Origin of the sequence: Eggerthella sp. BIOML-A4, assembly GCF_009875575.1 — a bacterium.
Taxonomy (GTDB): Bacteria; Actinomycetota; Coriobacteriia; order Coriobacteriales; family Eggerthellaceae; genus Eggerthella; species Eggerthella lenta.
Window position 1 is genome coordinate 149,844 of record NZ_WWRX01000001.1, and the last position, 224,519, is coordinate 374,362.

Annotated in this window: 206 protein-coding genes, 1 tRNA gene and 1 pseudogene (1 of these 208 only partly in view); 132 read left to right on the forward strand and 76 right to left on the reverse strand. The window is 61.6% G+C overall.

The window, feature by feature from the left end:
- The 3 genes from GT613_RS00660 to GT613_RS00670 all read left to right on the forward strand — a co-directional run.
- Positions 1-544, forward strand: partial view of a glutathione peroxidase gene (locus GT613_RS00660; RefSeq protein WP_009306763.1) — the 3' portion only. Its footprint begins 11 nt before the window's first position; the window shows 544 of its 555 coding nt (coding positions 12-555); the start codon falls outside the window, past its left edge; it ends in the stop codon at positions 542-544.
- A gap of 346 nt (positions 545-890) precedes the next feature.
- Positions 891-1,313, forward strand: coding sequence for a helix-turn-helix domain-containing protein (locus GT613_RS00665; protein ID WP_009609408.1), 423 nt, complete (start codon positions 891-893; stop codon positions 1,311-1,313).
- Positions 1,314-1,358: 45 nt separating this feature from the next.
- Entirely contained in the window at positions 1,359-2,483 is a 1,125-nt protein-coding gene (locus GT613_RS00670; protein ID WP_035579012.1) for an alpha/beta fold hydrolase, read from the forward strand.
- Positions 2,484-2,649: 166 nt separating this feature from the next.
- Here the strand turns inward: GT613_RS00670 and GT613_RS00675 are convergent, their stop codons facing one another.
- The 7 genes from GT613_RS00675 to GT613_RS00705 form a co-directional block, all read right to left on the reverse strand.
- Positions 2,650-4,434: a glycerophosphodiester phosphodiesterase family protein gene (locus GT613_RS00675; RefSeq protein WP_114556833.1), complete on the reverse strand. Its 1,785-nt coding sequence runs from the start codon at positions 4,432-4,434 to the stop codon at positions 2,650-2,652.
- An 86-nt stretch (positions 4,435-4,520) separates the two neighbouring features.
- Positions 4,521-4,970, reverse strand: coding sequence for a bifunctional autolysin (locus tag GT613_RS00680; protein WP_009306754.1), 450 nt, complete (start codon positions 4,968-4,970; stop codon positions 4,521-4,523).
- Positions 4,957-6,516, reverse strand: a complete 1,560-nt coding sequence (locus tag GT613_RS00685) for a chemotaxis protein CheA (RefSeq protein ID WP_114518140.1) — start codon at positions 6,514-6,516, stop codon at positions 4,957-4,959. Before GT613_RS00685 ends, GT613_RS00680 begins: the two co-directional genes overlap by 14 nt.
- On the reverse strand, positions 6,513-7,157 hold the full coding sequence (locus GT613_RS00690) for a GGDEF domain-containing protein (RefSeq protein ID WP_114518139.1): 645 nt from the start codon (positions 7,155-7,157) through the stop codon (positions 6,513-6,515). The genes GT613_RS00685 and GT613_RS00690 overlap by 4 nt, the downstream gene beginning before the upstream one ends.
- Positions 7,154-8,728 carry a methyl-accepting chemotaxis protein gene (locus GT613_RS00695; protein WP_114549996.1) on the reverse strand — a complete coding sequence of 525 codons (1,575 nt, stop codon included), beginning with the start codon at positions 8,726-8,728 and terminating at the stop codon, positions 7,154-7,156. The genes GT613_RS00690 and GT613_RS00695 overlap by 4 nt, the downstream gene beginning before the upstream one ends.
- Entirely contained in the window at positions 8,725-9,534 is an 810-nt protein-coding gene (locus GT613_RS00700; RefSeq protein ID WP_114549995.1) for a protein-glutamate O-methyltransferase CheR, read from the reverse strand. The genes GT613_RS00695 and GT613_RS00700 overlap by 4 nt, the downstream gene beginning before the upstream one ends.
- A 275-nt stretch (positions 9,535-9,809) precedes the next feature.
- Positions 9,810-10,622: an alpha/beta hydrolase gene (locus GT613_RS00705; RefSeq protein WP_114550559.1), complete on the reverse strand. Its 813-nt coding sequence runs from the start codon at positions 10,620-10,622 to the stop codon at positions 9,810-9,812.
- 407 nt (positions 10,623-11,029) lie between these two features.
- On the opposite strand from GT613_RS00705, the gene rsmI reads away from it, so the two are divergent.
- The 4 genes from rsmI (at position 11,030) to GT613_RS00725 (ending at position 16,174) form a co-directional block, all read left to right on the forward strand.
- Positions 11,030-11,881, forward strand: a complete 852-nt coding sequence (gene rsmI, locus GT613_RS00710; RefSeq protein WP_114550513.1) for a 16S rRNA (cytidine(1402)-2'-O)-methyltransferase — start codon at positions 11,030-11,032, stop codon at positions 11,879-11,881.
- An 11-nt stretch (positions 11,882-11,892) separates the two neighbouring features.
- Positions 11,893-13,251 (forward strand): MATE family efflux transporter, encoded by a 1,359-nt coding sequence (locus tag GT613_RS00715; protein ID WP_009609426.1) that lies wholly within the window; start codon positions 11,893-11,895, stop codon positions 13,249-13,251.
- Positions 13,248-13,856, forward strand: coding sequence for a SprT family zinc-dependent metalloprotease (locus GT613_RS00720; RefSeq protein WP_161172464.1), 609 nt, complete (start codon positions 13,248-13,250; stop codon positions 13,854-13,856). Before GT613_RS00715 ends, GT613_RS00720 begins: the two co-directional genes overlap by 4 nt.
- Before the next feature lie 938 nt (positions 13,857-14,794).
- Positions 14,795-16,174 carry a DHA2 family efflux MFS transporter permease subunit gene (locus GT613_RS00725; protein WP_226844182.1) on the forward strand — a complete coding sequence of 460 codons (1,380 nt, stop codon included), beginning with the start codon at positions 14,795-14,797 and terminating at the stop codon, positions 16,172-16,174.
- A gap of 27 nt (positions 16,175-16,201) precedes the next feature.
- Here the strand turns inward: GT613_RS00725 and GT613_RS00730 are convergent, their stop codons facing one another.
- Positions 16,202-17,035 carry an alpha/beta hydrolase gene (locus GT613_RS00730; protein WP_227100958.1) on the reverse strand — a complete coding sequence of 278 codons (834 nt, stop codon included), beginning with the start codon at positions 17,033-17,035 and terminating at the stop codon, positions 16,202-16,204.
- 412 nt (positions 17,036-17,447) lie between these two features.
- Here GT613_RS00730 and GT613_RS00735 point away from each other — a divergent pair, with 412 nt between their 5' ends.
- The gene (locus GT613_RS00735; RefSeq protein ID WP_009306733.1) at positions 17,448-17,762 is read left to right on the forward strand and encodes a DUF6442 family protein; all 315 of its coding nucleotides are present in this window, start codon (positions 17,448-17,450) and stop codon (positions 17,760-17,762) included.
- Between the two features lie 9 nt (positions 17,763-17,771).
- Positions 17,772-18,023, forward strand: a complete 252-nt coding sequence (locus GT613_RS00740; protein WP_009306731.1) for a helix-turn-helix transcriptional regulator — start codon at positions 17,772-17,774, stop codon at positions 18,021-18,023.
- A 43-nt stretch (positions 18,024-18,066) separates the two neighbouring features.
- On the opposite strand, the gene GT613_RS00745 is transcribed toward GT613_RS00740, so the two are convergent.
- Complete coding sequence (locus tag GT613_RS00745; RefSeq protein ID WP_035577748.1) at positions 18,067-18,411, reverse strand: GIY-YIG nuclease family protein; 345 nt, start codon at positions 18,409-18,411, stop codon at positions 18,067-18,069.
- Positions 18,412-18,670: 259 nt separating this feature from the next.
- A complete protein-coding gene (locus GT613_RS00750; RefSeq protein ID WP_009306727.1) occupies positions 18,671-19,984 on the reverse strand; it encodes a lipase family protein in 1,314 nt (437 codons plus the stop codon).
- 372 nt (positions 19,985-20,356) lie between these two features.
- Between GT613_RS00750 and metG the strand changes: the two genes are divergently transcribed.
- The 6 genes from metG (at position 20,357) to GT613_RS00780 (ending at position 25,086) form a co-directional block, all read left to right on the forward strand.
- Positions 20,357-21,946, forward strand: coding sequence for a methionine--tRNA ligase (gene metG / locus GT613_RS00755; protein ID WP_009306725.1), 1,590 nt, complete (start codon positions 20,357-20,359; stop codon positions 21,944-21,946).
- A gap of 206 nt (positions 21,947-22,152) precedes the next feature.
- Positions 22,153-22,455 carry a hypothetical protein gene (locus GT613_RS00760; RefSeq protein WP_009306723.1) on the forward strand — a complete coding sequence of 101 codons (303 nt, stop codon included), beginning with the start codon at positions 22,153-22,155 and terminating at the stop codon, positions 22,453-22,455.
- A gap of 18 nt (positions 22,456-22,473) precedes the next feature.
- Positions 22,474-23,127: a TatD family hydrolase gene (locus GT613_RS00765; RefSeq protein WP_161172465.1), complete on the forward strand. Its 654-nt coding sequence runs from the start codon at positions 22,474-22,476 to the stop codon at positions 23,125-23,127.
- 5 nt (positions 23,128-23,132) lie between these two features.
- Positions 23,133-23,750 (forward strand): flavodoxin family protein, encoded by a 618-nt coding sequence (locus GT613_RS00770; RefSeq protein ID WP_161172466.1) that lies wholly within the window; start codon positions 23,133-23,135, stop codon positions 23,748-23,750.
- Entirely contained in the window at positions 23,750-24,793 is a 1,044-nt protein-coding gene (locus GT613_RS00775) for an rRNA adenine dimethyltransferase family protein (protein WP_009306720.1), read from the forward strand. Before GT613_RS00770 ends, GT613_RS00775 begins: the two co-directional genes overlap by 1 nt.
- On the forward strand, positions 24,790-25,086 hold the full coding sequence (locus GT613_RS00780) for a hypothetical protein (protein WP_147271000.1): 297 nt from the start codon (positions 24,790-24,792) through the stop codon (positions 25,084-25,086). The genes GT613_RS00775 and GT613_RS00780 overlap by 4 nt, the downstream gene beginning before the upstream one ends.
- A gap of 216 nt (positions 25,087-25,302) precedes the next feature.
- On the opposite strand, the gene GT613_RS00785 is transcribed toward GT613_RS00780, so the two are convergent.
- Complete coding sequence (locus GT613_RS00785; RefSeq protein WP_009306719.1) at positions 25,303-25,488, reverse strand: hypothetical protein; 186 nt, start codon at positions 25,486-25,488, stop codon at positions 25,303-25,305.
- A 244-nt stretch (positions 25,489-25,732) separates the two neighbouring features.
- Between GT613_RS00785 and GT613_RS00790 the strand changes: the two genes are divergently transcribed.
- Together GT613_RS00790 and GT613_RS00795 are read left to right on the forward strand one after the other, a co-directional pair.
- Positions 25,733-26,077, forward strand: coding sequence for a Veg family protein (locus GT613_RS00790; protein ID WP_009306718.1), 345 nt, complete (start codon positions 25,733-25,735; stop codon positions 26,075-26,077).
- 152 nt (positions 26,078-26,229) lie between these two features.
- Positions 26,230-27,642 carry a helix-turn-helix transcriptional regulator gene (locus GT613_RS00795; RefSeq protein WP_009306717.1) on the forward strand — a complete coding sequence of 471 codons (1,413 nt, stop codon included), beginning with the start codon at positions 26,230-26,232 and terminating at the stop codon, positions 27,640-27,642.
- On the opposite strand, the gene GT613_RS00800 is transcribed toward GT613_RS00795, so the two are convergent.
- A complete protein-coding gene (locus tag GT613_RS00800) occupies positions 27,639-28,619 on the reverse strand; it encodes an FAD:protein FMN transferase (RefSeq protein WP_009306716.1) in 981 nt (326 codons plus the stop codon). The two genes, GT613_RS00795 and GT613_RS00800, sit on opposite strands and share 4 nt — an antisense overlap.
- Positions 28,620-28,845: 226 nt before the next feature.
- On the opposite strand from GT613_RS00800, the gene GT613_RS00805 reads away from it, so the two are divergent.
- Positions 28,846-30,741 carry a flavocytochrome c gene (locus tag GT613_RS00805; protein ID WP_009306715.1) on the forward strand — a complete coding sequence of 632 codons (1,896 nt, stop codon included), beginning with the start codon at positions 28,846-28,848 and terminating at the stop codon, positions 30,739-30,741.
- Positions 30,742-30,832: 91 nt separating this feature from the next.
- Here GT613_RS00805 and GT613_RS00810 read toward each other — a convergent pair whose 3' ends face one another.
- Positions 30,833-31,021, reverse strand: a complete 189-nt coding sequence (locus tag GT613_RS00810; RefSeq protein ID WP_009306714.1) for a hypothetical protein — start codon at positions 31,019-31,021, stop codon at positions 30,833-30,835.
- Between the two features lie 440 nt (positions 31,022-31,461).
- Here GT613_RS00810 and GT613_RS00815 point away from each other — a divergent pair, with 440 nt between their 5' ends.
- The 20 genes from GT613_RS00815 (at position 31,462) to GT613_RS00910 (ending at position 54,230) form a co-directional block, all read left to right on the forward strand.
- Positions 31,462-32,709 carry a radical SAM/SPASM domain-containing protein gene (locus GT613_RS00815; protein WP_009306713.1) on the forward strand — a complete coding sequence of 416 codons (1,248 nt, stop codon included), beginning with the start codon at positions 31,462-31,464 and terminating at the stop codon, positions 32,707-32,709.
- 205 nt (positions 32,710-32,914) lie between these two features.
- On the forward strand, positions 32,915-33,460 hold the full coding sequence (locus GT613_RS00820; RefSeq protein ID WP_035577753.1) for a hypothetical protein: 546 nt from the start codon (positions 32,915-32,917) through the stop codon (positions 33,458-33,460).
- 11 nt (positions 33,461-33,471) lie between these two features.
- The gene (locus tag GT613_RS00825) at positions 33,472-33,720 is read left to right on the forward strand and encodes a helix-turn-helix transcriptional regulator (RefSeq protein ID WP_009306712.1); all 249 of its coding nucleotides are present in this window, start codon (positions 33,472-33,474) and stop codon (positions 33,718-33,720) included.
- Positions 33,721-33,821: 101 nt separating this feature from the next.
- A tRNA-Ala gene (locus tag GT613_RS00830) sits at positions 33,822-33,897 on the forward strand.
- A gap of 347 nt (positions 33,898-34,244) precedes the next feature.
- On the forward strand, positions 34,245-34,916 hold the full coding sequence (locus GT613_RS00835) for a DUF3800 domain-containing protein (RefSeq protein ID WP_009609458.1): 672 nt from the start codon (positions 34,245-34,247) through the stop codon (positions 34,914-34,916).
- Positions 34,917-35,195: 279 nt separating this feature from the next.
- Positions 35,196-36,728 carry an ATP-binding protein gene (locus tag GT613_RS00840; RefSeq protein ID WP_009306710.1) on the forward strand — a complete coding sequence of 511 codons (1,533 nt, stop codon included), beginning with the start codon at positions 35,196-35,198 and terminating at the stop codon, positions 36,726-36,728.
- 509 nt (positions 36,729-37,237) lie between these two features.
- On the forward strand, positions 37,238-38,107 hold the full coding sequence (locus GT613_RS00845) for a hypothetical protein (RefSeq protein ID WP_009306709.1): 870 nt from the start codon (positions 37,238-37,240) through the stop codon (positions 38,105-38,107).
- Between the two features lie 160 nt (positions 38,108-38,267).
- Positions 38,268-39,011 (forward strand): ABC transporter ATP-binding protein, encoded by a 744-nt coding sequence (locus GT613_RS00850; RefSeq protein WP_009306708.1) that lies wholly within the window; start codon positions 38,268-38,270, stop codon positions 39,009-39,011.
- Positions 39,008-40,333 (forward strand): FtsX-like permease family protein, encoded by a 1,326-nt coding sequence (locus tag GT613_RS00855; protein WP_009306707.1) that lies wholly within the window; start codon positions 39,008-39,010, stop codon positions 40,331-40,333. The genes GT613_RS00850 and GT613_RS00855 overlap by 4 nt, the downstream gene beginning before the upstream one ends.
- A 485-nt stretch (positions 40,334-40,818) precedes the next feature.
- Positions 40,819-42,156 carry an ammonia-forming cytochrome c nitrite reductase subunit c552 gene (locus GT613_RS00860; RefSeq protein WP_009306706.1) on the forward strand — a complete coding sequence of 446 codons (1,338 nt, stop codon included), beginning with the start codon at positions 40,819-40,821 and terminating at the stop codon, positions 42,154-42,156.
- Between the two features lie 307 nt (positions 42,157-42,463).
- The gene (locus GT613_RS00865; RefSeq protein WP_009306705.1) at positions 42,464-43,162 is read left to right on the forward strand and encodes a cytochrome c3 family protein; all 699 of its coding nucleotides are present in this window, start codon (positions 42,464-42,466) and stop codon (positions 43,160-43,162) included.
- A gap of 267 nt (positions 43,163-43,429) precedes the next feature.
- Complete coding sequence (locus GT613_RS15715) at positions 43,430-44,095, forward strand: cytochrome c maturation protein CcmE (protein WP_009609369.1); 666 nt, start codon at positions 43,430-43,432, stop codon at positions 44,093-44,095.
- 53 nt (positions 44,096-44,148) lie between these two features.
- A complete protein-coding gene (locus GT613_RS00875) occupies positions 44,149-46,380 on the forward strand; it encodes a heme lyase CcmF/NrfE family subunit (RefSeq protein WP_009306703.1) in 2,232 nt (743 codons plus the stop codon).
- A 6-nt stretch (positions 46,381-46,386) separates the two neighbouring features.
- Positions 46,387-47,112: an ABC transporter ATP-binding protein gene (locus tag GT613_RS00880; RefSeq protein ID WP_009306702.1), complete on the forward strand. Its 726-nt coding sequence runs from the start codon at positions 46,387-46,389 to the stop codon at positions 47,110-47,112.
- A complete protein-coding gene (locus tag GT613_RS00885) occupies positions 47,113-47,829 on the forward strand; it encodes a heme exporter protein CcmB (RefSeq protein WP_009306701.1) in 717 nt (238 codons plus the stop codon).
- Positions 47,830-48,010: 181 nt separating this feature from the next.
- Positions 48,011-48,781, forward strand: a complete 771-nt coding sequence (locus GT613_RS00890) for a cytochrome c biogenesis protein (protein WP_114516374.1) — start codon at positions 48,011-48,013, stop codon at positions 48,779-48,781.
- A gap of 110 nt (positions 48,782-48,891) precedes the next feature.
- Positions 48,892-49,077, forward strand: a complete 186-nt coding sequence (locus tag GT613_RS00895) for a hypothetical protein (RefSeq protein WP_009306699.1) — start codon at positions 48,892-48,894, stop codon at positions 49,075-49,077.
- Between the two features lie 103 nt (positions 49,078-49,180).
- On the forward strand, positions 49,181-49,993 hold the full coding sequence (locus GT613_RS00900) for a UTP--glucose-1-phosphate uridylyltransferase (protein WP_114516377.1): 813 nt from the start codon (positions 49,181-49,183) through the stop codon (positions 49,991-49,993).
- A gap of 114 nt (positions 49,994-50,107) precedes the next feature.
- Complete coding sequence (locus tag GT613_RS00905; protein WP_240132846.1) at positions 50,108-52,411, forward strand: EAL domain-containing protein; 2,304 nt, start codon at positions 50,108-50,110, stop codon at positions 52,409-52,411.
- Positions 52,386-54,230, forward strand: coding sequence for an extracellular solute-binding protein (locus tag GT613_RS00910; protein WP_114516372.1), 1,845 nt, complete (start codon positions 52,386-52,388; stop codon positions 54,228-54,230). The genes GT613_RS00905 and GT613_RS00910 overlap by 26 nt, the downstream gene beginning before the upstream one ends.
- A 96-nt stretch (positions 54,231-54,326) precedes the next feature.
- Here the strand turns inward: GT613_RS00910 and GT613_RS00915 are convergent, their stop codons facing one another.
- Positions 54,327-55,289: a D-2-hydroxyacid dehydrogenase gene (locus tag GT613_RS00915; RefSeq protein ID WP_114516371.1), complete on the reverse strand. Its 963-nt coding sequence runs from the start codon at positions 55,287-55,289 to the stop codon at positions 54,327-54,329.
- 1,943 nt (positions 55,290-57,232) lie between these two features.
- On the opposite strand from GT613_RS00915, the gene GT613_RS00920 reads away from it, so the two are divergent.
- The 13 genes from GT613_RS00920 (at position 57,233) to GT613_RS00980 (ending at position 72,356) form a co-directional block, all read left to right on the forward strand.
- Positions 57,233-58,135, forward strand: a complete 903-nt coding sequence (locus tag GT613_RS00920; protein ID WP_114516370.1) for a homocysteine S-methyltransferase family protein — start codon at positions 57,233-57,235, stop codon at positions 58,133-58,135.
- Between the two features lies 1 nt (position 58,136).
- Positions 58,137-58,403, forward strand: coding sequence for a hypothetical protein (locus tag GT613_RS00925; RefSeq protein WP_009306693.1), 267 nt, complete (start codon positions 58,137-58,139; stop codon positions 58,401-58,403).
- A gap of 376 nt (positions 58,404-58,779) precedes the next feature.
- Positions 58,780-61,107 (forward strand): anaerobic ribonucleoside triphosphate reductase, encoded by a 2,328-nt coding sequence (locus GT613_RS00930; RefSeq protein WP_015761255.1) that lies wholly within the window; start codon positions 58,780-58,782, stop codon positions 61,105-61,107.
- A gap of 10 nt (positions 61,108-61,117) precedes the next feature.
- Positions 61,118-61,663, forward strand: coding sequence for an anaerobic ribonucleoside-triphosphate reductase activating protein (gene nrdG, locus GT613_RS00935; RefSeq protein WP_114516376.1), 546 nt, complete (start codon positions 61,118-61,120; stop codon positions 61,661-61,663).
- Between the two features lie 53 nt (positions 61,664-61,716).
- Complete coding sequence (locus tag GT613_RS00940) at positions 61,717-62,682, forward strand: mechanosensitive ion channel family protein (protein ID WP_161172467.1); 966 nt, start codon at positions 61,717-61,719, stop codon at positions 62,680-62,682.
- The gene (locus GT613_RS00945; RefSeq protein WP_114516369.1) at positions 62,679-63,761 is read left to right on the forward strand and encodes a DUF2804 domain-containing protein; all 1,083 of its coding nucleotides are present in this window, start codon (positions 62,679-62,681) and stop codon (positions 63,759-63,761) included. The genes GT613_RS00940 and GT613_RS00945 overlap by 4 nt, the downstream gene beginning before the upstream one ends.
- 697 nt (positions 63,762-64,458) lie before the next feature.
- Complete coding sequence (locus tag GT613_RS00950; protein ID WP_114516368.1) at positions 64,459-65,376, forward strand: substrate-binding domain-containing protein; 918 nt, start codon at positions 64,459-64,461, stop codon at positions 65,374-65,376.
- A 27-nt stretch (positions 65,377-65,403) separates the two neighbouring features.
- Positions 65,404-66,276: a phosphate ABC transporter permease subunit PstC gene (gene pstC, locus GT613_RS00955; RefSeq protein WP_114516367.1), complete on the forward strand. Its 873-nt coding sequence runs from the start codon at positions 65,404-65,406 to the stop codon at positions 66,274-66,276.
- Complete coding sequence (pstA, locus tag GT613_RS00960; RefSeq protein ID WP_114516366.1) at positions 66,276-67,244, forward strand: phosphate ABC transporter permease PstA; 969 nt, start codon at positions 66,276-66,278, stop codon at positions 67,242-67,244. The genes pstC and pstA overlap by 1 nt, the downstream gene beginning before the upstream one ends.
- Before the next feature lie 121 nt (positions 67,245-67,365).
- Positions 67,366-68,106: a phosphate ABC transporter ATP-binding protein PstB gene (pstB, locus tag GT613_RS00965; protein WP_217309376.1), complete on the forward strand. Its 741-nt coding sequence runs from the start codon at positions 67,366-67,368 to the stop codon at positions 68,104-68,106.
- A gap of 210 nt (positions 68,107-68,316) precedes the next feature.
- Complete coding sequence (locus tag GT613_RS00970) at positions 68,317-69,009, forward strand: response regulator transcription factor (RefSeq protein WP_009306684.1); 693 nt, start codon at positions 68,317-68,319, stop codon at positions 69,007-69,009.
- An 8-nt stretch (positions 69,010-69,017) separates the two neighbouring features.
- Positions 69,018-70,424 carry an ATP-binding protein gene (locus GT613_RS00975; protein ID WP_009306683.1) on the forward strand — a complete coding sequence of 469 codons (1,407 nt, stop codon included), beginning with the start codon at positions 69,018-69,020 and terminating at the stop codon, positions 70,422-70,424.
- A 180-nt stretch (positions 70,425-70,604) separates the two neighbouring features.
- On the forward strand, positions 70,605-72,356 hold the full coding sequence (locus GT613_RS00980) for a sensor domain-containing diguanylate cyclase (RefSeq protein WP_114516364.1): 1,752 nt from the start codon (positions 70,605-70,607) through the stop codon (positions 72,354-72,356).
- Here the strand turns inward: GT613_RS00980 and GT613_RS15720 are convergent.
- A complete protein-coding gene (locus GT613_RS15720; RefSeq protein WP_306798120.1) occupies positions 72,335-72,709 on the reverse strand; it encodes a helix-turn-helix transcriptional regulator in 375 nt (124 codons plus the stop codon). The genes GT613_RS00980 and GT613_RS15720 overlap by 22 nt on opposite strands.
- Between GT613_RS15720 and GT613_RS00990 the strand changes: the two genes are divergently transcribed.
- From GT613_RS00990 to efp, 17 genes are all read left to right on the forward strand, one after another.
- The gene (locus GT613_RS00990; RefSeq protein ID WP_114516363.1) at positions 72,650-73,528 is read left to right on the forward strand and encodes a MarR family winged helix-turn-helix transcriptional regulator; all 879 of its coding nucleotides are present in this window, start codon (positions 72,650-72,652) and stop codon (positions 73,526-73,528) included. The two genes, GT613_RS15720 and GT613_RS00990, sit on opposite strands and share 60 nt — an antisense overlap.
- A 408-nt stretch (positions 73,529-73,936) precedes the next feature.
- On the forward strand, positions 73,937-74,296 hold the full coding sequence (locus GT613_RS00995) for a hypothetical protein (RefSeq protein ID WP_139912465.1): 360 nt from the start codon (positions 73,937-73,939) through the stop codon (positions 74,294-74,296).
- Positions 74,297-74,400: 104 nt separating this feature from the next.
- A complete protein-coding gene (locus GT613_RS01000; RefSeq protein ID WP_009609378.1) occupies positions 74,401-75,744 on the forward strand; it encodes an FAD-dependent oxidoreductase in 1,344 nt (447 codons plus the stop codon).
- 503 nt (positions 75,745-76,247) lie between these two features.
- Positions 76,248-77,588 (forward strand): replication-associated recombination protein A, encoded by a 1,341-nt coding sequence (locus GT613_RS01005; protein ID WP_009609329.1) that lies wholly within the window; start codon positions 76,248-76,250, stop codon positions 77,586-77,588.
- 105 nt (positions 77,589-77,693) lie between these two features.
- Positions 77,694-78,455, forward strand: coding sequence for a hypothetical protein (locus GT613_RS01010; protein ID WP_009609342.1), 762 nt, complete (start codon positions 77,694-77,696; stop codon positions 78,453-78,455).
- A gap of 32 nt (positions 78,456-78,487) precedes the next feature.
- Positions 78,488-79,777 (forward strand): AI-2E family transporter, encoded by a 1,290-nt coding sequence (locus tag GT613_RS01015; protein ID WP_009609454.1) that lies wholly within the window; start codon positions 78,488-78,490, stop codon positions 79,775-79,777.
- A 103-nt stretch (positions 79,778-79,880) separates the two neighbouring features.
- Positions 79,881-82,517, forward strand: coding sequence for an alanine--tRNA ligase (gene alaS, locus GT613_RS01020; protein ID WP_114516361.1), 2,637 nt, complete (start codon positions 79,881-79,883; stop codon positions 82,515-82,517).
- 711 nt (positions 82,518-83,228) lie between these two features.
- Positions 83,229-83,645, forward strand: coding sequence for a Holliday junction resolvase RuvX (ruvX, locus tag GT613_RS01025; RefSeq protein ID WP_009306675.1), 417 nt, complete (start codon positions 83,229-83,231; stop codon positions 83,643-83,645).
- Positions 83,646-83,666: 21 nt separating this feature from the next.
- Positions 83,667-84,824, forward strand: coding sequence for an endolytic transglycosylase MltG (mltG, locus tag GT613_RS01030; RefSeq protein ID WP_114519746.1), 1,158 nt, complete (start codon positions 83,667-83,669; stop codon positions 84,822-84,824).
- 18 nt (positions 84,825-84,842) lie between these two features.
- Positions 84,843-85,403, forward strand: coding sequence for a YqeG family HAD IIIA-type phosphatase (locus GT613_RS01035; RefSeq protein ID WP_114516359.1), 561 nt, complete (start codon positions 84,843-84,845; stop codon positions 85,401-85,403).
- Between the two features lie 27 nt (positions 85,404-85,430).
- On the forward strand, positions 85,431-86,378 hold the full coding sequence (locus GT613_RS01040) for a shikimate dehydrogenase (protein WP_114516358.1): 948 nt from the start codon (positions 85,431-85,433) through the stop codon (positions 86,376-86,378).
- Between the two features lie 365 nt (positions 86,379-86,743).
- Positions 86,744-87,916: a chorismate synthase gene (gene aroC, locus GT613_RS01045; protein WP_009609385.1), complete on the forward strand. Its 1,173-nt coding sequence runs from the start codon at positions 86,744-86,746 to the stop codon at positions 87,914-87,916.
- The gene (locus GT613_RS01050) at positions 87,913-88,482 is read left to right on the forward strand and encodes a shikimate kinase (protein WP_192925343.1); all 570 of its coding nucleotides are present in this window, start codon (positions 87,913-87,915) and stop codon (positions 88,480-88,482) included. Before aroC ends, GT613_RS01050 begins: the two co-directional genes overlap by 4 nt.
- Positions 88,464-89,576 (forward strand): 3-dehydroquinate synthase, encoded by a 1,113-nt coding sequence (gene aroB / locus GT613_RS01055; protein WP_009609434.1) that lies wholly within the window; start codon positions 88,464-88,466, stop codon positions 89,574-89,576. The genes GT613_RS01050 and aroB overlap by 19 nt, the downstream gene beginning before the upstream one ends.
- Before the next feature lie 15 nt (positions 89,577-89,591).
- A complete protein-coding gene (aroQ, locus tag GT613_RS01060; protein ID WP_009306668.1) occupies positions 89,592-90,020 on the forward strand; it encodes a type II 3-dehydroquinate dehydratase in 429 nt (142 codons plus the stop codon).
- A complete protein-coding gene (locus GT613_RS01065) occupies positions 90,001-91,167 on the forward strand; it encodes a Xaa-Pro peptidase family protein (RefSeq protein WP_009609341.1) in 1,167 nt (388 codons plus the stop codon). The genes aroQ and GT613_RS01065 overlap by 20 nt, the downstream gene beginning before the upstream one ends.
- Positions 91,168-91,524: 357 nt before the next feature.
- Positions 91,525-92,085 (forward strand): elongation factor P, encoded by a 561-nt coding sequence (gene efp, locus GT613_RS01070; protein ID WP_009306665.1) that lies wholly within the window; start codon positions 91,525-91,527, stop codon positions 92,083-92,085.
- Between the two features lie 68 nt (positions 92,086-92,153).
- On the opposite strand, the gene GT613_RS01075 is transcribed toward efp, so the two are convergent.
- Positions 92,154-92,459, reverse strand: coding sequence for a helix-turn-helix domain-containing protein (locus tag GT613_RS01075; protein WP_009609432.1), 306 nt, complete (start codon positions 92,457-92,459; stop codon positions 92,154-92,156).
- A gap of 234 nt (positions 92,460-92,693) precedes the next feature.
- Between GT613_RS01075 and accB the strand changes: the two genes are divergently transcribed.
- From accB to GT613_RS01110, 7 genes are all read left to right on the forward strand, one after another.
- Positions 92,694-94,583 carry an acetyl-CoA carboxylase biotin carboxyl carrier protein gene (gene accB, locus GT613_RS01080; protein ID WP_009609311.1) on the forward strand — a complete coding sequence of 630 codons (1,890 nt, stop codon included), beginning with the start codon at positions 92,694-92,696 and terminating at the stop codon, positions 94,581-94,583.
- A complete protein-coding gene (gene accC, locus GT613_RS01085) occupies positions 94,583-95,935 on the forward strand; it encodes an acetyl-CoA carboxylase biotin carboxylase subunit (RefSeq protein WP_009306662.1) in 1,353 nt (450 codons plus the stop codon). Before accB ends, accC begins: the two co-directional genes overlap by 1 nt.
- Positions 95,932-96,279 carry an Asp23/Gls24 family envelope stress response protein gene (locus GT613_RS01090; protein ID WP_009306661.1) on the forward strand — a complete coding sequence of 116 codons (348 nt, stop codon included), beginning with the start codon at positions 95,932-95,934 and terminating at the stop codon, positions 96,277-96,279. The genes accC and GT613_RS01090 overlap by 4 nt, the downstream gene beginning before the upstream one ends.
- 25 nt (positions 96,280-96,304) lie before the next feature.
- Entirely contained in the window at positions 96,305-96,907 is a 603-nt protein-coding gene (gene nusB, locus GT613_RS01095) for a transcription antitermination factor NusB (RefSeq protein ID WP_009306660.1), read from the forward strand.
- Entirely contained in the window at positions 96,897-97,157 is a 261-nt protein-coding gene (locus GT613_RS01100; RefSeq protein WP_009306659.1) for an exodeoxyribonuclease VII small subunit, read from the forward strand. Before nusB ends, GT613_RS01100 begins: the two co-directional genes overlap by 11 nt.
- A 19-nt stretch (positions 97,158-97,176) precedes the next feature.
- A complete protein-coding gene (gene dxs, locus GT613_RS01105) occupies positions 97,177-99,054 on the forward strand; it encodes a 1-deoxy-D-xylulose-5-phosphate synthase (protein WP_009306658.1) in 1,878 nt (625 codons plus the stop codon).
- 199 nt (positions 99,055-99,253) lie between these two features.
- Entirely contained in the window at positions 99,254-100,306 is a 1,053-nt protein-coding gene (locus GT613_RS01110; protein ID WP_009306657.1) for an inorganic phosphate transporter, read from the forward strand.
- 75 nt (positions 100,307-100,381) lie between these two features.
- Here GT613_RS01110 and GT613_RS01115 read toward each other — a convergent pair whose 3' ends face one another.
- Positions 100,382-100,555: a YegP family protein gene (locus GT613_RS01115; protein ID WP_009306656.1), complete on the reverse strand. Its 174-nt coding sequence runs from the start codon at positions 100,553-100,555 to the stop codon at positions 100,382-100,384.
- A gap of 468 nt (positions 100,556-101,023) precedes the next feature.
- Positions 101,024-101,539, reverse strand: coding sequence for a GNAT family N-acetyltransferase (locus GT613_RS01120; RefSeq protein WP_009609360.1), 516 nt, complete (start codon positions 101,537-101,539; stop codon positions 101,024-101,026).
- Between the two features lie 186 nt (positions 101,540-101,725).
- On the opposite strand from GT613_RS01120, the gene GT613_RS01125 reads away from it, so the two are divergent.
- From GT613_RS01125 to rpsA, 4 genes are all read left to right on the forward strand, one after another.
- Positions 101,726-103,000: an ammonium transporter gene (locus tag GT613_RS01125; RefSeq protein WP_035585729.1), complete on the forward strand. Its 1,275-nt coding sequence runs from the start codon at positions 101,726-101,728 to the stop codon at positions 102,998-103,000.
- A 15-nt stretch (positions 103,001-103,015) separates the two neighbouring features.
- Positions 103,016-103,354 carry a P-II family nitrogen regulator gene (locus GT613_RS01130; protein WP_009306653.1) on the forward strand — a complete coding sequence of 113 codons (339 nt, stop codon included), beginning with the start codon at positions 103,016-103,018 and terminating at the stop codon, positions 103,352-103,354.
- Between the two features lie 318 nt (positions 103,355-103,672).
- On the forward strand, positions 103,673-104,089 hold the full coding sequence (locus GT613_RS01135; protein WP_015761232.1) for a Fur family transcriptional regulator: 417 nt from the start codon (positions 103,673-103,675) through the stop codon (positions 104,087-104,089).
- 256 nt (positions 104,090-104,345) lie between these two features.
- Positions 104,346-105,563, forward strand: a complete 1,218-nt coding sequence (gene rpsA, locus GT613_RS01140; protein WP_009306651.1) for a 30S ribosomal protein S1 — start codon at positions 104,346-104,348, stop codon at positions 105,561-105,563.
- A gap of 106 nt (positions 105,564-105,669) precedes the next feature.
- On the opposite strand, the gene GT613_RS01145 is transcribed toward rpsA, so the two are convergent.
- Positions 105,670-106,986 carry an NCS2 family permease gene (locus GT613_RS01145; protein WP_009609316.1) on the reverse strand — a complete coding sequence of 439 codons (1,317 nt, stop codon included), beginning with the start codon at positions 106,984-106,986 and terminating at the stop codon, positions 105,670-105,672.
- Positions 106,987-107,131: 145 nt separating this feature from the next.
- Complete coding sequence (locus GT613_RS01150) at positions 107,132-109,057, reverse strand: acyltransferase family protein (RefSeq protein ID WP_161172468.1); 1,926 nt, start codon at positions 109,055-109,057, stop codon at positions 107,132-107,134.
- Between the two features lie 258 nt (positions 109,058-109,315).
- Between GT613_RS01150 and mnmA the strand changes: the two genes are divergently transcribed.
- Together mnmA and coaE are read left to right on the forward strand one after the other, a co-directional pair.
- Positions 109,316-110,374: a tRNA 2-thiouridine(34) synthase MnmA gene (gene mnmA, locus GT613_RS01155; RefSeq protein ID WP_114519742.1), complete on the forward strand. Its 1,059-nt coding sequence runs from the start codon at positions 109,316-109,318 to the stop codon at positions 110,372-110,374.
- Positions 110,371-110,970 (forward strand): dephospho-CoA kinase, encoded by a 600-nt coding sequence (coaE, locus tag GT613_RS01160; protein ID WP_009306647.1) that lies wholly within the window; start codon positions 110,371-110,373, stop codon positions 110,968-110,970. Before mnmA ends, coaE begins: the two co-directional genes overlap by 4 nt.
- Positions 110,971-111,230: 260 nt before the next feature.
- On the opposite strand, the gene GT613_RS01165 is transcribed toward coaE, so the two are convergent.
- Positions 111,231-112,304 (reverse strand): YeiH family protein, encoded by a 1,074-nt coding sequence (locus tag GT613_RS01165; protein ID WP_114557927.1) that lies wholly within the window; start codon positions 112,302-112,304, stop codon positions 111,231-111,233.
- 309 nt (positions 112,305-112,613) lie between these two features.
- Between GT613_RS01165 and GT613_RS01170 the strand changes: the two genes are divergently transcribed.
- The 3 genes from GT613_RS01170 to GT613_RS01180 all read left to right on the forward strand — a co-directional run bounded on the left by GT613_RS01170 (position 112,614) and on the right by GT613_RS01180 (position 116,181).
- A complete protein-coding gene (locus GT613_RS01170; protein WP_009306645.1) occupies positions 112,614-112,970 on the forward strand; it encodes a KilA-N domain-containing protein in 357 nt (118 codons plus the stop codon).
- Positions 112,971-113,090: 120 nt separating this feature from the next.
- Positions 113,091-115,241, forward strand: coding sequence for an excinuclease ABC subunit UvrB (gene uvrB / locus GT613_RS01175; RefSeq protein ID WP_009306644.1), 2,151 nt, complete (start codon positions 113,091-113,093; stop codon positions 115,239-115,241).
- A 172-nt stretch (positions 115,242-115,413) separates the two neighbouring features.
- Complete coding sequence (locus GT613_RS01180) at positions 115,414-116,181, forward strand: SDR family NAD(P)-dependent oxidoreductase (RefSeq protein WP_009306643.1); 768 nt, start codon at positions 115,414-115,416, stop codon at positions 116,179-116,181.
- A gap of 100 nt (positions 116,182-116,281) precedes the next feature.
- Here the strand turns inward: GT613_RS01180 and GT613_RS01185 are convergent, their stop codons facing one another.
- From GT613_RS01185 to GT613_RS01195, 3 genes are all read right to left on the reverse strand, one after another.
- On the reverse strand, positions 116,282-117,601 hold the full coding sequence (locus GT613_RS01185; protein ID WP_161172469.1) for an MFS transporter: 1,320 nt from the start codon (positions 117,599-117,601) through the stop codon (positions 116,282-116,284).
- 260 nt (positions 117,602-117,861) lie between these two features.
- Positions 117,862-118,662 (reverse strand): glycoside hydrolase family 25 protein, encoded by an 801-nt coding sequence (locus GT613_RS01190; protein ID WP_157003590.1) that lies wholly within the window; start codon positions 118,660-118,662, stop codon positions 117,862-117,864.
- Positions 118,663-118,798: 136 nt separating this feature from the next.
- Positions 118,799-119,551: a biosynthetic peptidoglycan transglycosylase gene (locus GT613_RS01195; RefSeq protein ID WP_009306640.1), complete on the reverse strand. Its 753-nt coding sequence runs from the start codon at positions 119,549-119,551 to the stop codon at positions 118,799-118,801.
- Positions 119,552-119,772: 221 nt separating this feature from the next.
- Between GT613_RS01195 and GT613_RS01200 the strand changes: the two genes are divergently transcribed.
- Positions 119,773-120,183: an Rrf2 family transcriptional regulator gene (locus GT613_RS01200; protein ID WP_009306639.1), complete on the forward strand. Its 411-nt coding sequence runs from the start codon at positions 119,773-119,775 to the stop codon at positions 120,181-120,183.
- On the opposite strand, the gene GT613_RS01205 is transcribed toward GT613_RS01200, so the two are convergent.
- The 4 genes from GT613_RS01205 to GT613_RS01220 are packed head-to-tail and all read right to left on the reverse strand — an operon-like array spanning position 120,180 to position 122,871.
- Positions 120,180-120,887: an ABC-2 transporter permease gene (locus GT613_RS01205; protein ID WP_161172470.1), complete on the reverse strand. Its 708-nt coding sequence runs from the start codon at positions 120,885-120,887 to the stop codon at positions 120,180-120,182. The genes GT613_RS01200 and GT613_RS01205 overlap by 4 nt on opposite strands.
- A gap of 21 nt (positions 120,888-120,908) precedes the next feature.
- On the reverse strand, positions 120,909-121,607 hold the full coding sequence (locus tag GT613_RS01210) for an ABC-2 transporter permease (RefSeq protein ID WP_161172471.1): 699 nt from the start codon (positions 121,605-121,607) through the stop codon (positions 120,909-120,911).
- On the reverse strand, positions 121,604-122,494 hold the full coding sequence (locus tag GT613_RS01215) for an ABC transporter ATP-binding protein (protein WP_114516348.1): 891 nt from the start codon (positions 122,492-122,494) through the stop codon (positions 121,604-121,606). The genes GT613_RS01210 and GT613_RS01215 overlap by 4 nt, the downstream gene beginning before the upstream one ends.
- Positions 122,494-122,871: a GntR family transcriptional regulator gene (locus GT613_RS01220; RefSeq protein ID WP_009306635.1), complete on the reverse strand. Its 378-nt coding sequence runs from the start codon at positions 122,869-122,871 to the stop codon at positions 122,494-122,496. Before GT613_RS01220 ends, GT613_RS01215 begins: the two co-directional genes overlap by 1 nt.
- Before the next feature lie 282 nt (positions 122,872-123,153).
- On the opposite strand from GT613_RS01220, the gene GT613_RS01225 reads away from it, so the two are divergent.
- Positions 123,154-123,342: a hypothetical protein gene (locus tag GT613_RS01225; protein ID WP_009609382.1), complete on the forward strand. Its 189-nt coding sequence runs from the start codon at positions 123,154-123,156 to the stop codon at positions 123,340-123,342.
- A 9-nt stretch (positions 123,343-123,351) separates the two neighbouring features.
- Here the strand turns inward: GT613_RS01225 and GT613_RS01230 are convergent, their stop codons facing one another.
- Positions 123,352-124,146 (reverse strand): EFR1 family ferrodoxin, encoded by a 795-nt coding sequence (locus GT613_RS01230; RefSeq protein WP_009306633.1) that lies wholly within the window; start codon positions 124,144-124,146, stop codon positions 123,352-123,354.
- 304 nt (positions 124,147-124,450) lie between these two features.
- Between GT613_RS01230 and GT613_RS01235 the strand changes: the two genes are divergently transcribed.
- Complete coding sequence (locus GT613_RS01235) at positions 124,451-124,813, forward strand: arsenate reductase family protein (RefSeq protein WP_015761225.1); 363 nt, start codon at positions 124,451-124,453, stop codon at positions 124,811-124,813.
- A 36-nt stretch (positions 124,814-124,849) separates the two neighbouring features.
- Here GT613_RS01235 and dtd read toward each other — a convergent pair whose 3' ends face one another.
- Positions 124,850-125,296: a D-aminoacyl-tRNA deacylase gene (gene dtd, locus GT613_RS01240; RefSeq protein WP_021410336.1), complete on the reverse strand. Its 447-nt coding sequence runs from the start codon at positions 125,294-125,296 to the stop codon at positions 124,850-124,852.
- A 144-nt stretch (positions 125,297-125,440) separates the two neighbouring features.
- Between dtd and bilS the strand changes: the two genes are divergently transcribed.
- On the forward strand, positions 125,441-125,956 hold the full coding sequence (gene bilS / locus GT613_RS01245) for a flavodoxin family protein BilS (protein WP_009306630.1): 516 nt from the start codon (positions 125,441-125,443) through the stop codon (positions 125,954-125,956).
- 78 nt (positions 125,957-126,034) lie between these two features.
- Here the strand turns inward: bilS and GT613_RS01250 are convergent, their stop codons facing one another.
- The 3 genes from GT613_RS01250 to hdcA form a co-directional block, all read right to left on the reverse strand.
- Complete coding sequence (locus tag GT613_RS01250) at positions 126,035-126,940, reverse strand: DUF368 domain-containing protein (RefSeq protein ID WP_009306629.1); 906 nt, start codon at positions 126,938-126,940, stop codon at positions 126,035-126,037.
- 237 nt (positions 126,941-127,177) lie between these two features.
- Positions 127,178-128,677 carry a basic amino acid/polyamine antiporter gene (locus GT613_RS01255; protein WP_009609358.1) on the reverse strand — a complete coding sequence of 500 codons (1,500 nt, stop codon included), beginning with the start codon at positions 128,675-128,677 and terminating at the stop codon, positions 127,178-127,180.
- A gap of 76 nt (positions 128,678-128,753) precedes the next feature.
- A complete protein-coding gene (gene hdcA, locus GT613_RS01260) occupies positions 128,754-129,707 on the reverse strand; it encodes a histidine decarboxylase, pyruvoyl type (RefSeq protein WP_009609386.1) in 954 nt (317 codons plus the stop codon).
- A 231-nt stretch (positions 129,708-129,938) separates the two neighbouring features.
- On the opposite strand from hdcA, the gene GT613_RS01265 reads away from it, so the two are divergent.
- The 3 genes from GT613_RS01265 (at position 129,939) to GT613_RS01275 (ending at position 132,435) form a co-directional block, all read left to right on the forward strand.
- On the forward strand, positions 129,939-130,493 hold the full coding sequence (locus GT613_RS01265; protein ID WP_015761222.1) for a TetR/AcrR family transcriptional regulator: 555 nt from the start codon (positions 129,939-129,941) through the stop codon (positions 130,491-130,493).
- Between the two features lie 188 nt (positions 130,494-130,681).
- On the forward strand, positions 130,682-131,455 hold the full coding sequence (locus GT613_RS01270) for a 4Fe-4S dicluster domain-containing protein (protein ID WP_226844160.1): 774 nt from the start codon (positions 130,682-130,684) through the stop codon (positions 131,453-131,455).
- Positions 131,456-131,655: 200 nt separating this feature from the next.
- Positions 131,656-132,435: a MerR family transcriptional regulator gene (locus tag GT613_RS01275; protein ID WP_161172472.1), complete on the forward strand. Its 780-nt coding sequence runs from the start codon at positions 131,656-131,658 to the stop codon at positions 132,433-132,435.
- 116 nt (positions 132,436-132,551) lie between these two features.
- Here the strand turns inward: GT613_RS01275 and GT613_RS01280 are convergent, their stop codons facing one another.
- The 3 genes from GT613_RS01280 to GT613_RS01290 all read right to left on the reverse strand — a co-directional run bounded on the left by GT613_RS01280 (position 132,552) and on the right by GT613_RS01290 (position 136,828).
- A complete protein-coding gene (locus tag GT613_RS01280; protein ID WP_015761220.1) occupies positions 132,552-133,571 on the reverse strand; it encodes a YhcG family protein in 1,020 nt (339 codons plus the stop codon).
- 105 nt (positions 133,572-133,676) lie between these two features.
- Positions 133,677-135,242, reverse strand: a complete 1,566-nt coding sequence (locus GT613_RS01285; RefSeq protein WP_015761219.1) for an ATP-binding protein — start codon at positions 135,240-135,242, stop codon at positions 133,677-133,679.
- 47 nt (positions 135,243-135,289) lie between these two features.
- Positions 135,290-136,828 carry a VWA-like domain-containing protein gene (locus GT613_RS01290; protein ID WP_009609462.1) on the reverse strand — a complete coding sequence of 513 codons (1,539 nt, stop codon included), beginning with the start codon at positions 136,826-136,828 and terminating at the stop codon, positions 135,290-135,292.
- Between the two features lie 148 nt (positions 136,829-136,976).
- Here GT613_RS01290 and GT613_RS01295 point away from each other — a divergent pair, with 148 nt between their 5' ends.
- Positions 136,977-138,959 carry a leucine-rich repeat protein gene (locus GT613_RS01295; RefSeq protein ID WP_009609452.1) on the forward strand — a complete coding sequence of 661 codons (1,983 nt, stop codon included), beginning with the start codon at positions 136,977-136,979 and terminating at the stop codon, positions 138,957-138,959.
- 148 nt (positions 138,960-139,107) lie between these two features.
- Complete coding sequence (gene recN / locus GT613_RS01300; RefSeq protein WP_009306619.1) at positions 139,108-140,823, forward strand: DNA repair protein RecN; 1,716 nt, start codon at positions 139,108-139,110, stop codon at positions 140,821-140,823.
- 360 nt (positions 140,824-141,183) lie between these two features.
- Here recN and GT613_RS01305 read toward each other — a convergent pair whose 3' ends face one another.
- Positions 141,184-143,136 (reverse strand): hypothetical protein, encoded by a 1,953-nt coding sequence (locus GT613_RS01305; RefSeq protein ID WP_015761217.1) that lies wholly within the window; start codon positions 143,134-143,136, stop codon positions 141,184-141,186.
- Positions 143,137-143,284: 148 nt separating this feature from the next.
- Positions 143,285-145,258: an MDR family MFS transporter gene (locus tag GT613_RS01310; protein WP_015761216.1), complete on the reverse strand. Its 1,974-nt coding sequence runs from the start codon at positions 145,256-145,258 to the stop codon at positions 143,285-143,287.
- Between the two features lie 213 nt (positions 145,259-145,471).
- Here GT613_RS01310 and GT613_RS01315 point away from each other — a divergent pair, with 213 nt between their 5' ends.
- From GT613_RS01315 to GT613_RS01335, 5 genes are all read left to right on the forward strand, one after another.
- On the forward strand, positions 145,472-146,119 hold the full coding sequence (locus GT613_RS01315) for a TetR/AcrR family transcriptional regulator (protein WP_035585740.1): 648 nt from the start codon (positions 145,472-145,474) through the stop codon (positions 146,117-146,119).
- 589 nt (positions 146,120-146,708) lie between these two features.
- Positions 146,709-147,335, forward strand: coding sequence for a tryptophan transporter (locus GT613_RS01320; protein WP_009306615.1), 627 nt, complete (start codon positions 146,709-146,711; stop codon positions 147,333-147,335).
- A gap of 81 nt (positions 147,336-147,416) precedes the next feature.
- Complete coding sequence (locus tag GT613_RS01325; RefSeq protein ID WP_009306614.1) at positions 147,417-148,256, forward strand: energy-coupling factor ABC transporter ATP-binding protein; 840 nt, start codon at positions 147,417-147,419, stop codon at positions 148,254-148,256.
- Positions 148,253-149,101, forward strand: a complete 849-nt coding sequence (locus tag GT613_RS01330) for an energy-coupling factor ABC transporter ATP-binding protein (protein WP_009306613.1) — start codon at positions 148,253-148,255, stop codon at positions 149,099-149,101. The genes GT613_RS01325 and GT613_RS01330 overlap by 4 nt, the downstream gene beginning before the upstream one ends.
- The gene (locus tag GT613_RS01335; RefSeq protein ID WP_009306612.1) at positions 149,098-149,868 is read left to right on the forward strand and encodes an energy-coupling factor transporter transmembrane protein EcfT; all 771 of its coding nucleotides are present in this window, start codon (positions 149,098-149,100) and stop codon (positions 149,866-149,868) included. Before GT613_RS01330 ends, GT613_RS01335 begins: the two co-directional genes overlap by 4 nt.
- Positions 149,869-150,035: 167 nt before the next feature.
- Here GT613_RS01335 and GT613_RS01340 read toward each other — a convergent pair whose 3' ends face one another.
- On the reverse strand, positions 150,036-150,686 hold the full coding sequence (locus GT613_RS01340; protein WP_009306611.1) for an SdpI family protein: 651 nt from the start codon (positions 150,684-150,686) through the stop codon (positions 150,036-150,038).
- 439 nt (positions 150,687-151,125) lie between these two features.
- Here GT613_RS01340 and GT613_RS01345 point away from each other — a divergent pair, with 439 nt between their 5' ends.
- Entirely contained in the window at positions 151,126-151,959 is an 834-nt protein-coding gene (locus GT613_RS01345; RefSeq protein WP_009306610.1) for a deoxyribonuclease IV, read from the forward strand.
- Positions 151,960-151,979: 20 nt separating this feature from the next.
- Here GT613_RS01345 and GT613_RS01350 read toward each other — a convergent pair whose 3' ends face one another.
- Entirely contained in the window at positions 151,980-152,846 is an 867-nt protein-coding gene (locus GT613_RS01350; RefSeq protein WP_161172473.1) for a C39 family peptidase, read from the reverse strand.
- A 336-nt stretch (positions 152,847-153,182) separates the two neighbouring features.
- Between GT613_RS01350 and GT613_RS01355 the strand changes: the two genes are divergently transcribed.
- Positions 153,183-154,367 (forward strand): FprA family A-type flavoprotein, encoded by a 1,185-nt coding sequence (locus GT613_RS01355; protein ID WP_161172474.1) that lies wholly within the window; start codon positions 153,183-153,185, stop codon positions 154,365-154,367.
- Positions 154,368-154,450: 83 nt separating this feature from the next.
- On the opposite strand, the gene GT613_RS01360 is transcribed toward GT613_RS01355, so the two are convergent.
- Complete coding sequence (locus GT613_RS01360) at positions 154,451-154,771, reverse strand: type II toxin-antitoxin system RelE/ParE family toxin (RefSeq protein WP_009306607.1); 321 nt, start codon at positions 154,769-154,771, stop codon at positions 154,451-154,453.
- Complete coding sequence (locus GT613_RS01365) at positions 154,758-155,066, reverse strand: type II toxin-antitoxin system Phd/YefM family antitoxin (protein ID WP_009306606.1); 309 nt, start codon at positions 155,064-155,066, stop codon at positions 154,758-154,760. The genes GT613_RS01360 and GT613_RS01365 overlap by 14 nt, the downstream gene beginning before the upstream one ends.
- Before the next feature lie 267 nt (positions 155,067-155,333).
- Between GT613_RS01365 and GT613_RS01370 the strand changes: the two genes are divergently transcribed.
- Together GT613_RS01370 and rlmN are read left to right on the forward strand one after the other, a co-directional pair.
- Positions 155,334-155,513 carry a cysteine-rich KTR domain-containing protein gene (locus tag GT613_RS01370; RefSeq protein ID WP_161172475.1) on the forward strand — a complete coding sequence of 60 codons (180 nt, stop codon included), beginning with the start codon at positions 155,334-155,336 and terminating at the stop codon, positions 155,511-155,513.
- 22 nt (positions 155,514-155,535) lie between these two features.
- A pseudogene (gene rlmN, locus GT613_RS01375) lies at positions 155,536-156,524 on the forward strand (23S rRNA (adenine(2503)-C(2))-methyltransferase RlmN).
- 629 nt (positions 156,525-157,153) lie between these two features.
- Here the strand turns inward: rlmN and panD are convergent.
- The 7 genes from panD to GT613_RS01410 all read right to left on the reverse strand — a co-directional run bounded on the left by panD (position 157,154) and on the right by GT613_RS01410 (position 163,457).
- Positions 157,154-157,534, reverse strand: coding sequence for an aspartate 1-decarboxylase (panD, locus tag GT613_RS01380; RefSeq protein ID WP_004847071.1), 381 nt, complete (start codon positions 157,532-157,534; stop codon positions 157,154-157,156).
- 13 nt (positions 157,535-157,547) lie between these two features.
- Positions 157,548-158,393: a pantoate--beta-alanine ligase gene (panC, locus tag GT613_RS01385; protein ID WP_004847070.1), complete on the reverse strand. Its 846-nt coding sequence runs from the start codon at positions 158,391-158,393 to the stop codon at positions 157,548-157,550.
- Positions 158,394-158,404: 11 nt separating this feature from the next.
- On the reverse strand, positions 158,405-159,232 hold the full coding sequence (gene panB, locus GT613_RS01390; RefSeq protein WP_004847068.1) for a 3-methyl-2-oxobutanoate hydroxymethyltransferase: 828 nt from the start codon (positions 159,230-159,232) through the stop codon (positions 158,405-158,407).
- On the reverse strand, positions 159,207-160,145 hold the full coding sequence (locus GT613_RS01395) for a Rossmann-like and DUF2520 domain-containing protein (RefSeq protein ID WP_240132847.1): 939 nt from the start codon (positions 160,143-160,145) through the stop codon (positions 159,207-159,209). The genes panB and GT613_RS01395 overlap by 26 nt, the downstream gene beginning before the upstream one ends.
- Before the next feature lie 134 nt (positions 160,146-160,279).
- Positions 160,280-161,689, reverse strand: a complete 1,410-nt coding sequence (locus GT613_RS01400; RefSeq protein ID WP_009306602.1) for an aldehyde dehydrogenase — start codon at positions 161,687-161,689, stop codon at positions 160,280-160,282.
- A 19-nt stretch (positions 161,690-161,708) separates the two neighbouring features.
- Positions 161,709-162,896 carry an iron-containing alcohol dehydrogenase gene (locus GT613_RS01405; protein WP_009306600.1) on the reverse strand — a complete coding sequence of 396 codons (1,188 nt, stop codon included), beginning with the start codon at positions 162,894-162,896 and terminating at the stop codon, positions 161,709-161,711.
- 27 nt (positions 162,897-162,923) lie between these two features.
- Complete coding sequence (locus GT613_RS01410) at positions 162,924-163,457, reverse strand: hypothetical protein (RefSeq protein WP_009609320.1); 534 nt, start codon at positions 163,455-163,457, stop codon at positions 162,924-162,926.
- A gap of 293 nt (positions 163,458-163,750) precedes the next feature.
- On the opposite strand from GT613_RS01410, the gene GT613_RS01415 reads away from it, so the two are divergent.
- Positions 163,751-165,211 (forward strand): S1C family serine protease, encoded by a 1,461-nt coding sequence (locus tag GT613_RS01415; protein ID WP_009609330.1) that lies wholly within the window; start codon positions 163,751-163,753, stop codon positions 165,209-165,211.
- Between the two features lie 425 nt (positions 165,212-165,636).
- Here the strand turns inward: GT613_RS01415 and GT613_RS01420 are convergent, their stop codons facing one another.
- A complete protein-coding gene (locus GT613_RS01420) occupies positions 165,637-166,491 on the reverse strand; it encodes a hypothetical protein (protein WP_229044782.1) in 855 nt (284 codons plus the stop codon).
- A gap of 422 nt (positions 166,492-166,913) precedes the next feature.
- Here GT613_RS01420 and GT613_RS01425 point away from each other — a divergent pair, with 422 nt between their 5' ends.
- On the forward strand, positions 166,914-167,594 hold the full coding sequence (locus GT613_RS01425; protein ID WP_161172476.1) for a class I SAM-dependent methyltransferase: 681 nt from the start codon (positions 166,914-166,916) through the stop codon (positions 167,592-167,594).
- A gap of 117 nt (positions 167,595-167,711) precedes the next feature.
- Here the strand turns inward: GT613_RS01425 and GT613_RS01430 are convergent, their stop codons facing one another.
- From GT613_RS01430 to GT613_RS01440, 3 genes are all read right to left on the reverse strand, one after another.
- Positions 167,712-168,695 carry an ABC transporter permease gene (locus tag GT613_RS01430; protein ID WP_204987379.1) on the reverse strand — a complete coding sequence of 328 codons (984 nt, stop codon included), beginning with the start codon at positions 168,693-168,695 and terminating at the stop codon, positions 167,712-167,714.
- A 222-nt stretch (positions 168,696-168,917) separates the two neighbouring features.
- Positions 168,918-169,820 (reverse strand): ABC transporter ATP-binding protein, encoded by a 903-nt coding sequence (locus GT613_RS01435; protein WP_114549807.1) that lies wholly within the window; start codon positions 169,818-169,820, stop codon positions 168,918-168,920.
- Positions 169,821-170,732 (reverse strand): ABC transporter ATP-binding protein, encoded by a 912-nt coding sequence (locus GT613_RS01440; protein ID WP_114550874.1) that lies wholly within the window; start codon positions 170,730-170,732, stop codon positions 169,821-169,823. It abuts the gene before it with no gap.
- A 127-nt stretch (positions 170,733-170,859) separates the two neighbouring features.
- On the opposite strand from GT613_RS01440, the gene GT613_RS01445 reads away from it, so the two are divergent.
- The 6 genes from GT613_RS01445 (at position 170,860) to dxr (ending at position 176,048) form a co-directional block, all read left to right on the forward strand.
- Complete coding sequence (locus GT613_RS01445; RefSeq protein ID WP_161172477.1) at positions 170,860-171,438, forward strand: TetR/AcrR family transcriptional regulator; 579 nt, start codon at positions 170,860-170,862, stop codon at positions 171,436-171,438.
- A gap of 148 nt (positions 171,439-171,586) precedes the next feature.
- On the forward strand, positions 171,587-172,309 hold the full coding sequence (gene pyrH, locus GT613_RS01450; RefSeq protein WP_009306589.1) for a UMP kinase: 723 nt from the start codon (positions 171,587-171,589) through the stop codon (positions 172,307-172,309).
- Positions 172,310-172,382: 73 nt separating this feature from the next.
- Positions 172,383-172,940 (forward strand): ribosome recycling factor, encoded by a 558-nt coding sequence (gene frr / locus GT613_RS01455; RefSeq protein WP_009306587.1) that lies wholly within the window; start codon positions 172,383-172,385, stop codon positions 172,938-172,940.
- 75 nt (positions 172,941-173,015) lie between these two features.
- Positions 173,016-173,795: an isoprenyl transferase gene (locus GT613_RS01460; RefSeq protein ID WP_035585754.1), complete on the forward strand. Its 780-nt coding sequence runs from the start codon at positions 173,016-173,018 to the stop codon at positions 173,793-173,795.
- Complete coding sequence (locus GT613_RS01465; protein WP_114549811.1) at positions 173,796-174,728, forward strand: phosphatidate cytidylyltransferase; 933 nt, start codon at positions 173,796-173,798, stop codon at positions 174,726-174,728.
- Between the two features lie 72 nt (positions 174,729-174,800).
- The gene (dxr, locus tag GT613_RS01470) at positions 174,801-176,048 is read left to right on the forward strand and encodes a 1-deoxy-D-xylulose-5-phosphate reductoisomerase (RefSeq protein ID WP_086414360.1); all 1,248 of its coding nucleotides are present in this window, start codon (positions 174,801-174,803) and stop codon (positions 176,046-176,048) included.
- Here the strand turns inward: dxr and GT613_RS01475 are convergent.
- Together GT613_RS01475 and GT613_RS01480 are read right to left on the reverse strand one after the other, a co-directional pair.
- Entirely contained in the window at positions 176,045-176,629 is a 585-nt protein-coding gene (locus tag GT613_RS01475) for a DUF2442 domain-containing protein (RefSeq protein ID WP_114549812.1), read from the reverse strand. The two genes, dxr and GT613_RS01475, sit on opposite strands and share 4 nt — an antisense overlap.
- A gap of 10 nt (positions 176,630-176,639) precedes the next feature.
- A complete protein-coding gene (locus tag GT613_RS01480) occupies positions 176,640-176,906 on the reverse strand; it encodes a DUF4160 domain-containing protein (RefSeq protein WP_057385311.1) in 267 nt (88 codons plus the stop codon).
- 431 nt (positions 176,907-177,337) lie between these two features.
- On the opposite strand from GT613_RS01480, the gene GT613_RS01485 reads away from it, so the two are divergent.
- The 4 genes from GT613_RS01485 (at position 177,338) to GT613_RS01500 (ending at position 182,679) form a co-directional block, all read left to right on the forward strand.
- Entirely contained in the window at positions 177,338-178,432 is a 1,095-nt protein-coding gene (locus tag GT613_RS01485; protein ID WP_009306577.1) for a site-2 protease family protein, read from the forward strand.
- Between the two features lie 552 nt (positions 178,433-178,984).
- Positions 178,985-180,052 (forward strand): flavodoxin-dependent (E)-4-hydroxy-3-methylbut-2-enyl-diphosphate synthase, encoded by a 1,068-nt coding sequence (ispG, locus tag GT613_RS01490; protein ID WP_181817150.1) that lies wholly within the window; start codon positions 178,985-178,987, stop codon positions 180,050-180,052.
- Entirely contained in the window at positions 180,049-181,803 is a 1,755-nt protein-coding gene (locus GT613_RS01495; RefSeq protein WP_009306572.1) for a proline--tRNA ligase, read from the forward strand. The genes ispG and GT613_RS01495 overlap by 4 nt, the downstream gene beginning before the upstream one ends.
- A gap of 222 nt (positions 181,804-182,025) precedes the next feature.
- A complete protein-coding gene (locus GT613_RS01500; RefSeq protein ID WP_035585763.1) occupies positions 182,026-182,679 on the forward strand; it encodes an HAD family hydrolase in 654 nt (217 codons plus the stop codon).
- Positions 182,680-182,747: 68 nt separating this feature from the next.
- On the opposite strand, the gene GT613_RS01505 is transcribed toward GT613_RS01500, so the two are convergent.
- Positions 182,748-183,632, reverse strand: a complete 885-nt coding sequence (locus tag GT613_RS01505; protein ID WP_086414363.1) for a LysR family transcriptional regulator — start codon at positions 183,630-183,632, stop codon at positions 182,748-182,750.
- 252 nt (positions 183,633-183,884) lie between these two features.
- Here GT613_RS01505 and GT613_RS01510 point away from each other — a divergent pair, with 252 nt between their 5' ends.
- The 11 genes from GT613_RS01510 (at position 183,885) to fdhD (ending at position 195,963) form a co-directional block, all read left to right on the forward strand.
- Positions 183,885-184,928: a DMT family transporter gene (locus GT613_RS01510; protein WP_114556875.1), complete on the forward strand. Its 1,044-nt coding sequence runs from the start codon at positions 183,885-183,887 to the stop codon at positions 184,926-184,928.
- A 240-nt stretch (positions 184,929-185,168) separates the two neighbouring features.
- Positions 185,169-185,366 (forward strand): hypothetical protein, encoded by a 198-nt coding sequence (locus tag GT613_RS01515; protein WP_009306564.1) that lies wholly within the window; start codon positions 185,169-185,171, stop codon positions 185,364-185,366.
- A 199-nt stretch (positions 185,367-185,565) separates the two neighbouring features.
- The gene (locus GT613_RS01520) at positions 185,566-185,946 is read left to right on the forward strand and encodes a phasin family protein (protein WP_015761196.1); all 381 of its coding nucleotides are present in this window, start codon (positions 185,566-185,568) and stop codon (positions 185,944-185,946) included.
- Between the two features lie 24 nt (positions 185,947-185,970).
- Positions 185,971-187,626: an AarF/ABC1/UbiB kinase family protein gene (locus GT613_RS01525; RefSeq protein ID WP_021410757.1), complete on the forward strand. Its 1,656-nt coding sequence runs from the start codon at positions 185,971-185,973 to the stop codon at positions 187,624-187,626.
- Between the two features lie 146 nt (positions 187,627-187,772).
- Positions 187,773-188,915, forward strand: a complete 1,143-nt coding sequence (locus tag GT613_RS01530; protein WP_009306558.1) for a helix-turn-helix domain-containing protein — start codon at positions 187,773-187,775, stop codon at positions 188,913-188,915.
- Positions 188,916-189,069: 154 nt separating this feature from the next.
- The gene (gene nrfD / locus GT613_RS01535) at positions 189,070-189,972 is read left to right on the forward strand and encodes an NrfD/PsrC family molybdoenzyme membrane anchor subunit (RefSeq protein WP_156732818.1); all 903 of its coding nucleotides are present in this window, start codon (positions 189,070-189,072) and stop codon (positions 189,970-189,972) included.
- Between the two features lie 40 nt (positions 189,973-190,012).
- Positions 190,013-190,441, forward strand: a complete 429-nt coding sequence (locus tag GT613_RS01540) for a GntR family transcriptional regulator (protein WP_021410740.1) — start codon at positions 190,013-190,015, stop codon at positions 190,439-190,441.
- 39 nt (positions 190,442-190,480) lie between these two features.
- Complete coding sequence (locus tag GT613_RS01545) at positions 190,481-191,404, forward strand: slipin family protein (protein ID WP_015761191.1); 924 nt, start codon at positions 190,481-190,483, stop codon at positions 191,402-191,404.
- Positions 191,405-191,670: 266 nt separating this feature from the next.
- A complete protein-coding gene (locus tag GT613_RS01550) occupies positions 191,671-194,400 on the forward strand; it encodes a molybdopterin-dependent oxidoreductase (RefSeq protein ID WP_114557178.1) in 2,730 nt (909 codons plus the stop codon).
- A 15-nt stretch (positions 194,401-194,415) separates the two neighbouring features.
- A complete protein-coding gene (locus tag GT613_RS01555) occupies positions 194,416-195,027 on the forward strand; it encodes a 4Fe-4S dicluster domain-containing protein (RefSeq protein ID WP_057385305.1) in 612 nt (203 codons plus the stop codon).
- Positions 195,028-195,117: 90 nt separating this feature from the next.
- On the forward strand, positions 195,118-195,963 hold the full coding sequence (gene fdhD, locus GT613_RS01560; protein ID WP_161172478.1) for a formate dehydrogenase accessory sulfurtransferase FdhD: 846 nt from the start codon (positions 195,118-195,120) through the stop codon (positions 195,961-195,963).
- Between the two features lie 110 nt (positions 195,964-196,073).
- Here the strand turns inward: fdhD and GT613_RS01565 are convergent, their stop codons facing one another.
- Positions 196,074-197,603 (reverse strand): DEAD/DEAH box helicase, encoded by a 1,530-nt coding sequence (locus GT613_RS01565; RefSeq protein WP_009306556.1) that lies wholly within the window; start codon positions 197,601-197,603, stop codon positions 196,074-196,076.
- A gap of 754 nt (positions 197,604-198,357) precedes the next feature.
- Here GT613_RS01565 and GT613_RS01570 point away from each other — a divergent pair.
- The 7 genes from GT613_RS01570 (at position 198,358) to GT613_RS01600 (ending at position 203,616) form a co-directional block, all read left to right on the forward strand.
- A complete protein-coding gene (locus GT613_RS01570; RefSeq protein ID WP_227791087.1) occupies positions 198,358-199,344 on the forward strand; it encodes an LCP family protein in 987 nt (328 codons plus the stop codon).
- A gap of 41 nt (positions 199,345-199,385) precedes the next feature.
- Positions 199,386-200,045 (forward strand): YveK family protein, encoded by a 660-nt coding sequence (locus tag GT613_RS01575; protein WP_009306552.1) that lies wholly within the window; start codon positions 199,386-199,388, stop codon positions 200,043-200,045.
- 13 nt (positions 200,046-200,058) lie between these two features.
- Entirely contained in the window at positions 200,059-200,895 is an 837-nt protein-coding gene (locus tag GT613_RS01580; protein ID WP_161172479.1) for a CpsD/CapB family tyrosine-protein kinase, read from the forward strand.
- Positions 200,895-201,548 carry a CpsB/CapC family capsule biosynthesis tyrosine phosphatase gene (locus tag GT613_RS01585; RefSeq protein ID WP_009306547.1) on the forward strand — a complete coding sequence of 218 codons (654 nt, stop codon included), beginning with the start codon at positions 200,895-200,897 and terminating at the stop codon, positions 201,546-201,548. Before GT613_RS01580 ends, GT613_RS01585 begins: the two co-directional genes overlap by 1 nt.
- Before the next feature lie 254 nt (positions 201,549-201,802).
- Positions 201,803-202,321, forward strand: a complete 519-nt coding sequence (gene loaP, locus GT613_RS01590) for an antiterminator LoaP (RefSeq protein WP_015761186.1) — start codon at positions 201,803-201,805, stop codon at positions 202,319-202,321.
- Positions 202,322-202,469: 148 nt separating this feature from the next.
- Positions 202,470-203,090: a sugar transferase gene (locus GT613_RS01595; RefSeq protein ID WP_240132848.1), complete on the forward strand. Its 621-nt coding sequence runs from the start codon at positions 202,470-202,472 to the stop codon at positions 203,088-203,090.
- A gap of 79 nt (positions 203,091-203,169) precedes the next feature.
- A complete protein-coding gene (locus GT613_RS01600; RefSeq protein ID WP_161172480.1) occupies positions 203,170-203,616 on the forward strand; it encodes a beta-1,6-N-acetylglucosaminyltransferase in 447 nt (148 codons plus the stop codon).
- A gap of 158 nt (positions 203,617-203,774) precedes the next feature.
- Here GT613_RS01600 and GT613_RS01605 read toward each other — a convergent pair whose 3' ends face one another.
- The 19 genes from GT613_RS01605 to GT613_RS01695 form a co-directional block, all read right to left on the reverse strand.
- Positions 203,775-204,053, reverse strand: coding sequence for a hypothetical protein (locus GT613_RS01605; protein WP_015761174.1), 279 nt, complete (start codon positions 204,051-204,053; stop codon positions 203,775-203,777).
- Positions 204,054-204,058: 5 nt separating this feature from the next.
- Positions 204,059-205,168 (reverse strand): membrane protein, encoded by a 1,110-nt coding sequence (locus GT613_RS01610; RefSeq protein ID WP_015761173.1) that lies wholly within the window; start codon positions 205,166-205,168, stop codon positions 204,059-204,061.
- A 62-nt stretch (positions 205,169-205,230) separates the two neighbouring features.
- Positions 205,231-207,018, reverse strand: a complete 1,788-nt coding sequence (locus GT613_RS01615; protein WP_015761172.1) for a phosphotransferase — start codon at positions 207,016-207,018, stop codon at positions 205,231-205,233.
- An 834-nt stretch (positions 207,019-207,852) separates the two neighbouring features.
- Complete coding sequence (locus GT613_RS01620; protein ID WP_114522552.1) at positions 207,853-208,467, reverse strand: transposase; 615 nt, start codon at positions 208,465-208,467, stop codon at positions 207,853-207,855.
- A gap of 609 nt (positions 208,468-209,076) precedes the next feature.
- Positions 209,077-210,285, reverse strand: coding sequence for an ATP-grasp domain-containing protein (locus tag GT613_RS01625; protein WP_015761171.1), 1,209 nt, complete (start codon positions 210,283-210,285; stop codon positions 209,077-209,079).
- The gene (pseG, locus tag GT613_RS01630) at positions 210,285-211,334 is read right to left on the reverse strand and encodes a UDP-2,4-diacetamido-2,4,6-trideoxy-beta-L-altropyranose hydrolase (RefSeq protein ID WP_015761170.1); all 1,050 of its coding nucleotides are present in this window, start codon (positions 211,332-211,334) and stop codon (positions 210,285-210,287) included. The genes GT613_RS01625 and pseG overlap by 1 nt, the downstream gene beginning before the upstream one ends.
- Entirely contained in the window at positions 211,315-212,316 is a 1,002-nt protein-coding gene (locus GT613_RS01635; RefSeq protein WP_114518486.1) for an NAD(P)-dependent oxidoreductase, read from the reverse strand. The genes pseG and GT613_RS01635 overlap by 20 nt, the downstream gene beginning before the upstream one ends.
- 49 nt (positions 212,317-212,365) lie before the next feature.
- Positions 212,366-213,403, reverse strand: coding sequence for a pseudaminic acid synthase (gene pseI, locus GT613_RS01640; protein ID WP_015761168.1), 1,038 nt, complete (start codon positions 213,401-213,403; stop codon positions 212,366-212,368).
- Positions 213,390-214,097 (reverse strand): pseudaminic acid cytidylyltransferase, encoded by a 708-nt coding sequence (gene pseF / locus GT613_RS01645; protein WP_015761167.1) that lies wholly within the window; start codon positions 214,095-214,097, stop codon positions 213,390-213,392. The genes pseI and pseF overlap by 14 nt, the downstream gene beginning before the upstream one ends.
- The gene (locus tag GT613_RS01650; RefSeq protein WP_015761166.1) at positions 214,090-214,767 is read right to left on the reverse strand and encodes a transferase; all 678 of its coding nucleotides are present in this window, start codon (positions 214,765-214,767) and stop codon (positions 214,090-214,092) included. The genes pseF and GT613_RS01650 overlap by 8 nt, the downstream gene beginning before the upstream one ends.
- A complete protein-coding gene (gene pseC / locus GT613_RS01655) occupies positions 214,758-215,969 on the reverse strand; it encodes a UDP-4-amino-4,6-dideoxy-N-acetyl-beta-L-altrosamine transaminase (protein WP_015761165.1) in 1,212 nt (403 codons plus the stop codon). The genes GT613_RS01650 and pseC overlap by 10 nt, the downstream gene beginning before the upstream one ends.
- A gap of 10 nt (positions 215,970-215,979) precedes the next feature.
- Entirely contained in the window at positions 215,980-217,002 is a 1,023-nt protein-coding gene (pseB, locus tag GT613_RS01660; protein ID WP_015761164.1) for a UDP-N-acetylglucosamine 4,6-dehydratase (inverting), read from the reverse strand.
- 33 nt (positions 217,003-217,035) lie between these two features.
- The gene (locus GT613_RS01665; protein ID WP_015761163.1) at positions 217,036-217,869 is read right to left on the reverse strand and encodes a phosphorylcholine transferase LicD; all 834 of its coding nucleotides are present in this window, start codon (positions 217,867-217,869) and stop codon (positions 217,036-217,038) included.
- Between the two features lie 8 nt (positions 217,870-217,877).
- The gene (locus GT613_RS01670; RefSeq protein WP_015761162.1) at positions 217,878-219,173 is read right to left on the reverse strand and encodes an oligosaccharide flippase family protein; all 1,296 of its coding nucleotides are present in this window, start codon (positions 219,171-219,173) and stop codon (positions 217,878-217,880) included.
- Between the two features lie 10 nt (positions 219,174-219,183).
- A complete protein-coding gene (locus tag GT613_RS01675; RefSeq protein WP_015761161.1) occupies positions 219,184-220,374 on the reverse strand; it encodes a glycosyltransferase in 1,191 nt (396 codons plus the stop codon).
- Between the two features lie 51 nt (positions 220,375-220,425).
- Positions 220,426-221,415 carry an EpsG family protein gene (locus GT613_RS01680; protein WP_041691656.1) on the reverse strand — a complete coding sequence of 330 codons (990 nt, stop codon included), beginning with the start codon at positions 221,413-221,415 and terminating at the stop codon, positions 220,426-220,428.
- Between the two features lie 163 nt (positions 221,416-221,578).
- On the reverse strand, positions 221,579-222,736 hold the full coding sequence (locus GT613_RS01685; RefSeq protein WP_015761159.1) for a hypothetical protein: 1,158 nt from the start codon (positions 222,734-222,736) through the stop codon (positions 221,579-221,581).
- Entirely contained in the window at positions 222,733-223,539 is an 807-nt protein-coding gene (locus GT613_RS01690) for a glycosyltransferase (protein WP_041691748.1), read from the reverse strand. The genes GT613_RS01685 and GT613_RS01690 overlap by 4 nt, the downstream gene beginning before the upstream one ends.
- 184 nt (positions 223,540-223,723) lie before the next feature.
- Positions 223,724-224,431 carry a sugar transferase gene (locus GT613_RS01695; RefSeq protein ID WP_161172481.1) on the reverse strand — a complete coding sequence of 236 codons (708 nt, stop codon included), beginning with the start codon at positions 224,429-224,431 and terminating at the stop codon, positions 223,724-223,726.
- Positions 224,432-224,519 lie beyond the last annotated feature (88 nt).

A 224,519-nucleotide genomic window follows, 5' to 3' on the forward strand; every position in this document is an offset into this window, starting at 1 on the left:
CATCTACGACTTCACCGTGAAGGACCAGCAGGGCAACGACGTGTCGCTCGCCGACTACCGAGGCCGCGTGCTGCTGGTGGTGAACACCGCCACGGAGTGCGGTTTCACGCCTACGTACGCCCAGCTCGAGGCGCTGTACACCACCTTGCACGAGCGTGGTCTGGACATCCTCGACTTCCCGTGCGACCAATTCGGCCATCAGGCTCCCGGTACGAACGAGGAGATCGCGCGCTTCTGCACGTCCCGTTTCGGCGTGACGTTCCCGCAGTTCGCGAAGATCGAGGTCAACGGCGAAGGCGCCGATCCGTTGTTCGCCTACCTGCAGCAGCAGAAGGGCTTCGAGGGCTTCGACGAGGGCCACGAGTTGACGCCGGTTCTGGAAGACCTGCTGGCGAAGGACGATCCCGACTATGCGGGCAAGCCCGACATCAAGTGGAACTTCACGAAGTTCCTCATCGACCGCGAGGGCAACGTCGTGCGCCGCTTCGAGCCCACCGCGTCCATCCCCGACGTCGTGGCGCCCGCCGTGGAGGAGCTGCTGTAGCCTTTTCGGTCCGGACCCACCTCGCGCAAGCGCATGAAGCGCGAACCCGCGAACCCGCGAACCCGCGAACCCGGCCGCCGCATCCATCGCGATGCGGCGGCCTTTTTCACGCCTGAATGTTTCACGTGAAACATTTGTTCTGATCGGATGCCTTGAGCGCAACTGCTTGTCGCCGAAGCGGAGGCGGCGAAAATCCAGGATTTGCCGGTCGAGTTCAGGAGGGAGAGCCGGGCTTTCGTTTGCCGATGCAGCCGAAACGCGACGAGATTCGCGGAATCTGTCATCATGGGTTGGTGGATCGTGGCCGGTGGGCGGATTACCATAAGCGGCGAGGAGTATGAAAAACATGATCGGTTCGAACATTCAGAGCAGGCGCAAGATGGTCGGGCTTACCCAGGAGCAGCTAGCCGAGCGTTTGGGCGTGTCGCGCCAGACGGTGACGAAGTGGGAGACGGGCGATTCGACGCCCGACTTGGCCAATGCCGGCGCGCTGGCCGAGGCGCTCGACGTGTCGCTGGACGCGCTCGTAGGCTACGACCCGCACGGTACGATGCTGCCCATGCCGCCGCGCGGCAAGCATCTGTTCGGCACCGTCACGGTGGGAGAGCGCTGGCAGATCGTCATCCCCAAGCAGGCGCGCGAGCTGTTCGGCATCGAGGCCGGCGATGCCCTGTTGGTGCTGGGCGACGAGGAGCAGGGCTTGGCCATCCTGAAAGCCGACGAGTTCATGGACCGCGTGTCGATGCTCCGCAGCATGGTCGACCGATAGCCCCGCCGCGCTGGGCGACGTGGGCGTCGAGCGCAAGGAGGAAGCATGGGCGCAACCGGGAAGAGGAGGGTCGGCATGACCGCAGCCGTCATCATCGCGGCGCTGGCAGTGTGCATCGCTGCTGCGTTGGCATGGTACGTGGGCAACAGCCGTCATGGCGAGGAGCGCGACCTGGCGAAAGCGGTCGCTGCTGGCTTCGTTGAGAAGCGGGCTCGCGTGGAAGTTTCGCTTGCGGGCGAGGCAACCGGCTCGATGATCGAGGCCGTCGTCAACTACGCCGAAGGTCCCGACAACGGGCCGGCGCTCGTGCTCGTGCACGGCCAGGGCATGCAGTGGGAGGACTACGCCCGCGTGCTGCCCGATCTCGCGCAGCGCTACCACGTGTTCGCCGTCGATTGTTTCGGCCACGGCGAATCGAGCCACGATCCGGCGCTTTACTCGTGCGAGGCCATCGGGCGCGCGTTCAAGTCCTTCGCTGCGCAAAAGATCGGCGCTTGCTACCTCGTGTCGGGCCATTCGTCGGGCGGCATCATCGCCGCGTGGCTGGCCGCCAACGATGCTGAGCAGGTGACGGCATGCGTGTTGGAGGATCCGCCCTTCTTCCGCGTCACGCCGGTCGAGATGCAGCAGGAACCGGGCTGCTTCGCATGGAAAGACGGCTTCATGGTGACGCACGCGTTCCTCCGGCAGGGCGACGTTGCCGACCCGACCGTGTACTACGCGCAGCACAGCTACCTGTTCAGCCTGTTCGGAGGACTGCAGCCTAAAATCGCGGAGTGGACGGCGCAGGAGCGATCAGCGAACCCCGACGCGCATCTCACGCTGGCCTGGGTGCCGCACGACTGGGTGCGTGGCCTGTACTTCTACGACGACTTCGACGTGCGGTTCAGCGAGACGTTCTACGACGGCACGTGGTTCGACGGCATCGACCAGGCCGACCTTCTGCGCTGTATAACCTGTCCTGCCGTGTACCTGAAAGCGAAGACGAACTACGGCGAGGATGGTACGTTGCTCGCCGCCAACTCCGACGAGGACGCCGCACGCGTGCAGCAGCTCGTGGCTGTCTGCGAAACCGTCGTCGTCGAATCGGGCCACGACATCCACTACGAGCGTCCGAAAACGTTCGCGGACGCCGTCGACCGGGCGGCATCGGTCGCATCGGCGAAGTAGCCGCGTTCGACGGCGGCTTTTTCGGCCATCGCGGCGTTGGTCGAGGGCGAGCGGCGTTTCCATTACGACGTCGATATCGAAGCGCGGGGCGACGAGTCGCCTTGCGGGTGGCGCCCATGCGGGCCATCGGGCGCGCCAACACTTCGCAAGCGTTCGCCGCCGTCGATCAGATGGCGTCGAAGTACTCGTGCCCCTCGTGCAGCGCCGCCTCGTACAGCTCGCGAGCCTGTGCGATGTCGTCGGTGACCAGACCGTCGATGCCGTAGTCGATGAGGCGCGACATGTTGGCGGGGTCGTTGACGGTCCAAGCGTATATGATCTTCCCCGCCCCTTGCACTTCGTCGACGAGTTCCTGGGTGACGAAGAAGTCGTCGACGCTGAAATAATCGACATGCTCGATGCTCGAGATGGAGCCGTAAGCCAACGTCATGTCGTACATGGTGGGCATGGAGGGGTCGATCTCCTTCACCTTCGCGAGCGACTCGTAGGAGATGCTCGCGACGGCCACCTGGTCTCTCATATCGTAGGCGTTGATGAGGTCGACCGTCTTTCGCTCGAGGTCGACGCCGTGGCCGTCCGGCTTCACCTCGATATTCAACTTGATCTTGCCTTTGCACAACGCAAGCGCCTCTTCCAGCGTGCATATCCGCTGGTCTGCGAATGCGGGATCGAACCAGCTGCCGTTGTCGAGGTCTTTGATCTCGTCGTACGTGACCTGCCAGAACTCTTTATCCAGACCCGTCGTGCGCTTGAGGTTGGCATCGTGCATCACCACGAGCACGCCGTCGGCCGTCTGCTGCACGTCAAGCTCCACCCAATCCGCGCCTTGGTCGATAGCGTTCTGGAATGCAGCCAAGGTGTTCTCGGGAGCCTCGCGCGCGCCGCCCCGATGCGCGGTGATCGCGAAATCCGGCGCGGGCTCTCGCTGGCTTTCGGATTCGAATACCCCGTGCAAAGGGTCGTAGGACAGCAACGAAACGAGTCCGAGCATGGCGAGAAAGGAGCCGACCGCTGCGCGCGCGAGCCTCGTCCTGCACGTACGCGAGGGCTCGTCGATGCGGTAAGGGACGTCGATGCCCCGCTCCTGCGAGAATTCGTAGAACGTGGCGCTGAGGGCGGCATAGCTCAGCGGCGCGAACACGCAGTCGACCACGATAGTGAATGCGAACATCACGAGCGTGAGCGCGAAGGAGACTCCGAACGGCAGGCCGCCTTCTAGGATGGCGGCCAAGATGAGGACGCCGACGACTATGGCCGCGACCGCTCCCGACGCGAACACGGCGAACAAGGCTAGCAGACGGCGCGCCAGCCGCCAGGCGTTGCCGCGCAGCAGGCTCCTGCTCGAGATGCGTGCCTGCATCCAGGATTCGTCGCACAGCGTGAAGAAGTGAATGCCGAACGCCAGAAAAAACGCATGCAGGTACAGTGCGGCCATCACGATGACGAACACCGCGGTCAGCGCGCCGTTTTCCCAGATGAAGTCCATAATGAACTCGGGAAGCCGCACGCCGGTGAGCGCCGAGGAAGTGACGGTCAGGTTCGTGAGCGGAACCAGCAGCAGCACGAACAGCGCAAGAAGCCAGTTCGATGGGCGTGCGATGCGCCGGGCGGAAGAGAATGCGAGCCGGCTCGTTTCGAACACTCCGATGCGCCGACCCGTCTTTCCCGCCTGCATGACAACGACGAGGGCGCACATCTCGAAAAGGGCTCCGAGGGCCAGCACAAGCGCGGCCACGAGCAAAAACACCCACGCCAGCGGATTCGCGAATAGAGTCGTCATGTTCGTGTCGGCCAAGTAGGCAAGTCCGGCCGCTTCCATCGCGAGATCCACCATGCCGAAACATGCCGGTACGAACAGGATGGCGAACAAGAATCGGAAGCCGAATTCGAACAGGATAGCGGTTCGCGCATTGGCGGCGAACAGCCTCCATGTGCTGCGTGCGAACTCCATGGCATGCGTCCTTCCGTCGGATGCGGTGGCTGGTTGTTCGAGCCATTCTACCTGATGCGCTGGTTGGGAGCTCGCGCACTGCGGCGTTAATCGAGGGCGAGCAGCGCTTTCGCTACGGCGTCGATATCCAGCAGGGGAAGCGTTCCCGACGGGAAGCTCGGACGGCGCTCGATGGCCAAGAGGGCATGTTCGGTTTCGTCGAGGTCGACGACGTAGGGCGTGCCGTAGAACTGCAGCCCCAACAGGCATCCTTCCCCTTCGACGAGCACGACGTGCCCCGGTCCAGTGTCGGGGGCTCTCGTGTCGACGATGGGGGCCAGCTCGTTGCCGCGGAACAGCACGCCGCAGAACTGCTCGGGCAAGAGGGCAAGGGGCTGCACGCGGCTGGCGGCGACCACTTCGACGATGGACGAGAACGCGATGGCCATGTCTCCATCATCGGTGGGGATGACCAGCGCGTTATTCCGCCGAGCCTCTTGGCGGTCCTTGCCGATGAGCGTTTCGATCCAGTGCAGACGTTGGCTACGGTCGCGCATGGGTTCCCCTGTCCTTCGCCGCGTCGTTCAGAAAGCGCTGTACGCTTATCACGATGCAGGGCGAACCGTCTTGCAGGATGGCGTATCCGATGCAGCCCAGTTCGTGCATGCGCCGGCGGTCGAGCAGTGCCGGAAGCTGCAGCATCGAGATCCGCTCGTAGCCCTCAACGTCGTCTGCGGCCAAAGCGCATCGTTCCCCCAGAGCTTCAAGCAGGACGGTATATGCGGGGTGCGCCGCGTCAAGCGGAAAGGGCTTGGCACCTTGGTTGAGCATCTCGATATGCGCGCCGTGTTCGTCCTCGTACCAGGTTGAGGTTGCTTTCGACCCTTCTCCCGTTGCGCCGCCGCGCTGGACGCGGGCGGGGTCGAACGCCTCGAAGCGCACGATCTGCTGTGCGGGAACTGCGAAGCGGACGCCTCCGGTGCGCAGCAGGGCGGCTTCGAACACGGTGAACGGCACGGGAAAGCGTAGGACGATCTCCAACGTGCCGCGTTCGGTGTTGCGCATCGTGCCGCGCCCGCCGATGCGCTGCAGCATGCAGCCTATCTCGTTCAGTTCTGCGAAGGCGTTGCCGTCGCTGGCGGCGCTCGGCAAGAAGAATTGCGGCAGAAGGATGAACGCGCCTATCTCCTCGTCGGAATACGCGTCCAGCGGACGGGCGAGAAGGCCGCGTTTCGACGCTATCGTGGCGATACGGTGCGCGTCGAAGGGCCTGCCGTCGTGCTCGATGCGGCAAACGACATCCGAACCTTCGTTTTCCAGGCGCAAGCGTATGGTTGCGCGTTCCGGTTTTCCCAGGTCGGCGCGTTCCTCGGCGCTTTCGATGCCGTCGCGGATACATGATCGAAGGGCGCGTCTGAGCGTTTCCTCGATGGATGCGAGCACCGAACGATCCAGATCCATGCGTCCTTGCTCGAGCTCCAGATCGACGGGAACGCCGAACTGGCGCCCGTAGTCCTCGACGAGCTTATGAAGCGATGGAGCGATGCGGTCGAACGCTTCGATGCGCGAAAGGGCGACGGTGGATCGCAGGTGGTCGAGGGTCTGCGCGTACGAGAACGCGATATCGCTGAGCACGCGGTCGTTCGGAAGGCTCTCGGCGTGCGCTCGCAAAGACCGGTTCGTCTCCTCCAGCTGCGCGATCAGGTTCGACAGCTTTTCGTCTCGCTCGCTGCGCGCATCGCGATCGGCGAACGAAGAAATCGCTTCGATCCCTCCGTTTTCTGCATCGTCTTCCTGGGATGCGGAAGGCATCTCGAACGGCGGGATGCCTTCGGGATCCTCCACGATGGTGCAGCTGTCCACGAAGAACGCACCGCTGATGGCTGCGAGCACCCGCTCGGGCGTGCGCGAGACGAAGGTGACGAACAAGCCGTGGTCGCGCAGGTAGGGAATCGTCTCCCGACTGCTCTTGATCGCGTGCGGATGGCATGTTGCCGAGTCGCACAACGGCGCGATGCGGCGCATGACGAGCGAAGCGCGCGTGTTCTCGAGCCCGCAATTGGGCTTGAGCTTCGCCTGCACGGTGATCTCCTCGCGTTTCACGACCGGTTCCCTCCGCCACGCTCTATCTGGTTCGATTGCGCGAACACGCAACGGTTCTTGCCCGTCTCCTTGCCGTGGTACAGCGCGCGGTCGGCCGATGCGAAGTTCTCGCCGAACGTGAGTTCCGGATCGTAGGCGCTCAGACCGAACGTGAGCGTGCACGAAAAATCGCCTAAGTCGTCGCTGATGGGATAGCTGGCCACTTCCTCACGCATCTGGTTGCACAGACGCAAGGCCTCGTGGTCGGGCGTGGAGAACAGCACGAGCAGCAGTTCCTCGCCGCCCCATCGGATGACCGGATGGTTGCCGGAGAGATCGTCGAGGATGTCGGCGATGCAGACGATGGCGATGTCGCCGGCCTGATGGCCGCGCACGTCGTTGATGAGCTTGAAGTCGTCGATATCGCACAGGGCGAGCACGATGTTCGCTTCGCCGCTCATGCGTTCGATCTCTTGCTCCAGGTAGTCGGTTAAATAGTGGCGGCTGAACAAGCCGGTCAGCTGGTCGCGGAATGCGAGCGCCCGCATGACGTCCAGCTGCTGCTTCAGGGCGGCGTTGTCGGCGCGCAGGCGCTCGCGGTCTTCTCGGATGCCTTCCGATCCGCTCGGCGCGCTGCCTGTTTCGGTTCGGAATCGCGTCATGCCCCAGCTTCGCTTTCGTGCGGATCTGCATCGATTTTGAAGCGGCCGATCAGGTGCTTGAGTTCGTTCGCGCGATCCGCAAGCTCCTCTCCGATGACCGCGCTTTCCTCGGAGGCGGCCGAGTTCTCCTGCACGACCTGGGAGAGGCTGTCCATGCTCTCCTGTATCTGGGCAACCGCTTCGAGCTGCTGCTCGGAGGCGTGAGCGATGGAGGACATCGCCGTCTTGATGTCTTCGATAGAGGTAACGGCTTCCTCCATGTTCGAAGATGCGGAGCCGATCAGCTCGCTTCCGGCCTCGACGTTTTCGATGGCGCGCCCGGCGAGTTCGTCAGCCGCACGCGACGCTTCGCTCACCTGCGAGGCGAGGCGGCGGATTTCCTCGGCCACAATGGCGAAGCCGCGTCCGGCATCGCCTGCGCGCGCGGCTTCGACGGAGGCGTTCAGCGCGAGGATGTTCGTCTGGAACGAGATGTCTTCGATGGAGTTGGCCAGCTGCGAGATGCTCTGGGCGTTGTCTTTGATCTCCTCGATGGCGCACACGGTGCGGGCTATCGAGTCGCTGCTTTCCTCGACCGCGCCCAGTACATCGGAGGTGTTGGAATTCACGGTCAGGACGCTTTCGGTGTTCTCTCCCACCACGTGCGTGATGCTCTGAACGTTGGCGGCAAGCTCTTCGATGGCGGTGGCTTGCTCGGCGGAGCCTTGCGCGACGGCTTGGGAGCTGTCCGACATCTGCGATGACGAGCGAGCCACCTGCTCGGCTGTTTCGCTGAGCTGCTCGGTGGCGAAGCGCAGCGAAGCTACCGTTTCGTTCATGGACGAAGCGAGCGAGCCCAGCTCGTTGCCGGACGTGCAGGATGAGCGCACCGTCAGATCGCCGTCGGCCAACCGCTTCGCTATGCGGTCGATCTCCTGAATGGGCGCGGCGATGCTGTGCGTGATGCGCCTCCACATAACGATGACGAGCACGATTGCCGCCGTCCCTAGAAGCCCGATGGCCAGCGAGGTTCCGACCTCGACGCTGAACGAGTCTTTGACGAAGGCCTGCGCAACGTGCTCTGCGGTGTTCACGACCTCGGTGGACAGGTTGACGGTCACTTCCTTTTGCGCGAGGTACTCGTTCGAGTACAGGTCGATGGCGCGGTCGATGTCTCCCGCTTCGGCCGCGCCGATCACGGCGTTGCGGCGCGCGCCCAGCTCGTCGCAGGCGTTCGAGAAGCGTTCTAGAAGATCGGGATCGGCTTTGAACAGCGACCTGACGACGTTCAGCTCGTTCATGCGTTGTTCGGTGAGATCCTCGATGGCCACCAGCGCTTTCTGTTTCGCCGCGTCGTTTTCTGCGTTAAGCAGCTGCTCGACGTACGTCGACATCTCCTCGATCGTGAAGCGAAGCGCCACGGCGCTTTTCGAAACCATGTACGGCCGGTTGTAGAACTCTTTGGTCATGGAGGCGTTCGCGTGGACGCCGTAGAGCGCCACTGCGATCGAAAGGGCGAACAGGGCGATGACGATGCCGTAGGATATCATCAAGATGCGGCTTATGCTGATGTTGCTCGGTTTCATGCTCATACGTTGGTCGCTTTCGCTTGTCTTCGATAAACGGAGTTCCCCTGGTATTCGAACAGCGTACGTTCGCGGATGATCTCGGCGTGCCCCAGCATGAGGTAGCTCGATGGGGCGAGGTGGCGGTGCAATGTCGCGATCACCCGGTTGCGAACTTCGGCTTTGAGGTAGATGATGACGTTTCGGCACATGATGAGGTCGTACGTCCTGCGCAGGACTTCGTCGTCGCAGAGGTTGCCCTGCGCCAGAAAGACGCGCGAGCGGATGCGCTCGGCAACGGTGTACAGCTGACCGTTCCGAACGAAGTACGCATTGCGCCAGCGACGGGGCACCCTGTTGATGCGCGATTCGGGATAGGCGGCCGTACGCGCCTCTTCGATCGCAGGTTGCGACAGGTCGATGCCGGTGATGCGAACGGAGGGGATCGGGTGGGTTCGCGCGTAGTCCTCGACCAGCATCGAGACGCTGTAGCATTCTTCTCCCGTGGAGCAGCCGGCGCACAGTATGTTCCACGGGCGGTTCGGCCGCTTGGCCAGCAATTCCGGGAAAGCTGTGGCGAAGAGGAACTTGAACTGCGCGCTTTCGCGCAGGAAGTAGGTGTAATGGGTGGTGACGAGGTTGACGAACCGGTTTCGCTCCTGCTGGTTTCGCCCTGACTCCACGAGGTCGAAGTACGCCGAAAACGACGGCAGCTGCAAGCGATCGCGCTCGCGCGCGAGGCGGCATTCTAGCAGGGTGCGCTTCGAATTCATGTCCAGACCGTACGTCTGGGCAAGAAACGAGCGTACCTGCTCGAATTCGCTGTCAGTCATATGTTCCACGCGCACCGCTTCGTCGATGGATGTTCATGATGGCTACAGAATACCATTGATAGGGGCTCGATCCGGGGATGAGCGGGGGGGGGGGTGCATTTTTATGCGTTTTTTCCTGTAGCGGCAGGATGCGGCGCATGCCGGGCTCGGCTACGCAGACGGCTGTCCGGCCGCGAGGGGGCTTTGCCCTCGTGCAAGCGCCTGCGTCGATCCTTCTTATGACGCAGGCGCTTTTCCCCGTTGGCGTGGCGATGTTCGGCCTTGGCCGGTGCAGCTTACCTCACGTGGTCGTCGAGCCATTCGATGGCATCGCGGATGACGCGGTCCTTTTTGAACTCGTTGAATATCTCGTGGTAGAGGCCCGCGTAAATGCGCAGCGACTTGTCCGCCGACGACGCTTCGCGGAACATGTCGATGCTGTCCTGCGGGCTGACCAGACCGTCGTCTCCGCCGTGCAGCAGAAGCACCGGGTCGGCGAAATCGGCGGCCTGCGCGCGCAGCCAGAGGTGGCCGTCGTGCACGGCGCGCAGCAGCGCCACCGAGAACTCCTTGATGACGAAGGGGTCGGCCAGGTAGGCCTCTCCCACGGCGGGGTCGGAGCACACGCCGTCGCCCAGCTCGTTGGGGATGTACGTCTCGGGGTCGAGCCCCTGCTCGACGGCGCCCGAGGCCAGGCCCGCGTGGTCGCGCGTCCAAGCGCCCGACAGCACGTAGCCGTCCAGCTTGCCGGGATGGGCCGTGCCGTAGCTGGCGGCGCCGAAGCCGCCCATAGAGTGTCCGATCATGAACACCGGCAGGTCGGGGAACTGCGCGCGGGCTTCTTCGACGAACAGGTCGGTATCGGATACGATCTGCGTGCGGTCGTCGTACCACACCTTCTTGCCCATGGAGCGCCCGTGCCCGCGATGATCGAAGCGCACGACGGCGTACCCGGCTTCCAGCAGCCGCTGCGTCACGTAGTCGTAGCGTCCGAAGTGCTCGCACAGCCCGTGGACGATGACGGCTGCCGCCTTCGGCTGCTCCGGCGCGTCGATGCGTCCGACCAGCAGGAAGCCCTCGGGGGTCTGTTTCGTGAGTTGCTGCTGCATGCGCGTTCCCTTCTCTCGGGTCGATAAGCTGGAGCTATTGTAGCGCGTTGACGCGCGGGTATGGAGGGCAGGGGAGGAAGAGGAGAGGAGGCGGGGGAGGCGGGGAAGGTGGCCTCGGGTGGGGCCCACTCTTCTGGGCGCGGGGTGGCGCTTGCGAGCGGGTGGGCGCGTTCCGCGTCGATTCGTGGCGGGCGCGGCGTGCGACCGGCGCGGCCGCTGACACCCAAGTCCCAAATCCCACTCCGCGCCAGAGAAGGGCTTGCGCCCTATCCCCGCGCCAAAAAGGGCTGGCCCGACCCGGCTGCTCGCGTGCTTTCCGTCCGGCACATTTGCCAAGGCGGCTTGCATGCTTGACAATGGACGACAACGAAGAACGGCGCGGCGCGCGCAGCAATGGAAGGAAGCACATGGCCGGCAAGCTCATCATATGTCCTACGCCCATCGGCAACTTGGGCGACATGACCGAGCGCGCGCTCGAGGCGCTGCGGTCGGCCGACGCGGTGTGCGCCGAGGACACGCGTGTCACAGGCAAGCTGCTAGCGGCATTCCGCATCGAGAAGCGCATCGAGCGGCTGGACGAGGCGCTCATCGGCGAGCGCGCGTCGTCGTTGGTTGAGCGCGTGGCGGCAGGCGAAGTGATCGCGTACTGCTCGGACGCCGGCATGCCGGGCGTGTCCGATCCGGGGCTGCGCCTCGTGCGCGCCGCCCGCGAGGCGGGCGTGCCGGTGGAGGTGCTGCCGGGCGCCACGGCCGTGGCCACGGCGTACGTGGCCAGCGGCAGCGCGAACCCGCGCTTCTATTTCGGCGGCTTCTTCCCGCGCAAGGACGCCGAACGCCGCGCCGTGGTGGAGAGCCTGCGCGCGCTCGATGCGGCGCTGCTGTTCTACGAGAGCCCGAACCGCCTGGTGGCGGCCTTGACCTCGCTGGCGGAGACGCTGCCGCATCGCGAGATCGCCGTATGCCGCGAGCTGACGAAACTGCACGAGGAAGTGGTGCGGGGCCCGCTGCCCGAGGTGCGCGACGCGTTCGCCGCGCGCGAGCGGGAGGGCGCGGGAATCAAGGGCGAGATCGTGCTGGTGATCGACGGCCCGAGCGCCGCCGAGGACGCCGCTGCCGAGCAGGACGCCGAAGCCGCAGCCCGCGACCGGGCCGTCGAGCTCAAGGCTGCGGGCGCGCGCAACAAGGACATCGCCCGCGCGATAGCCGAGGAGTTCGGCATCGCGCGCAACGCGGCATACGACATCTCGCTCGAGGCGTGAGGCGGCGCGCGATGGCACGCGGTGCCGGCATGGCCGGCTCGTCGTCGATGGCGCGTCCGTTCGCGCGGTACGTGTCGTTCAACGTGCTGGGCATGGTAGGCGTGTCGGTGTACATACTGGCCGACACGTTCTTCATTGCGAACGGGGTGGGGTCGGACGGCCTCGCGGCGCTTAACTTCTCCATCGTGCTGTACACGGTGCTGCAGGCTACGGGCCTCATGCTGGGCATCGGCGCGGCAACCGAGTTCCAGGTGTGCTCGGCGAGGGGCGACCGCACGGGGGCGAACCGGGTGTTCACCACGGCGCTCGTCATGGCGGGCGTTGCCGCGGCGGTGCTGCTTGCGGTCGTGGAGGCGTTCGCGACGCCGTTGGCGTCGCTTTTGGGAGCGGACGAGGCCACGCTTCCGCTGACCGTGACGTACCTGCGCACCATCTTCGCGTTCGCGCCGCTGTTCTTGTTGAACAACGTGCTGCTGCCGTTCGTGCGCAACGACGGCAGCCCGCAGCTGGCCATGGTCGCCATGCTGGTGGGAAGCTTCGGGAACATCGCGCTCGACGCGTTGTTCATATTCGGGTTCGGGTGGGGCATGTTCGGCGCGGCGTTCGCCACGGGGTTCGCCCCGCTCATGAGCATGGCGGTGCTGTTGATCCATTTCCTCAGGAAACGCAACACGTTTCGGCCGGTGCGCTTGCATCTGCGCGCGCGGCTCGTGGGGCATATCGCGGCGCTCGGGTTCTCGTCGTTCGTGGTAGAGCTGTCGGGCGGGCTGGTTTTGCTGGTGCTGAACTTGGTGATCCTTGCGTTTGAGGGAACCATCGGGGTGGCGGCCTACGGGGTGGTCGCGAACTTCGCGTTCGTGGCGAGCGCCCTGTTCGTGGGCATCGCGCAGGGCATCCAGCCGCTGGCCAGCAACGCGTACGCGCGTGGCAGCGACCGCGACGTGCGCGCGGTGCTGCGTCTGGCGCTGCTGACGGCTCTCGTCATCGCGGCGACGACGTACGCTGCGGTGGCGCTCGCCGCCGAGCCGCTTGCGCTCGCGTTCAATCGCGACAACGATCCGCAGCTCACGGCGCTTGCCGTGGACGGCATGCGCGTGTACTTCCTCGGGTACTTCTTCGCGGGGGCGAACATCGTGGCGGCGGCGTTCTTCAGCGCGGTGGAGCAACCGGTCTGCGGCCTGGCTATCTCCATCGTGCGCGGTCTTCCGGCCATACTGGCGTTCGCGGCTGTGCTGGCGGCGCTGTTCGGCATGGCCGGCGTGTGGGCCACGTTCCCCGCGGCCGAGGCGGCCACGTTCGCGCTGACTGCCGTGCTTCTCGTGCGGTTCGTGCGCGGGCCGCGCCGGCGCGATCGGGAGGTGGTCGCGTGAGCCCGCGGCAGCGTGCGGCGCGGGGGCGGGCTTCGGCCTCGCGTCCCGTTGCGCCCGTCGAGCCCGTCGAACTCGTGGTGGACGGCCTGGTCGTGCGGCTTGCGCGCAAGCGCATCAAGAACCTCAACCTGCGCGTGCATCGCGGCGGCGGGTTCGTAGAGGTGTCGGCGCCGGCGTACGTGCGTGATCGCGACATCGAGAGGTTCGTCCGCGAGAAGCGCCCGTGGATCGACGCGAAGCTCGCGCAGGTTGCCGCCTCGCCCGCCGCCGGGGCGGCCGAGGCGGGGCCCGAGGAGGTGGCGGCGTGGCGCGCCGTGGTGGAGGCGTGCGTGCCCGCGCTCGTGGAGGCGTGGGAGCCTATCATGGGCGTGAAGGCGGGCAAGCTGGTGTATCGCAACATGACCAGCCGCTGGGGCAGCTGCCAACCCGCAACGGGCCGCATCTGCATCAACGTGCGTTTGGCGCTCTATCCGCCCGAGTGCTTGGAGTACGTGGTGGTGCACGAGCTGTGCCACCTGCTGGAACGCGGCCACGGCCCTCGCTTCAAAGCGCTCATGGACGCCTTCATGCCCGACTGGCGAGATCGGCGCGCGAAGCTGCGCTAGGGCGCGTGTTGCGCCCGCGCGCGGAGGCGCGCTGCGGCGCGCGATGAGCGGCGCGCGTTGCCCCGAAGGGCGCGGGTCGCGTCCGTGCACGGCGCGCATTATGCGCCGCCTCGGAATGCGCGGGTCGATCTCGATACGCCCGCGTGCACCGTATGAAAGCCGCAGGTCGTGCTCTGCGTTCGTCCGAGCGCGCTCCCGATGCCCTTCTGCGCGTGGCCGGCGGGCCGCTTGACGGGACGTTCGGGCTTCCGCGGTAAAAACGGAACGGTTTGGTAATCCTGAAGGGCGCCCGACCGCCACCTTCTCGGGCTGCTGAACCTTCTCAAGCGCGTCCTCCCAGGTCGGGTGTTCGGATCAGAAATGTAAGCAACATAGTATGATTACCAAACCGACTCGTTTTTACCGCGACGGGAGGATTTTCGTGACATCGACCCATTCGCTTGGTAGCTGGGTCATGGTTGCGCGTTCGTCGCGACCGGCCACCCCGGCTCGACCGTCGTCGGGCAGCGTGTTGGGCGAAAAACGGTTCCCATGACAATTTCGGCGGTGCTGTCGGGCATCGGTGGTTGCGTGCGGATTATGCCACCTGGGGTTATGCGGTCGGACGAGGCGATGCGGCGCGTCGAAACCGCTTCGCGATTGCCATGGGGGGGCGTTTTGCGCCCAGGTCGGCCTCGCAGCTGCGGGCGAGCGTCCGGCACGGTGGGGTTCCGTCGGGCGCAGGCGAGCGTCCGGCACGGCGGTCACCGTCGGGCGCGGGCGAGCGTCCGGGGCGCGGGCGCGACTGGCCTTGCCCAGGCCTGCTCGTGGAATGTGTGCATCCTTCGCAAACCGCTTGCGCACGCTGCTATCATGGAACTATGGAAAGCGCACAGGCGATAGAGCGAGAACGGAACTATGGCAGCGCGGGTGATACCGCGCAAGGGGTATCCGACGGCTTGCCGAAGAGACAGCGCACCATCGTGCTTGCGGTCATGATGTCGGGCACCACCGCCGCGTGCATCTCGCAGAGCATGATGATAGCCGCGCTTCCCACCATCATGCACGAGTACTCCGTGAGCGCCTCGCTCGGCCAGCTTCTCACCACGTCCTACATCTTCACGCTTGGCCTCATCTCGGCTATGACCGCTTATCTGGTGCATCGCGTTGATTCGAAGAAGCTATTCATCGCAGCCATGGTGTGCTTCGTCGCAGGTTGCGCGGCCGCGCTCGTCGCACCGAATTATCCGCTGCTGTTGGCATCGCGCCTGCTGCAAGCCGGCGGCGCGGGCATCGCGCTGCCGCTTATCCAGGTGGTGGCGCTGTCAGTGTACCCCAAAAGCGAGTACGGCCGTGCGATGGGTCTGGTGGGCCTCATCATCGGCTTCGCGCCGGCCATCGGGCCCACCGTATCCGGCTTCCTCATCGACTTCTGGGGCTGGCGCTCGGTGTTCGTCATCTTGGGCGCGGTGTCGGCGGTGGTTGTGGTGCTGTCGTTCTTCGTGCTGTCCGACGTGGTGAAGCGCGAAGCGTCGCGCGAGAGGTTTGACGTGCCTTCGGGGCTGTTGTACACGCTTGGCTTCTGCGGCATCATGCTGGGGACCACGGTTATGGAGTCGGACGCTGCGTTCGATCCTGTGTCTTTGGCGGCGCTCGCAGGCGGCGCGCTTGCGCTCTTCGTGTTCGCGAGGCGTCAGGCGCGCATCGAGCAGCCGCTGCTCAAACTGTCGTGCTTTCGCAACCGCACGTTCGCGATAGCCACTGTGCTGGTGATGATGTCCCAGATGGCGTTCATGGTCGGTTCCATCATGGTGCCGTTGTTCGTACAGGACGTGCAGGGCGGCAGCGCCACGGTGTCGGGGCTGACTATCCTGCCGGGCGCGGTGCTGCTAGGGTTCTTGAACCCGGTGACGGGACGCCTGCTCGACCGTTACGGTCCAAGGCCGCTCGTTGCGGTGGGATGCGCGGTGCTGGCTGCGGGCACGCTGGCTTTCGCGGCGTGCGACGCGGGTACGCCCGAGTGGGCGATAACCGTGTTGTACGGCGTGCGCACGGTGGGGGTCGCATGCCTCATGATGCCGATGACCGCTCACGCTTGCGCGGCGCTGTCTCTTGAAGACATCGCGCAAGGCACGGCCATTATCACGTCGTTTCGCCAGATCTTCGGTGCGCTCTCGTCGTCGGCGCTTATCACGGTTATGGCGCTCGCATCTTCCAACGAGCTAGGCATCGACGTCGGCGGTTTCGCTTTAAGCTTCGAAGTGCAGGCGGCCGTCATCGTCGTGGGCTTCGTCGTGGGCATGGCGTTTCTGCCGCGCCCGCAGCGGAAAACGCGCTAGAGGCGGCTCGGCTGAGCGTGGTTCGCGCTATGCTGCGGCTGCCAGGGACGGCTCGGCGTAGCGGGCCCTGATGTAGCGGTCGATGGCGTCGGCGGTTTGGCTCTGCTGTTCCGCGGGGGTGATGCTGGCTTCGCCATCGCCGCTTTGCGGGCCGTAGGCGCCGAAGCCAGCATGGTTGCCGCCTTCGATCTCCACGGTTTCGGCTCCCTTGGGCAGCAGGTCGGCGTTGTCCTCGAGTTTGGCGCGGTTGAGCACCTGGTCGTTCGAGCCGTACAGGGAGATGGCGCCCAGGTTCGTGCTCGACAGGTCGCTGGCGGAGTAGGATCCCAACAGCACGAGGCCGTCGAGCGTGCCGTCGCCGGCATGGTCGACCGCGTACTGCGCCGCCATCGAGCCGCCCAGCGAGTGGCCGCCCACCCACCAGGTGCCCACGTCGGGGAAGTCCGCGCGCACGCGGTCGGCTGCGTTGATGTCGAAGAACGCGAAGTTGAACGGCATCTGAACCACTACGGCCAGGTAGCCGCGCTCGGCCAGATCGCGCATGAGCGGCGCGTACGCGCTGTATTCCACCTTCGCGCCGGGGTAGAACACGAGGCCGACGGCTGCGTTCGGGTCGCCGAACGCAAGGTAGTTGTCTCCCTGCTGAACGGGCAGCGTCTCGGTCGACACGAGGTTGCGATGGTTCGCGTCGAGGTCGTGGTACGAGTCGCTCGCGTACGCGAAGAACGCGGCTGCCAGCACGCACAGCAGGATGGCGAGGGCCGTCAGCGCGACGACGAGCTTGCGCGGCTTGCGGCGCGCGGCGACGGGCGTGCCGCTTTCGGCCGCTTCCGTCGTGGGTGTAGGTTCGTTCGTTTCCATGACGAGCATGGTAGCAAAAGAGTGCCATGCCCGGTTCCGGATCTGCAACGCTTGCCTTGCATTTCCTCTTCGTGATAAGTATACTTGACATTGTGATAAGAAAACTTGGCAGAATGAACCAATGAAAACCTTGGGATGCCGTACGAGGATGCCCAGTTGGCAAAAAGCAATCGAATTCGGAAGGTGAGCGCAGTCCGATTCGGTGGCAAGTCCAACGTGATTGAGGATGCCGGCTCGCGACCAGGTATTTTGCAGAGTGGGTAGCCGCGCATCGCTGCGATCAGGGATTCAAACTTCCGAATTCGGAGGTTTTTCGCCATCGAGAAGCGTTTTGCGTGCTTGGTGAGGCATGAGTACAAATGTTTCACGTGAAACATCCGGAAGCGAACGGGCGATGCAGAAGGAGGCAGCCATGAACAAGGACGAGATTCTGGAGAAGAGCCGTCGGGACAACGACGGAATGGACGAGCGGTTCAAGCTGATGCAATGGCGTGCGAGCTACCTTATGCTCTCCGTGATGATGGTGGTATGGGCGTTGTTGTTCGTGTGGGATTCGCTTCATGGTCAGAGCACGGATGTGTCGTTCGCCATTGTCATGTCGGGCATAGCCGCCATGAACTTCTACCAGTTCTACCAGTTTCGTTACAAAACCGCGTTGGGTGCGGGCGTTTTGGTGACGGTCGCGGTCATCAGCGTCGTCGTCCACCATATATTCGCGACGATGTAGGGGCACTTCATGATCAAGCTACCGTCTCTCGGATTCGACGATGTGCATGACAACGACGGCGAGCTCGAACTCTGCAACCGGCTGAAGGCGGCGCGCGCCGAGGCGGGGCTTTCGCAGGCAGAGCTCGCGGGGCTCGTGGGTGTCTCGCGCCAGACCATCTCGTCCATCGAGACGGGCCTGTTCAACCCTACGGCAAAGCTGGCCCTCGTCCTCTGCATCGCGCTCGACAAGAAGTTCGAGGATCTGTTCTACTTCGAGTGAAGTGTGCGCAAGGGCGCATCAAGGGTCGACGGACGCGCCTGGCTCACTTCCAGATCTTGCGGGCTTCGGGGTCTTCGGCCAGCAGCAGGTCGCGCAAGGCTTGCAGGTCGTCGGCCGAGACGTCTTCGGGGTTCTCGTACTCCAGCGTGTCCGCCACGCGAAAGTCGAAGCCGTTCTCGCCGTGCTCGCTCCACAGCTGCTGCAGCGGACGGTTCGGGTGCCCGCCTCCGTTCAGCTTCGCCCGCAGGCTGTTGAGCTCCTTCGCCGCGTCGCGCGTGATGCCCAGAAAGCGCTGGCCCGTGGCAGTGCAGCGCAGTTCAACCACGCCCATGTCGGGGCGGCGGCTCTTGTATGCGTCTCGCAATTCCTTGCGTCGGTCGGTTTGCATGCGTATCACCTCATCGTCCACGGTACCGCATGCCGTCCGGGCGCGCAATCTACGGAACGTCGACCGTTGCCCTCGCCCCTTGTCATCCTATGGGCGCAGGCGGCGGAGCCGCCGGGGTCGAAGGATCCTGCGCGGCGATAGCCGGAATGCTTGCAGCTGGTGCCGCACGGGATCATTCGACTCCGCGCTGCGCGGTCCGCCCAGGATGGCAGAAGATCACCTATTTAAACGACGGCGCCTGTTACGTTCTCGCCCTCAATCAGGCCGAAGCCGGCTGATCGGCCGCGCCGGCCTGCATCCAGGCGATGTACGTGTCGGGGTGGTGGGCGGTCAGCGCGGCCGAAAGGTCGAGGCCGAGGAGCGACTGCACGGCACCGACGATGCCCAATGGGCTGACCAGCGCGTCGAGCGTGGGCACGCGGGTGGATGCCGTGGAGCCGAACGTGCTCAGCGTAGCGAAGTCGTCCTCGTCGCATCCTAACGCGTAGCCGGTGTTGCGCTGGTAGGCGGTCTGCACGATGGCGTACGAATCGTCGAAGTCGGCGCTTACGGTGCTGGGCAGCGTGATGGTGGAGCCGTAGCGTCCGAAACCCCAGGAGGAAAGCGGCAGCTGCGTGACGATGTCCGCCTCGTTCACCACGTTGAAGATGTTGTCGAACCTCGGATCGTGCCGGTCGTCCGCGCGCGTGGCGCACGGGGCGGCGAACGTGTAGGCGTAGATGCCGGACGAGGGCGCCAGCGCCGACGCGTCGTCGTCCGGGTCGCCGAGGTCGGCGGCCAGCAGGTTCGCGATGGCCCCGCCGCGGCTGTGCCCTGTGATGAGAATGCGCGTGTGAGCGGGGTCGATGCCCAGATCGCTCGCGTAGGAGCGCACTGCTTTCTCGACCTCTTCCTCGGCCGCTTTGAACCCGCGGTGGTCGGCATCGTCGGAGCCGGCGCCCAGGAAGTTGAAGTTGCTGAGCCACTCTGCGCCGTACGTGCCGCGGATGCCCACGAACAGAAGCGTGACGGGCTTCCCGTCGCCGTCCGAAGCGATGGTCTTGCTGGCCAACGTGTACGCGGCCACGTCGCTCGATCCCACCAACAGTGAGCTGACCTCGTCGAGGACGCTGCTGCGCATCGCGTACGACTCGGTGCGCACGTCGTGGAATCCCAGCGCGCCAAGCGTCCGCTCGGCGTAGGGCAGCGAACCGGCCACGCCGTCGTAGTACTGGGATTCGGAATTGCACACCGCCGCCAACACGGAACAGGCCGTGGCCAGATCGTGCTGGTAGGTGCGGGCGTCGTGGAAGAACCAGGAGTCGTCGAACGTCAGCTGCGTGGATGTTCGCCCTGACGGGTTGTTCGGGTCGAGGGCGGCTACCACCTCGCTGCAGTATTCGGCGGTGACGGTGGTGCGCGGGGAAGCGGGGACGTGCGCGACGACCGCGTTTCCATTGGCGTGCGCGACGGGAACGAGCCCCGATTCGTAGCCCGTGTACCGGAGCTGTACCATGAACAGCGCGATGAGAAGGAGGCAGCCGAGCAGGGAAGCGACAGCCGACGCGAAGCGTCGCGCGGGGTTCGTCTGCATCGGTCCTCCTTCGCCATCGGTGAGTGCTTCCTTCGTTTCGGCCAGTATACGGTGTCGTGCCGCCGCGGTTACCGGTGCTGGCGCAACGCAAGTGAAACTTAAGCGTGCTGTAAGCATTTCTTAAGGTTTGGGGCACATTGCGGCAAGGTTCGGGATTCCTTTGCATCGCGGGCGTGAAACATTCGCGTGCGATCTGCGGGGACGAGGGGTCGAAGCGTTTCCTCGTGCTAGAATATCCAGTTGCTTGCCAACTGGCGAACGAATGCTGGTTGGCGCGCGTCGTCCAAGCGCGCCGCATCATGAGCGGCGGCGCTCGAAAGCCGGCTGACGAGGCATCATGCGCCGCGCGGCCCCGAAATGTGAGGAAGCACCATGTCAAAGGGAACCTACTCGTTCACCACCCCCATCTACTACGTCAACGCGGCCCCGCACCTCGGCACCGCGTACACCACCATCGCCGCCGACACCGTGGCGCGCTACCAGCGCATGAACGGCTACGACGTGGCGTTCGTGACGGGCATGGACGAGCACGGCCAGAAGGTGGCCGACACCGCCGCCGACAAGGGCATGACCCCGCAGGACTGGTGCGACTCCATGGAGCCCGCGTTCCGCGACGCATGGGACATGCTGGGCATCACCTACACCGACTTCGTGCGCACCACCGAGCCGCGCCACGCGCGCACGGTGCAGAAGTTCTGGCAGGACCTCTACGATCGCGGCTGGTGCTACAAGGGCAGCTACGAGGGTTGGTACTGCGTGCATGAGGAAACCTACTACGCTGAAAGCGACCTCGAGAAGAACGAGGACGGGGAGCTGGTGTGCCCCGACTGCAAGCGCCCCGTGCAGAAGGCGGGCGGCGAGGAGAACTGGTTCTTCAAGCTGTCCGAGTTCGGCGACAAGCTGCTGGCGTTCTACGAGGAGAACCCCGATTTCATCCGTCCCGAAACGCGCAAGAACGAGATCGTGTCGTTCGTGAAGAGCGGTCTGAAGGACCTGTCCATCTCGCGCAGCACGTTCGACTGGGGCGTGCCGCTGCCGTTCGACGAGGGCCACGTGGCCTACGTGTGGGCCGACGCTTTGCTGGCCTACCTCACCGGCATCGGCTACGGCGACGAGGGCGAGCGCGCCGGCGAGTTCGACGCCCGCTGGCCCATGCAGTACCACTTCGTGGGCAAGGACATCACGCGCTTCCACTGCGTCATCTGGCCGGCCATGCTCATGGCGGCCGGGCTGCCCATCACCCACACCGTGTTCGGCCACGGCTTCCTGCTCACGAAGGGCGAGAAGATGTCGAAGTCGAAGGGCAACGCCCTGAAGCCCGCGGACCTCTGCAAGGTGTTCGGCGTGGACGCGTACCGCTACTACTTCATGAGCGACGTGCAGTTCGGCGCCGACGGCTCCATCTCCATGGAGCGCATGGTGCAGGTGTACAACGCCGATTTGGCCAACACCTGGGGAAACCTGTGCAGCCGCGTGTTCAACATGACGAAGAAGTACTTCGACGGCCAGGTTCCGGAGGTGCCCGCCGAGGTGCTTGCGAATGAGAACCCGCTGCGCGCCATAACCGAGGAGCTGTACGCCGAGTACGACGCGGCTCTGGGCGCCGTCGACTTCACGGCCGCCGCGGCCGCGGTGCAGAAGCTGGCCGGTCGCGTGAACCTCTACGTGGAGGAGAGCGCCCCGTGGAACCTCGCGAAGAGCGAGGAGACCGCCGGCGAGCTGGCCGAGGTCATCTACAACGCGCTTGAGGCCATCCGCATCATCGCGCTGTACATGGCGCCGTTCATGCCGAACACGTCGGCCGAGGTGTTCCGTCGCCTGTCGCTGGGCGACATCGAGGCCGTGACCGACATCGAGGCCGCGACGGCCTGGGGCCAGCTGCCCGCCGGCAACCCGGTGGAAATCGGCGACCCCCTGTTCCCGCGCCTGGACATGGACGCCATCGACCTGAGCATGGAGTAGAACGGTTCCGCCGGCCTGCCGGCCGGCGGAGCAGCCGACGCTGCGGCGCGTCCTCGCACGCGATCTTCGTGCGATCCCGGAGCCTCGCGTACCATAGTACGCTTCGCCTCCGCGATCCCGCGAATCTCGCATCCGAGGACGCCCCTCGCTGGCTTTGTTGGACCGGCGACGACTCGAACAACCTGCGAGCAAGAAAGGACGCGACCATGGTCGACGAACAGAGCGCGGAACCCGTCTTCGACGATCCGCAGTTTCGGCAGAAGCGCAAGCACGGCCGCTACCGCGTGGTGGACGCTCCCCAGCTCGAGGGGCCGGTGGCCGACACGCACGCCCACCTGCAGCTTCTGCCCGATCCGTCGTACGCGCTCGCGCGCTGCGCGGCTCACAAGGTGGAGTTCGTCTGCACCATCGTGGATGCGTTCGAAGACGGGACCACCACGTTCGATCGCTTGAACTCGTGGCGGTTCGAGGCCGCTGCGGCTGCCAAGCGCTTCGTCGGCTGGACTTGAAGCGACCCCTTCCCGCGCGTGCCGCGGGTTCGGATCGCCGTCGGGTGCCACCCGCATAACGCGAAGTACTACGACGACGGCTTGGAGGCCGATTTGCGCCGTATGCTCAAGGACCCGCGCGTGGCCGCGCTCGGCGAGATCGGCTTGGACTACCACTACGACTTCTCGCCGCGCGACGATCAGCGCGAGGCCTTCCGTCGCCAGCTCCGCTTGGCGAAGGAGGCGGGATTGCCCGTGGCGCTGCACCTGCGCGAGGCGCATGACGAGGCGCTTGCCATCATGCGCGAAGAGGGCTTCCCCGAGGCGGGCACGCTGCTGCACTGCTTCAATCTGGACTGGGCCACGCTGGAACCGTGGGTGGCAGCCGGATGCTACGTGGCGTTCGGCGGCGCGCTCACCTTCAAGAACGCCGACGACACGCGCGAGGCCGCAGCCCGCGTGCCGGCGGATCGTCTGCTCACCGAGACGGATGCGCCGTACATGACGCCCGAACCTATGCGCGGCATGACCTGCCTGCCCGATCACGTGCTGTTCACGGCGGAGCGGCTGGCCGAGGCCTGCGGGCGGGCGCCTGGGGCCCAGCGCGAGGAGTTCCTCGCCCGACTTATGGACAATGCGCGCGAACTGCTGGATCGCCCGGCCACCGCTTGGCAGAAGAACAAAGGAGCGTGACGCTTATGAAGCGACTCATCATCAGCGGTTCCCCTCGGGCGCGAGGGCGCAGCGCGGGCGTCGCGGAGGCCGTGCGCTTCGCTTTCGAGGAATCCTGCGCCGACGACGATGTGCAGCTTGTTTCGTTGGCGGACGTGCGCATCTCCCCGTGCACGGGGTGCGAGACGTGTGCGGACACCTTGGGGCGCAACGAGCTGTACTGCATCATCTCGGACGACATGCTGCGCGTGCGCGAGATGCTGAACGCTTGCGATCAGCTGACGCTGGTGTCGCCGGTGTACTTCGCGGGCGCGCCGTCCCAGCTCAAGGCGTTCCTCGACCGCCTGCAGCCGTACTTCTACGCCAACTGGCGCGCCAAGCCGAAGCGACCGGCAAGCCTGTACGTGGTGGGCGAGGGGGGCGACCCGCACGGGTTCGGCCCGCTTGTGGGCGAGGCGCGCTCGGCGTTGGCCGTGGCGGGCTTCGCGCTGGAATCCGTGCACGACTGGGTGGGCCTCGTCAGCGCGGACGGCGCGCTCCCTTCGGGTTCCGACGTGCTGGAGGGCGGCCGCGTGCATCCGGCGTCGGCCTACACGTGCACGGGTCCCGAAGGCACGTTTCCACGCGCGGTGGGGCAGGTCTGATGACGAAGCTGTCGCCGCTGGCCAGCGTGTCCGAGACGCGTGCCGTCCTGGAAGCGCACGGGCTTTCGACCAAGTACTCGCTCGGCCAGAACTTCCTTATCAACGACGCCATCTTGCAGAAGATCGTCGCCTTGGCCGATCTTGCGCCCGACGACTACGTGCTGGAGGTGGGGCCCGGCATAGGCACGCTCACCATCGCGCTGCTCAAGAGTGCAGGGCGCGTGCTGTCGGTGGAGCGCGACCCCGACCTACCCGCCGTGCTGGTCGAGACGCTGGCTCCCTGGTCCGACCGATTCGCCCTGCTCAACAAAGACGCGCTTGATTTATGTTCCGCTGATTTCCAATCAGCGGAACCACTCGACGCTGCGGCTTCCCGTGGTGCCCGATCTCGCGGCGAGGCTGAAGGCTCGCGTACCGAAGTACGCAGCGCCTTCGCCCTCCCCACGATCTCGGGCACCACGGAAACCCTCGCTGACGTAGCTGGACCCATGAGGCTTTTACCCAACAAGCTGGTGGCGAACCTGCCCTACGCCGTGGCCGCCACCGTGGTGCTCGACTACTTCGAGCAGTTCGCGTCGCTGGAAAGCGCCACCGTCATGGTGCAGAAGGAAGTGGCCGACCGCATGGCCGCCAGCCCGGGCACGAAGAACTACGGCGCCTACACGGTGAAGCTGCGCCTGTACGCCGAGCCGGCCGGGCGCTTCGCCGTAGGGCCGGGCAACTTCTTCCCGCCGCCGCGGGTGGAGAGCGCCGTGCTGCGCCTGAACCGCCGCCCGGTCTTCGACGACCAAGGCGTGCCGCTCGATGCCGATGCGATCGCCGCCGCCTGCACCATGGCCGAGGCCGCGTTCGCCACGCGCCGCAAAACGCTGTCGAACTCCTGCAAAACCTACTTCGCCGGACGAGGCCCGCAAGGGGCCGCCGTCATCGCCCGGCTCCCGCAGTTGTTCGAGCGCGCCGGCATCGATCCCCGCCTCCGCGGCGAGACCCTCGACCTCCCCGAGTTCGTCCGCCTCGGCTGCGCCTTCCAGCAGATCGCTTGAACGGTTCGGTCGCTGAAGAGGGCTCGTCTGCCGAGGGGCTTGCCGCCGAGCCGCTTGCCGCCGAGCAGCTTGCGCCCCCCCCCTCGCGTCGTAAATCCGTGGGCGATGTGCAGCAAAAACGAGGTTTTGGCAGCGCGAGCCACCTCGCCGGCGCATCGAGCGAAACGCGACCTGGGGTTTCTTCGTCGCGCTGCCCGCAAAAGAGCTTCCCGCGACGGCCGAATGAGGTTCCGACTGCCAAAACCTCGATTTTGCTGCACATCGCCGTGCGTCCGCTGTTAAACCAATATTGACATGCGCCGCCGTGCGCCGCCTCCTCCGTCGGGGAGCCGGCGATCGAGCGGGACGGGCGCCCGGCCGACGGCCGAAGAGGGCTTCCGGGCCGCCGGCGAGTCCTCGCGGACGGCCCGGCTCGGCTATGTCAATATTGGTTTAACAGCGGAACCGTGCGAATCGGTGCACCCGTGGACCGAACGGGGCGGTGCGCCTTCGCGAGTCTCGGTCGCGGGCTAGGCGTCCTTCAGCGCTTTGGCGCGCACGGCCTTGCCTTTGCTGCACTTGGGCTTCGCAAGCGGGCAGTGCTTCTTGCAGCAGGGGCACACGCGTCCGTCGAGCACCGATGCCGTCTTTTTCGCTTCCGCCTTCTTCTTGTCCGGTTTCTTCTTCTTGTCTTTCTTGTCTTTCTTCGAGCTCACGTGGATCCTTTCGCACTATGTTCGCGGCCATTCTAGCATGTGCGTCCGTGAGGAGCTCGAAGCCTCCGCGGACGGCAGCGCTCGCACGGCACCCGCTTCCACGGGGGTTTCACGTGACGAGGCGCGAGGTTTGAATTGTTATGGACTTGGGGACAATCCGTGCAGATTCTGTAGAGTATTGACTCAGGTGGTATAATTTGAGGCTGTCATTTCTGCACACTGGCATACGCGAGAAAGAGTGAGCATGGATTTAGCGAAACAAGCCAAAATCGTCGACTCCATTCATGATACGTTACACGACTTCGTAGGTCAACGCCTGAAAGTTCGGGCCAATATGGGTCGGTCGAAAATCGTCGAGAGCGAAGGCGTTCTCATGCAGGTGCACCCGCAGCTGTTCATCCTCGAGGTGGATCGCAAGCGCGGCCGCACCTCCCGCCAGTCCTACCAGTACGTCGACGTGCTGACGGGCATGGTGGAGCTGTCCCAGAACGGCGAGCCGCTGTTCGAGCCCTTCGTGCCCGAGTCGGCCGACGGTGCGCCCGCCGCGGATCTTATGGACGAGCAGGAAGAGGAGAAGGTCCTGTCCTAACGGCTCAGGGCTGGTTTCGGCAAACCGACGGGTGTCGCAAGCGCGGCACCCGTTTTGCGTTTCCGGCCTTGTTTCTTCTGTCGTGCAGCGAGGTCAGCGTATAGAATAGCGGGGTGGAAAGCGAGTCGGGGATCGACGCAAGAGGAGGGGCCGTGGCGCAAGATCGGGCAAAGGAAGGCGTGCGCTTGCCGTACGTGCTGCGGCATTTCGACGTGTCGTACCTGGGCATCTGCGCACCGCATGTTTGGATATACTGCGTGGCGCACCGCGCGGGGCTCGACTTCGGCGGCGTGGTTATCGGCATCCCGCTGTACATCGCGCTGTCGGCGTTCATGCTGGCGGTGATGCTGCTGGCCTGGAAGGGCAAGGCGCAGCGCGTGGCGCCCAAGCTGGATTGGCCGCTGGCCGCGTTGCAGGCGGCTGCGACCCTGCTGCTGGTGGTGCCGTTGCCCCTGACGGGGGCCGCCAGCGCCACGGCGGCCGCGGTGGCGGCGGGCATCGGCGTGGCATGGTTGTACTTGCAATGGGCGCCGTTCTACGCGAAGCTCGACGTTCGCGAGGCCATCGCGTGCATCTTCTGCGCCATGGCCGTGGGCTCCGCGCTCAAGGTGCCCATCGATCTGCTGCCGCCCGTTCCGGCGGCCGTCGTGCTCATGGCGCTGCCGTTCGTCTCGGCCGCGCTGGCGCGCCGCGCGCAACGCAGGCAGCCGTCGACACAGCGCGAGCCGCGGATGTTCTACGACCAGAACCCCACGTCCATCCCGTGGAAGATCCTGTTCGGCGTAGCGGCGTACAGCCTGATCATCGGCGTGATCCAGGGCATGCCCATCCAGGCCGACTACACGCCGTTCTGGATGATGACGTCCGCGCACCACGGGGCCGAGATCGCGGTGGCGCTGTGCGTGCTGTGGTGGGTGTTCGCGAAGGGCGGCCTGCTGCGCTTTTCCAGCCTGTGGCGCGCGATCCTGCTGTTCACGGCCACGGGGCTGTTCTTCCTGCCCGTCATCGGCTCGGCATGGGCGGGCTGGGCGCTCGTGCTCATCTCCATCGCGCAGACGCTCGTGGTCATGCTGTTCTGGACGATGCTGGCCGACGTGGCGCATCATTCGCGCACGTCGCCTTACGTCATCTTCGGCTCGGGCTGGATCGCCTACTCGCTGCCGTTCGCGTTGGGCGAGCTGGCGGGCAAAGCGGAAGGGCTGCACGGCGCGGGATCTGCGGTGCTGCTGGCGTTGGCCTACCTGCTGACCATCGCCGCGGTGTTCGCGCTCAACGAGGCGAACTTCTCGCAGCGCCGCATCTTCGCCGATTTGGAGGGCCCCGCGCCCGAACGTTCGATGTTCGCGAGCATCGACGAGGGCTGCGAGCGCTTGGGGTCCCAGCGGGGCCTCACCGCGCGCGAAGTGGAGGTGCTGCAGCTGTTGTGCAAGGGTCGCTCGAAAAGCTACATTGCAGAAAGCCTGTTCATCAGCGAGAACACCGTGCGCTCCCACTCGAAGCACATCTACGCCAAGCTCGACGTCCATTCGAAGCAGGATATCCTGGACCTGATCGCGCGGGGCTAGGCGATCCCTGCCACCTTGCCGTCCCTGTCCACGAAATACGCGCCTAGGATCGCATCGCGCTCGCGGGCGAACGCGATGCCGCGTTCGATCCCCAACGCCAGCAGGGTGGTCGAGTAGCCCTCCGCATCGATCGAATGGCGCGCCACCACGGTGGCTCCCGCGGCGTCCGTCTCGACGGGGAAGCCCGTCTTCGGGTCGAGGATGTGGTGGTAGAACACGCCATCTCGCTCGAAGCAGCGCTCGTACACGCCGCTGGTCACGGCCGAGGCGTCGCGCACGGTCACAGCGCCCACGATGGAGCTCTTGTCGCGTGGATCCTGCAATCCTACGCGCCATGGGCTGCCGTCCGGCTTCTGCCCGTGCGCCATCACGTTGCCGCCCAGGTTCACCACGAACGAGTCCAACCCGTGCTCGGCCAGCAGCGCGGAAAGCCGGTCGGCGATCCATCCCTTCGCGATGCCGCCCACATCCACGGCCGCCTGCGGGTCGGCCAGCTGCGCCCAGGACCCGCCGGCCTCTCCGGCCTCGCTTACGCGCAGCGCGCGCCAATCCACGTGCGCCAGCGCGCGCTCCACGTCGGCGCGCTCGGGCACCGTGCCCTCGTGGAAGTTCCACAGCCGCACCGCCGAGCCCACGGTGACGTCGAACAGGCCCTCGCTGTCGGCGCAGTACCCGATGGCCGCGCGCAGCAGCTCGGCCGTGTCGTCGTGGACGGCCACGCGCTTGCCTGCAGCCGCGTTCAGCCGCGAGATGTCGGAGTGCGGCAGCGTGCGCGAAAGCCGCCGCTCGAACGCGCGACTCGCGCCGCGGGCCGCGTCGAACGCGGGGGCGCACTGCGCGGCATCGGCGTAGGCTTGCAGGATGATGATCGTGTTGAACGCGTAGAACTGGTGCGTCATCATGCCCGCGTCGTTGGGCCCGTGCGTTTCGTGCACGTCTTCCAGCGGGATGGGGTCGTATGCGTCGCGATATTCCATGCCGCACAGTATATCACCCGGTTCGTGTCATGGCACAACCTGCGAAAACACCCCGTCCGTGTACTGTTGCGCCACCCGTTTGCGCCGCATCATGAACCCATCGCGATCGACCGGCGGGCATTCCCTCCCTGATCTTCCCGCTCGTCAGCCGATCGCGATCCGGCAGCGGCTCAGCGAAGGGTCGCGCCGCGACGGTGAGGGAAGCAGACACAACCAAGGAGGAGCCATGATCCAGAACCCGAACGAAATCGCCGCCCGCCAGCGTATGGAAGAAGCCATGAGTCGCATCGAGGCGAACGTGCGCGCGCGCCTGCAGATGAACCGTCGCCAGTTCATCTGCGGCAGCGCCGCTACCATGGCGCTGGCCATGCTCGGCCTGGCCGGATGCTCGCCGAAGGCCGACGCGAACGGCAACGCGGGCGCTCAGGCTTACAAGGCGGGCACGTACGAGGCCAGCGCCGAGGGCCGCAACGGCGCCGTCAACGTGAAGGTCACGTTCACCGACGACGCCATCGACGCCATCGATGTCGAGCACGAGGAAAGCCGCAACATCGGCGACGCTGCCATCGATATCCTCAAGGACAAGTATCTCCAGTCGCAAAGCCTCAACTTCGACACCGTCACGGGCGCTTCGCTGTCGTCCATGGCCTTCGCCACGGCCGTAGCCGAGTGCGTCGACCAGGCGGGCGGCGACGTGAAGGCCCTCAAGAAGGCCGACACGGGCATCGAGCCCGCGGCCGCCATCGACGAGGACTGCGACGTGTGCGTCGTGGGTTCCGGCGGCGCGGCGTTCGCGGCGGCCGTCACCGCGGCGGAGGCCGGCAAGACGGTGGTCATGCTGGAGAAGATGGACATCTACGGCGGCAACACGAACGCCGGCGAGGGCACGCTCAACGCGCCCGACCCCGAGCGTCAGCAGCCCCTCGGCATCGAGGACTCTCCCGACCTGTTCTACCAGCAGACGTTCGAAGGCGGCGACGAGCTGGGCGATCCTGCGCTCGTGCGCATCCTGGCCGACAACGCGCTGGACGCTGTGCACTGGATGGAGGACCACGGCCTGGTGTACGAGAAGGAACCGTTCACGGCCATCGGCGGCCTATGGCAGCGCGGTCACGCCGTCGAGGTGGAGAAGAAGGGCGAGCAGGGCGGCAGCTACTACGTGTCGTGCCTGAAGGACAGCGCCGACAAGACCGGCAAGGTCACGCTGTACACCGACGCGAAGGTCGAACAGCTTGTCGAGGAGGACGGCAAGGTGACGGGCGTCGCCGGAACCCGTCCTTCGAGCGGTGCTTCCGTTGCCGTGCGCGCGAAGTCCGTGGTGCTGGCCACGGGCGGCTACTCCCGCAACGCCGAGCTGGCCATGGAGTACGACAAGCGCGTGACGAAGGACATGCCCTCGTCGAATGTGTGCTCGTCTACCGGCGACGGCTTGGGATTGGGCGAAGGCGTGGGCGCGGGCCTGCGCAACATGGAGCTGGTGCAGATCCACCCGCTGGGCGATCCCCAGAACGGCGGCGTGGCCACGTTCGTGGGCAACTGGCTGGGCGTCGAGGACTACGTGATGGTCAACGACGAGGGCAAGCGCTTCATTCGCGAGGACGAGCGCCGCGACACCATCGCCGACGCCATTCTGGAACAGCCCAACGACGAGATGTGGCTGCTCGTGGACTCCACCGACATCGCGGCCGACCGCGCCGACCAGATCGCCGAGCTGGTGGAGAAGGGCCACAGCTTCAAGGCCGACGACATCGAAGATCTGGCGAACCAGATCGGCGTCCCGGCTGATGCGCTGGCCGAGACGGTGGAGGGCTACAACGCCTGCGTGAAGGCCGGCGTCGACACGCAGATCGCCCCAGGCAAGGAGCTGCTGGGCACCGAGCTGTCCGATCCCGCGTATTACGCCTCCAAGCGCATCCCCACCATCCACTACACCATGGGCGGCTTGTGCATCACCACCGACGCGCAGGTGTGCACCGAGGCGGGCGAACCCATCCCCAACCTGTTCGCGTGCGGCGAAGTCACCGGCGGCGTCCAGGGCGGCAACCGTCTGGGCGGCAACTCGTTCACCGACCTCATCGTGTTCGGCCGCATCGCCGGAGCCTCGGCGGTGGCGAACGCCTAAGCGGCGGCGTTTCGACTACGCCCTGCGTTTCGCGTCTGCGGTCAAGAAGGTCGGCGTCCGTGCAAGGGCGTCGGCCTTCTCCCGTTCGGCGCTACTTTCCCGAGGCGGCGCGCGAGAGCTTCAGCCGAGCCAGCTCCGATTGCTCCGCAACGGCGCGAAGCGCCTCGTCGCGGATGTAGGCGGAATCGTCTACGGTAGAGGTTCCGCAAAGAAGCGTAGTCAAAGCTTTGGAGATGTCGATGAGGCGCTTGTTCAGTTCACGATCTGCGGGAGTGTTCATCAGCGTCATCCCTTTCAAGTCCGGTGGTTCGCTCGTGGTATCATCTAGTGCGATCGTTGAAGATCGCGTTTATGCGCGCAATGGCATGAGAGGCTTCCATTGCGTCCGGCGGTCACGATATGCTCCGATCGGCTGATATTCATGACGGCGGCTCTTTTCCGATGATCGTGGCTCTGCAGTAATCTTAACGTCAGACAATTTATCATAAAACATTAAATCTGTGATGGTGGCTTCGCCGTTTTGTTCCGACTGAATGCCCAGATGGACTGCAAAATTCCTAATTGTAATCATCGGATTACGCAACTTGTCGCACCGGTATTTCAGAAGCCCCCTAGCAGCAAGGTTTCATTGAATGCTAGTATGCTTTTGTAAGCGTGGAGAGACGGTTTTGCGCCATGTTTGTCCGGGATGCATCGATCGTACGACGAGGGGCTGGGTGTATGAGGTTTACCGAAGAGGTAGTTCTGTTCGACTTCGCGGGAATCCCGATGGTGGGCTGCCTCGGTACCGGATATGCGATCGGTTTGACCGAGCAGGGCGCTGCGGTTTGCGCGCGCATGCTCGAGGAGGATGTTCCCGAGGACGATGTGACCGCGGTGGATCCGGCGTTGCTGGAACATCTTGCGCGCGGCGGCTTCTTCCAGCGGGTCGTTGCCGAGCCGCGCGTGCTTTCGGCGTACCTGCACGTCACGCAGCGCTGCAACCTCGCATGTGCGGGCTGCTACTCGCTGGACGAGCATCGCAACCGTCTGGCCGACGCGCCTTTGGCCGACATGAAGCGCGCGGTGGAAGGGCTTGCCGCCGCCGGATTGTCGCAGCTGATCATCTCGGGCGGCGAGCCGTTATTGCGCGAGGATCTTCCCGACATCGTGGAGCATGCGAAGCGCGCCTGCGGCATCGCGTCGGTCACCGTGCTGTCGAACGGCACGCGCATGACCGAGGAAGCGCTTGAGCGGCTGGCGCCGAACGTCGATTGCGTGTCGGTGTCGTTCGACGGCTGTTCGGCTGCTGCGCCGGCGTACATCAGGAGCGAGCAGCGCTTCGACGAGCTGGTGGAAGCCGTGCGCATGGTGCAGCGTGCGGGCATCCCGGCGCACATCATTCCCACGGTGCATGCGAAGAACGTGGACGACCTGGCCTCGTACGTGCAGCTGTCGCGCGATTTGGGCGCGTCGCTGAACTTCAGCCTGCTCACCTGCGAGCCTGACGACGAGGTGTTGGGAGGCCTGCTGCCCGGCGCGGACGAGCTGCGCATGCTGGGTCGCGCGCTGCTGACGCTTGACAACGGCAAGCCCCTTCCCGCGATGGATGCGCCTGTAGGAGTGAACCTCACGGTGAAGCGCAACTGCGGCGCCGGCTGCAAGTCGCTCAGCGTGGACGCCGACGGCACCATCTACCCGTGCCACATGCTGCATCGCCCGGAGCTTGCCATGGGCAACGCGTTCACGGGCGCCGTGCTCGACGCGCTGCAGACGGATGTGTCTCGCACGTTCCAAACCCTCGACGCCGAAAAGTTCGAGGACTGCGGAGCGTGCCGGTATCTGCGAATCTGCGGGGGAGGCTGCCGAGCCCGCTCGCTGTTCGAATCGGGCAACCTGGAGTCGAAGGACTCCTACTGCCTGATGACCCAGGAATTCTACGACGTCCTGGGAAAAGCCATGTCAGAATCGCTACAACAAAGGAGGTGAAAGAATGCTGTTCTATAGCGAAGTGGATACGTATGCAAACTGTCCTGTTCTTGGCTTTGGGGGCATCTGCATTGCTCCTGGTTTTTAGAATGCTTTCGATTATCGAAAAGGGTCTCTTTCTTGAAACGGGATCCTTTTGCTATTTCGATATCCGAATACCCTAATGCTATGATTCTCTATTCAAAGAGATTTTCGAGGAGGATATATGCAATGTGAGGACAAGGTCGAAACGGAACACTCGCTTGCAAAGGTGCATAAGGTATGTCGGTTGATAGGGATCATTGTCAAAATCATTTTTGTAGTCTTCTGTGTTTGTTGGCTTTCAACCGTTCTATTAATGATTTATTCGCTAATTAATCCTAGCGAATTGGGAGCTGCTGAGGGTGTGAGCGTTCCTCGAATCGCGTTGTACTTCGTACATGGTTTTGCGGTAGCGCTAATCTTTGTTGTGTTTATTGGCATATTCGTTGATGCGGTGAAAGGTCAATCTCCTTTTGTAATGAAGCAAGTGAAAAGACTTCGGCTGATCGCAGGTCTCTTAGCTATTTATGCCATTGTCGATGTTGTCATTTCTGGGCATATTGGATTAGTCCAATATGCAGGATTAAATTCTGGATACGTGTCTACCGGCGGCAATGAGATCATACCTATTAACTTAGCGCCAATTATCGGAGCATCCGTTGCGTTTGCATTCTCTTTTGTGTTCCAGTATGGCGTCCTTTTGCAAGAACTTTCGGACGATACGATATAGGTGCGTATTCGATGCCAATCGTTCTTCATCTCGACGAGGTCATGGCGGATCGGCATATCTCGCTGAACGAGCTTGCTGACAAGGTGGGAATCACCAACGTCAATCTCTCGCGCATCAAGACCGGCAAAGTCAGGGCGGTTCGCTTCAGCACGCTCGACATGTTGTGCGAGGTGCTCAAATGCCAGCCGGGAGATATCCTCAAACACGTTTCCGCTGACGAGGCGAACGCCATGTTCATCGACGAGAATGCCGAGCTGTAGGCCCCGTTCGTGTGCATTTTGCAGATCGTCTGCAATTGCCATTTGACAAATGCCTCCAAGACAGGCAGAATATTGCCCCGCGCGATAAGCGCACTACCCGTGGGGATGTAGCTCAGCTGGGAGAGCATCACGTTCGCAACGTGGGGGTCGTGGGTTCGAATCCCATCATCTCCACCACGGAAATCTGATCGGGGCGAGGCCAACGGCTTCGCCCCGATTTGCATATTCGGTGCTCCGTGAAGTTGCTCATTTCGATTCTGCATGCTATAAACTGTTTGGTCGCATCTTATGGGGCTTCCAAGTGCCGGGGGATGTCCCCCGGCAACTCTATTAGCCCATTGGGGCGTGGCGATTGCGGATAATCGAATTGTGAAGGTAGGCTGACGGAATCGGCATGCCTCCTTACACAGCTTGTTGGAGCGCTCTGGTTTTGATAAAATGTATACTAGTTGGACTGGCTGAAAGGCCCGGGTCCACCCAGCGGCGGGGGAAGTCCCCCGCCATTTCTATTCCTAAGGGGTTTCGTGTCCGAGCTGAGCATTTTCATTGACGAATCGGGCGACTTCGGAAGTAATTCCGAGAACTATTTGCTGACCCTTGTATTTCACGACCAGTCGAATTGCATTGATGCCGAGATCCAAGCGTTAGCTCATCGTGTACAGGAACTAGGATTGCCTTCGGATCGCGCACTTCATGCCGGGCCTATCGTCCGCAAGGAAGACGAGTATCGCAGTGTTCCCTTGTCCACAAGAAGAGCTGCTTTGAGCCGACTGTATGCTTTTACGCGTCGAACCGGAGTATCTTACATAACGATTTCCGTTCGGAAGAAAGAATGCCCCGATAGGATTAGGTTGAAAGCACGACTCGCAAGAGAGCTTGCAGGTTTCTTCCGCGACAACATGGCTTACTTCCTTAGCTTCGACAAGGTGACCGTCTACTACGACAACGGTCAATCGCCTATAACCGAGCTCGTAGGGACGGTATGCGGATCGGTGTTCTTCGAGGTCGACTACCGCAAGGTAGTTCCTTCCGACTATCGTCTTTTCCAGTCGGCAGACCTCCTCTGCACGCTCGAACTCGTTAGGATCAAAGCTGATCGACGCGGTCTTTCCCATTCAGAAGAAATATTTTTTGAAAGCACAAGAAAGCTTAAGAAGAATTATTTAGACAAGCTCGAAAAAATAAGATTTCGATAGCCGTCAAAGGATGCATCGCTATTTTAAATGCATAACGATTGCGATCACGTGCGTGCCTCTTGGCGAGATGGTGCATTCGCGATGCTGCAGTCGAAGACTCGGATCCTTTTCCACTGTGGAGACCTAGGTGGGGTTGAGACCACCGACTTCGACTCCGGTTTCTTTGGTAGCTTGCAGAGCGAAACGTGGCTTTACTTTGTTGGCTAAGGTGTTGTCGCTTCGATTCGATATAGGTAAAGTGGTTAGGTGATTTATGGAGCTTATATCGCAAGGGGCGCTATGCAATTACCGGCAAATTTATACATCCTTACCAGGCCGAACAATAAATGTATGCCCTCAACTTTCTCTCGTTTTGAGCGACTGCTCTCAAAACGAGAGGAGATAGTGGAGTTTTCGGATCACGAAATAGCTTCGCTCGATGCATTCGTTTCGCTTATCTCCGAGCATCCGCGTTTTTCGATTGGGCTGCTGGATGGTTTTGTGTTCTCCTATTCGATACCGCACATAGGAAAAGAGTTCGATCTCTTAATGATCTCGAGTGACAGTATTGTTAACATCGAGCTTAAGTCCAAAAGAGTGAGCGATGATAAAAAGTGTGCTCAGCTAGCAAGAAACAATTATTACCTTAGTTTTATAGAGGGCAAGAAGATAGAGTTATTTACTTTTACGGCCGAGAGTGGAGATTTAGAGAAATATTCGAATGGGTCAATAGTTTCCTGTGAAATGGATGTATTGATAGAAACCTTGCTTCTTGCTAGAGATAGGTTTTCTGGAGACTACGATGAGATATTCCGCGAAAAGAAATATCTTGTTTCGCCAGTTAACGACGTTTCCCGCTTTATGTCGGGAGGATATTTTCTGACCCAGCAGCAGCAAGAGATTAAAAATGAAATTCTCCGGAAAAATTCTGAAGGGGCTTTACGAGGGGCGGCATACAAAATCACTGGAACGGCAGGAACCGGTAAAACCTTGCTTCTATACGATTTAGCAAAATCGCTTGTAGGAGAGTTGCCGTCGTGCGTCATTCATTGCGGCCAACTTAGCGAAGGGCATCGCTTGCTTAATTCTTCGCAGAGTTCATTTTCGGTAGTTCCTGCAAAAGGTTGCGAGAAAATCGCGCTAGAAGACTACGGAGCGATATTCATTGATGAATGTCATCGCCTACGGCTTCACCAATTCAATGAGGTTGTAAGAAGGATAAAAGAGACCGAATTGCCTTGCTTCTTCTTTCTTGACTCAAATCAGACAATGCAAGCTTCGGAAATCCGTAATGAGATTTCTAGCAAGATTATCGAGACTATGCCAAACGCAATTTGCAAGGAACTGTCAAAAAAGATTAGAACAAACAAGGAGATAGCAGCTTTTGTGAGACGTTTGTTCTCGCTAAAATCTGAAAGCAACCAAATACGTTTCGAGAACATCGAAGTATTGTATGCGGGCGAGATCCTCGAAGCGGGAAAAATTATTGAAAGCTACAAAGCCAACGGATATCAATATATCTATTACACGCCTTCACAGTACAAAAAATGGAATTCTGATATTTGGGTTCACATTTCAGAAGGATACAGTACTCATGATGTCATCGGGCAAGAATTCGATAGGGTAATAATACCTATGGATAAGAACTTCTTCTTTGAAAATGGAAAGCTAAAGTCATACGCTCATCCGTATAGAGAATATATCCTTCCCAAAATGCTTTTTCAGGGCCTTACTAGAACAAGGGAGCGGTTGGCGATTCTGGTATATGACAACCCGCCCCTTTTCGAAGAATTGCTTAGCATTGCGATGAACCCTGCGGCGGTTGACGAATAGTTATTCATGATTTGCTTAACGCTCAGCATATCTCGTGTTTTCTTGGACGCAAGACATACGACGGACACATCACCATTTTATCTTCTAAATCAATTGTGATCGTTTACGGATGAGCTGGGAGCCCAAGTGGTACGTATACGATCACAACTGATATGAACCGCTTGGCACGGTTGGGTAGGGCGTTGCACTTGCAATGGGAGGGTCGTGGGTTCTAATCTTCTCATCTCTACCTCCGAACCTTGATCGAGAAGGCTGATAGTCCCCGATTTTCATGTTGCGCTATACTTCTCTCTGACCTGCGATTCGATACCGGAAGTTGTCACGCTGTCCGCGAAAAAGAAGCCAGAAGTTGGTTGAGTGCGGGCTGAGGCGCCCGCATCATGGGGGCATCGACCGCACGAATGAAGGATGGACCTATGAGCTTTCGCGACAACATGCAGCACTTGCGCGCTACGCGCAACATGACGCAGGAGCAGCTTGCCATGCTGTTGGGCGTCAGCCGGTAATCGGTGTCGAAATGGGAGGCCGAGCGCGCGTATCCCGAGATGGACAAGCTGCTGAAAATGTGCGCTTTGTTCGAATGCACGCTCGACGAGCTGGTGACGGGCGACTTGACCGGCCGTCCGGCCAACGGGGTCGCCAGCATTCCACCGGGAAAGTCCCAGCAGGACGTGACCGGGTACGATCAAGCCATGCGCGTTTTCGCGTGGAAGCTTCCGCTGGGCATCGCCGTCATCTTCGCGAGCGCGGCATTGGCCCTCATCCTGTCGGATCCTAGGCTCATGCCGATAGCCGAAGTGAGGAGCTTCGCATCCGCGCTCGTGTTCGTCGGCGTGGCCGTCGGTCTCGCGCTCATCCTCCCTGCATCGTTCGCGCGCGGCGCATTCCGCAAGGCGCACCCCTTCGTCGACGACTTCTACACGGCCGACCAGAAAAGCAAAGCGCGCACCGCTCTGTCGACAGGGCTCGTCGCGGGCATCGGCCTGCTCATGGCGGGGCTGGCCGCGACTATCGTGCTGCAAGCGGACGTGTGGCTCGCAAGCGCGACGTTCTTGGCGTTCGCTGCAGTCGGCGTGTTCGTTATCGTGCGGAGCGCGTTGTTGGGGGCGCGCTGCAATCTGGCGCGCTACAACCGCGTATCGCTCGGCGGCATGAGCGAGGAGCAGATCGAGGCTATGGGCGACGACGGCCTTGCCGAGCGCGCCCGCCGTGCCAAGCGCGAACGCGGCACCTACGCAGCCGTTATGCTTGCGGCGACGGCGGTCGGCCTGGTGTTGATGTTCACGCCGGCGAGCAGGCTGTTCCTGCTGGCATGGCCGGTCGGCGGCCTCGCGTGCCTTGCGATCAAGGCGTTCCGTTCCGCGCGAAGCGACGGTTAGGCGTTACGCGAGGTTCTTCGAAGGAAAGGCTGCGCATCGAAGCGTGTCAAATCGCACGTCCCTTTGACACATCTGACACACCTTTAGCAACTAACAGGTTCGACCAGGGCGAAGCTCGCCCCTGGCACGCCATTCCCAAAATCGGTTCAAAGGAGAGCATATGAGCACGACGATCGTCGCACGTGAGGTGAAGAAATCGTTCAGCATCGGGCGCGGAAGCAAGCGTCGGGTCGCCGACGTGCTGCGCGGCGTCAGTTTACGCGTCGAGTCCGGCGAGATGGTGGGCATCGTGGGGCCCAGCGGATCGGGGAAGTCGACGCTGCTGTACTGCCTGTCCGGATTGGAGGCGGCCGACTCGGGCTCCATCCAGATGATGGGCACGCAGATGGTGCATGCGGGCCGCAACGCGCTGTCCAGAACGCGCCGCGACCACGTGGGCTTCATCTTCCAATCGTACAACCTCATCCCGTCGCTGAGCGCGGGGGAGAACGTTTCGCTGCCCGCGCGCCTGGCGGGTCGCCCGATCACGAAGGCGCAGACGAGCGCGGTGCTGAAAAGCGTAGGCCTCGACGGCAGGGGAAAGAGCCGCCCAGGCGACCTGTCCGGCGGCGAGCAGCAGCGCGTGGCCATCGCCCGAGCGCTTGCGGGCGGCGCGGACGTGATCTTCGCGGACGAACCCACGGGCGCGTTGGATTCCCAGAACGGCCGCGCGGTGCTGGGCATGCTGCGGCGCATCGCCGACGATCCGAAACGTTCGGTGGTGATGGTGACGCACGATTTGGAAGCCGCGTCCATGGCGGATCGCATCCTGGTGCTGCGGGACGGACGGGTTGCTCAAGAGCTAGGGCGCTCGACGCCCGCTCGGATCCTTGCAGCGTTGGAAGACGCGGAGGTGCCGGCATGATGCGCTTAGTGTTCTCGGATCTGCGCGATCACGCCGCCACGTGGATCGGCGCGTTCCTCGTGGCCGTGGGCTGCGGCTACATCGGCGGTTGGGCGGTGTCGATCGAAGCTTCTGCTGAAACGTTCGACGTCTTGCGCAGCGTCGGTTCCGTCGTGATCGCGTTCTCGTCGGTTGCGGCGGTGGCCGTGCTGGCGTTGACGGCCAACCTTACCGTGGACACGCAACGGCGCTCCTATGCTCTATGGCAGTTGGCGAACATGAAGCCAAGGCTCGTGAGCGCGGTGGTGCTCGTACAGTTGGTAGTTGTTGCGGTGCTGGGCGCCATGTGCGGCACATTGCTGACGACCATAACGTTCTCTCCTCTGTTCCCGTGGGTATTCGGCGCGCGAGTGGAGTACGCGCAGGCAGTTCCTCGGGTGGGTGCAGCGTCGATGCCTTTTGTGTGGCTCGCGGTGGCGGGCACGTTCTTGTGCGGAGGGCTGAAGGGCGCCCGCAGCGCGGGGAGGACGTCGCCCCTGGCTGTCTTGCGCGAGTCGAAACCGAGGCGCGCGGGAATGACGTGGATGCGCGTCCTGCTGTTTGCAGGGTTGGCAATCGGCGCTTGGCAGGTTGCCGCCATCATGATCGGCTCCGTACCCGGGGTGGTCATGAACTGGTCGCTATACCTGCCCATTTTGACGACGGCGGGAATCGCCGCCATCGGCCCGCTTGCGTTCGCGGCGATTTTGAAGGCGTGGACGTCCGTCGTTCCGCAGTCGCGCTGGAATGCGTGGTACGTGGCGCGGCACACCGCTCGTTTCGGCCTGAGCGCCAGCACCTCGGTCGAGACGCCCATCATGGTCGGCTTCGGCTTGGTGGCGGGCATCTACTCCGTCATGAGCATATGGGCGGATTATTCAGGGCAGCACGGCATGACCTTCACCGGCCTCGATTGGACTGCTGCCATCCTCATGATGGGCGGCCCCGTCCTCCTGTGCGCCATCGGGGCGGCGGTCAGCGTGGTCATGACGTCGAAATCGCGCACCCGCGACGTGGCCCTGCTCATCGCCGGCGGCGCGCGGCCGCGCACGCTGCTGGCCGCGGCCGCGTGCGAGGCCTTCATCCATGCCGTCACGGCAACGCTGGCGGGCATGGCGGCCGTGGCCGTCTCCAACGCCGTCACCGCGTGCGCCGTGGGCATGCCGCTGTTCGACGGGCTGGCTTTCGGCGAGGGCTTGGCCGTCTCGCTCGCGGGCTTCGTCCTCGTCCTCGCCGCGACGCTCGTGCCCACGCTCGCCGCTCTTCGCAAAGAGCCTGCAACCGTCCTCGCGATGGGGGAGTGAGTCGCGGGACGTTTCAGGATTGGCCTTCGGCGGCCGCTTCGGCAGGCTCGCGACGGAATCGGCGCAACAGCGGAAGGGGCAGGGTGGCAGAGAATGCACGCTATGCATGATTTGCGGGCGCTTTCCGCTGTGATCGATGAAAGAAACCCCAGGTCGTCAAAAAAGGCGATAAAGAAAATCGTGCATAGCGTTAAATCTCTTCCATGCGGGAGGCGACCCGCTGCTGATCCGGCTTCGGCAGCGGGCCGTTCGAGCCCCTCCTGGCTTGCGGCCTGCTTGGGTCGGCGGCTGCTGCGGGAAGTTGGCAAGCCGCGCCAATGTGGCCGCAGGTGCTTCTTTACCATTCTGACCTGCGAATAGTTAACTAGGGTTTTTCCCTAATGGGGTGGTGGGAATCCCCGAATACCCTCGTTTCTCGTGCATTCCGTCAATAAAAGTTGTATATTTTGTGAAGGAGAGATCGTCAGTCGAAGGGAGGAGATTGTATGGTTAAGACCAAGAGGAACAAACTCGCTGTCTGGACCGCCTCCGTCTGCGCATTCGGTATGGTCATGGGGCTGGTTGCATGTGCGCCCCAGGCTACCGAAGACGCTACGGAGCAGAAGGCAGATGAGAACAAAACGGTGCAGCAGGTGGAAACGCCTGAGCCCGATAAGTACGGCGTCGTCACCGCCGAGTCGTGGAAGGACGCGTATCCGGACCAGTACGCTTCGTACATGGAGAACAAGTCCAACGCGCCTCTTCAGGATGGCGGCGACAAGCACAATTATCTGGAGCTGTACCCGGCTCTGAACACCATGTACAAGGGTTACGCGTTCGCGCTCGGCTATGACGAGGCGGCCAGCCATCTGTACACGCTGCAGAGCGTGAAGGAAACTCCGCGCACCACGCAGAAAGAGCAGCTCGCCGGCTGCATCACCTGCAAGACCCCGCAGTTCACCGCCATGGTGAACGATGAGGGAGAAGGCGTGTACAAGGAGAAGTTCAACGACTTGATCGGCGAGTTCACCGAGCCGGTCAGCTGCTACAACTGCCACGAGAACGATCCTCAGTCGCTCAAGGTGACCGGTTCGTACTTCGTGAAGGCGCTGGGCAACGACGCGGGCGAGGGCAGCAAGGCCCCGATGAACTCCCAGGTGTGCGGCCAGTGCCACAACGAGTACTACTTCGATGGCGAGACCAAGGCCACGACGAACCCCTACACGGGCCTCGATCAGATGACCCCGGACGCCATCCTGGCTTACTACGACGAGCGCAACTTCAAAGATTGGAACCACGCTGACACGTTCGCTCCGATGATCAAGGTTCAGCATCCCGAGTTCGAGACCATGCACGGCGGCGAGCAGTCCCCGATGGCCAAGGCCGGCTACGGCTGCTCCGACTGCCACATGGCTCCCGCTGAGGGCGCGAACGGCGAGTACACGTCGCATAACTGGGTGAGCCCGCTCGAGAACAAGCAGCTCATCGAGAACGACTGCAGCAAGTGCCACGACGACCTGGAGAAGAAGGTCAAGGACATCCAGGCCAGCGAGGAAGAGCGCGTGACCGCGATCAGCGAGAAGATCGAGGACATGACCAACAAGATCGCTGCGAAGTACGCTGACGAGATCGCCGCCATGAAGGCTGCGAACGAGGCAAAGACCGATATCCCGGCTGCGTCCGAGGAGCTTGCCAAGCTGCAGAAGCTTCAGCGCAACGCGCAGTTCTACTGGGATTTCGTGATGGTTGAAAACAGCGAGGGAGCGCACAATTCCAAGCTGACCAACGAGACGCTCGACAAGGCCGAGGCTGCTGCCGACGAAGCCCTGGCGATGCTCGCTTAGCCGACAACGACGTTCTCTCCAACGTCTTTAGAGGGGTGGGGAAAGGAAGCCTGGCTTCCTTTCCCCGTCTTAGGACCCCTCGACCGGCTTGATGCATTGTTTTTGCCGAAAAAGGGCCGAATCACACGAAAAACGGGGTGAATCCGGGCTAATTCCCCCCAAATGGGTGATAGGTTTTTTGTCGGTTGACCGCTAGTATGCATGTGGTAAAGTGCTTGTGTTTCCGTTTGGCAGCGAAATCGATGCCACTTTGTAACGGAGACGACGGAAATGCAAGACGAGATCATGAGAAAGGGGGTTAGAGAGCATGAGCGAAGAGGAAACCAAAGTGGAAGCCGCCACTGAGGCACCTGCGACCGAGGGCTCTACGACCGAGGAAGCCGCTCCCAAGAAAAAGGGAAAGAAGTGGTCGATCGTCGTGGGCGTCGTCGTGGTTGTCTTGATTGCAGCCGGTGCCGGCTTCTGGGTTTGGCACGAGCAGCCGAGCTTCTGCGCCGCCATCTGCCACACGCCGATGGACGAGTACCTTGAGACGTACGAGCAGGAGCCTGGCACCACGGGCGTCGACAAGTGGGGCAACGAAGTGAGCAACACGAACGCGATGCTGGCCGTCTCGCACAAGGCCCAGGGCAAGGACTGCATGTCTTGCCACGTGCCCACGCTGAGCGAGCAGATGTCCGAGGGCATCAACTGGGTCACCGGCAACTACGTGTACCCGCTTGAGGAGCGCGACACGGACATGCTGACCGAGGCGCGCGGCCTTGACGGCGACGAGTTCTGCCTGAACGAGAGCTGCCACAACCTGACGCGCGACGACCTCGTGAAGGCTACGAGCGGTATGGAGTTCAACCCGCACAAGGCGCAGCACGGCGAGATCGAGTGCAGCGAGTGCCACAAGGCGCACCGCGCTTCTGTGATGTACTGCACGCAGTGCCACAGCGAGGCCGAAGTGCCCGAGGGCTGGCTGACGGTTGCCGAGGCCAACAAGCTTTCGACTGCGGCGTAAGCCACTGACAGCACCACCGCTCGTTCGCGAGCAAAGAACCGAATAAGCAAGAGGGAGCCCGCCGAAGCGCCATCGTACGCTTGGACGGGCTCCTTTTGTCAAAGGTCCGAGGAACGAAATGGTGGCCCTGCGAATGCGAGATATGCAGGAGGCTTCCACGCCGAGGCGCCGCGCATGGTGAATCTTTGAATTCGGCGCCATTGCGCTCCTCGGAACTTTGAGGTACGTGAAAATGACGGTTGGAGAGAGGCAATTGAGGAGGCGAGCGTGAACGCGAAAACGAAGCGTCGCATGGTTGTGGTGACCGGCATCATCGTCATTGTGCTGGTGGTTATCCTAGCTGTAGTCGGCGGTACGAGCTCGGCGAAGACCGTGTCGGTGGCAGAGGCTGCGACAGGGAGCTATGCGGATCAGAAGATCCAGGTGAGCGGCAACGTCGTCGAGAATTCATTCGCAACCGAAGGCAACGTGCTGACGTTCGACATCTACGATCCGAACGGGGACATCACCCAGCAGCTCCGCGTGCGCTTCGAGGGCGGCGTTTCCGCCACGTTCGGCAACGACGTGACGGCCATCTGCACGGGCAAGGTCGGCGAAGACGGCGTGCTCAACGCCAGCGAGCTGGTCACGAAGTGCCCGTCCAAGTACGAGAACGCCACGAACGCGTTGACGGTTTCCCAGTTGACGGGATACGGCGACGAGGTCGTCGACAAGCCGGTGAAGGTGGCCGGCGCGGTGAAGGACGGCACGCTGAAGGCGGCGGGCGAGGGCGACCGGTTCGTGCTCGTCGATCCCGAGAACGGCGAAGAGCTTGCCGTCGAGTTCAACGACGCGATCTCGGAGGAAGTGAAGGACGGCTCTTCGCTCGTCCTGACCGGATCCATGAACGCGCAGGGCAAGTTCTCCGCAACCGAAGTGGCCCTCGAAGGCTAGACCGGTTTCTACAAACGAAGGGCGGTCGCATAGCCGCCCCGAAAGGATAGTACATGCCAACTATAGGTTTGATAGGAGTGCTCGTCGCATTCGCCGGCGTAGCGGTGTCCATCGTGTGCCTGGTCGCGGGAGCCCTGTTGTCCCGCAAGAAGTCGGGCGGTGCAGGCGAGACGCTGACGTGGGGCGGGCATGTGGCCGTGCTGGTGACGCTGGCGGCTCTGACCGTGTGCTGCGGCGTGCTGGTGTACTGCTTCATGACCGGCGATACCAGCATCGAGTACGTGCTGCGCTATCGCAGCGACTCGTCCAGCGACATCGCCTGGCTTTACAAGCTGTCGGGTCTGTGGGCAGGCCGCGAAGGCTCGCTGTTGTTCTGGGGTTGGCTCATCGCCATCTTCAACTCGGTGGTGGCCGTTCGCAATATGAGGCAGGGCAGGAAGCTGGATTCTATGGCGCTGCTCGTGTCGCAGCTGGTGCTGGCGGCGTTCGTGGGCGTGATCCTGTTCTCCGAAAGCAACATGCCGTTTGCAGCTACGCCTGCCAAGTACTTCGACGGCTCGGGCAATCTGACGGCTGCAGCTTCGGTGCTGGGTATGAACACGCTGCTGGAGCACTGGGCCATGGCCATCCATCCGCCCACTTTGTTCGTGGGCTACGCGGGTCTCACCATCCCGTTCGCGTACGCCATCGCGGCTATCATCGTGAACGATTCTTCTAAGGAATGGGTCGTGCGCTCGCAGCGCTACACGCTGTTCTCCTGGTTCTTCCTGGGCGTGGGCATCGGCCTTGGCGCCATCTGGGCGTACGTCGTGCTCGGCTGGGGCGGCTACTGGGGTTGGGACCCCGTCGAGAACGCCAGCTTGCTGTCGTGGATCGTGGGCGTCGCGCTCATCCACAGCTTCACCGTGTACCGCCAGCGCGGCGCGTTCAAGCGCTGGTCGGTCATGTGCGCGTGCCTGACCTTCGCGTTCGTCATCGTGGGCACGTTCATCTCCCGTTCGGGTCTCGTGCAGTCGGTGCACGCCTTCGAGGGCGATCCCGTGTCGCTCGCGCTGTTCGGCGCGCTCATCGGTGCGTCCATCCTGGCCGGCATCGTGGGCCTTATCGTGCGGTGGAAGAGCTTCGGCCCGGCCTCCTCGGGCGCCGACGACGTGGAGAACATGCTGTCGAAGGATGCCGCCTACTATTTCAACAACGTCATCATGGTCGTGTTCGCGGTGCTGCTGACGTACCTGACCGTCTCGTCGGCGCTTCCTGCTTTCCTGCCGTTCGGCGGCCAGACGGTGTCGGCCGGCACGTACAACGCCATCGCCCGTCCGCTCGGCGTGATCTACCTGGCCATCCTGGCCGTGTGCCCGCTGCTTTCGTGGGGCCGCACCGAAGGCAAGCAATTCTGGAAGCGCGCCCGCATCCCGAGTATCTGCGCCGTCGTGCTGTTCGCCGTGCTCATGTTCTACTTCGTCACCTACCTGCTGCCCAGCTACGACGCCATCCTGGCGGCGGGCGGCACCGAGGCCGACGGCCTCTTGGAGCAGGGCCCGTCGTGGTACTACAACGGCGTGGCCGTGGTGGGCTTGCTGGTGGCCAGCCTGCTGTTCTTCAATTCGCTGTTCATGCTGGGTCGCGCCATCCGCGGCTACCAGAAGGGGCACCAAGGCAACGTGCTGGCGTCCGCTTGGGGCATGCTGGTGAACCGCGCGTCCACGTTCGGCGGCTTCGTCGCCCACCTGGGCATGGCCGTGATCCTCGTGGGCCTCATCGGCTCCTCGATGTACGTGACCGAGAAGACCGGCTATGTGAAGTACGATGAGGAAACCGACTCGGCTTCCGAGCCTTTCGTCATCCAAGACTTCGAGCTGCGTTACACCGGCAATAATATCGCTCCGCAGCCGAACGACGATGACATCCTCTACACCGTGTACTTCGACGTGTACAAGAACGGCGAGTTCGTCGGGGCCGTTGATCCGACGGTGCAGTTCGTCCAGTCCACGCAGCAGCAGAAGCTGGTGGCCAGCGTCATCACGTTCCCGACCGAGGATCTGTTCGTCGTGTACCGCGGCGTGAACTCCGACGGTGACTTCTCGATGGACGTGCGCGTGAATCCGCTGATCCTGGAAGTGTGGATCGGCTTCGGCCTGCTGATGGCTGGCGTGCTGATAGCCACCGTCGGCCGCCGTGGCGCGAAGCGCAAGCTGGCCGACGGCACCGCGGCGCCTGCCGACGCGGATGCGGAGGCCGAGGTCGAGACCGCCGAGAAGCCCGAACCTGAGAAAGTCGAGGCGTAAAGCGCCATGGAGGCCGTTGTGGAACCTGCGATCAAGACCAAGAAGCTCTCGAAGGTGTTCGGCAACCGCCGGGCCGTCGACAACGTGTCGATCGAGGTGCCGCAGGGCGCGTTCCTGTCCATTTTCGGTCCGAACGGCGCGGGCAAGACCACGCTGCTGCGCGTGTTGTCCACGCTGTCGAGGGCCACGTCGGGCTCGGCCACGCTCATGGGCGTGGACTTGAAGGAGGATCCGGACAAGGCGCGCGACCACATCGGCCTCATCTCGCACAACTCGATGCTCTACCCCGATTTGACGGCCGAGCAGAATCTGATGATCTACGCGCGCCTCTACGGGGTGGTCGACCCCGAGGCGCGCGTCCTCGAGCTGCTGGAGGCGGTGGAGCTGAAACACCGCCGCCTCGACGTGGTGCGCACGTTCTCGCGCGGCATGACGCAGCGCCTGTCCATCGCCCGCGCGCTCATCCATGATCCCGACGTGGTGTTTCTGGACGAGCCGTACTCGGGGCTCGACCCGCACGCGGTGGAGATATTCGACGGCCTGATCGACCAGCAGCGCGAAGGACGCACGTTCGTTATGGTGAGCCATGACTTGCAGAAGGGCTTCGCCATGTGCACGCATGCGCTGGTGTTGGCGAAGGGCAAGGTGGTGGCGTTCGACGAGAAGGATGCGTTCGATTTCGACGAGTTCTCGACGCTGTATCGCTCGACGGTTGGCATGGGGGTGGCGTAGATGGCGGTCGAGCTGAAGAAGCCCTCGACGTTCCGGCAGTACAAGACGCTGCTGCGCAAGGACTTGGAGCAGGAGTTCCGCACGAAGGAGATGCTCACGTCCATGGGCATCTACGCGCTTTTGGTGATCATCGTGTACGGGGCGGCGCTGGCGCAGACCTCGCAGACCACCGACGTGCTGCAGATGAGCGGCGGCCTTCTGTGGGCGCTCATCGTGTTCACGTCGCTTTTGGGCCTGAACCGCTCGTTCGCGCACGAGAAGGAGCAGGGCTGCATGGAGGGCATCCTGCTGGTGCCGATGGACCGTTCGGTGGTGTTCCTGGCGAAATCGACGTCGAACCTGCTGTTCTTGCTGGTGGTGGAAGTGATCGCCGTGCCGCTGTTCTACTTCTTCTTCCTGACCACCACCACGCCGTCCGAGAGCTTCTGGTTGCTCGTGGTGCCGCTGCTCGTGGGCACCGTCGGCGTGGCGGGCATCGGCACGCTGCTGTCCACTATCACCATCAACACGCGCGGCAAGGACGTGATGCTGGCCGTGCTGTTCATCCCGCTGATCTTCCCGCTTCTGTACGCATGCGTGTCCGCGACGACGGCGGTCATCGTGGGCGCGGAAGGATACGCGGACATCATGCTGACGTCGTTGGCGCTTGCGGGCGGCTACGACGTGATCATGATCCTCGCATCGTGGGTTCTGTACGATTTCGTGATTAGCGCTTGATGTTCCGTCGGCCTGCCGGCCGACGGAACTGCTCGATGCTGCGAGGCGCCCTGGCGCCGAAACTCGCCGCTTTTGCGCTTGCCCTTGCGTGCGAAAGCACGCGCGGCCGCGCAACACGGCGATTTTCAGCACCAGGACCCTTCTCGCTGACTTTGGTTGGATCCGTGACAGAAGGAGAGTAATGACTGAGAAAACGAAAAAGGCGCTCAAGCTGCCGGAAGCGGGGCAATGGCCCGACCGGATAACGCCGACGGTGCTCGTTGCGGGCGCCGTGCTGTCGACGATCGGCTTTTTGCTGGCGTTCCTGTGGGCTTCGCCGGTGAACGGTGCCGCGGTGAACGGCGTCGAGATGATCGGCGGCCAGATGGTGACCAGCGTGCTGCTGTTGTCGCAGAAGATCTTCTACTTCCATATGCCGGTGGCTATCACGTCGTTCATCGCGCTGGCGTTCGCGGGCTATTACGCGGTTCGCTTCCTCATGACGAAGAACCGCCGCTTCGACACCTGCTCGAAGATCGCGATGGAGATCGCGCTGCTGTTCGTGGCGTGCACGATGATCACGGGCGACTTGTGGACGAGGTTCGAATGGGGCGTGTGGTGGACGTGGGATCCGCGCCTGACGACGTACCTCATCCTCATGCTCATCATCATCGCGTACTTCATCCTGCGCAACGCCATCGACGAGCCCGAGCGTCGCGCGACGTACGGGGCGGTGCTCAGCATCATCGCCCTCATCGACGTGCCGATCTGCTTTATGGTAACGCGCCTGATTCCCTCCAGCATCCACCCGGTGGTCGTGCGCGAGGGCGGCATGTCGGCCGATATGGGCATCACGCTCATGTTCTGCCTCGTCGGCATCATGCTGATCGGGTTCGCCCTGTACCGCTTCCGCTTCCGCCAGGTTCGCCTGACCGAGCGCGTCGAAGCGCTGAAGGAGCAGTTGGAAGACTGAGGGTCCGCCGTTCTGCGAACGGCGGAGCGGGGCGATCTCGGGCACTGCGGAAGCCCTCGCTGACCTTGCTGGACCTGTGGGATGTTCGTTGTTGATAAAAGGAGAAACTTATGAATCCGGTTCTCGTAGAGATATACAGCACCATCGTTCCGTCGATGCCGTTCATCATCGGAGCGTACGTGCTCATGTGGTTGGCTATTCTGGTGTACATGCTGGTCATCACGCTGAGCTACAAGAAGGCCGAGAAGCAGATGGCGGTTTTGGAAGAGGCCGTCGCGGAACTGCAGGCAAAGTAGCAGGATGGCGACGGGTTTTCCCGTCGTGCTACAATAACCGAACACCATGGACGAAGCGCCGCTTCTGCGGCGCTTCGCGCACGTTACAGAGAAAGGTATGCCCATGAAGGCTCTCATTCCCGCTGCCGGCCTCGGCACGCGCTTCCTGCCCGCCACGAAGGCGCAGCCGAAGGAAATGCTGCTGGTAGTCGACCGACCGGCCATCCAGTACGTGGTGGAGGAGGGCCTCGCGTCTGACGCCGACGAGGTGGTCATCATCAACAGCCGCGAGAAGAAAGCCATCGAGGAGCACTTCTCGCCGAACCCGGAGCTTGTGGAGCTGTTGCGCGCCCGCGGGAAGGATGCGTATGCCGACGCAGTGGAGCGCGTGGGCAACTACAACGTGAGCTACGTGTACCAGGACGAGGCGCTGGGCTTGGGGCATGCGGTGCGGTGCGCGCACGAGAAGACGGGCGACGAGCCGTTCTACGTGCTGTTGGGCGACGTGCTGGTGCCCGACAACAAGATGCTGCCGCGCATGCAGAAAGTGTCCGACGCGCACGGCGGCGCCAGCGTCATCGCCGTCATGCCGGTGCCGGACGACCAGGTCAGCCGCTTCGGCGTCATCGCGGGCGAGGCCGTGGCCGACGACGTGTGGAAGATCGACGCGCTGGTGGAGAAGCCGGCGTTGGAGGACGCGCCGTCGAACCTGGCCGTGTTTGGCCGCTACCTCCTCAGCGCTCGCGTGATGGAGCTTTTGGCCGACGTGGAGCCCGGCGTGGGCGGCGAGATCCAGCTGACCGATGCGCTGGACGCCGTGCTGCGCGAGGAGGAGATGTACGCGCTGATCATCGACCCCGCCGACGGCTTCGACACCGGCACGGTGGAAAGCTGGCTGGAAACCAACAACGTGCTGTTCAGGCGCGCAGCAGAATAGCGAGAACAACCGTCGCCGAGCGTAACGGAGCGATTGCGAAGGCCTGCCGTCATCTGGCAGGCCTTCGAATAGTATAATGTCCTCGAAAAAGCGTATCCGGCAGCTGGAGGTGTCATGAGGCACGCGCGCGGCGAAAGAGGCATGATCGGGCTTGCGGCTGCCGTTGCCTCCGTGGTCATCGTCGCCGTTATAGGAGGAGCGCTGCTAGTCCACGCGTACTCGGACACGGTTCGCAATCTTACCCGCAAAGACAGCATCGGATACTTGGCTGATATATCCAGCCAGATCACCGAGAACGTGCGCACGGTCACCTCTCAGATATTCTCGGCGATGGAAACCATCGAACGCGGTCAGATGACGTTGGTGGAGAACGGCGCCACGCTCGACGAGCTGAACGGAGAAATGGCCGAGGATAGGGATCGGTGGAATCTGTCCCGCCTTGCTTATGTGGACGAGGACGGCGTGTGGTACTTCGCCGACACCACGCAGCGCTACACCAGGTCGCAGGACTATCTCAACAAGACGTTGCTTGAAGGCAAACGTTCCATCTCGGGTATCGAGACCATGGACGGCCAGGATGTGCTCGTGTTTTCAATTCCCGTGAACGCGGTCATCGATGGGCATCACATGAAGGCGCTTGCGGGCGTGTACGGGGTGGACGAGATGCTGCAGCTCCTGTCCATCGATTCGTTCGAAGGGAGAGGATACGCCTGCATCGTCAAGGACGACGGTTCGGTGGCGGTGCGTCCCGAGGATCAAACGGCCATCAGCGGCGAGTACAATATCGTGTCGGCTTTGGAGAGCCAGAACGCCGATGACGAAGAGCCGGTCCACGTTCTGCGGGCGGGGCTCAAAAAGGGGGAACAAGGCGTCGTTCTTGCGAAGTACAACGGCGTCAGTTCGTATTTCTGCTATACGCCTGTGGGCGTGAGCGATTGGCATCTGCTGTCCATCGTTCCCAGCGATTACGCCGATCAGAGGACGAACAGCCTGTATCTGCTGACCGTGGCGGTGGGCGTTACGGTGGCGTTGGTGTTCGGCGTGATCATGCTGTTCATCGTGATCGTGCAGCATCGCAATCGTCGACGGTTGGAGGCCATCGCCTACGTGGATCCTGTTACCGGCGGAGACACGGCCGGCCGGTTTCGCGAGCGCTATTACGACGTCGTCCGAACGGATCCGCGTAACTTGGTGCTCGTGTACGCCAACATAGCCAAATTCAAGTCGTACAACGATCGCGAGGGCAAGGAGGGCGGAGACCGTCTGCTCAGGTCGGCGTACGACATGATAGAGCGGCAGCTGCGCGAAGGCGAGTTCGCGGCACGCGTCTCCGCAGACCATTTCGTCATTCTGTTGCGCGAGCCTGACGAGGCGTCGACGAAGGAGCGTCTAAACGAGTTCAGGCTCACGTCCGAGAGCGTCGGCGAGCAAGTGCTCGTGTCGATGGACTTCGGCGCTTACATACTGGACGACGATGCGCTCGAGCAAGAGTTCACGCTCGTGACCGATGCGGCTAACTTGGCGCGTGCGAGCGCGGAGAAGCGGATGCTTCCAAGCGGTGCACGCGTTGGCTTCTATGATGATCGCCTCCGTCGGCGCTTCCTTCGAGAGAAGGAGCTCGAGGATCGCTTTCCCCATGCGCTTGCGAACGGCGAGTTTCATATGTATTTGCAGCCGAAGGTTGCGCTGCCCGAGCGCTGCATCGTCGGTGCCGAGGCGCTCGTGCGCTGGATCTCTCCGGAAGGCATGCTCTGCCCGAACGAGTTCGTTCCGCTCTTCGAGCGCGACGGCGTTATCGCCGAGCTGGATTTCTACATGTTTTGCCAGGTGTGCGCTTTGTTGAAGCGATGGGAGCGGGAGGGGAGGCCGCTTTTCTGCGTTTCAGTCAACGTCTCGCGCTCGAACTTCGACGTTTCGGATTTCTTCGCGCGCTACGAGCGCCATATCGCCGAGAACCAGGTTCCGGCTCGCTACCTGGAATTCGAGTTCACCGAGTCCGTCGTGTTCGATCGCACCGGCGAGATCAACCAAGTTATTCGGCGCATCCACGCGTTAGGCGCACGTTGCTCCATGGACGATTTCGGGAGCAGTTACTCCAGCCTCAACATGTTGCGTAGTCTCGAAGTGGATATCATCAAACTTGACCAGGGGTTCTTCCGCGGAGATACCGACATGGACAAGGCAAGGAGCATCGTCAACGGCATCGTGGGCATAGCGCGCGACATGCGTATCGAAACGGTTGCCGAAGGGATCGAGGATATGGGACAGGTGGATTTCCTCGAGAGCGTCGGCTGCAATGTGGTGCAGGGGTACGTGTTCGGAAAACCAATGCCCGCCGATGAGTTCCAGGATTTCAAACTAGACGATACGATGAGGGGAAACGGAGATCGCGGTGAAAGCGTTGAAGAGAGCCGGTAAGGCGGCGAAGACGTTCGCGTCGATCGCGCTAGCGGGGTCGCTGGTCGGCATCGGACTGGTCGGCTGTTCCGGCGAGGCTATGGGCAATGCGTCCGGACGCGACGATGAGATAGTGCTGACGGTATCGAAATGCCAGACCAAGGAGCTGCCGCAGGAGCTGTTGGACGAGATGACCAATCGTCACCCCAACCTGCGCTTCGAGTTCGATACGTATTCGAACAGCAACTATTCCGCGCAGATCGTCACCGAGCTCGAGCAGCGCGATATCCCCGATATCCTGATCAACACGCGCAATCAGGATCTGACCGAGGATTTGGAGCATAATCTGGTGGATCTCGCGGCGTACGATTTTTCCAGCGAGTACCTTCCCAGCGTTCTCGATCGCATGACCATCGACGGCAGCCTCTACTATCTGCCGGGTTACCTGACGCTTGCAGGGTTCTTCTACAACAAGGACCTTTTCGCCGAGCACGGCTGGGAGGCGCCTCAGTCGCTCGAGGAACTCATTGCCCTCAACGAGCAGGCGAAGGCGGAGGGCATCCGGCTTATGGCGTACTCGATGGAGCTGACGGGTCAACGCTTCCTGCAGCTGACCAATATCGCTTCGGCGCAGTTTCTGCACACGCCGCAGGGGTCGTCTTGGGAACAGGATTATCTTGCGGGCGAAGCGAGCATGGTGGGCACGTTCGAGCCTTTCATGGACGAGTATCGGCTTTGGCTCGACAGCGGATTGATTTCGGCTGACGACCTTTCCCTGTCGAATTCGGACGCCGCGGAGATGTTCGCGAACGGTGACGTGGCCATGATCTACGGCGTTGCCAACAACGTGAAGACCACTGATTTCGACTTCGATTTGGGCCAAGCTCCGTTCCTTGCGAGAGGCGAGGGCGAAGATAACGGCTGGTACCTGTATGCGGTCAGCTCGTACTACGGTATTAACAAGAAGCTGGAAGAGCCGGGCAACGAGGAGAAGCTGGCCATAGCGCTGGAGATGTTCGACCTGATGAGCACCCCCGAGGGCCAGAGCATGTTCACGGATGGCGCGGAAGGGCGATATCCGGCCACGAGAAAGGCGGACGGCGAGCTCCACGCGCCGCTTTTGAGCGATTACCGCAACGTGGTCGACCGCAATAACCTTGTGGAGTTGGCGGCTTACACTGCGCCGCTCTTGCTGGGAGGAGAGGCGCTGGGCGGGTACATCGCTGGCACCGTCAGCGCCGAGGAAGCGTTGCAGGCCTGCGACGAGGCTATGAAGTCCAACAAGTCGGAAACCCAGATCGGCGACGTAGTGGCACATATCGAACGCGACCTGAGCCGGGAGGAGACCGTCCGATACTTCGCCGACGCGTTCAGGGAGTACGGGGGCACCGACCTGTGCCTTATGCTGCCTGGCGGCATGGCAGACGGGCAAATGCATCCTTATGGGATTTCCGGCAAGCTGTACGAAGGGGAGCTGCACGCCAATGAGCTGACCGTGCTCTTGCCCAATGCGGGGAAGCCGGTGCCCACGCTGGCCACTGCGCGCATTTCGGGCGAAGACCTGCGCGCGGTGCTAGAGAGCGGGCGCACGTTCGAGCGGAAGGACGCGTCGAGGGAGGCCCTTGCTCCGTTCCGCTACGAGGTGTCGGGAGCCGAGGTGGACTATGATGCAGATCGCAAAGTGCGATCGCTCAAAGTGAACGGCGTTGAAGTCGCCGACGAAGACGTATTCACGGTGACGTATTTCGACGGGGCGGTCGAAACGTCCCGCTTGACCGATGCGGCGGTGTCGGACGTGAAGCCCGTCCCCGCGTTCACTGCTTGCAAGGCCGCGCGTTGACGCACTGCCGCCCGTCGTGCGACGGGCGGCAGAGTGAGGTGAAGCCGGGATGCCGCGGAAGCGGCCGGGTTCCGAGACGCAGTCGTACGTAGCCGTCTAATTCACAACGTTCTGCGGTGCGCCCTCCACGAACGCGCCGACGTTAGCGGTCACGGTAGCCAGCAAGCGTTCGCGGGCTTCGTGGGTAGCCCAGGCGATATGGGGCGTTACGATGATGTTCTGGCCTTTCGCTTGCAGCAAGGGGTTGTCGGGTTGCATGGGCTCCACCGACACGACATCGGCTGCGAAACCCGCCAGCTTGCCGGATCGCAGTGCGTCCACCACGGCCTGCTCGTCCACCAGCGTGCCGCGCGCAGTGTTCAGGAGGTACGCTCCGTCCTTCATGCGGCCGATGGTCTGGGCGTTCATCATGCGGTCGGTTTCGGGCGTGGCCGGTGCGTGCAGGGTCACCACATCCGAAACGGCCAGCAGCTCGTCGAGGCTCACTTGGCGCACGCCATCGCTTTCCAGTTGGGGTTTTGCCGATCGATTCTCGAACACCACGGGCATGCCGAAAGCACGCGCGATGCGGCATACTGCCTGCCCGATGCTTCCCATGCCGACGATGCCCATCGTCTTGCCTGCCAGCTCCACGAGCGGCGTGTTCCAGAACGAGAAGTCCTTGGCGCGCGTCCAGTCGCCTTCCATGACCAGATTGGAATGCTCTCCTACATGCAAGCACAGCTCCAGCAGCAACGCGAACGTCATCTGCGCCACGTCGGGCGTGGAGTAGGCGGGCACGTTCGATACGATCACGTCCGCATCGCGCGCCGCGTCGAGATCCACCACGTTGTAGCCGGTGGAGGTGAGCGCGATCATCTTGAGGCGAGGAGCCCAGCCGAGCGCCTCGGCGTTCCATTCCGTCTTGCTCGACACGACGATGTCGGCTTCGGCTACCCGAGTTTTCAGCTGGTCGCGCGACGTGCGGTCGTACACGGTGACGGTGCCGAACCGGTCGAGCGCGTCCCAGCTCAAGTCGCCGGGGTTGTTCACCTGTCCTTCGAGGACCACGATGTTCATAGGCGTTCCTTCCCGAGAAAAGGATCGGCCCGGGGAGAGGGGAGCTCCACCGGGCCACAAGGAGGGGATGATGCGGCACCTATTGGGTGCCGCTCTGCTTTAAGGGGTAAGCAGATGCAAACTGAAAAGGAGGGGAGCCTTTCGTTTGCTGAAGCTATTATAAAAGTTGACATTGAATATCATATGATGCACGAGTGCATGTTTTGTGAATTGGGGGCCTTGAAAGTAACAGATAGGTAAACATGACGCAAAAAGACAGGGAAAACCCCTGACGCGGAAGCTCGAGCTGATTGTCCAACGGAGCGCCGGGGGTTTGACGGCGAAAACGACGTCGGGCGGTAGGAATCGACCGGTTTGGCAATTCTGGCGAGGACCCGGCTGCGGCGCTTCGGGCTTGCCGAGCGCGATCGAAGGCGTTTCCCCAGCTCGGGTTCTCGAAACGTCAAGTGAAGCACTCGGCGGGATTACCAAACCGGTCGATTGCTGCCAAGAAGCGGGGGTCTTGCCGTCGAACCGAGGACGTCGCGGGCCTGTCGGGTCCGTGGTCGGGGATCGTCCGAAGCCGTGCGGTTCCACGTGGAGCTGCAGCTGGGATCCCGCCCCAAACCGTGGAGTCCCTCTTAGTGTTTCATGTGAAACGTTTGTACGCGCATGCTTGTTCGGCCGCACGGCTTCGCCATACGATGTGCTGCAAAAACGTCGGTTTGGCAGTCTTCGGCGGCCTTCGATCGCGCCCGACGCTCCTTCCCGAGGATCGGCGAGGCGTAATCCCAGTTCGCGCTTTGTCGCCGCCTCGGAACGCACCGCCAGATCGGGCCGGGACTGCCAAACCGGCGTTTTTGCAGCACATCGTATGGCGTTCGCTGTTAAACCGGGATTGACATAGCTCAGGTCGACCCGCCCCGCGAAAACTCGCCGGCGGCTCGGAAGCCCCCTTCGGCCATCGGCCGGACGCTCGCCTCGCCTGATCGCTAGCTGTCCGACAGAGGAAGCGGCATGCGGCGGTGCATGTCAATCCTGGTTTAGCAGCGTAGGTTGGCGAAATCGCGCGTTCGCAGCGAGGGACGTGACCGGGTGACGGCTCAGGCGGAGGTTCTGCCGCTCTGCCGTTCAGCTTGCGGCCGCTGCGTGGGCGCGGGCTCCATACATTGTCTCGGCGGGTTCGACGAAGCGAGGGGCATGAAAACAGATCGGCCCGGGGAGAGGGGAGCTCCACCGGGCCACAAGGAGGGGGATGATGCGACGCTTGCGCATCGCTCTGCTTCTAAGGGGGTAAAGCAGAGGCAAACTGAAAGGAGGGGAGCCTTTCGTTTACAGCTGCTAGTATACGGGTCGTTCGCGCACATCGTATGATGCGGGCGTGCGCGTTTTGTGAAACGATGGGTCGCAGAGTAACGGTTCGTTAACAAGGATCGAAAGAGTCAGGAAAAGAAGTTTTCCGATGGGCGCCGCGCCGCAGAAATCTGGCGAGCGAAAGGTTGGCGAACGGCATTGCCTCAAAGCGGCATCGACCTGAAGTAACATGTTCTACGATGATATGCGTTGGTCGATGATGCGGAAGCGGGTGTGTGCGGGTACGAGAAACAGATCGGCCCGGGGAGAGGGGAGCTCCACCGGGCCACAAGGAGGGGGATGTGCGGCACCGAGGTGCCGCCACTGCTTTGTAAGGGGAAAAGCAGTACAAACTGAAAGGAGGGGATTCTTTCGTTTGCGAGACCAAGTATAAAAGTAAGCCTTGAAGAACACGTGATCGACTCATGTTCGTCCTGTGAAATGCCGCGAAGCGTCGGCGAGCGTCCATCCTCCTTCCTTCCGCCGCTCGAACTGCGCCGTTCGCGCGAGATGCTTCCGTCTCGGCGTGCGCGAGCGCATCGGCGCATTTCGACGGTCGCATGTCGGGGCTCTTTTCGGTATCATGGATCACCTGACGAAAGGAACTCCCCATGCCCGATATCGCGCTTCGTTTTCACAAGGACATGCTCGTGCTGTCCTCGCCGGTTGCCGTTGTACTGGCCCGGCAAGGGTTCGACGTGGAACACGATCTCGAATTCGCCAACCTTGTGGAGCCGGAGGCGGTGCGCGATGCGCTGCGCCTCAACAAGATGGCAGGCGCCCAGTGCCTCGTGGCGAACACGGAAGGCATCGCGCCTGCTCGTCTGGCGCATCGCGGCATGGAGGACCGCGCGGCGGAGATCGTGCGCACGGGCTTGTCCCTGGCGCGCGAGCTGAAGTCCCAGCACGTGCTGGTGGAGATCGGCCCGTGCGGCCTCCCCCTCGATGCCGCTAGCAAAAGCTCGCTCAACGAGAACCGCGACCAGTACGCCCGTGCCGCCCGCGCCTGCGATGGCCAGGAGTTCGACGCGTTCTTCCTCAACGGGTTCGCCAACCCGGCCGACCTCAAGTGCGCGCTCATGGGCGTGCGCCAGGTGAGCGGCGCGCCGGTGTTCGCGTCGGTGGACGTGGATGCCGACGGCATGCTGGCCGACGGCCGGCACACGCTCGAGGATGCGCTCGCCGTCATGGTGGACTACGAGGCCAGCGTGGTCGGCTTCGCCACGGCGGCTCCGCTCGATGCGGCCGTGACGTTCGCTCGCCGCGCCAGCGGGGCGGGGCGGCTGCCGGTGCTGGCTCAGCTGATCGTGCGCGAGCATAATCCGAAGCAAGGCGACGCTACGCACGAGAACCCGTATTACTGCCCCGATGTGCTGGTAGGGGCGGCCGTGCAGCTGCGTGCGGCCGGAGCCCAGTTCCTGCGTGCGGCCGGTGCCGCCACGCCGGCCTATGCAGGCGCGCTCGCGGCGGCCAGCGAAGGGTTCGACGTTGTGCGCTCGGATGTGGAGGAGTAGCATGGCAGGCTCTAACACGGTGCGCAGCCCGCATTACGGAGCGCTGCAGGATGTGGTGGATTCGCTGTACCTCGGGCTGGGGCCGAAGGAGAAGCTCCGCCGCCTCGACATCGTCGTGGCCGCCGAGGCCGCCGATCTTCCCGACGACCTGGCCGAGATCGTCAACCTGCTGCCGCCCGGCAGCTACACGCGCCAGCGCCTATGCGACCAGCTGAACTCGGCTATCGGCGGGCATGCGTGGGGGCAGGTGTACGGCACCGTCCAATAGCGCGTGGGGCGAGGCTGCAGCGACCGGCAGGGGCATCGGTGCGAGCCCGTCGTTCGCGGTGCTCTTCTGGCGAAGCTGCTCCCCGCGTGCGCGCGTCGCCTCGGACGAGCTTTCAACGTTCGCCTGCATGCCCGTGGATATACTGTGAATCGCCCGCCGTATCCCGTGTGGGCGTTGAATCTCCATGGTTTTACCTCTTGCATGGTGGGCGCCGCGCGAGTACTATATGTTCACTTTCCTAACATCACCTACTACTACATATTGTGGAAAACATGGCGTAGATCGTGTGGAAACACTGCGCATAAACCAAGCGAAGCCACAGCTCGCAGCAGGAAAACGACGAAGCAAGAAGAAGCTCGAAGAGAGGATTGGCAGCATGGTCGAGACCATCATGAAGCGCGACGGCCGGACGGTGGAATTCAAGCAGGAGAAGATCGCCGAGGCGGTGGAGCGCGCTTTCCAGGCATGCGGGGCCATGCAGGATCGTGCGGCGGCCGAGGATATCGCGCAGCGCGTGGTGGACAAGCTGGAGAGCGGCGCCATCGAGGGCGCGCCCACGGTTGAGGGCGTGCAGGACCTCGTGGAGGAGACGCTCATCGAGTCCGGCTTCGTGCAGACGGCCAAGTCCTACATCCTGTACCGCGCCGAGCGCAGCCGCTCGCGCGACGTGAACAGCCGCCTCATCCAAACGCTCAAGGACATCACGTTCTCGAAGGCGTCGGACTCTGACATGAAGCGCGAGAACGCCAACATCGACGCCGACACCGCCATGGGCACCATGCTCAAGTACGGCTCGGAGTCGGCCAAGCAGTTCTATGAGATGTGCGTCATCGACCCGAAGTTCGCGCGAGCGCATCGTGAGGGCGACATCCACATCCACGACATGGACTTCTATACGCTCACTACCACATGCTGCCAGATCGAGCTGAAGAAGCTGTTCAAGGGCGGCTTCTCCACGGGTCACGGCGTGCTGCGCGAGCCCAACGACATCGCCAGCTACGCGGCGCTGGCCTGCATCGCCATCCAGAGCAACCAGAACGACCAGCACGGCGGCCAGGCTATCTGCGACTTCGACTACGGTCTGGCCGAGGGCGTGCGCAAGACGTACCGCCGCCTGTACAAGAAGCATCTGGCCGAAGCCGTCGATCTGCTGCTGGGCGATTCCGTGGACGACTCCCGCGCGTTCGCGCAGGACGCGCTCGCGCGCATCGAGGCGGAGACGGGCGTGTGGGCCAGCCTCGCCATGGACGAGGGCTTCGAGGCCGCCGTGCGCGCGGCGCTCGTGGAGGTCGGCGCCAGCGAGGAGGCCGCCGACAAGGCCGTGGCCTATGCGGCTAAGAACGCCCTGGGCGATACCGACCGCACGACGTTCCAGGCCATGGAGGCGCTCGTGCACAACCTGAACACCATGCACAGCCGCGCCGGCGCGCAGACGCCGTTCAGCTCGGTGAACTACGGCATGGACACCTCGCCCGAGGGTCGCATGGTGGTGAAGAACATGCTGCTGGCCACCGAGGAAGGCCTCGGCTCCGGCGAGACGCCCATCTTCCCCGTGCAGATCTTCCGCGTGAAGGAGGGCGTGAACTACAACCCCGAGGATCCGAACTACGACCTGTTCAAGCTGGCCATGCATTGCTCCGCGAAGCGCCTGTTCCCGAACTTCAGCTTCATCGACGCGCCGTTCAACGCGCAGTACTACAAGGGCACGCCCGAGACGGAGATCGCCTACATGGGCTGCCGTACGCGCGTCATGGGCAACGTGTACGATCCCGATCGCGAGATCGCTCCCGGCCGCGGCAACCTCAGCTTCACGTCCATCAACCTGCCGCGCCTGGCCATCCGCTCGAAGGGCGACCTCGATCTGTTCTTCGACCTCTTGGACGCGAAGCTTGCGCTGGCGGTGGGGCAGCTTGACGAGCGCTTCGAGATCCAGGCGCGCAAGCACGTGTACAACGCACCGTTCCTCATGGGCCAGGGCGTGTGGATCGATTCCGAGAAGCTGGCGCCTACCGACGAGCAGCGTGAGGTGCTGAAGCACGGCACGTTGTCGCTGGGCTTTATCGGCTTGGCCGAGACGCTGGTGGCGCTGACGGGCAAGCACCACGGCGAGTCGAAGGCTTCGCAGAACCTGGGCCTCGAGATCATCGGCCATATGCGCAGCTACCTCGACCGCCTGTCGCAGGAGCGCGGGCTGAACTACGGCCTCATCGCCACGCCGGCCGAAGGCCTGTCCGGCCGCTTCGTGCGTATGGACCGTGAGCGCTACGGGTCCATCCCCGGCATCACCGATCGCGACTACTACACGAACGGCTTCCACGTGCCGGTGTACTACGACATCAGCGCCTTCGACAAGATCGAGATCGAGGCGCCGTACCATGCGCTGACGAATGCGGGCCATATCTCCTACGTGGAGCTGGACGGCGACCCCAGCGAGAACCTCGAGGCGTTCGAGGCCGTCATCCGGCACATGAAGGAGAGCGGCATCGGCTACGGTTCAGTGAACCATCCGGTGGATCGCGATCCCGTGTGCGGTTACAACGGCATCATCGGAGACGTGTGCCCCAAGTGCGGCCGCACCGAGGCGGAGCACGGCCAGTCGTTCGAGCGCATCCGCCGCATCACCGGTTACCTCGTGGGCACCCTCGACCGCTTCAACGATGCCAAGCGCGCCGAAGAAGGCGACCGCGTGAAGCATCAGATGTAACAGGTTGAACGTGACCTCTCCCGACACTATACGTCTTTACGGCACGGCTCCGGATTCCATCGTCGATGGGCCGGGGCTGCGCTATGCCGTGTTCGTGCAGGGCTGCTCGCACGGCTGTCCCGGGTGCCACAACCCCGACAGCCAGCCCTGCGCGGGCGGCACGGTGCGCGCCATCGCCGACGTGGTGGCGGAGATCGCTGCCAACAAGCTGGTGCAGGGCGTCACCATTTCGGGCGGCGAGCCGTTCGAGCAGGCCGCCGCGTGCGCCGCATTGGCGCGCCAAGTGCGCGAGCTGGGACTGGACGTGTGGACGTACTCGGGCTACCGCTACGAGCAGCTGGAGGAGGGCATCCCCGATCCGGCCGCGCGCGATCTGCTCGACCAGACCGACGTGCTGGTGGACGGCCCCTTCGTCCAGGCGCAACATTCCTACCAGCTTCCGTGGCGCGGCTCCCGCAACCAACGGTTGATTGACGTTCCCGCCACCCGGGCCCGCGGTCGCATCGTTTTGTGGGAAACTCACGAAGACTTCCCTGTAAAGCCCCCATCGTGGTGAGGCGCCGTCTCCTTTCCTTGGCGACGGTATGGTCGACATGGTAGGATAACGGCATGGAACAGCTTCAAAACTACATCGACGCTATCGTGCGCACCGACTGGGTGACCACGGCCATCTCGGCGGTGGTCATTCTGGCGATCACGGCAGTCGTCGCGCGTCTGACGAGGCGCTTCCTGGGCCGCGTGCTTGCCATCAACGAAGAGCGCGATTTGCCCTCAAGCTCCATCTTCATCAACATCGCCCGCGGAGCCGTGTGGATCACCGGCGTGTGCATCATGCTGTCCACCTGCTTCCGCGTGGACGTGAGCGCCGCCATCACCGCGCTCGGCATCGGCGGCATCGCCATCTCGCTGGGCTTCCAGGACACGCTGTCGAACCTCATCGGAGGTTTGCAGGTCAGCCTGCTGCGCATCATCAAACCCGGCGACAACATCGAGGTGGGCTCGTCCACAGGCGTGGTGAAAGACATCACCTGGCGCCACACCACCATACGCAACGGCGCGGGCGAGGAAGTGCTCATCCCCAACTCCATCATCAGCAAAACCGCTCTCACGCACCTTCCGCCCACGAACCAAGTAAGCTTGGCCATCGTGGTCACCACGGAAGGCCAGCATCTCGACGAAGTGGCCGAGGCTATCGAGCGCAAGGCCGGCGAGGCGGCGGCCGGCATCGGCAAGGTGGTTAAACAGCCGAAGCTCACGTTCTCGGAGATCACCGCGCAGGGCTATGCGGGTTCCATCTCGTTCAGCATGGCCGACAGCCGTACCACGGGCCGTGCAACCGATGCGGTGCTGCGCGCCGTGGCGCCGCTGACCCGACCGGCGGCGCCCGAGCGCGCGGAGCAGGTGCTGGAGGAGGCGCAGCAGGAAGCCGAAGAGGCCGCTGCGCAGGAAGCCGCCGGCCATGCGCCGACCAAGCCGAAGCCTAAACCGAAGCCGACTCCCAAGCAGAAGCAGAGGCCGAGCTTCCGCAAGCGCATGGCGCGGGCGCTGCGGCTTGGGAAAGAGGAGCAATCGTGAGCGAGGAGGCGATGAAAACCATGTCCGAAACTCGTTTGACCGAAGGCCCGCTGCACCACCTCGACGGCAAGCTCGCCGAATGCGGATGGGCCACGTCGCTTCTGCGCGCGTACGATCGCGACCGTATCAAGGCGCCGAAGCGCCGCATCAAAGAATGGGACTACTACCTGGTGAACGACGACGAGTTCGCTGTGGCGCTGACCGTCGCCGATATGGGTTACGTGGGGCTCATCTCGGCATCGGTGATGGACTTCGCGCAGGCCACGTCGCATACGGCCAGCGTGATCTCGCCGTTTCCGATGGGGCGCTTCAAGCTGCCCGCCACCTCGGCCGAGGGCGTGACCTCCTTCGAGAACAACCGCGTATCGTTCCGCTTCGAGGTTGCCGGCGGCCAGCGCCGCCTCAACGTGTGGTTCGCGGGCTTCGACGGTGGCGACGATCTGACGTTCGAGGCCGTGCTGGACGAGGAGCCGCGCGATTCGATGGTGATCAGCACGCCATGGGCCGAAGACCCGCTCGCGTTCTACTACAACCAGAAGATCGTCGCCATGCAGGCGAGGGGCAGTTTCAAGAAGGGGCTTTTGGTGCACGGGTTCTGCCCCGAGAACTCGTTCGGCCTGCTGGACTGGGGGCGAGGCGTATGGACGCGCGACAACACGTGGTACTGGGCCGTGGCGCAGGGTTGGCAGGACGGTCGTCGCTTCGGCCTCAACCTGGGCTACGGGTTCGGCGACACGTCGGCGGCTTCCGAGAACATGGTGTTCATCGACGGTGCGGCGCACAAGCTGCACCGCGTGGACTTCGGCATCCCCCAAAAGACGGGCGGCGCGCACGCGAAGAAGACGGCCGATCGCTACCAGCTCATGCAGCCCTGGCATATGACCGACGACGAGGGACGGCTCGACCTCGTGTTCACACCGCTGCTCGACCGTGTGGACTGGATGGACTTCAAGCTGATCCGATCCGACCAGCACCAGGTGTTCGGCCGCTTCGACGGCACGGTGGTGCTCGACGACGGCTCCACGCTGCCCGTGGAGAACCTCCTCGGCTCCGCCGAGGTCATCCACAACGTGTACTGATCAAGCGCGGGACGGGCGCGCGAGAGCCGGGAATGAATCGGCGCGCGGGAGGCTGGGAAGGTTGCGTTCGAGCTTGCTTTTGCGCTGCCCGTTCGTATAATAGAGGCGAGCCGCAGGGAGCTGCTAACTCCCCACGGCTCTCGAATCGCTTCGGCGGTTTGGCTTCTTGTTACGGCTCCTTGTCCTTGCGGATCGGGAGCCGCTCCATTATCGCTGTCAAGAACCCCAGCAAACTGGAAGCGAACTCAAGGATCGCCGCTATCAAGGCCAAAACGGTCATGGCGTCCACCTCCCTCCTTCGGTCCCTCGCTCGGGAACATCGGGTGGAAAGGGGTGTGGTGCCGCGCCGCCTCTGCGCTTCGTACCTTCTAGTATTACGACCGCGTATCACGCGCAGATGGCGCGCATCCAGCGCGGATCTTCCTCGATCTCGTGCGCTTTCAACGCGCTTCCAACGCGGATTCCATATTTCTTGCCAGTGTTTCCAACACAGTTTGAGCGTACGCCTGGCGTAGGTCTTGCGTCGATCTAGCGCCGGCACGAAAAAGACGGCCTCACGAAACTTTACAGACTTTTGACCGGCATCCGACACGGTTCTGATGCTCCGTCTTCATCATGTTCCTTGCAGCGGGCCTCCGATGCCCGCGTTTCAGCGGAAAGCAATGCGCTCGCAAAGCGCATCGAAGGAAGGAAGAAGATGAAGAAGCGTTTGGCAATGGCGGTGAGTGCGGCGGTTCTGGCGCTGGGGCTGTTCGGGCTGTTCGGCTGTGCGTCGGGCAGCGGCGAGGGCGAAAGCGGCGCAACCGACGGAGGAGCGTCGGCTTCGACCAGCCCGTCCGGCAAGGTCTCGGTCTATTCGCGCGAGGACGGCTCCGGCACGCGGGGTGCGTTCATCGAGCTGTTCGGCATCGAGGAAAAGGATGCGAACGGGGACAAGGTTGATCTGACCATTCCCACGGCCGCCATCACGAACTCCACGTCCGTCATGATGACGTCCGTGGCGGGCGACGCGAACGCCATCGGCTACATATCGCTCGGTTCGCTGAACAACACGGTGAAGGCGCTCAACATCGACGGCGCCGAGGCTACGGCCGAGAACGTGAAGAGCGGCACGTACAAGGTGGCCCGTCCGTTCAATATCGTGACGAAGGACGGCGTGTCCGACGTGGCCCAGGACTTCATCGACTACATCATGAGTTCCGACGGTCAGAAGGTGGTCGAGGAGAACGGTTGCATCTCCGTTGCCGACGGCGCGGGCTCCTATAAGGCTTCCGGCAAGTCCGGCAAGATCGTCATCGCCGGCTCTTCGTCCGTGACCCCGGTCATGGAGAAGCTGGCCGAAGCGTACAAGGCTCTCAATCCCGACGTCGCCATCGAGGTCAACCAGTCCGACTCCACCACCGGCGTGAACATGGCCACCGAGGGAACCTGCGACATCGGCATGGTCTCCCGCGAGCTCAAAGACTCCGAGAACGGCGTGAAGGCCACGGTTATCGCACAGGACGGCATCGCGGTTATCGTGAACCCGGATGCCTCCGTTGACGGGCTCACCTCCGACCAGGTGAAGGGCATCTATACCGGCGAGCTGATCACGTGGGAAGAGGCGCTGGCCTAGGCCCGCGGCTGATAGAGTAGGATTCGCATGTCTCAACTTCACATCAAAGAGGGCATAGCGAAGGCGCTGTTCGTGGCCGCCGCGGGGATATCGGTTCTCGCGGTGGCTCTCATCTGCGTCTTTCTCTTCGCGAACGGCGTGCCGGCCCTCGCGCAGATCGGCCTTCCCGAGTTCCTCTTCGGCACCACGTGGCGTCCTGCCAACGATATCTACGGCATCTTCCCGATGATCGTGGGCAGCATCTACGTGACCGCCGGCGCAATGGTCGTGGGCGTGCCCACGGGCCTTTTGTGCGCCATCTTCCTGTCGCGGTTCGCCAGCGGGAAGATCGCTGCCGTGCTCAAGCCGGGCGTCGAGCTGCTGGCCGGCATCCCGTCGGTCGTCTACGGCTTTTTCGGCCTGGTGATCCTGGTGCCGTTCGTTCGCGCGAACACGCCGGACAACGTGACGGGCAACGGCCTGTCGCTGCTGGCGGCGTCTGTGCTCTTGGGCATCATGATCCTGCCTACTATCATCACGGTGGCGCAAAGCGCGCTGGACGCCGTTCCCAAGAAGTACTACGAAGGCTCCCTCGCGCTGGGCGCCGATCACGAGCGCTCGGTGTTCCGCGTCATCGTGCCGGCCGCGACCTCCGGCATCATGGCCAGCATCGTGCTGGGCGTGGGCCGTGCCATCGGCGAGACCATGGCCGTCATCATGGTGGCCGGCAACCAGGCCCTCATTCCCGAGAGCATCTTCAGCGGCGTGCGCACCATGACCGCGAACATCGTGTTGGAAATGGGCTACGCGGCCGACCTCCATCGCGGCGCGCTCGTGGCCACCGGCGTGGTGCTGTTCGTGTTCATCCTGCTTATCACCATGTTGTTCAACGTTATCAAGAAGCGGGGTGAGATGAGATAATGAGTCCCAAGCTGACGATCGCCTACGAATCGGCCGATGCCTCCCCGGCGCCCGCCGCCAACCCGGGCGATCGGATCGATGCGATGTTCGAAGCGGCGGAAGAGCGTCATCGCGCCGCACGCCGCGTGTTTTCCATGCTGCTGCGAGCGCTGGTGTATCTGGGCGCGCTGCTGACCACGGCGGTGCTGCTGTTCCTGGTGGGCTACATCCTGGTGAACGGCGTGCCGTACCTTACGCCCAGCCTGTTCGAGTGGGAGTACAACTCCACGAACGTCTCGCTTATGCCGGCGCTGGTGAACACGCTGCTGATGGCGGCCCTCTCGCTGCTCATGGCGGTGCCGGTGGGCGTGGGATCGGCCATCTACCTGGTGGAATACGCGCCGCGCGGCAGCCGTTTCGTAGCTGTCGTGCGCACCACCGCCGAGACGCTGCAGGGCATCCCGTCCATCATCTACGGCCTGTTCGGCATGCTGTTCTTCGTGACGGCGCTCCACTGGAACCTATCGCTCATGGCGGGCGCGTGCACGTTGGCCATCATGGTGCTGCCCGTGGTCATGCGCACCACCGAGGAGGCGCTGTTGGCCGTGCCCGACGCGTACCGCGAAGGCGGTTTCGGCCTGGGTGCGGGTCGTTTGCGCACGGTGTTTCGCTGCGTGCTGCCTTCGGCCGTGCCCGGCATTCTGGGCGGTGTGATACTGGCGCTCGGCCGGTGCGTGGGCGAGGTGGCCGCGCTCATTTTCACGGCCGGCTCCATCGCCCAGATCCCGAATTTCGCCGGTGAGGGTGCCATGGCGGTGTTCGATTCCGCCCGCACGCTGGCCGTGCACATGTACGCGCTGGCCAGCGAGGGCCTGCATGTGAACGAGACCTATGCAACGGCGGTGGTGCTGCTGGTCATGGTGGTGCTTCTGAACCTCCTGGCCACGTTCGCCGCCAAGAAGATGAACAAGGGAGGCACCGATGACTAACGTCACGCTCGAGAGAACCGCTCCGACCCAGAACGCCCCGGCTACCTATATGCCCCAGGCGCAGGGCCAGGCGGCCGACCGTCGCATCAAGGAGAAGGCGCCCGCCGACGCGCCCGTCAAGATGGGCGTGCGCAACCTCGATCTGTACTACAAGGATTTCCATGCGTTGAAGGGCATCGACCTTCAGTTCCCCGAGAACCAGGTGACGGCGCTCATCGGCCCGTCGGGCTGCGGCAAGTCCACGCTGCTGAAAAGCCTCAACCGCATGAACGACCTCGTGGAGGGCTGCCGCGTCGAGGGCGAGATCACGCTGGACGGCGAGGATGCGTACCGCTCCATCGACGTGAACAGCCTGCGCCGTCGCGTAGGCATGGTGTTTCAGCAGCCCAACCCCTTCCCGATGAGCGTGTACGACAACGTGGCGTTCGGCCCGCGCACGCACGGCATCAAGAAGCGCGAGGATCTGGACGCCATCGTGGAACAGAGCCTGCGCGACGCCGCCATCTGGGACGAGATGAAGGATCGTCTGAAGAAGAACGCGCTCGGGTTCTCCGGCGGCCAGCAGCAGCGCCTGTGCATCGCGCGCGCGTTGGCGGTGCGCCCGGAAGTGCTGCTGATGGACGAGGCCACCAGCGCGCTCGACCCCATCTCCACCGCCAAGATCGAGGATCTCGTGGGCGAGCTCAAGAGCAAGTACACGGTGATCATGGTGACGCACAACATGCTGCAGGCGCTGCGCGTGTCCGACAAGACCGCGTTCTTCCTGTTGGGCGAGATGGTGGAGGCCGGCTCCACCGACGACATCTTCACGAACCCGGCCGACCCCCGAACCGCCGACTACGTGGCGGGAAGGTTCGGCTAGGCCAGAGCGTTGTCATCCTGAGCGCAGCGCCGAAGGCGCGGAGCCGAAGGATCCCGTGCGGCGTCAGCTAGGAGGGTTCCGGCTGGCGCCGTGCGGGATCCTTTCGGCTTTACGCAAATTTGACGTTGCCGCAAGCCCGTGGTTTTTCCTCCTGCTTTACAATAGGTTCGACGGCGGCGAAAGCGCGCTGCCGGCCGAAAGGACCAACCCATGATCTACTACGTTGAAGACGATACCAACATCCGCGACCTCACGGTGTACGCTCTCAAGCAGGCCGGATTCGAGGCGGCGGGCTTCCCGGCGGCGGGCGAGTTCTTCGCCGCGTGCAAGGAGCGCCTCCCCGAGTTGGTGCTGCTCGACATCATGCTGCCGGAAATCGACGGGCTCGAGATCCTCCATATGCTGCGCGAGAACCCGGCGACCAAGCATCTGCCCGTGATGATGCTCACGGCCAAGGGCACCGAGTTCGACACGGTGAGCGGCCTCGATGCCGGCGCTGACGACTATCTGGCCAAGCCTTTCGGCATGATGGAGCTGGTCAGCCGCGTGAACGCGCTCATGCGCCGCGCGTCGGCGCCTCCCGTCATGGCCGACGACGAGCTGTCTTGCGGTCCTATCGAGCTATGCGTGTCGGCTCACACCGTGCAGGTGGGCGGCGAGCCCATCACGCTCACGCTCAAGGAGTTCGACCTGCTGCACACGCTGCTGCAGAACCAGGGGCACGTGCTGTCGCGCAGCCAACTGCTGGAAGACGTGTGGGGTATGACGTACGTGGGGGAGACGCGCACGGTGGATGTGCACGTGCAGACGCTGCGCCAGAAGCTGGCCGCGGCGCAAGAAGGGGCCGACGCCCTCGTTCGTACGGTGCGCGGCGTGGGCTACTGCATCAAACCCTCCTCGTGAGCGCGCGCATGAGCCCGACGCATTTCAAGGTTAAGAGCCTGTCCGGCAAGATTTTCACGAGCGTGCTCGCGTTCACGTTGGCCGTCATCGTTGCGCTGTCCGTGACGATGACCACCATCTACTACCTGTCTTACGAGCACGACGCTGAAACCGAGCTTGCGGCCAGTGCCCAGGATGCGGCGCGCTATCTGAACGCCACTCCGTCGTCCGAGAACGCTCCCGCGCTGAAAGAGCAGTTCAGCGGACTGACGCGCTACACGCTCATCGATGCGGACGGCACGGTGCTGTTCGACAGCGCCGCCGACACCGATGCCATGGACAACCACGCCGACCGCCCCGAGGTGCAGGAAGCGGCAGACATGGGCGAGGCCGTCACCATGCGCTACTCTGAAACGCTGGGCACCGACACCGTGTATGCGGCGGTGAAGCTGGACGACGGCAGTATCGTGCGCCTGTCCGAGACGCGGCATTCGCTGCTATCGTTCCTCAGCGAGATGCTCATGCCCGTGCTCATAGCGCTCATCGTGGCGGTGGCGCTCGTGTTCCTGCTGTCGAAGATACTTACGAGCCGGATCATGAAGCCCATCGACGCGCTCGATTTCGCGAACCCTTTGGACAATGAGATATACGAGGAGATGGACCCGCTGCTCATCCGGATCGACGAGCAACAGCGCCAGCTCAAGCAGCAGAACAGCGAGCTGGCCGAAGCCGAGAACATGCGCCGCGATTTCTCCAGCAACGTGAGCCATGAGATGAAGACGCCCCTGCAGGTGATATCGGGCTACGCCGAGCTCATGAAGAACGACATGGTGCAGCCCTCCGACCGCCAGAAGTTCGCCGCGCTCATCTACGACGAGGCGCAGACCATGCGCTCGCTGATCAACGACGTGCTGACGCTGTCGAAGCTTGACGAGTCGGCCTTCGAGAACGACGGTGCGACGGCCATTAACCTGTACGCGGTGGCGCAGCGCGTGGCCGGGAGGTTGTCCAGCTTCGCGGACGACCAGGGCGTGCGCGTGCGGGTGGAGGGCGCGTCGGCGTGCATCGCGGGCAGCGAGACGTTGGCCGAGGAGATGCTGTACAACCTCATCGAGAACGGCATCCGCTACAACCACGAAGGCGGCCTCGTCACCATGAAGGTGGGCTCCGAATGCGTGGAAGGCGGGCTCGCGAACGCCGCGTATCAGACGGTCGTGCGCGTCAGCGACACGGGACCGGGCATCCCGGCCGAGTTGCACGACAAGGTGTTCGAACGCTTCTTCCGCGTGGACAAGAGCCGCTCGAAGGAAACCGGAGGAACGGGACTGGGTCTGGCCATCGTCAAGCATGCGGTTATGTACCACGGAGGCGTTATCGAGGTGGAGAGCGCCGAAGGGCAGGGCACCACGTTCGTGCTGCGTTTTCCCAGCGCTTGACCTCTCGTCTACTATCGAGCATGCACGGCTTTTTGCGCCCTCTCCGGAGGGCGCTGCCGTTCTTCTGGAGCTTGCGATCGGGCGCGCACGTTACTGAGAATATCGCTATACTAGGACGCAATACCAGTAACCGCGAAGCGCAAACGCCGGCATGTCCGTTACCGTGAACGAAGGCTCTCCATGGCTGAATACAACGACGATCTGAACTATCCCGATCCGTTTTACATATCGGATATCGAGACGTACGAGCTTCTGCACGTGAACGAGGCGGGCCGCCGGCTTTTCAAGGTGCCGCTCGATGCCGATCTGGAGGGCTTCAAGTGCTACGAATTCCTGCAAGGGCGCGATGAGCCGTGTCCGTTCTGCACGAATCATCTGCTCAGCGTCGAGAAAAGCTACGTGTGGGAATTCACGAACCCTTTGACGAACCATCGCCATCTGCTGAACGATCGTCTGATCAACTGGGGCGGGAAGCTGGTTCGTCTTGAGGTGGGCTTCGACCTCACCGATCAAAAAGAAGAGGGTATGCGCTTTCGGAACCTGCATCGCAACGAGGAGGTCATCCTCGAGATCGCTAACGATCTGTATCGCGAGACCGATCCGGAGCGTGCGTCCGTGCGCATGCTCGAACGGTTGGGCGAGGAGCTTGGAGCTGAGCGCTCCTATCTGTTCTCGGCTCGCGGAGAGGGGTTCAGCAATACGCACGAGTGGTGTGCTGACGGCATATCCTCCCAGATCGAAAGCCTTCAGGATATGGACTACCGTTTGTTCGAGCGGTGGCTCGACCTGTTCGGTCGGGGGGAATGCGTGCTGATCGAGGATCTGGACGCCATCAAGGGCGTTGTCGATCCTCGGGAGTACGAAACGCTGCACGTGCAGGAGATCGCCAGTCTGGTCGTCGCACCCATCGAACGCGACGGGCGTCTCGTGGGCTTCCTCGGCATGGACAACCCTCCGGCCGACCAGATCCGCGACATCGCGCCGCTGCTGCGCACGTTGTGCTACTTCTACAGCATGACGTTGCAGCGTATCGAAAACGAGCGCCAGCTAGTGGCGATGAGCTACCACGATTCTCTGACCGGGCTGTACAATCGAAACCGCTACAACGAGGACGTGCGGCGCCTTGAGAAGCTGGCGCGCCCGTTCGGCGCGGTTTTTCTCGATGTCAACGGTATGAAGGAGATCAACGATCGCGGCGGCCATGCTGAAGGCGACCATCTGTTGCAAACATGCGCTCAGACGATGCAGCGCGTTCTCGGAGAGGTTGCGCGGCTGTACCGTGTGGGTGGTGACGAGTTCGTGGCCACGGTCGTGGATACCGACGAAGCGGGCTTTCGGTCGCTTGTGGGGCGGCTGCAGAAAGCGTTCGACGAAGTTCCGTCGTGCGAGGTGGCTATCGGCGCGCAATGGACGCCGCGATCGAGCGAGATCGATAGGACGTTGTTCGATGCAGACGAGGCGATGTACCGCGATAAGCGCCGTTTCTACCAGAACAGGAGCACGTCGGACGTAGCGCCTTCTCGACGTGTTCGCGGCGACCGCTTCGGCGAGTGCGAAAGGGCGAAGGCGCGAGATGTCGCGCAGGAAGGCACGCTCATGGAGCTGCTGGGCATCGGGTTCGCTCGTCATAGGTTGGATGAAGCTTTCACAACTCTCGAATCCAATGCTTGCTACAGTTTGGTGACGGGCGACGACGAGGAGGGGCGTCGAGCCGTCGGTGCGTTGGCCAAGGAGGCTCGCGAGGCGGGCGAGCGAGGCTTCGCCGGAACCGTGTGTGTGAATCGCGGCGGCGTTCCCGCACGGGTGCGAGTTTCAGGCGCTTTCGCAGAAGACGGGGCCGCGGGAGGTGCGGTGGCGCTCGCGTCCTATGTCGATGTCGAAGATGCGCTTGCGTCCATGGGAAAGGAAGCCTACAAGCCCTCGAACAGCTGACCCAGCGTCACGCCCAAGCCGAGCGCGACCTTCTCCATGAAGTCGATGGTGGCGTTGCGGTTGCCCGCCTCCACCTTGGCGAGGTACGACCGTCCTACACCCGTCATGAGCGCAAGCTGCTCCTGCGTCAGATTGCTCTCCTCGCGAAGCGCCCGGACGCGCTGTCCGACGTTTTTTCTCGTTGCGTGAGTCATAAACAAAGAGTACGGTCTTGTGCGGTATACTACGTGACCTATAGGGCACAATCTGCGAATGTGCCGAGTAGATGCAGGGAGGCATCGAGGGAGGCTCGCATGATCCAAGACGAAGTGCTGTTCACTTTGCAATTGGCTACCGTAGTGGTCGATCTGCATCGCCGTATCGGCGATTCGATTGCAGAGCTGTGCAAGGTGTCTTACCTAGAGTTCTGCCTACTGTCTTCGGTGCGATCCCATGGTGGTGCGATGCTGCTTGCCGATTTTTCTCGCAACGCGCTAGCAAGTGAGAACACTGTCGTAGTGGCAGCGAATGCGTTGTCGCGGGCGGGGCTCGTGAACAAAGGGCGTTGTGCGAGCGACGGTCGGCTGATCGTCCTCGAGGAGAATGTCGCCGGCGCTCGTACGCTCACGCGGGGGTACGAAGGCATATACCGAAATCTGCGATCGTCGGTGTGGGCGAACCATACCAACGAGGACATTGAAGAGATCATGAACTCCTTCCCGTCGGTGGCTGAAAAGCTTGGGGTGGACACGGTTGAGATCAACCGCTCATGCCATTCGGTTCTCACTCCGGCTTATCTCATGATCGTCGCGGCGTTGTTGCGGCGTTGGGCGCAGGTTGTCGTGCAATATGCTGGACTGTCGTTCGTCGAGTATCGATGCCTTGCCGTTTTGGAAACGCGGCCTTCGCCTTTGCCTTGCTCGGTTATCGCCGAGATTCTCATGCTCGAGCGAACCACGGTTTCTACGCTGGTGGCGAAGTTAGCTCGCAAAGGTCTGGTTTCATACGGCGTCGGAGTTGATCGTCGCCACAAGGCGATCAGTCTCACCGAGAAAGGCGAGGTGAGCGCCGCGTTGGTCACGGGCAAGCTGGGTCGCGTCACGGCCGAGCTGTATGCCGGCGTGGATGCTTCGCTCAAATCCAAAACGAACGAATTGCATATGCGCATGTACGCAACGTACTCCCGCGCATAGTATCGGTTTTATTTAGCCTGATCAAACTATTGTCGCCTATCCTTCTTACGCTGAATCGCATGATGCGTCGCATCATGCGAAAAACGTTGTATCAGAATGGATACACCTCGTAGACTGGCAGTATGGAAGCCATGGGGAAACGGGGAAGCTATGAAGCGAAACGAAAGAAGGGTGCCTTACTCGTCGGCAAAGGCGCTGGCGTGCGCGTTCTCGACGTTTGCGGTTTTGGCGCTTGCGCTTACGGGATGTGCGCCGAAAGCTAACGACGCCGTTGTTACGGGCGAAGACGAGGCTGCGGCAGTGCAAGTCGACTTCACGTGGTCTGAAACCGGCGATTGCAGTATGTGCCACGCAAAGGAACAGGCGTCGTTCGAAGACGGTTCCTGTGCGATATCTCGGCACAAGGACATGGCTTGCTCTCAGTGCCATGCCGATGTAGCAGCGCTTTCTGCGGCGCATGAAGGAGCCACCGCTGAAAAGGCAGCCAAGGCCGTCCTCAAAACCACAACGGTGGATGTTGCGACGTGCGAGAGCTGTCACTCGCAAGACGAGGTGGAGGTCGTTACGGCTGGCGTAACCGTGCTAACCGACATGAATGGAACGATAGTGAACCCGCATGCGTTGCCAGAATCGGCCGACCATGCCGAAGTCTCCTGCGTGAGCTGTCATCAGATGCATGCGGCGGGCTCCATCGAGAAGAAGGCTCAGCGTGCATGCGCCAGTTGCCATCACGCCGACGTGTACGAATGCTACACCTGCCATAGCTAGGGTTTGCGCGAATCCGCACGAAGGGATAACGCGGTTTTGCCGCGTGCCCCGCCGCGCCGAGAAACGGTCGCGGCGGCATATAGGAGGAAGGGAAAGGTACGATTATGGGGAACGAGAATGCACGCTTCTCTCGCCGAAACTTTTTGAAGGGGACCGGCGTTGCGGCGCTGGCAATGGCGGGCGGTGCGCTGGTTGGATGCTCATCCGGAAACGATGCATCCGCTTCAGGTGTCTCGTCCGAGTCGACCGCTGTCGACGGCTCGTCCATCGCGTGGACGAAAGAGGCCGACGTCGTGGTATGCGGCTATGGTGCGGCGGGCGCTTCCTGCGCCATCGAAGCGGCGGCGAACGGGGCTTCGGTTATCATTCTCGAGAAGGCAGCGCTGCCAGGTGGTTCTATGGCTCGTTGCGGCGGTGCCATCATGGGTGCGCCGACGAAGATCCAGAAAGCTCTCGGCATCGAAGACAGTGCCGACGCGTTATTCGATTGGATAATGACCTGCACCGACGGCACATGCAGCAAGGATATCGCACGCGCTTATGCTGATGTGGCTGGTCCGAACGTCGACTGGCTCGATGCGCTCGCCGAGGAATACCTGGGTCAGCCGTGCTTCGAGGTGGCCATGGCCGAGGCAAACGTCGGCACAGCCGACGGGGGGCACAACGGCGCGGTTGGCGGATGCCTCGACGCCACGGGTTGCGAATACGAGAAGTTCGGCGTCAAATTGGAGGAAGCCGTTCCGCGCACCCACTGGGCCAAGGCAGCCCCCGACAACACCGCGAATTCAGGTCCCGAGTTGTTTGACCCGTTGCTGGCGTGCATCGAAAAGCAGAGCAACATCGAGGCGGTCTTCAATACGGCGTTGGTGAAACTGGTAACGAATGCCGAGGGCGTGGTTATCGGAGTGGAAGCCGAAGGCGCGGGCGGCAGGGAGTTCTATAAGGCAAGCAAGGGCGTTATGCTGGCTACAGGCGGGTTCCCGGCCGGTTTAGAGATGCAGGAGCGATTCTGCCAAGACGCGCTCGACTATAGCACGTATATGTGCAAAGATTGCACGGGGGATGGCGTGAAAGCCGCCATGGCCGTAGGAGCCGATCTGTACAACATGTGCAACTATTATCCTATCGAGGTTGCGCAGCAATACCATTACAACGTGCAGTACAACGACGTGTACAACAGTTGGGATATGGATTCCGACGGATACATGGAAGTGCCGGCTATGAATATGGCGGAAACGCACGGCGGCCTCGTCATCAACACCGACGCCCAGGTTCTCGACGTATGGGGCGAGCCCATTCCGCATTTGTACTGCTCCGGTTGCGATACCGGTTCGAACATCTTCGGCATTCCGGGCAACTATCCTGGATGCGGATGCTACGTAAGCTTCTCGTTTGCGTTCGGCCGCATCGCCGGCAAACATATGGCCGATTCGGAAGCCGTCGCTTAGGCACTTCTTTGCCGTGCGGCATCCCTCCCCGCCGCACAGTCGGTTTCCTAAAAGGAAAGGGGCTGCAGTTTTGAACTGCAGCCCCTTCGTGCGTCATTGGAAGCCCTACCCCCGGCCAGAAGGATGAACCCACCTTAAAAGGTGGGTGCTCGCAGCCCGCTTCCTGGCTTTCGTGTCAACGGACACGAATCCCCATTTCACACGCGATCTTGAGCTCCCTCATGTATCAGCATCGGTCCATCGCAAAGTATGGCTACGAGGGCAGGACCTGCTTTTGAGTATATGGGTAGCATCGTTAAAATAAAGACTTGACATCCGGTTGTTTCGCCGATTACACAACCCGGTCTTCTACATGCCGAGCGGCTGCGGATCGAGCGACGGAATGCGAGGACGGGAGTGCGTTGTCGCCCGAAGGCCTCGTTTTCGGGCGCGATTCCGAGTTTTTCGGGCGACAATGCAACGTCCGCTAGGCAAACAAGCGTTCGCATGATACGATATATGGCATGGATACCTTATTTACCGAAATGGAAAACGAGCGGAAGTCGGAAGTGGCGCCCTTGGCAGTGCGCATGCGTCCGCGCACGCTCGAGGAAGTGGTCGGCCAGGACGAGGCGGTGGGCCCCGGCTCGTGGCTGCGCAACGCCATCGAGCAGGACCAGTTGAGCTCGGTCATCCTGTTCGGCCCGGCGGGCACGGGCAAGACCTCGCTCGCGCACGTCATCGCCGAGACGACGAAGGCTACGTTCGTGGAGGTGTCGGCCATCGGCGGCACGGTTTCGGATCTGCGCCGCGAAATCGATGCCGCCGACAAGCGCCTGTCGGCGTTCGGTTTGCGCACCATCCTGTTCGTCGACGAGATCCACCGCTTCAACCGCAGCCAGCAGGACGCGCTGCTGCACGCCGTGGAGGATCGCGTGCTGGTGCTGGTGGGAGCCACAACGGAGAACCCCTTCTTCGAGGTTAACTCGGCGCTGATCAGCCGCTCGCGCGTGGTGGAGCTGCACGGGCTGTCCGACGAGGAGATCGTCAGCCTCGTGGAGCGTGCGCTGGTCGACGAGCGCGGCCTGGGCGGCCGCTATCGGTTGGATGCCAAAGCGCGCGACGCCATCGTGCTGCTGGCGGGCGGCGACGGGCGCGCGGCGCTCACCACGTTGGAGCTTGCCGCCGGTATGGTGCAGCCCGGCACCTCGAAGAAGCCCGCGAAGATCACCGAGGACAACGTGCGCGCGGCCACGCCGCATCGCTCGCTGCCCTACGACAAGAACAAGGACATGCACTACGACGTCATCTCGGCGTTCATCAAGTCCATGCGCGGCAGCGACCCCGATGCCGCGCTGTACTGGCTCGCCCGCATGATCGATGGGGGAGAAGACCCGAAGTTCATCGCGCGCCGCATGTTCATCGCTGCGTCGGAGGATATCGGCAACGCCGATCCGCAGGCGCTGCTCATCGCTGAGGCCGCGTTCAAGTCGGCCGAGGTCATCGGCTATCCCGAGTGCCGCATCAACCTGGCGCAGGCTGCCATCTACCTGGCGCTCGCGCCCAAGAGCAACGCGGCGGAGGCGGGCATCGATGCCGCGCTGAACGAGGTGCGCAACGGGCCGTCTCGCAACGTGCCCGACCATCTGCGCGATCGGCACCGCCCCGGATCCGAGAACTACGGCGAGTACAAGTATCCGCACAGCTACCCCAGCGGCTGGGTGAGCCAGCGCTACCTGCCCGACGGTTTGGAGCGCGGCTGCTTCTACCGGTCGAGCGATCGCGGTTGGGAGGCCTACCGCAGCGACACGTTCGCGCGAGACCGTCTGGATTCCGGAGAAAACCCCACGTCGCGCGGAAGGTAACCGATTGTCTACTCCTGTGGAAGCAGGGTGAAAAGTTGACCTCGGCCTGTATATCATCCGAGGTGCTCGTGCTATAGTAATGGCTTCGGAAACAGGAGGCATACGGTGGATATCAGCGAAATTCTCAGCATAGCGTTGCCGGTGGTCTATGTGATCGTGGGCGCGGTGCTGGTGTGGCTCGTCATCGAGCTTGTCATGACCGTGCGCAAGACACGCAAGACGGTCGACGATCTGCAGAAGCAGGTCGAGCCTACGCTGGCAAGCGTGGAGCGTATCACGGCGTCGCTCGAGCCCGTCGCGGCGAAGGTGGATCCGCTGGTGGAGCGTGTGTCGCTGACGGTCGATGCCGCCAACCTCGAGATCATGCGCGTCGATCAGATTCTCGAAGACGTGAACGAAATCACCGACTCGGTGGCCTCGGCCGTCGAAGCGGTGGACACGGTGACCAACGCTCCGGTGGAATTGGTGAACAACGTGACCTCGCGCGTGCGCAACGCGTTCAAGTCGCGCCGCGCCAGCGACGAGTCGGTTGCCCTCGGCCAGGCGAAAGCCGAGCGCTCCGCCTCCCATGGTGCGAACGGACACGGCACCGAAGTGCCCGTTTCGACCGCCGACGTCGTCAAGGGCGTGGTGACCACCTCGGTCGCGGCCGCGAAGGAGGCCGTTGCCGACCAGCGCGAGCAACGCGCCGAGCAGCGTGCCGAGCGAGACGAGAAGGCCGAAGCCAAGCGCGTCGCCGCCGATAAGACGTCCGAAGTCGCCGCCACCATGGCCGATGCCGTGGCTACCGCCGCGAACGCCGATGCCGCAGCTGCGCAGCAGTACTTCACGTACGACGCAGACGAAAAAGCGAACCAGGGCAAGTAACGACAGCATACACGGCACGAAAGGGCGACTCGGTGGAGACTCCCAGCTCCGAAGCGACGAAAACCGACAAAGCGAAGCGAAGCTTTCTCATAGTCTGGACGATCGTGGGCGGCATTCTGCTCACGGGCGTTCTCGTTTACCTGTTCAATATTTTGAGCGTGCCTATCGGCATCGTCATCTGGTCCATCGTCATCGTATTCTGCCTGCGAGGACCGGTGAACAAGCTGGAGAAACTGGGCGTTCCACGCGTGGCCGGCACGACGATCGCCTACGTCCTGATGTTCGTTGTTCTGGCTTTGGTGGGGCTTCTCATGTTCTCGCCGGCGTTCGGCGTGGGCGACCAGTTCACCAACCTCATCGAGAGCATTCCGGGCTACGTTCAGACCATCGCCGGGTGGGGCAACGACCTGTACACGCGCTACGCCGACGTGCTTCAGAACGACACGGTACAAACGTGGATCAACAATGCGCTGGACGCCATCGTCTCATGGGCTTCGACGTTCGCCCGCGATAGCGCCAACGGCGTGGTCGCCATCGGGACGGGTCTGGTCAACACGTTCGTTGCGCTCGGGTTTGCGCTGGTGGTGGCTTTCTGGATCCTCATGGAGCTTCCGCAGCTTGGACGCGAATGCATGCGCCTCGTCAACCCGAAGCGCCACGAGGATCTGGAAATGCTGCACGTCACGTTCACGCGCGTCATGGGCGGCTACATCAAGGGCACGCTTTTGCAGTGCGCCATCATCGGCGTGGGCTGCGTCGTTCTGTTCGGCGCCATCGGCATCCCGAACTACGCGGCGCTCGGCGGCATCGCCGGCCTGTTGAACATCATCCCCATCGTGGGCCCGTGGCTCGGCGGTGCGCTTGCGGCCATCGTGGGCGTGTTCGTCAGCCCCTGGATCGCGGTCATCGCGCTCGGCGGCACCATCGCCATCCAGCAGATCGTCTATACGTTTATTTCGCCGAAGATCATGGCGAACTCGGTGGACGTTCATCCGGCGCTCACCCTCATCGCTTTGATGGCGGGCTCCGCTATAGGCGGCGCTATGAGCGGCTTCACGGGCTCGCTTGTGGGTATGTTGGCTTCCATTCCCGCCGTCGCGGTTGCGAAGTCGGTTTTCGTGTATTATTTCGAAAAGCGCACGGGGCGGCAGCTGGTAAGCGCAGACGGCGTGTTCTTCCAAGGCACCACCGCCTCGGACGGCACGCTCGATCCCATCGCCGATGCCACGTCGCCGCATCCCGACATCTCGGCGGCGTTCGAGCGCGTCGAGCAGCGCAAGGCCGAGGCCGATCAGAAGGCGCAGCATCGTAAGAAGCGTTGATCGGGCTTTGTTGGCCTGAGCGCGTGGGGGCGTGCGGGCGCACGTCGTTAGTGGAGCAGCGGGTCGTGCGAGGCGGCCCCCGAGGAGATAGAAAGACGCGACTATGAAGTACATGACCAGCGCGGAGATCCGCGAGAAGTACCTGAGCTTTTTTGAGGAGAAGGGCTGCAAGCGCTGGCCCTCGTCATCGCTCATTCCCGACGACCCGTCGTTGTTGCTGACGAGCGCCGGCATGGTGCAGTTCAAGCCGTATTTCCTGCAGCAGAAGCACCTCGAAGCCCCCTACATCGGCACGACGACGGTGCAGAAGTGCGTGCGCACGAACGACATCGACATCATCGGCACCACGGGCCGTCACCAGAGCTTCTTCGAGATGTTGGGCAACTTCAGCTTCGGCGAATACTTCAAGGAGGAGATGTGCGCGTGGGCGTACGAATTCTCCACCGAGGTGCTGGGCCTGCCGGCCGAGCGCCTGTACTTCACCGTGTATCTCGACGACGACGAGACCATCGAGATCTGGAAGAAGCTGGGCGTGCCCGACGACCATATCTCGCGCCTGGGCGAGGATGACAACTTCTGGCGTGCCGGGCCTACGGGCCCCTGCGGCCCCTGCTCGGAGATCTACTTCGATCAGGGCGAGGACTTCGGCTGCGGCAGCCCCGACTGCGCGCCTGGTTGCGACTGCGACCGCTTCCTGGAGTACTGGAACCTCGTGTTCACCCAGTACGACGGACAGGAAGACGGCACGTTCGTGCCCCTTCCGAAGAAGAACATCGACACCGGCATGGGCCTCGAGCGCATCGCGGCCATCCTGCAGGGCGTCCAGTCCAATTACGAGACGGACGTGCTGCGCAGCCTCGTGGCGGTGGGCGAGAAGCTGACCGGAACGACGTACGGCGAGGACGCGGCCATCGACCTATCGCTGCGCATCATGGCCGATCACAGCCGTGCCGTGGCATTCATGATCGCCGACGGCATCCTGCCCTCCAACGAAGGCCGCGGCTATGTGCTGCGCCGTCTGCTGCGTCGCGCCGTGATGAAGGGCCATCTGCTGGGCCTCGACAAGCCGTTCCTCAACGATTACGTCGACGAGATCGTGAACCTCATGGGTCACGTGTACCCCGAGATCGTGGAGAACCGCGAGCTCACGCGGCGCGTCATCCTGTCCGAGGAAGAGCGCTTCGGCGCAAACCTGCGCCAGGGCCGCGCGTTCCTCGACGAGGCGCTGGCCGAGCTCGAGGGCGAGGTGCTGCCGGGCGACCGCGCGTTCACGCTGCACGATACGTACGGCTTCCCCGTGGAGGTCACGCGAGAGCTGTGCGACGAGCGCGGCATCGAAGTTGATATGGAAGGCTTCGGCCGCTGCATGGACGAGCAGCGCGAGCGCGCTCGCGCTGCCAATACGAAGGACGCCGAGGCGGCCTGGTCCACCTATGGCGGCGTGATGAACGAGATCCTCGAGGCCGTGGGCCCCACCGAATTCCTCGGCTATACGAAGAACGACGCCGAAGCGCGCGTGCTGGCGCTTGTGAAAGACGGCGTGCAGGTGGATGTGCTGGAGGCGGGCGACGAGGGTCGCGTAGTGTTGGACGCTACGCCCTTCTACGCTGAGAAGGGCGGCCAGATCGGCGACGCCGGCGTGCTTGCGAAGGACGATGCCATCGTGGCGGTCCTGGACACGAAGGAGCCCGAGAAGGGCCTGATCGCGCACACCGTGAAGGTGGAGAGCGGTCGCTTGAGCGCGGGCGATGCCGTGCATGCCGCCATCGACGTGCCGCGCCGCGAGCGTATCCGCCGCAACCACACCGCTACGCACATCCTGCATTGGGCGCTGCGCGAGGTGCTGGGCGACCATGTGAAGCAAGCGGGCAGCTACGTCGCCGACAGCCGTCTGCGCTTCGACTTCACCCACTTCGAGGCCATGACGGCCGAACAGATCGCCGAGGTGGAGCGCCTGGCGAACCAGAAGATCATGGAGAATCATCCCGTGCGCGCCTACGAGACGTCGCTCGCATCGGCACGCGAAGCCGGCGTCATGGCGCTGTTCGGCGAGAAGTACGGCGAGTTCGTGCGCGTGCTCGACATCGAGGGCTTTTCGCAGGAGCTGTGCGGCGGTACCCACGTTTCGGCTACGAGCGAAATAGGCTTCGTTAAGATAACCTCCGAGACCAGCGTGGGCGCGAACCTGCGTCGTATCGAAGCCGTGACCAGCTTCGACGCGCTTGCGTACATGAATCGCGTGGAGGCTGAGCTCAAGGAGGCGGCCGAGTCTTTGCGCGTGCCCCTGTTCGACGTGAGCGAGCGCACGGCATCGAACATGAAGACCTTGAAAGACCTGCAGACGAAGTTGAAGCGTGGGCGCGAGGCCGTGGCCGACGACGGCATCAACGCCTTGCTCGAGACCGCGCAGACGAGCGCTGCGGGCTATCCGGTAGTGTTCGGCCGCATGCCGGAGGCCGATGCGGGTCAGATGCGCAACATGTGGGACGTGCTGCGCACGCGTTTGGGCCAGCCGGGCGCCGCGGTGCTGGCCACGGAGAAAGACGGCAAGCCCACGCTGTTGGCGGCCGGCACGCCGGAGGCGGTGGAGGCGGGCTTCGACGCAGGCGCCGTCATCAAGGCGATCTCGGGGAACATCAAGGGCGGCGGCGGCGGAAAGGCCGCCATGGCGCAGGCCGGCGGCAAAGACGCCTCGGGCATCGATGCGGCCCTTCAGGCTGCGCGCGACATGCTGCTGTAGGGTTGTTGGCTGGGCGCCGTGCCGAGGGGTGCGGCGCCCAGGCGGTCCTGAGCTCGCTCGAAACGTCCACAGGACGTTTCGGCTCGACGGGTGCGGCGCCGCGAAGCGAAGCGTGACAAGTCCCCGAAGGGGAAATCTCGCGGCGCACCCCTCGGCACGGCGCCCGAGGCGGTTCTTCCGCTGGGGGCACCGGCTCTGCGAGCGGCGCTTCAACCTGCGGGGCGTCTTTTTCGGCGGCTTCTCCGTGAATCGGAGAAGCCCTTTTTTCATCCTGGGGAGTGATCATGCTGCCTCGCTTGCCTCTTCGTGACGCGCGTGACCGTCTTGTCGTCTTCGTCAACCTGGGGCGTGCGAAACGGATCGAGAAATCCTATTCGGTCGTTTGGCGGGCTGATTTTGGCAAGAATTTCGAGGTAGGTAAAAGTTACATATATCTAACTTGGCTAAAAGCGAGCGTGTGAGAAAACCGACCAGGTGTTTTGCGCACAAGTTACGATGCAAAGACGGTCTTCTGGCGTCCCACATTCACCTAGCTCAAAATTTTTGCCATATTCTCGCACCTCGACGACAAGTCGCCGTCTATCGACCGTGCGATTTTCTCAAAAGAGGTTGCGAGCATGCTTGCGCTCTTCGCCAGGTTGCCGCATTGACGTACAATAAGCTGAAAGCGGAAAGCCGCGCGTATCCGCCGGTAACATGAAAGGGCTCATCATGCGAATTATGGCTTTGGATATTGGGGAGACGCGCGTGGGGGTTGCGGTGAGCGATCCGGGGGAACGGGTGGCTTCTCCGGTGGCCGTGCTGCCCGCCTCGGAAGTGCTGAACTGCGCGAAGCCGTTCCAGCGAGCGCTTGAGGATTGGGAGCCGGAGCTGCTGCTGTGCGGACTTCCCTACACCATGGCGGGCGCGGAGGGGCCTCAGGCCGCGCGCATTCGGAAAGCGGCGAAAACCATATCCGACGCCTGCGGCATCCCTTACGAATTCGCTGATGAGCGGTTAAGTTCGCAGGAAGCCAAACGGAGTTTGCGTGAAAAGGGCATGACCGAGAAGGCCATGCGCGGCAAAATAGATATGATAGCCGCAAGTTTGTTTTTGCAGGCGTGGCTTGACGCGCGCCGTGAGGCTTGATGGAAGAAGAGGATCAGTTCCATGCCCCAGCACAGGAAGCAAGTCACCTATTCTCAGCGTCCGAACCATGCAGCTCGCTCGGCTCATGCCCGGGGCGAGCGCCAGTTCCGTACGTACGATACCAGCTATATCCGCCCGAAGAAAAGCAAGGCTCCTGCTATAGTCGCCGCCGTTTTGGCCGTTCTCGTCGTCGGAGGTTTGGCGTGGGGCGCGCTCACCCTGTTCAACAGCTGTTCCGCGCAATCGGTCGAGCTTCTGGCCGAGGGTCAGGAGGCCACGATCACGGTGGCCGAAGGTGCTGGTGCCAAGGTCGTCGGAGAGCAGCTTGCGGAAGCCCGTCTGGTTTCCAATGCGGGAGACTTCACGAAGCGCGTCAACGAGATGGGCGTTGATTCCCAGCTCAAGCCCGGTACCTACACATTCGCGGGCGGTATGTCGCTCGACGCCATCATCAACCAGCTGACGGCCGGTCCGGTGGCGAACGCGCTCACCATCCCCGAAGGCAGCACGCTCGAGGCCGTTGCCCAGAGCGTGGCAACCTTCACCGAGAATCACATCACGGCGGACGCGTTCACGGCCGCTGCGTCGGATGCCAGCGCATACGCGGCCGACTACGACTTCCTGGCCGACGCGGGCACGAACAGCCTGGAAGGCTTCCTGTTCCCGAAAACGTACGAGATCGGCGACGATGCCACGGCCGAGTCGGTAGTGCGCATGATGCTCGACCAGTTCAAGACCGAGACGTCGGGGCTCGATTGGTCCTACCCGCAAAGCCAGGGCCTCACCATCTACGATGCCGTGAAGCTGGCTTCCATCGTTGAGCGCGAGTCGTCGGGCGACGAGCAGATCCGCGCCCAGGTGGCCTCGGTGTTCTACAACCGCCTGAACAACTTCGGCGATCCGAACTACGGCTTCCTGCAAAGCGATGCGACCACGGCTTACGAGCTGGGTCACGACCCCACCCCCGAGGATATCAAGAATCCAACGCCGTTCAACACCTACACGAACACGGGTCTGCCTCCCACGCCCATCTGCTCGCCGGGTCTCGATTGCCTGCAAGCCGTGTGCAACCCTGCGCAGACGAACTACTTCTTCTTCTACTTCGCGCCTGATGAAGGCGGTACGATGCAGTACTACTTCAGCGAAACGTACGAAGAGCATCAGCAGACGTTCTCCTAGGCCGTTAGCGACAACGCCATGTCTTTTCTCGAACCCGACCGCTACTTTGCGCGCATCTCGCGCATCGATATCGACCGCGACCTGCTGGCGCTGGGCTTTCGCAACGTGCTGCTGGACGTGGACAACACCATCCTCACGCGTGACACCCACGAAGTGCCGCGTGACGTGGGGTTCTGGCTGGCGAAGGCGCGCGACGCGGGCATTACGTTCTGCCTTGTGTCCAACAACTGGCACGAAGGGGTGTACCAGCTGGCGAACCGTCTTTCGCTGCCCATCGTGGCGAAGGCCGTCAAGCCGTTGCCGCCCGCGTTCCTCATGGCTTTGCGCAAGCTGGGAGCGAAGCGTTCCGAGACGGTGGTCATCGGCGATCAGCTGGTCACCGACGTCATGGGCGCGCATTTTCTGGGCATGAAGGCGTATCTGCTGGCTCCGCTGGTGGAGCAGGATCTGCCCCATACGCTGCTGCTGCGCAACTTCGAGCGCGTCGTCATGGGCGAGCGTAAGCCGGAGGGCGCCGCATCGACGTCGCAGAACGCCGTCCCCTGCGAGGATGAGGAACCCGACGCGCAGGGCGTCTGATGTGAACGAGCGAGCGAAAGGATCGTTATGACCGACACGCAAGCCGAACGGCCGGCCGAGAGCCTGTACCTCTTGGGACATCCCATTGCGCACTCTTCGTCGCCCGCGATGTACAACGCCGTGTACGAGCGCTTAGGATTGCCGTGGCGCTACGGTTTGGCTGATTGCGCGACCGAGGAAGAGGCGCGCTCGTTCGTGGAGGCGCGCGGCTTCCTGTCCATCAACATCACCACGCCGTACAAGCCGCTCGCGTTCGAGGCCGCCACGGCGAAGGCTGCCACGGCGAAGCTCGCCCAGGGCGCGAACGTGCTGGTGAAGAAGGGTGACGCGCTCATCGGCTTCAACACCGACGGCCAGGGCTGCGTGGCGTACTTGGAGCGCACGGGCTTTTGCTTCGCAGGCAAGCGCGTGGCCGTGTGCGGCACGGGCCCCACGGCGCTGTCCATCCTGCACGCATGCGCCATCGCCGGGGCGGACGTGGCCATGCTGGTCGGGCGCGACAAGGAGCGCTCCCGCAAGGTGCTCGAAGGCTACGTCGAGCGGTTCGGCCTGTTGGCAAATGCCACGGTGGACCTGCCGGCAGCGCAGGCGCACCATCGCAGCTTCCGCACGGCTTACGAGCGCACCACGTTCAAGTTCGGCAGCTACACCACGTCCACGAAGGCGCTGGCCGCCGCCGATCTCGTGGTGAACGCGACGCCGCTCGGCATGAACGAGGGCGACGGCTCGCCGTTCGACGTCGGGCTTCTGAGCGCGGGCCAGACCGTGTTCGACGCGGTATACGGCCACGGCGAGACGGCGCTCGTGCGCGCCGCGCGCGAAGCGGGATGCACGGTGCACGACGGCGCCGGGATGCTGGTAGCGCAGGCAGTGGCCACCGTGCACGCCGTGTGCGACCTCGCCGAGGTCGACGTCGCCCTGTCTGACGACGAGCTGTTCGCCTTGATGGCGGAAGCGGCAGGATTCGACCTGTAGACTTCCGTCATCCTGAACGGAACCGACTGGTTGCTTCGTCATCCTGAGCGGAGCGCGTAGCGCGGAGTCGAAGGATCCCGTGAGGCGCCAGCTGGAAGCGTCTCGGTTGGCACCGTACGGCATCCTTCGCGTCCCCGCTTCGCGGAGCCTCCCTGCGCTCGCTTCGCGTGCTCGGGAGTTCGACAGTCCACTGGACTGTCGAATGCTGCGCTCGCTCAGGATGACGAGTACGTGAGCCATAGGGATGGGGTTGATGACTCATTCGATGCGGATGCGGCGTGCGACCTGCTTTTTGCTAGCCTTGCCTGAACGGTAGGGTACAATACGATGCGAACCATTCGTATCAGCGCGGAAAGCGACAGACTATGCGATACCTAACAGCAGGCGAGAGCCACGGTCCGTGCCTGACGGCCATCGTCGAAGGCGTGCCCGCGGGCTTGAAGATCTCCGAATCGCAAATCAACACCGACCTTTCTCGTCGTCAGTCCGGTTACGGGCGCGGCGGCCGCCAACGTATCGAGCGCGATACCGTGGAGGTCGTCTCCGGCGTGCGCTTCGGCCGCACGCTGGGAACTCCTATCGCGCTCGTGGTGCGCAACCGGGACTGGGAGAACTGGACCGATCGCATGGCCGCGTTCGGCGAGGCTCCGTCCGACCTCGCCCGCGAGGTCACGCCACGCCCCGGCCACGCCGACCTCGTGGGGGCGCTCAAAACCGACACGTCCGACTGCCGCAACATCCTCGAGCGCGCAAGCGCCCGCGAGACAGCTGCGCGCGTGGCGGCGGCCGGCATCGCGCGCGAGTTCTTGGCCGACCTGGGCGTGGAGGTGTTCTCGTACGTCACGTCCATCGGAAGCGCGTCCTTCGAAGAGGACGACGCGTTCATGAACGCTCCCGACTACAAGCCGCTTGCTATCGAGACGAGCGAGGTGCGCTGTCCCGACGAACAGGCGACGGAGGCTATGAAGGCCGAGATCGACCGCGCGAAAGACGCGGGCGAGAGCCTGGGCGGCACGTTCCGCGTCGTGGTGACGGGGCTCGTGCCGGGCGTGGGCGGCTACGCCTCGGCAGGCGATCGTCTGACCTCGCGTTTGGGTGCTGCCCTGTTCTCCATCCCCGCCATCAAGGGCGTCGAGTTCGGCCTGGGCTTCGAAGCGGCACGGCGCGTGGGCTCCGAGGTGCACGACCCCATCGCGCTGGACAAGCAGGCCGGCTTCGTGCGCACGTCGAACAATGCGGGCGGCCTCGAAGGCGGCATGACCACGGGCATGCCCCTCATCGTGAGTGCGGCCATGAAGCCCATTCCCACGCTCATGACGCCGCTCGAGACGGTGAACCTCGACACGTTGGAAGTCGAAGAGGCGTCGAAGGAGCGCAGCGACACGTGCGCCGTGCCCGCCTGCGCCGTGGTGGCCGAGAGCGAGGTGTCGTTCGTGCTGGCCGAGGCGTACCTCGAGAAGTTCGGGCGCGATAACATGGCCGACATCAAGGCGGCCGTGAAAGCGTACCGCCAGCGGCTCAGGACGATGGCGCGATGAGGCACGAGGCTTCGAGACGACCTCGCGTGGTGGGGGAGCTTGCGCGCCCCGTGTTCTTCGTGGGATTCATGGGCGCGGGGAAGACGTCGGTCGCGCGACGGCTGGCGCGCACCTGCGGCGTGGCCTCGGTGGACATGGACACGTACCTCGAGCGCCGCGAGGGCAAGCGCGTGAAGGAGATCTTCGCGCAGGCGGGCGAGGACGGCTTCCGCGCCATCGAGACGGACGTGCTGCGCGAGCTGGCCGGCAAGGAGCCGCTGCTCGTGTCGTGCGGCGGCGGCGTGGTGAAGCGCGATGAGAACCGCGCCATCCTGCGCGATGCGGGGTTCGTCGTGTACCTGAAGGTCACGGCCGACGAGGCGAAGTCGCGCATCAGCGACACCTCCACGCGCCCTTTGTTCCAGGACCTCGATGCCGCGCGCAAGACGTCCGAGGAGCGCCTGCCCCTGTACGCCGACGTGGCTGACCTCACCATCGACACCGCCGGCAAGAACGTGGCTACCATCGCGCGCGAAGTGCAGAGCGCGCTCGAGAAGGAGGGCATCCTGTGCCTGCAACGAAAGTGATCGTCAACATCCCCGGCGAAGAAGCCTACGACGTGCGCATCGGCGGCGGCGTGCTGGCGAATCTGGGCGCGCATCTGCGCAAGCTGCCGGCGTTCGCCGAGTCGGACCGCGCGCTCGTCGTCACCGACGAGAACGTTGCGCCGCTGTACCGCGCCGACGCGAAGGAAGCGCTCGCGCAAGCCGGGTTCCGCGTGAGCGACATCGCCGTGCCGGCGGGCGAAGGCTCGAAGTCTGTCGAGGTGGCGGGAGAGATATGGGAGGCCATGGCCAGCCTTGCGCTCGGCCGCGACTGCGTGGTGGTGGCGCTCGGCGGCGGCGTGGTGGGCGACCTCGCCGGGTTCGTTGCCGCAACCTATATGCGCGGCGTGCCGGTGGTGCAGGTTCCCACGACGCTGCTATCTATGGTGGACTCGTCGGTGGGCGGCAAGACCGGCGTCAACCTGGCGGCCGGCAAGAACCTCGTGGGCGCGTTCAAACAGCCGGCGTACGTGTGCGCCGACACGGCCACGCTGGCCACGCTCGACGAACGCGAGTGGGCCTGCGGCTGCGCGGAGATAGCGAAGTCCGCGGTCATCGACTCGGACGACTTCTTCTTCTGGCTGGTCGACGCGGCGGGCGCGCTGGCGGCGCGCGACGAGGTGGTAGTAGAGGAGGCCATCGCGCGCTCGGTGGTGTTCAAGGCCGACGTGGTGGCCGCCGACAAGTCCGAGAGCAAGGGCGTGCGCGAGTGCCTGAACTACGGCCACACGTTGGGACATGCGGTCGAATCGCTGGCGGGGTACGGCGCGTTCTCGCACGGCGCGGCCGTGGCCGAGGGCATGCGCTTCGCCGCGCGCATGGCCGTGTCGCTGGTGGACGCGCCGCTCGATTTGGTCGAGACGCAGGACAGCCTGCTCGACCAGCTGGGCCTGCCCGCCCTCGACTGGTCGGCCGAGCCGGAGGCCATGCTGGAGGCCATGAAGCGCGACAAGAAGGCCCGTCGCGGCCAGGTGCGCTTCGTGCTGCCCCGCGACGTGGGTTCCTGGCAGCTCGCCGACGTCGACGACGCCACCATCCTCGACCACCTGAACGCTTGGGCTCGCTCGAAGGCATAGGGGAGGAAGCCGATTATGAAGAAGATTCTGGTGTTGAACGGGCCGAACCTCAATTTGCTGGGAGTCCGCGAGCCCGACGTGTACGGCACGGTGACGCTTGCCGACATCGAGCGCGAGGTGACGGAATACGCGGCCGAGCGGGGTGCGAGCGTCGACTGCTTCCAAAGCAACCATGAGGGCGCGCTCATCGACAAGTTGCACGAGGCGCGCGGCGCGTACGACGGCATCGTCTACAATCCCGGTGCGCACACGCACTACTCGTACGCGCTGCGCGACGCCGTGTCGTCCATCGACGTGCCCACGGTGGAGGTGCATCTATCCGATATTTCCGCGCGCGAGGAGTTCCGCCGCATCTCGGTCATCGCGCCGGTATGCGTGGCGCAGATCAAGGGCAAGGGCAAAGAGGGCTACAAGGAGGCCGTCGATGTGCTGCTCGCCCGATAGCGCCGCGCTCGCTGCGGCTGCCGGGCCTCGCCTCGATCGTCTCCGCGCCGCCTGCGCCGATGCGGGCATGGGCGCGTTCTTCGTGCGCGACACCTCGAACATCGCCTGGCTCACCGCGTTCGACGGCGTGTTCGACGACGAGGACGCGCACGCGCTGCTGGTCACGCCGCACGATGCCGTGCTGCACACCGACTCGCGCTATAGCGAGGCGGCGCGCGCGGCTGCTGCCCGCGAAGGAGCGGTCGCGGTCGACGACGCACGGGTCACCCACGCGAAGTTCGTCGCCGAAACCTTCGCCGCCCGCCACGTCGACCAGCCGTCGGACGGGGCCGAAGCCATCGCGCTCGGCATCGAGGACTCCATGACGCTCGCCGGCTTTCGCGCGCTCGAAGCCGCCTTCGCGGAGGCTCCCGCGCGTCCGCAGTTGCGCGAAACATCCGACTCCATCGTGAACCTGCGCGCCGTGAAAGACGTGCAGGAGATCGCGCGCATGAAGGCGGCTCAGGTCGTCACCGACGCCGCGTTCGCGCACATCGTGGGGTACATGCGTCCCGGCATGACCGAGCGCGAGGTGCAGATCGAGCTGGAGGACTTCATGCGTCGCCACGGCGCCGAGGGCCTTGCGTTCCCGTCCATCGTAGCCGCGGGCGCGAACGGCGCGAGCCCCCATGCCATTCCTGGCCAGACGGTGCTCGAGGCGGGTCAATGCGTCGTGCTCGATTTCGGCGCACGGGCGCACGGGTACTGCTCGGACATGACGCGCACGGTGTTCCTGGGCCAGCCGTCCCAGAAGATGCGCGATGCCTACGCGGCCATCCGCAGCGCGAACGAGCAGGTGGAAGCCGCGCTCAAGCCGGGCGTGACGGGCAAGGTCATGCACGAGCTGGCCGAGCGCGCGCTCGCGGACGCGGGTTTCGCCGGCAAGATGGGCCACAGCTTGGGCCACGGCGTGGGTATCGACATCCACGAGCAGCCCGCGCTGTCGCCGCGCAACGAGCAGCCCCTCGTGCCGGGTAACGTGGTGACGGTCGAGCCGGGCATCTACCTGCCGGGCGAATTCGGCATGCGCCTGGAAGATTTCGGCGTGATCACGCCCGACGGCTTCGAGGTCTTCACCCGATCAACCCACGATCCGGTGATCCTGTAGCCGGTTCTCCGCCCGGGCGGTGGATTTCTGGGCGCAAAACGGCACCCATGACAATTCAGAGAGCGAAAATCGGGCGGTGAAAGCCTCACGATTTTCGCCATCTGGGCTTTTGCGGGGCCAATGGGGCGCTGCATCCAACAAATGCGTCCGGAAATTGTCATGGGTGCCGTTTTGCGCCCAGCACCTCGGCACGCGTTACGGTTTCGCGTCCGTCCCGTCGGTTCGCCCTGATTTTTTTCTGATACGGTTGATGTGCGCACGCAAGGTTTGCCCGACACGTTATAATGTACCGGTTTGAACGCTGATCGGGCCCCGCGGCGCGCAGCGGATCGCCCGTGAACGAAAGGATTACCGAGTATGGCTATCTCTACCGCCGATTTCAAGAACGGCATGTGCATCGAGTTTAACGGCAAGCTGTGCACCATCGTCGAGTTCCAGCATGTGAAGCCCGGCAAGGGCAGCGCCTTCGTCCGCACGAAGCTGCGCGACATCAAGACCGGCCGCATCATCGACAACACGTTCAACGCCGGCGTCAAGGTGGAATCCGTGCGTCTCGAGACGAAGAAGCTGCAGTACCTCTACAACGACGGTGCCGATTTCAACTTCATGGACAACGACACGTTCGAGCAGATGGCCATCTCGACCGAAACCGTCGGCGATGCCGCGAAGTGGCTCAAGGAGAACGACGAGGCGTCGCTGCTGTACGCTGGCGACGAGCTGATCAGCATCGAGCCCCAGATGTTCGTCGAGCTCGAGGTCACGCACACCGAGCCCGGCTTCAAGGGCGACACGGCCACTAACACGACGAAGCCCGCCACGCTGGAGACCGGCGTCGAAGTGCAGGTTCCCACGTTCGTCGAGATCGGCGACGTCCTGCAGATCGACACCCGCGACGGCCGTTTCATCAAGCGCGTGTAGCAAGCGCGAAACCCCGACTCGGCTCAATGGAAACGAGGGCGCCCGCCGGGCGCCCTCGTTTTGTTCGTCTACATACGCGCGTGGTTGTCGGGCAGGGGGAGGGGATAGTCCTCCAGCTTGTAAGCGGCGAGATCGAGCAGCTCGCCGGGGTTCACGTCGAGGGCGCGGGCCAGCTTCACGATGTCGGAGAGGCGCACGTCCACGAGGCCGCCTTCGAGGTTGCTGATGCGAGGATGCTTCGTGCCCACCATCTCGGCCAAGGTGGTTTGGGAGAGTCCTTCGGAGGTGCGCACTTCGAGAAGCCGGCTGCCCAAGTCGGCAGACAGGCGCTGGACAAGGGGATCCTTGCGCGCCATCTTCTCGTTTTTGCTCATCTCGCTCATACAGAAAGCGTAACGGCGCGCAAAACCCAAGCCGTCATCCAGCGATTACAATGCAGCGTCTTTTTGATGAGCGTGCTGCATACGTATGGCCGCCTCGGCCTCCCGCCGCTCGAAATCTGTTGCTTGTCGGTGAATTTCCCCGGTCATGGCTATCGCGGCAAGGGGTTACTCTATAATTCTTGTTTCGATCTTTGACTAACTGCAAACCGAAGGGGGTGTGAGTTCATGCCAAGGCTTCAGATCATGGATACCACCATCCGTGACGGCCAGCAAAGCCTCTGGGCCACGCGTATGCAGATCGGCGACATGCTGCCGATCCTGCCTAAAATGGACCGTGTCGGGTACTGGGCCATCGAGGCGTGGGGCGGTGCGACGTTCGACACGTGCATGCGTTTCCTCGACGAGAACCCGTGGGAGCGGCTGCGATCCATCAAGGCGCAGACGCCGAACACGCCGCTTGCCATGCTGTCTCGCGGCCAGAACCTCGTGGGGTACAAGCATTATTCGCGTGACATCTGCAATCACTTCATCAAGGCCGCGAAGCGCAATGGCGTGCATGTCTTCCGCGTGTTCGACGCGCTCAACGACATCCGCAACGTCGTCGACAACGCCGAAGCCATCAAGGAATGCGGCGGTCACTTCGAAGGCGCCATCTCCTACACGATGTCGCCCGTGCACACGCTGGACAGCTTCCTCGACTACGGTCAGAAGCTCAAGGATCTCGGTGCCGACTCCATCTGCATCAAGGACATGGCGGGCATGCTCACGCCCTACCGCACCGAGCGCATGGTGAAGGCGTTCAACGCCGAAATCGGTTTGCCGTTGCACATCCACTGCCATTACGTCGGCGGCATGGCGCCCGCCAACATCCTCAAAGCCGCCGAAGCCGGAGCCGCCATCGCCGACACGGCTCATGCGCCGCTGGCGTTCGGCAACTCGCATCCGGCCGTCGAGATGATCGTGGCCGCGCTCCAGGAGAGCCGCTACGACACCGGCCTCGACCTCGACCTCCTGTTCGAGATCGCCGAATACTGGGAAGACATACGCAAGCGCGGACACTACAAGCGCGGCGTCTCGTCGCTCACGCACATGCAGGTGTACTCGCACCAGGTGCCGGGCGGCATGATGTCGAACCTCGTGTCGCAGCTTGAGATCCAGAACGCCGCCGATCGCCTGCCCGAGGTGATGCGCGAGATTCCGAAGGTGCGCGCCGAGGTGGGCTATCCGCCGCTCGTCACGCCGTTGTCGCAGATCGTGGGCACGCAGGCTGTGTTCAACGTGCTCACCGGCAAGCGCTGGAGCGTCGTGTCCAAGGAGATGAAGGACTACATCTGCGGCTACTACGGCAAGGCTCCGGGCCGCATGGACAAGGACATCGTGGCGAAGGTCGTGGGCAACTCCGAAATGCTGCCGCCCGACGTGGCACCCGGCTCGCTGGTCACCACCACCTACGCTCAGGTTGAAGAAGAGATCGGCGACCTCGCGAAGAGCGAGGAGGACGTGCTCATGTACGCCCTGTTCCCGAACGAGGCGCGCACGTTCCTGAGCAAGCACCGCACATCGGAGAAGGTCGATTTCCTCATGGAGCAGGAGTCGAGCCACACCAAGGAGGACGATTACGTGGACATCAATCAGATTCGCGAGCTGGTTCGCGTCGCCGAGGAAAGCGGCGTCGGCGAGATCGTAGTTGAGGAAGAGGGCACCCGCATCGCCGTACGCATGCCGGGAACGATGTCGGCCGAGGCCGCTGCCGTGGCCGCTGCGGCCGCGCCGGTTGCCGCCGTGGCTCCGGCTCCCGCCGCCGCTCCGGCAGCCGCTGCCGACGACGTGGAGCGTCCGAGCGATTGGTACGCCGTCACGGCTCCCATGGTGGGCACGTTCTATACCTCCCCGGCACCCGGCGAACCGCCGTTCGTGCAGGTGGGGGACGAGGTTGCCGCCAACCAGACGCTGTGCATCGTCGAGGCCATGAAGCTCATGAACGAGATCGCCGCCGAGGAGATGGGCACCGTCCGCGAGGTGTGCCTCGAGGACGCCACGCCCGTCGAGTTCGGCACGGTGCTGTTCTACATCGAGCCCCACGGTGCCCCGGCTCCGGCTCCGGAGACGGCATAATGTTTAACAAGATTCTCATCGCGAACCGCGGCGAGGTGGCGCTGCGCATCATGCGCGCCTGCAAGGAGCTGGGCGTGAAGACGGTCGCGGTCTACTCGACCGAGGACGCCGACACCTATCCCGTGCAGTACGCCGACGAGGCCGTGTGCATCGGCCCCGCTCAGGCGAACAAGAGCTACCTCATCATGGCCAACATCATCGCCGCGGCGAAAACCACCGGCGCGGAAGCCGTGCATCCCGGCTACGGCTTCCTCGCCGAGAACGCCGACTTCGCCCGCGCCTGCGCCGATAACGATCTCGTGTTCATCGGCCCGGCTCCCGAGTGCATCGAGCGCATGGGCGACAAGAGCTCCGCGCGCGAGACGATGAAAGCGTGCGGCGTTCCCACCGTTCCCGGTTCCGACGGCTGTATCGAGACGGCGGCCGAGGCTAAGGCGTTCGCCGACAGCGTGGGCTATCCGGTGCTCATCAAGGCCACGGCGGGCGGCGGCGGCAAGGGTATGCGCGAAGTGCACGACCCGGCCGATCTCGAGGCTCAGTACCAGGCCGCGCGCACCGAGGCCGGGGCAGCGTTCGGCAACGACGGCGTGTACCTGGAGAAGCTCGTGCTGCGTCCGCGCCACGTGGAGATCCAGGTGCTGGCCGACGACTTCGGAAACAACGTCGCCCTGTGCGAGCGCGACTGCTCCGTGCAGCGTCGTCATCAGAAGCTCATCGAGGAAGCGCCCTCGCCGGCCCTGACCGAGGATCTGCGCCGCGCCATGGGCGTGGCGGCCATCAAGGCCGTGCGCGCCGTGAACTATAAGAACGCTGGAACCATCGAGTTCTTGCTCGACGAGCGCGGGTCGTTCTACTTCATGGAGATGAACACGCGCGTGCAGGTGGAGCACCCGGTGACCGAGCAGATCACCGGCACCGACATCATCAAAGAGCAGCTGCGCATCGCTTCTGGCGAGCCCATGAGCTGCGCTTCCCGTGCGCCGTTCTCGCCTGCGGGCCATGCTATCGAGTTCCGCATCAACGCGGAAGATCCGCAGCACGGCTTCCGCCCGTGCCCTGGCACCATCACGAAATTCGAAGCCCCGGCCGGCCCCGGCGTGCGCGTGGAAAGCTACGTGCGCACGGGTTCGCGCATCTCGCCGTACTACGATTCGCTGGTGGCGAAACTCGTGGTATACGGCCAGGATCGCGAGGAAGCGCTTGCGCGCGGCCGCCGCGCCCTCGACGAGTTCGTGATCGAGGGCATCGAAACCACGATCGCCTTCCATCGCCGTGTGCTCGATAACGCGATGTTCTGCTCGGGCGATGTGACCACCGACTTCATCGAAACCCAGATGGGAGACGTACTATGACAGAGCTTAACGTCGACGGCATGGCGCTTGCGCCGGGCGTCGTCGAAACCATCGTGTCCATCGCGGCCAACGAAGTGGAGGGCGTGGCCTGCATCGGCCCGTCCACCACGAGCGGCCTGCGCTCCGTGTTCGGCAGCAAGCCCTCCACTCAGGGCATCGACATCACGGTGGACGAGGAGGACAAGCTGCACATCTCCATTCGCGTGGACGTGTACTACGGCTATGTGCTGCCCGACCTCGCCGCCAACATCCGTCAGGCTATCTCCGACGCGGTGACCAGCCAGGTTGGCATTCCGGTAGGCTCTGTGGACGTGTACATCGACGGCATGCAGTTCGCCCGCTAAGCGTCCGGAGGCTTTAAGAATCTATATGGCTGCTAAACGACATGAACGAACCAGCGCGCGCCGTGCCGCGCTCCAAGTGCTGTACACCAGCGAGATAACCGACGAGTCGCCCGCGGCAATCGCCGAGGGCGACCGTCGCCTGGAAGAAGACGGTCCGCTGCCCGAATACGCGTTGATGCTGGTGCGAGGCGTGGAGTCGCATCGCATCGCTATCGACAACCACCTTGCCGCCACGTCCGAGAACTGGTCGTTGGCCCGCATGCCCATCGTCGACCGCTCGATTCTGCGGTTGGCCACGTTCGAGATGATGTACATCGACGACGTGCCCACCTCGGTCACCATCAACGAGGCGGTTGAGCTGGCGAAGGACTTCGGTGGGGAAGACGAATCCCATCGCTTCGTCAACGGCATTCTGGGTCGTATCGCCAAGATGCTGGAGGGGGAGGAGGGCCAGGAGGCCGATGCCCCTTCTTCTTGCGATGCGGATGCCGCTGGCAACGAAGAGCCTCTGGCGATGCGGGAGAACGAAATCGCGGAACCCGAAAGCGAGCCCCTCGCGGCTCAGAAGTGCGGGTCGCCGGAGCAGGAGGGCGAGTCGCCGGAAGGAGCCTCCTCCTATGGCGCTTGAGTCGTATGATAGCTTCGAGGCGGTAAAGTCCCGCCTCGAAGAAATCGTCGACGCGGTGAGCAGCGACGAGCTGGAGCTTGACGCTGCGCTCGCCTTGTACGAGGAAGCGGTAGGACTCGGGCTTCGCGCCAGCGATTTGCTCGAGGAGAACATCGAAGCGCAGCAGGGCGTCGAGGAAGCGGGCGAGCGGTCTGCCGAGTCGTCCGACGAGGCGTCTGCGCAGGAGACGGGTGCGCCGGTTTCGGCGTAGCCCCTGTTGAAGGATGCATATGGATAATCGTATTCTCGATATGGTGTCGTCCCCTGCCGATCTGAAACTGCTCACGAACGAAGAGCTGTCCATTCTGGCGCAGGAGGTGCGCGAGGAGATCGTGACGACGGCTTCTCAAACCGGCGGTCACGTTGCGTCATCGTTGGGCGCGGTGGAGATCATCCTGGCCTTGCACAGCATGCTCGATTGCCCGCACGACAAGATCGTGTTCGACGTTGGGCACCAGGCTTATGCGCATAAGCTGATCACCGGCCGCCTCGATGATTTCGGCACGTTGCGCACCTACGGCGGCCTGTCCGGGTTTCCGAAGCCCGACGAGAGCCCCTACGACGTGCATCCGTCGGGTCATGCGTCCGACTCGCTGTCGGTGGCGCTCGGTCTGGCGCAGGCGCGCGAACTCTCGGGCGGCGACGAGAAGATCGTGGCCGTCATCGGCGACGCGGCCCTGTCGGGCGGTATGGCGTTCGAAGCGCTCAACCACATCGGCCAGGCGCAGACGCCCATGGTGATCATCCTCAACGATAACGAGATGTCCATCTCGCGCAACGTGGGCGCGCTCATGAAGCACCTCGGTTACATGCGAGCCACGCCTCAGTATCGTCAAACCCGCGACTCCGTGCAGGAGGCGCTCGAGAGCAGCGGGGCTTTCGGCAGCGCGCTTGCGAACTTCGGACGCAACGTGAAGGAGTCGATGAAGCAGTTCGTCATCCCGCGCTCGATGATTTTCGAACAGCTGGGCATCCTGTGCACGGCGCCCATAGACGGTCATGATATCGGCCTGCTCAAAGAGACGTTGGCGTCCGTGATGAACACCGACGTTCCCGTGCTCGTGCACGTGGTCACGCGCAAGGGCGCGGGATACGCGCCGGCGGTCCAGAACCCTGAGAAGTTCCACGGTATCGCGCCGTTCGATATCGCGACGGGGGATGTGAAGAAGAAAGCGGCATCGGCGCCGTCGTACACGAGCGTGTTCGGCAAGGCGCTGGCCGCCGAAGCGCGACGCGACGAGCGTATCGTGGCCATCACGGCCGCCATGAAGGGCGGTACCGGCTTGGACGCGTTCGCCGAAGAGTTCCCCGATCGGTTCGTGGATGCCGGCATCGCCGAGGAGCACGCGGTGGGCCTGGCCAGCGGCTTGGCGACGGGCGGCAAGAAGCCGGTTGTGGCCATCTACTCAACGTTCTTGCAGCGAGCCATCGACCAGGTCATCATCAACAACGCGCTGCCGGATCTCGACGTTGTGTTCGCCATAGACCGCGCCGGCATCGTGGGCGAGGACGGCCCGACGCACCATGGCATGTTCGACCTCGCCTACATGCGCATGATCCCGCATATGAGGATGCTGGCTCCTTCCAACGAGGCCGAGCTCGTGCATGCGCTGCATACCGCGCTCGCGCTGGGCGGGCCTTTCGCCATCCGCTACCCGCGCGGAGCGGCCGAGGGCGTAGCCTTGCCCGACGAGCCGCAGGTATTGGAAGAGGGGAAGGCGCGCGTGGTTCGCGAAGGCGACGACGTGGCCATCCTTGCGTTCGGGCGTATGGTGCCGCGCGCCGAAGCGGCGGCCGAGCTGCTGTCCGAGAACGGCATCGAGGCGCGCGTGGTGGACATGCGCTGGGTCAAGCCGCTCGATGCGGAAGAAATAGCCCGTGCGGCGCAAACGAAGCTCGTCGTGACGGTGGAGGGCGGTATCATCTCCGGTGGCGTAGGCGAGGCCGTGCTGGGCGAGCTGGCGCGCCAAGGCCTCGCGGTCCCCGCGCTGACGTTGGGCATCCCCGACACGTTCGTGCCCCAGGGTTCCACGAACCAGCTGTTGCACGACCTGGGCTTGGACGCCGAAGGCATCGCCGCTTCCGTGCAGGAGCGTCTCGCGCGGTAAAAACGATCGTTCTTGGCATGAAGGCGCCGGCTGCAATTGTGCAGCCGGCGCCTTTTCTTTACATTCGGCGCATCCTTCGCGCGCGTGTGACAAGCGATTTTACCTAAACTTGATCTTTCCGTTGCCTGATCCTGACATTGCATCCCTATCATTGCTCCGAGTGCTTTGTCTTCAACGTTCGGGTTCGGAGGAAACCGGCATGAGCTATGATCTGGGAGCGTTCGCCGCGGCGCTCATGGGCGACCCGGTGCTCGCCCTCATCGTCGTCCTGACGCTGGGCGCCACCGTGGTGAACGGGGCTACCGACGCCCCCAACGCCATCGCCACCGTGGTGGGCACGAAGGCTATGAGACCCGGTCCCGCCATTGCGATGGCGGCGGTATGCAACTTCGTGGGGTTGGCCGCCATCACGATGGTGTCGTCGGCTGTGGCGCTCACCATCTTCAAGATGGTCGACTTCGGCGGCGACAACCAAGCCGCCCTCATCGCGCTCGCGGCGGCCATGGTGGCCATCATCGTCTGGGGTGTGACTGCGTGGTACTTCGGCATCCCCACCTCTCAAAGCCACTCGCTCATCGCCGGCATCACCGGCGCGGCCATCGCCCTGCAGGGCGGCCTGACGGGCGTGAACGGCGACGAGTGGGTGAAGGTCGTCTACGGCCTGGTCATCTCCACATTCCTGGGCTTCGGAACTGGCTGGCTGTTCACCAGGCTCATCAAGAAGCTGTGCTGCCGCGCTTCGCGCGCGAAGGCGAACTCGTTCTTCAAATGGGCGCAGATCATCTCGGGCGCGGGCGTGGCCGTGCTCCATGGGGCGCAGGACGGCCAGAAGTTCATGTCGTTGTGCATGCTGGGTATCATGATCGGCATGAGCGGCGCGGTGGACGCGAACGTCGAGTTCCCGTTCTGGCTGATCATCCTCGTGTCCGCCACCATGGCTTTGGGCACGGCGGTGGGCGGCAAGAAGATCATCAAGTCCGTGGGCATGAACATGGTGAAGATGGAGCAGTACCAGGGCTTCGCTGCGTGCCTGTCGGCTTGCTTCTGCATCGGTCTGGCCACGTTCACCGGCATGCCCGTGTCCACCACGCACACGAAGACCACCGCCATCATGGGCGTAGGAGCCGAGAAGAGCATCCGCACGGTGAAGTGGGGTCTGGCCGGCAGGATGGTGCTCACCTGGGTGCTTACCTTCCCCGGCTGCGGTTTGCTGGCTTTCGCGTTCACACACTTGTTTCTGATGTTCATGTAGGCGTTCGATCGGGCGGGGCTTTGGTTTGCCGCCCGGAAATGCTGCGACCCCCGGATCGGGGGTCGCTTTCATGCGTTAGTCCTCTTCCACCACTTCGGCTTCGGGCGCGTTCTTCTTGACGCTCTCGATGCCCTTCTTGCAGGAATCCTTCGTCGTGTACACCTGCGACGTGGCGATGACCTCGCCGTTGTCGGCCTTCAGCACGAAGTGGCATCCCGCGTCGGTGGTCTTGATCACGAACTTTCCCATACGATCGCACCCTTTCTCGAGTCCTTTGCCGGTACGTCGATCATACCTCGTGCAAAGTGCGACGTTCGTCCTATTCGGGAGACTAAACGTAGGGTTGAAGGTGACTCGCCGCTACCGGGGTGTCTTTCGTTTTTCCGGTTCGTCGCAGTCAAGCTCATCGATTTTGGCACGAATTCACGGTTTGGGCAGAAGATTTAGGACTCGGAAAACTCATGACCTGGCATTATGCTGTTGCACTTGCCATGCGCTCGGCAAAATAGATGCAGATTAGTGCCCGAACCGTGAATTCGTGCCAGATTCGAGGGACGCTACCGAAACGTTGCTGAAGCAGATGGGGGCGCGGCGGGTTCGCGCACGGATGCCGACAACGGTAGGTCGGGGTGCGCGCGGAAGCGAGGCGGTGGCAGGACGCTCGTGCCCGCAGGGGCCGCGCGAGTTCGCGAACCTGCGCGCTCGGCGCGCCGTTCGCTAGCGCTCGACGTGCTTCTCCATGATGTAGTCGTCCATGACGAAGCCGTTGCCGATATCGGTTTCCACCGCGTCGATGGTTTCGAAGCCCTTGCCGAGATAGGCGCGGATGCCCAGGTCGTTCTGCTTGTTCACCGTGAGGTACATCGCGTCCAGCCCGCGTTCGAGGCAGAGGCGCTCGTAGAAGGCGATGGCCCGCGAGGCGAATCCCTTGCCGCGCTCCTCGGCGCGCAGATACACCTTCGAGATGAAGAAGCGGTTCGTCTCGGGCTCCACGCGCCCGCCCGTGTACCCCGCGATGCGCCCGTCGTCTTCGGCGCGCATGAACCAATATTCGTAGGCGTGCTCGCGCATGTCGCGCTCGATGGCTTCCAGGCTTTGGAAGTTCTCCACCATGTAGTCGGTCTGCGCGTCGCCGATGAGGGCGGGCCAGTACTCGTGCCATATCTCGTCGGCCAGCGCGGCGAGGCGCTGTCGGTCGTCGGCGGTGCGGACGGGGTCGAATGCGATGCTCATGGAACTGCAACCTTTCGCGGATGGCGGTCGTGCGTGTTTCCCTATTGTAACGCGGGCGCTTCGTGTTTGTTACAAGACCTTTCCCAGCGTGTTAACAGTGCTCGCCGCGGCGCAATGCCAGGTCAAAGCGTGGGATCATCGAATATGTTCTCGACAAGCAGCACGACGATAAGGAGGTAGATGCGTATGTTCGACGCAGGATCGACGGGCTTCATGCTGGTTTGCGCGATGCTCGTCTTGCTGATGACGCCCGGCCTGGCGTTCTTCTACGGGGGTTTGAGCCGCCGCAAGAACGTCGTGAACACGATGATCATGTCGTTTGCGGTGATCGGCATCGTCGGCGTCACATGGACGGTGTGCGGCTGGTCGTTCGCCTACGGCGGCGACGGCTCGATTCCGTTCTTCGGGGGCTTCGATCAGATCGGCCTGCAAGGACTTGTGGCCGGCATCGTGAGCGAGGCGCCCGAAGCGCTGAGTCACGACGCGTATCCCGCGATGGCCGACGTGGTGTTCCAACTGGCGTTTTGCATGATCACCACGGCCATCATCACCGGCGCGGTGGCCGGTCGCATGAAGTTCGGCGCGGTGTGCGCGTTCGTGGCCGTATGGACCGTCGTGGTGTACCCGCCGCTCGCCCACATGGTGTGGGGCGGCGAAGGCAGCCTCGTGGGCGACACCATCGGCGCGCTCGACTTCGCGGGCGGCGACGTGGTGCACATCTCGTCCGGCCTCACGGGGCTCATTCTCTGCCTGATCGCGGGCAAGAGGCGCGGGTTCGGCATGGTGAGCTACCGTCCCCACAACGTGCCGTTCGTGGCGCTGGGCGCGACGCTTCTGTGGTTCGGATGGTTCGGCTTCAACGCGGGCTCCGAGTTCGCCCCCGACGGCGTGGCGGCGCTCGCGCTGGCGAACACGGTGGCGGCGTCGGGCGCGGCGCTCGTGTCCTGGATGCTCATCGAGCGCGTGCGCGCAGGCAAGCCCACGCTCGTGGGCGCGGCGACCGGTTTGGTGGCGGGCCTCGTGGTGATCACGCCGGCGGCGGGCTTCGTGGAGCCGTGGGCCGCGGTGGTCATGGGCCTCGTCGTGTCGCCCGTGTGCTACTTCGCCGTGTCGTTTCTCAAGCGGAAGCTGGGCTACGACGACGCGCTCGACGCCTTCGGCATCCATGCCGTCGGCGGCGTCACGGGCGGCGTGCTGACCGGCTTGTTCTGCGTGCCGGAGCTGTCGTGGACCGACTTCGGCGGCCTCGTCTACACGGGAGATCCCACGCTGCTGGGCGCTCAGGTGCTGGGCATCCTCGTGACCGTGGTGTTCGTGGGCGTGCTCGACGTGGTGCTGGGCTTCGCCGTGAAGGCGTGCTTCAAGGGCAGCCTGCGCGTGAGCGAGGCCGAGGAAGCGCAAGGCCTCGACGTGGCCGCGCACGGCGAGAGCGCGTACCCGGCCTACGTGGGCCTCGACTAAAGAAGGAGTGCGACTATGAAGAAGATCACGGCCATCGTGCGGCCCGAGAAGCTGGAGCCGCTCAAGGAGGCGCTGTTCGCTGCGCAGGTGTCGGGCATGACCATCTCGCAGGTGCAGGGCTGCGGTAAGCAGCACGGGTGGAAGGAGTACTACCGCGGCACCGAGGTCATGCTGAACATGATCCCGAAGGTGAAGTTCGAACTGGTGGTGGACGACGGCGAGGTGGGTCCGCTCGTCGACCTCATCCGCGCTACGGCGCGAACCGGGGAAGTGGGCGACGGCAAGATATTCGTCTTCCCCGTGGAAGACGTCGTGCGCATCCGCACCGGGGAAACCGGAGAGGATGCCGTGTAGAAGATGCGGGGCTGACCGCCCCTACGTCGCAATGCGTGACGGCTCCGTAGGGGCGGCCTGCTGGCCGCCCGTCGCTTCTCGGCGCCTCAGGGCCGGGATCCCCTTCACGGCAGTGGTTTTCGTGATCCCGCGTAGCCGAACCGGCCGTTTCTGGCGAGCGCATCGCAAGCGCCGGGCAATCGGCCGAATCGGGCCGGTTTGTGGACGTTCGCGGGAACGCGGCGGCCGTTCGTGATGTGTGCTTGTCTTTCCATACTAATGATATATAATCCTAATTAATCAATAGTATGGGTTAGATATACGAACGGCAGGACTATTATGGCTACGGAAAAAGCAGAGCGCGCCACGACGCGCAACACTATTCAGAGAGCGCTCGTCTTGGAGGCGGTGCAATCACTGCATAACCATCCCACCTCGGCAGACGTGTACGAGGTGGTGCGCGCGCGCCACCCCAATATTTCGCGTGCCACGGTGTACCGCAACCTCGGCGTGCTGGCGAACCGCGGGGAAGTGCTGCGGGTTGAAGTTCCCAACGGCGCCGACCGCTACGATTTCCTCAACAAGCCGCACTACCACGCGAAGTGCCGCATATGCGGCGGCGTGTTCGACATCGACATGCCCTATCAGGACGATATCGTATCGCGGGTTTCCGATGCGCACGGCTTCACCATCGAGCATCACGAGATCATTTTCGACGGTGTGTGCGCCCACTGCAAGGCTAGTGCCGAGAACTGATCGAGCCTTTTCTACCGTGCGGAGAGAGTCGGAATTATCGTGAGAGTTCGTCAAAATGAGCGCAGCGGCCGGGTGCCGCTGTGCTATACTACTATGGCTTATAGCACGGAAGCTGTAAGCGTACGGTAATGTAGGCCCCCGAGACATGTTTGTTACACCGCTGCACGGGCAAGTTTCTTGCACAAGCGAACATGGTAAAGTAGCAAGTAATCATGACGAAGGGTCCCCGATTAGAAAGAATTGAAAGGGGTCCGTTTTGACCGACATCAAAAACACGTCCGTCATCGACTTCGAGGACATCTCCGACGAGCAGATGAATGCGATGATCGACGGCACGCTGACCGAGTTCGACGAGGGCGACCTGGTCGACGGCACGGTCGTCAAGATCGAGCACGACGAGGTGCTCGTCGACATCGGCTTCAAGAGCGAGGGCGTCATCCCGTCGCGCGAGCTGTCCATCCGCAAGGATGCCGATCCGTCCGACATCGTGGAGCTGGGCGAGAAGATCGAAGCCCTCGTTCTCCAGAAGGAAGACAAGGACGGCCGCCTGATCCTCTCCAAGAAGCGTGCCGAGTACGAGCGTGCTTGGATTCGCGTCGAAGAGAAGTTCAAGGCCGGCGAAGTGGTCACGGGCGAGGTTATCGAAGTCGTCAAGGGCGGCCTCATCCTCGATATCGGCCTGCGCGGCTTCCTGCCGGCATCGCTGGTCGACCTTCGTCGTGTCAAGGATCTCGACATGTACCTGGGCACCGAGATCGAAGCCCGCGTCATCGAGATGGACCGCAACCGCAACAACGTCGTGCTGTCCCGCCGCGTGCTGCTTGAGGAAGGCCGCAAGAACGAGCGCGCCGAGATCCTCGCGAAGCTGTCGAAGGGCATGCGCCTCAAGGGCACCGTTTCCTCGATCGTCGACTTCGGCGCGTTCGTCGACCTCGGCGGCATCGATGGCCTCGTGCACATCTCCGAGCTGTCCTGGAACCACGTCAACCATCCCTCCGAGGTCGTCAAGGTCGGCGACGAGGTGGAGGTCGAGGTTCTGGACGTCGATCTGCAGCGCGAGCGCATCTCGCTCGGCCTCAAGCAGACGACGGAGGATCCGTGGGTCAAGCTCGTCGAGAGCTACCCGGTGGGCACCATCGTCGACGGCAAGGTGACGAAGATCGTGCCGTTCGGCGCGTTCATCGAGCTGGGCCAGTCCATCGAGGGTCTGGTGCACATCTCCGAGATGGCCATGCGCCACATCGACACCCCGGCTCAGGTCGTGAAGGCCGGCGACGAGGTGAAGGTGAAGGTCATGGAGATCAACCCCGAGCGTCGCCGCATCTCCCTGTCCATGAAGGCCGCCGCGGCCGACCTGGGCTTCGAGATCGAAGTGGACGAGTCCATCCAGGTTGAGGAGAAGCCGGCCAAGAAGAAGGCCGAGAAGGCTGACGCTCCCGCCGAGGAAGCCGCCGCTCCCGAGGCTGCCGAATAGCCTAAGCGTCCATAACGCGTATATGAAGGCCGGTCGCAAGACCGGCCTTCTTTTGCTATTGGAGCCGACGACGCAAGTGCCGGCTCTTTTCTGAACGCAGACGCTTCTATGCGAAGATGAACGAAGCCAAAAACGCTAGGGCGGCTACCCACATAAGGGGCTTCACGTCGCGGAACTTGCCTTGGGCAACCTTGATGATGCAGTAGGAGATGAAGCCCAAGCCGATGCCGTTGGCGATGGAGTACGTCATGGGGATGCCCACGATGGTAAGGAATGCCGGGAATGCAGAAGCGATGTCGCTCCAATCGATTTCGCCGATCTCGGTCATCATGAGGTATCCCACCACCACAAGGGCTCCGCAGGTGGCCGAGCTGGTTACCATGCCGATAACCGGCGCGAGGAACGCGCAAGCCACGAACGCGATGCCGATGACGATGTTCGACAGGCCGGTGCGGGCACCGGCTGCCGCGCCGGAGACGGATTCCACGAACGACGTGATGGAGCTCGCTCCGATGAAGCCGCCGGCTGCCGCCGCGGCCGAATCCACGATGAGGATAGGCTGCACGTCTTCGACATCGCCTTTCTTGTCCACGAAGCCAGCGCGGCTGCCTACGGCCACCACAGTTCCCATGGTGTCGAAGAAGTCGCTCATGAGCAGGCTGAATACGAACAGCAGTAGCACGGGCTGCACGATGACCTGCGCGATGGCCAGCGTGCCCTCGGGCGTGACTTGGAACGGAGCTGCGAATGCGGAGAAGTCGGGCGCGAACGAGAAGTCGGTGACAGGAGGAGTCACGCCCATCGGAATGCCGATGATAGTGGCCGCCACGATGGAGATCAGCAGGGCGCCTTTGAGATTGACGGCGGTGAGCACCACGGCCACGATGATGGAGATGGCGGCCACAATGGCGGTCGGGCTGGTGAGATCGCCCAGCGCAAGGAACGTGGATTCGTCGGCGGCGATGAATCCACCGCCCTTCAGCCCGATGAATGCGATGAACAAACCGATGCCGATGCCGATGGCGCGTCTGAGAGATACGGGGATGGCATCCATGACGGCTTTACGCAAGCCGCAAAGCACCAGCAGCAAGATGAGGATGCCTTCCAGGAACACGACGGCCATGGCCACGCGCCAGTCCACGCCGAGGCCGAGGCACAGCGAATAGGCGACGATGGCGTTGATGCCCATCCCGGAGGCGAGCGCGATGGGACGGTTCGCGAACAGGCCCATCGCGACCGTCATGATGGCGGCGCCGAAACAGGTCGCGGTCAGTGCGGCGTTGAACGGGATTCCCGCCGCCTCCATCATCGCCGGATTCACCGCGATGATGTACGCCATGGCGAGAAACGTCGTCAGGCCGCCAATAACTTCGTTGGAGACAGTGCTGCCTCGCTCGGATATCTTGAAGAACTTGTCTAGCATGTAGAAACCCCCTCGTTGTTCGCGTGGGCCTGCGTAGCAGGATTCCCATCGTTTGTACATTGCCGCTTTCGCATTGTACAAGTCCGATTACGAAACGGGAAGGGTATAAGCGCCTTTCGAAGATGCTTCAGGCTGGCGGCGAGGGTTACTCTCGGGGCTTTAGATTGCTCGCCGCGTTCGCGGCGAGCGCGCGCACGGTGTCGGAGGAGGCTTTCTGCGCGTTGTCGGCAGCCAGTTCGAGCGGCGACTTGACCACGACGGCTTCGTCGCTTTCGGCGTGGACGGGCAGCAGCGGTGCGACGGCATCGTGGACGAGGCCTATGTAGGCTCGCGCGCCCTCCTCGGTGAGATGGGTGCCGTCTCCGTCGAAGTACTCGTCGTGGCCGGCGCTGGCGGTGTACCAGTCGATCACGTGTACGTTGTCGTGGCGGTCGACCGCGTCGAACATGGCGCCGTTGGTCTGGCCTACCCACGATTGCGGGCTGCGGGTGTTCACGAAGAACACCTGGCGGCCGGGTCCGGCCGCTGCCACGAGTTCGTCGATCTGCTCGTCGGTGGCCGCTCCGTTCGTGCCGAGGGCGAACACCACCACGCCTCCCACGATATCCTGGTCGTTATAGTAGTCGAACGTCTCCTGGCCGGCGTACAGCTGGCGGTTCACGGCGGCGTCGATCGCGCCGTAGGGGAACGTCTCCTCGAACTGGGGGATGGCGCGCACCGAGACCGAGTCGCCGATCATAAGCACGTCGAGCTTGGGCGACTCGGCCGCTGCGTCGTCGACGGGCAGCTCGGGCATCTGCGAGGTGTGGGCCTGCTCGTCCTTCAGCAGGTCGGCGGCGCCGATGGCGGAGGTGGGAGGCACCACGATAAGGCCGATCACGGCCACGATGGTCACGGCCGACCCCGCCAGGACGGGAACGACGTGGTGCTTGAGCCATGCGGGCGGATCGATTTCTTTCGAGCGCACGCCTTTCACGAACGCTCCGATGGCCCCCTTGCGCAAGGGGTTCTCCACGAAGCGGTACGAGAACGCGGCGCAGGCGAACACGACGGCCACCTGCACGAGATACATCCACCACGGCGTCTCGCCCGTGAAGTTGCGCGGGTTCATGAGCAGGAACAGCGGGTAGTGCCACAAGTAGATGCCGTACGAACGCAGGCCTATCCATACAAGCGGCTTCGTTCCGGCGAAGCGCCCGAGCAGGCTCGCAGGATGCACCATCACCGCGATGACGACGGCGGTGAGCACGGAGGCCAGCAGGATGCCGCCGCGGTAGAGGAACGGCGAGAAGCCGTCCACGAACACGATGAGGCCCAGCAGGGCGACGAGCGCGACGATTCCCACGCCGTCCAGGACGTTGCGCACCTGCTTCGTAAGGTGCACGCTCTTCTGGGCTCCCAGCATGTGCGAGGGCCACACGAACGCCAGCCATGCGCCGATAAGCAGCGAGAACGCGCGGGTGTCGGTGCCGTAGTACACGCGGCTCGGGTCGTCCAGCGGGTTGTACAGCAGCGCCATCTCCAGCGCCGACAAGAGGGCGACGATCAGCGTGGCATTGCGCATAGTGGTGCGCTTCACGCCCGTTTTGTGGGCGACCAGCAACACGACCGGCCAGACGAGGTAGAACTGCTCTTCGATGGCGAGCGACCAGAAGTGGGTGAGCGGCGAGGGAGCGCCCAGCGCGTCGAAATAAGAAGCATCTTGGAAGATGTACCACCAGTTCGTCACCCAGAGCAGCGCGGCCCACATGTCGTCGCGCAGCTTCGTGAGCAGGCTGTGGTCGAACAAGGCGCAGAGTGCGGCGGTGCATACGATGATCAGCACGATGGCCGGCATGAGCCGTCGCACGCGTCGCAGCCAGAATTGTGGCAGGTTGATGGTTTCGGTGTTGTCCCACTCGATGAGCAGCAGGCTGGTTATGAGATAGCCCGACAGCACGAAGAACACCGTGACGCCCAACAGGCCTCCAGGAGCCCATTGCATCCCAAGATGGTAGGCGATAACGGCGAGGACGGCGAACGCGCGCAGTCCGTCGAGTGCGGGAATATAGCGTGATTTCGTCCCCGACATGCGAGCCTTGCCCTCCCTTCGATTCTTCGCGCCCCTCGGGCGCGAATTGCCAGTATAACAATGTTTCTACATCTCGTCCGCAACATAAAGAGAGCGAGAGATTCTTCATACGCCATTCAACGAAGCGCTGAAGCAAGGCTTCGGCGATCGTGTGTTAAGAGGTCGGATCGTCTACTCGATCTTCTATCGCCGTGGGATAATCGCGGAAAGACGCGATTTCCCGATGAGCGCATCGGGGCGACAGGAGGAGTGCCGGAAATGAATGCGAGCGGGCGCATTGCGCTCGGAATGAGCGGCGGGGTGGACAGCGCGGTTTCTGCGGCGCTGCTCATGCGCGCCGGGTACGAGGTGGTGGGCGTCACGTGCCGCTTTCGCGACAACGCTGCCACCGAGCGCGCGGCGGCCGATGCGGCGGCCGTGTGCTCCCAGTTGGGCATTCGCCACGAGACGCCGGAGTGCGTGGGCGAGTTCGAACGCTGCGTGGTGGAGCCGTTCGTCTCGTCGTACGCGGCGGGCCTCACGCCTAGTCCGTGCGTGGGTTGCAACGCGCGGTGCAAGATGCCCGCGCTCGTGCGGGTAGCCGACGAACTGGGGTGCGACCGCATCGCCACGGGCCACTACGCGCGCATTGCCCGTCTGTCCGATTCGGGGCGCTTCGTGGTGAAGCGAGCCCTGGACGCGCGCAAGGATCAAAGCTACATGCTTTCGCTGTTGAGCCAGGAGCAGCTGGCGCGCCTCGTGTTGCCGCTGGGGGCCATGACGAAGGCGGAGGTGCGTGTGATCGCGGCCGATCTGGGCCTGGTCGTGGCCGAGAAGGCCGAAAGCCAAGACAACTGCTTCATCGAGGGCGACTACCGTCCGTTTCTGCGCGCGCGTGGCGTGGAAGACGCGCCTGGGGACATTGTGGATCGCATGGGGAATGTGCTCGGCTGCCACGAGGGGCTGGCGAACTACACGGTGGGGCAGCGCAAGGGCATCGGCGTGGCAGGCCCCGAGCCGTACTACGTGGTGGAGAAGCGCGTCGAAACCCGCGAACTCGTGGTGGGTTTTGCCGACGAGACGCTCATCGGCTCCGTCGTGGTGGGCGACATGAACTGGCAAGCGTTCGAATCGCTCGGCGAATCGTACGGCGCGATGGTGAAACTACGCTACCGGAGCCGTCCGTGTGCGTGTATCATAGAGCCGGAAGACGACCAGCGCGTATCGCTCGCGCTGCGGAGTCCGCAGCCAACCACGGCGCCGGGCCAATACGCCGTTCTCTACGACGGCGACACCGTATTGGGAGGCGGCATGATTGAGGAGGTAGTGCACGCATGAAGAAGCTGTTCATCATCGGCGGCATGGGAGCCGGCAAGTCCACGGCCCGCAAGGCGCTGGTCGAGCAAGGTTTGCCGAACATCGATCTCGACCAAGTGGGCCACGACGTCCTTCTGTGGGACACGGTGAAGTCCGAGCTCGTGGAAACGTTCGGCGAGGACATCCTGGGAGCCGACGGCGAGATCGACCGCCGCGCACTGGCTGCCAAGGCGTTCGTGAGTCCGGCCGAGACGCGCAAGCTCAACCGCATCACGCTGCCGCGCATCGAAGAGGCGTTCACCGACCGCGTGGCCGAGCTGGAGGCTGAAGGCCACAAGGCCGTCGTGGTGGAGCATTCGGTGTTCAAGAACCGCCAGACGTCGCTCGCTTACGACGCCGACGTGGTGATCGCCGTCCTCGCGCCCATCGACCTGCGTATCGAGCGTGCGGTGAAGAGCGGTTGGGACGAGACCGACGTGCGTCGTCGCATCGCCCAGCAGATCACCGACGCGGATCGCATCGAGGCGTCCGACGTGGTGTTCAACAACGACGGTACTCCCGAGGAGATGCGCAACAAGGTGCTGGCCTGGTGGGGAGAGTATTCCAAGGACCTGTAGGTCCTCGCGTTCAACCTGCGGGGACGGGTCGTGGTCGAGGGGTCTGCAACTCAGACAGTCCTGCTCGCACGAACAGCCCGCTGGGCTGTTCGGCTCGTGCGGAACTCGTATCAGACCCCTCGCCCACGACCCGTCCCTGGTAAAGCTGCGGGCTTCGGTTCTTGGCCGGAGCCTGTTTTGGTTGTTGGGGGCGTTGTCATCCTGAGCGGAGGCGCGAAGCGCCGGAGTCGAAGGATCCCGTGCGGCGTCAGCGGTGGCCGCTACCACAATCCCAGGACGTGCTGCATTCCCAGGCTGACGGCGGCGATGGCCACCCAGCAGCAGAGGCCCATGAGGATGGGCTTGCCGCCCGACTTCACGAGATGCACGATGTCGGTGTTCAGGCCGATGGCGGCCATGGCCATGACGATGAAGAACTTCGACAGCGTTTTGAGCGGCTCGAACACGGCCGCGTCGATGCCGGCGGACACTGCTATCGTGGTGATGACGGACGCGGCCAGGAACAGCAGGATGAACACGGGCAGCGCGCGACGCAGGCTGAAACCTCCCAGCTTGCCTGCGGGCTTCACCACGCTGTGCCCCTGCGCTTCGAGCGCGATGGGGTCGCGGCTTTCGCGACGCGCCACCCAAATGCCCAGCACCAGCGTGATGGGGATGATGGCCAGCGTGCGGGTGAGCTTCACGATAGTGGCCTGGTCGAGCGCGTTCGAGCCGGGATGCATGCCGTCCCATGCCGCGGCGGCTGCCGTCACCGACGAGGTGTCGTTCACGGCGGTGCCGGCGAACAGGCCGAAGCCTTCGTTGGTCATGCCCAGCGCGTTGCCCAGCGATGGGAAGATAAGGGCGGCTAGCACGTTGAACAGGAAGATGACCGAGATGGCCTGGGCAACGTCCTTGTCGTGCGCCTTGATGACAGGCGCGGTGGCCGCGATGGCCGAACCGCCGCAGATGGACGAGCCCACGCCGATGAGCGTCGAGATCTCCGAGGGCATGCGCAGCACTTTGTGCAGCAAAAACGCCACGATCAGCGCAGTGGCGATGGTTGAGCCGATGATGGGCAGCGACATCATGCCCACCTGGGCGATCTGCGCGAGGTTCAACCCGAAGCCCAGCAGCACGACGGCGGCCTGCAACACCTTCTTGCCGGTGAACGCGATGCCGGTCTGCACGCGGCCGCGCGTGGGCTGCTTCCAGAACACGGCGATGGCCATGCCGGCCAGGATGGCGAACACGGGCGCGCCGATGATGGGGAACCGCTGTCCGACGAACCAGCACGGCAATGCGAGGGCGAGGCATACGGCCAGGCCGGGTATGTTCTTCAAGGCGTTGGTCACGGTCGATCCTTCTGCTATCGAACGGGTGCGCGCTCCGTATGCGTGAGCGACGGCGTCAGAGTATACCATTGCCGTGTGGCTGTCGCGGTTATCGAACTCGCTACAATACTGAAAATTTACGAACATATGTTTGTAAATCTGTGATATGATGCTAGCATCATAAAAGAACCAGTGCAAGTGCTTGCCGGTCTGCGTGCTCGGCCGGATGCCCATAGAGGCGGCGGCTGTTCCGCGCCGCCCGTACCATGCTTGCAAGATCCGCAGGATCCTCTCAGATCATCGGAACAGATAAAGAGAGGTGCATGCCGTATGTCTGATCGTGCGACGATCAACGCGCAAGGTATCGAAGTGACGTTTTATAAAGGCGATGCCTATGCTGATTACGTTTCGCTTACCGATATTGCGCGCTATAAAAGCCCCAAGCCGAAAGATGTGATAAAGAATTGGATGAGGACTCACGATGTTATCGAATATCTGGGTCTTTGTGAAACCCTGTACAATCCAAGCTTTAAAGGGGTCGAATTCGACTCCTTTAAAGCTCGTTCGGGCAGCAATTTGAACCGGGCGGCGCGAGAGCAGCTCTCGCTGCTGCTTCGGTCGAGCGCAGCCGACGGGTTGGAGGGCGGAGAGCTAGGCTCGGGGCGTGCGTTGCCCTCCGCTTCGTAACCGTTTACTAACGAACATCTGTTCATGTTACAGATGCTGTGATACACTGGATTTCCTGCGAAGTTTTACGTTGCGCGGCTCCGACGCGTCGGTGCTCCGCTGTTGTTCGGAAGGAGCAGCATGGCTCATCTTTCCAATATCGAAGGCATCGAGATGGAGGGCAAGCTGCCCGAGGTTCGTCTTGCCTCCACGCCGTTCAAAGTGGTGTCTCCGTACGAGCCGGCGGGCGATCAGCCGCAGGCCATCGAGAAGCTGGCGACCGGCGTCAAGGAGGGCTTGCGCTATCAGAACCTGCTGGGCGTCACCGGTTCCGGCAAGACGTTCACCATGGCGAAGGTCATCGAGGCCGTGCAGAAGCCCACGCTGGTCATGGCTCCGAACAAGACGCTGGCGGCGCAGCTGGCCAGCGAGCTGAAGGAGTTCTTTCCTGACAACGCCGTGGTGTACTTCGTGTCGTACTACGATTACTACCAGCCCGAGGCGTACGTGCCCTCGTCGGACACGTTCATCGAGAAGGACGCGTCCATCAACGAAGAGGTGGAGAAACTGCGTCATGCGGCCACGTCGGCTTTGCTGTCGCGGCGCGATTGCATCGTGGTGGCGTCGGTGTCGTGCATCTACGGCATTGGCAGCCCGATGGACTACGCCGGCATGGCCGTGTTCGTGGACAAGCAGAAGGACATGGATCGCGACCAGGTCATCCATGAGCTCATCGATATCCAGTACGACCGCAACGACTACGAGCAGAAGCGCGGCACGTTCCGCGTGCGCGGCGATGCGCTCGATGTGTTCCCGCCTTACGCCGACCATCCGATCCGCATCGAGTTCTGGGGCGACGAGATCGAGTCCATCACCGAGATCGACAACGTGACGGGCGAAGTGCTGAGCGAGTTCGAGGCTCTGCCTATCTGGCCGGCCTCCCACTACGTGACCGCGCGTCCGAAGATGGATCGCGCGCTGGGCACCATCCGCGACGAACTGCGCGAGCGCTTGCAGCAGTTCAAGGAGGAAGGCAAGCTGCTGGAGGCGCAGCGCCTCGAGATGCGCGTGAACTACGACCTCGAGATGCTGGAGACGATGAACTTCTGCTCGGGCATCGAGAATTACTCGCGCCACATGGACGGACGCGAGCCGGGAGAGCCGCCCTACACGCTGATCGACTATTTCCCGAAAGACTTCTTCTGCATCATCGACGAGAGCCACGTGACGGTTCCGCAGATCCGCGGCATGCACGAGGGCGATCGCTCGCGCAAGATCACATTGGCCGAGCACGGCTTCCGTCTGCCCAGCTGCCTGGACAACCGTCCGCTGCGCTTCGACGAGTTCGAGGATCGCATCCCGCAGTTCGTGTACGTGTCGGCCACGCCGGGCGACTACGAGCAGAAGGTGTCGCAGCAGCAGGTGGAGCAGATCATCCGCCCCACCGGCCTGCTGGATCCCGAGATCATCGTGCGCGGCTCGGCATCGCAGATCGACGACATCATCGACGAGTCGAAGGAGCGCGCTGCGCGCGATGAGCGCGTGCTCATCACCACGCTGACGAAGAAGATGGCCGAGGACTTGACGGACCACCTGCTGGACCAGGGAGTGAAGGCGCGCTACATGCACTCCGACATCGCCACGCTCGAGCGCGTCGAGATCCTGCGCGATCTGCGCCGCGGCGAGTTCGACGTGCTGGTGGGCATCAACCTTTTGCGCGAGGGCCTGGACCTGCCGGAGGTATCGCTCGTCGCTATCTTGGATGCCGACAAGGAAGGTTTCCTGCGCAACCACCGTTCGCTCATCCAGACCATCGGCCGCGCGGCTCGAAACGTGTCGGGGCAGGTGATCATGTACGCCGACAAGATGACGGATTCCATGGCGCTGGCCATCGATGAGACGAAGCGACGCCGCGCCATCCAGATGAAGTATAACGAGGAGCACGGCATCGAGCCGCAAACCATCCGTAAGGCCATCAACGACATCATGAGCTACGTCACCGACGAGATGGGCGGCACCACGGCCGAGCAGGTGAACAAGGAGCTGGCCGAGCTGTCGCGCGAAGAGGTGCTGCGCATCATCCAGTCGATGGAGGACGACATGGCCTCGGCATCCCAAAGCATGGACTTCGAGGAAGCCGCCCGCCTGCGCGACCAGGTGGTCAAGCTGCGCGTCCAGGTGGAGGGCGGCAGTGAGGACGACGTGTTGAAGGACCTCAAGAAGAACGCCCGCAAAGGCAGCGCGTACGGCAATCGAAAGAACGCCGCATACGGCAGCGCCCGGAGGTCGTGAGATTGCCCGAGAGGCCGCTCGTCGCGTGAAGCGCGCCGCTCGACGCGATCGTTTCGGGTGGAAAAGCCGCTGGCCGAACACGTCTTTGAGTTCTCAGGGCGCGATAGCATGCCCGCATGCGCGCCACGGTACCATACGGGGCAGGCTGTGCAGGCGAATCGAAGGAGAAAGCATGGACATGGGCTTGAAGGACAAGGTGGTGCTGATCACCGGCGGTGGCGGCGGTATCGCTCGGGGTATCGAGCGCGCATTCGCCACCGAGGGTGCGAAGTTCATCCTCACCGACCTGTTCCCCGGCGGTCTGGAAGCGGCAAAGGAGGAGCTTGAGCGCGATTTCGGCTCCGAAGTGTTCACGATTCTCGCGAACGGATCGGTGGAAGAGGAGGTGCGGGCGGCGGTCGAAGCGGGCGCCGAGCACTTCGGCGGGCGCATCGACGTCCTGATCAACAACGCGCAGGCGTCGGCGTCGGGATTGACGCTGGTCCAGCATTCGGAGGAGGACTTCGACCTGGCGGTTCGATCCGGCCTGTACGCGACGTTCTTCTACATGAAGCATGCCTACCCTTACCTGAAGGAGACGGCGGGATCCGTCATCAACTTCGCTTCCGGCGCGGGCATCGGCGGCAATCCAGGACAGAGCTCCTACGCTGCGGCGAAAGAGGGCATCCGAGGCATGAGCCGCGTGGCCGCATCGGAGTGGGGCCCCGACAACATCAACGTGAACATCGTATGCCCTATCGTCATGACGAAGGCGCTCGAGGAATGGCGCGAGCGCGAGCCCGAGATGTACGAGAAGAACGTGAAGGCGATCCCGCTCGGACGCTTCGGCGACGCGGAGAAGGACGTAGGACGCGTGTGCGTGTTCCTGGCCAGTCCCGATGCCTCGTTCGTAACGGGCGACACCATCATGGTGCAGGGCGGCTCCGGCATGAAGCCGTAAAGCTGCGCCAAACGCCAACCCTCCCTAACTCGGCGAAAACGGGGGCTGCTCGACAGTATCGAGCAGCCCCCGTTTCGATGTTATGCACAAGAGGAAGTGGCTAGCCCTCTTCCGAGACTGCTCCGATCTCCGCGTTCGCCTCGGCCGCGCTGTCGCGCAGGACGTGCGGCTCGTCATGATCGAGGGCGCGCACGCTCTTGAACAGGTACACGCTCAGTCCCAGCGCAATGCATACGAGGCCGTCTGCCACGAAAAACGCTGCCACGCCCATAGCTTCGGCGGCCACGCCGCCGATGGCGATGCCCACGGGGGAGGCCAGTCCCATGGCGGCCATGGCCAGGCCCAGCGCGCGGCCCGTCTTCTCCTCGGGCACGTTGCGCTGGATGAGCGTGATCAGCGGTCCGTTGAACCAGGAGCATGCCAGCGCCATGACGGCGCACAACGCAACGAACGCCCAGAACATGGTGGGGGCGAGGAATCCGCACGCCGTGGTGGTGACACCCACGATGAGGGAGGCCACCGCGATGAGTCCGGCCAGGCGCTTGCCGCCGCCCCAGGTCATGAGCACGACGGATCCCGCGATCATCCCTACGCCGAACGCGGCTTCTACGACGGACGCCATGTAGCCGTCGCCGCCGAAGTGATCGTACGTCATAAGCGGGAAGATGGCGCCCAGCGGGGCGAACGCCATCATGCCGATGGTGATGCCGGCGATGAGCACGACGAGCCCACGGGTTGCCGACAGCGCTTTCCAGCCGTCGCGAAGGTTCGCCAGCACATGCTGGTTCTCGGCGGTCTCGTCGGCGACGGTGGGGATCTTCGCCAGCGCAAGCCCCGCCACGGCCACGAGGGCTCCGGCGAAGTCGAGGAACATCACGGAGTGGAATCCGATGGTGGTGTACAGGAAGATGCCGAACGCGGGTGCGCCGATGGACGCTACGGACATGAGCAGCTGGTCGAGCGTGTTGATGCGCAGCAGATACTTCTCGGGCACGAGCAGCGGCATGGCGGCCATCATGGCGGGGCCGTGGAAGGCCTGTCCGATGCTGCGCACGATGACGAGGATCATGAGCAGCGGAAACGATACTTGCCCGAACAGGATGACGATGCCCAGCCCCAGCGACACGATTCCCACGGACAGGTCGGCCACGATCATGACCGTCTTGCGGTTGTGCTTGTCGGCGATGACGCCGCCGAAGGGCGACAGCAGTCCTTGCGGCAGATACGCGCAGATGGCGGCCGCGGCCAGCATGATGGCGCTGCCCGTGGTCTCGGTGATGTACCACACCACGGCGTATCCCGCGGCGTAGCTGGTGATCATGGAAGCGGCTTGTCCGCCCCAGATGGTGGCGATGATCGCAAGCCAGCGCTTCGGCAGCTCGCGACCGGCTGCGCTCAGGGGCGCGGTCGATGCAGTCATGGATAGCTCCTATAGAACGAGATGGTTGGATGAACGTCAGTGTGGGGTAGCGAACGCGGTTGCGCTACCAATTCTAGATGGAAGAAGGCCGCCGAAGCGGCAACTATGCGTTGCGCGAACGCGCGGCGCAGGGATGAATCGCAAATCGACTGAGCGATTTAGCGGAAAAGGCGACCAGCCATCGAGCATGCTCCTCATGATTTCGAGCGAAAAGTGACGGCCAGTGTATCACGAACCGATGAATGTGCCAAGGGCGGGTTTTACTTCGCGGGCGGCAGCAGCAGGTTGAGGTCGACGGCGGTGTCGATGCCTGCCACGGAGCCGCCGTTGGTGTACTGCCAGATGGCGAAGTCGAACTGCGCATGCGGCTGGGCGGCGTCGTACTCGGCGAACCAGACGGGACGTCCGCCCAGATCGGCGCGGTCGTAGCGCGCCATATCGCCGCTGTTGCCGTAGATCATCGTCCCGTAGCCGCCCTGCTCGAGGCGTTCGCAGAACGCCCGCGCGCATGCGGTGAGCGTCTCGCGATCCACGTTGTTCGCACGGCCCGCGCCGTCGGCGACGGGCTCGTGGTCGTACGCCACGGGCAGCGCCAGATAGCGGCCGGCCAGCAGCCGCAGCACGAACTCGGCTTCTTCGCGCGCCTCTTCGACGGTGACGGCTTGCGAGAAGAAGTACGCGCCCACATCGAGGCCCGCGCTCGTCGCATTGTCGATATTCTCGGCGTATCGGGCATCGGCGTACAGCGCGCCCTCGGTGTAGCCGCGGTTGCCCACGCGCACGAAGGCGAAGTCCACGCCGTCGCTCGCCACAGCGCTCCAGTCGATGGCGCCTTGATGGTCGGACACGTCCACGCCAAACTGGGAGCGCACCTCGCCGTTCTCGCGGAAAGCCAGGCGGTCGCCCGAACGTTCGAGTCCGCTCCAATCGTAGGGGCTCACGTATGCCTGCGCCGCGGGCTCCGCTGCATCTTCGGGGCCGCATGCCGCCATGAAGCCGAGCGATCCCAGCAGGGCGACGGCGGTCAGGGCGGCTGCAACGGTGGTTTTGAATCGTTTCATGCGGCTTATCCTACCAAAGCCCCCCGTCGTCCGTGCGCGCGAACCCGTCGGCGCTACGACGACTACAGAACCTGCATGCAAGGCGTGCACCGCTCTGACGCGGTGTTCGGCGCGAGCGGATCAATGGGACGGCGCGTCATGCGGCCAGCGCGCGCAGGTTTCCCAGAATGTGCTGTGCCGCGTCCTGCCCGAGGTAGTCGTAGGATACGAGCTTCCGCAACACTTCCTGCTGGCGCTCGCGCGCGAGGCCAGGGTTCTGAGACAGCGCGTACACGCTCGGCGCGTTCGGGATGCCGGCCAGCAGCGTGCATTCGTCGGCATCGAGCGCGCTGGGGGCTTTGCCGAAATAACCCCAGCTCGCACTGCCGATGCCCTCGTAGCCGTCGCCGAAGTAGATGGAGTTCACGTATAGCTCCAGGATAGTGCGCTTCGAGAAGTGCTGCTCCATCGTCAGCGCCATGAACACTTCGGCTATCTTGCGCTCGACGGTCTGCTCTTGGGTGAAGTACTGGTTCTTCGCCAGCTGCTGGGTGATGGTGCTGCCGCCTTCCACGATGGCGCCCGCTTTGAGGTCGTTCACGAGGGCGCGCGCCGTGGCGATGGCATCGAAGCCGGGATGGGCGTAGAACCGATGATCCTCCACGGCCACGACGGCCTGCAGGTACAGGTCCGGCAGCTCGTCGATGGGCGTGAACGACTCGCTGCTCTGGATGGATGCGGCCATCTCGTCGAGGCCGGCTTCCTCGATCGCTTCGCGGTACAGGTTGAACCCGCGTGCAAGAAAGTACACTTCCACGAGCACGACGAGGATGAGCGCCGCCAGGGCGAGGCGCCCGATGAACGTGATGGCTGGATGCGCCGTCGATGCACGATGCGCCGTTCCTTTCATGGTTTCCACCTTTCTGTAGAGGAAAACTCCCCACTACGTTATACCAAGCGGTTCTTAACGCCGCCTTACCGACCGCTTGCCCCATCCTTACATTCCTGCAAGAAAGGCGTGTTCTATCAGGTAAACGATGGGCTATACTTTTGAAAACGACACGAACGAGAAGGGTGCGGCCGTCGCGTGCGGCAAGGCCGGTAACACCATCGAAGGACGGTGCGACGAACATGATGATATCGACACGGGGACGCTATGCGTTGCGGCTCATGATCGACATCGCACGACAAGGGGAAGCCGGCGCGCTGGTCACCATGCGGCAAGCGGCCGAGCGGGAGGATCTGTCCGTCAAATACCTCGAACAGCTGGGCGGGGCGCTGGTGAAGGCGGGCGTTCTCAAAAGCGTGCGCGGCGTGAGCGGCGGGTATCTGTTGGCGCGTCCGGCTGATCAGATCACTGCGGGAGACGTCTTGCGCGCCACCGAGGGCAGCTGCGCGCCGGTGTCATGCCTCGAAGACGGCGCGGAGGCGTGTCCGCGCCGCGATCAGTGCGTGGCCATCAATTTCTGGCGTGGGCTCGACCAGGCCATCGAGGACTACGTGGACAACGTGACGCTGGCCGATCTGGTTCAGATGGGCTAGAGGTCGCGCGTCGCGTACCCGCGAACCGCCGCGCGCTCCGATACGACGTACAAGGCGAGCGCCGCCGCCGTGACGAATCCTCCCACGACGAGCGCGCCGCCCAGCGACTGCGCGGCGACGACGATCCGACCCACGAGGGGAAGGAACGCGTCGAAGTCTATAGTGCGGAATATGTAGATCCAGCCCATGAGGGCGAGCATGAAGGCGAAGGGGATGTAGCTGGCGAGCTTGCGGTGGCTGTCGGCGAACATGAACGGCAGCAGCACGCTGAACATGGCGATGGTGAGGGCGAACGTGCCGGCCGCGAACGATACGACGCCCGCAGCGTCGAAGCCTACGGCGAAATGGCGGACAAGCGGAAGCCCCGGCACAACGGCGTTGACGATGCAAGCGGTCGTATACGCTGCGACGCCGAGAGCGACGCATCCGGCGACGACGACGGCGATGCTTGCGTAGCGTCCCGCCACTACGTTTGCTCGCGAAAGCGGCAAAGCCTGGCGAAAGGCGACCCAATCGCGCCGCTGGTCGCGCAGCAGCATGGGCATGAGCACCATGTGGGACATGGGGAAGCCGGTGAGCAGGATGATGGGAGTCGCGTTCCCCGCTGCCAGGCATATGCCCGTTGCAAGGAGCGCCCACAGCGCCACGTTCTTCGGCAGCGATTTCGCCAAAGCGAGGAAATCGGCAAGCATCATGGTCTTCATGGGGCGCTCCTTTTCCGTTCGCTAGAGCTCGCGCTTCTGGTACAGCTTGGTGGAGATTACGGCTGAGATCGCGTAGACGGCGGCCGTGATCGCAAGAACTCCGGCAGCGATGGCGATGGTGCCCGCGGGCGACTCCAACAGGTTCAGCACGTTCGCGACGAACTCGGGCGGCGGCCCGTTGCCGTCGAGCTGGAACGCGAAGAACACGCCGATTATGATGAGCAGCGGCAGGTAGCGGACGCCCTTCGTCATGCCGAACCGCGAGAACAAGGGCATCGTGACGGACAGCATGACCAAGATGATGGCCAATCCGGCGACGGACGCGAAGAGCATGGCCTGCCACGAGAAGTTCATCATGAGGTCGGCCAGCTGGGGAACGCCGGGGGCGATCTGCGCGACGGCGACCATCACGAGCGTCACCAGCAGGCCTGCCGCGATGCCCAGCAGCGCCAACAGCGCGAAGCTGACGTAGCGGCCTGCGATCACGTTCGATCGCGACATGGGCAAAGCCAGACGGAACTGCTGCCAGTTGGCGCGTTCGTCAAGCGCGAGGATGGTGATGGTCAGCGAGAAGGGAATCATCACGCCCACCATGGGAGCGGCAACGTAGAGGTTTCCTATCACGACGGTGATGAAGATGCCCACGGCGATGGAGACGCCCAGCTGTTGCAGCAGGTATTTCTTCGCGATCAGGAGATCGGACATGATCATGGCTTTCATCGGACCTCTCCTTTCAGCATCATGCCCATGTAGACATCGATATCGGCCTTGTCCACGGGGATGTTCTTGAAGTTCTCGGCGAACGCGAAACGGTCGGGAGCCAGTACGTCGATGCCGTAGGGGTGGCGCATGCTGCGCAGCTCGCCGGGGGCGAAGAAGCCGCTCTCGGCGATGCGCTCGTAGTCGGTCGCGCGGCAGTGCGCGATGCCGGCCAGATCGGTGATCGTGTCCTTCTCGACGGCGAACACGATGCGGCCGGCGTCGATGCACACGATGTAGTCGGCGATCTTCTCCAAATCGCTGGTGATGTGGCTGGACATGAGGATGCCGTGGCGCTCGTCGCGCATGTAGCCGCGCAGGATGTCGAGCGCTTCCTCGCGGGCGAGCGGGTCGAGCCCGGCGGTGGCCTCGTCGAGGATCAGCAGGTCGGGGTCGTGCGCCAGCGCGCAAGCCAGCGACAGCTTCATGCTCATGCCGCGGGAGAGGTCCTTCACCGTCTTGCTCTTAGGCAGCTGGAACTGTGCCAGGCGCTGCTCGAAGTCGGCAGGGCTCCAGGAGTCGTAGCTGTACGACATGAGCTTGCCCACCGAGGCGACGGTCATCTCCTCGGGGAACGAGCAGGTGTCGAACACCACGCCCGTGCGTTGCTTGGCGTCCTTGATCGCCTTGCTGCCGGCGTGCTCGCCGACGTTCTGGCCGAGCAGCTCGATGGAGCCGGCATCGGGGTATATGAGGCCGAGAATGGCCTTGATGGTGGTCGTCTTGCCGGCGCCGTTCGAGCCGATGAAGCCGACGACGCTTCCGGCGGGCACGGTGAGGTCGACGTTTCGGAGGTCGAAGCCGTCATAGTGCTTCGACAAGCTGCGTATGCGGAGGAGGTCGTTCATCAGTCGTCACTTTCTGCGATGAGGTCGAGCATGTCATGGAGCTCCGGGATGCCGACGTTCGCGCCGCGCGCTTCGTCGACGGCCTGGACGAGCAGCTCCTCGATGTGCCGAAGGCGCTCCTCGCGAAGAAGCTCGAGGTTGCCGCCGGCCACGAAGCTGCCCTTGCCGGGCACCGTCTCGATGAAGCCTTGGAGCTCCAGCTCGGCGTACGCGCGCTTGGTCGTGATGACGCTGATGCGCAGGTCGCCGGCCAGTGCTCGGATGGAGGGCAGCTGCTGTCCTTCGCCCAGCTCACCCGTCAGGATGAGGGCCTTCATCTGCGAGACGATCTGGTCGTAGATGGGCTTGTCGCTCGCATTCGAGATGATGATGTCCAACTCAGGCTCCCTTTCGTGGTTTCGTGCGCGAGCGCCGGGGCGTCCCCCTGCGCTCGGGTGGCGCGTCGCGGCGTCCCGCTTCGCGCCGGGAGAGGCCAAGCACGTTCCTCGTCCCCTCCGGCCGGGCATCGTCCACTCCGTAACGTGTAGAGTGTATATACCCGATATGCACACTATAAACAATAGATACGGAAGCGTCAAGACAGCGCATGCGATCAACTGCCGTCATTGACGTAATACGGTATTGCGCATCTATGCTCGATGAAGCGAAAGGAGCGTGTCATGGTTGCCGTCATCGACAACGAAGAGCTTCCGAAAGCTTTCCCCTCGCTTGAAGACCTAAGGAGCGGGCATCGTGCATTGACGCCTGAGCGAAAGGCGGAACTGCGGGAGCTTATCCGTTCGACGACGCTTGAGGCGCCCGACGGCTGGGGAGAGCGGTCGTTCAAGGAATTGCTTGAACGAGGCTAGGGAGGAGCGTTATGCGCGCTTGGGAGCTTTCGCGAGGACGGGGTTGACGTAGCGGCCGCGACGCTCGGTCTTCGCACCGTACTGGATGGCGTTCACGGGGCAGCGGTGCAGGCAAGCGAGGCACTGCGTGCAGCCCAGCTCGGCCCAGCGGGGCGCGCCTTCGATGATCGTGATGGTGTTGGTAGGGCAGAGGTCGGCGCACTGGCCGCAGCTGATGCAGGTGGGCAGCGCGAAGAACTCCGAGGTGGAGCGCGGCTTCTCGTCCTTTTCGGTGAACTTGGACAGCACGATGCCTAGGGGATTGCGGTGCTCGGCGCGTACGTGCTCGCGGGCTGCGATGCGATTTGCCGTCTCGCGCGCGGCAAGTTCCGCGCCGGCAAGCAGGCGCTTGCGCTTCTCGCCTTGGGCGGGCGCGTACAGGTATGTGCAGTTGCCCACCGATTTCACGCTGAACGAGGCGTCGAGGTTGATGCCCTGCGCGTCCAACAGGCGCTTGCCGAAGACGCGCGCCGTGCTGCCCACGAACGCGCCACAGCTGATCACGGCGAAGCAATAGTCGGGCGTGAAGGTTTCCTTGTTGCCCGTGCGGAAGCGGGCTCGCTTGAGGAACGCATCGATGATGGGCGGCGTGGTGTAGTTGTAGACGGGGAAGACGAAGCCCAGCTGCTCGCCTTGCGCGAGCGTGAAGTCGAAGTCCTTGTACTTGTAGGCCGCGCCGATGTCGACGAGCAGGTCGTCCGTTGCGCGCGCGATGGTCTGCGCCGCCGCGAGCGAATTGCCGGTGCCGGTGAAGTAGAAGATCATGAGCCGCCTTTCCGTCTGTATGCCTTCAGTATACCAAGCCGAGCCTGCGCGAACGATGACCCTTTTGCAACCGAAGGCGGTTACGATGTTTCACGTGAAACATTTGTACGTTTGATCGATGTGCGCGTCTGCTTCGCCTCGGACGTCCTTCGCCGTTTCCGGCAGGATCGAAGCGAACGAATGTTTCACGTGAGACATTCCGCCGCCGAGGCATGCGGCGCCCGTTCGCTTCGCTTTGCGGCTGCTTGAGGCCGTTCTGGTATGATGAGCGGGATACGAAGGCTGCAACGCGAAGGAGAAACCCATGGCGGACGTTCTGTTCATCGAATATCCGAAGTGCTCCACTTGCAAGAAGGCTAAGGCGTGGCTCGACGCGCACGGCGTGGCGTATGCTGACCGCCACATCGTGGAGGACAACCCGACGTCCGACGAGCTGGCCGCATGGCATGCGAAAAGCGGGTTGCCGCTGCGCCGTTTCTTCAACACCAGCGGCATGCTGTACCGCGAGCGCAACGTAAAGGCCCTGCTGGATGCCGGCATGAGCGACGCGGACGCCTACGCGCTGTTGGCCGAGAACGGCATGATGGTGAAGCGCCCGCTGGTGGTGGGCGACGACTTCGTGCTGGTCGGCTTCAAAGAGGCCGAGTGGGAGCGGGCGCTGCTCTAGCGCGACAGCGCGCCGGAGCGTCGTCGCATCGTCGCGCTAGAGCGCGTCGGTGTCGAGCCACAGCGTGAACGGACCGTCGTTGGTCAGGCTCACGTCCATGTAAGCGCCGAAGCGCCCCGTTTCCACGCGAGGCACGTCGCGGCGCGCGCGTTCGACGAACCATTCGTACAGCCGGTTCGCCTCGTCGGGCGCGCCCGCCTCGGTGAACGAGGGGCGGTTGCCTCGTCTGCAGTTCGCGAACAGGGTGAACTGCGACACGACCAGCACTTCGCCGCCCACGTCGGCTAGCGACAGGTTCGTCTTGCCCTCGGCGTCCTCGAAGATGCGCAGGCGCGCGATCTTGCTCCAGAGGCGTTCGGCCTGCTCCTCGCTGTCGTCGTGACCCACGCCTAGCAGGATGAGCAGCCCGCGCCCGATGCTGCCCGCCGTCGCGCCGTTGATATCTACCCGCGCGTTCGACACGCGCTGAACCACCGCTCGCATAGAAGCCTCCTCGCTTGCAGGGCGCTTGCGCCCGTTGGATTCTCTCGTTTCAGTATAACGGGGTTTACAGCGGGGTCGGACGGGCGTATAACAAGCTGATTCGAATGCGGTGCCCGCGCCGAGGCATGTAGGGAAGGAACGCTTATGAGCTACGCGATCGTGTACGACAGCCGCACCGGGAATACCGAGGCATTGGCGCGGGCGGTGGCCGCCGCGCTGCCGAGCGAAGGGCGCCTTGCGTTCGGTCGGGTGGACGAGGTGGATCGCGCCGCCGTCGCGCAGGCCGACCGCGTGTACGCAGGGTTCTGGACGAACCGTGGCGATTGCGGCGACGAGTTGGCCGAGGTTCTGGCCTCGCTCGCGGACAAGGACGTGTTCCTGTTCGGGACGGCCGGGTTCGGAGCCGACGAGACGTACTTCGCGGGCGTCATGGCGCGCGTGGCGGTGCATCTGCCCGAATCGGCGCGGATCGTGGGCACGTTCATGTGCCAGGGCCGCATGCCCGCCAGCGTTCGCGCCCGCTACGCGCAAACCGCCGAGGCTAAGCCCGAGCAGGCTGCGCGCATGCATCAGCTCATCGAGAACTTCGACGAAGCGGCGAGCCATCCCGATGACGATGATCTCGCGCGTTTGCGCGAAGCTGTCCAAGCGGCGAGCTAGCATGGCGAAGCCGGCGAGCCTTCCCGGCATCGGCTTCCATGCCGCGTTGCGGCTGTCCGATGCGGGCGTCGTAGCGCGTTAGCCCTCGGCGGGTTCCTCCAAGCGCGACCTGAGCAGCTGGAGCCCGCCGACCACGGCGCCGCCGATGAGGAAGAACACGATGCTGAACGTGTCGAGGCTCATGGCCGGCTGCGGCTCGCTCAGCGTGAGCGGCCCTTGCGTGATGGAGAACAGCGACCCCAGCATCATGCCGATGATGGCGTAGATGGTCTGCGAGCGGAAGCGCTCGAGGCACATTCTGATGAGTCGGACGAACAGAAGCATGCCGCATGCGATGCCCGCCGCGAACACCATCAGAATAGGCAGGTAGGACAGATCGAGCCCCATCGTCGCGCGCACCGCACCCATGATGGGCACGTACAGCCCGAAGATCAGCAGCAGCGTGGAGCCCGATATGCCCGGCAGCACCATTGCGGAGATGGCCGCCATCGCCGCCAGGAACACGTACGCCACCAGGCCGAGGTCGAGGCTCTTCGCCGCAACGTCGATGCCCTCTCCGCTCACGGGGCTCAGCAGCGTCACTGCCACGACGAATGCGACGCCCACGACGGCGAACGCGAGGTACGGCAGCCGTTTACGCAATGCGTCCAGCTCCTCGCGCACGACGATGGGGATGGCGAACACGATGAATCCCATGAACAGCGAGCTGACCTCGTAGATGTGCGTATCGAAGAAACTGGTCAGCACGAGCGCCGACAGCCCGAACCCGATCGCCCAACCTGCGCCCAGCTTCAGCAGGAAGCGCACGGCTGCGAAGCGCGCAGCCCTCGCGCCGTGGAACAGGTCGTCCAGCGAGCCGATGAACCGGTCGTAAAAGCCCAGCAGGAAGGCGACGGTGCCGCCCGACACCCCGGGCACGCTGTCGGCCAGGGCCATGCAGAACCCGCGGACGGAGTTGACGATGAGTTCGGTAAAGCCCTTCACGGATGACTCCCTTTCGGTTTCCAATGTGAACAGCATGGCGTATTCGCAGGGGAATCCTCGAGTCGTACACCGATCGATGGAGGATATTCAGACCGCTTAAGATTCGGTAAAGCCCGTGTAAAGGGAAGGTAAAGCCGCAGCGTTTTCGACGAATCGGGTCTGATGTGCAAGACGACCAAAAAAAGCCCGGGGCCGTAAGCGGCCTCGGGCTTCGCGGTGATCGCAATCGTGCGCGCTCTAGATATGGATGTTCCCGAACGTGATGACCGAGTAGATAAGGCCGGCGATGCCGAGCGCCAGCACCACGGCCAGGATGACCTTGTCCGACCGCTTCTCGAACAGCTTCGCCTGTCGGTCGTGCTGGCGCACGCCCACGATGTACAGCGGCAGGCCGATGGCGTACACGATGCAGGCCACCATGAGGTAGTTCAGGCCGGCCGCGTAGATCAGCCACAGTCCGTACAGCGAACCGGCCGCGCCCGTGAACACGGCCATGCCGCGGCTGGCGAAGATGCCGGACGGGTACTCCTTCTTGACGGCGATCTTGAACAGGAACAGCGTGCAGAAGAAGTAGCACGGAAGCGCCATGACGCTGGTGATGCTGATCATCGTGGTCCAGGCGTTGTTGCCTATGAAGAACGAGATGATGAGCACCACCTGCACGACGATAGTGGTCCACAGAAGGGATGTGGACGGCGAGCCGTTCTTGTTCTCCTTCACGAACATTTTGGGGAAGATGCCGCTTTTGGAGGCGGCCAGCGGCATCTCGCCCAGCATGAGCATCCAGACGAGCCAGGAGCTCAGCACCGAGACGATCACGCCGGCGTTCACCATGATCTCGCCCCATTTTCCGAACGACTTCAGCATGATGGCCGCCATCGACGGGTCGGCCATGCTGCCGACTTCCGCTTGCGAGTACACGCCGAGGGGCAGAAGCGACACGACGATGTAGAGCGCCAGCGTGACGAGGAAGCCGATGGTGGTTGCTTTGCGCACTGCGGCCTGCGATTTCGCCTTGCCCGACACGACCACGGCGCCCTCGATGCCCAGGAACAGCCACAGCGTGACCAGCATCGTGGACGAAACCTGAGGCATGACGTTGCTGAAGTCCAAGGTCAATGCCACGCCGTCTTTCATGCCCCAGAAGCCTTCCATGAACACCGAGAACTTGAACACGGTGGCCACGGCCAGGATGAAGATGAACACGGGCAGCAGCTTGCCGATGGTGCCGATGATGTTCAGGAAGCTGGTGGACTTCGCGCCGCGCAGGGCCAGCAGGTACATGATCCACGTGATGATGGAGCCGCCGATGATGGACGGAATGTTATTGCCGCCCGTGAAGTCGGGCACGAAGTAGTTCAGCGTGGCCATGACGAGCACTGAGTAGGCAACAAGCGCGAAGCAGTTGCAAATCCAGTAGCCGTACGCCACGAAGAAGCCGATCAGCTTGCCGAAGCCTTTCTCGGCGTACGTGTACAGGCCGTTCGTGAGCTCGGGTCGCGCGGCCGACAGGATGCGGAACGTGTTCGCGATGAACCAGATGCCGATGCCGGTGACGACCCAGGCGATGATGATGGCTCCTGCGGAGGCGTCTGCGGCCATGTTCTGGGGGAGGTTGTAGATGCCTCCGCCGATCATGGCGCTGATGACGATGCCTACCAGGCCGATCAGGCCAACTTTTTTCGAGCTGTCCTGGGCCGATGATCCGCCGGAACCGGAAGCGGTTTTGTCTGCCATGTTTCCAGTCCTTGTCTAAACGTGATCGAGCCGCCCGGGGGTTGCCTGGACGGCTCGATCAGGGGGATACCGTCGGTTACGCGATGTCCGTGAGCGGCTCGAAGTCCATTTGCTTGAGCCAGTCGGACAGGTGCAGGTTGTTGAGCGAGGCGAATCCGGTAGCGGGCACGGCGTTGCGGGCCAGCGTGACGTAGGGACCCACCGTGATGGCGTTGCCGATCTCGCCCGGCTTCATCATGCGGTGAGCGAAGCCCACGTAGGTGCGGTCGAACAGCACGTTCTGGTCGCGGCCGCACTCGACGACGGACCAGACGATAGCTTTGCGATGCTGCTCGAGGAACGCGATCATGTCCTCTTCGTTGTCGTTCTCGGTCCACACGCCGGCATCCTCGATGAACAGGTCGGCCGCGAAGTCGCGATCGGCGGAAAGGGAGATGGCGATGAAGGACCACACGCCGTAGCCTTCGCCCTCCTTGAGCGGGCGGTCGGTCTTCGGGCGGTAGGCGACGACGCCCTTGTTCGCGCAGATGGTGTGCGCGCCCGGAATGGGATGGTAGCGGCGGTTCTGCTCGGTGCCGAACAGCTCCACGCCTGCGCTCAGCAGCGGGGCGGCGTCGTACACTTCCAGCTCGCGGCCGTTCCACTGCTTCTCGGTGAACAGCGGCTTGCTCTTGCCGTTGTCGACCGAGTCGTGGCGGGCGAGGTCGTAGCCCCACACCTGTCCGGCCATGCCGCAGAACGACGAGGCGGTCAGCATGTTGATCTGGCCGACGTACGCATCGGCGGCCTCGGCCTTGTCGTACGTGACGATGCGGTCGACCAGCTCGTCGTTGGTCTTCTCCACCGTGCCTGCCGAAACCTTCAGCACGGACACGTAGCCGTTGCCGTAGGCGCCGGGCATGCCGTATCCGTCGCAGTAGTCGTCGTACGGACTGATGGCCGTCTTGTCGATATGCGGCGCGCGCATGGTTGCATGGTGGTTTGCCTCGCGAGCGATAGTGCGGTTGCGTCGCTCCTCAACGTTCTTCATGGATGGAACTCCTTTCGTATGCGAACGATTTCAGCGCCGATTGTAGGACCCCTCGTGCGTGTGGAATTTCGCAGGGGGGTTTCGATGGCGAGCCGTGCTTTGCCCGACGATGCGCCGTCACGAAGATGAAAGGAAGGTGTTGCCGGGATTCGTCGCATCTCTTGACGGTGCTGTTGACATACCGTATATTACAAACGTTATATAACGGTTGTAATATACGGGAGGGTGAGGATGCCGGAGCAGAAAGTGGGGCGCGAGACGGTGCTCGATGCTGCACTGGGCTTGCTGCGAGAGAGGGGAGAAACGGCGCTGAGCGCACGGACGGTGGCCGAGCGGGCGGGCTGCTCGGTGCAGCCGATCTACAGCTTGTTCGGCGACATGCGAGGACTCGTGCGCGCACTGTACGACCATGCGCGCGCGTGGGTCGCGGCGTACAACCGCGAGCATGTGGACGACGGCCGCAATGCGTTCGAGGCGAACGGGTTGTCGCATCTGCGCCTTGCGCGCACGGAGCGTCATTTGTTCCAATTCCTGTACCTATCTCCGCACATGGAGGCGACGAGCTTCGCGGAAGTGTACGAGAGCGTGGCCGTCGACGGCGTGCAGCAATGCATCGAGGAGCTGGGGCATCTGTCGCCCGCGGCGGCGCGCGCGCTGTACCTGCACATGATCGTGTACACCCACGGTATGGCGGCCATGCTGGTTGCTGGCGCGCAATTTTCCGACGAGGAACTGGGCGAACGCTTGAACGAGGCCTTCACGGGTCTGCTGACGTTGGTGAGATGAGGGAAACCATGGAGGAGTCGGAGAGAAATTGTGCGAGCGATGTTTCACGTGAAGCATCGGGTGTTTCAGAACACATGTTGCATGATGTCGTTTCGGGCGTGACGCGAGTGGAGGAACCGAATGATCCGGCGCGAGGCGGGCGAGGACGTGTTGGCGCGCGGTCGGCCGACAAGGTGCGCGGGTCGGCGGTGCGATCGGCCGACGAGGTACGCGCGCAGCGCGAGCGGGGAAGGAAGCGGCAGAACGCGCGGCGGTTGGCGCTGCTCGTGTCGTTCCTGCTGTTCCCGGTCATCATCTTCTACTTCTCACCGGCGCTGATCATCGAGGGCGCCTTGGAAGGGGCGGTGGCTGCCAGCATGCTCGTGTTCTGCCTGCAGTTCTTGTTGGCTATCGTGCTGCGTCGCGCGTGGTGCGGGTGGTTGTGCCCGGCGGGCGGCCTGCAGGAGCTTGAGGCGACCGCCGTAGGCAAGCCCGCGAAACTGGGGTGGAGGGCGCGCGTCAAGTATGTGATCTGGGTGCCGTGGGTGTGCTCCATCGTAGCGTGCGCATGGATCGCCGGTGGTTTCACGACGGTCGACCCGTTGTACGGCATACCGGGCGGCGTGTCTATGAACAGCCCTTTGGGATTGCCTATCTATTTCGGCATCGTGGCGCTGTTCTTCGTTCCCAATCTGTTCTTGGGGTGTCGCGCCATGTGCCACTGCATCTGCTGGATGGCGCCGTTCATGGTATTGGGCGAGAAACTGGGTTCGGCGCTGCGGGTTCCGCAACTGCGCATCGAGGCCGATCCGAATGGCTGCATCGGCTGCGGGAAGTGCGACCGCGCGTGTCCGATGAGCCTGCCGGTGCAAGACCTCCTGGCCGGCGGTGCCGTCGCCGACGCCGAATGCATCCAGTGCGCCGCCTGTGCCGACGTATGTCCCAAGGGCGTGCTGCGTCTGCGCATGGGCCGCATGCGGTAAGCGAGCCCGAATCGGAATGTTTCACGTGAAACATTAGTACTGTTTGTCCACTTCGATCAGCACGTGCCCTTCTTTCGAATAACGTCTGGCGAGGGGAGCGCCGCGCAACCTCAATCCGGTCGAAAAAAAATTGCACGCGTCTGTTGACCCTCACGTAACGTGAGGGTGTACGCTGGTTGCACGCAGGAAAGGAGGCGCTCATGGAACGGGAACGGGCGGGCGGCGGGTACACGGTGCACGAGTTGGCCGAGCTGTCGGGATGCACGGTGCGCACGCTGCATCATTACGACGAGCTGGGGCTCGTTCGCGCGCAACGCGCCAACAACGGGTACCGGCGCTACGGCGCGGCCGAAGTCGACCGGCTGCATCAGGTGCTGCTGTACCGGGAATGCGGCATGCCGCTTGCTGCCATCGGGCGTTTGCTGGACGACCCCGCGTTCGATGCGCGCGACGCGCTGGCCGGCCACCTGCGCGAGCTGCACGCGCGCAAGCAGCGTCTCGACGGATTGATCGCGAGCGTGGAGAAGACGCTCGCCTGTATGGAAGGTTCTGCAACTATGGAAGACGAAGAGAAGTTCGAGGCGTTCAAACAAGGCCTCGTGGGCGAGAACGAGCAGCACTACGGCAAGGAGGTGCGCGAACGCTGGGGCGACGATGCGGCCGATGCGAGCAACGCGAAGCTCATGGGTATGAGCGTCGAGCAGTACCGCCAAACCCAGAAGCTGGAGCAGGGCGTCAAGGATGCGCTGGCGGCAGCGATGGCTGCGGGCGATCCGACGGGCGAGGACGCGCACCGCGCGGCCGACCTGCACCGCCAATGGCTGTGCGAATTCTGGAAGGACGGAACGTACTCAAAGGCCGCGCACCTCGGCCTGGCCGAGATGTACGTGGCCGACGATCGCTTCAAGGCCTACTACGAAGCTGTCGCCCCCGGCGCTGCGGAATTCCTCCGCGATGCCATCAAGGCGTACTGCGCATAGGAATGTGCGCCCCGCCGCCTTTCGCGGCGGCGGGGCGCCATCTTCGCTCGCAAAACACGCCTCGGCTCCCAACGCGTGTTTTACGAGCGAAGATGCTTAGTTTTGCCGGAGCGTGATTATTCTTCTTCGCTTGCGAGCAGGCAGGTTGCTTCTAAGGCTTGCGACAGCTCCTCCTCGGTTGGCAGGCAGAGCACGTACTGCGATGCGAAGATTCCCTTCTTATCGGCGAGGACGGAATACTTGGCCACCGCTTCGTTGCGATTCGCGCAGAGGACGATGCCTATGGTGGGATTGTCGTCAGGCTGGGTGCACTGGTCGTCGAATAGGCGAACGTAGAAGTCCATCTGCCCGACATCCTGGGGCGTGAGCTTCCCGGTTTTCAGGTCGATCAGGACGAAGCATTTGAGGATGTAGTGGTAGAACACGAGGTCGATGTAGTAGTGGTCGCCATCGGCGCTGACTCGCTGCTGGCGCGCGACGAACGAGAACCCTTTTCCCAACTCCAATAGAAATTGCTGGAGTTTGTCCATGAGCGCTTGCTCTAAATCCGTTTCCAGGTAGTTCGAGTTGCCACCCAGATCGAGGAAGTCGAGTACGTAAGGGTCTTTGAGGATGCCGTCGGCTTTAGTTGGCGGCTCGAGGTTCTGGATCTCTTGTCGAACCTCGTCTTTTCCTTCTGCGCGAGTGGCCAAAAGTCGTTCGTAGTAGAACGAGTGGATCTGCCGGTCGAGCTGCCGCACCGTCCAGCGCTCTTCGACGGCGGAGCGCACGTAGAAGTCGCGACGGACGGGATCATCTATGCGTATGATCAGGCGATAATGCGACCAGCTCAATTCGGCACACAATGTGTGCCGAATTGGATATGCAAGATACAGCTGGCGCATGGCGCGAAGGTTTCGTTCCGTGAACCCCTTCCCGAATTCGGCTGTCAGCCGCTCGGACAGGTATTCCATCAGATGCTGGCCGTATTCTGCGCGGTCGCCCTGCGCTTCGACGATTTGCCGGCCGATCTCCCAATATGCGGAAACCATTGCGTCGTTGATTGCCGCCGCCGCTTTCGTGCGCGCGGTTTCGAGTGCGGCGCGAACCGATTGATAGACGGCTTCGTCCGGGGAAGGATCGTAGATCTGTTCCAAGGACAGCCTCCTTTCGAGAAGGCGGCTGTCCTTTACGGGAAAGTTAGGGTAGCACCCGACCAGTGAATACGATGTGCTTCATTATATAGAACATCAGTTCGTTTATCAAGCCTCTTCTTCTGTCAGATCCAGACGGTTGATGCGGTCGGCCAGGTCGGCTCCTCGTTCGTAGAACAGAAGGTCCTCGTTGTGGGCGAAGTAGCGCTCGCAGCCGTGGTCGTTGATGAAGGCCATGCCATAGCGGTTCACCGATAAGTCGGTGACCAACAGCAGCATCTCCTGGCCGTTGCCGAACGCGTCCTCCACGAAGCGGAAGGCGTTGTCCAGCGCGCTCGACACGGCCGCGATGCGCGCGTCCAGCGCGTCGACCATTTCCCCGAACAAAGTTTTCACCTGCGAGAACGGAACCCCGCCGCCCGCAGCGTCGCAACGCAGCGCGCGGTCGATCAGCGCAAGCGCGCGCTGGTAGGCCACGTACTTCTCGTCCGACAGCAGGCTCGCTTTGCGCTCGGTGTCCAAGCGCGCTTGGAGCGAGGCAGCTTCTTCGCGCAGGAGGGGCAGCGCGTTCGCGTCGTCGATCGCTATCGCCGCAGGGGATCCTTCGACTGCGCTCGCTCCGTTCGCTTCGCTCAGGATGGCATCCCGCATCGCCGCCAGCCGTCCGTGCGCGAACTCCACCGCGCGCTCTTCCATCACGGCGTCGCGCAGCCGTCCGCCCAAGGCGTCCGTGATCAGCCCCATGAGCGACACCCGTTCGTCGAACGCGGCCTCGCGGGCGCGCTCGACCACGCTCTGCTCGGCGGAGCCTTCCAGTATGCGCTCGATCTGATAGTCGGCGCGGTACTTCGTGAACAGGTCGTAGTATACCGAGAAGCGCTTCGCGATCTCGGCGTTCTGCACGTACTGCCCGATCAGCAGCTCGTCCACGGGGACGCCTTGCTCCTCGTACAGCTTCATCATGGCGGAGAGGTCGTCCCAGCCGCGCGCCGTGACGAACGACTTGCCGTCCACGGTGGTCTCCACGCGGTAGAAGTGGTCGCGCTCGATATCGAGGTACGTGAGCACGGCGGGGTGCACGCCCGTCTCCACGGCGAAGTCGCGCCAGGCGGCGAAATCGGGCTCCACGTCGATGCGCTTGAGGCGGTCCCAGGTGGCGATGTCGAAATCGTGCGCCGTGCGGTTGTACTCGGGCGGGTTGCCGGCCGTAACCACGATCCACCCGTCGGGCACGCGGTGGCGTCCGAAGATCTTGTACTGCAAAAACTGCAGCATCGCGGGCGTCAGCGTTTCCGACACGCAGTTGATCTCGTCGAGGAACAGGATGCCCTCGCGCTTGCCGGTGGCCTCCATCGCGTCGTACACGGCGGCGATGATCTCGCTCATCGTGTATTCGGACACGTCGTATTCCACGCCGTCGTACGTCTTCTTCGCGATGAACGGCAAGCCGAGCGCGCTTTGGCGCGTGTGGTGCGTCATCGAATACGACACGAACCCCACGTCGAGGTCCTGGGCGATCTGCTCCATGATGGCCGTCTTCCCGATGCCGGGCGCGCCCAGCAGGAACACGGGGCGCTGCCGTTCGGTGGGCAGACGGTAGTTGCCGAACTCGTCCTTCGAAAAGTACGCCAGCATGGCGTTTTTGATCTGCTGCTTTGCCTGACGGATGTCCATGATTGCTCTCCTTGCGAGTTGATGTCCTAAAAGGGGACAGGCACCTTTTAGGACATTTCTTCCAATACGACGGTTTCGTCGAGCTCCACTTTCATGGCCCACGCAGGGACGTTCGGACTCGCGGCGGCCGAGGCGTCGTCGACGAAGACGAACGCGGTGTCGTAATCGGGCTTGCGGGCGGGATAGGTTCCCTGCCCGTCGGTGAAGTAGATGAGGCCGCCCAGGTTCACGAGGTCGCCGCGCTCCACGGCGTCGTCCACGTAGGCGAACACGGGGCGGAAGTCCGTGCCGCCCAATCCTTTGATCTCGAGGCCGTCCAGGTAGTCGTCCAGATCGCGCAGGTTCGAGATGCGCGCGACGTCCGTGATGGCGGCGTCGCATTGCACGATGAGCACGTTCATGTCGGCGAAGAAGCTGGTCTCTTGGCTGAGGATGGCGTACGTCTTCTCGATGAAACGGCGCACGAGGCCGTCCTTGGTGGAGGCCGAGGTGTCGATGGCGATGACGAAGTCGCGGATGCGCCGCTCTTCCACGTATTCCAACGGCTCGATGAGCGGGAGGTTGCCGTAGCGCTTGAGCCCGTAGCAGTAATAAACGTAGTCGAACTCGTCGTCGTTCACGCGGATCTGCTCGCCCATCCGGGCGAACTTGCGCAGGAACTCGCGATAGTCCTGCTTCTCGCGCGTCACGGCGCGCAGGTTCATGGCAAGGTTCGCGCCCTCGACGCCCCACAGCTTCGCGTAGGCGTCAAGCTGCACGCCCATCTCGTAGGCCGCGCTCTTCCACTGCTCCTTGGACCGATCTAGGTTCACCGTGTCGGCGAAGCGGTCGTCGATGGAGCGTCCTACCTGTTCGGGAGCCTCTTTCTGCACGATGTCGTCCTGGCTGACCGCCTGGTGCGACTTGTGGTTCGGCTTCGCCTGGTCGGCATCGGACGGCATCTCCATGTCGGTTCCGCTCGTGGCGGATTGGGCCGACGCGGCTCCGTCCTGCGCGTCCGCCCCCTCATCGCGTTCGCCCTCTTCCGAATTCGTTTTGCGGGCCTCCTCTGCGGCTGCGAGGCGGTACCAGGGCTCATGGTCGTCCATGTAGAACGGTGCGCGCAGATCGGCCAGCTCGGCATCGTCGAGCCCCTCATCCTGCAGGTACCGGTACACGGTTTCTGCGGTTGCCAGCGGCAGCGCCGCGTCGATGCGCGCGAGGGTCGCGCGCTGGCGCTCGGCGCGAGCGGTGCGGGTGGCGGGCAGGTCGAGTTCGGAGATGGTGCGTTCCACGACGATGTCGCATGCGGCGTCCCAGCGCGCAACGTCCACGTGCGGGCCGGGGTAGAGGTGCAGGAACACGTTGTGCAGCACGATGTGCAGATAGGCGCGAGTGAGTTCGGCCGGTTCCGCGGCGTAGAGGCGCGCGAGCGTTGCGGGGTCGAAGCGGATGTGAAGGCCGTCAGTGGCCAGCGTGGCATCGCGCACGGGGAAAGGGCGCAGGCGCGCGAACGCAGCGTTCATGAAGCGCAGGTTCACGAGCAGCGCGTTTTTCGCAAGGTCGAGCGCTTGGCGGGCAAGCGGCTCGACGGCTTCGACGGCCATGATGCTCCTTTGAACGAATGTGCGTGCGCGAAGCGCGTGCTTGCTTCGCGGCGGCTCTTGCCTTCGTCGCTTCCCGCAGTGTAGCATGGGGGAAGCCAAGGGTAAACAGGCTCGTTGCCGAGAGGTTTTTGGGAGGTAGCACAATACTATGATGGAGAACACGCTGGTCTATCATGGTGCTCATGCGCCGATCGAAGAATTGCTTGATCATGCGATCAAGAATCCGGTGCGCCTCGACGCGCGCGATGTGGAGGTTGTCGAGGCTGCGCGGGCGGTGGAGGGCGAAGTGTGGTCTCCGCAGCTTCCGGCTTATCGGGCCTGGGCTGCCGAAGGGGAAGCCGGCGACGTCGCGGGCGGTGCGGGTCGCGAGGGGGATCTGTATTCCGCAGGCGCGCTGTGGATGGGCGAGTTCGACGAGCTGCTTGCCCAGGCGGCCGAACGCGATGCCGCCGACGCGCAGGAGACGCCGCGCGCTCGTATGGAGGAAGGGCTCCGCGGAGCCGTGGGGGTGCGGCAGGTGCCCGGCGGATATGCCCTGACCGCGTTCGATCTGCGGAGATTCGCTGCGGCGGTGGGGCAGAGCGACGATTTGGCGGTTCTGCTGCCCGCGTACGTGGACGGGATCCCCGTGGTGCGCGTGGCCGTGGAAGCGTTCGCGCGCCGCTTCGTGCAGGGCGTGGGGGTGCTGCTTCTGGTGGTGCCCGACACGGTGGAGCATATCGCTGCGAACGCGTTCGCAGCGATGTCGGCGCAGCGGATCCATATCGGGCGCGGCGTAAGCCAGCTAGGAGAGCAGCGCTGCGATTTGGCGGGAGTCTCGCCGCGGTTGGCGCGCCGGGAGTATTCGGTGGATGCCGGAAACGCGCGCTATCTGGCGCGCGAGGGCAACCTGTTTTCGGACGGCGGACGGGAGCTCGTGTTCTTGGCCTCTCCGTACGGCGAGCGCGTGAGCCTGCCCGATGGGGTGGAGCGCGTGGCTTCGTCGGCGTTTGCGGACGGTTGCGAGCCCCCTGCGGTGGTGGACTGCTCGGCGGCGCTTGCGCGCGTTGACTCTCGCAGCTGGGACGACGCGGTCTGGCGCTGCCCGGTCGAGGCTCCCGCGTACCGCGCGCTTCGCAAGCGCGGCGTCCGTCTGGCGGGGCCGGCAGCCGTCGAGTTGGAAGGATGCTGGTACGACTTCGACGCGGAGGGCGCGGTGCTGGTAGCGGGGCCGCCGAAGCCGATATCGGTGTCGCGGCGCTTCGCCGAGCAGGCTGCGGTGCGCGCCGTGGCCGTGCGCGGCAAAGACGAGGTTGCAGACGATGCCGACGTCTGCGCGCTTTCGCCCGCTGCGGCGGCTGCCGAGGCGGCCACGGAGTTCGCGGCCTCGGGGGAAGCGGGCTCCACCGTGGGTTACGTGTCGGCCAGCGCGAGCGACGTGCTGGCGCTTCCGCGACAGGTGGAAGGGCGGCCGCTCGTGCGCATCGGCGTAAGAGCCCTGCCGTTCGCGCCGGCCTCGGTGGTGGTACCCGAAACCGTGCGCATCATCGAACGCGACAACGCATGCCGCGGCACGAAGCGCCTGATCCTTCCCGAAGGGCTGGTTTCCATCGGCGCGCACTGCTTCTGGTCGCGTAAGCTGGAGGGGCCCGTGCTTATCCCGGCGAGCGTGCGCTCGGTCGGGGAGGGCAGCTTCGAGTACGCGGTGTGCCGCCTGTCGCACGTGGGGGCGATCGTGCACGTGTCGGCCGATCAGCTGCTCACCTGCTTTCTGACGGACGCCTCCGACGGCGTTCCGTTCGACTTCGGGCGCTACGACGAGCTTCTGCGGTCGGGGAAAAACCTGCCCGATCGTTTGGGCGCGCTGCTGCACCGGCTGGCCGTACCCTACCGGCTCGCCGACGACATGCGCTCGGTTCTGGTGTCGCACCTGCGGGGCTACGGGCGCGAGGCCCAGGAGCGCATCGCGCGCGAGGGAGATCGGAACATGGTGGAAGCTCTGGTCAAGGCCGGTTTTATCGACGATGCCTCGTTCGATCGGCAGATCGAGCTTTTGCGCGCTTGCAACCGCACCGACTGCGTGGCGTACCTCATGGAGCATCATCGCGCCCAGGCCAAGCCGACGAGCGCGAAGGAGCGGTTCGCGCTGTGAGCCACGGCGCGTAACGCGCGTCGGAAAGGCGTGGACCCTGCGCTAGGTTTAAGCGGTTTGAGCGACTGGGCGAATCCGCTTCGGCGGCGCGCCCTCGCGCTGCTATACTTGATGGCTCTGGAACGAACGAGGCTGTAAGAGGTGCGCGATGATCGACGAGATCCAAGTTGAGAACCTGGCGCTGATCCGCGAGGCGACGCTGGTGCCGGCGCGCGGGCTGACCGTGCTCACGGGCGAGACGGGCGCGGGCAAGACGGCGCTGCTCTCGGCGTTGAAGCTGCTCATGGGTGCGCGCGCCGACAAAGACGCCGTCCGCGACGGCGAGGAAGCCCTCTCCGTGTCGGGGAGGTTCTACGGCGCCGTCTTTTCCGGCTTTGCGTCTTCCGACGATCTTGCGGGCCGGTCTTCCGCTGACGCGGTTGAAAGCGGGGAGGCGGACGACGGCGTTCCCGTCGAGCTGGTCGCCATGCGCCGCGTAACCTCGGACGGGCGTTCGCGCGTGTCCATCGACGGCCGCATGGCCAGCGTCGGCGAGCTGGCTCGCGCCATTGCTCCCACCATCGACTTGTGCGGTCAGCACGAGCACCAGCAGCTCATGAAAACGTCCCAACATGTTCGTATGCTCGATGCCTGGGCGGGCGACGCGGTGGTACAGGCGCGCACCGCCTACGAGGAGGCGTTCGCGACGGCGAACGCGGCGGCGGCCGAGCTGACGCGCGTGCGCGAGGCGGGCGAGGCGTCCTCGGCCAAGCTCGACGAGGCGCGCTTCGTGCTGCAGCGCATCGACGCGGTGGATCCGCGCGAGGGCGAGTACGACGAGCTGCTGGACGACCTCGCCCGCGTGGAGCATGCTGAGGCATTGGCTGTCGCTGCGAACGGGGCGCATGAGGCGCTTGCGGGCGAGCAGGGGGCCATCGACGCGCTGGGCAGCGCGGTGGCGGCGCTCGACGGTGCGGCGCGTTACGATGCCAAGCTGGGCGAGTTCGCCGACGCGTTGCGCGAGGCGGGCTACGTGTTGGAGGACATGGCGCGCGAGACGCGCGACTACCGCGAGGGCGTGGAGTTCGACCCCGAGACGCTGGCGCAGCAGCAAGAGCGCATGGCTTCGCTGCAAGGGCTCCTGCGCACGTACGGTCCGCGCATGGAAGACGTGCTGGCGCGTCGCGCCGAAGCGGCCGACCTCGTATCGCTCGTGGACGATGCCGCCGAGCGCGAACGCGCGGCGCAGCGGGAGCTCGACCTGGCCGAAGAGGCGCTCGCGCAGGCGGCGTCCGCGCTGGCCGACGCGCGCGCCGAGGCCGCCCCGCGGTTCGCCGAAGCCGTGACGGCGCAGATGGATCGCCTGGAAATGGGCGGGGCGCAGCTGGTGTGCGACCTCGCACCGCTCGAGCGCGTTCAGTGGACGAAGGCGGGCCCGCAGGCCGTGGAGTTCCTGTTCCGACCTGGCGCCGGCATGCAGGCGCGTCCGCTCGCGCGCATCGCATCGGGCGGCGAGGTCAGCCGCGTCATGCTGGCCGTGAAGGTGGTGCTGGGCGAGGTCGACGACGTGGACACGCTTGTGTTCGACGAGGTGGATGCGGGCGTGGGAGGTTCGACCGCCGTGGCGCTGGCCGACGTGCTGGCCGATTTGGCGCGCACGCACCAGGTGATCGTCGTCACGCACCTCGCGCAGGTGGCCGTCCGAGGCCAGGCGCACTACGTGGTGCGCAAGGCTGCGGGGGACGAGGGGGCCATGCCCGAAACCGACCTGCGGCAGCTGCCCGAAAGCGAGCGTCCCGCCGAAATCGCGCGCATGCTGTCGGGCGATGCTACCGAGACATCGCTTGCGCACGCGCGCGAGATGCTGGCCCGAGCGGCCGGATAGCCCAAGCGGGCGACTCGTTTTTCTTGCGTTCCGCGCCGTTCGCTGTTAGCGGCGATCCCCGTTGCGTTGTCTGCCGATGGCGGTTGTGCAGGAGATTTCCCCTGCGGTGCACAAAAAGATGCGACGTTTGACGCACGGGGCTGAGAAAAGGCGCGACAAAACGAAAGCGCGCTCCCTTGTTGGGAAGCGCGCTTCCTTGACCTGCTGTTTTCTTCGGCTGCTCGAATTGCTGCTGCAAGCTGCGACCGCGAAACATCAAACGTCGCGTCTTTTTGTGCAAAAAAGGACGCGTTTCGTGCAAGGACCCGCCGTGCTGGCGCTCGACGTGCCCTGTCCGTTGCCGGTGCCCTCTCTCGTTGGCTACGAGCGGTTGCTCCGCTTTTTCCGCGTGATCTGCATGGCGATCGCGCAGGTCAGCGTTACGCCGCCGGCGAGAAGCGCGATGCCCAGCGCAATTTGCGGCAGGGGCGCATCGCCCGTCGCGGCGAGTGCGGCGGCGTTCGCCGGTGCCTGCTTGGAGTCGGTCGTGCTTGGCAAGGGCTTGGGCGCATCGGGCTTCGACTCCGGCTTCGGTGCTGGAGTCTCGGGTTCCGGAGCGGGCGCCGGCGTGTCCGGCGTTGGGGGAACCGGGGGCGTGGGAGCCGCCGCGCCCTGCGCCGCGAGGAGCAACGGCCCGGTGACGACGCTCTTCTTGATCGCGATCGCGCCGGTGGCCGGGTCGTACGTGTAATCGGTGCCCGCGGCCAGTGCGAGCGTTTGCCCGTCGGCCGCCCCGCAGCGCACGTCGATCGCGTCGGGCAGCAGGTAGCCTTCGTTCGCGCTCAGCTGGTAGAGGTTCGCATCTGCGCCGTCCTTCTCGAACGCGGCGGTCAACGCGGCGGACGGTTCCGCCGGGAAGCCTGCAGCCGTGTTCTTCGGCATTGCGCTGGGTACCGCGGCAATGGACAGCCCGGTCAGGTTCGCGCGCAGCGGATACGCGCACGAGGTCACGGTGCCGCCCTGGTCGCTGATGACGTTCTCGAAGATACCGCCTTCGATGACGCCTCGGTTGGTCACGTCGCTAAGGAACGTGCCGCCTGCGATGGTTCCGTGGTTCGTCACGCTGCCGTTGAACGTGCCGCCCGTCAGGACGGCGTTGTTGTAGTCGGGGTCGGGATCGCCGTTGGTTACGGTGCCGTCGAACGTGCCGCCGGATATGGTGCCGCCGCCGGTGGTGGTGTCTTCGTCGTTGCTTGTCACGGAGCTGGTGGAGGAGAACGCGCCGCCCGCGATGACGCCCCTGCTGAGAATCTTGCCGCTGAACGTACCGCCTTCGATGGTTCCGAAGTTGTCTATTTCATCCGAGTTGAACGTGCCGCCTTTGATGGTGCAGGATCGGTTCTCGTCGGGATCGAACCTCATGTATCCGTTCTGCACGTATGCGTTGAATACGCCCTGACCTTCGATGGCTCCGCCGTTGTCCACTCCGATGTTGAACTCGCCGCCGCGTATCGTGCCGTCGTTGGTCACGTTGTTGTTTTCGCCGCCGTCGTTGAACGTGCCGCTCGAAATCACGGCGCCGTCGTAGTTGTTCACGTAGCCGTTGAACGTGCCTCCCGCGATGGCGCCGGCGCCGGCGTTGTTGGATGCGTTTTGCACGGTTCCGTGGAACACGCCGTCCTCGATGGTTCCCTGATTCTGCATGCGGCCGTTGAACGTGCCTCCGCAGATGGAGCCGCCGAGGTTGGAGCTGTTGCCGCTGTTCACCTCTCCGTTGAACGTTCCGCCGTTGATGGCGAAGCCTTTGAATATGTTCACGGACTCGTTGAACGTGCCGTCCTCGATCGCGCCGCTTCTCATCCCCATGACCATGCAGTCGAACGTGCCGCCCGTGATGGTGCCGGAGGAGGTGCTCACGTACGATTTTGTGGGATCGTTCGGGTCGCTGTTGAAGGTTCCACCTGCGATGATGCCCGCGTTTCCGATGCTTGCGGTGAACGCGCCGCCCCTGATCACGCCGCCCGCTTCGTTGCGCACGGCGAAACCGGACGTCTGCGACGCATCGACGAACGTGCCGTCCTCGATGACGCCCTTGTTCCGAAGGAGGTTCTCGCTCGAGACGTTGAGCGCGTGGCCCGTGAACGTGAACGCGTGCCCCGCGCCAAGCGTGAGCTTGCCGTCGGCGTACGTCCAGCCTTCTCCCGACGTGCCGATCGGCGCGCCGTCGGCGCCGATTTCGATGGTGACGGGAACAGCGCTCGCGAATGCGACGTTTGGGTCGAGCAGGCAGGCGAATGCGAGGGCGGTAGCAAGAGCGATCAGGCGTTTTCTCATGGGAGTTCCCTTCGGGCAGGTTAACGCTCAGATGCTAGCATGCAAGGGGAGTCTGTAGGCGACCGCTGCGAAAGCGGTGGGATGCGCTGCGAAAAAAGACGGCAGCCAAGCGGCTGCCGTCTCAGGGGAGCGAAAAGGGAAGGGCGCGTTAGATGGACGATGCCATCGCTTCGTCGTCGGGGAGCGCGGCGGCTTCCTCGGAGCGCTCCAGTTTCGACGCCGCTTCGGCGTCGCGCTCGGCCAGGTACTGCTGCATGGAGTAGTGCGTGATGTCGGAGCGGTTGATCACGCCCACCACCTGGCCCTCGTCCAGCACGGGCACCTTCTTCAAGTGGTTCTCGCCCAACACGCGACACACTTCGGGAAGGTCGGCATGCACGTCCACGCCGATGATGCCCTTCGCGCCGATGCTCTTCGCCGGCATGCCCATGAGCTCGTCGAGCTTGCGGGCGAAGTCCTGGTTGCCGCCGTCGGCGTCCACGGTCTGCATGATCATGACCACGGGGTCCATCAGCATCTGCGATCGCTTCGACAGGTAGCGCATGATATCGCCGTCGGATACGAAGCCCACGGCCTTGCCCTGTTCGTCTACCAGCGGGGCGGCGCTGATGTGCCGGTCCACCAGCACCTGCATGGCTTCGGCCACGGTGGCGTTGGCGGGCAGCGTGTACACGTCGCGCTTCATGATGGACTCCAGCACCGTGCGGCGGGAGTTGTCCCGATCCTTCTCGGCGGCCTCGCCCGGTTTGTTCTTCACCAGCGCCACGACCATGACGAAGCCGACGAGGCACAGCGCGCCGGCTAGGGCGAACGCCACGTCGATGCCGAAGATGCTGGCTTGCGTGGGAGTCATCGTCCGGGAGCTCATGTTCGTGGCGATAGTGGAGGCCGAAACGATGATGGCGGTGCCCAGCGAGCCCGCCACTTGGCGGAACGTGTTGTTCACCGAAGTGCCGTGGTTCACCAGCTCGTTGTCGAGCGCGTTCATGCCCCAGGTGGTGATGGGCATGTTCACCAGCGACAGCGAGAACAGGCGCACGGTGTACAGAAGGGTCAAGGTGATGATGCCGGTTTCGGTGCTCAGGAATGCGAAGCAGAACGTAGTCAGCGTGAGCACGCCCATGCCCACGAGCGCCAGCACGCGCGGTCCGTGCTTGTCGAACAGACGGCCGGCGATGGGCCCCATGGCACCCATGATGATGGCGCCGGGCAGCAACACGAGGCCGGACACGGTGGCGGAGTAGCCCATGAGCGACTGCAGGTAGATAGGCACCAAGATGCCTGCAGCCAAAAGCGCGCCTTGCACCAACATGCCGATGATCGTGGCGATGAGGAACTTGCGGTTCTGCAGCACGCGCACCTGCAGCATGGGCTTCTCCATCTTCAGCTGGCGTCGGAAGAAGAACACGAGCGCTACCGCGCCAACGAGCGTGCCGGCGATAGCGTCGGCACGCAGGCCGTAGGAGCCGATGGTGGACAGGCCGTACAATAGGCCGCCGAAACCCAGCGACGACAGGATGACGGAGGGCACGTCGAGCGTGACGTCCTTCTTCGTTTCGCCGCCCTTCTGCAGCACGAACGCGCCGATAAGCACTACGACGGCCGACAGCGCGGTGATGATGTAGAACATATCGTGCCAGGTGTAGCGGTCGATGATGACGCCCGCCACGGTGGGGCCGATGGCGGGGCCGAACGCGATGACGATGCCGAACAGGCCCATGGCCGTACCGCGCTTGTCCACGGGGAACGTCCACATGAGCACCGTCATCACAAGGGGCATGAGGATGCCCGCGCCGGCGGCCTGCACGAGCCGGCCCAGCAGCAGCACGACGAAGCTGGGACCCCAGCCCGCAAGGAAGCTGCCCAACGTGAAGATAACCATGGACACGAGGAAGAGCCGCTTGGTGGTGAAGCGGTCCGTCAAGAAAGCCGTGATGGGGATCATGATGGCGTTCACCAGCGTGAAGCCGGTGGTGAGCCACTGCGCCATGGAGGCGTCGACGCTCATCTCGGTCATGACCGACGGCAGCGCCGGGGCGACGACGGTCTGGTTCAGAACCGTCACGAACGTGCCGAACACCAGCACGGCCAGCATGACGATCTGCTTGCGCGTTAAACCCATATACCTGTTCCTTCCGAATGTGCGCTGCGAACAAAAACGCCTTTGAAGGGGAGCTTGCAGCTAACCCGACTTCAAAGACGCCCGTTGTCATGCGGTTGACGTGATTTACACTCAGTATAAATATTCATTCGGTAGATGAAAAGTGCTCGGCAGTAAAGTTGTGGTACCCTGCACCGAAACGGCACATCGCGGCGATGAAAGGGTGCGCGCAACGTGGAACAGACAAAGCCGTCGGCGGAAGGCCTGCGGTATCGTAAGAAGCTCAAAGCCAGGCTTTCGGTGGAGCGAGCGGCGTTAGAGCTGGTCATCGAACGGGGCTACGACGGCGTGACGGTAGAGGACATCTGCGCCCGTGCCGAGATCTCCAAGAAGACGTTCTTCAACTACTTCCCATCGAAAGCGGCCGCCATCATGGGTCGTCTGGACTCGTTTCCCGACGACGAACGGCTGGTTCGCATCCTCGAAGAGCATAGCGAAGCCTGCTACCTCGACGTGTTGGTCGGCGTAGTGGGAACGGGCGCCGCTTCGGGCGTGGACGAGGGCATTGTGAACCTGCGACGCGAAGCGCTGCGCTCCATGCCTCAGCTGTTCTTTCAAGGTCAGCGCGACATATTGGCTATTCAGCGCTCCATGGCCGACGCTTTGCGCGCGCATTTAGCCGAGTGCCCCGAACGGCGTATGCTGACGGATCGCTCGGTGGAGGAGGAGGCGCTTGTGGCGTCGTCGACCGCTATCGGCCTCGCCCGCACTCGCTCAATGCTGACCGTGTGCGGCGATTTGGAGCCGTCGGCGGCCGAAACGCGCCGCCTTGTCGCCGCGTACCTGTCGGCCGGCGACAAGGCGTGTCAAGGGGACGGGTGATTTGACACGCTTTGATGGTATCAAGGGAATGGTGCCAAAGGGGCGTGTGTCAAGACACCCGTCCCTTTGGCACGCCGGACACGTCCGACGGATGCTGTGAAAAACTTCTTGACAGCTTTTCCTAACACTGTGCTATAGTTTGCGCCACAACTTAATACCTTGAAACCGATGAGGCGAAGGTCAAGCCGTCATGAGCACTCACAGAGAGCGGGCGCAGCTGGGATTCCCGCAGTAAGCTGGATGGTAAATGGATCGCCGAGGGAAAGGGGAAAGGAAGGCGCGGCGCGCAAGCGGCCGGGCTGACCGAGTATCTGGACCGTGAGCCTGCGTTAAGGGCAGAACATGTGTTGGCATGTTCGTGAGAGGGTTCTGCATCGCGGAATCAACTGTGAAGGTGGCACCGCAGGTTTACAAGACCTGTCCTTCGATGAGAAGGACAGGTCTTTTTCATTGCGGGGGCGCACAGCGCCGAGGCCATGAGGTTGATTGCGCGGAGTGATCCTCGTCCGCGAAGTTCGTGCCGGCAAACCAGACGCCCCGGGAGGGGTACGCGACCGGCGGGGACTCCGCCAAGAGAGGATTGAGGAACATGGAACAGCAGATCAAGCGCGAGGTTGCGACGCAAACGGCGACGGCAGGCGAGGCGTCAGCGCCGCGCAAGCGCGAAGTGGCGGCGGCGCCGAGCAGGGCGGGCCTGTCCACGCAGGACCTCATCCTCATCGCCGTGCTGCTGGCCGCGGGCGCGGTGCTCAAGCTGACGGTGGGCTCGCTGCTCTCGTCGATGGGCATGAAGCCGAACTTCATCATCGCGATGTACTGCCTGGCCATCATCCTGACCCGTCCGAAGCTGGGACAGGCCCTGGTCATCGGCCTGCTGGCCGGCCTCATCTGCCAGATCCCCCTGTTGAACGCCACGCCGCTTCTGAACATCCCCTCCGAGGTCCTGGGCGCGCTCGCCTGCGGCTTGCTGATCAAGGTGCCCCTGCGCATCGGCGGCAAGCTCGACCTCAACCCGCTGGTGAACACGTTCGTCTCCACGGTGGTGTCCGGCGGCACCTTCGCCCTGCTGTCCGTCTACATCAACGTGGTGTCCACGGGCGGCGACGTCATGGTGGCCCTGGCCACGTACGCCGCCATCGTCTTCGGCACCGCCACGTTCAACTGCATCCTCGTCCAAGTCCTGGCCATGCCGCTGAAGAAGGTGCTGAAGCGCTAGGGTTTCGCCGTTCTCCGAACGGCGAAACAGCCCGCCTCGCTGACTCACTACGCCAACCTGCGACCCCAGAAAGACTCTTTCATGATCAAGATACGCGACTTCACGTTCCGGTACCGCGAGGGCGACCGCCCGGTGGTCAGCGGCATCGACCTCGACATTCCCGACGGCGCGTTCGTCGGGATCACCGGGGCGGCCGGCTCGGGCAAATCCACGCTGACCTACGCGCTGAACGGCATCATCCCGCATTGCTATCCGGGCGACTTCTACGGCTCCGTCGTCGTCGACGGGCTGGACACCTGCGAAGTCGCGCTCACCGACGTGTCGCGGCTGGTGGGCAGCGTCTGCCAGGACGTCGACAGCCAGTTCGTCACGTCGGTCGTGGAGGACGAGATCCTGTACGGCCTGGAAAACTTCGGCGTGCCGCGCGGCCAGATCGAGGATCGCGTGGCGCAGGCGCTGGCCGACATGGGCATCTCCGAGGTGCGCGACCGCGTGATCTCGTCGCTGTCGGGCGGGCAGAAGCAGAAGGTGGCCATCGCGTCCGTCCTGGCGCTGAACCCGCGGGTGCTCGTGCTGGACGAGCCTACCGCCGAACTCGATCCTCTGAGTTCGCGCACTGTGTTCGACCTCTTGGCGCGCTATGCGCGCGAGCATGGCGCCACCGTCGTGGTGGTGGAGCAGAAGATCGCGCTGTTGTCCCAGTACGCCGATATGCTGGTCGTCGTCGACGAGGGGCGGATTCGCTTCGCCGACGCCCCCGCGCAGGTGCTGGAACATTCGGACGAGCTGAAGGCCATCGGCGTGAACTGCCCGCGTTCGACCACGCTCATGAACCGCCTGCGCGCTGAAGGCCTGTACGCCGGCGCGCCCGTCCGTAACGTGCGCGAGGCGCGCGAGGCGTTGAAGGAGGTGCTCGCATGATCGAGTTCCGCGACGTGCACGCGTCCTACGACGGGTCGGCTCCCATCCTGAAAGGCGTGAGCTTCACCATCCGCGACGGCGAGTTCGTCGCGTTCGTCGGCACGAACGGGGCGGGGAAGTCCACCACGATGCGCCTGATGAACGGCCTGCTCAAGCCCGATGCCGGCCAGGTGCTCATCGACGGCGTCCCCACGAGCGACCTGCGCACCAGCGAGCTGGCCCGCCGCGTGGGCTTTTTGTTCCAGAACCCCGACAGCCAGATCTGCTGCAACACGGTGCGCGAGGAGCTGCTGTTCGGCTTCAAAGCGCTGGGGCTGGACGGACCGGACGCCGACTCGCGCGTCGACGCGATCGTCGAGGAGTTCGCCTTCGACCCCGACGACGACCCGTTCCTGTTGAACCGCGGCGCCCGCCAGCTGCTGGCGCTGGCGTCCATCGTGGTGCTCGCGCCGCCGGTGGTGGTGCTCGACGAGCCGACCACCGGCCTGGACTATCGCGAGTGCGTGAAGGTCATGGACATCATCCGCCGCATCCACGAGCGAGGCACCACGGTGGTCATGGTGTGCCACGACATGGAGGTGGTGGCCGATTACGCGGCGCGTTGCATCGTGATGAGCGGCGGCGAGGTGGTGGACGACGCTCCCACGTTCGACGTGCTGCGCAACCGTGAAACGCTCGAGCGCGCCTCGCTCGTCCCGCCGCAGATCGTGGAGCTGTCGCTTGAGCTGGGCCGCGAGATGCCGCACCTCGCGGACGGGCCCGTCGGCCGCGCCAACACGCTGGACGAGATGGCCGCGGCCGTCATGGAGGAAGTTCGGACGAGCGAAAGGAGCGTGTGCGCATGAGCTCGTTTCTGGAATACGTGCCCGGCACCAGTCCGCTGCATCGCATGAACCCGGTGGCCAAGCTGGCGGCGGCCGCGGCGTTCGCGCTCGCGTGCTTCTGCTCCAGCAACCTCGCGTTCTTGGCCGTGCTGCTGGCGGCAGGCTTCGCGCTGGCCGCGACGTGCGGCATGGTGAGGCCCGCCATCGGTCTGGCGAAGGCGGTGTTCGCGTTCTCGCTGATCTTGGCTGTAGTGCAGGTGCTCACGACGCCCAGCGGCGCGGTGCTGGTAGAGCTGCCGTGGGGCTACGTCGGCACGGGCAGTCTGCTGGCGGCGTTGACCACGGTGGTGCGCCTCGTGGCTGCGGCCATCCCGCTGTTCCTCGTGTTCTACGTCACCAAGATGAACGACATCACGAACGCCGTGGTGAAGGTGCTGCACGTGCCGTACAAGTACGCGTTCACCTTCACATCCACCATCCATTTCATCCCGATGTTCATGAACGACATGAAGGGCATCATGGAAGCGCAGACGGCGCGCGGCGTGGAGTTCGACGCGGGCGGCATCGTGCGGAAGGTGCGCCTGATGGTGCCGCTGTGCGTGCCGCTGCTGGTGTCGTCGGTGCGCAAGACCAACAGCGCCGCCATAGCCGCGGAGGTGCGCGGCTTCAACCTGCGCACCGCGACAAGCGGCTACAAGGAGTACCCGTTCGTCGCAGCCGACGTGGCCGCGATGGCGGGATCCCTCGCGCTCGTTGCGATCGCCGTGGCCCTGGGAGTGCTGCTGTAACGGCTGCGGAAGCGGTTCGCTAGCCTGGAACTCCAGAGATAGAAGTGGCGGAGAAAAACCTCCGCCTTCCCGTCAGGCCCGGATCTTTCGACCAGCCCGAATGCCTACATAATACAGGTTGGAGCCAGCAAGCGCAATCGAACAAACGGTGGAGATTCATCAACCGCTCAGGCATCGATGTCCTTGCACGCGAAGTACGAGCCGATGATGCTGATGAGCGCCCAGGCTGCAAAGACGACCATGGTGGCGGCGAATGCGAGATCGCCGTCGAAGAGGATGCCGCAGACGATCATGAGGATGCCGGCGGGGATGGACGTGCGCGCGCCGAAGCGCTGGCCTTTCTGCCACGCGGCATCGCTTTTCTGGGTCCACGGCAGGCGAACGCCGAAGGCCGAGTTGCGGGTCGCTTTGGGCATGAGGTAGCCGAGGAACAGCAGCGTGGCGCCGATGACGAAAGCGGCGATCTTCGACATGCCGGCGTCGGGAGCGCCGAGGGAGATATCCGAAACGTCGTGCGACAGGATGTTCAGGGATGCGAACACCGTCACGGCGATGAAGATCGCCTGCATGCCGACGGTCAGCTTCATCATGGTTGCGCGGTTGCCTTCGTCGCCGAACCTCGTAAGCAACATCATGAACAGGCCGAACGCAAGCGCGAGAGCGGGCGCGGTGAAGCTTTCGAACCTGCTGCCGATGCGGTCGATCTCGCCGCCCGTGAAATGGACCGGCACCTGGTCGGGCATGATCGCCACGAACGCCGCCGTCACGGCGACGTCGATAGCGAACAGAACGCCGACGGCGATGTAGCCCTTCTTCATGATGCGTCCTTTCGGTTCGCTCCCTTTCAGCGGCTCTCTCGCCTTCCAGTATAGATCGTCCGGGGGGGGGGGGCGTCAACGCGGGGTTTTCGGCGGCTTGCCGCGCGCGTCGGGCGGACCTTGCAGACGACCGACACTATCGCAGACCGTACGGCCGCTTCGCCGCCGCTCGGTCGGATTGCGCTCGGCTGCACGGTTCTTCAACGGCCTTCCAACAAGTGGGTTCAGCGACGCTCGCCGGTGCCGCGCGGCGACGGCCGGGCGCTACGATGGCGGGAAAGCTCCCTGATCGGAAGGATCTCGCCACATGTTCACCATCGGATGCCACCGGGCTCGCGCGAACGCGTAGAACCTGCGACATTGCACACGAGCCGTTCGGTCCGGCGCTCCTATATGCTACTATGTGCGTCACGATTAAACCATCGGAAAGGATGCGGGCATGTTCACCATCGGCTGCCACCTCTCAAGCGCGAAGGGCTATCTCCACATGGCGAAGGACGCCGTGTCCATCGACGCCAACACGTTCCAGTTCTTCACGCGCAACCCGCGCGGCGGCCGTGCGAAGGCCATCGACCCGAAAGACATCGCGGCCTTTGCCGCCTATGCGCCCGAGCATGGCATCGAGCGCATCCTGGCGCACGCGCCTTACACGCTGAACCCCGCCTCCGACAAGCAGCAGACGCGCGATTTCGCGCTCATGGTGCTGGCCGAGGACCTCGGCCGTATGGAGGAGACGCCGCATCAGCTGTACAACATGCATCCCGGCAGCGCTGTCGGCCAGCCGTGCGAGGTTGCCATCGCCAAGATCGCCGACGCGCTGAACCAGAGCCTGCTGCCGCATCAGACCACCACGTTGCTATTGGAGACGATGGCGGGGAAAGGCAGCGAGATCGGCGGCACGTTCGAGGAGCTGGCGGCCATCATCGCGCAGGTGGAGCTGGAGAGCCACGTGGGCGTGTGCCTGGACACGTGCCACGTGTGGGATGCGGGCTACGACATCGTGGGCGACCTCGACGGCGTGCTGGAGGAGTTCGACCGTGTGATCGGGCTCGACCGTTTGCATGCCATCCACCTCAACGACAGCATGAATGCCCGCGGTTCGCACAAGGACCGCCACGCCCGCATCGGCGAAGGCGAGATCGGCTTCAAAGCCCTGGCCGCCGTGACGAACCATCCGAAGCTGCGCGACCTGCCGTTCTACCTGGAGACCCCCAACCCGGATCTCGCAGGCTACGCCGAAGAGATCGCCGCGCTGCGCAGGGCGCATGAATAGGCGAGCGTTCGCGCGGCCGCTTATTCGATGACCACGGCTTGCGCGCCCAGTTCGTAGTAGCGAACGGCGAACTGCTGGAGATCGTAGCTCACCTGGCCGGCCAGCGAGTCGCTGACCAGCACGAGGCCTTCGTTCAAATCGTAGCCGCTCACCACCACGCAGTGGCTGTTCGCGTATAGACGGTAGGTGCGGCCGTTTTCGCGCGCCGCCCGGTAGGCGGCGCCGGGCGGCTCCAGCCCTATGGTGCACCAGGCGATGACGGGGTTGCCGCCGGCCACTTGATCGAGTACTTGGTCGAGCGACGAGCCGGTTATGTCGGTCGCCTCCAGGGAAGATCCTTGCGCGGCCAGATAGGCGTCGGCGGTTCGGACGATTGCCGGGGCCATGCAGCTGTGGCCGTCGGTCGAATGCGGGTCGCCCATGAACGCCGTCACGAAGTCGTCTTCGCTCAAAGGAAGCCAGTTGTCGGCGATATCCGTTTTTCCCAGGTTGAACCCGAGCGATAGCAGCGCGTTCGTTAGCGCCACCGACTCGCAGCCAGTGGGCAGCTCGGGGTTCTGCGCTAGGGCGGGCACCTCCAGGGAGGCGGAGCGTTGCGGATGCGAGACGTCTTCTTGCAACGAAGCAACGTCCTGCGCCGCGCGCTTCTCTGCGTCTATATCGGCTGCGGCCGGGGGAAACGACAGCATGGAAAACGAAACCGCGCCCGCCAACAACGCTGCCGCGCCGAAAAAGCACAGGCGTGCGGCGGTCCAGCGTCCGCGCCTTCGCCTGAAAATCGGGCGCTCGCGGCTGGCGAGCGGATTTGTCTGACGGGCGAACAGCCGGCGTCGGTAGGCGGCGGTTCGAATGCGCGAGGCGCGTCTGCGGGGCGATTGTGCAGCCATGCTCGCACCTTTCTCTTGGGTCGGCCTGCTTCTAGCTTATCGGCGGATGTTGAAAACAACCTGAAAGAAATTCGTGAGAAAGCCCTTCGCTTCAAACACGTCAGTCGTTGACGAATTGTTTCACGAGTCGCAAAACCTCCTCATGTTACTCAAGGCGTGCATGCCGCATCGCTGCGATCATGGAGCGGCATTCCCGAATCGGAGTGGCTCACCGAGATCCAGGTGCCGGTGGAGAAGAGGTAGCTCTCGGCAATTGCTTTCCATGTGATAACATTTCAGCCGAGAGACGAGAGCCCCTCCCCGTCGGGGGAGGGGCGGCGAACGATAGGAGCGGCCATGCTGCATGCGGTGAAGGTGAAGCCCGACGTGTACTGGGTGGGCGGCATCGATTGGAACGAGCGTAACTTCCACGGATACACGACGGATCGCGGTTCCACGTACAACGCCTACCTTATCATGGACGAGCAGGTGACCCTTATCGATACCTGCAAACCGGCTTTCGCCGGCGAACTTATCGAGCGTATCAGCGAGGTGGTCGATCCGGCCTGTATCGAGCACGTCATCGTCAACCACGTAGAGCAAGATCACTCCGGCGCGGTTCCTGCCATTTCCTACCTCGCTCCGCGTGCGAAAATTTACGCCAGCGGTCCTCACGGTGTGAACGGTTTGACCGCCCATTACGGCGACCGCGGCTACGTGCCGGTCAAGACGGGCGATACCCTGCGCATCGGCAAGCGAACGCTTTCCTTCACTCAGACCATGATGGTGCACTGGCCCGACAATATGGCCACGTATTCCGAATACGACCGCATCCTGTTCTCCAACGACGCGTTCGGCCAGCATTTCGCGTCGTCGAAGCACTTCGACGACGAGGTGGGCCTGCCCGAGGTGCTGGCGCAGGCGAAGAAATACTACGCCAACATCGTCATGCCGTACTCGCGCCATGTTCAAAAGGCGCTCAAGTCGTTCGAAGGGTGCGAGGTCGACATGATCGCTCCCAGCCACGGCGTCATCTGGCGCAGCCATGTGGCCGAGATCCTGGGGGAGTACGGGCGGTGGAGTTCGCTCGCCCCCGATGACAGCGCTATCGTCGTGTACGATTCCATGTGGCACACCACCGAGGACATGGCGCTCGAAATCGTGGAGGCGTTCATCGAGTGCGGCGTGCCCACCCGGCTGTTCGACCTCAAGGCGAACCATATCTCGGACATCATGACCGATCTTTTATCGGCGAAGTTCGTAGCCGTAGGGTCGCCAACGCTGAACAACGGCATGATGCCCACGGTTGCCGCGTTTTTGTGCTACCTCAAGGGCCTCTCGCCGAAAGCAGGCTGGGAGGGGCGCGTGGGCATCCCGTTCGGTTCCTACGGTTGGGGGACCAACGGTCCCGACGAGGTTGCTGCGGCGTTGGAGGCGTGCGGCTTCGACTTGCCTCTGGGCACGCAGAGCCACCAGTGGATCGAGGACGAGGATCACCTGGCTCGGTTGCAGGAGACCATCAAGCAGGGCGTGGCAGGCTAAGGGCGCCGTTTCTGAAGGTGTCGCGTTCTTTGCATTCGCGCTTGCGCCCGTCGCAGCGCGAGCGGCGCGTGCTTCGGATGCGATCAGTCGTCCAGCAGCTCGAACCCGTAGCAGTCGGTGTCTTGCATCGTGTGGAACACGCGACGCACGGTAAGCGTATGGGCATCGTAGGTGTAATAGATCCAGTAGCGCTTCACGAGTACGCGGCGATACCCCTGATGATCGAGATCTTCGTCGAAGAACGGTTGGCCGAGTTCGGGAAGCTCGGCGGCTCTCTCGATTGCGGCGAAGATGGCATCGGCGGTATTTCGAGCGGCTTGCGGCGACTTCAATGTAAGTGCGATGTATACGAGGATGCCATCGAGATCGACGCTGGCCCGCGGCCTGAACTCAATCGTGCGCACCGAGATGCTCCGCTGCTTCGATGAGCTGATCCACGCGCGCCTTCACTTCGTCGTACGAGACGGCGGCGGGTCGATACTTCTCTTCTATCTCGGCTTCGCGCAGCTTGCGCACGGCGCGCTCGTGATGCAGATGCTCGTCATAAGCGTCGCTATCGATGACGATGAGCGAGGCGGTGCCGTTTTTCGTCATGATGATGGGCTCGCGCGACTCGCGAGCGAGGTTCTCGATATCGTTCAAACGAGTGCGCAGATCGCTGATGGGCCTGATCTGGGGCAAAGCGGCTTGCATAACCATACGTGCCTCCTAGCAAAATTTGTTATATATTTATGTTACATAGCATGCGTATTCGATAAGCATTGAAATCAAAAAAGATTTTTCCCATTTTCAATATGGGCTTTTTTGTCATGCTTATTTTGCGTATGCTATACAACAAAACTAACGATGTATAGACATAGTATAAAAACTATGCCTTAATTTTGTTGTAGTGTTATATGTATAAATGCAGGTCAATGCTCATGTTGAGAATTGACCTGTATTTTTTTGCGCAAAAGGAGAAATATTATGCTTGAAAAATATTGGATAAAATGTCCAATTTGTAACGGAAAGACGAGGTTTCAAGTATTGTATAATACGGTATTAAGAAATTTTCCTCTTTTCTGCCCTAAATGTAAATTAACACATATCGTTGATGTTGAAAAATTAGAAATCATAATCAAAAACTCTGAAAAACAAACTTTTTAATTTTGAAAAGGAAGGATATTAAATGAAACACTTACCTAAAAGTACACCTACGGAAATATTGAATGACCCATACGGATTTACTTACAAAGAAATGTCGGAAGTAATTGGAGAGGATAAAGCAAGAGCCTTATATACGGAATTATATAAACAGCCATTTCACAAAAAAATCTATCAATATCAACAAAAAAAGTCTATAAAAGTAGCGATACTGAAAAGTATGTTTATGAATTGAAAGACAACAGGTATATCGAAACGGTTTTTATTAAACGGCGAGATGGTGGGACTGTTTGCGTAAGTACGCAAGTTGGTTGTTCTGTTGGCTGTATTTTTTGTGAGTCCGGACGCAATGGTTTTGTTCGTAATCTAACACCGTCTGAAATTGTGCAGCAGGTCATATTGATACGTCAAAAAGTAAATCGTATCGTTTTTATGGGAATGGGAGAACCTTTATTCAATTACGACAACTTGATTGCAGCAATCCATATTCTTCGAGATAGAAATGGACTTAACTTTCCAACCGACGGCATTACCGTATCAACAGTTGGTCCAGTTAATCAATTAAAAAAATTGCGCGAAGAACATCTAAAAATTCAGTTGACAATATCTTTACATGCAGCAACACAGGCTGCGAGAAACTGTATCATTCCTCATATGCACATGTACGCTATTGAAGATGTTGTTAAGCAAGCATTGTCCTATTCACAAAGGCATAATCGAAAAGTGGTATTTGCGTATTTACTTTTACCAGGTATAAATGACCGTTCCTCAGATATAAGGCAACTTGCAAAATGGTTTAAGGGCAAAAATGTTATGATTAACGTGCTGCAATACAACCCGACGAGTAATTCAAAAATTAGAGCACCACAAAAACAAGAAATGGTTGCGTTCAAACATCAATTAGAGCAAACAGGACTTGAAGTTACCATGAGAGTTTCTCATGGTAGAGAGATTAAAGCAGCTTGTGGACAATTAGCTAATACATATAATAAAGCCAAAAAACAACAAAAATAATTTAATTAAAAGAGCCAGACGCACAGACGCAGAGCCGATAATATGCAGTTTGAAATACTGCTGTTATCGGCTCTTTTTTGATTTTAATTTGTGCCCCCAATAACCATATTGGAGCAAAATCAGAACTGTTGCTTGTCGTTCTTTGATTTCCGCAGCAGCTTTGAAAAATCAAAGCCGCCGTTTCTTTTTATTTTCTACAAAATTTTATATCTAATTTTTGATTATCCGTATAAACACTATACTTTCAAATATTTTGAAGTATAGAAAAGCACTCATTTTACCACGAATTTACCATAATTAAACGAGCCTTGATATGACTATAAATAACACTAAAAAGACCTCACACCTAAACGGTGTCTTTTTTAAAAGCAGTCAATCATAAGACCAACTGCTTTGTAAATATAGATATTAAATTGTTAAGCTGAGATTTTACTTAGATTTATCTTTCACTGGTTTGCTATTTTCATCATTTTCTCCTTCAAGCCATGCCATTATGCCAAAGTTACAAAATGGATAAATTATTACTTCTTTATAAACTTCTTGCTCACAACGAGGGCAGATGACATATTCTTCACCTTTTACATTTTTTAATTACCGAAATGCCCTTTTTTATTTGCAAATTACATGTCTTATAGCTTACCATGTTTTTCGTATCTTGCGACTCTTGATATTTTGTTATCCTCATCTACAAATACTACTTTAGGTGGATTTTTCTTTACCTCTTCTGGAGTCATCTGTGCATAGCACATTATGATTATCTTATCACCTGTCTGAACACATCTTGCAGCAGCTCCATTGAGACATATCATTCCGCTGCCTCTTTCTCCTGCAATTGTGTATGTCTCAAATCTGTTCCCATTATTTATATCTACGATACTTACCTTTTCATACTCCAAAATTCCGGCACTGTCAAGTAAGTCTTCGTCTACAGTGATGCTTCCTACATAATCAAGTTCTGCTTGAACTACTGTAGCTCTGTGTATCTTCCCCTTTAACATTTCAAATGTCATATTTAACCCCCGTTTAACCTTCGTAAATAAAGTTGTCAATCAATCTGGTTTTGCCGATATAAACTGCCATGGCAACTAGTACTGGTGCTGTCATCTCCTTGACCGGTTTAACTGAAACAGCGTCTACAGCCTGAACATAATCTATTTTCGCCATAGGCTCAGTTTCAATAAGCTTAATCATTTCTGATACAATTTTATCTGTATCTTTTTCTCCTGCTTTTGCCATATCTTCTCCGAGCTTAACTGCTTTGCTTAAAATTAGTGCCGCCTTTCTCTCATCTTTGCTTAGATATGTATTTCTTGAACTCTTTGCAAGACCATCCTCTTCTCTAACTATAGGGCAGCCCACAATTTCGATATCAAAGTTCAAATCTCTAACCATTCTTTTTATAATCGCAAGCTGCTGTGCATCCTTTTGACCAAAGTAAGCTCTGTCGGGATTTACAATATTAAAAAGTTTAGATACTACTGTGCCTACACCCCTGAAATGTATTGGTCGTGATTTTCCACAAAGTTCCTCTGAAAGACTTTCTATGTTTACATATGTTGAAAAATCGTCAAAATACATATTTTCCGGCTCAGGATTAAATATTAAATTAGCACCTGCCTCCTCACATAGCATAGTATCCCTTTCCAAATCCCTCGGATAGCTTTCCAAATCTTCCCCTACTCCAAATTGAGTCGGATTTACAAAATCACTGACAACAACTCTATCGTTTTCTGAAACAGCCCTTGTAATTAAACTCTTATGTCCTTCGTGCAAAAATCCCATAGTAGGAACAAGACCTACTGTAAGACCTTCTTTCTTCCATTCTTTGACTATAACTCTCACTTCATCTACGGTTTTTACTATTTTCATCGTTCTATCTCCTAATATAACTTGTTAATTACATCTTCTGAAATTTTAAATGTGTGTTCAGGTGCTGGAAAGCTTCCCTGTTTAGTTTCTTCTATATATGCAGCAAAGGCTTCTTTCATTACATCTCCTACCTTTGCGAATTGTTTTACGAATTTAGGTGTAAAGTCAGAGACCATTCCAAGCATGTCCTGATAAACGAGAATCTGTCCATCGCAGCCAGATCCTGCACCTATTCCTATTGTAGGAATATTAATGCTTTCAGAAATAATTTCCGCTAATTTTGCAGGTACGCATTCCAAAACAATCGCAAATGCTCCTGCTTCTTCAACAGCTTTTGCCTCTTCAATGAGTTTCTTTGCTCCCTCTTCACTTTTTCCCTGAACTTTAAAGCCTCCAAAAACGTTCACTGACTGAGGTGTAAGTCCAATATGTGCCATAACAGGAATTGAAGCAGCTGTAATAGCTTTAATCTGTGGACAAACAGAGGCTCCACCTTCTAGCTTTACTGCTTGACATCTTCCTTCTTTCATAAGTCTTCCTGCGTTATACATGGCCTCTTCAACTGAAACTTGATATGACATAAACGGCATATCTCCAACTACTAAGGCATCTTTGGCACCTCTTGTAACTGCTCTTGTATGGTGAATCATATCTTCCATTGTTACCGGCAAAGTATTTTCGTATCCGAGCATAACCATGCCAAGAGAATCTCCAACGAGAATACCGTTAATACCTGACTGGTCCATCAATTTAGCTGTCGAATAGTCATAGGCTGTCAGCATTGTAATCTTATCGCCCTTAACCTTCTGTTCTTTAAAAGTGGATACTGTGTTTTTCATTTTTAATTACCTCCGTCATCTTCAAATAGTCACTGTCTAAATGTTTTTCCTGTGCAATACTGAGAAGCTTTTCTGAAAGCAAAAGATATATCATCTCATATCCCACCTTTTCCTCAGACTCGTTTATCCATGCTGCCTTAATAGCTTCAATGTGTTTTGTGATAGTCGACAAATCATTTCGCTCAACAGGACCTGTGAGGGCAGCCGCAACCCCTTTTTCTGCCAATGTGTCGGCATTTCCAGTAAACAAAGGCACTAAGGCTTTCTTTGCATCTTTTTTATCAAAGCCGCATTTTACAAGCATTTCAGCCCCCACTTGAAAAAGTCCGTTTACGAGATTGCTTACAACTACTGCACCGCAGTGGTAAAGAGATTTATTTTCCGCTCCCATTGCGATTACCTTATTTCCTGCTCGCTCAAAGATACTCTTAATCTCATCTAGATTCTCTGCCGAACCCTCCACAGTAAAATAAGCCTTATTCAAGTGTTTCCATGATTCGCACTTATCACTTATTGCATATAGGGGATGTACCGAATAGATATTTGCACCGAGGTTTTCACCATCAAAAAAAACGGTTGATGAAATCGAACCGCTGCAATGACAAATATTTTTATTTTTAATATCCAGATTCTTCATATAATCCCATACTTTGCTTATCTGTCCATCAGGCACAGTAATAAACAGGGTATCACTGTCACTTAAGATATTCTCTATACTCTTATATAGTTTTGTGTTAGTAAAATCTGCTGCTGATTTAGCTGATTCCGGTGATTTGCTGAAGTAACCCGTAATCTCTACGCCGTTTTCCTTCAGGTATTTTCCAAGGGAAAATCCTACTTTCCCCGCTCCGATAAATCCTGCTCTCATATCGATCACTCCTTTCTGGGAAGTGGCAATCATGAAAATCTGCATGGATGAGGTCTCGTTCAAACTGATATAATCCTCATGGTTTACTTAAAATTTTATACCCTTGTGCAAGAAGGAGCGTACGGAAATCGCAACCGGCTACGCCGTGCGTCGCGCATAGCCGGTTGCGTGGGGCGCGTTTAGCGCATCAACATGCGCAGCAGCTTGATCTTGTCGCCGAACGGGGGGTTGCGGATGGGCATCTCGATCCAGGTGCCCTTCTTCAGCGTCGACTTGTAGTGCGTGAAGCAGTCGAAGCCCACCTTGCCGTGGTAGGCGCCCATGCCGGAGTTGCCCACGCCGCCGAAGCCCATGTGGTTGTTCGCCAGGTGGATGACCACGTCGTTGACGGTGGCGCCTCCGAACGGCAGCTCGCGGATCACACGCTGCTGCACGGCTTTGTCGTCGCTGAACACGTACGTGGCCAGGGGTTTCTCGAACGTGCGCACGATGGCGAACGCCTCGTCCAGCGTCTTGTACGTGATGACCGGCAGCACCGGTCCGAATATCTCCTCGTTCATGACGGGGTCGTCCAGCGTCACGCCGCGCAGGCACGTGGGCTCGATGCGCAGCGTGCCTGCGTCGCCGCGCCCGCCGAACGCCACCGTGGCATCCGGGTTGCGATGTTCGATCAGCCCCATCACGCGTTCGAAGTGGCGTTGGCTGATCATGTGCGGCCATTCGTCGCACGCGAGGATGTCCTCGCCGTAATACTGGTGGAAGCACGCGTCCAGCTGCCGCACGAAGTCGTCCGCCACGCGCTCGTGCACGAGAAAGTAGTCGGGCGCGACGCACGTCTGCCCGCAGTTGATGCCCTTGCCCCAGGCCACGCGCTGCGCTGCGCGCTTCACGTTCGCCGTTTCGTCCACGATGCAGGGACTCTTGCCGCCCAGCTCCAGCACCACGGGCGTGAGGTGCTTCGCCGCCGCCTCCATGATGGCATGGCCCACGTTCGGGCTGCCGGTGAAGAATATCTGGTCCCAGCGCACCTCCAGCAGCCAGTCGTTCATCGCGCCGGAGCCGGGGAAGCCGCAGACGAACTCGGGCGGGAACACGTTTGACAGGATATCGAGCAAGAGCTCGCTCGTGTGCTTCGACGTGCGCGAGGGCTTGAGCGCCACGCAGTTGCCGGCCGCGATGGCGTCCACCATGGGCACGAGCGCCAGCTGCACGGGGTAGTTCCAGGGGCTCAGCACCAGCACCACGCCCAAGGGGCTGGGGTGCACCTTCGACGTGGAATGGAAGTGCACGATGGGGGTGGGCACGCGGCGCGGCTTCGACCAGCTGTTCAGGTGCTTGAGGCAGGTGTTGATCTCGTCGTAGACGAGGCCCAGCTCGGTGGCGTAGCCTTCGAAAGGGGCTTTGCCGAGGTCGGCGGTCAGCGCGGACAGGATGCGCTCTTCATTCGCCTTGAGGTACGCCTTCAGTTTCGCGAGCGCCTGGCGGCGGTAGTCGACGTCCAGCGTGGCGCCGGTCAGGAAGAAGTCGCGCATCTTCTGCGCGGCGGCCTCGACGTCGGCGATGCTCTCGTAGGAGGGGGTGGCGGTCATGCGGGCTCCTTCGCTTGCTTTAGTAGGCGGCTTCAAGGACGGCCATCGCGTCCTCCAGCGTGATCTCGGTCTCGTTGTACAGCGCGGCGCCGTCGTAGCGCGCCTGCTTGGCCACGGCGGGCAGGTCGTCGCGCGACACGCCCAGCTCGGACAGCGTGAGCGGCACGCCGTACTCGCGGTGGAACAGGTCGTTCAAGGCGGTCAGCTCGTCGAGGAACGCGCGATCGAGCGCTTCCGGCGCCGCGCCGGCGCCCAAGGCCGCGGCGCGAGCGGGCGCGAGGACGTCCAGCAGCTGGCCGTAGAGTCCGGCGTGGATGCCTCGATCCAGGTTGAACCGCACGCAGTGGGGGAGCAGCATCATCATGGCCTGGCCGTGCGGGATGCGGCAGAGGCCGCCCAGCGAGTGGCCGATGGCGTGCACGATGCCCACCATGGCGTTCGAGAACGCCGCGCCCGCCATAAGCGAAGCCAGCGCCAGGCTGGTGCGCGCTTCGGTGTCGGCGCCGTTGCGGCAGGCCGTGGGCAGGTTCGCCGCGATCAGCTCGACCGCCTTCGCGGCGAACGCGTCGGACACGGGGTTCTTCTGGATGGACGTGTGCGCCTCGACGGCGTGGGTGAGCGCGTCCATGCCGGTGGTGGCCGTCAGCTTCGGCGGCAGCGACGAGGTGAGCGCGGGGTCGAGGATGGCCACGTGCGGCACCAGCTTGTACGAGGTGAACGACAGCTTCGCATGCTTGTGCGTGTCGGCCACCACGGCGACCAGCGTCACCTCGCTGCCGGTGCCGGCCGTCGTGGGCACGGCGATGAACGGCGGCAGGTCGGCCTTCAGAATCTCCGAGCCTTGCAGCGTGGCGAAGTCCACGCCCTCGCAGGCCAGCGACGCGGCCGCGCCCTTCGTCGTATCGATGACCGAGCCGCCGCCGATGGCCACGAACCCGTCGCAGCCGCGTTCGGCGTACAGGCGCGCCACCTCGTTTACCACGTCCATCGACGAGTCGGGAGGCACCTGGTCGAACACCTCGTAGGGCACGTCGGCGGCATCCAACACGCCGGTCAGCTTCGCGGCCACGCCCAGCTTCACGAGGCCCGCGTCGGTCATCACCAGCGGGTGCTTCATGCCGCGGTCGGCCACCTCGTCGGGCAGCTTGTCCAGCGCATGCGCGCCACAGACGATTTTCGTGGGGCAACAGAATTCGAATCCTTGCATGGGCTTCTCCTTGCAGGTTGGATAGCGCTAGGCGCGCGGGGCGGACGGTGCGAGCGGCTTCGGCGTGCGGTACGCGGCGCGCCAACCGAAGAACAGCTTCAGCAGCGCCGTGAACATATAGGTGAGGGCCACGCCCGTGTTGTTGGGCCCGCGCGTGGAGAACGCACGCTGCGCGAGCGCCGCCTTCAGCGTCACGCCGCCGGTGAAGCAGGCGAACGCATAGGCCAGCGACCGGAACGCGATGACGTAGTCGACGGTGAAGGCCTGCGCGTCGGCGCTGGCCAGGCCGCTGCCGGGCTCCACGTCCGAGGCGATGGCGGCGGGAGGAACGCGCTTGAACGAGCCGGATGCGGTGCGGCGGCATGCGCACGCCAGATCCGTCCCGTTCACGGATAACATGAACGTATAGCCCGGCTCGAGGTAATCAACCTCCGCGCGGATCTTGGGCGACACGTGCTTGAAGACGTTGATCAGATGCGGCAGCAACCGCAACAGCACGCGGACGTACAGGGATTGGAACCATGTTCCCGCGCTGCGGCGCGGTCGCGGCGATTCAGCCATGCGATCTCCTCCGACGGCATCGTTGTTCGTTCGTATCTTACATGCGCCGCCTGCTTCGCGTAGCAAAGTTCTTCGGAAAATCGGCTGTTCGGGCGGCATGCGTCGCTCGCGTGCGCCTGCGGGTGTACAACTCGGTTGCGTTCCGTACACCAAATGGTGTAATTCCATGACGCAAAGGTGACATTTGCTCGCAAGCGTCTCTGATCTGGGAAGGAGCGTGCTAAGGTGACGGCATTCAAAAATGAAAAGCTTGGCGATCATAGACCAGCACGAATCGAAGGAGCGTGAAGCACATGACCGATACGCATGGCAGCACCCCCGGCAACGGCCCCGTGCCGCCGACGCAGGGCGACGAGCATGCCCAGCATGCCGCCCCCATGGGGCAGCAGCCTTATTATCAGCAGCAACAGCAGTACTATCAGCAGCCTCAGCACCCGCAGCATCCGGCAGGAGGAGTGACCGTCGAGAAGAAGTCGCACGGCGGACGCACGTTCCTGCTCGCCTTCTGCGGTGCCGCCGTCGCCTGCGCCATCGGTTTGGGCGGCTTCGGCATCTGGCAAGCCACTGCGGGCGGTAACGATTCCGGATCCTCTTCGTCTGCGACGCAGCTGGGTTCGCAAAACTCCGGCAGCATCAACGCTACCGACGCCGAGTCCGACCAGACGCTGGCAGAGGCTGTCGCGCAGAAGGCGCTTCCCTCCGTGGCCGCCATCGATGTGTACACGAACCAGTCCAATGCGGGCGGCATGTACGGTTTTGGGGCCGGCAACGGATCTGAAGCCGGCACGCTGACGAAGTCCTCGCTGGGAAGCGGCGTCGTGCTCACCGCCGACGGCTACATCATCACGAACAACCACGTCGTAGAAGGCGGCAGCGCGTACAAGGTCACCATCGCGGGCGAGACCTACGACGCCGAGGTCGTGGGCAGCGATCCCAGCTCCGACGTCGCGGTCATCAAGGCCAAGGATGCCAGCGGCCTTACGCCCATCGAGATCGGCGACTCCGACAAGCTCGTCATCGGCGAGTGGGTCATGACCATCGGTAGCCCGTTCGGCCTCGAGCAGTCCGTTGCCACCGGTATCGTGTCGGCCACGAGCCGTTCTCAGATCGTGAACGCCTCCACCGATCAGTACGGCAACAGCACGGGCGAATCCACCATCTATCCGAATATGATCCAGACTGACGCCGCTATCAACCCCGGTAACTCCGGCGGCGCGCTCGTCGACGCGGACGGCAAGCTCATCGGCATCAACACGCTGATCACGTCGTACTCCGGCAACTACTCCGGCGTCGGCTTCGCCATCCCGGTAAACTACGCGGTGAACCTCGCCCAGCAGATCATCGACGGCAAGACCCCGACCCATGCGCAGCTCGGCGTGTCCCTCTCCACCGTGAACGCGCAGAACGCCAAGCGCTACGGCCTGTCCGTTGACGAAGGCGCCTACGTGGCGGCCGTCAGCGAAGGCTCCGGCGCGGCCGAAGCCGGCTTGCAGGAGGGCGACATCGTCACGAAGTTCGACGGCAAGGACGTCGCATCCGCCAGCGACCTCATGCTGGACGTGCGCTCCAAGAACCCGGGCGACAAGGTGACGCTCGACGTGAACCGCAACGGCGAGACCAAGCAAGTCGAGGTCACGCTCGGCTCCGATGAAAGCTCCCAGAGCGCGTCGACCCAGCAGAACAGCGCGCAGGAGTCTATGCTCGAGCGCCTGTTCGGCGGCGGCTCCGGCAGCTCCCAGCAGGACGCTGCCTAGCCTGCGCGACATGCACCATCCCCTCTCCTAGCCGAAGGGCCGCATCGAGCAAGATGCGGCCCTTCGCGCGTACTCGCCTTCGCGCCTTCGCGCTTCTGCGCGTCCCTGCGGCATCTTTCGTCCCTGTCATCTTTTCCCCGCAGCGCCTCCCCCGCCTTCGCGCTGCCTCCGCGCTTCTGCGCGTCCTGTCGCCCTCGTCTTTCCCGTCTCTTAGCGGCGCTCTTGCGCGCGTGTCGCACTTTTTCGCCCTGTGCGGTAGAAATCGATCGGTTTGGTAATTCGGCCGGACCGTCTTCGCCGATCGATTTTTCCGCCACCTGGGGTTATGCTCCGTTTGCTTTCACGCGTCGCTCTCGGGCGCGCTTTTCCTAGGGTTCGAGATTACCCAACCATTTCGTTTTTACCATCAGACGGGGATTTTCCCCTCACATGGCAACCGTCATGAAGGAGGAGCCCAGCAGTTCGCCGTGCAGCTCGTGCTGTTTGGTGCGCCACGCTTGCTGGTCGCATCGCGGACGGAACCCGAGCTGCCTCGATAGGGTGCGTGCGATATGATCGAGCTCGATGAGGTTTCGGACCGTTCTCGTTGTGACGGTCAAGACGGAGACGCCGCGGTCGAGCAGGTTGTTGCGCCGTGTCGCGTCGTCGGCCATCTTGTTGACGGTTCCATGGTGCTCGCGGCCGTCGTATTCAAGCGCGATGTTCGCGTTCGGCCAGATCAAATCACAATAGTAGCATTTGTCATCGACTGCGAGCCTCGATCGCCCTCGAGGGTTCACGGCGTGGTTCATACGCGGTTGGGGAAGCGCGTACCCGCCCATGCGGAGCGGGAGGCAGAGCAGCATGGCCATGGTCGTTTCCATCGGGGAGGCGGAGCCTGCGACGAGGTGCTTGAGGGCTTTTCGGGCTTTGACGGTTCCCGGCATGTTCGCGGCTTTGTCCAGGAAGCGCGCGAGGCGGGCGGGAGTGGTGAAGGGGCGCTCGAACCGGAAGTCCGCTTTTCCAACCGTTGTCACTCCGTATGTGCCGCACAACTCGAATCCAAGCCTGATCAGCGCGGGAAGCGACAGCTCCGAAGCCATTTGCACGAAGCAGAGCTCGGGCGAGCTTGCAAGCACGTTGCGGGCGATGCGCACGAACGATCCTCTGGGAAACATTGCGGAGCTCACGTGGCATACGGCCTTGTCGCATCTGCTGCGCGCCGCTTGGCTCGGCACGATGACGTGCAGGGGGAGCGCGATGCCCTCGAGCTCCGGCATTCCGGCAAGCTCGCGGATCATGAGTTCGGTGACCTTGCATTCTAGGGCAGCGGTTCGTCTTTTCGCCAGGAGGAGCTTCTGGAGTCCCGACAGCGTGCGAGCGCACCCGAGCTGATCTCGAAAGACGACCAGAACGCCAGCGACGAACTATGACTCAGATAGATATCCATGAGGTGAAAAATAACATGGGGGATTCAGCCTCATCGACCGGGAGACGATGCTGTTTACCAGGCGTAACGAGACGTGGAAACCGCATGGAAAACGCGTTGGATCTGCGTTGGTTCCGCGCCAAATTTGCGTAAGATCCGCGTTGGATCCGCGTTAGAATTGCGCTAGATCGGGATAGCGTCGACCGCCTTCCCGCAAAAGGCCGCCGGCCGCAGGCCGTCGCCGCGCGCCGAGGCCGTGCGCGCGGGGCGCCGGTCGGAAGGGAAGGAGCGAACATGGACGAACTCGAGCTTCGGCATGCGGAGGCCCACTACGCGGAGATGCCGCGCGACGGGTACAGCGGCAGGTGCGAGATGCTCCTGCCCGAGGATCTGCGCGGCATGCGCGTGCTGGACCTGGGATGCCGCAACGGCAAGGGCGCGTGCAAGCTGGCCGATCGGGTGGGGCCGGACGGGTTCGTGCTGGGCGTCGACCCTTCCGCCGCTTGCGTGGCCCGCGCGGAGGCGACGGCCGCGGCCGCGTGCGCGGAGGGCGCCGCGTGGGCCGAGCGGCTTGCGTTCGCGCGCGGGTGCTTCGAGGACCTGCGCGCGGCGGGCGTGGAGGATGCGTCATTCGATGTGGTGATCGTCAACAGCGTGCTGAACCTGGCATGGGATCTCAAGGAGGCGCTGCGTGAGACGGCGCGCGCTATTGCACCGGGCGGCTTCCTCTACCATGCGGGCGTGTTCGCGGACGAGCCGCTTCCGCTCGCCGCCATGCAGGCGTTCGCGCGTGCCGGCAACGTGTTCGGCGCCGCTCGCTCCCAAGGCGAATTCGCCCGCATTGCCGTGGATCGCGCTGGTTTCTCCTCGTGCTCTTTCGAGCGCGAGCGCCCTGTCGAACCTGACGGCACCGACATCGCCGAAGAGCTGATCGGCCGGTCGTTCACGGCCGCCGTCGCCTGCGCGCGGCGCTAACGAGCGGGTCGCAGGCAAGGAATCCGACCCTTGCTAGCGACCCGCGAAACCGTGCATCATGGAGGGGGCGAGGGCGGCCGAGTCCCCGCCCTGCCGACACAAACCCCTGATCCCGCCTTACAGCGGCAGGTCCTTCTTCTGGAAGCGGATGGCACCGGCGACGTAGCACACGACGGCTACGGCGGCCAGCACCCCGAACTTCCACACGAAGGCGTAGTCCACGGCGCCCGAGCCGATGGTGCCGATGGCGTTGATGTCGAACAGGCCGATAAGCGTCAGCTTGTTGAACACGCCGAGCGCCTCCACGCCGATGCCCATGTCGATGAGGCTTTGCGAGCCGAACATGCCCAGGAGCGACGCCAGGAAGAACCACACGGTCAGCCCGCCGCCGAAGGCCATAGACTTCTTGCTTTGGCTGAACACGCAGCTGCCCAGGTAGCACAGTCCTGCGATGGCCTCGATGAGGATGTACATGCCCGCGTACAGCACGACGATCTGCTCCACGTTCACCTCGTCGAACAGCACGAACGACGATCCGATGCGCACGCAGCACACGATGCCGATGATGATGAGCGGCGCCACGACCAGGTAGATCGCCTGGGTGATTGCCACGGCCGAGCGCTTCGTGGGCGTGGACAGCACGTAGGCCATCGACCCCTTGTCAACCTTGTCGGCCACCAGCGAGTTCGCCACGATCACGATGAACAGCAGGATGGGCAAAAGCCCCATCACCGTGAAGTACATCTGGTTGAGCATCGACGTGCTGTCCATGGATCCCATGGTGTCCATGAGGTCGGTGGACACGCCCATGGTGGCGAACATGGTGTTCATCATGTCCTCGATATCGAGGTCGTCTCCGCTGAACACGCCCTTCTCCTGCCCCAGCGCGTACACGTACTCGAACTGCTCGACGTAGGTGTCGAGCCCCACGCCGGTCTTCTCCAGCTGCGCGGCCGCATCCTCGAGCCCCTGCACGCTCAGATCCAGATCGGCCTGCTGGTTCATCAGGTCGAACACCGTTTCGTACGGCTCCTTGTCCGACGTGCTGGCGAAATCGTCGTACGACAGGTCGGCCTGCGCCATTTCGTCGTAAGAGGCCATGGCGTACAGGTAGGTGTAGAAGTCCTGCTGCGCCCCGGTCTTCTCGTCGGCGACAGTTCGCTTACGGTGTCGGAGCCCATCACGCTCATGGCGTAGTTCACCACGTTGCTCATGCCGGCCATGATGACGAGGATCACGAGGGCCAGCACGAGGTTGGATTTGACGGTCTGCTTCATCAACGGCTTCGAGAAGAAGCGCGTCGTCTTGGTGTTCGCGCTCATATCAGTTCTCTCCCTTCAGGTACACGTTCTTGAAGTGCTGCTCCAGCGTGAAGTGCTGCTCGCGCAGTCCGCGCACGTCGTAGACGCGCAAGGCGTGCAGCAGGCGCCCCAGTTCGCTTGCCGGGACTTCGACGGCGACGGTCGCCGCGGTTTCGTCCACGGCACCCGTCGGCTCCCATGCTCCCGCGAAGCGCACGGCGTCTTCGGGCGACGCGAAGGCGATGCGGAACGTCTTCCTGTTCCCGTGGCGCAGCTCCCGCAGGTCGAGCACCTCGATGATCCGTCCGTCTTTGATCATGGCCACGCGGTCGCATACCTCTTCGATCTCCTCGAAGATGTGGCTCGACATGAACACGGTGCGCCCCTTCTCCTTCTCGGCGCGCACGAGGTCCAAAAACGTGTCGCGCATGAGCGGGTCGAGGCCGGTGGTGGGCTCGTCCAGCACGAGGATCTCCTTGTCGCCCATGAGCGCGGCGGCGATGGCCGTCTTCTGCTTCATGCCCTTCGACATGCGCTTGAGGTTGGCCGACGGATCCAGCTGCAGCAGCTTCACCACGTGGTTCAGGTATGTGAGATCGGTCACGCCCAAGAACTCGGCCTGCGATTTCAGGAAGGCGGTGCCGGTGGGCAGGCTGGGGAAGGCGATCTCGCCTGGCACGTAGCTCACATGGTTCATGATGCGCGTGGAATCGCGCCACGAGTCCATTCCCAGGATCGACGTGCTGCCCGCGTCGGGTTTGATGAAGCCCATGAGGTGGCGGATGGTGGTGGTTTTGCCGGAGCCGTTCGTGCCCACGTAGCCGAACACCTCGCCCCGCTTGACGGCCAGGTCGAGGCCGAACACGCCGCGGCCGTGCCCGTAGTCCTTGGTCAGGCCGTTCGCGCGGATGATGGCGTCTTCCATCTACCTCACCTCCCCGAACTGGCGGTCTTCGCGGTAGAACTGCATGAAGTAGTCTTCCAGCGTGAAAGGGATCTCCTCGAAGTCGGCCACGTCGGCATCGGCGAGATCGGCGATCAGCCGGTTCACCTGCGCGTCGTTCACGTGGACCTTCGCCCGGCGCCGCTCGGGACTTCGCGCGGCGAACTCGTAGGGCAGGGCGGCGAAAGCTTGGTAGGCGTCGACGGTTGCGAAGGACACCTGGTAGAACCTGTCGCCGCGCTGGTGGAACTCGTTCGACTCGAACTGCGACACGATGCGCCCGTCCTTGATGATGGCGATGCGATCGCACGTGGCATCAACTTCGTTGAACAGGTGCGACGAGAGGAAGACGGTTTTGCCGCGCCCCTTCTCCCATAGCACGTAGTCGATGAACACCTGCTGCATGACGGGGTCGAGCCCGCTCGTGGGCTCGTCGAGGATCAGGATGTCCGGATCGTGCATGAACGCGGTGACCACGGCCATCTTGCGCTTAACGCCCAGGCTCATCTCGCGCGTGGGGATGTCCGGATCAAGGCGGAACGTGTCCAGCAGCATCTTCAGATGCTCGTCGTCGCGCACGCCGCGCATGCGTTCCATCATGCGCAGGAACGCCGTGCCGGTCATGCCGGCGGGCAGCGCGATCTCGCCGGGAAGGTAGCCCACGGTGCGCTGCAGCTCGGCGGAGCGCGTCCAGCAATCCTGTCCGTGGATGGCGACCGTTCCGGCCTGCGGGCGCGAGAAGCCCATGAGGTGGCGGATGGTGGTGGTTTTCCCGGCTCCGTTCGGGCCCAGGAAGCCGAAGCATTCTCCGCGCTCCACCTCGAGGGACACGTCGAACACGCCGCGGCCGCTGCCGTAGTCCTTCGTCAGATGGGAAACCTCTATCTCGGGCATGAACATCACCCCTTACGTTTGTGGTAAACTATCCAACAACGTGTTGTGTGATTCAAGCATAGGGGGCGCAGGCCCGCACATCAACCGACAACTTCGACGCGAGTGTCGGACGATCGGAGGCGTTGCCATGAAGAAGCAACCGCAGCAGACGGCGCAGACGCGCAAGAAGCTCATGGACTCGTTCTGGAAGCTGTACTGCGACGATGGCATCGACCGCGTGACGGTGGGAGCGGTGGCCAAGGACGCCGGCTACAACCGCGGAACGTTCTACGAGTACTTCACCGACGTGTACGACTTGCTCGATCAGCTGGAGGACGAGCTGCTGGGCGAGCTCGAGCGCAATGCGGCGGCCATCGTCGGGGCGGGGCTGCCGCGCAGCCTGCACGAGTTCTCGATGCGGTGCGCGCAGCTGTTCGCCACGCACAACGAGGAGGTGCTCGTGCTGTTGGGCGACAAGGGCGACCCACGGTTCCTCGTGAAGGTGAAGCGAACCATGATGCCGTTCTTCTTGCAGGTCACAGGAGTGTCCGAGGACGAGCCCAATGTCGAGTACCTGGCCGCGTTCATGTTTCACACGATGTTCGGCCTGGTGAGCCAATGGCACGAGAACGGCAGGGACCTGCCGCCCGAGGAGTTCCTCGAGATGATGCAGACCCTCGTGGCGAACGGCGTGTCGGGCTTCGTCGGGAGGCCGCTGTTCTCTTGACGGCCCCGCGCTGCGGCCCCGCGTTGTCGTCTGTCCTTTGCGTGAAATGCCGGAAAACGCGTGCGAGCAGGGCGCGGTCGTTTTCATTTTCGGGTAAGATGAACGGTTAGAGCAACCTATATGAACGACCACCGAGAGGATAAGGCTTATGTCTGAAGGATACCGCTACGATCGCGTGCTGCTCAAGTTGTCCGGCGAGGCGCTGGCGGGCGACGTCGGCTACGGCATCGATCCGAAGGTGGTGGACGACCTTGCCGATCAGATCGCCGAAATCGTGCGCGCCGGCGTGCAGATGGCCGTGGTCGTGGGCGGCGGCAACATCTTCCGCGGCTTGGCCGGTTCGGCCGAGGGCATGGATCGCGCGCAGGCCGACTACATCGGCATGCTGGCCACGGTGATGAACGCGCTGGCCTTGCAGGATGCCTTCGAGCGCCACGGCATCTTCTCGCGCGTGCAGAGCGCCATCAACATGCAGGAAGTGTCCGAGCCCTATATCCGCCGACGCGCCATCCGCCACATGGAGAAGGGTCGCGTGGTCATCTTGGCCGCCGGCACGGGCAACCCGTACTTCACCACCGACACCACCGCGGCGCTGCGCGCCTGCGAGCTGGACGTGGACGTGCTGATGAAGGCCACGAAGGTGGACGGCGTGTACGACAGCGACCCCAAGAAGAACCCCGATGCCAAGCGCTACGACCGCGTTAGCTACATGGAGGTGCTCTCAAAGGGGCTCAACGTCATGGATTCCACGGCTACATCGCTGTGCATGGACAACGACGTTCCCATGATCGTGTTCGACCTTACCGTTAAAGGCAACATTTCGCGCGCTTTGAAGGGCGAAGACGTGGGAACCACGGTAGAATCGCAGTAGAATAACGAAAACGCGCGCACCCGCCTCCGTCGGCGGCGGACGCGTTGCGAAACGCAGGGTGAAAGGAACCGGGATGATCGACGATATTATGATGCAGGCCGAAGAGCGCATGGAGAAGGCGCTGGGCTCGCTGGGCGACGCATTCGCCTCCGTTCGCACCGGGCGCGCGAACGCCATGGTGCTCGATCGCATCAGGGTGGACTACTACGGCGTGCCCACCCCGGTGAACCAGATGGCGGGCGTCAAGACGCCCGACGCGCACATGCTGGTCATCGAGCCGTGGGACAAAGGCGTGCTGGGCGCCATCGAGCATGCCATCCTCCAGAGCGACCTGGGCGTGACGCCGTCGAACGACGGCTCGGTCATCCGCCTGCCGTTCCCCGCGCTCACCGAGGAGCGCCGCCGCGAGCTGGTGAAGCAGTGCAAGGGCTACGCAGAGGAAGCCCGCGTAGCCGTGCGCAACGCCCGCCGCGATGCCAACAGCGCCATCGAGCGCGCCGTCAAGGAAGACAGCCTTCCCGAGGACGACGAGCGCCGCGGCCAGGCGGAGGTGCAGAAGCTCACCGACAAGTACATCGCCGAAGTCGACGAGGCGTTCAAGAAGAAGGAAGCCGAGGTCATGGAGATTTAATTCAGCGAAGCCGAATTAAATCTCCGAAGCCGGCGGCCATGAGGCCGTCGGCTTCTCGTCTTTTGTGAGGTAGCCTTGAATAAGTCGCTTGACTACATATTCCCCAACCCCCCGGCGGATCTCGATCCGTCGCAGCTCGATGCTGCGGCGGTGCCGCAGCATGTGGCCGTCATCATGGACGGCAACGGCCGCTGGGCGAAAGAGCGGGGGAAGAACCGCCTGTTCGGCCATAAGGCCGGTATCGAGGCGGTGCGCGAAACCATCCGCTGCGCGTCCGACGTGGGCGTGCGCTACCTGACCATCTACTCGTTCTCGTCCGAGAACTGGAAGCGCCCGCAGGACGAGGTCATCGGCCTCATGAACCTGTTCGCCACCACGATGCTGGCCGAGGTGGACGGCCTGCACGAAGAGCACGTGCGCGTGATGACCATCGGGCGCACCGACGAGCTGCCCAAGAAGACGCGCGACGCCTTCGCGAAGGCGTGGGAGAAGACGAAGGACAACGACGGGATGACGCTGGTCGTGGCCGTGAACTACGGCGGCCGCGTGGAGCTGCTCGACGCTATGCGGTCCTACATGGACGGCGCGCATGCCGCGTTGCGCGAGGGCCGCGAACCCGAGCCTTTAAGCGAGGCGACGCTGTCTCGCCATCTGTACACCGCGGACATCCCCGACCCCGACCTGCTCATCCGAACCAGCGGCGAGATGCGCGTGTCGAACTTCCTGCTGTGGCAGATCGCCTATTCCGAGTTCGTGTGCACCGAGACGCTGTGGCCGGACTTCGACCGTTACGAGTTCTTGCGCGCGCTGCTGGAGTTCCAGTCGCGCGATCGCCGGTTCGGGGCGGTGAAATAGGTGGCGCCGCGGCCCGACGAACAGGCTGAGGCGGAAGATGACCGCTCGCGCACGGGGCGCATCAAGGATTTCGCCTATGAGAAGACGCCCGAGAAGCTGAAGAACGCCACCGACTTGCAAGTGCGTTTCCGCACGGGATTCGTGTATGTGGCGCTGTCGGTTTTGTGCATCCTCGTCAGCGACTGGACCACCGTGGCGTTCCTGGTGGCTACGGCGGGCATCACGGCGGGCGAGTTCTACTATATGCTGCGTTCGGACGCGAAGCTGCCCAACGAGATGCTCGGCATCATCGCGGCCATGCTGTACCCGCTCAGCGTGTTTCTGCTGGGGCTGAACGGTGCGCTGTACGTGAGCCTCGCGTTGCTGTTGGCGCTGATCGTGTGGTACGTGTTCTGGATGCGGGCGCGCGTGCCCGACGTGGGCGTGAGCTTCTTCGGAGCTGCGTACTGCGGCATGCTGCTGTCGGGGCTCGTGGTCGTCCGCACGGCGCTGCCCCAGCCATGGGGCGGCGTGCTGGCGCTGGGCATCTTCCTCAGCGTATGGGCGAACGATTCGTTCGCCTATCTGGTGGGAAGCAAGTTCGGCAAGCACAAGCTGGCGCCGCGCACCTCGCCGAAGAAGAGCTGGGAGGGGTTCATTGCGGGGCTCATGGGATCGGCCGCGTTCTGGTGCTTGATGACCCTCATTCCCGGCGTGACGATGTCCATCCCGCAAGCGATGGCGTTCGGGCTCATCAGCGGGCTGATGGGCGTGCTGGGCGACTTGGCCGAGAGCCGCATCAAGCGCAATTCCGGCTTCAAGGACTCTGGCACCATCATGCCGGGTCACGGCGGCCTGCTGGATCGCTGCGACTCGCTGTTCTTGGTGGCGGTGACCTCGGCGATACTGCTTTTGGGTTTCGGCTGCATCCCGTTCCCGGTTCCGCTGATCTGACGGCGGCAGGCCTCGGGCGCCGCAGCCAACCCTACCGACGGTTTACGTTCGACCTGTTTCTAGGAGGCGTGCATGAAACGCATAGTGGTCTTGGGCTCCACGGGCTCCATCGGCACGCAGACGCTGGACGTTGTGCGTCGCCATGCGGACAAGCTGGAGGTGGTGGGCCTCGCCGTGGGCACGCGCACGGGCGAGCTGCTGGCGCAAGCGCGCGAGTTCGGCGTGCGCCACCTCGCGGTGGGCGACGAGCGCCTGGCTGAGCAGCCGATTGCCGACGAGCTGCGAAACGCCATCCTGAGCGGATCGCACGGAGGCACGCAGCAGCCGGCGAACGCGCCGTCGTCGCTGGCCGAGGCCGTGGCGCGTCACAACGCGGGCGGCGAAGGGTCGCTCGGGTTCGGTGCCGACGCCGTGGTGGACCTCGTGCGCCTGCCCGAGGCCGACATCGTGGTGAACGCGCTGGTGGGCGCGGCCGGCCTGCGCGCCAGCTACGAGACGCTCGCAGCTGGCAAGGTGCTGGCGCTCGCGAACAAGGAGTCGCTCGTGGTGGGCGGCGACCTCATCATGCCGATGGCCGCCGAACCGGGGCGCCTCATGCCCATCGATTCCGAGCACGGTGCCATCTACCAGTGCCTTCTGGGCGAAGACCCGCGCGAGGTGTCGCGCTTGTGGGTGACGGCGTCGGGCGGACCGTTCCGCGGCCGCACGCGAGCCGACCTGGCCGATATCACGCCCGCTCAGGCGCTCGCGCACCCCACGTGGAACATGGGCGCGAAGATATCCATCGACTCGTCCACGCTGATGAACAAGGGTCTCGAGGTCATCGAGGCGCACCACCTGTTCGCCATGTCCTACGATCGCATCAGCGTGGTCGTGCAGCCGCAGAGCGCCATCCACTCCATGGTGGAGTACTCGGACGGCAGCGTGAAGGCCCATCTGGGCACCACCGACATGCGCATCCCCATCCAGTTCGCGCTGTCGTACCCTGAGCGCTGGGACGCGCCGGTCGAGCCGCTCGACTTCACGAAGCTGGGTACCCTCGAATTCGCCGCTCCCGACACCGACACGTTCCGTTGCCTGGCGCTGGCTCGCGCGGCCGGCGAGCGCGGCGGCACGCTGCCCTGCGTGATGAACGCCGCGAACGAGGTGGCCGTCGCCGCCTTCCTCGCTGAAGAGGGCAGCTACCTGGGGATCGCCGCGTGCGTCGAGGCCGTCATGGACGCCCACGAGCGCCAAGGCGTCCAACGCGTGGAAAGCCTCGACCAGCTGGAAGAGCTTGACGCTTGGGCGCGAGCGGAAGCGCGCAGGAACGTGCGCTAGCGAAGGGCTCCGCGCGCGAGATGCTTCGCCGAGGGTTCGAAGCCCACGACGGCCGAGCGCTCGTAGAGCGTTTTGGCATCGAAGCGTTCGCCGTCGGGCCAGACGATGGCATCCCGCTCGGGTGTGACGCGCGCTTGCGCAAGGTAGGTCGGATCGACGAACTTTTCGATGTCGTCGTCGCTCGCATGGTTCCATGCGTCGAACTCGCGGACGGTTCCGTCGCTCCAATCGACCAGGATCTTGCCGTCCTCGGCAAACTTAAGGCGGACGATGAGCGCCTCGGGGCTCCATCGCATGTGCGGGCCTCGTGGCGGCAGGGGCGCTTCGGAGTTGTCGGTAACGGACGCTTCGTAGAGAAGCTGCGCGCCGAAGTCCAGGTTGCCGGGCCACGCGATGCCTCGCCCGTAACCGGTGAGGTACGCCAATTTCAGGTAGTCTTCGTCCAGCAGCTTCTCCATGGCGCCCTTCATGTAGGGATACGGGTCGAACGCGCTTCTTCTGCCGTCGTTCCAGTCGATGACGATCGTATCTTCGTCGTCGAAGCCGAAGTCGATGATCTTCTTGTCGAGATGCCACTCCATTGCGCCCTCCTCAGATCAGCGGGTCAATGCGAAAACAGGTTCCGTTCGAGCTTGCAAGGTACCAATTGTCATCAAGTTCGGGCTTGTGCAGCGCTGCCCATGCTATGACGAGTTTCGTCTGGCGGGGAGGAAGCTTGCCCGCAAGCAGCTCTCCTTCCGTTGAGTATACCGCCTCGAAGCCTCCGTAGGAAGCATGGAAGTGCGCCTTGTGGTGCGGAGCGTTCTTCTCGCAATTGATTGTGATTCTGATGCCGTAAAAGGTGCAGATTTCTGGCATGGCGATCCTCTCCAAAGGCTCCTCCGGTTCGTTGTTTCGTTTGCGCGGGCCCGCTCTTCCATTGTAACGACGCCATCTTACGTTTTGTTGGCGTGGGTCTAGCGGGAATTCCTCTCGGATCTGGTGCGAATCCAACGCGGTTCCAACGCGTTTTCCACGTGGCGTGCCCCTGTTTCCAACGCGGATTGCACGCGCTTTGCCAACGAATCCAACGCGGTCCCAGCGTGCGTGCGCAACGGGCTTGCGGACCGTGTGCGCCGTACGCCCGCCGAGCCTCCGCAAATCGTGCAAGCGCTCTCGCATCGTGCGCGCATCGCGCAGCCCTTGTAGTTTTTTCGCACATCGGTTCGCAGCGCCCGTGCCGCTCGCCCTTCTCTTTATAATGAGAGCACGAAAGAAGCATTCCTCGCGACCGAAAGGGAACCGAGTTCATGGATATTGTTCTCATGATCGTCTACGCCACGCTCATCTTGGGCTTTCTCGTGTTCATCCACGAAGGCGGTCACTATCTGGCGGCGCGTGCGTTCGGCGTGCGCGTGACCGAGTTCATGCTGGGGCTTCCCGGTCCCAACATCGGCTTCACGAAATGGGGCACGAAGTTCGGCGTCACGCCGTTTCTGCTGGGCGGCTACGCGAAGGTGTGCGGGATGGAGCCGGGCGAGATGAGCCCGCACCTCGAGCCCGTGCTGGCCGCGCTCTACCGCCGCGGAACCGCGAACATGGAAGACATCGCCCGCGACTGCGGCATCACCGACGACGAGGCGTACGAGGCGCTCGACGAGCTCGTCGAATGGGGCAGCATCGCCGGCCCCACCAAGCAAGACAAGTACAACACGTACCGCGCCCCCGTGGTCAAGCCAAGCAAGAAGCAGGTAGCCGCAGGAGCCGTCGCTTACGAGCTGGGGCAGGCGCGCCCGGTGGAAGACGCGCATGCGCTGTTCGAAAGCGAGTACAAGCAGCAGTACCGCAGCCTGCCGTTCTGGAAGCGCTCGGTCATCCTCGTGGCCGGCGTGGCCGTGAACCTGCTGTTCGCGGTCCTGCTGTTCGTCGTGTTGTTCTCGCTCATCGGCGTGGACGTTCAGACCAGCGCGGGCGACATCCGGCACGTCAACGTCAACCCGCTCGATGCGATCCAGATGGGCTTCATGTACATCGGCATGGTAGTGCAGCTTATCGCGGGGCTGTTCAATCCGTCGACGGCGGGCGAGGTCGTGCAGAACTCGACATCGGTCATCGGGATCGCCGCCATGTCGAAGCAGGCGGTCGATCTGGGGTTGGCGAGCGCCATCTCGTTCGTGGCTTCCATCTCGGTGTCGCTCGGCATTATGAACCTGCTGCCCATCCCGCCGCTCGACGGCGGCCGCTTCGTCATCGAGGTGTTCCAGAAGATCTCGCGCAAGGTCGTGACCATGCGCGCGCTCAACTACCTGAGCGCGGCCGGCATGATCCTGTTCATCGGTTTTTTCCTGTTCATGGCAAACCAGGATATCCAGCGCATCATCTCGGGTGCGGGTTTCGGCGGTTAGAGCGCGCTGCCCGCGCCAGCGTGCGCAGCGCTCGCGAACCGTTCGGCGTTGCGGTCGGCGCGCAAGTCCTTGACTTGTGCGCGCTTCCGTCATCGAAATCGCTCGAAAAGCACCATGTCCACGAGTTATGTGCACTTCGAAACCGGACTGCGTGACCGAAGTAAGTCAAAGAAAACTTCTGACCTGGCGTTTTCTTGAACGGAAACGCTCGACTGCGCCCGAAACGGTCGTTCCGGCATGACGGAGGTGCGCATAACTCGCGAACTTGGGAGATTCGGGCGTTTTTCGCTGCACGCGCCCTCCAGTGCGGTTCGGGTGGTTCGATGGCGCGTCGGCGCGTGCGACTCGTTCGCTCGTCTTCCCTCCCGCGCCCTCGCGTGCGTTCGTTATCGTGCGCCCGCCCGCGAAATCCCTGTGCATTTGGCCGGAAACCGGGTAATCAGAGGTAAAATAGCCGGCGACGCGCTTGGGCGCGTGCAGCCTGCGGGCTGTTGAGACGCTGTTCCGGCACCGCGCCTGCACGCGGTGGGGGATGGAGAACGGGAGGCTCTTGTGGCAACGCATGCCAAACCTAGCGAGGCTACCCGCCGGGTGTCGGTGGGCTCCGTGCCGCTCGGCGGCGGCGCGCCCGTCGTCGTGCAGTCCATGCTGAACGCCCCGGCGACCGACGTCGCGGCGAACCTCGCGCAGATCGACGCGCTCGCGCAAGCGGGCTGCGAGATCGTGCGCATGGCCATCCCGCACCGCTCAAGCCTCGACGTGTTCCAGGCTGTATGCGAGCGGTCGCCTTTGCCGGTGGTCGCCGACATCCACTTCGATGCGAACATCGCCATCGAGGCCGCCAAACGCGGCGCGGCGAAGCTGCGCATCAATCCCGGCAACATCGGGGGCCTGGCCAAAACCGATGCCGTGCTGGACGCGGCGGGCGAGGCGGGCATCCCCATCCGCATCGGGGTGAACGCGGGCTCGCTCGACAACGAGCTGGCCGCACGCGACGATCTCTCGCAATCGGAGAAGCTGGCACGCTCGGCCGTCGACTACGTGCGCTACTGCGAGGGTCGCGGCTTCCACGACCTCGTGGTCAGCGCGAAGGCTCACGACGTGATGACTACCGTGCGCACGTACCGCCTGCTCAGCAAGGAACTGCCCCACGTGCCGCTGCATATCGGCGTCACCGAGGCCGGCACCACCTTCCAGGGCGCCATCAAAAGCGCCTGCGGGCTGGGGATCCTGCTGGAAGAGGGCATCGGCGACACGCTGCGCATCTCGCTCACAGACGATCCCGTGCAGGAGATCCGCGCGTGCTGGACGCTGCTTTCAGCGCTCGACCTGCGCCGACGCGCTCCGGAGCTCATCAGCTGCCCCACATGCGGCCGTTGCCAGGTGGACCTCATCGGGCTGGCGCGCGAGGTGGAGGGGCGCATCGCGAACCTGGACAAGCCGCTCAAGGTGGCCGTCATGGGCTGCGTGGTGAACGGCCCGGGCGAAGCCGCCGACGCCGACATCGGCGTAGCGTGCGGGGTCGGTTCGGGCGTGGTGTTCTCGAAGGGAAACGTCGTCCGCAAGGTGGAGGAGAGCGCCATCGTGGACGCTTTGATGGAGGAGATAGGAAAGCTATGACGAACGTGAATATCATGCGCATGAGCCAGCTGTACGCGCCCACGCTCAAGGAGGATCCCGCCGACGCGGAGATCGCCAGCCACAGGCTGCTTTTGCGCGCGGGCTTCATCCGCAAGACGGCTTCGGGCGTGTACACCTTCCTGCCGCTGGGCAAGCGCGTGCTGGCCAAGGTGGAGAACATCGTGCGCGAGGAGATGGACGGCATCGGCGCGCAGGAGATCATGATGCCGGCGCTGCAGCCCGGCGAGCTGTGGCACGAGAGCGGCCGCTGGAACGACTACGGCCCCGAGCTCATGCGCCTCGTCGACCGTCACGACCGCGAGTTCTGCCTCGGCCCCACCCACGAGGAGCTCATCACCTCCCTCGTGCGCAACGAGCTGCGCTCCTACAAGGAGCTGCCGCTGTCGCTGTACCAGATCCAGGTGAAGTTCCGCGACGAGATCCGTCCGCGCTTCGGCCTTCTGCGCAGCCGTGAGTTCATCATGAAGGACGCCTACAGCTTCCACGCCGATCAGGAATCGCTGCAGAAGACCTACGACGACATGAGCGAGGCGTACGGGCGCATCTGCGATCGCATGGGCATGGACTACCGTCCCGTCGAGGCCGACCCCGGCCAGATCGGCGGCAGCGTGACCTGCGAGTTCATGGCGCTCGCCGAAGCGGGCGAAGCCGAGCTCGTGCACTGCACCTGCGGTTACGCGGCCAACACCGAAGCCGGCGACTGCCTGGCGCGCCCCACCGTCTACGACGTGCCGATGGAGAAGGTCGCCACGCCCGGCGTGCACACCATCGCCGAGCTGGCCGCGTTCTTGGACATCCCCGAGTCCTCCACGGTGAAGGCTCTGTCCGGAAAGAACGACGAGGGCAAGCTGGTGGTCATGTTCATTCCCGGCGACCACGAGCTCAACGAGCTGAAGGCGGCGCGCGTGGCCGGCGGCTTCACGCTGCTCACCGACGAGGACATGGAAGCCTTCGGCCTGCACAAGGGCTCGATGGGCCCCGTCGGTTTGCCCGAGGAAGCCTACGTCATCGCGGCGCGCAGCCTGCAGGCCGTGCCGAAGTGGGTTGTGGGCGCCAACGAGGACGGCTACCACTACGTGGGCGCGCGTCTGGGCGAGGACTTCCAGGTGGACGAGTGGGCCGACCTGTGCATCGTGCAGCCGGGCGACAGCTGCCCGTCGTGCGGGCTGCCGCTGGACGGCGCGCGCGGCATCGAGGTGTCGCAGGTGTTCCAGCTGGGCGACAAGTACTCGAAGGCCATGGGCGCCACGTTCATGGCGGAAGACGGCTCCGAGCAGCCGTTCCTCATGGGCTGCTACGGCGTGGGCATCTCGCGCACCATGGCTGCCATCGTGGAGCAGCACAACGACGAGAACGGCATCATGTGGCCGCTCACGGTGGCGCCCGCGCACGTGTGCGTCATCCCGCTGACGGTGGGCGACGACGAGGTGCAGCCCGCGGCCGAGAAGCTGGCGAGCGACCTGGCGAAGCTGGGCCTCGAGGTGGTCATCGACGACCGCAAGGAGCGCGCCGGCGTGAAGTTCGCCGATGCCGACCTCATCGGCTGGCCGCTGCAGGTCATCGTGGGCAAGCGCGGCCTGGCCGAGCAGAAGGTGGAGATCAAGCGCCGCAGCACGGGCGCTCGCCGCGACATCCCGCTGGCGGCCCTCACCGACGCGCTGGCGTTCTCCCAGCGCAACGCCAAGGTCTGGGGCTCCGAGCTTTCCCTGTTCGGCGGCCTGTTCGAGTAGGGGTGTTCCGCGTGCCTGACGGCACGCGGAACCGGCCGACGCTGCGATGCGCCCTGGCACCCGATCTCGTGGCGAGGTCGAGGACTCGCGTACCGAAGTACGCTTCGCCCTCGCCCTCCCCGCGATCTCGGGCGTCAGGGCGCCTCTCGCTGACTTACTGCGCCAACCTGCGAGTTCTTGTTCGCGCTTCGCGCGAATCGCATAACGGAAATGAAGGATGGTATGGTATCACACGATATGCAAGCCGTTCTGTTCGACCTGGACGGGACCTTGCTCGACACGCACGATCTGCTGCTCGCCACGTTTCGCTACACGGCGCGCACGGTGCTGCGCGAGGCTATCCCCGACGAGCGTCTCATGGCCAAGGTGGGACAGCCCCTCAACACCCAGATGTGGGATTTCACGGATGACCCGGCCGTGCACGAGGAGCTGTGCCGTGTGTACCGGGAATACAACGCCGAGGTGCACGATGACATGATCAGGCTGTTCGACGGCACCGTGCCCATGCTCGAACGCCTCAAGGAAGCGGGTTTGCCGCTGGCCGTGGTCACGTCGAAACGACACGAGGTGGCCATGCGGGGCCTCGACCTGTTCGGCCTGACCGGATACTTCGACTTCCTCATCGGCTCCGACGACTGGCCGGAGCACAAGCCGCATCCCGGTCCCGTGGCGCACGGCTGCGAACGGCTGGGGCTGGCTCCCCAGACGTGCCTGTACGTGGGCGACAGTCCCTTCGACATGCAGTCGGGAAGCGGCGCGGGCTGCGCCACCGCGGCGGCGCTATGGGGTATGTTCCCTCAGATCGTGCTTGAAGCGGAGCGTCCTACTTACGTGTGCGCCCACGGCACGGACGTTCCGCCGCTGCTTGGCTGCTAGCAAGTTGCCATCCTGATCTGGCTGCTCAGGATGACAGCCTGCCGCCTTCGCTCAGGATGGCAGTCCTTTCACTCCTCGTACGTATCGGCTATCCAGGCTTGCGTTGCGTCCAAGAACGCGCGCGTAGCCGTTGAAGCTGTTTCCAGCGAGCGCAGCGCTATGGCTATCTCGCGGCTTGTTTCCACTTCGGGCTGCTTGACGGCCAGGGGAAACGGCGCATCGCGCAGGATGAGGTCGGCCAGCACGCTGAATCCGAGTCCCGCGCTGACCATGCTCATCACCGCATAGTCGCTGTCGATGGTGAACCGCACGTTGGGCTCCACGTCGTTCGCTCGGAACAGCGTTTCCATTTCCGACGACGTGCCGCTTTCCAGGCGGATGTACGGCTCTTCCGCCAGCGCCTCGCGCGGCACGAACGGCGCGTCGGCCAGAGGATGGTCGGGCGGCACCACCACGAGGAGCGGATCCTTCCGCAGCGGGACGGCGTGCAGGTCGTGCTTGATGGGGTAGACGAAGAAACCGCAGTCAGCGTCGCCGCGCCACACGGCCTCTTCCAGTGCATCTTCGTCGTCGACGCAGATCAGTTGCAAGTCGATGCCTGGATGCTGTGCGAGAAAGCGCTTCGCGATACCGGGGAACCATTGGATGGCGGTGCTCGTGAACGCCGCCACGCGCACGATGCCGCTTTCGAGGTGCTTGAGCTCGGCGAGGCGCATCTCCAGCTGGCGCTCGCTGTTGCACACGTTCTGCACCCAGGGAAGCAGATCGGCGCCGTCCGAGGTGAGGTGCGCGCCGCCGTAGTCGCGCACGAACAGCGGCACGTCCAGTTCTCGTTCGAGCGTGCTCACGAGGTAGCTGATGCCGGCCTGGGTGTATCCTAGGTCGTGGGCGGCCTGTTTGAAACTGCCCGTTTCAGCCACCTTTAGGAACGCATCGTATTTCTGGTTGCCCACAGATCGCTCCTTCTCTTGCTCACAATATCTTCACACCGTTCTTCGATGTATGTCACTATACGGAGCTTGAAAAGGAATAACAAGAAACTCTTAAAATCTTAAAAAGATAATCTCATTTTACTTTTATCAGGAGAACCCATACCATGTGCCAGCAACCCTAGAACATCATCCAGTGAAGTTCCGCGAGGGCGGGACGTGAGAGTCTTGCGCTGCCGAGCGCCGTGCAAGCTGCGGATCGAAAGGAGGCACCCCGTGAAAACTCGTAGCAAGCGCTGGCCCTATGTCGCGTGCGTCGTGCTGCAGACCGTTATCTTCGGATCGGGTAACGCTATCACGAAGATGGCGTACGAGAGCATCACGCCCATGTGGTGCCTCGCCATCAGGTTCGGCTTGGCCGCGCTCGTGTTCGCGATCTTCTTCGGCCCGCGCATCGTGCGCCAGCTAAAGGGCGCGCGTATCGGCGCCTGGATGCCCGCAGCGCTTTGCATGGCGCTGGCGTATCTCACCTGCAATGTAGCGCTCGACTTGACCACGGCCACCAACGTGGGCTTCCTCGTGGCGTTGCCCGTGGTGTTCGCGCCGCTGTTGTCGTGCCTGGTGAACCGCCGTCGTTATCCGCTGGCCTTCCTGCCGTTCCAGGCGGCGGTCGTGGTCGGGCTCTACCTCTTGTGCAGCAACGGGGGAGCTCCTTCGTTCGGCTTGGGCGAGATCCTCGCGCTGCTGTCCTCCGTGGCGTTGGCCGGCGCGCTCGTGTTCGGCGAGCGCGGCTTGGAGCAGCTGGACGCCACCACGGTGGCGGGAACGCAGATAGTCGCCTCGTTCGTCGTGGCTCTTGCGTGCGCGCTGGTTTTCGAGCCACCCGTGAACGTGGCGGCCGTGCAGCCCGTAGCCTGGGGCACTATCGCCTTTCTGGCGCTGCTCAGCACCTGCCTCACCTTCATGCTGCAGAACGTGGCGCTGACGGAGTTGCCGTCCTCCACCGTGTCGCTGCTGCTCACAGGCGAGCCCGTGTTCACTGCGGCGTTCTCGTTCATGCTGCTGGGCGAAGCGCTTTCTGCGGCTGGTATGGCTGGCGCCGTGGTCATCGTGGCAAGCGTCGTAGCCGCCACATGGGTGGAGGGTCGCCAAAGCGCGCCTGCGGCTTCGCTCGCACCGCAGGCCGAGCATGCGCTCGCGTTGGAGGAAGGGTGGTTCGAAGGCGCGGAGTTCGGCGCTCAATCGTCCCTGGCGGGAGTGGAGCTGCCCCATCTTGCGCCTTCCGAGCGCCGGTCTTTCGCTTCCGAGCGCGCGGCCTAAAGCGTCTTTTCTGCATGCGGTTCCCCTGTTCGCATCCTGAACGGCGAGCGGACGGTCTCCGCTCGCCGCTTCGTTTCTGCCGTCTGTGAGCGAAGCTTCCGCGAAACGCTCCTTTCGTCTGGCCACGTCTAACCGATTGTTGGTTGCTCGCCCGTCATCCCGCGATCCTTCTTTATAGTACTAAGGTAGTAACAACTGCCTTGACAGCTTGTCGCCATACGGGAGGAGCGTGCATGTCTGATGGCATCGAAACCCTTGTCCAATGACGAAGCGAAGAATCTGATGAAGCAGCTCGGCATGGCCGAGGCGTCCGCTCGCGACGAAGATCGCGTCGCGAAAGGCGGGAGCTCGACGAGCGAGGCGAGCGTTGCGCAGCTGCTGAGCGAGCTGTATCGTTCCGACATCGGACGCAGGCCGCCGCACATGACGCGCGGCTGACGATCGGTCGACTCCGGTCGAAGCCTGCCGCCCCGTCGACCTCGGCGGGGCGGTCGCAAGGCGAACAAGCGGCAACCTTCCTTTGACGGCTTCGCTCATGCTCGCGTTGCGAGCATTGCCCTTTTCGTCGATTTGGTGCATCATGGATGCAGAGGCCGTCCGCGTCGCGGACGGTGAATCGCAAGCATAGGAGGCTCGTATGGCTACCCTCAGCGACGGATTCAAAGACATCTTCCTGGCCGGCATCGGCGCGATGGCCATAACCGGCGAAAAAACCAAGGATCTGGTTGATCAGCTCATCTCCAAAGGCGAGCTCACCGTGGATCAGGGCAAGCAGATCAACACCGAATTGAAGCATAAGGCGGAAGACGTGGCTGCAAGCGTGCGCTACGACGTGCTGGAGGCTCGCATGGCCGCCATGACGCCGGAGGAGCGTGCGGCGTTCGTCGCTAAGGCTGCCGAGTTCGCCGAGAAGGCGAACGCGAAGTCGGCTTCCGAGGCTGAAGTGGGCGACGCTTCCGCGGTGTCCGTCGACGACGAGGCGGCTTCGGCTGCCGCGCCGCAAACGCCGGGCGCCTAGCGCACGGCTGCGAGCTGCCCGTCCATGCCGGAGAACACGCTGCTGCGCTATTTTTTCAGCTCCGGTTCGGAGGTCGATCCCGAGGATCGGTTCCATCTGAATCGGAAGACGCGCACGCGGCGCCTCAAGGAAATATCCGATATCCTGCGGAAGCACCACTTCCTGAAGGGTTTCACGCCCGAGGCCTTTCGCGCCATGCTGGAGGACCTGGGCCCCAGCTTCGTGAAGATCGGCCAAACGCTGTCTACGCGCTCGGAGATTTTGCCGAAGGCGTACTGCGACGAACTGGCGAAGCTGCAGATGGAGTGCGACCCGCTGCCGTTCGAGGCCATCCTCGAGGCGCTCGACGACATCTACGGCGACGCGCAGGGCGACGTGTTCGACGCCATCGATCCCACGCCGCTGGGAAGCGCCTCGCTGGCCCAGGTGCACAAGGCGCGCCTTGTCACGGGCGAGATCGTGGCCGTGAAGATCCAACGCCCCGGCGTGAAGACCACGATGGCCCAGGATATCGATATCATGCGCATGGTGGCGCGCTACGCTGCGCGTTTCATGAAGGACGAGCAGATGCTCGACTTGCGCGACGTGGTGGAAGAGCTGTGGGCCACGTTCCTCGAGGAGACGGACTTCCAGCGCGAAGCCGCTAACCTCGAGGAATTCGCGCGCCTGAACAAGGGCGTCGCCTTCATCGATTGCCCGAAAGTGCATACCGAGCTGTGCGGCGAGTACGTGCTGGTCATGGAATACATCGACGGCATTCCCATCCTGGCGACCGACCGTCTGCGGAATGCGGGCTACGACCTCGAGGAGATCGGCGAGAAGATCCTCGACAACTACGCCTCGCAGATCCTCGATCACGGGTTCTTCCATGCCGACCCGCATCCGGGAAACCTTCTCGTTCGCAGCGGCAAGATCGTCTACATCGATCTCGGCATCATGGGTCGTTTGTCGCCGCGCGATCGCGCCGGATTCGGCAATATCATCCAGGCGGTTGGCATGGAGAGCTCGTCCGAGCTCAAGGATGCGCTATTGTCCTTTGCCATCGCGAAGGACAATTCGGTTATCGACCATACGCGCTTTTTGGCCGACCTCGACCTGCTATTGAACGATTACGGCTCGTGCGATGTGGCCGATATCGACATCGGAGCGTTCCTGAACGACATCCTCATGCTCACGCGGTCGTGCAAGGTGACGCTGCCGTCTTCCATCACCAGCGTGTCGCGCGGCATCGTCACGCTGGAGGGTACCATCGCGCCGTTCATCCCGAACCAAAACGTCGTGTCCATCATCAACGCCCATATCCAGCGCTCGAAGAACCAGGGCGACGAGCTTGTGCAGGCCATGCAGGATCTGGCTCTTGCGCTGCGCTCGTCGTCGCACGGCGCGCTCGACGCGGCACGGTATTCCGGCGAAACGCTCAAGATGCTCACGCGCGGCCAGCTGAAGATGAACATGGAGGTGCTGGGCAGCGAGGCGCCGCTGTCGAAGCTGGCCAAGATCATCAACCGTCTGACCATCGGCATCATCATAGCCGGGCTGTTCATCGGATCGAGTATGCTGTCGCTGTCGTCGATGGAACCGCGTCTGCTGGGCGTGCCGGTGCTCGCGTTCTTCGGCTACCTGGGGGCGGCCGTGCTGTCGGTATGGGTGGTCTTCGACATCAGCAAGCGCAAGTTGTAGCGCCGGGGAGCTTCTCTTTTCCCAGTTCAAACGTTCCGCAACCAATAATTGCGGAAAATTCCAACTGAAATAGGTCGCGCTCGCTTCCTCGCAACCGTAGTCTTTTCGGTACGCTACTATGGACGAAACGAGAAAGGCAGCACACCATGAACGTAGAGATCGCGCAACGCTTGGCCGAGCGCCGCAAGCAGGCGGGGCTTTCGCAGGAGGCGCTCGCCGCGCGTCTGGGCGTGTCGCGGCAGGCCGTGTCGAAGTGGGAGCGCTCCGAGTCGTCCCCCGACACCGACAACCTCATCGCGCTGGCTCAGCTGTACGGTCTGTCGCTGGACGATCTGCTGTACGTCGACGAAGAGATCCGCGACGACGTCACGTTCGAGGCGGCCGATCGCGCCGCTAAGCGCCAGGCCGAGCAGGAGACTGCGACGGCTTCCCCTGCAGATCCCCCGCCAGCGCCCGCCGATGAGGCTGCGGCCTCCGATGCGTCGGGCGGAACCGAAGCCGCATCGTCCGGCAAGAAGGGCAAGGTGCACATCGGTCCCGGCGGGATTCACGTGGAGGACGGAGACGAGTACGTGCACGTGTCGTGGCGCGACGGCGTGCACGTGAAGGACGCCAAGAAGGGCGAGGAAGTGCACGTGGGTTGGGACGGCGTGCACGTGAAGAGCCCCGGCAACAGCGCAGGCGACGATGATGTGGTCATCGACGGCGCCAAGGTGGTCATCAACGGCGAGCAGTTCGACAGCTGGCAGGACGCGCATGCGCGGTACCATCACGGATGGGATCGCGAAGAGCGTTGGTACGAGCCGTGCGGCTACACCGTGCGGGGCGAGCGCTTCGACAGCATCGACGATGCTCGCGCCAAGTACGGTGACGAAGTGGGGAAGTCTATTCCCGTGCGCAAGCACTACCTACGCGAGTTCGAGAAGTCGTGGGTGAAGTTCCCGTATCCGCTCGTGGTCATCGTCGTGTACCTGCTGCTGGGCATTTTGAACGGCGCGTGGGCCATGGGGTTGTTTCTGTTCCTGACCATTCCCTTGTACTACATGGTGGGTCACGCCATCGGGCGCAAGCGCCTCGCGCCGCTGGTGTCGGGCGCGTATCCCATCGCGGTGGTGGCCTGGTTCTGCTGGATGGCGTTCGTGCTGAACCAGCCGCATCCCGCCTGGGTGGCCTTTCTCACCATTCCCGTAGTGGAGTGGCTCGTGCATAGCCTGTCCCGCTGGTGGCGCGATCGCAAGCGCCGCAAGGGTGACGCGGAAAACGCGCCCATCGACGTGGACGCGCAGTAAAGAACCGGGTCGCATCTTGCGGCCCGGTTCTTTACTGCGACGAGGTGGCACCCGTGCGGCTCTTCGTCGCTTTTCCGTTTCGTTGAGGTCTGCCGTGCGGATGGCGTACAATGGGCGCAGGGGGTCATCGATCGCCGAGGGGAGCGCGCTCGTCATGGTCAGTTCGTATATCGCGTGGTATCTGTTTCTTGCGGGTGCGGGAGGGGGTGCATTTCTGCTCGGTTCGTTCGTGGACTTTGCACTGCGCGTCAGCAATCGATCGTGGCTGCGCGGCGCCAGCGCGGTGACGGATGCGGGTTTGCTGGCTGGCCCGGTACTCGTCGCGCTCGGAACGGTGTTTCTCGCGCTCGATTTAGGGGCTCCCGATCAGGCTTTCCGATTGTTCCTTACCCCGTCCGGCAGTCTGCTTTCAGCGGGGGCGTGGGCACTTGCGTTGTTCTGCGCGACGGCGTTCGCGGCGTTTTTAATGGGGTTCGCGGATGATGGACCGGGTTTGCGCGTTGCCGAAACCGTGGTCAGTGTCTTCGCCGCTTTGCTGGCTCTGTTCGTGGTGCTGTATGCCGGCGTGTTTCTCTCGCTCTATCCGGCCGTGCCGTTTCTCAACTCACCGCTTGTGCCGGTCGTGTTCGTCGCGTCGGCGTTGGCAACCGGAGCTGCCGTGCTGACGATCATAGGCTTCTTCAGGTTTTCGCGCGATGAAACGATCGGGGGTTTCGCTAGTCTGCTTCGGCTCGATGCGGTTCTCGTTGCGATCGAGGCTATCGCCATTGCGGCGTTCATCGTCGTTTCGCTCATGGGCGACGAAGCTGCCGCTCATTCGGCTGCTGAGTTGCTATCGGGACATTCTGCAATGCTGTTTTGGTTGGGTGTCGTGTTGGCGGGGATCGTGGTGCCGCTATCGGTGGATGTCGAATGCCTGCGTTCGCCCAACCCTTCACTGTTCGTCGTGGGGGCTGTGAGCACGCTGCTCGGAGGCATCTGCCTGCGGTTCTCCCTTCTCGTGGCCGCCGAGCGCTTCTGTCTCGTCGACATGAGTCTGCTATCGTTCTGGATGTAGCCAGTCTGTCATTGCGATATGTGATACTATGACAATCACTATGATTGAGAAGACTATCGAAAGAGAAGTAGCGTTCGACGCCATGGGTTCGTTCCAAGTGGACGAAAGAAGCGGCGTCCCTCTGTGGATTCAGATTCGAAAGCGGCTCGTGTTCCTCATCACTTCAGGAAAGTACGAACGTGGCGAGCGTCTCCCTTCCGTACGCGAGCTTTCCGTTCAATTGGGTGTGAACTACAACACCATCAACAAAGTGTATCAGGATCTCGAGCGTGACGGCTACATCTTCACGAAGCGCGGACGTGGCACGTATGTGTCTGACCTCAAGGATGTCGATCTGTCGGCTGTCGGCCAAGACGTCGAGGCGCTTGCAATCGATTTCGTCCAGCAGGCTCTTGCTAAGGGTTTGACATCCGAGGATATCCATGACCTGGTGAGCGAACAGATATTGCTGTTAGGGGGCGGAGCTTAGGGGCGCGGGCCAAGGGGTTGGGGCAACGTGGGAGCCATCATGCGAAGCAAATCGAAGCGAAACGAAGAAAAGCGCGTGGAGTCGGCCGTCCGGCCGAAAGGTATGGTTGCGCCCGTCGGGCGGAAAACCTCGCGCAACAGCGTATACATTTTTGCGGCATCGGTATTCCTTATCGTTGCGGGTGCCATTCTCGCTGCGCTTTGGAGCATGCTTACCTCGACGGTGGTTATCGTCGCGGTGATGGCTGGCGCGGTGGCCGCGTTCAGCATTCGTATTGCGCCGCAGTGGGAGCGTGTCGTGGTGCTGCGTTTAGGCAACTTCAACCGCATTGCTGGCCCTGGGCTTTATTTCGTCGTTCCCGTGGTAGAACATGCTACTGCGCACATTGACCAGCGCATGATCACCACGCCGTTCACGGCGGAGGAGGCGTTGACCGCCGACCTTGTGCCGCTCGATATCGATGCCGTGCTGTTCTGGATGGTGTGGAATCCCAAAGACGCCTGCGTCGAGGTAGAGGACTACGCGTCGGCCATTTGGTGGGCCGCGCAAACAGCGCTGCGTGATGCGGTGGGGCGCATCAATCTGGCCGAAGTTGCCACGCGGCGAGAGCAGCTGGACGGTGAGATCAAGGATATCCTCGACGAAAAGACGCGTTCGTGGGGCATCTCGGTCGTATCGGTGGAGATCCGCGACATCGCTATTCCCAAAGAGCTGCAGGATGCCATGTCCAAGGAAGCGCAGGCGGAGCGCGAGCGCAACGCGCGACTCTTGCTCGCAGAAATCGAAAAAGACATCTCCGAGATGTTTGTCGATGCGGCGGCTGTCTACGATCGCAACGACAAGGCGCTCCAACTTCGCACGATGAACCTCATCTATGAGAGCGTCAAAGAGAAGGGCGGTCTCGTCATTGCCCCGAGCGCGTTCGGCGAAGCGTTCAACAATATCGACAGCTTCTTGAAGTAGGGCGAAACTAGCGCAGATGTTTCATGAAGCATCTGCTTCGAATCGCGTACGCTGCCTGGACCGTCGCTTGGTCCAGCATTTCCATGGCCGATGCGCGCAGGCAGCGGGGCTACGCACACTCTTCTTCATGCTCAAGATAGGATAATTAAAGTGATTGACTGTCATAGAGCTATAGAGTACCTTGACAGCAGACACTAAGCGGTGTCGGAGGGGACAGCCGCTGAAGTTGCGGGTGCCCTCGTAGACGAGCTGAAGGGGGTAGCACCATGAGCGAGAACGGCATGGGAATCAGCCGAAGGGTTTTTGTGGCGGGCGCGGGGGCGACTGCGCTCGGCGTAGGGCTAGCGGGCGGTATCGTCGGTTGCACGCCAGGCGCCGAAAAGGAGTCCGAGCATACGGCGGGGGTCGAGAAAACGGCCTACGATCCGAAAGCGGGCGAGTGGATCCCCACTACCTGCAACATGTGCTTCAACAACTGCTCCATTAAAGCGCATGTCATCGACGGCGTTGTGGTAGAACTGACGGGCAATCCCGACAGCTCCATCGGCCGCGGGCATATATGCGGCAAGGGCGCGTCGGGCATCATGCAACTCTACGATCCCAACCGCATCACCAAGCCTCTGAAGCGCACGAATCCCAAGAAGGGCTTCGACGAGGATCCGGGTTGGGAGGAGATCAGCTGGGACGAGGCCTACGGGTTGGTGGACGAGCACATGAAGGCGGCTATCGAGCGCAGCGGCCCGCACGCCGTCACCGGCATGTCCATGGTGGCTAGCCAGATCGGCTCTCTGGTGCGCCATACGGCACTCGGCGTGATCTACGGCAACGCCGAAGGCAGCTGCTCCGATATCTGCGGAGCCGGGGTCCATCAGATAGAATACCTGTTCACGGGGACGGGCAATGCGCGTCCCGACTATGTCAACTGCAACTACGTCGTCCAGTTCGGCACCAATGCGGGCACGGCTACCCGTCATGGATACAACATGACCGTCGAGCCTTTCGCTGAGCGTCGCAAGAACGGTTTGCGCCACGTGGTGTTCGATCCGCATATGGGCGCTGCGGGAGAGAAAGCCGATCTCTGGGTGCCTATTCGCCCCGGCACCGATGCCGCTGCGGCGCTTGCCATCGCGTACGTGCTCGTTCACGAGGAAAACCTCATCGACATCGAGTTCCTTGCGAATCGTACCAACGGCCCTTCTCTGGTCGACCTGGATACCAAGCGCATCGTCTTCGACGAGAAGACAGGGCATTCGCTGTACATGGATTCCGACGGCGAGGCGAAGCCTTACGATCGGTGCAGCGCCCCCCAACTCGAGGGTACGTTCGAGGTGGACGGCAGGCAGTGCTCGACAGGATTCACCCTGTATAAAGAGCATCTGAAGACCTACACGCCCGAGTACCAGGAGAGCATAACCACGGTTCCCGCGGCCACTATCCGCCAGGTTGCCAAAGAGCTTGGCGAAGCGGCCTGCATCGGCCAGACCACCGAGATCGACGGCGTGACGTTGCCTTATCGCCCTGCTGCCGTCGACGCGTTTTCCGGCATCACGCGCCATAAGCACGCTTTCCATAGCTGCTGGGCCGTGTTCAGCCTGAACAACCTCATCGGTTCGACGAACTCCGTCGGCGGCTTCTGCGGTTTCGATCCCATCTGCAACGGCTGGGCCGACGACAACCCGACCATGTCGTGGCGCCCCGGTTTATGGGAGCCCGAGGGGCTCATCGATTGCGCCGGTCTGCTGCTTGCATTCCCGAACTCTTACTATAAAAAGGTGTACGAAGGCGATTACACGCCTACGACCATGGGCATGATGGAACTCCAGCCCATGTCCGACGACAACCACTTCGAGCACATTGCCCAGGCTCATCCCGACCTGTATCGCACGCAGGCCGCCGAGGTCGCTCTCTGCTATGCATGCAATCCCATCAAATGGTGGGGCAACTACGACGAACAGGCTGAAATCTTCAAGAATTACGAGTACGTTGTAGGCATCGATATGTTTCTGAACGAGTCGTCCTATTTCTACGATGTGATCTTGCCCGAATGCTGCTATCTGGAGCGCACCGAGCCGCTGCCGCATGCAGCAGGCAACCATCGTGTCATCGGCGGTTTGGAAAATCCGTGGACCGTTCCCGTGTGGCAGAAGGTCGTCGAGCCGAAGGACGGCGCGCCTTCCAGCTGGCAGCTGTTCGCAGAATTGGCAAGTCGCGCCGGAAAGAACGCCGAATTCATCGCCACGCTTAACGGCATGTTCCGCGTGAAGGACGAGTATTCGGTACCCATGGACCAGAAGCTCGACGTAGAGGCTTTCGCCGATTCCATCTTAAAATCCAACATCGACGAAGAGCACGACTTCGCATGGCTGAAAGAGCATGCTGTGTACGATCATCCTCGCACCGTTGACGAAGTGTACATCTGGGCAAACGGTGAACCTGGCCGCGTGCCGCTGTACTTCGACTTCCTGTTGGAGGCGAAGAGCAAGGTGGAGGCCAAGGTCGCCGAGCTGGGCATTCCGTGGGAGGTCGACGACTACCAGGCTCTTCCCGATTGGAAGCCCGGCTGCGGGTATGAGGTGACCGATCCTGGCTTCGACATCCTCCCCGTGTATTACACCGATGCGATCAACACCGACTCGTGGCTCATGGAGAACCCCTGGATCAACGAGATCAATGAAGAGAACCCTTACGGCTACACCATTGAGATCAACGCCGCTACGGCTCGGGCGAAAGGGTTCGCCAGCGGTGATAAGGTGAGGCTTGTCACGGTCGACGGCGTATCGGTGGAGGGCGTGCTGGCTACGTCCGAGGGCGTGCATTCCGAATGCGTGGCCGTCATCGGCGGGCACTGGGGTTCGAAATCGGCCTATATGCCCATTGCGAAGGACAAGGGCGTTCCCGTTGTGCATCTGGTTCCCGGTCAGACCCCTGACCGCATGGATCATGTGTGCTCGGCGTTCGACCAGTGCATTCGCGTCAAGCTTGAGAAGATCGCATAAAGGGAGGAGTGAACCATGGCTTACGGAATGCTGATCGATCTGAAGAAATGCGTGGGATGCCACGCATGCGCCGTAGCGTGCAAGGAGGCGCATGGAACCCCTCCGGGTATAACGCGCTCCCATGTCAAGCGAGAGTTTGAGGGCGAGTATCCAGACGCAACGATGCATATCGTCCCCATGCTGTGCATGCATTGCGAGAATCCGCCTTGCGTCGAGGCGTGTCCGACCGAGGGCGCTACTTACAAACGCGAAGACGGCATCGTGGTGGTGGACAAGGAGAAGTGCATCGGCTGCAAATCCTGCATCATGGCTTGCCCCTACGGCGCGCGCTATTACCGCGAGAACGAGGACGGCTATTTCGGGTCCGAGCTTAACGAGTACGAAGCCGTCATGTATACCGCCATGCCGCAGGGGCGCGTTGACAAGTGCACCTTCTGCGTCGATCGTATCGATGCAGGCGGCAACGAGCCTCAGGCGTGCGTGGCTGCATGTCCGGCTGGCGCGCGCGTGTTCGGCGACTTGGAAACGCTGAAAAAGCAGGCCGAATCCGCCGCCGGCTTCCAGCTGCTTCCCGACGAAGGGGCGAATCCTTCGGTTTGGTACCTTCCCAACAAGGTGAATGCCTGATCTCGCCTTCCCTCCCTCTCCGGGCGGCGGCCTTTTCAGGTCGCCCCCCGCTCGGAGTTGCGAATGCGATCGGTTGAAAAGAGGTGCTCCATGATCCGCAGCCGTTCGTTTGCCCTTGTCGATACGGAGTCCAAGGTTTCGGCATGCACGCATATGCCTATCGTGCGGTACGAAGACGCGCGCTTTTCGAAGCGGGACGATTCGGTCATCCAGGAGGCGGAGTTGACCGTGTTCGTGAACGGCGCACGGCAGTGCGACATGACATGTTCGCCTTGGGATGTGCGCGAGCTGGTCGCAGGCAACTTGTTCTTGGCGGGTGTTATCACGGATCCTGAGCAGGTGAGCGCTATAGACGTCGATCTGGCTTCGGGTGCGGTGTCGGTGCGTGTCGATGTTACGGGGGCTTCGCGTCGACGTCGCCGACACGTCGAAACGCTGCGCGACGGCGGGGTGGTGATTTCCGGAGTGTTCGAGCGTGGTGACGGCGGAGATCCTTCGTGCGATGCGGAAGGGTTCTTGCCGGTGGAGTCCGATCTCACGCTGCAAGCGGCTCAGGTGGTCGAGCGCATGGCTCTTCTGGAGGACCGCTCGCTGCTGTTTCGGCGCACGGGCGGCGTGCACAGCGCGGTTCTGGTCGACCAGTGCGGGGTGGTTGCATGGTTCGAGGATATCGGGCGCCACAGTGCTTTGGACAAGCTGGTCGGCTGGTGCTTCTTGAACGGGGTGGATGCGTCGGATAAAATGCTCCTATTCAGCGGCCGGGTGCCGCGCGAGATCATCGTGAAGGTGATTCGTCTCGGCTGCCCTGTTGTTGCGTCTCCCGGTGCGCCCACAAGCTTGTCGATGCGTCTGGCCCAGCGTTGGGGCGTCACGCTAGTCGGATTCGCCAAGCGCGACGTCTTCAACGTGTACGCGCATCCTGAGCGCATCGTCTAGGAAGAGGTTCCCTTTCGGAAACGAAGAAGCGCCGCGCATCTTGAAACGATGCGCGGCGCTTACCTATATATAGGAGATACGAAGTCGGATCAGCTCGCCCCGAGTGCGTCTTAGTTGTTCGCGAACCTGCTGTAGTTGTAGCCGCCGACGCCCGCCTTCTTCTTGGAGCCGTTCTGCTTGGCGGCGCCCTTCGCGTTCGGAGCGGACTTCTCGTACTTCTTCTTCTCGCTCATCTCGAGACGGCGCTTCGCGTGATCCATGTTGTTGCTGCGCGGGCCGTCGGGCTTGGCGGCGCCGTCGAAGGATCGCTTGCCCTCGGCGCGCTTGCCGCGCCCGGGGCGGTTGTCCGAGCGACCCTCGGCGCGGCTGTCCGAGCGGCGCTCGAAGTCGCGCTTCTCGCCGCCGCGCTTGTCGGAACGCTTTGCGCCCGCGGGGCGTCCGGAGCCTTTGTTGCCCTTGTAGCCGCCCTTTTTCGGAGCGCCCTTCTTGCCCTTTTCCAGCACGGTCATGTCCAGCTCGTAGGTCTCGAGCTCCATGAGGGGCACGTTCTTGCCGATGAGCTTCTCGATGTCGCTCATCGTGCGGCGCGACTCGCGCGTGACGAACGAGACCGCGAAGCCCTGCTCTCCGGCGCGGCCCGTGCGGCCGATGCGGTGCACGTAGTCCTCGGGCATGTCGGGCAGGTCGAAGTTGATGACGTGGTCCACGTCGGGTACGTCGATGCCGCGCGCCAGCACGTCGGTCGCCACGAGGATTGACGTGCGGCCGCGACGGAAGTTGTCGAGGGCGCGCTTGCGCTGGCCTTGCGACTTGTCCGAGTGGATGGACTCGGCACGGTAACCTGCGTCGCACAGTGCCTCGGCGCAATCCTCGGTGCGGTTCTTCGTGCGCGCGAACACGATCACGCGGTCGGAGCCCTTCTCCTCCAGCAGCGCCTGCAGAAGCTCGGGCTTCTTGAAATTGGCGATGGGCATCATGAACTGCTCGACCGTCTGGGCGGTCTCGCCGTTGCGGGCGATTTCCACGACGGCCGGGTCGTTCAGCAACGAGCCCAGGTTCTTCTGGATGGAGTGGTCGATGGTGGCCGAGAAGAGCAGCGTCTGGCGATCGGCGGGGGTGGCGTCTACGATGGTGGTGACGGCGGGCAGGAAGCCCATGTCAAGCATGCGGTCCGCTTCGTCCAGCACGAGGGACTTGATGCCGCCGAGGTCGACGACGCCTTTGTTCATGAGGTCGTTCAGGCGGCCGGGCGTGGCGATGAGCACGTCGGTGCCGCGTCGGATCTCGTTGATCTGGGGGCCGTAGGGCGTACCGCCGAACACGGTGGTCACGTAGTGCCCCGTCTTGCGGGTGATCTGCATGCACGTCTGCGAGATCTGCTGCGCCAGCTCACGGGTGGGGCTGACCACCAGCACGCGGGGCGCGCGCTTGCCCCTCTTGCCGCGCGGCAGGGTGCTCAGGATGGGCAGCAGGAACGCGGCGGTCTTACCCGTGCCGGTGCTGGCGGCGGCGATGAGGTCGCGGCCTTCCAGGACCAACGGGATGGCCTGCAGCTGCACAGGGGTGGGGTTCTCGTAGCCCAGGCGTTCGACGGCGGCAAGGGCAGCCTCGGACAAGCCGAGGTCGGCGAAATTCTGCATTATTCGTTTCCGTTTCTCTTCGTGCGCGCTCGATGCGCGCTTTTCGGTCGCACCCGCTCCTGCGGCGTGCATTGCGCTTGACTCGAGCCGCTTTCTGATTCGTTGGCATTGCGCGAAAAGAAACAGGAAAGAATTTCGTGTAAAGCGACTGACCATTATGCCAGCCATCGGTGAGGAAAGTAAAGGAAAATGTAAAAATTGACTGAGAATATGTACTGAAATCCATCAAAACGGACTGTTTTTTAACGTGATCGGTAGACTTTCAAACGTCTGCAGCCCCTTATGTTCATCTGATGTCCAAGGAGCTTCCCACTTAGAATTTACACTGCTTTACTTTGCCGTTGACGTGGGAAAACGAAAAAACTCGGGGGGGGGGGCTTCACCGAAGACCGATTTTTCTGTTGCTAAACTGAAACCGTGCTATTATATTGAGGACGGAACAGACGAGCGCTCCGGCTCAATTGAGTGTTGAAGAGATTCGCGACGAGCGAGACGGACGGTTAGGAAACGCATTTTCCCTATGGGATTCGACGACAACAACAGACAGACGGCTTCGGGTCGCCATGGTGCCTCCGCTTCGCGCGGAGGTTCTCACGCCTATGGGCAACCTCCCGCGGACGGTTTCGGTCAGGCTCCCCATGGCAGCCGGCCTTATCCGCAGGGCGGTGGGTACGCTTCGCGCCCGACGGGGCAGACGCCGTATCCAAACCAGCGACCGGCGAACTACGGCTACGCTTCGCAAGCTGACGAGATCGTGCGCGTGCGCAAAAAGCGCAAGAAGCACACCAAGCTGAAGCGGGCGGCGCTTATCGCGCTCGCCGTCGTCGTGGTGCTCGTGGGCGGCGTCGCCGCGTACGGCGCTTGGTACACGAGCAGCCTCGCAAGCAACATGGCGCTCGACGCTCAGGAGCAAAGCGAGTTGAGCAGCGTTCTCGCCCCCTCCGATTCCCAGATGGAGCCGTTCTACGTGCTGCTGGTGGGCTCGGACAACTGGGAGACGTACGGGGAGCGCTCCGACGCCCTCGTGCTCGTGCGCATCGATCCGGTGGGCCACGTCATCACCATGGTGTCGATTCCGCGCGACACGCCGTACGAGTACAACGGCAAGGTCGAGAAGATCAACCAGATGTTCGCCGTGAACGGGGCGGCTGGCGCCGTTACAGCGGTGCAGGACCTCACCGGCGTGAAGATCTCCGACTACGTGGAAATCGAGTTCGCCGGGTTGGCCGAGTTCGTGGATTCGATCGGCGGCATCTACGTGGACGTGCCCTACACCATCGACTACCAGGTGTACACGCAGGATCAGGCGCCCGTCCATATCGAGGCCGGCAACCAGCTGCTCAACGGCGAGCAGTGCGTGGCGCTTGCCCGCATGCGCACCGCCTATGGCGACGACCAGGAGGCCATCCGCCAGTCGAACGTGCGCGCGATGGCCATGGCGCTCATGAAGAACGTGCTGCAAGCTCCTCCGGTCGAGATCCCCGGCCTGATCCAAAACCTCTCCCAGTGCGTGTCTACGAGCATCGACTTGCAGACGATGATCTCGCTTGCGACCGATTTCGCACAGGCGGGCAACCCCACCATCTACACGTGCACCGGTCCGTACAAGGGCGACTTCATGGAGGAATACGGCGGCCTGTGGCTGTGCTACGAGGATCCCGAGGGTTGGGCTACACTGATGAAGGCGGTCGACGCCGGCGAGAATCCCGAAGCTGCCGAGACCACCGTTAACGGCAAGTAAGCAAGCAGCGTACGTACGACGCTGAAGAGAAAGACGAACGAATGACACTGCTCGAACTATTCAAACTGCTGCGCAAGCACCTGGCCCTGGTGGTGGTGCTGCCCGTCGTGCTCGCGATCGCGACGGCAGGCTTCAGCTGGGGCCTCATGCAGAACCAGTACACGGCCACGGTGTCCGTGTACGTGCTGACTGCGAAGGACGACGCGAGCTCTTCGAGCACCACCGCGTACAACGACCTCACCGCCAGCCAGCTCATGGCGAACGACATAGCGACTTTGGCGAAGTCGGAGACCGTGCAGAAGCGCACGGCCGAGGCTCTTGGCATGTCTTCGCTCAGCGGATACAAGATTTCCGTCGAAGCGGGCACCACCACGCGCGTCATCAGCATCTCGGTGACGGCGGGCAAGCCCGATGCGGCTGCCATCGTCGCCAATGAGATATCCACCGTTCTGTCCACCACCGCGCAAAGCGTCATGGGCGTCGAGAGCGTCAACGTGGTCGACGCGGCCGAGGTTCCCACGGATCCGTCGGGCCCGCCGCGCGCCATGTACACGGCGGTCGCGTTCCTCGCGGGCATCTTCCTGGCAGTGGCCATCGTAGTGGTGCTGGATATGCTGAACACGCGGGTGCGCAACCCTGAAGAAGCTGAAGAACTGCTGGGCATTCCGGTCATCGGCCGTATCCCCACGATCAAGGGTTAGGAGGGTATAGGCCATGGCTAAGAAAAAGAAGCAGGCGTCCAACATGCTCGAGGTGCAGAACGCGGCGAAGACGCTTTTTGCGAACATCCGCTTCATGTCGCCCGACAACCCCATCCGCTCCATCGTCATGACGAGTTCGGTGCCGAACGAGGGCAAGTCCACGTGCTCCGTGGAGCTGGCTCGCGCTATCGCCACGTCGGGCAAGACGGTGCTGCTCGTGGAGGCCGACATGCGCTGTCGCACGCTTGCCAGCCTGCTGAACGTGCGTCCTGCGGCGGGCGTGTACGCCGTCCTCACCGATGCGGCACCGCTCAAGACGGCCGTCACGCCGACGCAGACTCCCAACCTGTTCTTCCTCGACGTCGAGCCGAACATACCCAACCCGGCCGACATCATCTCGTCCAAGCGGTACCAGAAGCTGGTTGCCACGCTGGAGGACAGCTACGATTATGTGATTTACGACATGCCGCCGGTCGGCACCTTCGTCGATGCCGCCATCCTGTCCACGTTGGTGGACGGCACGGTGTTGGTGGTCAAGCCCGGCTCGACGAAGCGTTCCGAGCTGGTGGACGCGTGCGAGCAGCTGAAGAAGGCCGATGCCAACATCCTCGGCGTCTGCGCCACGTTCTGCGAAGGCACCGGTTCCGAATACTATTACGCGTACTATACCAAGGACGGCGGACGGTTGAAGGACGACGGCGATGTTGCCGCGCTGCAGGCCGAGACGCGCACGCCGGTTCCCACGGCCGGGCGTCGTGCACCCCGCGGTGCGCAGGGCAGCCCCGTTCCTGCAGGCGGTCGCGGCGGATTCGCTAAGGATCCCGTGGCGGGAAGAGGGCGTAGGGCCTGATGAGGGATTTGCATTGCCATATCCTTCCCGGCGTCGACGACGGTGCGCGCAACCTGGACGAGTCTCTGGCCATGCTGGAGGCCGCCAAGGCTGCGGGAATCACGTCTATCGTGTGTACCCCGCATGTGCGCGATCCCTACTTCGACTACGACGCGATGTGGGATGCTTACGAGTTGCTCGTGGCGCACGCTGACGGGTTCCCGCTGACGATGGGCTTCGAGGTGAACCATTCCAAGCTTATGCAATTGGGCATGGAATGGGCCGAGCATCTGCACTTCGACGGCACGAACGAGTTTTTATTGGAGCTGTCTACGAGGGCGGGCAAGCCCGACTTCGAGATATACGAACGGACCATCTTCGAACTGCAGGGGATGGGCTACCAAGTGATCATCGCTCATCCCGAGCGCTATCGCGCCATCCAGGAGGATGTCGAGGTGGCGCGCGGTCTGGTGAAGATGGGTTGCAAGCTGCAAGCGTCGGCCGATTTCATTGCCGGCGGTCGCATGGGAGCCGAGCGCAAGCCCGCCAAGCGCCTGTTCGACGAGAACCTGTACACGTACATCGCAAGCGATGCGCATCGGGTGGAGCACTACGGCTACTTCGCCGAAGCGAAGCGGACGTACCGAACGCGAGGAGCGCATGCGCGTCTGTAGGTTCGGTTTGACGGCTTCCTGCCGTTAGGCCACAGGTTCGACCTGTGATCTAACGGCAGGAAACTGCACCGCTGCAAGCTCTGGATACGACAGGGCGATGTGTGAAAAACACGGCAGCATACATATCTTGAGGAAAGCGGGATCGTCGCTGGGTGCGCGTTCCGGATCGATCAAGAGGATGCATATCGTTGTTGCGTTTTGGCCTGAATGGCTAGGGCGAAGCCGTATCTTTATTTCGTCTTGCCAGGGAGGTGATGGCATTGTGGTACGTCGTGCAAACGGTCGGCGGCCAGGAAAAGCACGTGCTTGACCTGATCAACAAGCTTGTCGACGAAGAGCTCATCCAAGAATCCTTCATCCCCCAGTACGAAGTCAAAAAGCGCATCCAGGGCGTATGGAAAATGCGTTCAGAAGTGCTGCTACCTGGTTATATTTTCGTAATAACAGACCAGCCTGGAAAGCTGCGTGAGGCGTTGCGAAGCGTCCCCAAGTTCACTAGGCTCCTCGGCAACAACGATGTGTTCACTCCTCTCGACGATCAAGAAGTCGCCTTCATCAACGCGTTCACCAAGCCTGACCACCGCGTGGTCGAGTTCTCGAGCGGCGTGATGGAAGGGGACGAGATCGTGATCCTCAACGGCCCGCTGATGAACCAGACGGGTCTCATCAAGAAGCTCGATCGCCACAAGCGCCTGGCGTATCTGGAGATAGAGATTCTTGGTCGTGTGAAAACCGTCAAAGTCGGATTAGAGATTGTTCGAAAGAAACCCTGACAAATCAATAGACGTAACCGCCGACGGAGCCGTCGCGCTGGTAGACGACTTCGCAACAGCGGGGGAGCAAGAGGAGATTTCCACGCCCCCAATGTCTGATAAGCGCGGTTATGTAAAGTCGAGCGCGAGGGTCGGGGATGCCGAGCCGATGGCCGCCTCCGACGTGGCGTTCCTGGCGCCCGAGCTGGTGTCGGAGGCCGAGGGCCCCGTGCCCGTCCCCGCGCCGGCGGAAGGACGGTTGGGCTACCGCTTCGTGAAGAGGGCGTTCGACATCGCGTTCTCGCTGTGCGCGATAGCGGTGCTGCTGGTCCCCTCGATCGTCCTCTGCATCGCCATCCGCGTTGAGAGCCCAGGCTGCCCCATCTACTCCCAGAAGCGCGTCGGGCGCATCGGGAGGGGCGGCGAGGTCCGCGCCTTCGACATGTACAAGTTCCGCTCCATGCACAAGGACGCCGACGAGCGCCTGGCGGAGCTCGCAGAGCTCAACGAGGCCGACGGCCCGCTGTTCAAGATCAAGGACGACCCGCGCGTCACGCGCATAGGCCGCTTTATCCGCAAGCACTCCATAGACGAGCTCCCGCAGTTCCTGAACTGCCTCATGGGCCAGCTCTCCTGCGTGGGCCCCAGGCCGCCGCTTCCCTCCGAAGTCACCCAGTACGACGAGCGCGCCATGCGCCGCCTGTCGGTCAAGCCCGGCCTCACCGGCTACTGGCAGGTGCGGGGCCGCAGCGACACCGGTTTCGAGGAGATGGTGGACATGGACCTCTGACAACTTTGTTAGCAAAGCGGAACGAGACCGAGTGGCTCTCTATCACCCATTCGTAGGAAGGAAGGGAAGGCATCGGTCGTTGTCAGAGAATGCGAAGTTCGCTTTGGATGTTGCGTTGGAAAAGCTGCAAGGCTTTTTGAGGATCGATAGAATTCCAGCTGGGATCGAGATTAAAAAGGGGTCACAGTGGTTTAGCATTCCCGACGGGCTGGCTTGTGATGTTGTGAACCATTCGGAGGAGATAATGCGAATGTGCCGCTATTCCAACTGTGCAGACGAGGTTTTTTTACAAACTTTCGTTTGGAATTCAGCATGGAGGGAGAATCTTTTCCTTTCGGGAGTGCATCTTGAGCGGCCAATGGAGAGATCCATGCGGCTCATCGATTGGGAAAAGGGTGGACCATACACTTGGACCATCGGAGATTACGAGGAGCTTTCTGCTTCAGAAATGATGTTCGCGAGGAAATTCGATATCGATGTGGACGAGCGTATTATTTTCAAGCTCGCAACGGAGCTCATGAAATAGGATTCCCCGCGAGCGGGGAATCCTGAGAAGCACTTCGAATCCGACGGCTTGATGCCGTGTTTTTCAAAAACAAAATCGAATAGCCTCGAAATATCATTTGGCGAATCCTGGGAGCGCGCAACAAAGAGAGAATCTTGTCTGCGTTCAAGGTCGCTTTTTCATTTCGCGATATACCGGCCCATCATGTCTTCGCCGAAGCTATTGATTCGATAGCGTATTCTCAAATACCCTTCCTCGCTCAAATCGTAGCCGGCCTCGTCGAGCAGTCCGTTCTCTTTCGCCGTCGCAAGCGTCTCTTCCACGTCGGCGCGATTCAGAAGCTTGTATCCTCGATAGTCCCCTTCGAGCGCTCGCACCACCCCGTCGGCGCAGTCGGCTTCGCCGTCCATGAAGTGCTTCAAGATGGCATAATGCAGTGGAATCAAGCTGTCGCCCATGTCAATCACTCGCCTTTCTTGCTGCCGTTGAAAAATTTCGCGGGGCTGACGGCTATGCAGAAGATGCCGGCGACCATCATGAGCGCCCCTATCCATTGAACGACCGAAAGAGGGGGGTAGTCGGCAGACATTCCGCCGATGTTGAGCACTCCCATGATGATCCAGATGAAGAAGGGCCCCCAGAATGCATACATGCCATTGCAGGCCATGCCGAGCGCCGTCCCGCACATGGAGTTGCCTTTGTACCAGAAGGAGAACGCAGGCATGGCGAAAAAGCCGGAGATGACGAAAAACACGAGCGCCGGACTTGCGAAGGCGGCTCCCGCCAGCTCGAACGCGCTGCCGAGTCCGCCACCAATAGCGGCGAGCACGGGAAACACGACGAACAGTTCCAAGATCCCCGCCGTCATCTGCCTAATGGCAATGCCGATGCGATAATCGATAAGGATGGTGCCGAAGCCTGCAACGCAGCCTTCGAAACCCCATCCGAAAGCTGCAAGAAACGCGAAAAGGCAACCCATGAGAGCCTCGGGCCCCATCGACGCGAAGCTTGTTCCGCCAATCAACGCAGCGGAAAACAGGCAAATGACGATACCTGCGACTTTATGGGTCTTCAGATCCTGCCTGAAGAGAATCCTGCCGAGGATGGCGCCAATCGCGCAATTCAGCGCAGCGATGGGAACGATGACCCCGGGGTTGCCTGCCGCCGTAGCGGAATTGAGCGCAATAACGTAGGCTATCGTGGCAAAAGGCCCGCCGATGGCCGCACAAAGCATCATGACGAGGCCCGGCCTCGTTTTCATCGTCTTCCAGAGATCCCCGAGCTGTCGATTTTTCGCGCAAACGATAAGCGACCAAATCGCACTGGCTAAATCATTGATTCCGGCGGCGAGAGCGGCAAGGGCGAACACAATTGTAAAGGTGCCCAACGCCGGGTTGCCCTCGCCCCATTCAGAGCCCGCGAACCACTCTCCCCATACTCCTTGGGTTTCCCCAAGCGTCAGAAAACCGGTATAGAGTCCGTAGCATATGCCGGAGGCCACGGCAAAGGCGATGCCCCTCGCAAAGTACTTCCGCTTCCGCTCTCTGAGAAGCGCCCCCACATTCTGATTCATCGTGCCCTCATTCTCTCTTGTGCTCCTGGATGCTTTTGATGCCGAGGTAAAAGCGCGAAGCCTCAGTTTGCTTTATCCATTCCGACAGCGTCGTAGAGGTCAAGCGCGCGCCTAAGATAGGTCTTGCCATAACGGTAGTAGATGTAAGCCCACTCTCCTACATCCTCTCCCTCTGCCTCTTTAAGCAAAGACCAGGCGTACCAGCACCAGCCCGCCATACCAACCTGCCCCAGGTTATGGAACCATTCGCGTTCGGTGGGAGTCCGCCCGAAATAATACGTGAGGGCATGGAGCATTTCCTCTTCGGTAAGCTGCTCGCATACGGAAAACGTGCCGAAATCGTTAGCGTAATCGCCCATGCCGGCGTATTCCCAGTCGATAAGGCTGACCGATCCGTCGTTCGCAACAAGGAAGTTCAACCCGAAGAAATCGTTATGGCAGAGCACCGGTCGGCCGCTATCCTTTATCAGCAGCTCGTTGAGCTTTGTCGCCTGGCTCGACATGTCCCAATAGTCGGGAATATCGATCTGGCCACGGTCAAGCGTTTTCCGTTCGTAGGACTTGCCTTCTTCGTAGAAGCTGAAGGATCGCGCAACCCTCGCGTTGCTCTCATGAAGCTTCCGAGCCATCTCCATTGCCATCTTGAGCTCAGCGTCGTTGTGCGCATCGAGGTTAGAGCAATCGCGTACGAAACGCGATATCTTCCAGCCGCGCTTTGGATTGGCGAACACGAACGTGTCGTCAAGGCCAAGGAGCTTGGCGGCTTGAAGCGCCTCTAGTTCCGCCTCGCGATCTACGATGAGCTCGGTTCCGACGCCTGGATTGCGGTAGACATACTCGCCGTCGTTCGTCGCAAAGTGACAGGAAAGATTGGTGAGGCCCTGTTTGAGGGGGTAAACGTCGTGGATCTCTGATTTCTCGCAGCCGAGCACCACGCAGATGTTATCGAAGATTTCACTATCGAGGTTCTCTAAGAACATGGGATCGAAATCGCGTAGCTCATTAAGCGAATCGAACTCGTGGATAATAGGAGCTTCGTAGCGACGGATCTGCATGTCAAGCTCTTTGATGTGTTCGATATAGAGATCCTCCCAAAGCTTGTCGCGCGTTTGAGGAAGATCGTACTCGGTTTCAAGGATGGAGCGAAAGCGCTCTGAGAACTCCCTGTCGAAGTACGCTTGTCCTATCATGTACCATGCGTTTTGGCCGCCAATCTCAACCTTTACGATGCGGTCGTGAGCGCCAGCGGTCAAACACCACTCTTCGGTTTTGCCTTCGGCGTACTGAGCGGCGTAGTAGGCTTTCCAGACGTGGCTTTCAAACGGGTTCTCTGCGAAATAGTTGTCCGACGAGCAAATGTAGGTATTGCCAAGGACTTCTTTCACCAACATGAGCGAACTGTTGTTGTTGCGCTCCGCATAAGCACGGTTAACGACGATTTTTACCCCGTACTTTTCCTCAAGATAGAAGAAAGCTTCTTTCTTGTAACCCACCACGACAACGATGTCGTTGATGCCGGCTGCTTGCAGTTGCTCGATTTGGCGCTCGATAAGGATATCGCCACGTACCCGCAAAAGCCCTTTTGGGCGCTCGTAGGAGATAGGAGCGAAACGCGAGGAGAGACCCGCTGCCAGGATGACCGCGTTGTCAACGGCATAGGGTCTGAGAGCCGCCATGCCTTTGGCAGTGATGCGCCCGTGCTCGATAAGTTCTTCGGCGGAGCATTCTTTGTAAGCGGCGTTGACCGTGGCGAGACCTAGACCCGTCCGTTCCGCGATCTCGCGCTGCGTGAGCCCAGGCTTCTTCCAGAGTTCGTATATGACTTTGAATTGGTTGTGCGTAAAGGCCATTCTGCATCCTTCGATGTTCGGTTTTTTATAACTATATCATAAATCCGAACATCGAAGGTGCGGTGTTCTAAAATTAACATGGTTATGCAATTTTCGAACAACCGATTTCTGGTTTGCAAGCCGTTCCCGCAGGTTTTAAAGACAGCCCTCCCATCACGAGAATAGGAGCACGTTTTCCCTTGACACGGCCGCATCAAGGACAACTTCCTATTGTTCCGGCTCCGCTTCGCGCTATCCTCCTTCAGGCTCATTGAGTCAGGGTATTCCAACGCGATGCTCAAGAAGATCGAAACGAGTTTCGTCTACGGCCACGCGGCCCGAATTTAACCAATTCCCGCTTCCTTTTGCCTTCGAAAACTCTTGATAGCACGAGAAGGGGCGCGTCATGCGAAGCCGAGCTGTCCATCTTCTGTGAAGCGAGCTGCTGCAGGACAGAGTCTGGTCGACCATCATGTTTACGAGCGGTCCGCAAAGCACCGCCATCGCGTTCCTTTCCTCAAGGCGGTGCCCAAATGCGCTGGAGCGTGAAGGTGGGCACAGATTTTGCTTCGTCGAGGCATCGGAACTCATCTATGACGGCAATGCGCTCCCCATCCTCTCGGCAACCGCATTGCCGTGACGCATCCGGCCCTGGTAGGCTCCTGTCAGCCGCAACCGCGGCGCCCGATCCCCAATGGCAGCACGCTCTGGGCCTTCTTCGAGGCAGGGGCGAAGGGTCATCCGGGGCGGTCGGTCGGCGACTCGACGGGTCGCAGCCATATTAGAACAAAAGCTGGCTGGACGGTCGATCCAGCGGAGCTGCCAAGCTCCGGCCGCATCCGATTCGGATTGGCTCTATGTTAAACCACCATTGACATTGCAAGGATACTGCCTTGTCCAGTACACCATGAGGCTTCCGATCTCCCGATGGGTCATGCGCCTCGTGGTCCAGTACGTCCCCTTGGCCTCGCGCTCGAAGAGCAGCTCCCTGCGATCCATGTCCCCGCGCTTGAACTGCTCGACGTAGCAGAACCAGTCCAGGTAGCGCTGCAGGTGGCGGGTGGCCACCCCGTGGAAGGGGGCCAAAAACTCCCTCAGCCTCGAATGGAGCGCGTTGACCATGTTGATGTTGCCCGTCGAGGGGTCCTTCGGGTCCACGACCCTGTGCTCCCAGGCGGACGCGGCGAAGCCGTAGGAGGGATGCCCGTCGCTCACCACCGCGGAGCCTTCGGGGATCCTCGCGGAAAGGTCCCGGGCGAGCGCGCCGGCGCCCGCCGAGCCGCGGTCGATGGCGTCGCAGAAGCAGTCGCCGTACTTGTTGACCCCGCACTCCACGACGATCCTCTCCTTGCTGCGGCCCTTCGCCCCCTTGCGGCCGTCCCGCCCGTTGCGGCGGGGCGCGCACGAGCTCGAGGCTCGAGCTCTTGAGGTTTCCCGACAGGTTGTCCCTGACCAGCGTGCCGTCGACATGGAACGTGCCTGCGCGCGCGGGCAGGAGGAGGGAGCGCATGACCTCGCAGACCCGCATGCGCATGAACCACGAGGTGTAGAGCGAGACGCCGCAGCGCTCGGCGCTCTCGCGCAGGCTCAACGCGTCGGCCATGCACTCCGCGAACGCCATCCACACGGAAGGGCCGAGCTTCGAGTTCGCGAGCAGCGAGCCGCTCTTCGCCGGGAACGTGCGCCCGCAGCCCTTGCACGCCCGCCTCTGGGCACCGTCGGCGTCGCGCCCCTTCTTGACGAACGCCGGGCACCCGCACCGCGGGTAGCCGTCCGGCTCCTCCGGAAAGCCGGCGATCTCGTCGGCTATCGCGGCCTTGAGGTCGGCGAGCAGCTCCAGCTTCTCCTCGTGCGAGAGCTGCAGCATGAATTGCGATACGATGCTTTTCACAGCCCTTCCTTTCTTCGATGGCTTCCAGGCAAATCCATCGTAAGGGAGGACCTGCTGCCCGCATGTCCCGCAACTGGTTCACTTGCACGAATATGTCAATGGTGGTTTAACATAGAGCGGATTGGCTCCTACTGCAAATGGGTCGCGAGTTAAGAGCCATTTATCCTAAACATATGGGACGTCTCGCTTCAGGAAAGCGAGACGTGGATCATGGATAGAGCCTTCTCGGCCGTCTCTCTTGCCGATAGAGCATCGGGGCCGGTGCATATTACATGACCGACGCGGTCGTTACTCGAATGCGGTTCGGAGATCGCATCCCCCGACTTCTTGTACAATTCAAGCTCTTCGAAACCGGGAAGATCGTATATTGCAGAATCGATCTTGATATCGGAAATCACGCCAGTGTCCGAAACGATAAATCTTACAGCACTCCCATCCTGTTTGGGCGGAGGGAAGTCTACCGGCATCCCCAATGCGAGCTCCACGGAGGCGCCAACCATGTCGAAGCCTGTCGAAAGGGGAACGAGCCGAGAAGTGATGTAGTCGCCTCCCAGACGTGCGGCGATTTCGATCACCATCGGCCCGCTATCCGTGATCATAATCTCGGTGTGAGAGGGACCGTTTACGATTCCCACGGCTTCGATTGCGGCTCGTGCCACATCTTCTATGCGAACCTTTTCGGCATCTTCCAGGAGAGCTGGCTCAGAGTGTCCGAGTTCAACGAAGTACGGCGGCTCCGTTACCATCTTGTCGGTGATGGCAAGGATGTGGGTTTTTCCGTTGACGGTCATGCCCTCGACGCTAACCTCGGTTCCGGAAATGCACCGCTCAACCATTAAGGTTCTTTTGCGCGAAAAAGACATCCCCCTTTCGAACAGCTCCTCCGGGTCGTCATGACGAATAGAGGAGTCTATCAGTTTCACCCCCCTGCTCGCCGCGCTGTCCGCTGGCTTGATGATGCACCGATATTCGAAATAATTCAGAGCTTCAACGAACTCGTCGAGATTGCTGCATACCCTAAATTCTGGAATAGGGACATTGTATTTCGCCAAACGACGACGCATGGCGTCTTTATGGGTCGCGCATATTGAGTCGGCATAGGATATGCCGACGGGCAGATCGAGCTGCTCAGACACAAAAGAAGCTGTCCTTACAGGGGCATCGCTCGTCGAAGTGATAACGAAAGCGACGCGCTCCCTTTTCGCAAGCGCAAGAACCGCCTCAGCATCGAGCGTGCTGATGAGCTCTGATTGATCGGCGAGAGCGAACCCAACAGCATCGGGATCGTAATCGGCGCAAATAACCCAGAAGCCAAGCCTCTTCGCAACTTCAATTGCAGGGGCTTGAAGTCTGCTTCCTCCAAGGATAAGAACCTTTTTGCGATCAGTCGCCCCCATCACAATTCGGCCAGCTCCTTGGCGATCCTTTGCGCTCCTTTGCCGTCGATAAGGCTACGGGCCTTCGTTGCCAAAACTGCAGCTTTTTCAGGAGTTGCCACCAAGTCCTCAAGTTTGGAAATGGCAGAATTCAGCACCCCCTGTTTTGACGAGTAGAAAAGTCCCGAATACGCCACGACCCCCAACCTCGCTAAGGATTCGGCGCTTGCGACCTGCTCGTCAACCATAGCGAAAGTGACAACCGGTAGGCCTACCGCCGCAAGTTCGTAAACGGTTGTGCCGCATGCCGAAACCGCAACGTCAACCGTTGCCATAAGTCCTGCCATGTCTTCAACTTTGCGATGAAGTCGAATATTGTCCTCTTGGGAGGCCAGATGTTCAATTTCGTCTTCGAATTCGAACATCTGGCCAACGACAACCTCGAATTCAAGACTCCGCAGTATACGAGAGTTTTTCACCGCCCGAAGGAACTCCGAAATAAAGTTATGAGGATCAGTGCTGCCTGTCGTAAGAAGCACCCTGTCGATCGTCTCACTTGGCGTTTTTGCTAAAGAGGAGAATCTTTTTTTTAAAGGAGCGTAGCGAGGGCCGAGCAAAAGCGCGGTTCCCCGTTTTAAGTACAGCTCTTCGTAACGGGCAGTGTCGATATCTGTGGAGTAGTTTGCGAGAAGCGACAGATTTCCCAGATCGTCTCGCTTGCTTCCCAGATAGCAAATTTTAGCGCAGCGCGCCAGACGATCAACGTATGGCCTCGTTATCGAATACGTATCGACGAGAATCGTGGCAGGCTCACTTAGCTCTAAGCATTTTCTCTCAAGCAAATCCGCCCCCTCTTCGATGCTTCGCCAGTCAGTGTCTAGCGCGCTGACATCGTAGCCCCGTCTCCTGATTGTTTCAAACGCACAAGAATCCGACATTACGAATTCAACCTGCAATCCGAGATCGAAAAGAGCATCAGCTATCGACAGGCAACGCATGACGTGCCCCGATGCGATGACCTTGTTAGCATCGGTTCTTATGAAAACCTTCTTACGCGAAGAGTCCCACATAGTCTCCTCTTTCAAGCTCGTTATGATAGTCTTTCATCATTCTATAAGGATCTCCGTACTTCGGAGTAAAGCCGAGGTCTGTCTTGATCCGCTCATTCGACATTCTCGGAAATCCGCCGTTATTCGAAATGCTTGGATCGGAGACGACTTCCGACTCACCATCTGGGCCGGCGAATGCTTCTGCTGTAGCTTTCGCCAGGTCAAATATGGAAAAGTTATTGTCATAAGAAACATTGTAAAGTCCGACGCCATCACTTGACTCAAGGGCATCGGCAATGGCGATCGCCATGTCCTTTACGTAAAGCACGTCTTTCGGAGTCGAAGGATTTCCAAAAACAACAATTTTCTCACCAACGGTTGCCTTTTCCATGAAAATCTGAAGACCTGATTTCTGGACAACTCCGTCTTTGGCAAAGGTTCCATGAGGCCCAACTCCGTAAACCGAAGGAATTCTGAGCCAGATATTCCTCATAGCATAACGCTTATTGTAATAGTTGAGCATTTCGGCTTTCTCATTATTGCTTACAACATAAGCTGCATGGTCATCGCAGTAGGAGAATTTGAGGGGCGTATCTTCCGTAATCACTGCGTTTTGATCGTACAGTCTACAATCAAAACGCGAAATGATATCAACTAGTCGACGGATACCGCGCGAGCGGCACCATTCGAGAATGTTAATTGTTCCGACAACGTTGGTTGTGATGTATTCGGCTATATCCTCGTCATTGACATCTTTCTCAATGTTTGCAGGCATTCTTGCAGCAAGCGAAACGACGCCATCGAACGCGTCATCGCCGAAGACGTCAAAAGAGCCTTTATCGCATATATCGAGATTCAGATAGGGAACACCGCGCTTCTCGTAATGGGTTGCGAACCTTTCGTTTCTGCCAGTTGCCACGACCTCCGCGCCTCGCGAAAGCAACTCGTCCACCACGTAAACTCCAATGAAACTTGAACCACCTATGACCAGAAATTTCATCATGATGCCTTCCTCGTAGAAACGTCAATAGCCCAACAGCGCCGATCAGCTGCTATATATCCAGATCGTCTTCTGTGATCGGAGAACCGAAGTCGATGTCGCGCTTGGAAATGCGTCCGAGAAGCTTGTCGAGGTGCTTTGGCGCAATTCCGTACCCAGGTCTGATGCTTCTAACATTATCCTTTGTGAATGGTTCTCCCTTCGAAATGGAGTCGACCGCGTATAGGGAGCGCCTTCCAGTAAGATTTCTTAGTTCCTTATCGGATCGCTCATATGTAGCGCGCCCAATTGCAGCTTTAGCAAGACGGACGTCTCTAACCATGCCAGCAAACTCGTGTGGCTCCATAGAAAAATCCGAGTCGACCGTTCTCTCCTTGCGAGAGAGACAGAAATGCTTTTCAATCACACAAGCTCCTAGAGCTGCTGCCGCAATGTCAACCGTCCAGCCCATGGAATGATCGGAGAGCCCCACATCGCACCCAAATCGAGCCTTCATGTCTGGAATAGTTGCAATATTCATATCTTCATAATCCGCCGGATACTCGCTAGTGCACTTCAAAAGCACGATCTGATCGTTATTGACGGACTTGCAAGCTTCAACGGCTTCGCAGATCTCCTCCGCAGTACCCATGCCGCAGGAGATGATCATGGGTTTACCTTTAGATGCCGCATAGAGAATCAAAGGAATATCTACAAGCTCCGGAGAAGCAATTTTGTACATCTCAACACCGAGCGTATCTAGAAAGTCGATTGCGCTGGGATCGAACACTGAAGAGAGAAAATCCATTCCAAGTTTCTCGCACTCCTCCTTGATAGCAGCCTGCCATTCCCAAGGAGTATGAGCTTCATTGTAAAGATCGTACAGCGTTCGTCCCTCCCAAAGCCCTCCCGCCATAGTTTGAAAATCGCCGGCATTGCAGTCGATGGTAATAGTATCAGCAGTGAAAGTTTGAATTTTCAAGCAGTCCGCACCTGCATTGGCTGCCGCCCGGACTATTTCTATCGCATTGTCAAGCTTTCCTCCGTGGTTGCCGGACATCTCGGCGATGAAGTAAATATCTTTATTCTTTATTGAGTCAAGCAATTTCATTTTCGCTCCCCCGAATCATCGTCAAAAATTTCTGCTCTGCCAATTCCCAATCTTCTAATACGTCAATGTCCTGGACAAGTTTGCTTTCGATATAAATCGCCTTTGTCCTTTCCGTGACGAATCCTTGGCTTTTCTCAAAAGCCTCGACGGTCGCAAAGTAGAAGCGTCCGCAATCATGAACCATATCGGGGAGATCCTGGCTTCGGCTAAGGGCGTATTCCGGAAATGCATACTGAAGCCTCCCATTTTCGTCAAATCTGAAACCGCGTAAAGGAGGGAAATCGAATGAGGTCACAGGTATTACCGATGTTGCCCCCATGTCAATCATCCTCATGGCCGCACACAACTCGTCAGGATTCACAAATGGAGCAGCAGGGTACAGGCAGCATAGCGTGTCGAAAACCCTTCCACGTCTCGCGTACTCGCAGAGCACTTCAAGCAGCGCATCCGTAGTTGTCGCATAGTCGTCGCTCGCAGAAGCGCTTCGCATAAACGGCACACTCGCTCCATAAGCGCGCGATACGTCGGCAATCTCTTCGTCATCCGTGGACACCATGACTTCGTCGAACAGGTCGCTCTCGAGCGCAGCTTTGATCGAATAGGCGATGATGGGCCTTCCGCAGAATTCTTTGATGTTCTTGCGGGGTATTCTCTTGGATCCACCCCGTGCCGTTATGATCGCGACTTTACTCATAGGAGAACACCTGCTCCGCATACTTCCTCACATAATCCAGCTTATTCTCTTTGATCACCAGATCCGGGCTTTGCCCGAAAACGAGAGAACCGCCAGGGATGTCCGTATCCTTCACGTAGGCGTTTGCGCCGATGATCACGTTGTCGCCGATTTCGCAATCGCCGATGACCTTGCTGTTCGAAAACATGAAAACCGATTGGCCAAACCGAGGATAGATGCCCCGGTTGTTCCCGACCGTGCATCCTTGAGAGAACGTGAAGTAGTCCGAGTAGCTCGCGCGCCCCATGACGGATCCGAATGGATGGTCGAACATGAAGATGTCGGGCATCGCCACCTGATAGTATAGATCGACGGAGCTCATGGCCTTGTTGAGCGCGTATAGCTTATCGCATACTGACGACACCCCTTCTTCGACGAATATGCAGCGAGCCAGTTCGTACAAGAATCGAGACCACTGGCACCCCTGAAGGGGGTCGAACTTGGTCGCACTCGCTTCACTGTAATACTTATTTCTGGTCTTAGAAAAAGAGCGTTGGCACCGTGCCAGCGCTCTGCCGAACTCCCCGTCTATGGCAGCCTCTTCGATCTTGCTTATGAAGAAGAGGGAGTTCAATTGCTTAAGGAGCATCGCCTTAGCCCCGGCTTCCGATCCGACGATGTTCACAGGCATCGCCCGCTCTCAGCCTTGCACCATTCGACCACTTTCCGCACGGCTTCGACGACATTACAGGCATCCTCGTCGCTCAGCCCACAGTGCAGAGGAAGCGTTATCGCCTCCTCGTAGTAGCGGTTGGCTTCGGAGCAGCACTCCTGATCATAACCGAGGCCCGCATAATACGGAAGTCGGTAGACGGGCAAGTAATGCACGTTCACTCCTATGTTCTCGGCGTGCAACGCATCGTACACGAATCGCCTGTCCGATCCGAGAGCCTCTAAATCGAAGCGCAGCACGTAGAGATGGCGCGTGGTGTCCTTAGGAGTAAAATCGTGCTGGGATGACACCTCGGGGATCTCGGCGAATTTCCGGTCGTAGTACGCCACCAGATCTCGTCGACGACGTGAGAACTCAGGGAGGCGTTTCAGCTGGGAAGCGCCGAGTGCCGCCTCGATGTCGCTAATCCGGTAGTTGTAGCCGAGTTCGAGCTGCTCGTAGTACCAACCGCCGACGTCTGCGCGGCCCATGAGCGATGGGTCGCGGGTTATGCCGTGCTTCGCGAACAGGCTGATGCGCCGGGCGAGCTTCGGATCGTTCGTCGCAACCGCTCCCCCCTCCCCGGTGGTGACGGTCTTCACGGGATGAAAGCTGAAAGTGGTCATGTCGGCGATTGACCCGACCGGCTTTCCGTTATATGCGGTGCCTATGGAGTGCGCAGCATCCTCGATGAACAGGAGGTCGAATTCGTCGCATATCTTGCGTATCTCATCGGAGTCCACGTGCACGCCTCCGAAGTCGACCGCAATGACGGCCTTCGTTTTCTCGTTGATTCGCTCACGGATGGACTCGGGAGAAACATTCCAAGTTCTCGAATCTATGTCAGCGAACACAGGGGTGCCACCGCAGTAAAGCACGCAGTTAGCCGAAGCGGCGAACGTAATCGGGGACACGACGACCTCGTCGCCAGGGCCGATCCCTGCAGCGAGGCATGCGACATGCAGCGCAGCAGTGCCGTTGGCGACTGCGGTGACATAGCTCGCACCGACGGTTTCCCCAATGATGCCCTCGAAGCGTTCAGTGGCGGGTCCGCAGGTCAAAAAGTCGCTTCCGAGCACGTCCACGACCGCAGCTACATCGTCTTCGTCGATCGACTGGCGACCGTAACCCAACAGTCTTTCGCTTGCAGGGGTGCCGCCATGTATGGCCAGCTTCTCCATCCCGCCCCTCCTAGTACTTGATTTCCATGTTCGACAGAAGCTCCCTAAGCTGCTCGACCGTGAGCCATTCGGTGTTGGTCCCGGAGTCGTACACAAAGCCGGGCTCGACCTTCTTTCCTCCCTTGAGATCCGTTATGGAAAGATCGCACCACTCCATATGCGGGTAGATGACGAAGTGCCGTTCGTACTCGTAGGTGGTCAGGCTGTCGGCCTCTGGCACCATGCACTCGTGCAGCTTCTCGCCCTCGCGGATGCCGACCTCCACCTGGCCGAGGTCGGGGGCCATGGCCGTCGCGAGGTCGGTCACCCTGAACGACGGAATCTTCGAGATGTAGGTCTCGCCGCCCTCCGACTCCTCGAGCGCCTTGACGACGAGCCGGATGCCCTCGTCGAGCGAGATCCAGAAGCGCGTCATGCGCATGTCGGTGATGGGCAGCTCGGTCGCGCCCGACTTGGCGAGGTTGTCGAAGAACGGGATGACCGATCCGCGCGATCCGGCGACGTTGCCGTAGCGGACCACTGAGAAGACGGTGCCGGACTGGCCGCGATACGCGTTCGCGGCGATGAACAGCTTGTCGGACACGAGCTTGGTGCCGCCGTAGAGGTTCACGGGGTTCACGGCTTTGTCGGTGGAGAGCGCCACCACCTTCCGCACGTCCGAGTCCAGCGCTGCGCTGATGATGCCCATGGCCCCGTCGATGTTCGTCTTTACGGCTTCCATAGGGTTGTACTCGCACGCCGGAACCTGCTTGAGGGCTGCAGCATGGACGACGTAGTCGACATCCTTGAACGCACGGCGCAGCCTAGCCTCGTCGCGCACATCGCCGATGAAGAACCGCAGCTTGGAGTCGTAATCGACTCCTGCCTCTTTGCCGAGTGCAATGAATTTATTGCGCATGACGAACTGCTTGTACTCATCGCGCGAATAGATGATCACCTTCTTCGGATCGTAGTTCTCCAGCACGTAGCGGGTGAATGCGTTGCCGAAAGATCCGGTCCCTCCGGTGATTAGGATTGTCTTGTTGTTCAACATAATGCGCCCCTTCTTAGACTTGCTTTCAGAGTTCTATCGTTGTTTCTCTACTTGACTTAGCGCAACTTTGTAGGCTTTTAGCCCGTGACCCGATCTTTGAGAGGGCGCGGGAGGAGTCATGTAATCCCCATATAGACACTCGAGGATAGGATCCCAGTTCCCCGGTATGGGAAAATCGCGCCCCTCGAACTTACCTTTCGAGATAGCAGTTTCGAAATCCGACTTTTCCATAATCTCTATAAGCCCTGGGGTGGGAAATGCGTACATTCCCACCGTGGTCGAATCTTCGTAAGGATAAGCACTCCAGAGCGACTGCATCTTTTCGTAACTTCGCGTCCGCCATCGCCTGCCTCCTCGTAAAGCGATATACGCTCGCTTCGCTATCTTTCTGAATGCTGATTTTTCGAAACCGATACCAACATCGCTTTTCGCAATGTCGTTTTTTATTTTCAGCGCCTCTCGGTAAAGATGCTCGACAGAAGACGGATCGTCCGGCAGTCCATCCAACGGAAATATGTCTATGAATAAGTTCTGCTTCCCGCAGCTGTTCCAAAAAGGGTCGTCGATCTCAACATCCGCTCTTGTCAATTTTGCGTATGGAAACAAGAATCTTCCATTAAGGTGGCTCTTGAGGCATACGTCGACCTCTCCGACGTACGGAATGCTCAGCATGCGTTCGAAATCCGGCCGGGGCATCCATAAATCAATATCATCATCCCACGGTATGAAGCCTTGGTGCCGGATCGATCCGAGCAACGTACCGTATGCAAGCGAATATCGAAGGTTATTCTTCCTCGCGAATAAATCGAAATCGCAAAGAAGCTCCACTAATGAATTCTTTAACTCGTTCGAAGTCATCATTTCCATGTTGTTAATCAATCCTCTCCAGCACTCTTGCAAGCTGCGGACATCCTTACCATGTCCCCTCTTTTCACGTATGCGATCCCCACCCGTGAGCAACACAGCAGCGCCTCGGTTAGACAGCGGACAACGGCCATTGTTGCAAGGGTTCCATAGCCGCTAAGCCCCACGGCAGTTATGGCAAATACGCTCAATATGCCCGAAGCGATCGTCGTGTATGTAACGTGCTTCGTAAAACCGAAGGCGCCCAGCAAGGGCCATCCGAAAACCAAAGAGAAGAAAGAGAGCCAAATGACAGGAGCCATCATGGAGATCAGATAAGAACCATGCGCATACCCTTCCCCTCCCAAAATGCGCATGAGGAGCTCAGAAAACACTACGACTAAAACCGACAGTGTTGTAGCTCCAATTAAGCCAGCATGTACCACCCTTTTGAACAGCAAGAGCCTTTTTCTGGCAACCATATAGGCATACAAGCTGTTGTAAATTGGAGAGTACAGCGCTTGAATCGTGGATACCACAGTCATGGACAGGCTCCATAAGGCAACGTCTGCAGGATTCTTAAAGAAAATGCCTATTGCCATGGTGGTGTAACTGTTGAACAGCGTCGATGAAAAATTTGAAACAAAATAAGCGGCTGATTCCTTCAATTCTTGTACGCCCGCTCCTATGCATGGAAAAGAAATCCGCACACCCGTGATTCGCTTTAAACCAAAATAGGTTTGGATTAAAGCTATTACAGAAGTACCAACATCGATCAAAGGCACGAGTAGCAAATCGGATTCAGAATGGACGAGCGCAAAAGTCAGAATAAGGCCAATTCCCTTGGACACGACGTATCGAGAGGTAAGAATCCCCATTGTTTCATAGCCCATAAAAACAAAATCCGGCAGAAGACTGTTTAAGGAAATAGCAACATACGATATAGCAACATAGAGCTTATTTTCGTTAAGCAAAGGAATCGCAAGTGTCAAAATACAAAGGAAAACACCTGCCAGCATGATCAGAATAACCTTCGCCTCAAGTACCGCTCCGGTTATCAGACCCGCTTGTCTTTTGTCTTCCCTGTTTTCAGCAATTTTTTTTGTTGCTGATTGCATAAAGCCAAACTCCAGAATAACGCTCATCAATGTCATGGCAGATAGAACATATGAGCGAATTCCATAACCATCCAAAGACAAGACGCGAGCCAGGTATGGCAGCGTTAGCAAAGGGATAATGTACTTCGCCAGCTGTAAACCGTACTGCGACAATAGATTCGTCAGGAACAGTTTTGTTCCCGACGAAGAATCATTGTTTTTTCCTGTCATCGACCCTATCCTACGTATTAGGTTGGCGATGAGGCTCGATGAGACCCTTGATCAAGCCTGCATATTCATCGCACATGGATTCTGTTCGATAGTGCTTTTGAAACAATTCCAAAGAAGCTTCTCCTGAAATCTCTCCCCTGGAAAAGCTATCGAGAAATGTATTTATTCCTGCAACAATATCTGCAGGACTGCATCCGGAAACAAGTACGCCGTTTCCCTTAATCAGCTCGGAACAACCGCCTACATCCGTCAGCACCAGAGGCAAAGAGCATGACATCGCCTCGAGGGCGACAGTTGGCAACCCCTCGTCATAGCTAGTCGAAATAAAAGCATCCGCTTGCGACAGATAGCTTGCGACATCGTTAGAAGGCCCGACAAATTCGACACAATCAGAAAGACTATATTTTTCAACCAGCTTTTCACAAAATGGCAAATCGGGGCCGCCTCCAACAACAATGAACCTAATTGGCTTGATGATCTCTTTCGATCTGGCTATTTCAAGCAAGACCCTTTGATTTTTTCTAGTGCATACTGTCCCGACAGACACAAACGTAAAAACATCGTTATGATTTACCTCTCTTGGTTCATCGATGTCTTCCAATGGCTCTATGCCTAAATGAACATGAACTGCTTTTTCACTTGCTTCCGGATGGATTTCAATGAACCGCTCTCTGTTCTTTTTGCCAACGAAAACAATCTTGTCGCTGCTTTCAATTATTTTAGCCTCGAGAGATGCAAGCCACTTGCGATCAACATGCGGATAGGCTTCCAATAGCATTTTCCCAAACTCGCCATTGTTGTGCATTATCTGGATCTTCGCACCCGTGTAATCCGGGTGTTGTTGGATAAACACATCGTGCGTCCAAACGTCATTGAAAATGACGGCTTCCGGAGCATCTTCCAAGCATGCAAACATTTCAACTGCGTGTCTGGCGCGAAAATATGCAGATCTTTTTAGAGCCATCATTGTGCCAGGTTTGGTGTTTCCGAGAATCTGCTTAGCGCCTCTTTTTATTCTGCCACCAATGCTCTCCTGATGCATCTGAGCATTGGTGAAATTAACCTGCCCATGGCATAAGTCAAGCAAACCAACCTCAAGAGTCTGAAAATAGGCTTTCTTTTTGAAAAGACGATCCATGTATCCAGCCGCCCCATTGGGTGCAAAAGGATTATCCGCCATCACAAGTGCAACTTTATACATTGTCCTGTTCCGATATCATTAGAGTTAAACGTAATATGACTTGTCCTGGATTCACAGGATGCTCATGGCGTACGACGTAACCCCATGGCTAGTCGAGAACGCTATGAAATAGTAAGCTCCCAGAAGCGCTAGCGAGCCGACTAGAAAGATGGGTTTTCTGTTAGCAGGTAGTCCCGCCCAAACTGCAGGATAGGCCAGAATGATAGCAAGCGCCGGATCGTAATACACCCTATGCAAGAATTCAGCTTCATAACCCAATGCTCTTAGGGGCATGGTGGCCAAAAGGGACAGCGTAAGCATCCACTTGATATCGTCTGGAAAAACCTTGCGAAAGAAAAGCGGGAAGATGCACGGAGCGATATCGAGAACGAATCTCAAACCGGTGTTTTCCGCTCCTTGCGCCCGGTCATAGAACCTACCCGAAAAATACATCGAGTATGCTCCCTCTCCGAACAGTTTGGAGAGTTGCGAGAAAAGAGCATCTGGGTAGAGTGTGGCAACCAGAATGCAGACGAGCATGATCGCTTTAAGAACGGGTTTCTTTTTGCCCTTAAGCCTGAAAAAATAAAAAGCATATCCGATAAAACTTGTCGAATGGAAAAAGCCTGCAATTGTGGTGAGCAGAAAAAACTGCGCGTCGTTATGACTTCTCAATTTTGCGATGGCATAAAAGAGAATCGACATACTGAAAACTTGTTTAAATTGATCCATGCCGATTAAAGCAAAATACAAATAATAAACCATCAAAGCAAATGGGATGGAAATCAAATCGCTCCACTTTTCAATGGCGGCGAACATGATGAACAGAGTAATAAAACTTACGCTGAAAAGATAAGCCGACTCATTTCCAACGAAAACACTATTCGCAACATGGGCGAAGAGAATCGATAGGGGATCGTGCTGATTTTCTAGAAGATAGTCCAGAGAAAATGGGCCCGAAAACAAAAGATACGTCATTGCTTCCGTGTCGTATCCGACGTTCAAGCCCCTCAGGCCAATTAGTACGGCAGGAGAAAGAACGACGACCGTGCGAAAAACCATGCGGACAAATTTGTTTTCCAGTTCCCCCTTATCCTTTGAATTTTGGTAAAGGCCTGCGAGCAAAACCGAAAAGATGAATACACAGAGATACAATAACAAAGTCAGCAAAACACATGCACCAATCTAAAGATCACTGCCCTCAAAATGGAATTATGCAATGGATCTAACAGCAGAAGAGCTGCCTTATTTTCTCATTCTCGTGCTTTTCGAGTTCTGTTCGTAGTCGGCTCTGCCTGGCGCAAGGAGGAGCAGCGTAGGCCTTTGAGCACATATCTAGAATCAATCTCATCTCTTCCTTCGACTTCACATAATCGAACCCCCAATATTTTTTACAAATGGACAGCTGCTGTTCCGTGATTGCTTCTTCGCAGCTTGAAAAGGCGTCTCTTACCACCTCTTGCTCGAAAAGCTCACCTTGCGCTTTTGCCGTATCTTTTTCGCTATGTAAAACGATGTCGTATTCATACCATTGCTTGAAGGAATAATGGGGCTTTCCCATATAGACGCAGTACCCAACGTGGGTTCCTATGCTGTTTGACATAGTGAAATCAGCAAGCTTGATTAAGGTTCTTTGCCGTTCTAGAAAATGACAATCCTCTCTATATCCGCATGTCACAACAACAAAGCCCGCGTCTTCGAAAATAGCAGCATCCCCGTTTAGTATATCTTGGTAATACAACATCACAAGGATAGTCTGCGCGTTGATAGCATTTTTAACACGCCGGATTTCGTTTATGAAATCCTTGTAGTCATACGATACCGTTCCTCCTCTAACTGAATGGCTGGGAATCGCTAGGATGGTTTTTCCAAGCCGATCCCGAATTGCCTCAATGCTCTTGTTGTCCAGATAATCTTTCGAATATGCGATATAAGGCCCAACGATGCACACAGGAACCGAAGATGCTTTTCGGATCTGCTCAAGTCGATACGGGCTAAGCGTAAACAGCGCGGGCAATTCGCTCTTGTCAGTCTCGCTCTGATTCACGTATTCCCCAAAATGAACTCCATGCTCTATGCATGCTTTAGGCGAGTCGACAACTCCACAATAATTGCGAAGCACCCTCCCCAAACCGTACAGAGCGTTACCACGGTATACTTCCGATGAAAAATCTATTCTGCATTTCATTGCAGTACGCCAAGACATCAAGCTCTTGATATCGTTTGCGGCTTTTTTTCGCATTGCGTTATGAGCCGCAATCTTAAGTTGGTAGTATCGAACAACAAGCAGCTTTCTCGTCGCTTCGCTTCCTATCAGCGCTCTTGAGAGTCGGTTCACTCCATTTCGCGTACGAACGAGTGCGTTATTGATTGCCCTTTTCATTTTACCTCTGCGCGCAAGAACGTTTTGTAAGCGAATGCCCTTAGCCGATTCGGCAACAAGCAAACAATAGCGTGGGGGATAATTGAAGTGGTGTATTCAAAGGCGTTGATATCCCTTCTTTTTAAGCACGTTGTTCGAAAATAGACCATTTTTTTCAAGTAGCTAGGGTCACCGCGTCTTTGAAAAAAGCTCCTGTCGACACCCACGAAAACAAGAGGTTCGGCAATGTTTTGAAACTTTGCCCCGGCGCTAACCATGCGCATATAAAGATCGTAATCCTCGAACAGGGGCATCTCTTGATAGCCTCCCGATTGAAGAACTACGCTTTTCTTATACAGCAACGTCGGATGGCGAAACGGGCATCTTCTTTTTCCGAAGCGAAGTATATCCTCATGGTTGCTAGGCAGGTCGACGAGCGACACCTGATTGTCCAACGATCCCTCGAATTCGATTACGTTTGTGCCGACGCAGTCGATAGAGGGGTCGTTGCGCATCACGGCCAGTTCTTGTTCAATGCGATCTGGGCAAGAATAGTCATCGGAGTCCATTCGGGCTACCAATTCATTAGAGCACTCTCCGAGACCCATGCGCAATGCGTACCAAAGTCCTTGGTTGCTTGGGTAGCCCACGATTTTCATCACGTTCGGATGCTTCAAAGCATAATCGGCAAGCAGTTTGTCCAGAGCTGGCGGCAAACCACCGTCCTTCACTATTACGATTTCAGAAGGGGGAACCGTCTGTCCAAGCATGCAATCTATGCTTCTACTCAGTTCCGAAGCTTTGGTTTTTTCATAGATGCTCATGAGAAACGAATATGAACCATTGTCGCACGACACTTAAGATCTCCTACTTGAATGCGAAGACGCTATTGCGAAAACGCGCATAGCATCTGCCCCGTAACACCATTCGACCGTCGTTCGAACACCTTTTCCGGCCCGAAGACTGAGCAATGCATCAACTTTTGCCGCTCGTCCGCAACAACCCATCTCAGCACGCGCCTTTGCCATCGAGCATCGTCACAACCGTCTTCGCTATCACCTTGAGGTCCACCAGAAACGACCTCTCCTCGATGTAGGCGAGGTCCATGGCCACCATGTCGTCGAAGGTCGTGTCGCTGCGGCCCCTCACCTGCCAGTAGCCGGTGAGGCCGGGCTTGACGGACAGGCGGCGCATGGCGCGCTCGTCGTACTGGGCCACCTCGGAGGGGAGCGGCGGGCGCGGGCCCACGCAGGAGAGCTGGCCCATGAGGCAGTTCAGGAACTGCGGGAGCTCGTCTATGGAGTGCTTGCGGATGAACTTGCCGATCCTCGTCACGCGAGGGTCGTCCTTGATCTTGAACAGCGGGCCGTCGGCCTCGTTGAGTTCCTGGAGCTCCGCCAGGCGCTCGTCGGCGTCCTTGTGCATGGAGCGGAACTTGTACATGTCGAAGGTGCGGACCTCGCCGCTCCTCCCGATGCGCCCGACGCGCTTCTGGGAGTAGATGGGGCAGCCCGGGGACTCCAGGCGGATGGCGATGCAGAGGACGATCGAAGGGACGAGGAGCACGGCTATCGCGCACGCGCTGAACGCGATGTCGAAGACTCTCTTCACGAAGCGGTACCCCAGTCGCCCTTCCGCCGGCGCGGGGACGGGCACGGGGCCCTCGGCCTCCGACACCAGCTCGGGCGCCAGGAACGCCACGTCGGAGGCGGCCATCGGCTCGGCATCGTAAATTGAATTCTCGTAGGTAAAAACTTCACCTCCAGTCTTGCATAAATCATGTAAATGCGGATTCCGAACCGTG

Coding starts and splice junctions, on each gene's coding strand:
- GT613_RS00665 (WP_009609408.1), top strand. CDS start 891: ATGATCGGTTCGAACATTCAGAGCAGGCGCAAGATGGTCGGGCTTACC.
- GT613_RS00670 (WP_035579012.1), top strand. CDS start 1,359: ATGGGCGCAACCGGGAAGAGGAGGGTCGGCATGACCGCAGCCGTCATC.
- GT613_RS00675 (WP_114556833.1), bottom strand. CDS start 4,434: ATGGAGTTCGCACGCAGCACATGGAGGCTGTTCGCCGCCAATGCGCGA.
- GT613_RS00680 (WP_009306754.1), bottom strand. CDS start 4,970: ATGCGCGACCGTAGCCAACGTCTGCACTGGATCGAAACGCTCATCGGC.
- GT613_RS00690 (WP_114518139.1), bottom strand. CDS start 7,157: ATGACGCGATTCCGAACCGAAACAGGCAGCGCGCCGAGCGGATCGGAA.
- GT613_RS00695 (WP_114549996.1), bottom strand. CDS start 8,728: ATGAGCATGAAACCGAGCAACATCAGCATAAGCCGCATCTTGATGATA.
- GT613_RS00700 (WP_114549995.1), bottom strand. CDS start 9,534: ATGACTGACAGCGAATTCGAGCAGGTACGCTCGTTTCTTGCCCAGACG.
- GT613_RS00705 (WP_114550559.1), bottom strand. CDS start 10,622: ATGCAGCAGCAACTCACGAAACAGACCCCCGAGGGCTTCCTGCTGGTC.
- rsmI (WP_114550513.1), top strand. CDS start 11,030: ATGGCCGGCAAGCTCATCATATGTCCTACGCCCATCGGCAACTTGGGC.
- GT613_RS00715 (WP_009609426.1), top strand. CDS start 11,893: ATGGCACGCGGTGCCGGCATGGCCGGCTCGTCGTCGATGGCGCGTCCG.
- GT613_RS00730 (WP_227100958.1), bottom strand. CDS start 17,035: ATGGAAACGAACGAACCTACACCCACGACGGAAGCGGCCGAAAGCGGC.
- GT613_RS00735 (WP_009306733.1), top strand. CDS start 17,448: ATGAACAAGGACGAGATTCTGGAGAAGAGCCGTCGGGACAACGACGGA.
- GT613_RS00740 (WP_009306731.1), top strand. CDS start 17,772: ATGATCAAGCTACCGTCTCTCGGATTCGACGATGTGCATGACAACGAC.
- GT613_RS00745 (WP_035577748.1), bottom strand. CDS start 18,411: ATGCAAACCGACCGACGCAAGGAATTGCGAGACGCATACAAGAGCCGC.
- GT613_RS00750 (WP_009306727.1), bottom strand. CDS start 19,984: ATGCAGACGAACCCCGCGCGACGCTTCGCGTCGGCTGTCGCTTCCCTG.
- metG (WP_009306725.1), top strand. CDS start 20,357: ATGTCAAAGGGAACCTACTCGTTCACCACCCCCATCTACTACGTCAAC.
- GT613_RS00760 (WP_009306723.1), top strand. CDS start 22,153: ATGGTCGACGAACAGAGCGCGGAACCCGTCTTCGACGATCCGCAGTTT.
- GT613_RS00770 (WP_161172466.1), top strand. CDS start 23,133: ATGAAGCGACTCATCATCAGCGGTTCCCCTCGGGCGCGAGGGCGCAGC.
- GT613_RS00775 (WP_009306720.1), top strand. CDS start 23,750: ATGACGAAGCTGTCGCCGCTGGCCAGCGTGTCCGAGACGCGTGCCGTC.
- GT613_RS00790 (WP_009306718.1), top strand. CDS start 25,733: ATGGATTTAGCGAAACAAGCCAAAATCGTCGACTCCATTCATGATACG.
- GT613_RS00800 (WP_009306716.1), bottom strand. CDS start 28,619: ATGGAATATCGCGACGCATACGACCCCATCCCGCTGGAAGACGTGCAC.
- GT613_RS00805 (WP_009306715.1), top strand. CDS start 28,846: ATGATCCAGAACCCGAACGAAATCGCCGCCCGCCAGCGTATGGAAGAA.
- GT613_RS00810 (WP_009306714.1), bottom strand. CDS start 31,021: ATGAACACTCCCGCAGATCGTGAACTGAACAAGCGCCTCATCGACATC.
- GT613_RS00815 (WP_009306713.1), top strand. CDS start 31,462: ATGAGGTTTACCGAAGAGGTAGTTCTGTTCGACTTCGCGGGAATCCCG.
- GT613_RS00820 (WP_035577753.1), top strand. CDS start 32,915: ATGCAATGTGAGGACAAGGTCGAAACGGAACACTCGCTTGCAAAGGTG.
- GT613_RS00825 (WP_009306712.1), top strand. CDS start 33,472: ATGCCAATCGTTCTTCATCTCGACGAGGTCATGGCGGATCGGCATATC.
- GT613_RS00840 (WP_009306710.1), top strand. CDS start 35,196: ATGCAATTACCGGCAAATTTATACATCCTTACCAGGCCGAACAATAAA.
- GT613_RS00850 (WP_009306708.1), top strand. CDS start 38,268: ATGAGCACGACGATCGTCGCACGTGAGGTGAAGAAATCGTTCAGCATC.
- GT613_RS00855 (WP_009306707.1), top strand. CDS start 39,008: ATGATGCGCTTAGTGTTCTCGGATCTGCGCGATCACGCCGCCACGTGG.
- GT613_RS00860 (WP_009306706.1), top strand. CDS start 40,819: ATGGTTAAGACCAAGAGGAACAAACTCGCTGTCTGGACCGCCTCCGTC.
- GT613_RS00865 (WP_009306705.1), top strand. CDS start 42,464: ATGAGCGAAGAGGAAACCAAAGTGGAAGCCGCCACTGAGGCACCTGCG.
- GT613_RS00875 (WP_009306703.1), top strand. CDS start 44,149: ATGCCAACTATAGGTTTGATAGGAGTGCTCGTCGCATTCGCCGGCGTA.
- GT613_RS00880 (WP_009306702.1), top strand. CDS start 46,387: ATGGAGGCCGTTGTGGAACCTGCGATCAAGACCAAGAAGCTCTCGAAG.
- GT613_RS00885 (WP_009306701.1), top strand. CDS start 47,113: ATGGCGGTCGAGCTGAAGAAGCCCTCGACGTTCCGGCAGTACAAGACG.
- GT613_RS00890 (WP_114516374.1), top strand. CDS start 48,011: ATGACTGAGAAAACGAAAAAGGCGCTCAAGCTGCCGGAAGCGGGGCAA.
- GT613_RS00895 (WP_009306699.1), top strand. CDS start 48,892: ATGAATCCGGTTCTCGTAGAGATATACAGCACCATCGTTCCGTCGATG.
- GT613_RS00900 (WP_114516377.1), top strand. CDS start 49,181: ATGAAGGCTCTCATTCCCGCTGCCGGCCTCGGCACGCGCTTCCTGCCC.
- GT613_RS00905 (WP_240132846.1), top strand. CDS start 50,108: ATGAGGCACGCGCGCGGCGAAAGAGGCATGATCGGGCTTGCGGCTGCC.
- GT613_RS00915 (WP_114516371.1), bottom strand. CDS start 55,289: ATGAACATCGTGGTCCTCGAAGGACAGGTGAACAACCCCGGCGACTTG.
- GT613_RS00920 (WP_114516370.1), top strand. CDS start 57,233: ATGCCCGATATCGCGCTTCGTTTTCACAAGGACATGCTCGTGCTGTCC.
- GT613_RS00925 (WP_009306693.1), top strand. CDS start 58,137: ATGGCAGGCTCTAACACGGTGCGCAGCCCGCATTACGGAGCGCTGCAG.
- GT613_RS00930 (WP_015761255.1), top strand. CDS start 58,780: ATGGTCGAGACCATCATGAAGCGCGACGGCCGGACGGTGGAATTCAAG.
- GT613_RS00940 (WP_161172467.1), top strand. CDS start 61,717: ATGGAACAGCTTCAAAACTACATCGACGCTATCGTGCGCACCGACTGG.
- GT613_RS00950 (WP_114516368.1), top strand. CDS start 64,459: ATGAAGAAGCGTTTGGCAATGGCGGTGAGTGCGGCGGTTCTGGCGCTG.
- pstC (WP_114516367.1), top strand. CDS start 65,404: ATGTCTCAACTTCACATCAAAGAGGGCATAGCGAAGGCGCTGTTCGTG.
- pstA (WP_114516366.1), top strand. CDS start 66,276: ATGAGTCCCAAGCTGACGATCGCCTACGAATCGGCCGATGCCTCCCCG.
- pstB (WP_217309376.1), top strand. CDS start 67,366: ATGGGCGTGCGCAACCTCGATCTGTACTACAAGGATTTCCATGCGTTG.
- GT613_RS00970 (WP_009306684.1), top strand. CDS start 68,317: ATGATCTACTACGTTGAAGACGATACCAACATCCGCGACCTCACGGTG.
- GT613_RS00975 (WP_009306683.1), top strand. CDS start 69,018: ATGAGCCCGACGCATTTCAAGGTTAAGAGCCTGTCCGGCAAGATTTTC.
- GT613_RS00980 (WP_114516364.1), top strand. CDS start 70,605: ATGGCTGAATACAACGACGATCTGAACTATCCCGATCCGTTTTACATA.
- GT613_RS00990 (WP_114516363.1), top strand. CDS start 72,650: ATGATCCAAGACGAAGTGCTGTTCACTTTGCAATTGGCTACCGTAGTG.
- GT613_RS15720 (WP_306798120.1), bottom strand. CDS start 72,709: ATGCAGATCGACCACTACGGTAGCCAATTGCAAAGTGAACAGCACTTC.
- GT613_RS00995 (WP_139912465.1), top strand. CDS start 73,937: ATGGCTTGCTCTCAGTGCCATGCCGATGTAGCAGCGCTTTCTGCGGCG.
- GT613_RS01000 (WP_009609378.1), top strand. CDS start 74,401: ATGGGGAACGAGAATGCACGCTTCTCTCGCCGAAACTTTTTGAAGGGG.
- GT613_RS01005 (WP_009609329.1), top strand. CDS start 76,248: ATGGATACCTTATTTACCGAAATGGAAAACGAGCGGAAGTCGGAAGTG.
- alaS (WP_114516361.1), top strand. CDS start 79,881: ATGAAGTACATGACCAGCGCGGAGATCCGCGAGAAGTACCTGAGCTTT.
- ruvX (WP_009306675.1), top strand. CDS start 83,229: ATGCGAATTATGGCTTTGGATATTGGGGAGACGCGCGTGGGGGTTGCG.
- mltG (WP_114519746.1), top strand. CDS start 83,667: ATGCCCCAGCACAGGAAGCAAGTCACCTATTCTCAGCGTCCGAACCAT.
- GT613_RS01035 (WP_114516359.1), top strand. CDS start 84,843: ATGTCTTTTCTCGAACCCGACCGCTACTTTGCGCGCATCTCGCGCATC.
- GT613_RS01040 (WP_114516358.1), top strand. CDS start 85,431: ATGACCGACACGCAAGCCGAACGGCCGGCCGAGAGCCTGTACCTCTTG.
- aroC (WP_009609385.1), top strand. CDS start 86,744: ATGCGATACCTAACAGCAGGCGAGAGCCACGGTCCGTGCCTGACGGCC.
- GT613_RS01050 (WP_192925343.1), top strand. CDS start 87,913: ATGAGGCACGAGGCTTCGAGACGACCTCGCGTGGTGGGGGAGCTTGCG.
- aroQ (WP_009306668.1), top strand. CDS start 89,592: ATGAAGAAGATTCTGGTGTTGAACGGGCCGAACCTCAATTTGCTGGGA.
- GT613_RS01065 (WP_009609341.1), top strand. CDS start 90,001: ATGTGCTGCTCGCCCGATAGCGCCGCGCTCGCTGCGGCTGCCGGGCCT.
- efp (WP_009306665.1), top strand. CDS start 91,525: ATGGCTATCTCTACCGCCGATTTCAAGAACGGCATGTGCATCGAGTTT.
- GT613_RS01075 (WP_009609432.1), bottom strand. CDS start 92,459: ATGAGCAAAAACGAGAAGATGGCGCGCAAGGATCCCCTTGTCCAGCGC.
- accB (WP_009609311.1), top strand. CDS start 92,694: ATGCCAAGGCTTCAGATCATGGATACCACCATCCGTGACGGCCAGCAA.
- accC (WP_009306662.1), top strand. CDS start 94,583: ATGTTTAACAAGATTCTCATCGCGAACCGCGGCGAGGTGGCGCTGCGC.
- GT613_RS01090 (WP_009306661.1), top strand. CDS start 95,932: ATGACAGAGCTTAACGTCGACGGCATGGCGCTTGCGCCGGGCGTCGTC.
- nusB (WP_009306660.1), top strand. CDS start 96,305: ATGGCTGCTAAACGACATGAACGAACCAGCGCGCGCCGTGCCGCGCTC.
- GT613_RS01100 (WP_009306659.1), top strand. CDS start 96,897: ATGGCGCTTGAGTCGTATGATAGCTTCGAGGCGGTAAAGTCCCGCCTC.
- dxs (WP_009306658.1), top strand. CDS start 97,177: ATGGATAATCGTATTCTCGATATGGTGTCGTCCCCTGCCGATCTGAAA.
- GT613_RS01110 (WP_009306657.1), top strand. CDS start 99,254: ATGAGCTATGATCTGGGAGCGTTCGCCGCGGCGCTCATGGGCGACCCG.
- GT613_RS01115 (WP_009306656.1), bottom strand. CDS start 100,555: ATGGGAAAGTTCGTGATCAAGACCACCGACGCGGGATGCCACTTCGTG.
- GT613_RS01120 (WP_009609360.1), bottom strand. CDS start 101,539: ATGAGCATCGCATTCGACCCCGTCCGCACCGCCGACGACCGACAGCGC.
- GT613_RS01125 (WP_035585729.1), top strand. CDS start 101,726: ATGTTCGACGCAGGATCGACGGGCTTCATGCTGGTTTGCGCGATGCTC.
- GT613_RS01130 (WP_009306653.1), top strand. CDS start 103,016: ATGAAGAAGATCACGGCCATCGTGCGGCCCGAGAAGCTGGAGCCGCTC.
- GT613_RS01135 (WP_015761232.1), top strand. CDS start 103,673: ATGGCTACGGAAAAAGCAGAGCGCGCCACGACGCGCAACACTATTCAG.
- GT613_RS01145 (WP_009609316.1), bottom strand. CDS start 106,986: ATGCTAGACAAGTTCTTCAAGATATCCGAGCGAGGCAGCACTGTCTCC.
- GT613_RS01150 (WP_161172468.1), bottom strand. CDS start 109,057: ATGTCGGGGACGAAATCACGCTATATTCCCGCACTCGACGGACTGCGC.
- mnmA (WP_114519742.1), top strand. CDS start 109,316: ATGAATGCGAGCGGGCGCATTGCGCTCGGAATGAGCGGCGGGGTGGAC.
- coaE (WP_009306647.1), top strand. CDS start 110,371: ATGAAGAAGCTGTTCATCATCGGCGGCATGGGAGCCGGCAAGTCCACG.
- GT613_RS01170 (WP_009306645.1), top strand. CDS start 112,614: ATGTCTGATCGTGCGACGATCAACGCGCAAGGTATCGAAGTGACGTTT.
- uvrB (WP_009306644.1), top strand. CDS start 113,091: ATGGCTCATCTTTCCAATATCGAAGGCATCGAGATGGAGGGCAAGCTG.
- GT613_RS01180 (WP_009306643.1), top strand. CDS start 115,414: ATGGACATGGGCTTGAAGGACAAGGTGGTGCTGATCACCGGCGGTGGC.
- GT613_RS01185 (WP_161172469.1), bottom strand. CDS start 117,601: ATGACTGCATCGACCGCGCCCCTGAGCGCAGCCGGTCGCGAGCTGCCG.
- GT613_RS01190 (WP_157003590.1), bottom strand. CDS start 118,662: ATGAAACGATTCAAAACCACCGTTGCAGCCGCCCTGACCGCCGTCGCC.
- GT613_RS01195 (WP_009306640.1), bottom strand. CDS start 119,551: ATGAAAGGAACGGCGCATCGTGCATCGACGGCGCATCCAGCCATCACG.
- GT613_RS01200 (WP_009306639.1), top strand. CDS start 119,773: ATGATGATATCGACACGGGGACGCTATGCGTTGCGGCTCATGATCGAC.
- GT613_RS01205 (WP_161172470.1), bottom strand. CDS start 120,887: ATGAAGACCATGATGCTTGCCGATTTCCTCGCTTTGGCGAAATCGCTG.
- GT613_RS01210 (WP_161172471.1), bottom strand. CDS start 121,607: ATGAAAGCCATGATCATGTCCGATCTCCTGATCGCGAAGAAATACCTG.
- GT613_RS01215 (WP_114516348.1), bottom strand. CDS start 122,494: ATGAACGACCTCCTCCGCATACGCAGCTTGTCGAAGCACTATGACGGC.
- GT613_RS01225 (WP_009609382.1), top strand. CDS start 123,154: ATGGTTGCCGTCATCGACAACGAAGAGCTTCCGAAAGCTTTCCCCTCG.
- GT613_RS01230 (WP_009306633.1), bottom strand. CDS start 124,146: ATGATCTTCTACTTCACCGGCACCGGCAATTCGCTCGCGGCGGCGCAG.
- GT613_RS01235 (WP_015761225.1), top strand. CDS start 124,451: ATGGCGGACGTTCTGTTCATCGAATATCCGAAGTGCTCCACTTGCAAG.
- dtd (WP_021410336.1), bottom strand. CDS start 125,296: ATGCGAGCGGTGGTTCAGCGCGTGTCGAACGCGCGGGTAGATATCAAC.
- bilS (WP_009306630.1), top strand. CDS start 125,441: ATGAGCTACGCGATCGTGTACGACAGCCGCACCGGGAATACCGAGGCA.
- GT613_RS01255 (WP_009609358.1), bottom strand. CDS start 128,677: ATGGCAGACAAAACCGCTTCCGGTTCCGGCGGATCATCGGCCCAGGAC.
- hdcA (WP_009609386.1), bottom strand. CDS start 129,707: ATGAAGAACGTTGAGGAGCGACGCAACCGCACTATCGCTCGCGAGGCA.
- GT613_RS01265 (WP_015761222.1), top strand. CDS start 129,939: ATGCCGGAGCAGAAAGTGGGGCGCGAGACGGTGCTCGATGCTGCACTG.
- GT613_RS01275 (WP_161172472.1), top strand. CDS start 131,656: ATGGAACGGGAACGGGCGGGCGGCGGGTACACGGTGCACGAGTTGGCC.
- GT613_RS01285 (WP_015761219.1), bottom strand. CDS start 135,242: ATGGACATCCGTCAGGCAAAGCAGCAGATCAAAAACGCCATGCTGGCG.
- GT613_RS01290 (WP_009609462.1), bottom strand. CDS start 136,828: ATGGCCGTCGAAGCCGTCGAGCCGCTTGCCCGCCAAGCGCTCGACCTT.
- GT613_RS01295 (WP_009609452.1), top strand. CDS start 136,977: ATGATGGAGAACACGCTGGTCTATCATGGTGCTCATGCGCCGATCGAA.
- recN (WP_009306619.1), top strand. CDS start 139,108: ATGATCGACGAGATCCAAGTTGAGAACCTGGCGCTGATCCGCGAGGCG.
- GT613_RS01305 (WP_015761217.1), bottom strand. CDS start 143,136: ATGAGAAAACGCCTGATCGCTCTTGCTACCGCCCTCGCATTCGCCTGC.
- GT613_RS01310 (WP_015761216.1), bottom strand. CDS start 145,258: ATGGGTTTAACGCGCAAGCAGATCGTCATGCTGGCCGTGCTGGTGTTC.
- GT613_RS01320 (WP_009306615.1), top strand. CDS start 146,709: ATGGAACAGCAGATCAAGCGCGAGGTTGCGACGCAAACGGCGACGGCA.
- GT613_RS01325 (WP_009306614.1), top strand. CDS start 147,417: ATGATCAAGATACGCGACTTCACGTTCCGGTACCGCGAGGGCGACCGC.
- GT613_RS01330 (WP_009306613.1), top strand. CDS start 148,253: ATGATCGAGTTCCGCGACGTGCACGCGTCCTACGACGGGTCGGCTCCC.
- GT613_RS01335 (WP_009306612.1), top strand. CDS start 149,098: ATGAGCTCGTTTCTGGAATACGTGCCCGGCACCAGTCCGCTGCATCGC.
- GT613_RS01340 (WP_009306611.1), bottom strand. CDS start 150,686: ATGAAGAAGGGCTACATCGCCGTCGGCGTTCTGTTCGCTATCGACGTC.
- GT613_RS01345 (WP_009306610.1), top strand. CDS start 151,126: ATGTTCACCATCGGCTGCCACCTCTCAAGCGCGAAGGGCTATCTCCAC.
- GT613_RS01350 (WP_161172473.1), bottom strand. CDS start 152,846: ATGGCTGCACAATCGCCCCGCAGACGCGCCTCGCGCATTCGAACCGCC.
- GT613_RS01355 (WP_161172474.1), top strand. CDS start 153,183: ATGCTGCATGCGGTGAAGGTGAAGCCCGACGTGTACTGGGTGGGCGGC.
- GT613_RS01365 (WP_009306606.1), bottom strand. CDS start 155,066: ATGGTTATGCAAGCCGCTTTGCCCCAGATCAGGCCCATCAGCGATCTG.
- GT613_RS01370 (WP_161172475.1), top strand. CDS start 155,334: ATGCTTGAAAAATATTGGATAAAATGTCCAATTTGTAACGGAAAGACG.
- panD (WP_004847071.1), bottom strand. CDS start 157,534: ATGACATTTGAAATGTTAAAGGGGAAGATACACAGAGCTACAGTAGTT.
- panC (WP_004847070.1), bottom strand. CDS start 158,393: ATGAAAATAGTAAAAACCGTAGATGAAGTGAGAGTTATAGTCAAAGAA.
- panB (WP_004847068.1), bottom strand. CDS start 159,232: ATGAAAAACACAGTATCCACTTTTAAAGAACAGAAGGTTAAGGGCGAT.
- GT613_RS01395 (WP_240132847.1), bottom strand. CDS start 160,145: ATGCAGATTTTCATGATTGCCACTTCCCAGAAAGGAGTGATCGATATG.
- GT613_RS01400 (WP_009306602.1), bottom strand. CDS start 161,689: ATGACCGCCACCCCCTCCTACGAGAGCATCGCCGACGTCGAGGCCGCC.
- GT613_RS01405 (WP_009306600.1), bottom strand. CDS start 162,896: ATGCAAGGATTCGAATTCTGTTGCCCCACGAAAATCGTCTGTGGCGCG.
- GT613_RS01410 (WP_009609320.1), bottom strand. CDS start 163,457: ATGGCTGAATCGCCGCGACCGCGCCGCAGCGCGGGAACATGGTTCCAA.
- GT613_RS01415 (WP_009609330.1), top strand. CDS start 163,751: ATGACCGATACGCATGGCAGCACCCCCGGCAACGGCCCCGTGCCGCCG.
- GT613_RS01420 (WP_229044782.1), bottom strand. CDS start 166,491: ATGATCCGCGAGCTTGCCGGAATGCCGGAGCTCGAGGGCATCGCGCTC.
- GT613_RS01425 (WP_161172476.1), top strand. CDS start 166,914: ATGGACGAACTCGAGCTTCGGCATGCGGAGGCCCACTACGCGGAGATG.
- GT613_RS01430 (WP_204987379.1), bottom strand. CDS start 168,695: ATGGCCTCTTACGACGAAATGGCGCAGGCCGACCTGTCGTACGACGAT.
- GT613_RS01435 (WP_114549807.1), bottom strand. CDS start 169,820: ATGGAAGACGCCATCATCCGCGCGAACGGCCTGACCAAGGACTACGGG.
- GT613_RS01440 (WP_114550874.1), bottom strand. CDS start 170,732: ATGCCCGAGATAGAGGTTTCCCATCTGACGAAGGACTACGGCAGCGGC.
- GT613_RS01445 (WP_161172477.1), top strand. CDS start 170,860: ATGAAGAAGCAACCGCAGCAGACGGCGCAGACGCGCAAGAAGCTCATG.
- pyrH (WP_009306589.1), top strand. CDS start 171,587: ATGTCTGAAGGATACCGCTACGATCGCGTGCTGCTCAAGTTGTCCGGC.
- frr (WP_009306587.1), top strand. CDS start 172,383: ATGATCGACGATATTATGATGCAGGCCGAAGAGCGCATGGAGAAGGCG.
- dxr (WP_086414360.1), top strand. CDS start 174,801: ATGAAACGCATAGTGGTCTTGGGCTCCACGGGCTCCATCGGCACGCAG.
- GT613_RS01475 (WP_114549812.1), bottom strand. CDS start 176,629: ATGGAGTGGCATCTCGACAAGAAGATCATCGACTTCGGCTTCGACGAC.
- GT613_RS01480 (WP_057385311.1), bottom strand. CDS start 176,906: ATGCCAGAAATCTGCACCTTTTACGGCATCAGAATCACAATCAATTGC.
- GT613_RS01485 (WP_009306577.1), top strand. CDS start 177,338: ATGGATATTGTTCTCATGATCGTCTACGCCACGCTCATCTTGGGCTTT.
- GT613_RS01495 (WP_009306572.1), top strand. CDS start 180,049: ATGACGAACGTGAATATCATGCGCATGAGCCAGCTGTACGCGCCCACG.
- GT613_RS01500 (WP_035585763.1), top strand. CDS start 182,026: ATGGTATCACACGATATGCAAGCCGTTCTGTTCGACCTGGACGGGACC.
- GT613_RS01515 (WP_009306564.1), top strand. CDS start 185,169: ATGGCATCGAAACCCTTGTCCAATGACGAAGCGAAGAATCTGATGAAG.
- GT613_RS01520 (WP_015761196.1), top strand. CDS start 185,566: ATGGCTACCCTCAGCGACGGATTCAAAGACATCTTCCTGGCCGGCATC.
- GT613_RS01525 (WP_021410757.1), top strand. CDS start 185,971: ATGCCGGAGAACACGCTGCTGCGCTATTTTTTCAGCTCCGGTTCGGAG.
- GT613_RS01530 (WP_009306558.1), top strand. CDS start 187,773: ATGAACGTAGAGATCGCGCAACGCTTGGCCGAGCGCCGCAAGCAGGCG.
- nrfD (WP_156732818.1), top strand. CDS start 189,070: ATGGTCAGTTCGTATATCGCGTGGTATCTGTTTCTTGCGGGTGCGGGA.
- GT613_RS01540 (WP_021410740.1), top strand. CDS start 190,013: ATGATTGAGAAGACTATCGAAAGAGAAGTAGCGTTCGACGCCATGGGT.
- GT613_RS01545 (WP_015761191.1), top strand. CDS start 190,481: ATGCGAAGCAAATCGAAGCGAAACGAAGAAAAGCGCGTGGAGTCGGCC.
- GT613_RS01550 (WP_114557178.1), top strand. CDS start 191,671: ATGAGCGAGAACGGCATGGGAATCAGCCGAAGGGTTTTTGTGGCGGGC.
- GT613_RS01555 (WP_057385305.1), top strand. CDS start 194,416: ATGGCTTACGGAATGCTGATCGATCTGAAGAAATGCGTGGGATGCCAC.
- fdhD (WP_161172478.1), top strand. CDS start 195,118: ATGATCCGCAGCCGTTCGTTTGCCCTTGTCGATACGGAGTCCAAGGTT.
- GT613_RS01565 (WP_009306556.1), bottom strand. CDS start 197,603: ATGCAGAATTTCGCCGACCTCGGCTTGTCCGAGGCTGCCCTTGCCGCC.
- GT613_RS01575 (WP_009306552.1), top strand. CDS start 199,386: ATGACACTGCTCGAACTATTCAAACTGCTGCGCAAGCACCTGGCCCTG.
- GT613_RS01580 (WP_161172479.1), top strand. CDS start 200,059: ATGGCTAAGAAAAAGAAGCAGGCGTCCAACATGCTCGAGGTGCAGAAC.
- GT613_RS01585 (WP_009306547.1), top strand. CDS start 200,895: ATGAGGGATTTGCATTGCCATATCCTTCCCGGCGTCGACGACGGTGCG.
- loaP (WP_015761186.1), top strand. CDS start 201,803: ATGGCATTGTGGTACGTCGTGCAAACGGTCGGCGGCCAGGAAAAGCAC.
- GT613_RS01595 (WP_240132848.1), top strand. CDS start 202,470: ATGGCCGCCTCCGACGTGGCGTTCCTGGCGCCCGAGCTGGTGTCGGAG.
- GT613_RS01605 (WP_015761174.1), bottom strand. CDS start 204,053: ATGGGCGACAGCTTGATTCCACTGCATTATGCCATCTTGAAGCACTTC.
- GT613_RS01610 (WP_015761173.1), bottom strand. CDS start 205,168: ATGAATCAGAATGTGGGGGCGCTTCTCAGAGAGCGGAAGCGGAAGTAC.
- GT613_RS01615 (WP_015761172.1), bottom strand. CDS start 207,018: ATGGCCTTTACGCACAACCAATTCAAAGTCATATACGAACTCTGGAAG.
- GT613_RS01620 (WP_114522552.1), bottom strand. CDS start 208,467: ATGTCGACGGCACGCTGGTCAGGGACAACCTGTCGGGAAACCTCAAGA.
- GT613_RS01625 (WP_015761171.1), bottom strand. CDS start 210,285: ATGGGGGCGACTGATCGCAAAAAGGTTCTTATCCTTGGAGGAAGCAGA.
- pseG (WP_015761170.1), bottom strand. CDS start 211,334: ATGTGGGACTCTTCGCGTAAGAAGGTTTTCATAAGAACCGATGCTAAC.
- GT613_RS01635 (WP_114518486.1), bottom strand. CDS start 212,316: ATGATGAAATTTCTGGTCATAGGTGGTTCAAGTTTCATTGGAGTTTAC.
- pseI (WP_015761168.1), bottom strand. CDS start 213,403: ATGAAATTGCTTGACTCAATAAAGAATAAAGATATTTACTTCATCGCC.
- pseF (WP_015761167.1), bottom strand. CDS start 214,097: ATGAGTAAAGTCGCGATCATAACGGCACGGGGTGGATCCAAGAGAATA.
- GT613_RS01650 (WP_015761166.1), bottom strand. CDS start 214,767: ATGCCTGTGAACATCGTCGGATCGGAAGCCGGGGCTAAGGCGATGCTC.
- pseC (WP_015761165.1), bottom strand. CDS start 215,969: ATGGAGAAGCTGGCCATACATGGCGGCACCCCTGCAAGCGAAAGACTG.
- pseB (WP_015761164.1), bottom strand. CDS start 217,002: ATGTTGAACAACAAGACAATCCTAATCACCGGAGGGACCGGATCTTTC.
- GT613_RS01665 (WP_015761163.1), bottom strand. CDS start 217,869: ATGGAAATGATGACTTCGAACGAGTTAAAGAATTCATTAGTGGAGCTT.
- GT613_RS01670 (WP_015761162.1), bottom strand. CDS start 219,173: ATGACAGGAAAAAACAATGATTCTTCGTCGGGAACAAAACTGTTCCTG.
- GT613_RS01675 (WP_015761161.1), bottom strand. CDS start 220,374: ATGTATAAAGTTGCACTTGTGATGGCGGATAATCCTTTTGCACCCAAT.
- GT613_RS01680 (WP_041691656.1), bottom strand. CDS start 221,415: ATGGTTTTTCGCACGGTCGTCGTTCTTTCTCCTGCCGTACTAATTGGC.
- GT613_RS01685 (WP_015761159.1), bottom strand. CDS start 222,736: ATGAAAAGGGCAATCAATAACGCACTCGTTCGTACGCGAAATGGAGTG.
- GT613_RS01690 (WP_041691748.1), bottom strand. CDS start 223,539: ATGAGCATCTATGAAAAAACCAAAGCTTCGGAACTGAGTAGAAGCATA.
- GT613_RS01695 (WP_161172481.1), bottom strand. CDS start 224,431: ATGGCCGCCTCCGACGTGGCGTTCCTGGCGCCCGAGCTGGTGTCGGAG.